The organism is Phytohabitans aurantiacus, assembly GCF_027923225.1.
Classification (GTDB): Bacteria; Actinomycetota; Actinomycetes; order Mycobacteriales; family Micromonosporaceae; genus Phytohabitans; species Phytohabitans aurantiacus.
The window spans coordinates 398,158-628,843 of the sequence record NZ_BSDI01000007.1; the positions used below are offsets into that span (position 1 = coordinate 398,158).

A 230,686-nucleotide genomic window follows, 5' to 3' on the forward strand; every position below is an offset into this window, starting at 1 on the left:
CCCCGACCGAGCAGGTCGACCGCCTGCTCGCCCTCGCCCGGCTCGAACGCGGCCAGCATCGCCTCCGCCAGCGCCACCTCCTGCGGCGAGCCGCGAAAGCCGATCTCGTTGTGGCCCAGCACGTGGTGGCCGATCTCGTGCAGCACGACGAACCCGAGGGTGAGCTGCGCGAGGTACGCGGGTTCGATCGGTGACTGGCCGTCGGGCTGCTCGTCCGGCAGGTCGACGGCGCCCGGTACGCCCTCGCGTGCCCGCCGGACAGCGCGCATGACCAGCTGCATCAGGCAGTACGACAGCCGGTGCCGGGCCAGCCCCGCGTTCGATACCGGTGCGACGCCGGCCGTGGCGCCGCACAGCCGCTCGCGCAGCTCCGGGCCCGCCGGCGCCTCGGCCAGCAGGTCCCGCACGCGCAGCCCCACCCACTGGTCGCCGCCGACGGTCAGCCAGGCCAGCGGCACCGCGGCGGGCGGGTCGGGCTCCAGCTCGCGCAGCGCCGGCAGGGCCAGCTCGTTGAGCCGCGCGCACCTGCTCACCGTGCGCGCGAACAGCTCGATCACATCGAGGGTGCCCGCGCTGACGTAGACGACCGGCTGGTCGTCGACCGAGTCTGCGCGGGCGTCGGGCACCGCCGTCCTCGGGAAGATCACCGGGATCCCGGCGACCGCGCCGGCCAGCGGGCTCCCCTCGACCAGGCCGGGCAGGAACCGGCGGAAGGCCGATACGAGCTCCCGGTCGTCTTCGGCGGGCGCCGCGTCCGGCGGCTCCAGCCCGCGCGCGCGGTACAGCCGCAGCGCGTGCGTGCGGTACCGCGCCAGCGCGCGGGCGGCGAGCTCCGCGTCGCGCGGCGGCGGCTCCGCACCGTCACGGGCGGCGACGAACCGGGCGTACACCGGGGTGTGCGCGTTGAGCGGGTTGTGAACGTACACGGGCGCGACGCCGGTCCGGGTTCAGACGCCGTCGGCGTCGGCCGGCCGGACCTCTTGGCCGTCGACGCTGGCCGCGACGCCACGCCGGCCACGGATCTTGTCGGTCAGCCAGGCCGCCAGCACCGCGCTGCTCACGCTGGTCGCGACGCTCACCAGGGCCTCCAGGACATATTGGGTACCCTCGAACCCGCTGGACCGGGTCAGCCGCAGGCCACTGAGCGTGACGCCGTCCGCGACCGGCACCTCGCCTCCGGCAGGCAGGTCGCCGCGGACACCCAGCAGCTCCTTGATCTCATCCGGCGAGGCGGCGACGATCTGCACCTCGTGCGTGCGGGGCTCGGTCATAGGGGAATTCAAGACCCCCCACCACTCTGCGTCAACGCCGAGGCGGCTGCCCTGGCGTCGCGGCGATTGGCCAGCGTGCTGGTCGTGACGACGGTGGCGAGGGTGGCGATGATGACGCCGAGGGAGAGCAGGGTCGGCACCTCCGGCACCCAGGTCCAGACGCCGTGCGCCCAGTGCAGGATCAGTTTGACGCCGATGAACGCCAGGATGATCCCGAGGCCGTGGTTGAGGTGCCGCAGGGCGGCCAGCGCGTTGCGCAGCACGAAGTACAGCGCCCGCAGCCCCAGCAGCGCGAACGCGTTCGTGGCGAACACCAGGTAGGGGTCGTCGGTCACCCCGTACACCGCGGGCACCGAGTCCACGGCGAAGACCACGTCGGTCATGAAGACCGCGACCACGACCAGGGCCATCGGGGTCAGCGCCCGCCGGCCGTCGATCCGGGTGACCAGCTTGGCGCCGTGGTACTCCCGGGTGACCGGCATCAACCGCCGCAGAAGGCGGACCGACCGCATGCCGTCGATGTCCGTCTGATGCTCGGTGCCGCGGGCGGCGTCTCGGATCACCTTGAACGCGGTGGCCAGCAGCACGGCACCGAAGAGCAGGAACGCCCACGTTCCCGTGCTGATCACGGCGGCTCCGGCGGCGATGAAGATCGCCCGCAACACCAGCGCGCCGACGATGCCGTACAGCAGCACCCGCTGCGCCAGCGCCGACGGCACCGCGAACGCGGTCAGCAACAGCATGAACACGAACAGGTTGTCCACCGACAGCGACTTCTCCACCACGTACCCGGTGAAGAACTCCACCGACGCCGTCCCGCCGTACGAGGCCCAGACGAACAGGCCGAACGCCGCCGGTAGGGCCAGGTAGAACACCGTCCAGCCGACCGCTTCCCGCATCGGCACGTCGTGCGGGCGCCGCGTGATCGCGAAATCGATCGCCAGCAGGACGAGCAACACGACGACGGTGACCGCCCACAGCAGCGGCGAACCGATCGACTCCAGCATTGGGGCCTCCTCGAACGCGTCAAACCGTTCGAGGTCTCCCTCACCCGCCGGCGGGCGACCGCCCGGGGGCCCGTGGCAAGCCCGTACTGACCGGAGCGGTCCTTCGTGAGGTACTCCCCTCGCGGCCGATCATATGAGCCCCGCCTGAACGTTTCCTGGGAGGCGAAGGGCCTACCGGTTGTGGTGGTCAAGCACCTTGGACAGCAGCTCAGTCAGCAGGTGACGCTCCTCGGGTGACAGCGGAGCCAGCAGCGCCTCCTGCGTATCGGCCAGCTGCTTCTCCAGCCGCCGCAGCTGCCGCTTGCCCGCGGCGGTCAGCGAGATGATGTTGCGCCGCCGGTCGGAGGGGTCCGGCACGCGCTCGACCAGTTTGCGGTCGGTGAGCTCGTTGACCGTGGCGACCATGTCGCTGAGGTGGATGCCGCTGCGACGGCCCAGCGCCGCCTGGCTGGCCGGCCCGAGATGCTCCAGCGTCGCCAGCAGGCGGTAGTGGTATCCGCGGGCGCCAACGGACGAGAACCCGTCTGCCACCAGGCGGTGCGCGTGGATCGCGGTCTGGGTGAGCAGCCAGCTGGGCAGGCTCTCCCACCCCCCGGCGGGTGCCTCTTCGGACGGGCTCTGCATGTGACGAGTCTAACGAATCGTTAGGGGCACCAACGATTCTGTTATCGTTAGTCGCACAAACGTTTATGTGACGAACGATTCTCCGGAGGCAAGGCGATGATCAAGCCGTTCCGCATCGACATCCCCCAGGCCGACCTCGACGACCTGACCGACCGGCTCTCCCGCACCCGCTGGCCCAACGAGCTCGACGGCGCCGGGCACGACTACGGCTTTCCGCTGGCACGGCTCAAGGAATTGGCCGAGTACTGGCGCACCGGTTACGACTGGCGCGAGCACGAGGCCAAGCTCAACGAGCTTCCGCACTTCACCACCGAGATCGACGGCCAGCACATCCACTTCGTCCACGTCCGGTCCCCGAAACCGGCCGCGCTCGCGCTGATCCTCACCCACGGCTGGCCCGGATCGTTCCTGGAGTTCCTCGACGTGATCGAGCCGCTCTCGCGCGACTTCCACCTGGTGATCCCCTCGATCCCCGGTTACGGCTTCTCCGGACCGACCCACGAACGCGGCTGGGACGTCGGCCGGGTCGCGCGGGCCTGGGCCGAGCTGATGCGGCGCCTCGGATACGAACGTTACGGCGCGCAGGGCGGCGACTTCGGCTCGGGCATCTCGACCGCGCTCGGCGCGGTGGCGCCCGAACAGGTCGTCGGGGTACACGTCAACTACCTGCCGACCCGGCCGGCCCCGGACGCCGGCATCGAACTGTCCGAAAGGGACGATGCCCGGCTGGACAAGGTCCGGCACCTGATGGCGAACCGCCCGCCGTACCAGGCTCTGCAGGCCACCACCCCGCAGACCATCGGGTACGCGCTGACCGACTCGCCCGTGGGCCAGCTCGCCTGGATCGCCGAGCGCTTCGCACAGTGGACAGACCCGCGCACGCCGGTCAGCGACGAGCGGATGCTCACCAACATCTCGCTGTACTGGCTCACCGCCACCGCGGCCTCCTCCGCCCGGCTGCACCGCGAGACCCCTCGGGGCGGCGTCGCGCCGTGCCGGGTCCCGCTCGGCGTGGCGGTGTTCGCACACGACATCACTCAGTCGGTGCGCCCCCTGGCCGAGCGGCTGTTCGACATCAGGCACTGGTCGGAGTTCGAGCGCGGCGGCCACTTCGCCGCGATGGAGGTGCCGGACCTGCTCGCCCAGGACATCCGGGACTTCTTCCTCACCCACGTCGGGTGACAGGGTGGTGGGATTTGAGCTACCGCGACGTCCGCCGGGCGCAAGACCGCTGCTCCCGCGGCCTCACCCTCCGCACCCAGTCACGCTCACCCCGTTGACCGCGCGCCGCGTCGCGGTAGCTCAGATGGTGTCGACCCTGGGCACGACTCGTTCGGCGAGTTGCTGCGCGAACTCGACCGGGTGCCGGTCGGGCATCGTCTGCACCTCGGTCACGCCGAGCCTGGCGTACTCGGCCACCTCGGCGACGAAAGCGTCCACATCGGGCAGTGGCGGGCGCGTGACGAGCACCGTCTTCTCGATGGCGTCGTAGTCGCGCCCTTCCGCCTCGCAGTGTCCACGCAGGACGTTCAGCTTGTGCGCCACGTCGGCGGGGGCGGTGCCGAACACGTTGCACGCGTCGGCGTACCGGGCCGCGAGCAGGAGGGTCTTCCGCTCACCGCCGCCACCGATCATGATCGGCGGGTGCGGCCGGCTCAGCGGCGCGGGCACGCACAGCGTCTCGGCCAGCTGGTAGTGCTTGCCCTCGAACGGGCCGTTGTCGTCGCTCCACATCTGCCGGCAGATGCGCAGCGTCTCCTCCAGCCGCTCGAACCGCTCCCCCACGGGCACGACCGGCACGCCCAGGCCGCGCTGCTCGCGCTCGTACCAGGACGCCCCGATGCCCAGCCGGGCCCGGCCGCCGGACAGCACGTCCAGCGTCGTCACGATCTTGGCCAGAAGCCCCGGGTACCGATACATCACGCCGGTGACCAGCAGCCCGAGCGTCATCCGCTCGGTCCGGCCCGCCAGATAGCCCAGGGTCGTGTAACCCTCGAGCATCGGCTCGTCGGCCGACGCCATGCCTTCCATCTGGAAGTAGTGGTCCATGACGGTGAACGACGAGACGCCCGCCTGCTCCGCGATCCGCGCGGTCTCGGCCAGAGCCGGCGCGATCTGCGTCGCGTCGGCCGGAGTGGTGTAGTTCCAGTAGTGCAGTCCGAGTTTCATCGTTTCGGACGCTACAACTTCGAGCGCACTCGAACGCAAGCCTTCATGCACACCAGGGCCATCGAACGGCTGGACGTGGCCATCGATACGGACGTGTCGAAGCCGTGCTCGGTGAGGAACGGCGCGATCCGGTCGGCGATCGCGGCGGCGCGCGAGGCGTCGGGCGGCTCGTAGAACAGGTACATGGCGCCGCCGGGCTTCAGCAGCCGCCTGACGATGTCGAGCTCACGCGCCGAGGAGCGGACCCAGAAGAGGTTCACGTTGACCGCGAACACCTTGTCGAACCGCTCGCCTTCGAGGTTCGCCGTGTCCAGCGGGGCGGCTTGGAAGACCACCTTGCCGGCGGTGACGTTGGCCTCGTTGCGCTGCTCGGCCTGCTTGACCGCTGTGATGGACCGGTCGATGGCGGTGACGCGACCACCGTCCAGCCGCTCGCAGATCAGCGACACGGCGCTGCCGCGGCCACAGCCAATCTCCAGAATCCGGTCAGTGGGACGGATCCCCAACGTCTCGACGGCCCACCTGATGCGCTCTGGAATGGATTTGACCCGCACGGATCGAATCTACCGACCTCCGCGCCGCTCGTCGTTCGGGATCCCGCGATGCGACGGCCGCGCTCACCACCGGCGGGCGACACTATGACCATGTCAGCGGACATGGTCATCAACGTCCTCGAACTGATCGGCCTGTACGTGTTCGCCACGTCCGGCGCCCTGATGGCCATCCACAAGGACTTCGACGTCGTCGGGATCGTGGTACTGGCCATGCTGACCGCGCTCGGTGGCGGCATCCTGCGCGACCTGATCATCGGAGACATACCGCCGGCCGCGTTCACGAACGCCAACTACCTGATCATCCCGCTGATCGCCGCGGTGGTGACGTTCTTCGTCCACCCCGTCATGCGGCGGCTGGCCTTCACGGTGCTCGTCTTCGACGCCGCCGGGCTCGGGCTGTTCTGCGTCACCGGCACCCTCAAGGCGCTGGATTTCGGTCTCGGTTCGCTGCAGGCGGTGCTGCTGGGCATCACCACCGCCGTCGGGGGCGGGGTCCTGCGGGACATCACCGCCCGTGAGACGCCCGCGCTGGTACAGGTCGACACCGACCTGTACTCGATACCCGCAGCGGCCGGCGCGACCCTCGTGGCGGGCGCCCACCACACCGACCTGCCGATGCCTGTCGTGGCCACCTGCGCGGCGGTGATGGTGTTCCTGTTCCGCATCGTCGCCATGCTCCGCCACTGGACCGCGCCACGCGCCTGGACCCGCAACGGCGGTTAATCTTCAAGCGGGAACCGCACTCCGGTGAGCTGCTCAGACACGGCCCACAGGCGGCGCTGGACGGCCTCGTCGTGGGACTGCTTGCTGGAGGCGACCACGCGGGGGTGTCCCCGGTTTTCGCGCCAGCCGTCGGGCCCGTAGTACTGGCCGCCGAGCACCGCCGGGTCGGTGGCGGCCCGCAGCGTGGGCAGTGCGCCCATGGCCGGCCCCTGGGTGAACAGCGGCATGACCGCGGGCAGGACCAGGCGTACCGGACCCGGCAGGTTGCGGACGAGCTCGGTGGCGGCCACGCCCGGGTGAGCGGCGACCGCGATGGTGCCGCCCAGCGGGGCGACGCGCCGCTGGAGCTCGTACGTGAACAGCAGGTTGGCCAGTTTGGACTGCCCGTAGGCCGCGACCCGGTCGTAGGACCGCTCGGACTGCAGGTCGTCGAAGCGGATGCCGGCCCGCACGCGGTGCGCCATGCTGCTGACCGTGACCACCCGCGAGCCGGGCACGGGCAGCATCAGGTCGAGCAGCAGCCCGGCGAGGGCGAAGTGGCCGAGGTGGTTGACGCCGAACTGAAGCTCGAACCCGTCACGGGTGGTCCGCTTCGGCGGGGTCATGATGCCCGCGTTGTTGATCAGCAGGTCGATCTTCGGGTAGCTGGAGCGCAGCTCGGCGGCCGCCGCCCGGACGGAGTCCAGCGAGGTCAGGTCGAGCCGCTGGATCGCCAGGTCGGCACCGGGCGCCTGGGCGACGATGCGGTCGGCGGCCTGCTTGCCCTTCTCGACGTCACGCACCGCGAGCACCACGCTCGCCCCGTGCTCGGCGAGGACCCGTGCGGTCTCGAAGCCGAGGCCGGTGTTGGCGCCGGTGACGACCGCCACGCGGCCGCGCTGCTGGGGGACATCTAGCTCGGTCCATTTATCGCTCATGGGTGCCACCATACGCCCGAAGTGCCACCGAGTGCCAAGTGTGCCTACGAGTGGTATGGTCGACATCATGGTGCACGGCAACCCGATACCCGTCCGCGAACGGACCAGGCGCGCGATGCGCGCCGAGCTGACACTGCTCGCGCAGGACCTGTTCGCGGCGAAGGGATACGACCAGACCACGATCGAAGACCTGGTGGCGGCCGCGGGGATGTCGAAGCGGACGTTCTTCCGCTACTTCACCTCGAAAGAGGATCTTGTACTGGGCAAGTACGAGCTGCTCGCCGACCGGCTCACCGAGGCGATCACCGCCCGTCCCCGCGAGGAGCCGGTGTGGGAGTCGCTCCGGCGCGCGTTCGACGTCATCGTCGAGTTCTTCGACGACGAGCGGCAGCTGGCCCGCACGCTCGCGATGGAGAAGGTCATCTGCGCCAACCCGGCGCTGAGCGCGGGCGAGCTGGAGCGGATGGCGCGGGCACAGGAGCAGCTCGCCGACCTGCTCCGCGACCGGATGGGGCGCCCATCCCCCGCCGACCCCACCCCGGCCGCCATCGCCGGCGCGGCCCTCTCCTGCCTCATCGCCGCCAAGAAAACCTGGATCGCCACGAGCCAGAGCCGCCCGTTCGGCGAGCTGCTCGACGAAGCCATGGCCGCCCTCAGACCCGCTTAGGAGTCCCATGAACGTCCTCGATCGTCTCGCCGAAGAGAAGTACGTCCTGCTGACCACGTTCCGCAAAGACGGCCGCGCGGTGGCCACCCCCGTCTGGTTCGCCCGCGACGGCGACGCTCTCGCCGTGTGGACGGTCGCCGACTCCGGCAAGGTCAAGCGGATCCGCCGCAGTGGCAGCGTCACCGTCGCTCCGTGCGACTTCCGCGGCAACCCGCACGGAGAAGCCGTCGCGGCACGAGCCACCCTGACCGGTTCGGTCGCCGCCGACGATCACATCCGCCGGGCGATCGCGCGCAAGTACGGCCTCATCGGCCGCATCAGCATGCTCGGCAGCCGCATCCGCCGCGGCCGCAACGGCACAGTCGGCATCCGCATCGCCTTCGCCGACTAGAGATCGCCCGCGCACCCCGTGATCAGGGCTAGGGGGTGCGCTGGGCGAAGAGCCAGTCGAGGATGGCGTCGTTCGGGTACGTGGGAATCCAGGAGCCGTGGCTGAACAGCGGCGTCGTACCGGCCGGAAACGTCGTGAAGATGTGCTTGCTCCCCGACTTGGCCGCCCGCCTGCACGCGTCGACGGCGTACGCCTCCTGGGCGCGCTCCGGTGCCGTGCCCGCCCACTCGCTCCAGGTGACCGGGTGGCCGGCCGCTTCGAGGGCCTTGAAGATGCGGTAGTCCGAACCCGGTGCGTCGTACGCCACGACGGCGTCATCGGCGGAGTGCACGGCCCAGATCGGGAAGTCGCCGAGGGTATCGACCGCCGCCGTCTCGCTGCCCGCGCCACAGACGAGAAGGGCGCCCGCGAACAGGGCTTTGTGCTCGGGCAGCAGGGCCCACGAACCGTACGATCCCATGGACAGCCCGGTCAGGTAGACCCGGTGCGGGTCGATGGCGCGGTTCTTCGCGAGCGTCGTCCGCACCAACTCCAGCACGGCCGCCCGCACGTCGGAGCGCCACCACCCGCCGATTCCCGGGATGCCTTGGGGCGCCTGGGGTGAGAGTACGAAGGCCGGGTGCCGCTCCTGCCGCGCCGGATCCGCGAACGCGACGGAGATCTGGTTGCCGGCGATCTGGGCGAAGTTGTCGGTGCCGCTCTCCCCGAACCCGTGCAGCGTGACCACGAGCGGATACCTGCGACCACGGCGCACCTCGGGCGTGAAGAGGCGGTACGGCAGCGTCTCACCGAAGGTCGCGGCCGCGTAGTCGTCCACAATGGCGTTCCGCACCCCGGCGTTGGTGACGGTGTCGTTGCCCTGCCGCACCTGGTAGGCGCCGGCGAGATCGTAGAAGCGGGTGAACGTCTGGTTGTAGGCGCCGGCCGCGAGCGCGTCGTCTTCGTCCAGTTCCAGGATGACGTACCTGCCGGGCCGTCCACGCTTCGCGAACTCCGGAGCGTCGTTCGGGTACGCGTCGACGATCGTGCGGCCGCCCGTCTGCGGGGCGGCGTCCGGCCGCGTGAGCGTCACCGTGACCTCGAACTCGCTCGCGTCGATCCCGCCCCGGACGACGCCGTCGTACTTCACGGCGAGACCGGTGACCTTGTATCCCACCGGCGTCACCCGCGTGAGCACCGTGGCACCGATCGCACGGGGCTCACGCCCGTGCGCCGCCGCATCTCCCGGGTCCACGACGATCCCCGCCACCACCGTTCCGAGTCCGACACCAAGCATGGTTCGTCTCTCCATGGCTCGGCACGTTACTCCGGCTCGCACATCATTTCACTAGTGAATATCTATGCGACCGACACACCGTACAGGTCGGCGTACCGGCCACCGGCGGCCAGCAGTTCGTCGTGGGTACCCTGCTCGACGAGCCGTCCCTTGTGGAGCACGAGAATGTGGTCGGCGCCGGTGACGGTGGAGAAACGGTGCGAGACGATGACGGTGACCGCACCGGTGCGGGCGGCCAGCTTCCTGGCGCGCACCAGGTAACGCTGGAAGATGTGGTGCTCACTCGGGGCGTCCAGCGACGCGGTGGGCTCGTCGAGCACGAACAGCAGCGGGTCGGCGCGCATCGACGCGCGGGCGAGCGCCGTGCGCTGCCACTGGCCCTCCGACAGTTCCACCCCGTCGAACGGGCGCCCGAGTTGGGTGTCCAGCCCTTCGGGCAGCCGGTCGACGATGGTTCGCGCGTCGGCGGCTTGTACGGCGTCGGCGATCCGGTCGGGGTCGTCCACATGCGACAGGTCTCCGATGCCCACGGTCTCCCCGAACCGGATGTGGAAACGGCCGAAGTCCTGGAAGGCGGCGCTGGTGCGGGCCCGCCACTCCACTGTGGCCAGGTCGTCGAGGTCCACGCCGTCGACCTCGATCCTGCCCCGGTCGGGCCGGTACAGCTTGGTCAGCAGTTTGACCAGCGTGGTCTTGCCCGAGCCGTACTCGCCGACCACGGCGACGACCGTGCCGGCCGCCAGGTGGCAGCTGACCTCGTCGAGCGCGGGCCGGCCGGTACCGGGATACGTGTAACCGACACCGTCGAGGGTGATGCCGGCGCGCAGGCTGTCCGGCGGCGTACGGCCTCCGGTGGTGTTGGCGGCCGCCGCGTAACCGCGCAGCCACAGCAGCGGCTCGACCAGCGTGCGTCCGCTCATCGCGTGCCCGACCGCGAAAAGCGTGTCCTGGATGGCGTTTCGCAGCGTCATGGCGACGGTCACCGCGAGCACGAGGTCACCGGCGCTCGCCTCGCCGCGCGCGGTGCGGTCGATCAGCAGGAGCAGCCCAGCGGTGAAGCCGCCGGTGAACAGCGTCCAGCCCGCCAGTGTCCACAGAGCGGACCGTATCCGGGCACGGAACCGGCCGCTGACCGCCGCGTCCCACGCCTGCCGCTGGCGCCGGGCGATCTCCGGCCCGGCCCCGCTGACCCGCAACTCCTTGCCGCCGGCCGCCGTTGTGGCGAGGTTGAACAGGTGGCGCTGCAACCGGAACGCCTCGGCCGTATCGATTTCGGCGTCCACGATGGACCGCCGGCCGCGCTGGTCGAACCACAGTGGAGCGGCGGCGAAGCCGAGCAGGAGCAGCAACCATGGGGTGACCGCCGCCAGCAGGGCCAGCAGCAGGCCCAGTCGCAGCGCGTCGCAGACGGCGACGACCGCCTGCCAAGGGGCGTGGTTGAGCCGCCAGGCGGTGCCGCGCAGCACGGTGACCCGATCCAGCAGGTCGGTGCGTTCGAGGTGGTCCAGGCCGTCGAGCCGCGCGAGCTGCTCCTCGATGTGGCGGCGGATGTGTAGCGTACCGATCCGGTCGCCCAGCATGGTCTCCAGCGTGTACGCGAGGCTTCGCAGGTACAGGCCGACGGCGTACGCGATCGCCGCGACCGCCGCGCTGGCGGCAGCGGCCCGCGGATCGCGCCGCACGATCCCGTCGACCGCTTCGCGCAACGCGAGCGCCAGCGCCGGCGTGGTGGGCACGGCCGCCAGGCACAGCGCCACCAGCCCGGCGGTCGCCAGCGGTCGCAGCCGCCAGTTCAGGGCCAGCAGCTCGGCCAGCAGCCTCAGGTACCGGATCACGTCAGCTCACCCTCTTCGAGCCGGTCGTCGAAGCCCCGCTGGAACCGTCGCGCCTGGATGGCGAACATGGTGGCGTAGGTGCCACCGGCGGCGATGAGCTCCTCGTGCGTGCCGTCCTCCGTGACCCGGCCGCCGCTGAGCAGCACGATGCGATCGGCTCTGCGCACTGTGGACAGCCGGTGCGAGATCAGGATCACCGAGGCGCTGCCGCGGTGTGCGGCGAGCCTGGTGAACACGTCGAGTTCGGTGCGCACGTCCAGGTGCGCGGTCGGTTCGTCCAGTACCAGGACCTGGGCGCCGGTGCGCATCGCGTACAGCGCGCGGGCCAGGACCACCTGCTGCCACTGGCCCCCGGACAGGTCGACGCCGCCGTCGCGGGTACGCGCGAGCGGTGTGTCCCAGCCGGCCGGCAGCCGCGACACCACCTCGTCGAAGCCGGCGTCGCGGGCCGCCCCGACGACCGCCGCCATGTCGGGTGCGGTGAGGGCGTTGCCGAGCGTCACATTGTCGGCCGCGGAAAGGTGGTAGCGCACGAAGTCCTGGAACACCACCGACAGGCGTGCCCGCCAGGCCGCCGTGCCCAGGTCCGCGATGTCGACGCCGTCGGCGGTGACGCGCCCGGCGGTCGGTTCGTACAACCCCGCGAGAAGCTTGATGAGCGTGGACTTGCCGGCGCCGTTGACACCGACGATCGCGAGCAACTCGCCCGGCCGCACCTCCAGATCCAGGCCATCGAGTACCGGTGACGCGCTGCCCGGGTACCCGAAACTCACGCCCTCGAAGCGGACCGTGGGCGGCCCGCCAGCCGGTGTGGACTTTTCCCGCTGGACGGCTTTGCCGTCCGCCAGCTCCATGCGCAGGCGGGTGAACGCCTGGACGCAGGTCGTCGCGTTGATGGTGGCCTGCGGGGCGCCGTCGAACGCCTCGAAGACGCCCGTGCCGGCGACCAGCGCCGCCGCGGCCACCGCGATCGACGCGCCGCCGCTGGCCGCGTCGAGGGCCACGACGACATACACGATCCCCAGTGGAACGAGCACCGCCACCAGCTGGCGCCAGGTCGCACCGAGGATCCGCCGATCCACCGGCCACAGTGGATCATAGGCGGTCCGCAGGTGCCCGTCGATGCGGTCGATGGCCCAGCCGCCCAGCCCGAAGACCCGGATCTCCTTGCCCTCGGCCGGCGACACCAGGGCGTCGGACCACATGTCCGCGCGCATGCTCGGACCGAGCACGTGCCGCCACACCCGCCGTCGCTGAACGCCCTCGTGCCAGCGCAGTTGATGCAGGACCAGCGCCGCCGCGATGAGCAGCGGCACGGGCCACCACGCGTACGCGGCCAGCACCAGCGAGGCACCGACCAGCGCCAGCGACCGGCCGATCAGGTCGAGTTGGGCGAGCACACCGGCGCCGGGCGTACCGTCCATGAAGCTCTCCGGGTCGGCGCGGGCGGTACGGATCAGCGCCTGGATCTCGGGACGCTCCAGCGCGTCGATCGTCGGGCTGCTCGCGGCGAGCCGGGACAGCTCGGCCCGATGCCGCCCGTCGATGCGCGCCTCGGCCAGATAGGACAGTGGCTCACGCACCGCGATCAGGACGTGCCCGGCGAGCAGCAGCAGCGCGTACGCCGACAGCGGAGCCACGGCGTCACTGGCGTCACCGCCGGTGAGCCGGTCGATGAGCCAGCCGACCGCCGCCGCGGTCGCGGCCGGCAGCGCGCTCAACAGCAGTGTCAGGACGATGAGCGCGGTCAGCGGTGCCGGACCGGCCCACGGAAGTCGGGCGAGCAGCTCGATGCGCTCACGAAGGCGTGACAAGAGAACTCCCTGGACAAACGGGCGAGCCGCGGCGCGCTTCGGCACCGCGGTCGTCGATGGCGTTGGCCAGGGGTCAGTTCATGGGTCGCAGCGTCTCGGATCCGCACGCGGCCCGCAAGTGAATTTGCCGGGCGGGCTATCGGGCGGGTGGAGCCGTGCTCTGCCGGATGGTGAGCGTGGTCGCCAGCTCGATTCCGGTCTGTGGGTTCTCCCCGCGCCCGAGCGCGAGCGCCATCTCGGTGGCGGCGGAGGCCATCTCGAACAGTGGCTGGTGGACAGTCGTGAGTGGAGGGTCGAGCAAAGGAGTGATCGGCAGGTCGTCGAAGCCCACCACGCTCAGGTCGTCGGGGATGCGCAGCCCGAGCGAGCGGGCGGCCTGGTAGACACCGAGCGCCTGCAGGTCGTTGGCGGTGAAGATGGCGGTGGGCGGCTGGGGCCGGTTCAGCAGGTCGAGCGCGGCGACCTGCCCGTCCTGCTGGGTGAGGTCGGTGCGCGTGATGAGGCCCGCGTCGACCGGCAGGCCGGCGGACTCCAGAGCGGCCCGGTAGCCGTCGAGCCGGGCCCGGCAACACAGCGCGTCGTCCGGGCCGCTGATCATCGCGATGCGGCGGTGCCCGAGCCCGATCAGGTGGCGGGTGGCCGACCGGCCGCCGGACCAGTTCGTCGCGCCGACGAACGGCACGTCGTCGGGCAGCTCCATGGTGGGATCGAAGACCACACAGGGGATGCCACGGGCGCGCAGCCGGTTACGCTGATCCTCCGACAGGTGTGCGACGGTCACCACGCAGGCCGGGCGGCGGGCGAGGGTATCGTCGATCCAGTACCGGATCGTGCTGCGCTCCGGGCCGAACTCGGTGAGCACGACACCGAGGCGGTGCTCGCGGGCCACCCGCTCGACGCCGCGGATGATCTCGACTCCCCACATATGCTCGAGCTGGTCGAAGACGAGCTCCATCGTGGTACTGCGTTGCACGGCGCTCGACTTGCGATACCCGTACTGGCTGATCAGCGCCTCGACGCGAGCGCGCGTATCGGCCGCCACGCCGGAGCGGCCGTTGATGACCTTGGACACCGTCGGGACCGACACGCCCGCGCTCTCCGCGATGTAGGAGATGGTGACCGGCCCGGCCGCGTGCTCATGCGGATGCTCAGACACGCCGCTCCCTCCCCGGATTCGTCCCCCAGACGTTACCGCTGCCCCCCTCCCCCCGTCGATCAATGGCGATGGCGCACGCGGCGCGGGCCCGCGAAGGCGAGCCCGCGACCAAAGCCGCCAAACTCGGAACAAAGTGGATGAAAGTCGGTTAGCTTCCTGCTGGGGATTCCCCTCAGAGAGGACCGGGGGTCAATGGGCAGCTTCAGCAGGCGAGGAGTGCTCGGCGCGGGCGCACTTCTGGGCGCGAACGTGCTCGGCATGTCGATCGGATCGGACGCGCAAGCCGCGCCGGCCGAAGGCGCGCCGGCCGAAGGCGGCGGGCAGGAGGAGAAGAAGTCGCTCGACGAGCTGTACGCCGACGCGCTGAAAGAAGGCGGCCAGCTCATCGTCTACGCCGGCGGCGACACGCCAACCCAGCAGGACGGCACCAAGGCCGCGTTCCTGTCGCGCTTTCCCGACATGAAGCTGACCATCGTGGTCGACTACAGCAAGTACCACGATGCTCGCATCGACAATCAGCTCGCGACCGGCACGCTCGTGCCCGACGTGGTCCAGCTCCAGACGCTTCAGGATTTCACCCGCTGGAAGAAGGCGGGTGTGCTGCGGCCATACAAACCGGCCGGCTTCTCGGCGGTACACAAAGGACTGAAGGACCACGACGGCGCCTGGGTGGCGATCGCGGTCATCGCTTTCAGCTATGTCTACAACGTCGCCGCCGTGGGCGGCGCGCCACCGGCGTCGCCGCTGGATCTGGTCGCCCCGCGCTGGAAGGGCGCCATCGCCTCGTCGTATCCGCACGACGACGACGCGGTCCTGTACCTCTACAAGCTCTACACGGAGGCGTACGGCTGGGACTGGGTGGCGAAGCTAGCCGCGCAGAACGTCCAGTTCGCTCGCGGCAGCAACAGCCCCGCCGTCGCGGTCACCGCCGGCCAGAAGGCGGTCGGTGTCGGCACCTCCGGCACGCCGATCACGTCGCCGACCGCCACCACGCGGTGGGTCGTCCCGCCCGGCGACCACCCGTTCATGTCCTGGGGTCAGCGCGCGGCGATTCTGGCCGGCGCCAAGCACAAGGCCGCCGCCAAGCTCTACATGAACTGGGCGATCTCCAAGCCCGTGCAGCAGAACTCCTTCAATGGCTGGTCGGTGCGCACCGACGTTACGCCGCCGAGCGGGCTCAAGCCGATCTGGAAGTACCGGAACGGGCACTTGGACGGGTTTCCGCGCTTCATGGCCGACCGTGCCGACGTCGAGCGCTGGAAGCAGACCTTCGCGCTGTACTTCGGCGAGGTTCAGGGCGCGCCCACGCCGGGCTCGCTCGGCCTACACCCCGGCGCCGCCGCATGATCAGGGCGTCCCTCAAGTAGTCCTAGCTACTTGAGGGACGCCCTGATCACGGGTGGCGGTAGGTGACGCGGCGGACGAGCCGTTCGAACGGGCCGCGGTTGCCGGCGCGGCGCATCCGGTCGGCGAGCACGACCGTCGCGATCCAGGTCGCGGTCGCGAGCAGCGCCGTCGTGGCGACCGTCAGCGTGCCGGACAGGTCGAGCAGGAACGGTGTGAACGCCAGCGCCCACACGATCGACTGGGCCAGGTAGCAGGTCATCGACCGCTGGCCGGTGGCGGCGACCGCGGTGACGATCGGGCCGCGCCGCTGGCTCAGCCGGTCGGCCACCAGCGTGATGAGGGCGGCGTAGCCGAAACCACCCAGTACGCCGGTCGCGTCGTGCAGCGGGCCGATCAGCTCCAATGTGGACGCGTCCGGCACGCCTGTCACGCCGGCGAGCATCAGGGACACCGGCTGCGCGCCCAGCACGGCGGCGCCGATCCCGGCGATCGCCGTCGCGGTCAGCAGCTTCCGGTACCGTTCCGGCCGCTCCAGTATCCGCAGCCGCCCGGCGACCAGTCCAATGAGGAACGGGCACGCGAACCCGATCGGGCCCAGCAGCATGATGAACGGCTGCACCCCGATCCGCGACGAGAACATGGCCGACAGGTCCGGCGGGAGCGCCGAGGCGTCCGGAGCCGCGCTCGATGTGGACAGTGACGCGCCGGAGGGCAACGCCGTCAGCAGGAAGAAGAGGGCCGCCAGGATCACCAGCCAGCGGCCGCGCCACCGCACCGCGAAGGCGCCGAAGAACAGCAGGACGCCGTACGCCGCCAGGATGTCACCGACGTACAGGAGCATGGCGTGGGCGAACCCGACCACCACCAATACCAGGCTGCGCCGCCACAGCAGCCGGCGCACCGGCCACTTCCCGAGCGCGTCGTGGCGGCGCACGATCTGGGCGACGCCGTACCCGAACAGCAGGCCGAACATCGGAAAGGCTCGCCCGTCGACGAACGTGGCGATCGTCCACGTGACCGCCGAGTCCACAGTCGAGCCGTCCCGCGGGTACCCGCCCAACACGGAGCCTCCGGTCAGGAAGTAGTGCGAGTTGGCCAGCGCGATGAACAGCAGCATGAACCCGCGCGCGAGGTCGGGCCCCAGCGCTCGTTCCGTTACGGCGGTCGGTCCGGGTATCCGCACCTGCGAACTGGTCGTCATGCCAGGCAGTCTGCTGAACCGACCACCGCCAGCACGTCGGCACAAGGTCGACGGCAATACGACCATCGGCTATGAATCGCGCGAAACGATCTCGGCCCGGTAGATCTCGCTCATGCGGTCGTAGTGCCGGGCGAGCAGGCGCAGCTCCGCGGTGCTGTACTCGTCGACGAGCCGCCCCACCCGCTGGCCGAACGACGCGAACAGCGCACGGCCGTCGTCGAGGCGTTCCGGCACGGGGGTGACGACGACGCGCCGCCGGTCGGCGGGGTCGCGACCGGAGGTGACGTAGCCGGCCTGTTCGAGGCGCCGGATCATGCTGGTGATCGCCCCGGTGGTGAGGTTCGTCTGCTCAGCGAGTTGGCCGGCGGTGGCCGAGCCGGTGTCCATGAGGAAGTCCAGGCACTCCATGTCGGTGACGGTGAGGCCGAGCTTGGCCGCCAGCGCGTGCCGGAACAGCACCGACAGGCGGGACGACTCCCGCCCGGCGCGCATGAACTCGGCGAGCGCCTCTTCGCGGTCGGTCATGCTGTCTCGCTCACTGTGTCTGCGACGGTGACCCGGTGCAGCCTAGGCAGCACGCGGGTCATCAGCCACTTCTGGAATCCGCCGGTGGCGGTGATCCGGCGCATCATGCGCGCCGAACGGTCGACGGCGTCGAAGGCGTACCGTGCCATCTCGTCCTGGTAGGCGGCGATGGCACCGGCTACCGGGCCGCCGCTGGCGTGGGCGGCGGCCAGCTTCGCGCCCAGCAGCGCGGCGTCGCGCAGCGCGGTGTTGCCGCCGTGCGCCCCGAACGGTGGCATGGCGTGCACCGCGTCGCCGATCAGAGTCGCCCCCGCGAGCGGCCACCGTGCGGGGCGGCTGCCGACGGCGAAGCTCGTCAGGATGGTGGCATCGTCGTCGGCGCCCTCGACAAGGCGGCCGACCAGCGGGTGGAACCCGGTCGCCAGCCGCGCGGCGGCCGCCCGCGGGTCTCCGGTCGGGGCTTCGCCGCGGCGCAACACCAGGCCCCACATCACGTAGTCGTCGCCGGCGGGCACGAACCGGCCGGGCGCGGCGCTGGCGAACGCCGCCACGGGCGGCTGCCCGAACCGCATCGTGGTGAGGAAGAACGCCCGGCCGGGCTCGTCTCCGATCGCCAGTACCCCGCTCTTGCGCAGCGCGTCGGGGATCACGTCGCGTCCGCCGCGCACCAGTGGGGTGCGCCCGTAGATGCCCGATACGCCGCTGTCGGCCGGGTCCGCGCCGGGCGCGATCCGGGACCGCAGCGCCGACCCGATACCGTCCGCTCCGACCACCACTGTGGACCGTGCCGAGCCGCCGTCGGCGAACCGCAGCACCAGCTCCGCACCGTCGGGCTCCACGGCGACGGCGCGCTTGCCGTACTGGACCCGCTCGTCCAGCCCGATCAGCAGGATCGACCGCAGCAGCTGCCGGTCCATCTGGCGACCGCCGTCCGGGGTGGCCGGGAAGGTCAGCTTGATCGCGTCGCGCAGCCGCGCGTCGGTGATCCGGAAGTATCCGCCGGGCTCACCGCCCGTAGCCAAGGCCAGCCGGTACAGCTCGGCCGGCAGGCTGTCGCGCAGCGCGGCCAAGCCGTCCGCGTCGACCGTGATCCGGTATCCCTGGCGCCGCGCGAACGGCTCCGGATCGGCCTCGTACACCCGCACGTCGATGCCGGCACGCAGCAACCGCTGTGCCAGGCACAGCCCGCCCAGCCCCGCTCCCGCGATGGTGACAGTCAGCTCCATGCGGATTATCTTAATCGCTAAGATAACTCTCCGCAACGGGTCTCGTGGTGCGCAGGATCACCAGGGCGACCACCTGCGTGACCGCGACCACGACCAGGAGGGCGGTGCGGGACTGCTCGTACAGGGCGCCGACGGCGACGCCGCCGGCCAGCGCGCCACCGCCCTGTACGGCGGCGAAGATCCCGTAGGCCGTCGCCCGGCGCGGCCGCGGGACGAGGTCGGCCACGAACGCCTTGACGGTGGAGTCCTGTACGCCCACGGCGGCGCCCCAGAGCAGTACGCCGGCCGCGGCGAGACCCAGGCCGGTGCTGAACGCGAGCGCGGGGACGACCGCCACCATCACCGGCAGGACCACCAGGATCCGTGGCCCGAGTCGGTCGTACGCCGCTCCGGTGGCCAGTGCCGCCAGGGCGCCTGCGGCCATGGCGGCGGCGTACAGCAGCGGCACCCCGGCCGCCCCGACGACATCGGCCTCGACGAGGTGGTAACCAATCATGCCGAAGGTCACCAGTCCGGCAGTACACAATGCGGATGCCACCGCGAAGCGCGTGAACGCGGCGGGCAGCGGCGCCGCGACCTCCTGGCCGTCGCTTGTGGACCGCCGTGCGGGCGCCGCGACGGTGCGGCGCGCGCGGCTCCTGAGGATGGCGAGGAGGAGCACGGCCACCGCGCCGGGCACGGCCAGCACGGCGAGGCCCGGCCACAGCCGCCCGGCGGCAGCGGCGACGACCGCGGCCACCAGCAGCGGGCCGGCGAACGCGCCGATCTGGTCCAGCGCCTTGTGTACGCCCATCCCGCGCCCCATGCCCACCTGGCTGGCGGCGTCGGCCAGCAGCGCCGACTTCGCCGGACTGCGCACCGCCTTGCCCAGCCGCTCCGCCAGGATCAGCACCGCGGCGACGGCCAGCCCGGCCCCGCCCAGCGCCGGCGTGACCGCGAGCAGCGGCACGCAGACCGCGGTGAGCGCGTACCCCAGGATCGTCAGCGTCCAGTACCGGCGGGTGCGGTCCGCGAGGGGCCCGGACACCAGGCGCAGCAACAGCGCGGCGGCCTCTCCGGCACCGGTGACCAGGCCAACGACCAGCGCGGACGCGCCCAGCGCCCCCAGCAGCGGCCCGTACACCGAACGGGCCCCCTCGTACGCCATGTCTGCCGCTAGGCTGACGACGCCGAACCCGACCACAAGCCGCCACGGCGACGCCAACCTGCTCCGCACCACACCAGCCGACACGACGGATGATCACGAAGTCAAGCCGCGAGTGACGGACAGCAGCCGCGGGAGGCCACCGTTACAGTGATGCGTATCGTTGAGTTCCGCATCCTGGGTCCATTGCAAGTGATCACCGAAGCGGGTCCGATGGCGTTGGGCGGGCGCCGGCCGCGCACGCTGCTCGCGATGCTGCTGGTCCATCCTGGCCAGGTGGTCCCGCTGGACCACCTGATCGACGTGATCTGGGACGGCGATCCGCCGGTGACCGCCAAGCGCCAGGTGCAGAACGACATCTCGACTCTCCGCCGGCGCCTGGACGAGAGCGGCACGGGCCGCGCCACGATCGTCGCCGACGGCCGCGGGTACCGGATCACGCCCCAGCCCGGCGAGCTGGACGCCCAGGTCTTCGCCGGCGATGTCGCGAAGGCCGCCAAGCTGGCCGCCGGCGGCCAGCTGACCGAGGCGGTCGCCGCGCTGCGGTCGGCGCTGCGGCTGTGGCGCGGCCCGGCGCTGCTGGGCATCGCCGGTCAGGCCGTCGAAGCGGCGGCGGCGCGCCTCGACGAGCAGCGGCTCACCGCCATCGAGCAGCGCTTCGAGCTGGAGCTGCGGCTCGGCCACCACGACGAGGTGATCGCCGACCTCACCGAGCTGGTGACCGCGAACCCGTTGCGGGAGCGCCTGGTCGGGCAGCTGATGCTCGCCCTGCACCGCGGTGGCCGGCAGGCCGACGCCGTCCAGGCGTACCACGACCTGCGCCGGCGCCTCGCCGACGAGCTCGGCCTCGACCCGGCCCCGGCGCTGCGGCAGCAGTTCACCGCGATCCTCAACAACGACCCCGGTCTGGCACCGTCCACAGAGGTGGCACCCGCCACGCCGATACCCCGGCAGCTCCCCGCCGACGTGGCGGGCTTCACCGGCCGCCGCGAGCACCTCAAGCAACTCGACGAGCTGCTGCCGGTGCCGGACCAGCGCGACACCGCGATGGTGATCTCGACGATCACCGGCTCGGCCGGCATCGGCAAGACCGCGCTGGCGGTGCGCTGGGGCCACCAGGTCGCCGACCGCTTCCCGGACGGGCAGCTCTACGTCGACCTGCGCGGCCACGCCCCGGGCGAGCCGGTGCGGCCGATCGACGCGCTGGCACAGTTCCTGCGCGGCCTGGGCGTACCGGCCGCCGAGATCCCCGCCGAGGAGAGTGCCGCCGCGGCCCGGTACCGGTCGCTGCTGGCCGACCGCCGGGTACTGGTACTGCTCGACAACGCGGCCGGAGCGGCCCAGGTCCGGCCGATGCTGCCGGCCAGCGCCGGATGCCTGACCCTGGTCACCAGCCGGCACCAGCTCGCCGGCCTGGCAGCCCGCGACGGCGCGCGCCGGATGACCCTGGACGTCCTGGGCGCCGCCGAGGCCCAACTGCTGCTGGAGCGCGTCCTGGGCCGCGACCGGGTGGCCGCCGAACCCGAGGCCGCCACCGAGCTGGCGCGGATCTGTTCCTACCTGCCGCTCGCCCTGCGCATCGCCGCGGCCAGCCTGCTCGGGCGCCCGCGGCGGCGCATCGGGGATCTGGTCGCCGAGCTGCGCCGCGACGCGCTGTCCACACTGGAGATCGATGACGAGGAACCCGGCGTACGGGCCGCCTTCGAGCTGTCGTACCGGGCGCTGCCCTCGGACGCGCGCCAGCTGTTCCGGCTCGCCGGTCACGCGCCCGTGCTTGACCTGACCCCGGACGCCGCCGCCGCGCTCGTCGATACGACGGTGCCAGCGGCCGGCCGCCTCCTGAGCCGGCTCGCCGGCGCCCATCTGTCCACTGAGCACAGTGATGGCCGGTACACCAGTCACGACCTGCTGCGGCAGTACGCGGCCGAGCGGGCTGGCGCGGAAGACACCGCCGAGGAGCGCCGGGAGGCGGTACGCCGGCTGACCGACTGGTACCTGAGCGGTGCCGACGCGGCGGCCACACTCGTCTATCCGGACCGGATGCGGCTGCCCGTGCCACCCGCCACGATCGCCGGGCCGGCCTTCGGCTCAGACGCTGACGCGCTCTCCTGGCTCGACGCCGAGCGCGCCAATCTGGTCGCCACCATCGCGTACACGGCGGAGCATGGCCCCCGGCCGGCGGCGTGGTTGCTGGCCGACACCCTGCGCAGCTACTTCCTGCTGCGCGAGCGGACGGTCGACCTGGCCCGGTCGGCCCGCTCGGCGCTGCGCGCGGCCGAGGCCGAGGACCACCCGCGCGCGCAGGCCATCACGCTGCTGAGCCTCAGCAACCTCGACCACCGCCAGCTGCGGTACCCGGAGGCCATCGCGCACTGCACGCGGGCGCTCGCCCTGGCCGAACGCGACGGCTGGGCGCAGGGGCAGGCCACCGCGCTGGGCATCCTGGCCACCGTGTACCGCGACGCCGGCCAGATCGAACAGGCCGCCGAGGTGTACGGCCGGGCGCTGGCCCTCTATCGCCGGGAGGGTTCGGGCAACGGCGAGGCGCTCACCCTCAACCACCTCGCCCGCACCTACTGGTACCTGGGCCGGTTCGACGAGGCCCTCGACGCGGCCGCCCGGGCGGTGACCCTGCGCCAGCGGGCCGGATCGCGCGAGGGCGAGGCGGCCGCGCTGGACACCCTCGGCGAGATCTGCCACGCGGCCGGCCGGCTCGACGAGGCGCTCGACCACTTCAGCAAGGCACTCACCGTCGCGCGGCAGGTCGGTGACCACGGTGTGGAGGCGTACACGCTGCGCGACCTGGCCGAGGTGCACCGCGATCGCGGCGAACCCCGGCAGGCGCTGGATCTGGCCCGCGCCGCCGTGGCCCAGGCCCGCCGGCTCGGCGCCATCCGGATCGAGCTGGACGCGTTGAACACCCTCGGCTCCGTCCACCACAGCCTCGGCCAGGACCGGGAGGCGATCGCGCTGCACCAGCAGGTACTCGACCTGGCCGGCGAGGGCGGCGACCGGTACCCGCAGATCGAGGCGTTCCTCGGGCTCGCCACCGCGCACCACGGCACCGGCGGCGCGGACCGGGCCGCCGAGTACGGCGAACGCGCGCTCACCGCGGCGGGCCGCACCGGCTTCCGGATCCTCGAAGACCGCGCGCGAGCCATCCTCGAGCACGTCGCGAGCGGCAAGGGCTGACGCCGCAACGCATCGATGGGACCCTGTGTCCATGTCTCTGCCCCGCCGCTGGTGGTCACCGGCGATCGCGCTGGCCGCTTTGGTTGGTTCCCTTGCCGGGCCCGGCACCGCGGCCGCCGCACCCGATCCGGCGCCCCTGCTGGCTGCCACCGGCCGCGTGGTGCCCGGCAGCTACGTCGTCGTCCTCAATGGAGCGCCCGGCACCGCGGCCGCCACGAAGGCCCGCGCCACCGCCGCCCGCGCCGCGAACCTCGGCGCGACGGTCGAGCACCGGTACGGCGCCGCGCTGAACGGCTTCTCCGCCCGGCTCACGAGCGCCCAGCTCGACGCGCTGCGCGCCGACCCGGCGGTGGCATACGTGATGCCCAACCAGCTGGCCGCGTTCCACACGGTGCAGAACCCGCCGAGCTGGGGGCTGGACCGGGTCGACCAGCGCCTGCGGCCGCTGGACAACATCTACGACTACAACCGGACGGGCGCGGGCGTCACCGCGTACATCATCGACACCGGGATCCGGATCGACCACGTGGAGTTCGGCGGCCGCGCCCTCGGCGGCTTCAGCTCCATCAACGACGGCTACGGCGCCACCGACTGCTACGGGCACGGCACGCACGTGGCCGGCACGGTCGGCTCCGGCGCGTACGGCGTCGCCAAGGGTGTCCAACTGCTGGCCGTACGGGTAGGCGACTGCTACGCGTCCACCGACGCGGCCAAGGTCATCGCTGGCGTCGACTGGGTCACCGGCCACCACACCGGCCCGTCCGGCGGCGGCCCGGCGGTGGCCAACATGAGCCTCGGCTTCCCGACGTACGCGCCGCTGGACACCGCCGTCGCCAACTCGATCGCCTCGGGCGTCACCTACGTCGCGTCGGCCGGCAACAGCAACTCCGACGCGTGCTTCGTGTCGCCGGCGCGCCTGCCGCAGGTCATCACCGTGGGCTCCAGCGACGTCACCGACGACCGCTCGATCTGGTCGAGCTGGGGCGGCTGCGTCGACCTGTTCGCGCCCGGCAGCAACATCACCTCCACCGGTATCGCGTCCACCACCGCGTCGCTGCCCGCCTCCGGCACCAGCATGGCCAGCCCGCATGTGGCCGGCGCGGCGGCCCTGTTCCTGGAGCGCAACCCGGCCGCCACACCCGCCGAGGTGGCCGCCTGGGTGACCGACAACGCCACCACGGGCATACTGACCAACCCCGGCCCCGGCTCGCCGAACCGCCTGCTCTACGCCAACGGCCCGGGCACGCACGCCGCGATGACATGGCGAGTCAAGGAGCAGCGCCCCGACGGAATCGTCCTGGCCGGCTCCGACGACCTGACCAACGCGTACCACGGCGACACCCCGGCGACCGCCTCGCTGCCGATACTGTGCCTGCAGGTCACCGAAGCCGGCGTGCCGGCCGGCATCACGCCCGACCAGTACGCGGGCTGGTCCCGCGGCAACCTGGCCCTGACACCGCCGGTGCCCGGCACCCAGCTGAGCAGCCTCACCGAAGCCAACCGGGTCTGCGCGACCGCGCTGGGCGGCGGATGGCGGATGGCCGAGTTCCACGACGGCTGGTACACGCGGGCGTGGCCCTTCCCCCGCCCGGTGCCCCCGATAACCCAACGCAGCGGCTGGAACCTCTGGGGCTACGGCACCCTCCCGTCGACCACCCGCTTCTGGGCCCACATCAACGACCAGCCCGCAAACCCCTGGTCCTAACACCCCCGTCCCCCACCCGCTCCCCGCGCGCTCCGCTCCCCCGCGCGCTCCCCGCTCCCTCTCCGCGCGCCTCCGCTCTCCGCGCGCCTCCGCTCCCCGCGCGCCTCCGCTCTCTCCGCCCGCCCGCTCTCCCCGCGCCTCCGCTCCCCCGCGCGCTCCGCGCGCCGCCCACTCTCCGCGCCGCGCCGGGCGTGGCGACACGCCGTGCCGGGCGCGCGGCGGCGTCGGGGAAGGGGACGGGCGCGGCAGGGGTGGCGGGCGACGGCGCGGGGACAGGTCGTGGGCCGCGTGGTGGATGGGTTTGGAGGGTTTCTACAAGTTTTGTTGTCTCGTGGTGGCGGTGTCGATAATTTCCTCACCGTACGGTGGCGACAAGGGTTATTGATCAGGACCCCGCCGCGTCACATCCGAGTACAACCTTGGAGGCCTGCTCCGTGTTCAGCCGCATCGCCATCGTCAACCGGGGTGAGGCCGCGATGCGGCTCATCCATGCCGTCCGCGAGCTGAACGCCGAGACCGGTGGCGCGCCCATCGAGACTATCGCGCTGTACACCGACGGCGAGCGCGCCGCCACCTTCGTCCGCGAGGCCGACGACAGCTACTGCCTCGGCCCCGCCTCCGCCCGCCCGTACCTTGACCACGCGGTCCTGGCCCGGGCGCTGGCCGAGACGCGCGCGGACGCCGCGTGGGTGGGTTGGGGGTTCGTCGCCGAAGACCCGGCCTTCGCCGAGCTGTGCGAGAAGAACGGTGTGACCTTCATCGGTCCCAGCGCCGACGCGATGCGCAAGCTCGGCGACAAGATCGGCGCGAAGCTGATCGCCGAGGAGGTCGGCGTGCCGGTCGCGCCGTGGAGCCGCGGCGCCGTCGACGACCTCGACGCGGCTCAGCGCGCCGCGGACGAGATCGGCTACCCGCTGATGCTCAAGGCGACCGCGGGCGGCGGCGGGCGGGGCATCCGGGTCGTGCGGAGCGCGGCGGAGCTCGCCGACGCGTACGAGCGCACCAGCCTGGAGGCGCAGCGCGCGTTCGGCAGCGGCGTCGTGTTCCTGGAGCGCCTGGTCACGGGCGCCAGGCACGTCGAGGTCCAGGTGATCGCGGACGGTCAGGGCACGGCGTGGGCTCTGGGGGTACGCGACTGCTCGATCCAGCGTCGCAACCAGAAGGTCATCGAGGAGTCCGCCTCACCGGTACTCGCACCGGAGCAGGTCCAGGAGCTGAAGGCGGCCGCCGAACGGCTGGCCCTGGCCGTCGACTACAAGGGCGCCGGCACGGTCGAGTTCCTGTACCACCCGGGCGAGCGCCTGTTCGCCTTCCTGGAGGTCAACACGCGCCTGCAGGTCGAGCACCCGATCACCGAGATCACCACCGACGTCGACCTGGTCAAGGCGCAGTTGCACGTGGCGTCGGGCGGGCGGCTCGGTGACGGTACGCCGGCCGAGGTCGGGCACGCCGTCGAGGCGCGGCTCAACGCCGAAGACCCCGACCGCGACTTCGCACCCGCACCCGGCAAGATCGTGCGCCTGGTACTGCCCAGCGGCCCCGGCATCCGGGTCGACACCGGCGTCGGCCAGGGCGACGTGATCCCGGCCGACTTCGACTCGATGATCGCCAAGATCATCGCGTACGGCCGCACCCGCGACGAGGCACTCGGCCGCCTGCGCCGCGCCGTCGCCGAGACCACCGTCATCATCGAGGGCGGCGCGACGAACAAGAGCTTCCTGCTCGACCTGCTGAGCGAACCCGCGGTGATCGACGCGACCGCCGACACCGGGTGGATCGACCGGATCCGCGAGCAGGGCGGCCTGGTCGCCACCAAGCACTCCGGCGTCGCGCTCGCCGCCGCCGCGATCGAGGCGTACGAGGACGAGGCGTTCGTCGAGCGCCAACGGCTGCTGTCGACCGCGCACGGCGGACGCCCGCAGGTGCAGCACGAGAGCGGCCGCCCGATCGACCTCAAGCTGCGCGGCGGGACCTATCAGGTACGCGTCGCCCAGGTCGGGCCGCACCGGTTCCGCATCGGGATCGGGCAGTCCTCCACTGTGGACGCCGAGCTCGACAGGTTCGACGAGCACACCGGCCAGCTGCTGATGCACGGCCAGCGGTTCCGGCTGGTCACCGACACGCACGGGCCGATCCACCTCGTCGAGGTCGACGGCATCACGCACCGCGTCGGGCGCGACGAGGGCGGCGTGGTCCGCTCCCCCGCGCCGGCCCTGGTCGTCGCGACCCCGATCCAGGTGGGCGACCAGGTCGAGGCCGGCGCGCCCGTGCTCGTACTGGAGAGCATGAAGATGGAGACCGTGCTGCGCGCACCGGTCAAGGCGCTGGTGCGCGAGTGCCTGGTCTCCGTCGGCAGCCAGGTGGCCACCGGCGCGCCGCTGCTGCGCCTGGAGCCGATCGGTGACGCGAGCGAGGTCGAGGCCGCCCAGACGCAGACCGTCGACCTGAGCCTGCCACCCGCGCCGGCCGACCAGTCCGCCGAGCAGCGGGTGGCGCGCGGCATCGCCGACCTGCGCAGCCTGCTGCTGGGGTACGACGTCGACCCGGCCGACGACGGCCGGGTGCTCGCGGACTACCTGGCCGCGCGCGCCGAGCTGGGCCGGCGCCCGCTCGACGAGGAGGTCGGGCTGCTGCAGGTGTTCGCCGATCTGGCCGAGCTGACCCGCAACCGTCCCGCCGGCGCGGAGACCAAGGCCGACAACCGGGTGCACAGCCCTCGCGAGTACCTCCACGCGTACCTGCAGAGCCTCGACGTCGACCGGGCCGCGCTGCCCGACACCTTCCGCACGCGGCTCGCCCGCGCCCTCGCCCACTACGGCGTCGACGACTTCGAGCGCACGCCCGCCCTCGAAGAGGCCGTCTTCCGCATCTACCTCGCGCAGCAGCGCGCCGCCTCGGACGCGTCGATCATCGTCACGCTGCTGCGGGAGTGGCTCGCCGAACCGCCACCGGCCACCAGCCTGCGCGAGACGGTCGGGCAGGCGCTGGAGCACCTCGTCTTCGCCACCCAGCTGCGGTACCCGGCCGTCGGCGACCTGGCCCGCAGCGTGGTCTTCCGCTGGGCCGCCCAGCCGTTGCTGCGCCGCAAGCGCGCCGAGGTGTACTCGAACGTGCGCGGCCACCTGCGCCACCTCGACGAAAACCCCACCGCGGCCGACCGTGCCGAACGGATCGCGACCATGGTCGCCTCGCCGGAGCCGCTGGTCCGCCTGATCGGCCAGCGCATCGGCCGGCCCGGCGTCGACCACGGACCGATGCTGGAGGTGCTCAGCCGCCGCTACTACGGCTACCGGGGCACCACCAACGCCCGCTGCGTCGAGGTCGACGGGCACTCGCTGTTCACCGCGGAGTACAACCGCGATGGCGAAAGGTTCCGGCTCATCGCGGCGGCCGCGCACATCAACGAGCTGCCGGCCGCACTGGCACAGGTCGCCGGTCTGTCCACTGCGGACGGTGTCGCTGACCTGTATCTGACGTGGCCGCACCAGCCCGACCCCGACACGATGGCCGCGACCCTGCACGAGAACCTCGACCAGGCCGGGCTCCTGACGGTACTGGCGCGGGTCACGATCTCGGTCGCCGGGCCCACCGGCACCGCGATACACCATCACTTCACGTTCCGCGCGGGCGTCGGCGAGGACCGGCTCATCCGCGGGCTGCACCCGCTCATCGCCCAGCGTCTACAGTTGCCGCGCCTGCGCGACTTCACCCTGACCCGCGTGCCGTCGGCCGACGAAGAGGTGTACGTCTTCAACTGCGTCGCACCGGACAACCCGGCCGACGAGCGGCTCGCCGCGATGGCCCAGGTACGCGACCTGACGCCGCTGCGCGACAGCGAAGGGCGCATCCTCGCGCTGCCCGCCATCGAGGGCGCCCTGGCCGCCTGCCTCGACGCGATCCGCGCCGCGCGGGCGCGACGCCCCAGCGAAAAGCGGTTCGACACCAACCGGATCACCATCTACGTCTGGCCGCTGAACGAGCTCAGCATCGAAGACCTGAACTCCGTCCTGCAACGACTGTTGCCGATGACCGCGGGCGCCGGCCTGGAAGAGGTACTGTTCCTCGGCCGGCAGCGCGACCGGGCCACCGGCAAACTCGTCGACATCGCGGTGCGGATCTCCTACGACGCCGGCGTGCGCGTGTCGATCACCGAACCGACCGACGAGGCGATCCAGCCGCTCGACGACTACCGCCAGAAGGTACTTGTCGCGCGCCGCCGCGGCGCCACCTACCCGTACGAGCTGACCGGGATGCTCGCCGGCTCGGGCGGCAGCTTCGTCGAACACGACCTGGCCGACGACGGCACGCTCGTGCCGGTACAGCGGCCCAAGGGCCAGAACCGGGCCGGCATCGTCGTGGGCGTGGTGAGCACCCCGACCGAACGCCACCCCGAGGGTGTCACCCGAGTGGTACTGCTCGGCGACCCCACCAAGTCGCTGGGCGCGCTCGCCGAGCCGGAGTGCGCGCGCGTGATCGCCGCACTCGACCTGGCCGAGAAGATGGGCGTACCGGTCGACTGGTTCGCCCTGTCGTCCGGCGCCCGCATCTCCATGACCTCCGGCACCGAGAACATGGACTGGGTCGCCGCCGCGCTCAAGCGGATCGTCGAGTTCACACAGGACGGCGGCGAAATCAACATCGTGGTCGCGGGAATCACCGTCGGCGCCCAGCCGTACTGGAACGCCGAAGCCACCATGCTCATGCATACCAAGGGCATCCTCGTGATGACACCGGACTCGGCGATGGTGCTCACCGGCAAGCAGTCGCTGGACTTCTCCGGTGGTGTGTCCGCTGAGGACAACTACGGGATCGGCGGCTACGACCGGGTGATGGGCCCCAACGGCCAGGCCCAGTACTGGGCACCGGACCTGCGCGCCGCCTGCGACCTGTTGCTGGCACACTACAACCACACGTACATCGCCCGCGGCGAGAGCCAACCACGCCGAGCGGCCACCACCGACCCGATCGACCGCGACGTACGCGACTTCCCGCACGCGGCACCCGATAGCGACTTCACGACCGTCGGCGAGATCTTCTCCAAGGAGCGCAACCCCGACCGCAAGAAGCCATTCGACATCCGGGCCGTGATGCGCGCCGTTGCCGACCAGGACCACCCGATCCTGGAACGCTGGGCCGGCATGGCCGACGCCGACACCGCGGTCGTGCAAGACGTCCACCTCGGCGGCTTCCCCGTGTGCCTGGTCGGCGTCGAGTCCCGATCGGTGCCCCGGCGCGGCTTCCCGCCCACCGACGGCCCCGACACGTACACCGCGGGCACCCTGTTCCCGCGCTCGTCGGCGAAGGTCGCCCGCGCCATCAACGCCGCCAGCGGCAACCGCCCCCTGGTCGTACTGGCCAACCTCTCCGGATTCGACGGCTCGCCCGAGTCGATGCGCCTGCTACAACTGGAGTACGGCGCCGAGATCGGCCGGGCGATCGTCAACTTCCGCGGCCCGATCGTGTTCTGCGTCATCTCGCGCTATCACGGCGGCGCCTTCGTGGTCTTCTCCAAGGCGCTCAACAAGTCCATGACCGTCCTCGCGGTGGAGGGCTCGTTCGCCTCCGTCATCGGCGGGGCGCCCGCCGCCGCGGTAGTGTTCGCCGGCGAGGTCAAGACCCGCACGGCAAAGGACCCGCGCGTAGCCGACCTGGAGACCCGCGCCGGCGCGGCCACCGGCGGCGAACGCGCCGCCCTCGTCCAGCGCCTCCAAGAGGTACGCGCCAGCGTGCGGGCCGAGAAACTCGGCGAGGTGGCCGCCGAATTCGACTCCGTACACAGCATCCAGCGCGCGGTCGAGGTCGGCTCCGTCGACGCCATCATCCGCTCCGAGCAACTCCGCCCGGAGATCATCGCCGCGATCGAGCGCGGCCTGGCCGCCTCACCTCGGGAGCACGGGCTTGGGTGAAACGCCCGGCGGCAGGGACGAGATCTCGTACCAGGCGTCCGTGAGGATGGCACCGCCCGCGCACTCATGCGTGGACCTCGCTCCGACGAGGACCCACGGACCCTTGCGCGGATTGCTGACCGGGTCCCTGCCGGGCGGGAAGATCGTGCACTCGACCACCACCCGCACCGACCCTTTGCCGGACGTGCACCATGCCTCCGCCTTGTCCCCGGGCAGTTCGGTATTCACATGGCAACCGGTGGGCGCGGCGCGTGCGGCGATGACATGGCCCAGGACGCCGGTCGCGACGATGGAGGCGCCCACCAGCAGCCTCGAAACGCTCTTTCTCATCGGCCCTCCACGCGGCTGGCGACCGGGAGCCTCCCGGCCCGTGCGTGTCGCGGCAAGTCTCGGTGCCGCTGTTCATCGAAACCGCACAGATCCGTCCCCGCGCCGCGATCCTGCTGTGTGGGCGGGGCGGCGCCCGCGTGCGTCGAGCACTAACCTGACTTGATGATCTACGCTGGCCTACCCACGATCGAGTCCGCTCACCCCTGGACCGGCGACGAGCCGCTCCGCCGCACGGGTGACCGGGGCGTGCTCGTCGACTCCGCCGGTGAGCCGCTCGCCATCGTCGAGGTCACCGACGAGACCGGCACCGCGGCCGACCGGCTCCGGACAGTGTCGCTCATTCCGGGCGCGACCGAGGTCGCCACGGCGTTCCGCGCCGAAGCCGCCGCGCTCAGCAAGGCACTGCGCGCGATACCGGACGAAGGCTGGGAAGCGCCGACATGCTGTCCACCATGGACTGTCAGGGACGAGTTCGCGCACACGGCCGTGGCGGTGTCCCGGACACTGGAAATGCTCGCCGAGCCCGCACCACCCGGTCCACCCGTCACCACCGCCGAATACTTCGTCGCGGACCAGCGCTTCGATAAGGCGGTTAACGCCGCACGGGTGGACAGCGCCCAGGAGTTCGCCGCCAGCCAGTCGACCGGCGCGCTGCTCGACTGGTACGACCAGCAATGGCAGGCCATCTCCACCGCCGTCGACGACATACCCGGCGACCGCCTGGTCATCACCCGCCACGGCGACCCGATGCGGCTCACCGACTTCCAAGTCACCCGCGTCTTCGAACTCGCCGTCCACGGCATCGACCTCGCCGACGCCCTCGGCACGCACCCGTGGCTGACCCCCGAAGCAGCCTCCATCGTGGACGGATTCCTGCTCGGCACGCGCGCACCGCAGGCCCGCGAAACACTCGACACCGACAACGCCGGCCTGATCCGCCACGCCACCGGCCGCACCCCGCTGACCGCCACCGACCGCGCCAACCTCGACCGACTCGGCCTCACCTGGCTGACACTGTCACCGTAAAGCTTCCAGTTCAGGATAAGAGCGAATTCCCGGGCTCCCGCGACGTCCGCCGCGGTCCAGGCCCGCTGCTCCCGCGGCCTCACCCCGCGCGACACACAACCAACCAACCCGCGACGTCCGCCCCCGCACCGCGCGAACCCCGCACCGCGCACGCCCCGCACCGCGCGGACCCCGGCACCGCGCGCACCGCGCGGACCCCATCACCGCGCGCACCGCGCGGACCCCGTCACCGCGCGCACCGCGCGGCGCGCCCCCCGCGCCGTCGATCAAGGGCGAATGCACGTGGTTGGATCTCTTTTCCGCGTGCATTTGCCCTCGATCGATGCGGATCTCCTTGATCGACGGCCGGGGCACATCGCCGCGGAAACAGCCCCCAGCCCAACCAAGCAGGCCAACTTTTTCGTCGACCGGCGTGTCGGCCGGCGTGTCGCCTGGCGGGGCAACGATCACCGCACAAACGTACGAGAATCAATGCGTGCGGGAAATGTTGGAGCAGCTCAGGGAGATCGCCGGCCACTGCGCCGGCACCCCGGTCTGGTCGCTGTCCAACCCCGACCTCGTCGACGCCCTCCACACCGCCCACGACGCGCAGCAGATGCTCGCCGCCGTCAAACTCCACCTCATCCGCGAAATCCAAGGCCGCAACCTGCCCATCGCCCAAGAGGCCGCCAACACCGCCGCCTGGCTCCGCGAACGCCTCCACATCAGCATCCACACCGCCCGACGCACCGTCGACCTGGCCCAGGCGTTGGATAGGCGGCCGGTGCTGGACACGGCACTATCGAGCGGCACTATCAACATGGAACAGGCCCACATCGTCGCCAAGACCGTCCACGATCTCGCCGACGAAGCGGCGGCGGATATGGTGGACTTGGCCGAGAAAGCCCTAATCGCAGAGTTCGCCGACTGGGAACCAGCCATCCTCCGCAAAGCCGCACAACGGATCCTCGCGCACGTGGCACCAGAAGTGGCCGACGAAGCCGACCGACGCGCCGCCGAACGAGACGAGAAACGCGCCCAACGGACACGGGCGTTCACGCTGACCAACAACGGCGACGGCCGCTTCCGGGTCACCGGCTGGCTCGACGCCGAGGCCGCCGCGATCGTCAACGCCGCCCTCGACCCGCTGTGCAAGCCCGACCTGGAACGCACACCCGCCCAACGCCGCGCCGACGCACTCGTCGAGGTATGCCGGCTGGCCCTACGCACCGAGCAGCTACCGGACAACGGCGGAGACCGGCCACAAGTTGCCGTCACCGTGCCGTACGACGTCGCGCGTAAAGAACTGGGCGTCGGGCAGCTCGACACCGGCGAACGACTCACCGCCGAGCAGGTGCGACGACTCGCCTGCGACGCCCACATCCTGCCCATCGTCCTCGGTGGGCAGGGACAGATCCTCGACGTCGGACAGCAACGACGCCTGTTCACCGGACCACTACGACGGGCGCTGGTCGTACGGGATGGTGGATGTGCCTTCCCCGGATGCGACCGACCACCGCAGTGGTGCGACGGCCACCACATTCGACACTGGACAGACGGCGGTGACACCGCCCTGCACAACGGCGTCCTGTTGTGCGGATACCATCACCGGCTCATCCACCGCGGAGAGTGGGAGGTGCGGATGGCCGACGACGGCCGGCCAGAGTTCATTCCACCACCCTATGTGGACAGCGAGCGGCGACCCCGGCGCAACATCTACCACAGGCGGACATAGTCCCGTCCCCCTCTGCAAATCACCGCGCGCGACCGGCCGCCGCACCAATCTGGCTGCCCGTGCGATGGTGCGCTGCCCCACGCAGGAGGACCGCCCGAGTGCGACTACCGTCCCAACGCGAGCACCGTCGGGCTGTGACCATCGCACGTACGACTGCGCTGGTTGACAGGCGCGGTGAAACGCGATCGCTGCCCCGACCCAGATCGGCTGGACGCCCGCCCGGCAGCGGCCCAGGTACTTCACCAGGGTCGCCGCCCGGAGCCCGAAAGCCGCCGCGTCGCCGGCCTCGTCCTCACGTACGCCCGGCGGCGTAGCGTCGACGAGGCAGTCGCTCCACGACGCCCTCGACGTCGTCGAAACCACCCACAGCAGCGGCGCCACGTAGGAGGACCGTGACCACCGCCGACGACCCGAAACAGCAGGTCCGCGAACGGATCTGGGCCGTGGTGGAACGCCACCAGCAGACCAGATCGCCTCTCACCAAGCCTTCGCCGCCTTCGCCGCCTTCGCCCCAACCGTCGCGATCGACGACATGCCGGCCATCGACCTCGTGATCTGCGGCAGCGTCGCGGTCAACGCCCAGATAGCCCGCATGGGTAAAGGCGCCGGCTACTCCGATATCGAACTCGAAGCCGGACTCAGCACCGCCGAGACCACCATCGTGCACGAGCTACAAGTCATCGTCGGACCGCGGCCCGAAACCGAGCACGACTTCCGCGTGACGCGATCGTCACAGCCGCGCGAATCATCCCATGCGCTGAGGCGAGACGGCCCGCAGGCGTGCTCTGGAATCAGCTCGACGAGAAGAAGATCGCCGCCAATCCAGAAGGGGGTCACGCACGGAGTCTCATCGGCGAAGCGGGTTTCACATCATGCCGGCGCCACCACGGCGTACGGCCCCAGGGCTTGACGACCGACAGGATGGTCGCGGCCCACAGTGCGGCGGTGAAGGCACCCAGGCAGGCGACCAGCGCGACACCCGTGGCACCGGGCTGGCCGGCCGGGTCGGCGGTGCGCAGGGCCAGTTCGTCGGCGAGCGCGCTTTCGACGGTGCCGGCGACGAGTGGGATGCTCACGGAGATGGCAAACTTTGCCAGTACCCACCAGTGTTTGACCAGACCCCACTTGGTTCTCAACGATATGACGAGTCCGGTGGTGATAGACAGTGCCATCGACGGGATCGCCACGGCCAGGTCGATGACGTGTAGCAGTTCGTAGGCGCCGTGCCGCATCGCGTGGGAGTCCGCGGTCCAGCCGATGATGGCGAGCACGGTCATTGTCAGGGCGACGCCGAGCCAGCCTACGCTGAACCCGACGTGTGCGGTCAGCCAGATCCGGCGTGCCCGCTGTGACAGGTGCGGGAATCGCGGCCGGCACTGGGCGAGAATCACCAGCGAGGCGATGATTCCCAGCAGCGCGACCGGTTCGGCGATGCCGAACAGGAACTGCGCCGGTGCCATGACCAGATGCAGCCGTATCGCCAGCCGGCGGCCGCCCTCATCCCAGCGCACGGCGGCGAGCACCGACATGACCGTCGCGAGGCTGTAGCCGACAACGCCCATGTCGCGGAAGACCGTGGATCCGGTGCCGGTCAGGAAGAGCCCGGCGTTCAGGGTCGCGAAGGCGGCGAAGGCCCACTGGAGCGGGCGAGCGAGGCTGCGGGGTCCGGGATCCATGCCCCGACGCTAGGTTCGACAGTACCGGCGAAGCATCCAGCGATGTGCTTTCAGCAGCACGACCAACGTCGACCGGCGCGGGCGCGGGGTGCGCCTTTCGATTGCATCCTTCGACGGGCGCGCCAGCGTCCGGAGCACGCCTACACTCGCGGGCATGGTGCGCTCGATCCGCGCCCTCGACGTGGTGCTGGCGGCTGTCTGTGTCGCCGCGGGCGTGTGGCGAGACCTGCAGTCGGGGCTGTTCGACGGCTCCCCCGTCGCCGGCCAGCGGGCGCCGCTGGTGGTCACCGCGGCGCTCGGCGTCGCGACCGGGCTGGCGGTGTTTGTGCGCCGTAGGCAACCCCTGCCGTTGTACGCCGGCGCGATGCTGTGCTGGCTCGTCGCGGGCGCGTGGCCGGCGCTGCCGATCGCGCAGTACGCGGTCGGCGCGCACGTCCGCTCGGCTCGGCGGCGGTTGCTGCTTGTGGTCGGGATGCTGGCCGCCGTGGGTGGGCCGTTGTGGCTCGCGTACGGCGCCGACGCCAGCCTGCCGATCAGCCTCGCGGTGTGCATCCTGCCGCCGTTCGCCGGCATGTACCTGACCTCGCGGCGCGAGCTCGAGGCTAGCCTGCGCGAACGGGCCGAGCACAACGAACGCGAGCAGCGGCTGCGCATCGACCAGGCACGTGCCCAGGAACGGGCGCAGATCGCCCGCGACATGCACGACGTCGTCACGCACCGGGTATCGCTCATGGTGTTGCACGCCACCGCGCTGGAGTCGTCGAAAGGACGAGACGCGGAGCAGATCGCCGGGCAGATCCAGATCATCGGCAGGACCGCGCTGGAGGAGCTGCGCACGCTCGTGGGGGTCCTGCGTGACGGTGCCGCGGCGCCGCTGCGGCCACAGCCGGGAATCGCCGACCTGGCCGAGCTCGTGGCCGATTCTCGCACTCTCGGGATGTCGGTCGAGTTGACGGTCGATCCCGGCGTGCGGGCGCCGTCCCTTGTGGAGCACGCGGTGTACCGGGTCGTCCAAGAAGCACTGACCAATGTGCACAGACACGCGCGGGACGCGCGGACGGCCGTCGTGGTGGCCTCCGGCAGCGACGGCATCCGCCTGGTCGTCCGCAACAGCGCCGGCGCCGCGACCGTCCCGGCCTCCGCCGGCGGGCACGGTCTCATGGGGATCGGTGAGCGGGTACGCCTCGTCGGCGGCACCCTGACCACGCGCCGGCTGCCGGACGGCGGTTTCGAGGTGGCCGCCCGCATTCCGGTGGCGGCAACGGCTCGGGAGGAGTTCGAGTGATCCGGTTGCTGGTCGTCGACGACGAGTGGATGGTCCGGGCGATGCTGCGAACCATCATGTCGGCGTACGAGGACATCGAGGTCGTCGGCGAGGCCGAAGACGGCGACCAGGCGCTGCGGGAGGTGCGAGCCCACCGTCCGGACGTGGTGCTGATGGACATCCGGATGCCGCGCGCCGACGGCCTCGGCGCCGTCGCCGCGCTCGCCCGCTTCCCGGACCCGCCGAAGGTGGTTGTCCTGACCACGTTCGACCTGGACGAGTACGTCGAGCGGGCGCTGCGGCACGGCGCGGTCGGGTTCCTGCTCAAGGACGCCACCGCGGAACAGATGGCCGCCGCGGTGCGCAGCGCCGCCGCCGGCGACGCGATGCTGTCGCCGCGGGTCACCCGCCGGCTGCTGCACCGGTTCGCGGAGCCGAGCAGCCCGAGGCGCCACGACGCGCTGCGTCGTATCGAGATCCTTACCGACAAGGAACGGGAGGTGCTCGCCGCGGTGGGCGAGGGCCTACCCAACGGTGACATCGGCAAGAGGCTGCACCTCAGCGAGGCCACCGTGAAAAGCCATGTGAGCCGGGTACTGGCCAAACTGCAACTGACGAACCGCGTGCAGGCGGCGATCCTGGCCCACCACGCCGGCCTCGTTTCCTGACCGTCCCTTTAGAACGGTGTGACGCCGAAGCGAACCGCCCGGGCGGAGACCGGCCCGCGCCCGGTCTCGTTTCCGTCGATGTCGAGCCCTCGCCACGTACCGGCACTGGTCAACGTGTCACCATCCACTGTGGCCTCGTGCTTCGCCTGGACCTCCCCGTTGTACCGGTGCGGAAGGCCCTTGAGGTCGTCCGGGAGCACCTGCCACAGCGCGAACCGCACGCGGTGCCGCCCGAGCGCCTCCCACCGGCCGGTCGCGATGTGGATGCCCTCGGCGAACGACAGGAAGAACCCGCTCGGCAGGAACGTGAACAGCGCGACCTCGTCCTCGTGCGGCAGCGTCACCACGCCCCGCCAGGTGCCCACCACCGGATGGTGAGCGCCCGAGGCGAGCGCCGGATCCGCGGTGCCCAACACCGCTCCAAAAGCCAATGCGCCGGCGGCGTTTCGCAGGACGCGCCTGCGGTCGACATCGTCATCGGTCATGACAGCGACGCTATGAGTCCGTGGCGCTCGACACATCGCGCGGAAGGCGCCAGCGGTAACAACCAACGTCGCTCCGTACGGCACCCGCATCCCCCATCCGGATGCGACACCCGTCTCGCCTTTACGGGGCGGTGGCGGTGTGGCGCAGCGCGGCGACGGTGGCCAGCGACAGGGCGGCCGTGCCGGCGATGACGGCGGCCATCGGCAGGGCGCTGCTGGTGCCGGCAAGGCCCACGAGCGGCGCGGCGACGGCGCCCACAGTGGACTGTACGGCGCCCATCGCCGCCGCGGCCGTGCCAGCGTGGCGGCCGTGACCGTCGAGGGCGAGCGCGACGCCGTTGGGCAGTACCATGCCGACGCTGGCGACGAAGACGAACAGCGCCAGCACGATCAGGGCGAGGCTGCCCAGGGCCGCCCCAACGAGCAGCACCACCGCGGCGCCCAGCCCGACCGCGAGGGCGATCCACAGCAGCCGCCGCGGCGGGTACCGGTCGACGAGGCGCGCGTTGAGCTGGCCGGCCGCCACGAGCCCGACCGCGTTGAGGCCGAACAGCAGGCTGAACACGCCGCCAGGCAGGCCGAAGACGTCCTGGAACACGAACGACGAGCCGGAGATGTACGCGAACAGGCCAGCGAACGCGAGCGACTGCGCCAGGGCGTACACGATGAAGGAGCGGTCGGAGGCCAGCAGCCGCACGGTGCTCAGCGTGGTCGTGAGCCCGCCCGCACTGCGCCGCTGAGCGGGCAGTGTCTCCGGGAGACGCCACGCCACGGCGGCGGCGAGCAGTGCGCCGATCAGGGCGAGCGCGACGAACACGCCTCGCCACGACGTGAACCGCAGCACCACGCTTCCCAACGCGGGCGCGGCGATCGGCGCCAGCCCGAAGACAAGGGTCAGCCGGGAGAAGTAGCGTGCGGCGGCGGCGCCGGAGTACATGTCGCGCACGACGGCCCGGGCGACGACCACGCCCACGCCACCGGCCAGGCCCTGCGCGAATCGCAGCGCGACGAGCGCGCCAGCCGACGGGGCGAAGGCGCACAGCAAAGACGCGACCGCGTACGCGGCCACACCCGCCACGACGGGCCGGCGCCGGCCCCAGCGGTCGCTGAGCGGGCCGGTCAGCAGCTGGCCGAGCGCCAATCCGAGCAGGCACGCGGTCAACGACAGCTGCACCCCCGCGTCGGACACCGCGAACCCGTCGGCGATCTGGGGCAACGCCGGCAGGTACATGTCGAGCGAAAGGGGGCCGATCGCGGTGAGCGCGCCGAGGAGGGCGAGCAGCACGGCGCCGTCGCGGCGCCGGGCTGGTGCCGGCGCGGTAACTTCCATCGGGAGTACGGCCACGCGGACGACAATAGCTCTGCAGTCAGAGATATTGCGATGTGAACCAGGTTACGGGGACGCATGCGAGACGACGAGATGCTGGCGCAGGAGCTGAGCTCGGCGCTGGGCCGGTTTCACCAGGTGCTGCGGCGCGCCGCCGTGCACCGCGCCGGCCGCGAGATGCTGCCGGGCGCCCAGATCGAGCTGCTGCGCCTGGTCGAGGAACGGCCCGGCGCCAACGTGAAGGAGGCCGCCGAGGCGCTGCGGATGGCCGCCAACACGGTGAGCACCCTGGTTGGCGAGTTGGTCGACGCCGGCCTGCTGGCGCGTACCCGAGCCCCCGAAGACCGGCGGACCGTCCGCCTCGACCTCACCCCGGCCGCCCGCGAACGCCTGGCCGAGTACGCCGCCAGCCGGCGCGCCCTCGTCGCCGACGCCCTCGCCACGCTCGACCCGGAGGCTCGCCGTGACCTGTCCCGTGCCGCTCCCCACCTACGCCACCTCGCTGCGCTGATCGCCGACGCAGGAATCGAGCGGTGATACGTTGGGCTTTTGGTGTTGTTGGCGTTTCTTGTTGGTGAGGTGGTTGTGGTGAGTGTCGGCAGGATTCTGCGGTTCGATGAGGTTCGCGGCTACGGTTTCATCGCCCCGTCCAACGGCGGCGAAGATGTGTTCTTCCACGCGAACGACTTCGGTGATCAGCGGCACCTCGTGCGTGCCGAGGCGCGCGTCGAATACGAGGCCGAAGAAGGCGAGCGCGGGCTGAAGGTGGTGAGTGTCCGCGTCATCGGCAGCCCAGCGCAGGCCGGCGGCGACGAAGTCGTCAAGCCGGCGTCCCGCGACGACGACGGCATGTGCGATGTGCTCGCACCTCGCCAGTTCGTCGCCGAAGTCACCGAATTGCTCGTCAATCACGTGCCGTCGCTGACGGGCGCGCAGATCACCCAGATCCGCCAGCACATGGCGGATCACGCGCGATCGCACGGCTGGATCGACGGCTGAACGCCGTTACCAGCCGAGCGTTCGGAATCTTCGAGCTACCGCGACGCCCGTCGTGGCTCAGACCGTCGCTCCCGCGGCCTCACCCTCCGCGTTTCCACGCCCCACCAAGCCCTCGCCGCTGACCACGGGCACGACGGCGAAGGCCAGCACCGCGGTGGCCAGAACGGCGGCGCTGAACGCGTTGAGAGCCGCGCCGAGACCGATGAGCGCCACGACCGCCGGACCGGCCACGGCGCCGGTGACCGCGGCGACCGAGTCACTCGTGTAGAAGGCCGCGGAGACCCGACCGAGCACCGCGTCCGGTGTGGACACCTGCAGCCGGTACCCGATGACGACCTGCGCCACGGCGCCGGGCACACCGCTGGCGGTGACCGCGACGAGCGCGATCGGGAGCGCGGTCGCGGTGAACATCACGAGGAAGCAGACCCCCACCGACGCGTACGCCGCCGTGAGAATGGCGCGTGTCGGGTACCGCGCGATGAGGGCTTTGCTGATCGCGGACCCGCACAGGTATCCGGCGCCGAGCCCCGCGACGAGATAACCCAACGCTCGGCCGGAGCTGTGCAACCGGGTGGCGACGAACGGGATCAGCAGAGCGGTGAGCGCGGCATTCGCGGTCCAATAGAGACAGTTGGTCGCCAGAAGCCCGCGCAGCAGCGGCGTACGCCCGATGTAGCGCAACCCGCGCGTGGCGGCGCCTGCGGTGGCGGTGCGGATCGGCGGGCGGGCGCGGTCGACGGCGACGCGCGTGATGAGCGCGGCGGCGACCAGATAACTGGTGACGTCCATCACGACGACGACCTCGAACCAGCCGCCCGCGACCAGAAACGTGCCCACGAGCGGACCGAGCATCCGGAAAGCACTACCGGTAAACGCGGACAGCGCGTTCGCGGCGGCGAGGTCGGTCCCGCGACCGACGACCGCCGGCGTCGCCGCCGCGACCGCGGGCCGCAGGAAGCAGATCGCGACATTCTCCACGACCAGCCCCACATAAATCACGGCGGCACGATCGGACGTGGTGGCCAGCAACATGAGCGCCACCGCGCACGCGGCCACGACGTTGGCCACCACGAGGACGTTCTTGCGTCGCCAGCGGTCAACCACCACGCCCGCCCACGGCCCGATCACCACGGTCGGCAGAGCCTGAACCGCGAGGGCGAGCCCGGTCGACATCGCCGACCCGGTCAGCGCGAAGACGTGCAGCGGCACCGCCATGACCAGCAGCCACGACCCGAACGAGTCGATCGTCGCGGCGACCCAGAGGCGGCGGAACTCCCGATTGCGCAGCACGCCGAGGCACATGATCCCGGACTGTATTCCCCCAGAAGAACCTATGGCAAGATATGTTCTGTGGAGATGGCGGAGCTCGGTGCCCGGCTACGAAACCGCCGCACGGCGGCTGGACGCACGATCGCTTCGGTCGCGGCCGGCGCCGGGCTGTCCGTGCCCTACATCGCCAACCTGGAGAACGGACGCGGCAACCCCACACTGTCCGCCGTAAGCAGCCTCGCCGCCGCGCTGGGCGCCCGCCTCGTCGTGGAACTGGCCGAGGAGGACGCGCCAGCCCGCGAAGCGCCGGCCGCGCTGCCCGACTCGCTGGTGCAGTTCTCCCGGTCGACGCGCTTCTCCACCGAGGCCGCGAGACTGGCCACGGCGACGAAGCTGACCGAGACCGTGACCCGCGAACGCCTGCTGCAAGCCATGGCCGGCCTGGGCGCCGTCGCGACGACCCGACCACTGTCAGAGCTGGACTGGCACCGCATCCTCGACACCATCGTCTTGACCGCGCGCGATTAGTCGGAGAGCAGGTCGGCGATCGCCAGCATCGTGCGCCAGTTTCGGGCCGTGCCACCAACCCCGAGGCGTTTGAGCAGCGCGGCGTGCTGCAACCGGCTGGCGTGCATGGTCGCCGAGTACAGGATGCACGCCTCCCACGCGCGGACCTCGAGCCGGTCCGGGCTCCAGTCTTCCGCGAGCGTCGCCGCGACCCGCGCCGCCGCCGGCTTGGTGTCGAAGTGCACCACCTGTACGGCGGTGGGGCGCGCGGCCGCTTCCTCGGGAAACGGACACCAGGCGACAATCTCGCGGATATCCCTCGGGGTACGCACCAGGACCGGCGTGTCCAGACCGAACTCCTCCTTGACCACCGACCGCACCGCTGCGGCGACCTTCCCCGCGGCGCGGTGCTCCGATTCGAGGACGACGTTGCCGCTCTGGACGTACGTGCGGACGTTTTCGAATCCCGCCGCGTCAAGTGCCTTGCGCAGCTGCGGCATTCCGACCTTGTTGCGGGCACCAAGATTGATCGCCCGCAAGAGACAAACCCACTCCCGCATACCACATGCTAAGACGAGGGAAGCCGCGTCGCGACGGCACGGCTGCGGCGCCGGTACTCGCTGGGCGTCAGCCCGACCAGCGCGCGAAAGCGGCGGGCAAAGTATGTCGGGTCGTCCCAGCCGACGGCGGCGCCCACCTGCGCGGCCGACATGGTGGATCGCGCCAGCAGCGAGGCGGCTCGCTCGGCCCGCACGCGCGCCAAAAAGTTCATCGGTGTCGACCCGATGTGCTGTCCGAACAGGCGACCGAGGTAGGCGGGATCCAAATTGACCGCCCGGGCGAGATCGTCGAGCCGCCACTGCCTCGCCGGATCAGCCTCGATCCGGGCGACGGTCGCCGCGACGGCGGGATGGATCGCGGAGTCGACGGTCGCGGGCGCGGGGTCACGGCCGTCGGCGAGGATGCCCAGCACGGCGACCAGCCGGCCCAGTACCCGGCCTGGACGCGCGCGAGTGGCCGCCAGATCCCGTTCGAGCTCGCCGATCTCCGCGATGGCCTCCTCGGCGGCGGACTCGTCGACGGCCGCCAGCGCGACCCCGTGCGTGCCGGGCGCTGTCGGATCGATCCACAGCAGCCGGCGCAGCATCGCGATGTCATGCAGCGCGGCCAACTCGGCCCGCAACGCCTGAGCCGATAGGCAGCAGTTGGCGACGGTAAGCTCGACGCAGTCCCGAAACCCGTGCCAGGCGCCGGGACGCAGGATGAAAACCTCACCGGGCCGCACCTCGCGCTCGCCGCGGCTGGTCACGTGCCGGCCACGACCGGTCCCGATCACCGCGATCTCGAGGAAGTCGTGCGCGTGCGACTCCACGTCGGCGCTCAGGCGGTGGACACCGCCCCAGATCGGTCCCCTGGCGAACAGCGCATGCTCGTGCAACGTCGAGAGCATGTCGGGATCGTACGACTACTGGCAGGGATCGGCCTAGCCCCGGGTCTCCCACCGCCACAACACTGTGAAAATGCAGAACAGTGATATCGATACCGCCGGCCGTGTGCCGGAAGACCTCGTCACCGCGTACCGTGAGAACGGTTTCGTCCGAGTGCGTGGCGTGCTGGAGCCAGACCAGGTCGAGCGCTTCCGGGCCAGCGCCGAGGCGTTCCTGGCGGCCCACCGCGCGGAGAGCCTGGAGAAGCAGGGGACATTCAGCCAACTCGTCAACGTCTGGCAGCGCGACGACGACCTCCGCGAGCTCACGCTCGGCACCCGCCTGGGCCGGATCGCCGAGCAGCTCGCCGGGTTCCCGCTCCGGCTCTGGCACGATCAGATGCTGGTCAAAGAGCCGCACAACAACATGGCCACCGAGTTTCACCAGGACCGTCCATACTGGCCACACGCCGGCGACCGGCTGCCGCTGTCGGCGTGGATAGCGCTGGTCGACGTTCCGCCCGAGCGCGGCTGCATGACGTTCCTGCCCGGCACCCAGCATCACACCGGCCTGCGCCCGCAGGATTTGCACCACGAGGAAGACCTCTTCGCGTTGGAGCCGTCGCTACGCTGGATCCCGCGCGTCACCGTGCCGCTACGGGCCGGCGACTGTACATTCCACAGTGGATACACCGGCCACATGGCCCTGCCCAACCGCACCGATCTGGCCCGGCTCGCGCACGTCGTCATCTACATGGACGAGGCGACAATCTACAACGGCGCCGAGCACGTCATCACCGACCCACTCGGGCTCGTCACCGGCGACCGGCTGGACGGCGCCACCTTCCCCCGCCCCTGGGCCTGACCAGTCCCGCCGCGGCGCCTGGCCGCCGCCGTCCCGCGGTGACCGACGCCGATCAGGGACGCGACGCCGTTGAGTTGAGCGCGTGGGTCCGATGGCAAGATCGCCGTGACATCGCCCGCGCGCCCACTCACCGCTGGGTGCCCACGTCGGACGGCCGTCAAGATCGAAGGATGCCGCAAGAACAGGGAAAACGCGGCCTCAACCTCGCCCTGACAGCGCGAAAACCCGGAAGATGCGGTATCCACGTGCCGAAAGGCGATGGGCCCCAGCGCGCCGTGCGAGCGGGGGCTGGGTGGGGTCGGTGCGGGCGCCGCAAGGGGCGCGGCCGGCGGAGGGGGCAGGAGGCTGGTTGAGGGGTCAATGATCTGCCGGTGCCGCGCATCCGTATACAAAAGTGCTGCTTAAGGAGGTGCCGGCGTGGAAACAGTCGAACATGACCAGGTGTGTCTGGTTTCGGCCGCCGAGGAGACGGTGGCCGCGCCGTCGCTGTCGATCGCGCTGGTCAGCCACGATGGCGCGCAACCGCCCAGCCTGACGCCGTTGCGTCCGCGCGTGACCGGCAACCTGTCCGCCGTGCGCGCCACCGATGACGTGGTCGTCTGCTACAGCGAGCATGGCGCCGACGACGTCAAGAGGCTGTACGGGCTGCTCGGGCGGGACATGCCCGCGGTGCTCGTGGCGGCGCGCGGCTTCGACGAGCGCGACGTCATCTCCGCCTTCGACCACGGGGCGACCAGCTATCTCGTACTCAGCCAGACGCCCGAAGTGTGCCTTCTCGGTGCGGCGATCACCACCGCCCGCGGCGAGAGCTGCCTGAGCCCGATCGCCGCGACCACCCTGCTCCGGCACGTGGCCCGGTCGCCCCTCACCACGCCGCCCGACCCGCTCCCCCACCACAATCTCACTCCGCGTGAGCGGCAGATCATGGAACTGCTGGTCACCGGCCACACCATCATGGAGATCGCCGAGCACCTGACGCTGACCGGCAAGACCGTGCGCAACAATCTCAGCACCATCTACGCCAAGCTCCAGGTACGCCGCCAGTCCGAGGCCATCCTGCTGTGGCTCGGCCGCCAACCCCAACCCACGACGTAGGGCCGCCCGCGACGGCGGACGGCCCTGATCGCCGGCTCAGCTGGTGACGCGGTACGTGGCGTCGCCGCGCGCTTGTGCGGTCGTGACGGGTTCGAGTTTGAGCAGGTAGTTGTAGTGCCGGATGTAGCGGTCCGGGTAGTTGTACGACTGGAACGACGACCACGCACCGTCGGCCAGCCCGGCCACCTGCCGGAACGTGGCGTCGGCGGCGAACGTCGTGGTGCCGTCGTTCGGTGCCAGTACGAAGTCGAAACCGTAGTGGCGCAGGTAGTAGCCCGGGTAGTTGACCGACTGGAACGACACGTAGCCGGAGCTGTTCGCGAGACCCGGTACCAAGCGGAACTGGGCGTCCGCCGCGGGGCTGACGTTCGGGTCGATGCGCACGTCGAGGTTGGCGTGGCGCACGTACCGGTCCTGGAAGTTGTACGACTGGAGGCGGTTGACGGGCGCGTTGAGGTTCCACTTGGCCAGTACGCGGCTCTGCTCGGCGGCCGTGATGTTCAGGATCGAGCCGTGCCGCTTGCGGTTGGTGCCCATGCTGTAGTCGGAGCGGGTGCGGAAGTTCTGGGTACTGCCCAGATTCGTCGACGAGATGGGCATGTACCCGCGCCCGGTGGCGAACTGGTCGAGCCACAGGTTCCACTCGTTGCGCCCGTTGAACTGTGCCCACATCGGACCCTCGACCACGTTGCCGCCGCCGGTGCCGTTGGAGATGCCCATGTGCGACAGGTTTCCGAGAGTCGTCCAGGAGCCGAGGATCGAGTTGCTGGCCTCGATCGTGATGTGACCGTCGGCCGAGGCGCGGTAGTAGCGGTACCCGCCGACGCTGTTGGGCACGTCGATGATCTGGGTGTCGATGAGACCCTGCGTGCCGGGGCGCTCGATGTAGAGCTGCGGCGCGGTGAACGTGCGGAAGTTGCTCGTACGCACGTACCAGATGCGGTGCTTGGTGACCCCGTTGCGGGCCGAGTTCGTCGCCCAGTACACGACGTAGTCACCGGTCGCCGGGTTGTAGATCGCCTCGGGCGCCCAGGCGTTGCCGGCGCCGGAGATGCCGCCCGCGACGTTGATGAGCCACGGAGCGGACCAGTTCACCAGGTCGGTCGACTCCCACACCACCAGCGACGTGCTGCCCCGGTTCGCCGCGTCGCTCCACGAGGTGCCGCTGGCGATGCGCAGGTCGGTGGCGATGATCCAGTACCGGTCGCCGGCCGGGGACCGGACGAGTGCCGGGTCGCGGACGCCGCGCGTGCCGATCGTGGAGTACAGGACCGGGCCGCCGTAGTTCAGGTCGGTCCAGTTGAGACCGTTGGTGCTGTGGGCGAGGTAGATCTGCTCACCGGCGGCGGTTTCCCCGGTGAAGTGTGCCATCAGGTATCCGGTGAACGGGTCGAGCGCGGCCGCCTCGCGCCGCGTCGTCACCGCCCACGACGCGAGTATCAGAACGACAGCGGTGAGCATCGCACCCATCCGCGTAGCGACTCTCGACATGCGACTCTCCTATGAGGACGGTTAGAGCGTGGGCACGATCGGCTGGATGGTGCCGTCGGCGTTGAACTGCATCCGGTCGATGGCGGTCTCCCGGTTGGTGCCGTTGCCGGCCGGCACGGCGAACCGGTGGTACGCCACATACCAGGTGTCGACTCCAGTCGCGCGGACGACGGAGTGGTGGCCCGGCCCGCGGATGCCCGCGTCCAGGCGCTTCTGGAGCACGATGCCGCGCTTGGTCCACGGCCCGAGCGGCGAGGTCCCGGTGGCGTACGCGACCCGGTAGTCCTCGCTGCGGGTGTCGTTCTCCGACCACATGAAGTAGTAGGTGCCGTTGCGTTTGAAGACGAACGACGCCTCGTTGTAGCCGGACGGCGTGATGGTGCGCACCTGGGCCGGGTCGAACGAGACCATGTCGGCGTTCAGCGGCACCACGCGCGCGACACCCTGCCCCCAGTACAGATAGGACTGTCCGTTGTCGTCGGTGAACACCATCGGGTCGATGGCCTGGCCGCCGGAGAACTGTCCACTTGTCACCAGCGGGCGGCCGAGCGCGTCGCGGAACGGCCCGGTCGGTGAGCTCGACACCGCGACACCCAGTTGCTTGGCCGTATTGCCGCTCGCGAGGCCACCGCTGAAGTACAGGTAGTACTGGCCGTTCTTCGCGGCGACGGCCGGCGCCCACGCGGAGTTGTCCGCCCAGGACACGTCGGGCCCGTGGTCGAGAATGACACCGTGGTCGGTCCAGTTGACGAGGTCGGTGGAGGAGAACGCCTTGTAGTACGTCCCGCTCCAGCTCGCGTACCCGTCGGTCGTCGGATACAGGTAGTAGCGCCCGCCGAAGTTCGCGATGTGCGGGTCGGCGAACAGGCCCGGGATCACCGGGTTCGCGGCGGTCTTGGGCGCCCACGGGGCGGTGAGCCGGAACGAGCTGTCCGCGCGGAAGGTGGCGGTGTCCTGGTACGCGTCCAGCCACAGCGCGAAGTCGCGGTGCCGGATCCGGCGGGCCGGGTAGTTGTGCGACACCAGCGAGACCGATCCGGCGACCGAGCCATCCACCGCGCAGAACGTGGCGTCGCCGCGGAACGTCGCGTCACCGGTGTTGGCGTCGACCCGCAGGCGGTAGTCGCGGTGCCGCAGGAACAGCCCGCCCTTGGTCTGGAACGAGTAGCAGGACGGCGACGCCAGCCCGTTCACGACGGTGAAGGTCGCATCCAGCTTGACCTGTGCGGCGCTGGCGGCGGCGACCGCCTCCAGCTGGCCGAGCGAATTGAGATGCCGCGCGTACCGGCCCGGATAGTTCACCGACTCCAGCGACGCCGCGCCGGCCGGCAGCGTCGCCGCGTGCGCCGGCGCACCTGTCACGATCACCACGAAGCCGGCCGCCAACGCGGACAGCACCAATCCCGCCCGGAAACGCATCGCAACCCTCCGATGTTAGCGTTCACAAGACCGCTATTACGTCCCCGTAGTGGCGTTTGGAGATTGTCGAAGTGTCGACGTTCATCGTTCGCTTGTCAAGGTCCTAGTACCGTCGTGGGGTGCGACTACAGCAGCTCACCGCCGAGCACCGGGACGCGATCCTGGCGTTCGAGACGCTCAACCGCGACTACTTCGCGGCCTCCGTGCCCGACCGCGGCGACGACTTCTTCGCCGACTACCCCGCGCGCCATGCCGCCCTGCTGGCGATGCAGGCCGCCGGCACCGACCACTTCCACGTTCTCGTCACCGAGGACGGCACGATCGCCGGCCGGGTCAACCTGGTCTGCGTCGAAGGCGGCGAGGCCGAACTCGGGTACCGCATCGGCCGCGACTTCGCGGGCCGTGGCCTCGCGACGGACGCCGTGCGCCAGGTCTGTGAACTGGCCTTCGCCGAGTATGGCCTGAAGCGGCTCCGCGCGGCTACCACAGTGGACAACCACGGCTCGCGTGCCGTCCTGCTGCGCAACGGCTTCACCGTCGTGGGAGAGACCACTTTGGACGGCCAACCCGCGCTCCTGTTCACGCGCGCCTAAGAACCAGGGTCGTCGTAGCCTTCGTCGGCGCGTTCGCTTCGCAGGTGCTCCTCGGCGCGCCGGGCGAGCGTGCCGTCCTCGGCCGCCAGGCCCGCGTACATGGGCTTGATCTTCTCGTACTCCTGCAGCGGCGGCAGCAACGGTACGGCCGGATCGACGACCGCGTCGATCAGTACCGGGCGGTCGGCGGCCAGCGCGGTGTCCCACGCCCGCTCCACCTCGTCGGGCGAGGTGACCCGGATGCCGCGCAGGCCAAGCGATTCAGCCCAGTCCACGTACGGCACCCGCGGCAGCCGCTGCGACGTGTCGAAGCGCGGCTCGCCCTCGGTCTCGCGCTGCTCCCAGCTCACCTCGGCCAGGTCGCCGTTGTCGAGCACGCACACCACGAACCGCGGGTCGGCCCAGTCCCGCCACCGCGCCGCCACGGTGATCAGCTCGGCGAGGCCGCTCATCTGCATGGCACCGTCGCCCGCGAGCGCGATCAGCGGCCGGTCCGGTGCGGCCAGCTTGGCGGCCAGCCCGTACGGCAGCGCCGATCCCATCGAGGCGAGCGTGCTGGACAGGTGGGCGGGCACCCCGCGCGGCAGCCGCAGATGCCGGGCGTACCAGTACGTGACCGAACCGACGTCGACGGACACCTGCGCGTCGGCCGGCATGCGCTCCGACAGGGACCGGATCATCCACTGTGGATTGACCGGGTCGGCCGGGCGGGCGGCGCGCTCCTCGGCGATCTCGTGCCATCGGCGTACCCAGGACTCCACCCGCTCCCGCCAGGCGTGGTTGTCGCGGTGCTTGACCACGGCGAGCAGCGCCCGCAGCGTCTCGCGGGCGTCGCCGAGCAGCATCGCCTCGACGGGATACCGCGCGCCGAGCCGCCGCCCGTCGATGTCGATCTGCACCGCCCGCGCCTGCCCCGGCGCCGGGTAGAACTCCGTCCACGGGTCGTTGCTGCCGACGATGAGCAGCGTGTCGCAGCCGCGCATCAGCTCCGCGCTCGCCGTCGTGCCCAGGTGCCCCATGACCCCCGTGTGGAACGGCAGGCGCTCGTGCAGCACCGGCTTGCCCAGCAGTGAGGCCGCCACACCGGCCCCGAGCCGGCCGGCGAGCTCGACGATCTCCTCGGCGGCGCCGTACGCTCCCTGCCCGACCAGGATCGCGACCCGCTCCCCAGTGGTCAGCACCTCGGCGGCCGTGAGAATGTCCTCCTCGTAGGGCACCAGCCGCGCCGGTCGCAGGCCGGGACTGGTCACCATCACCCCGTGGCCGTGGGCCCGCGGGTCGGGCGCCGGCGCCGTCTGCACGTCGTGCGGCAGCACCACGCACGTCGGGCTCCGCGTCGCGAGCGCGACGCGGAACGCCTTGTCCAGCAGCATCGGCACCTGCTCCGCCGTGTACGCGGTCTGCGTGAACTGCGCGCACACGTCGCCGAACAGCCGCACCAGGTCGATCTCCTGCTGGTACGCGCTACCGAGCACTGTGGACACCTGCTGCCCCACGATGGCCACCACCGGCTTGCTGTCGAGCTTCGCGTCGTACAACCCGGTGAGCAGGTGGGTCGCGCCCGGCCCCTGTGTCGACAGGCACACACCGACACCACCGGTGTACTTGGCATGCCCGACCGCCATGAACGCGGCCATCTCCTCGTGCCGCGCCTGCACGAACCGCGGCTCACCGGCCCGCCGCAGCGCGCCCATCACGCCGTCGATGCCGTCGCCGGAGTACCCGAACACCCGCTCGACACCCCATGCCGCCAGCCGCTCGACCACCAGGTCCGAGACCGTCCTCGTCACCGCGCGTCTCCTCCCGTGAGGCTGCCCAATCCCGGGGTACCCAGACGTGTTCCCTCAAACCCCCGCGCCGGTCGCGTTTCGACGGTCGCCGGGTCGGGCATTTCGGTCCTGGCGATGGAGGTGGCCGATGTCATGAGCTGGCCGATGTCATGAGCTGGGACGTGGAAGCCGGCGCCACCTGGCACGCGGTGATCGTGGACCTGCTGGCCCGCGTGAACTTCGCGCTCGGCGACGAACTCCCCGACGAGATCAACAAGGCCACCGCGCCGATCGGCCTCGATGTCACGATCTACCTGGTCGACCACGAACAGCAGCGGTTGTGGCCGCTACCCCGTCAGGGCAAGCCGCCCCCGCCACCGATGTCCGTCGACGGCTCGCTGGCCGGTCGGGCGTTCACCTCGGTGCGCACCCAGGTGCCAGACCCGGACACCGCCCCGTACCGGATGTGGGTGCCCCTGATCGACGGCGCCGAACGGCTCGGCGTGGCCGAGGTGCTCGTCGATCCGCCGCCGGCGGATCGCACCCGGTTCCAGCGGTGGTGCGAGTCGCTGGTGGGGCTGCTGGGGCACCTGGTGGCGGTGAAGATGCCGTACGGCGACAGCCTGCACCGGGCCCGGCGCACCCGCGCGATGTCGGCCGCCGGCGAGCTGCTCACGCAACTGCTGCCGCCGCTGACGTTCAGCGCGCACCGGCTGTCAATCAGCGCGGTGCTCGAACCCTGCTACGACGTCGGCGGCGACGCGTTCGACTACGCCGTCGACGGCCCGATCGCCCGGACGATGGTGCTCGACGCGATGGGGCGCGGCCTGCGGGCCGGCCTCACCGGTGCGACGGCGCTGGGCGCGCTGCGCGCCGCGCGGCGTGACGACCACGGCCTGTACGCCATGGCACGCGCCGCGGACGCCGCCCTGACCGAGCAGTTTCCCGACCTGCGGTTCGTCACCGGCGTACTGACCGAGCTCAACATGGACAGCGGGCTGCTGCGGTACATCAACGCCGGGCACCCGCCGCCGCTGCTGATGCGGGGCGCGAAAGCGGTCCGCGAACTGCCCGGTGGGCGCCGGCTGCCCCTGGGCATCGAGGACAGCAGGATCGTGGTAGGCGAGGAGATCCTCGAACCCGGTGACCGCCTGCTGCTCTACACCGACGGCGTCGTCGAGGCGTACGACCAGGGCGGTGACCGGTTCGGCGTGGAGCGCCTCGTCGACCTGGCCGAGCGGTGCGCCGCCGCCGGGATGCCCGGCCCCGAGACGCTGCGCCGGCTGGCACACTCCGTGCTGGCCCACCAGGACGGCCCGCCGACCGACGACGCGACGCTGCTGCTCCTGGAATGGTCACCGCAAGCCGCTGAACGGACGCAGTTATGAACGAGTACATACCGGTCCCCGGCCGGCGTCGCGAACCCGCCGCCGGCCCGCACGGCGAGCTGGGTCTCGCCGTCGACATCGACGAGCGCGAAGGCCACGTGCTGGTCAAGGTCCGCGGCGTCATCGACTTCTGGAGCGCCGGCCCGCTCCAGGAGCAGGTCAACTGGGCGCTACAGGATCGCCGGCCGCACCTGGTCTTCGACCTGCAGGAGGTCACGTTCGTCGACTCGACCGGCTTGGGCCTGCTGGTATCGGTGCACCGGCGGGCCGAGGCCGGCGGCGGTTGGCTGCACATCGCCCGTCCCGACCCGCTGGTGCGCCGCGTACTGGAGGCCACCAACCTGGACCGGCTCTTCCACCTGTATCCGGACGTGCCGGCCGCCGAGGCGGACGCCTGAGGTAAACCTTGGTACATGGAGTTCGGAGTCGGTTACTTCCCCACCTATGACGGCATGCGACCCGGCGAGGTCGCCAAGCTGGCCGAGGAGCGCGGCCACAGCGCCATCTACTTCGCCGAGCACACCCACATCCCGGCCACGGAGACGGACCGGGCCCCCGGCAAGCCGCTGCCGGCCAAGTACTGGCGCACCTACGACCTCTTCGTCGCCCTCACCGCGGCCGCCGCCGCGACCAACCACCTGCGCGTGGCCAGCGGCATCTGCCTCGTCATCGAGCGTGATCCCATCATCACCGCGAAGGAGGTCGCCAGCGTCGACCACCTGTCCGGCGGGCGGCTGGAGTTCGGCGTGGGCGCCGGCTGGAACCGCACCGAGATGCGCAACCACGGCACCGACCCTCGGGTGCGCATGGCCGTGCTGCGCGAGCGGGTCGAGGCGATGAAGGAGATCTGGACCCACGACGAGGCCAGCTACTCGGGAAAGTACGTCTCCTTCGAGCGGATCTGGTCGTGGCCCAAGCCCGCGCAGCGCCCGCACCCGCCGGTGCTCGTCGGCGGCGCCGGGCCCACGGTGCTCGACCGCGTGCTCGCCTTCGGCGACGCGTGGTTCCCCAACTACCACCCCGAGATCTACGACCGCGTCGCGGAGCTGCGGGCCCGCGCGGATCGGCACATCGAGGTACAGGTGATGAGCGTGCCCGCGGACCCGAAGGTGTTCGAACGCCTGCGTGCGGCGGGCGTCAGGCGGGTCTCGCAGTGGCTGCCGTCAGGGCCGCGCTGGCGCGTGGAGCGCGCGATGGACACCTGGGAGGCCGCGATCGCCGACTACAACCCGGAATGACGCGACTGCGCAGCGCTTTCCCTTGCCGCGCACGGCATCCGGGCGGGTCACCCACCACGGATCAACATCGCTAAACTCCCCCGAATGTCGTCAGGCTTCGAGCTCGCGGTGGACTTCGGCACGTCGAACACGGCCGCGGTCCTGCGGGGCCCGGACGGCCGCATCAGGTCCGTGCTGCACGACGGGTCACCGGTACTGCCGTCCGCGGTCTGCCTCGAGCCGTCGGGCCGGCTGCTGGTGGGCAAGGACGCGCTCGCCGCCGCCCGGATGTACCCGGGTGCGGCCGAACCACACCCCAAGCGCTGCGTCGACGACGGCGTGATCCTGCTCGGCGGCCACAGCGTGCCCGTCGACGCCGCCATCGCGGCGGTCCTGAGTCACGTCGTCGAAGAGGCTCGGCGCACCGGCGAACCGTCGCGCGCGGTGCTGACGTACCCGGCCGCGTGGGGCCCGCGCCGCAAGGCGGTACTGGCCGCCGCCGCGGCCCGAGCCGGCCTGCCCGCCCCCGTTCTCGTACCGGAACCGCTCGCCGCCGCCGCGCGCTTCGTCCACTCCTCGGTCCACTCTGGATCGGGCCATTTGCCGGTCGGCGCCTGCCTTCTGGTGTACGACTTCGGCGCCGGAACGTTCGACGTGTCCGTGGTACGCCGTACGGCCAACGGGTTCGACGTGCTCGGCTCGGCGGGCCTGCCAGACGCGGGCGGGCTCGACGTCGACGCGGCGGTCGTCGCCAACCTCGGCGCCACCTACGCCAATCGCGACCCGGGGCTGTGGCAGCGCCTCGCGGCACCCAGCGACGCCGCCGACCAGCGCGCCCGGCGCCAGCTGTGGGACGACGTACGCCTCGCGAAGGAGACGCTGTCGCGCGCCAGCTCGGCGGTCGTGCACGTACCGGGCATCGAGGTCGACGCGCCGATCGGGCGCGAGCAACTGGACCGCCTCGCGATGCCGGTACTCGAACGCACGATAACGTCGGCGCGCGCCACCATGCTCGACGCCGGCCTGACAGCGGGGCAGCTCGGCGGCGTGCTCCTGGTCGGCGGATCGAGCCGGATACCGCTGGTGGCGACGCTGCTGCACCGGACGTTCGGCGTCCCGCCAACGGTGTTCGAGCAGCCCGAACTCGTGGTGGCCGAAGGCGCCCTGGCCGCCGCCGACGCGGTACTCGCCGCGCCGCCCCCGGGGCCGCAGCCACAACCGAACCTCCACGCTGGGCCGGCGGCGCCGCGCGCCGCCACTGTCGCGCCGCCGAATTCACGCCCGACCGGACCGCTGGCGGCCGCACCGCCGCCAGACGCCGGCTGGGGGCCGGCCGCCGCTACGCCTGCCGGTGCGACGCCGCCAGATCCGCAGGCTGTACAGGGCGCGGCCGCCGCGTACACGACCGCGCCCCCGAACGGGAGCGCCGGCTCTGAGACGGCGTCCGCGGGTGCCCGTCGACGCCTGGTGACCAGCGCGCCGATCCTGATCGCGGCGGCCGTCGTGCTGGTACTCGCACTCGGCGCCGTAGCCGCCAAGGTCATCGGCATCGGCGACGGCGAGGACGGCAAGGGCTCCCGCATCGGAAGCGGACCGGGCGGCGGCGAGTGGGCCGGTGTCGGCGACGTGGTGTCCGGCTCGCCGGTACCGGGCACGAGCGGCACCGCCACCCCGTCGACCGCGGCGAGCGGCACCCCGAAGCCCAGCACCACCGTCACCGCGCCCTCCTCCGGAGGCGGCTCCACCGGCGGCGGTTCAACGGGCGGCGGCTCCACCGGCGGCGGCTCGACGACAGAGACCTCCGCACCGCCCAGCGGAGACGACACCAAGGAGTCGACCATCAAGTGCACGTCGTACCAGAAAATCACCCTCACCCGGGTCGAGGGATCGGGCACCAGGACACCGACGTTCGAGATCCGCGGATGCATCTGGAAGAACAACTCGCAGGTATCCTTCGCCCACGACTACCGCATGGACACGGCCCGGAAGACGGCATACACGTTCTACCCCGTGGGCATGTACAAGTGTGACGCCGAACTTCTCGAGAACCTCGGCCACCGCTCCGGGAGCGGCACCGTGGCGTACGACGACGGCGACATCACCGGCGGCGGCATCAAGCGCGGCCAGGCGGCCAGCTACCACGCCCAAGGCGAGTTCAGTGTGACGGTCACCGACGGCGACGGCACCAAATGGTCCACCAACGGCAAAACCGTAACCCTCCGCACCCTCTGCCTATCCGACTAACCCCCGCCTCCCCCGCACCCGCGCCGCCTTCCCACGCCGCTCGCGAGGCCTTCCCGCGCCGCTCGCGAGGCCTTCCCGCGCCGCTCGCGGGGCCTTCCGCGCCGCTCGCGGGGCCTTCCCACGCCGCTCGCGAGGCCTTCCCACGCCGCTCGCGAGGCCTTCCCACGCCGCTCGCGGGGCCTTGCCCCGCCGATCAAGGGCAAAAGCACGCGGTTCGATCTCAATTCCGCGTGTATTCGCCCTTGATCGATGCAAACCACCTTGATCGGCGAACCCGCGCCGATCAACAACCCAGCGCTCACCGGCGCGCCGCCATCGTCGGCGGGCTCGGCGCTCGTCGGCGGTCCAGCATCAGTCGACGGCCCGCCGTCCGCCGACGGCGTGGCGCTCCCCCGACTCGGCGCTACCCCGGCGGCCCCGCGCTCCCCCGGCCCGGCGCTCCCCGCGGCCTGGCGTCCGCCGGCGGCGCCGGGCTCGTGGCTGGCGGCGGGCTGTGCGCCGGCGGTCAGCTGGGCAGCGTGGAATGTGGTCCCCACCGAGCTCCGCGACCGGGTCGAGGTGTCGATCACACCGATACCCAAGGGCTGGGGCCACCGGCTAGCGTCGGGGACGTGACAGCGCCCGAGATCACCATCGCTACCGTCGCGCACCGTGACAGCGTCGTCGACTCCCTGGTCGCCGCGTTCGTCAAGGACCCGGTCCTGCGGTACCTCTTCCCGGACGCGGACACCTACCCGCGATACGCGGCGGCGTTCTTCGGGGGCCTTTTCGACAAGCGGGTGCACAAGCAGAGCATCTGGACGATCGCGGGCGGCGCTTCGGTGGCGATCTGGGAGCCGCCCGGCGCATCGGGGGGCGAGAGTCCGCGATTCCCCGAGGGCGAGCAGGCGCGCATCGACGCTTACAACGACGCTCTGCACAGCGCGCTGCCCACCACCCCATTCTGGTACCTCGGTGTGCTCGGGACACACCCTGACCACGCCGGCCAGGGCTGGGGCCGCTTGGTCATGGCGGAGGGTCTGCGCCGCGCCGCCGCCGACGGCCTGCCCGCGATCCTGGAGACCAGCAATCCGGGCAACGTCGAACTGTACCGGCGCGCCGGCTGGCAGGTCATCGGCACCGCCGAGTCCCCTCTCCCGATCTGGATCATGCAGCAGTAGGACTCTGGCGCGCCGGACGCTGTAGCCACGCGATCGCCCGCGACTGCCGGCGACATCCGCTGGTGGCGAGCGCGCCGTCGCGGCCAGGGCCGGCCGCCGGGTTTGAGGGGTTGGCGGCGGCCTGTCGCCGCGCCCCTGCGCGGTCCGCGCCGCGCCCTGCGCGTCGATCAAGGCCATTCGCATCGACCAAGGGCGAATACACGCGGAAAAAGATCCAACCACGTGCATACGCCCTTGATCGGCGGGCAGGGCGTGGCGACACGCCGTGCCGGGCCGACCTGGAGGCGGACGCACGCGGAAAAGAGATCCAACCACGTGCATACGCCCTTGATCGGCGGGACGATCGCGTGGACCGCGGCAGGACGACCGCGCGGGGCGTGGCGGGAGGACCGGGCGGACCGCGGCGGGACGACCGGGCGTGGGCTGCGCCGGGCGTGGGAGCCGGACGCTGACCGCGGGATGCGGATTTGTCAGAGCGGGGCGGCAACCCGGCGGTGGGGGCGTGGTGTTTAGGAGGCGTGGAGGATTTCCGCGCGTATGTGGCCAGCCGGCTCGACGGCCTGCGCCGCACGGCGTACCTGCTGTGTGGTGACTGGCATCGGGCCGACGACCTCGTCTCGACCGCACTCATGAAGATGTACCGCCACTGGCGTCGCGTGTCCATGATGGACAATATTGACGCGTACGCCCGGCGGACGTTGCTGCGCACGTGGCTGAATGAGCGGCGTCGTGGCTGGCGGCGGGAGGTGCCGGCCGGTGCGGAGCTGCCTGACGCGGCGCATGGCGGCCACGAGCGTGGTGTCACCGACCGCCTGACGGTGGTCGCGGCGCTCGCGGAGCTGTCGCCGAAGCGCCGGGCGGTGATCGTTCTCCGTTACTTCTCCGACCTGTCCGTGGAGCAGACCGCCGAGATCTTGGGCTGCAGCACGGGCACGGTCAAGAGCCAGACGGCCCGCGCGTTGGAGGCGTTGCGGGTGCGCCTGGCACAGGATGTGAGCGTGGGAGGGCAGGACAGATGAACCTCATCGACGAATTGCGTGCGGCCAGCGCCGACCCACCGCCGACCCGCATCGATCTCGACGGACTGATGTCGGCCGAGCGGCGCAACATGGCACGCCGCCGCTGGGTGGTCGCGTGCGCGGCCGTGTTCACGGTCGCCGCCAGTGTGGGCGTGGTGCGGCTGGCCTCGCCGCCCGACCTCGGCAACGCCCCGGTGACGACCCAGGTCCCGGACTTCGCCCACCTCAATCCGCCGGAGCGGGTGTGGCCAAACGCGATCCGTAGCCTTCCCGGCACGCTGCCCGACGGCCGCGCCTACCAGGTCGCCGCCGCCCTGGACGACGGCACGTACCTCGTACGCGCGGAGCCGGACCCTGCGAAGGAGACCACGGACTTCGAGGGACCGATGGTGTACGACCCGGTCCGCGCCACGACCCGGCATCTGTTCGACCCGGCGCTGCTCAACGGCATGACCGCGGGGATCTCGACGGGATTGCCCGTCAAGAGGGTGGGCGGCGAGGCTGTGTGGCTGCTCAGCGGGGTACGTGCCGGCAAGCCGGTGTGGGAGCTCTGGGCCGCGCCGCTCGACGGGGGCGCACCGGCCCGGCGCCTGGCCAGCCTGACCGAGGAGACCGGCGGTGGGATGGTGATGACGGCGTTCGACACGACCGGCGACGCCGTGTACTGGAGCATTCCGAGCGCTGACGGGAAGCCCGCGGGCATCCGTATCCAGCCGCTGTCAGGTGGCGCCCCCCGGTACGTTCCCGGGTACGACCTGACCGGGATCGACGGGTGGGTGAGCACCGCGCATACGGAAGCTCAGCACGAACAGCCGATCGCCGGCGAGTTGTGGAACATGGTGACCGACAAGCGCGTGAGCTGGCGGGTGAGCGGGGCGTCGGAGTCCCACATCTGCGACCCGACCGCCTGCTACGGCCCCGCGAAGGGCGGGTGGGTGACCCACGGGCTCGACGGGAGCGGCGTGACGCGCTTGGGCGCGACGTTCCGGACGCTGAGTGGCGCGGCGTTCGACGGCAGGTTCGCCATCGGCATAATCTCACCCGAGCTCCGCGACGGGGCCAGACGTGACACGACGATCACGCAGGTGCTCTGGGACCGGTCCACCGACAAGGCCGCGTCGCGCCCCATCGGCTTCGACGGGTCCGCGGTGGTCGGCACCGCGGAACGGCCGCTCTACACCTGGCGGGACGGCGACGTGTACAACGTGCTCGACCTCTCCGCGATTGGTTAGCAAGCCGCCAGGGCGGTGAGGTGGTGGGTGACCGGGCCGAGGGTGAGCATGCCACTGCCCGCACCCGCCAGCTCGCCCTCGGCGGGTGCCAGTGCGGCCCGGGCACGGGCCGCCAGCGGGCGGTCGCCGAGCGCGATGGCGGCCCGCCCAGTCAGGCACCACAGGGCCTCGAAGAGCAGGTCGTGCGGCGGTTCGGGGACGCGGCGCAGGGCGGCGGCGGCCTCCGCCGGGCGGTCGCGCGCCAGCAGTACCCAGGGAAGAGCCCACGGCGCGTAAGGGCCCCACTCGGCGTCCGGATCGGCGGCGGCCGGCTCTTCCCGCCCCACGCGCAGGCACAGCAGCGCGAGCGGCAGCAGTCCACGTTCGACACCCGGCATGCCGGCGCCGTCCAGTGTGGACGCCGCGTCGCGGTAGGCCGCCTCGGCGGCCAACAGCGGTGCGCCGGTCGCGGCAAGCCGCAGCGCCCGGTACCAGGTGGTGAACACGACGGCCAGCGGTCGTTCGTGGCGCGCGGCGAGCCGGTCGACGGCGGCCGCGTGCGTGTCGGCGCCGGCGAAGTCGCCGAGCGCGCTACGCGCCTGGAGGCGCACCAGATGGCCGAGGATCTTGTACGCGTGCAGTCCGTGCGAAGTGGACAGTCCGATGAGTTCGGTGCCGATGGAGTCGCGTGTGGACGCCAGGCCGGCCCGGTGGCATGACTGCATGAAGACCCCGTTGAGCGCGAACGCGAGCAGTGCCGGGTCGCCGAGCCGGCGGGCGATCCGTTCGGCTTCGCGGGCGGCCTCGGGACCGCGCGGCGCACGGGTGCCCCGCGACTCCAGCGCGATCGTGGCGAGCAACCGGGCGCGGGCCGCGTCGTGGACGCCCGCGGCCAGGGCCCGTTCGGCGGCGGCCACGACCCGCGCCGCCTGCTCGGGGTCGTCGGCGCGCGTCCAGATCGCCGGCACGTCGTACCCGCCGATGACCCGCGCGGTCAGCTCCGGGTCGCCCGCGCGCTCGGCCGCCGCGATGGCCGCGTAACGCTGCTCGCGCGCCGCCGCCAGCCCTCCCCCACCGGTCAGCGCGAGGCCGCGCAGCAGGTCGACGCTCGTCTCCAGCCGGGCGGCGGGCGCCACCGCCCGCTCGTACGCCGCCGCGGCCTCCACCCACACCCGGTCGGCGGCGCCGGCGTCGGCCTGGCGCAGGATGTCGGTCTCCAGCCGCCGCAGCCCCGGGCCCGGATCGACGCCCAGGTGGTCGCGGAGCAGCCCGCGCGCGCGGCGCAGGACCGCCAGGGCGTCGCCCTGGCGGTCGGTCAGGTACAGGGCCAGGGCCAGCAGCCGCCAGGCCTCCTCGCGCCACGGATGCTCGGTCGCGTGCGCATCCAGATCGGGTACCGCGTCCGCCGCGCGCCCGAGCGACAGCAGCACATCGGCGCGCCGCTCGACCGCGCCCAGCCGCAACTCTTCGAGGCGGGCCCGTTCCGCCTGTGCCCAGGGCTCCTCGGCGACGTCGGCGTACGCAGGCCCGCGCCACCAGCTCAACGCCTCGTCGAGCCGGTCCAGGTCGCCGGTAGCGATCGCCTGTTCGAACCGGTCCGCGTCGGTGGGCGCCCTGACCGCGTACCCGGGTCCCTCGGTCACCAGCACCGTGGCGGGCGTCCGGGGCGGCCGGTTGGGCTCCAGCGCCCGCCGCAGTGCCGCCACGAACGTGCGCAGCGCGCTCACGGCGCCCGGCGGCGGCTCGTCCCACAGGTCGTCGACGAGGCGGCCGACCGGCACGACCCGGCCGCGCGCGACGAGCAGCCGCGCCAGCACGGCCCGGTGCCGCGGCCCCTTGAGATCGACCGCCGCCCCGCTCCCGTCCCAGGCCACCACCGGTCCCAACACCCCGAACACCGCTCCAACCTAACGTGATCAGGGCGTCCCTCAAGTACCCCTAACGACTTGAGGGACGCCCTGATCACGGGACGGCGCTCATTGGTTGCTCATTCGCCGGCGGCAGGCTTCTTCGCGTGAAGATTTCTGGATTCGAGTACAAGCGCGTGACCGTCGACACGGGCATGACGCTGAATGTCGCGGTCGGCGGCACGGGCCGCCCGGTCGTGCTGCTGCACGGCTTCCCGCAGACGCACCTCATGTGGCGGCACGTCGCCGCCGACCTCGCCGCCGATCACACCGTCATCTGCCCCGACCTGCGCGGCTACGGCGCCAGCGACAAGCCGGCCGATGGCCCGTACGACAAGCGGACGATGGCCGCCGACATCGTCGGCCTGGCCCGGGCGCTCGGCCACGAGCGGTTCGCCCTCGCGGGCCACGACCGGGGCGCGCTGGTCGCGATCCGGGCCGGCCTCGACCATCCGGACGCCATCACGCACCTGGCCGCGCTGGACGTGCTGCCGACCCTGGACATGTGGGGCGTGCTGCGGGGCGCGAGCGCGGCGGTGGCCTTCCACCTGTACCTGATGGCCCAGCCGCCCGGCCTGCCCGAGCGGATGATCGCCGCGAGCGCGGACGACTTCTTCGGGTACTTCCTGGACGCCTGGACCCGCGACCCCGCCGCGATCCCCGCGGACGTACGGGCCGAATACCTGCGGGCGTCCCGCGAAGCGGTACCGTCCATTGTGGCCGATTACCGCGCGTCGGCCGGCATCGACGCCGAGCACGACCGCGCGGACCGCGAGGCTGGCCGCACGCTGGCGATGCCGGTGACCGTGATGCAGCAGGACTGGGGTGCGGCGCTCGGATACGACGCGGCCGCCGTGTGGCGGGCCTGGGCACCCGACCTCGACCACATCATCACGTCGGCCGGGCACTTCATGGCCGAGGAGGCACCCGGCGAGGTGGTGAAGGCCCTGCGTGCGCTACTCGGGCGGTAGCGCCGCGTCGACGGCGTCGGCGCCGGGCACCGGATACACGGCGACCACGGCGTCGCGCGGGAGCGTGCCGTAGATGTGCGGGTAGAGCCCGCCGTCCGACGCCTCCTCCCAGCGAACCGTGTCGCCGAGCGCGCCGGCGTCGGCGGCCGCCACGACGAGCGCCGGCTCGCCGGCGAACACCCGCTTGGCGACGCCCGCCACCTGGGCGCGGGACGAGCAGTGGATGAAGCCGCTCTCCTTGTCGAACGGGGTGCCGTCGAACCGGCCCGTGGAGTCGAGCACCGCCCACTCGGGCGGCAGCAGAATCTTGTAAATCAGCACCCGCCCACTGTGCCATAACAGCCAGGCACATGCGGCCCGGCAGTCCCAGAAAGCTGGCAACTGCGAGTCGGATACCCGAGTTCACATCGCGGATGCGAGACGCTACCCTCGGAGCTGTGACGCTGTTTCGGATCGGGGAGGCCGCCGAGCTGCTCGGGGTCAGCGCCGACACCGTGCGCCGCTGGGTCGACGCCGGCCGGCTCACCGCGGGGCGCGACGAGCACGGTCACCGGGTGATCGACGGTGTCGACCTGGCCGCGTTCGTCCGGTCGCAGGCCGCCGAGCCGGAAGACCGGTCAGACGCGTCGTCGGCCCGTAACCGGCTGCGGGGCATCGTCACCGCGGTCGTGAAGGACACGGTGATGGCGCAGGTCGACATCCAGGCCGGCCCGTTCCGGCTGGTGTCGCTCATGAGCCGCGAGGCGGTCGACGAGCTCGACCTCCAGGTCGGGTCGGTGGCCGTAGCGGTGATCAAGTCGACGACGGTGGTGGTGGAGCGGTCGACGGCCGCCCACCGAGGGAGGGGCGCTTCGTGAAGGCGAGAGCGATCGCGGCACTGTTCGCGGTGGCGGCGCTGGGGCTGTCCGGCTGCGGCGGCGACGACGCGGGCGCCACCGGCAGGGGCACGGTGACGGTGTTCGCGGCCGCGTCGCTGACCGAGTCGTTCACCACGATCGGCAAGGACTTCGAGGCGGCCAACCCGGGCGTGAAGGTGACGCTCAACTTCGCCGGCAGTTCCGCTCTCGCCACGCAGATCAGCCAGGGCGCCCCGGCAGACGTGTTCGCTTCGGCCTCCCCGGCCAACATGAAGTCGGTCGGCACCGACGGCACCCCCGCGACCTTCGTGAAAAACCAGCTCGTCATCGCCGTGCCCAAGGGAAACCCCAAGGGCGTGACCGGCCTCGCCGACCTCACCAAGCCGGGTGTCAAGGTGGCGCTGTGCGCGGAGCAGGTGCCGTGCGGCGCCGCCGCCAAGAAGGCGCTCGACGCCGCCGGTGTCAAGGTGACCCCGGTGACCCTGGAGCAGGACGTGAAGCAGGCACTGTCCAAAGTGAAGCTCGGCGAGGTCGACGCCGCGCTCGTGTACCGCACCGACGCCAAGGCCGCCGCGTCCGATGTGGACGGCGTCGAGTTCCCCGAGTCCGCCGGCGCCATCAACGACTATCCGATCGCGGTGTTGAAGGACGCTCCCAACAAGACCACCGCGCGGGCCTTCGTCGCGTACGTCCAGTCGGACAAGGGCATGGCGGTGCTCACAGCGGCCGGGTTCCAGGAGCCGTAGTGGCGGCCCGTGCCGGGCGCCGCGTGCCGGCAGCGCTGCTCATCCCCGCCGGCCTGGGGCTGCTGTTCCTCGTACTGCCCCTGGCCGGGCTGCTGATCCGGGCGCCGTGGACCACGCTGCCGCAGCGGCTGGCCGAGCCGGGTGTGCTCACCGCGTTGCGGCTGTCGCTGGTGACCGCCACGCTCGCCACCGCACTGTGCCTGGTGCTCGGCGTACCCCTGGCATGGCTGCTGGCCCGCGTGGAGTTCCGCGGCCGGCGGCTGGTCCGCGCCCTCGTCACCGTGCCGCTCGTGCTGCCACCTGTCGTCGGCGGCGTGGCCCTGCTGCTGGTCTTCGGGCGCCGCGGCCTGGTCGGTGAGTGGCTCGACTCGGCCTTCGGCGTCACGCTGCCGTTCACGACCGCCGGCGTGGTGCTCGCCGAGGCGTTCGTGGCCATGCCGTTCCTGGTCATCGCGGTCGAGGGCGCGCTGCGCGGTGCCGACACCCGCTACGAGGAGGCCGCCGCCACCCTGGGCGCCGGCCGCTGGACGACGTTCACCCACGTCACGCTGCCCCTCGTCGCGCCCGGCGTCGCCGCCGGCGCGGTGCTGTGCTGGGCGCGGGCGCTCGGCGAGTTCGGCGCCACCATCACCTTCGCCGGCAACTTCCCCGGCCGCACTCAGACCATGCCCCTGGCCGTTTACCTGGCCCTCGAAACCGACCTGCAGGCCGCCATCGTGCTCAGCCTCATCCTGCTCGCGGTCTCCGTCACCATCCTGGCCGCCCTGCGCGACAAATGGATCACCAGCCCATGAGCCTCGACGCCCACCTCGTCGTCGACCGTGGCGGGTTCCGCCTCGACGTGCGCCTGGCCATCGACAATGGCGAGGTCGTCGCGCTGCTCGGGCCCAACGGCGCCGGCAAGACCACCGCGCTGCGCGCCCTCGCCGGCCTGCAGGAGCTCTCCGCGGGCCACATCACCCTCGGTGGTGAGGCCCTGCATCAGACGCCACCCGAGCGGCGCCCGATCGGCGTCGTCTTCCAGGACTACCTGCTGTTCCCGCACCTGTCCGCATTGGACAACGTCGCGTTCGGGCCCCGGCGCCACGGCGTCGGCCGCCATGCCGCCCGCGAGCGGGCCGCCGGGTGGCTCGACCGGGTCGGGCTCTCCGGGTACACGAATCGCAAGCCACGGCAGCTGTCCGGCGGCCAGGCCCAGCGCGTCGCGCTGGCCCGCGCCCTCGCCGTCGAGCCCGCCCTGCTGCTGCTCGACGAGCCCCTCGCCGCCCTCGACGCCCGCACCCGCCTCGACACCCGCACCGAGCTGCACCGCCACCTCGCCGAGCACCCCGGCGCCACCCTGCTGGTCACCCACGACCCGCTCGACGCGCTCGTGCTCGCCGACCGCCTGGTCATCGTCGAAGACGGCCGCGTGGTCCAGGAAGGCGACGCGGCCACCATCACCGCCCAGCCCCGCACCGACTACGTCGCCCGCCTCGTCGGCCTCAACCTCTACCGCGGCCACGCCACCGGCCACACCGTCACGCTCCGCGACGGGTTCACCCTCACGGCCACCGACCGCCTCGACGGCGACGCGTTCGTCGCGTTTCCGCCCTCGGCCGTCGCGCTGCACCCCCACCAACCCGACGGCAGCCCCCGCAACACCTGGCCCGCCACCATCGCCGGCATCCAGCGCCACGGCGACAACCTGCGTGTGCAGCTCGACGGCCCGATCGTCGTCGCGGCCGACATCACCCCGGCCGCCGCCGCCCACCTGCACCTCGCCCCAGGCCAGACGGTGTGGGCGGCCGTCAAGGCGACCGAGACCCGCGCCTACCCCGCCGGGTGAACGAGCCCTGATCACCACGGGCGGCGATGTGTCACGATCGTGCCATGGTGGAGCTGTCGGTACGCCCGATGACGCAGGCCGAGTACGACGAGTGGATCGAGGGGCTCGCACGGTCGTTCGCGCGGTCGCAGGTCGCCGCCGGCAACTGGGCCGCGGATGACGCGATCACGCTGGCCCGGCAGGGCAACGCCGCACTGCTGCCCGACGGCCCGGCCACCGAGGGCATGCTGCTGCTCAAAGGGGTGCTGCCGGACGGCACCGCGGTCGGCGTCGCCTGGATCGGCCTCACCCATCCGCGCGGCAATCCCGGCTGCGCCTTCCTGTACGACATCGAGGTCGACGAGGCGCACCGCGGCTCCGGGTACGGGCGGGCGCTGCTCGCGGCGGCCGAGGAAGCGGCACGCGCGCACGGCAGCAAGGCCCTGGAACTGAACGTGTTCGGCGGCAACGCGCCCGCGATCCGGCTGTACGAGACCGCCGGCTACGACCTGGTGACCCAGCAGATGCGCAAGAATTTGACCAACACTTAGGCTTCCGCACCCTCGCGCCGGCCCGCCCACCTGTACGACGATGGCGAGCATGCGGGTGCTGCTCGTCGAAGACGACGCCCGGTTCGCGCGTGCGCTGACGGCCGCGCTGCGCCGCAGCGGGTACGAGGTCGACCATGCCCCCACCGCGGCCGCCGCGCTCGCGGCGCCGCCGGGCGACCTCGTGCTGCTCGACGTCGGCCTGCCCGACGGCGACGGTATGGACGTGTGCCGGCGGCTGCGCGCTCAGGGCGAGGTGGCGATCATCATGCTGACCGCGCGCGGCGAGGAGCGCGACCGGGTGGCCGGGCTGCGCGGCGGCGCCGACGACTACGTGGTCAAGCCGTTCGGATTCGCCGAGTTGCAGGCGCGCATCGAGGCCGTGCTGCGCCGTGCCCGCCCGCGCCCGGCCGGCCTCCGCGAGGTCGGCGACCTGAGCGTCGACCTCGACCGGCACGAGGCACGCGTGGGCGGCGCGCCGCTGACGCTGACCCGCAAGGAGTTCCACGTGCTGACGCTGCTGGTGACCGAGCCCGGCGCGGCGGTGCGCCGCGAGCGCCTGCTCACCGAGGTGTGGCACACCTCGTGGCGCGGCACGTCGCGCACATTGGACGTGCACATGGCGACGCTGCGCGGAAAGATCGGTGAGAGCGCGCAGATCGAGACGATCCGCGGTGTCGGCTACCGGATCGTGCCCGGCCCGACCCGCCCGTAGCAGCCGGGAGAACCGCCGTGCAGCGCCGACTCCTCATCACGTACCTGACCCTGCTCGCGGCGGTGCTCGCCGGCCTCAGCGTGCCGCTCGGTGTCGCGGTCGGGTCCCGCAACGCGCAGGAGATGTTCATCGACCGGCTCAACGACACCGCGCGGTTCGCCTCCCTCGCCGAACCCGCCCTGCGCACCGGCTACATCCAGACCCTCGAGGCCGAACTGCGCCAATACGACGAGATGTTCGGCATCGCCGCGGCCGTCACCGGGCGCGACGGCCGGCTCGTCCTCACCTCGCGCGACGACCTCGACCTGGCCGCCGAGCCGGTGCGGGCTCGCGTCGAGGCCGCGCTGTCGGGCGAGCGCGCGGGTTTCGGCGGCGGGCTGTGGCCGTGGCACGACGAACCGCTCGTCGTCGCCGAGCCGGTCGGCCGCGGCGGGGACGTCATCGGCGTCGCGGTCACACTGTCCCCTTCGGACACCCTGCACTCCCTCACCCTGCGCAACTGGGCACTGCTGCTCGGCCTCAGCCTGCTCGTGCTGCTGGTCGGCGCGGTCGCGGCCGTGCCGCTGACCCGGTGGATGCTGCGGCCCGTGCGCGACCTCGACGACGCCGCCCTCGCCTGGACCGAGGGCCGCTTCGGCGACCGCGTGCCCGCCGGCTCCGGACCGCCCGAACTGCGCCAGCTCACCGCCTCCTTCAACACCATGGCCGAGCGCATCGCCACGCTCGTCGAGCGCCAGCGCAGCTTCGTCTCGTACGCCAGCCACCAGCTGCGCACCCCGCTGGCCACCATGCGGCTGTCACTGGACAACCTTGGCCCTTCGGTGCGCGGCGAGGGCGCCGACGACTACCGGATGGTCGCCGAGGAGGTCGTCCACATGGGACGGATGTGCGACGCGCTGCTCACCTACGCCCGGGCCGAGGCCACCGCCGACGAGGTGGTCGAGGTCGACGCCGCCGCGGTCGCCGACGAACGGGTCGCGGTCTGGCGGCAGGCCGCCGGCCTGGCCGGCGTCGCGCTGTCGCGCGCCGGCGCCCACCGGGCACCCGCCCGCGCCGCGCCGGAAGCCCTCGACCAGGCGCTCGACGCGCTGCTCAGCAATGCCGTCAAGTTCGCCGGCCACGGCGCCACGGTCACCGTAACCGTCGAACCATCAGGGTCCGATGTAGACATCCACGTCGTCGACTCCGGGCCCGGCATGCCCGCCGACGACCTCGCCAAGGCCGCGCAACCGTTCTGGCGCCGCTCCACACACCAGAACATCGAAGGCTCCGGCCTGGGAGTCACCGTCGCCGACGCGCTCATCGCCGCCTCCGGCGGCAGGCTCGACCTCCTGCCAGCCGAACCACACGGCCTACACGCCCGCGTCCGCCTGAAGGCGGCCTCATGAGAGCGGCCCGGGCCGCCGTCGCGGTCCTGCTATTCCTTGGTACGCCCAGCGCCTGTGACGCGGCACCGGACGCCGCTCTGGATGGGCTGAAAATCGCGGCCGGCAGCCCGGGCGACGTCTACCACGCGCTCGGGCAAGCACTCGCGGGTGCCGCCCCCGGCGTGCAGGTACTGGAAAGCGGCGGCTCGCTCGACAACCTGCGCCTGGTAGCCGAGGGCGGCGCCGACGCCGGCTTCGCCACAGTGGACACCGTCACGATGGCCACCCACGGCGACCAGCCATTCCGCGCCGCCCGCCCCCTGGTGGCACTGGCCCGCCTCTACGACGACTACCTTCAGGTCGTCGTACCCGCCGGCAGCGACATCGACCGGGTCACCGACCTGGCTGGGCGTACGGTGTCGACCGGCCCGGCCGGCTCCGGCAACGCGGTCGTCGCGGCCCGCGTGCTGGGAACCGAGATGACGACCGTCCACCTCTCCCCCGCCGACTCCGCCGAAGCCCTGCACGCCGGCCGGATCGACGCGTTCGTGGTGACCGGCGGGCTGCCCGTGCCAGCGGTCCAGCGACTCTCGGAGCGGCGCCCGATCCGCCTGCTCAGCCTGCGCGCCGAGATCGCCGACATCCAGTCCCAGTACGGCGAGCAGTACCAGGCCCGCACGATCCCCGCCCGCACGTACGGCGTGCGGACGGAGGTGGAGACCCTGGGCGTGGCCAACGTGCTCGTCGTGCGCCCCGACCTACCCGACGACAAGGCGTACCAGCTCACCAAGCTCCTGTTCGACGCGAAGCCCGATCTCGTGCGTGCCCACGCCGAGGCCCGCCGCCTCGACCCCCGCCAAGCCCTCGCGACCTTCCCCGTCCCGTTGCACCCGGCCGCCTCGCGCTACTACCGCACCCACAAGACCTTCGCCTGACCCACGGTCAGATGCGTTGGAAGGTGAGCCAGTTCAGGTACCAGCCACCGCCGCCCTCCGGTACGGACAGGCGGATGGTCTGGCGGCCGGCCGGGAGGGTCACCGGATCGGCTGTGCGGACAGTACGCCACGTGCCGCCGGTGCTCACCGGGTCGACGTAACGGCTGCCGCCGGCCGTGAGCTCGATGCGCGCGCCCTTCGTGACCGCGAACGTCGCGACCCGGTAGCTGACCTGGTACTGGCCGGCCACCGGCACGTCGACCGTGTACTCGACCGAGCCGCCGAGCACGCCGAACCCCGAGTCGTCGCCGAGCACGAAGCCGTTGCCGGCCACCCCGTCGTATCCGCAGGTCGTGGCGCTGGGCCAGTCGAGGCAGGTGTGCACGTACGCCTGCGCGTCGACCTCCTGCGCGGCCCATCGGCCGGGCCGGATGCGGGTGCCCGCGGTGCGGGTGCGTTCGGCCTGGACGGTGACCGATCGGCCGGGCGTGTCGGGCAGGCGTACGGGCGCCGGTGCGAGCAGGTCGGCGACGTCGACCGAGTACAGCCACTGGTCGAGGAGCACGCCGGGCTGGCCGGGGCGGGCGTGCATGGCGGCCATCCACATCCGGCCCTCGGCGTCGACCGGCCCGAGGCGGTGGTCGTCGACGTTGCCCACGACCGTGGGCAGCAGCTTGCGGCCGAGGTCGACCGCGGTGCCTGTGCGGAAGACCAGATCAGCGCCGGCCCGATCAGCGCCAACTCGGTCGACGCGGATGGGCAGCACGGTGCCGCCGAACGACAGCGCGAGCACGGCCTTGGTACGCGGGTCCTGAGCCAGGTCTTCGATCGTGAGCACGTCGTCGGCCTGCACGATGTCGTAGTCGGGCCGGCAGGTCAGGCCCCACACGCTCTTGCCGTTGGCGGAGGTGCGGTACCGGTCCGGCGCCCACCCGGGCCGGTGCCGGCACTCCCCGCGCTCCAGCCGGCCGCGACCGCCGCGGGCGGAGTACACGGCGAGGCTCCCGCCCTGGAAGCCGTCCATCCTGGAGGCCCACAGGTTGCCGAGGTGGTCGTAGAGGAAGGGCCCGTACGCGTAGAAGGCGTCGTCTTCGGGGTTGCGGTCACCGGGCACGATCGGCGCCGAGATCGGGCGGATCGCGCCACTGCCGGCCTCGTACCTGAACTCCTGCACGACCATGTGCGGAAACTGGCCCTGTCCACGATAGACATCGAGGCCCACAGCGAACCGCCCGTCGCGGCTGGTCGGGTCGCCCTCGATGTCGCGCACCGAGACCCGCTCGCCGTCGAGCGCCGGGTACGGGTACTCCCCCGTCACCGCGACCGTGAAGCGGCCCTGCCGGTCTGGCCCGGTCAGTGCCAGCGCGAGGATGCTGCCGTTCGAGCCGTCGCGGCCGTAGCGGGCCACCAGGATGTCGCCCGAGTCCGGCAGGCGCGCCAGGTCGTACAGGTCTCCATGGTCGACGGTGCCGGCCGTGGGCGCGACCCGCCACCGGCCGGCTACTTTGGACAGTACGCCGAATCCCGGCCACGCACCGGGCGTGGCACTGTCCGCGCTCCGGGTGGTGAACGCGACGCCGCCTTCGACCGGCAGCAGCCCGGTCACCGACGGCGCGCCCGGCCCGACCGGGCCGATGCCGATCGTGCGGAACACGCCGGTCGCCGGCTGGTAGGCGCCCACCACCGTGCGATCGGCCGTGGGCGTGCTGAGGTCGGCGGTGTGGCTGAACCCGGCGATCAGCAGCGTGCCGTCGGCGGCGAGGGCGGTGCGATACGCCTGCACGCCGGGCGGGAACCGCCAGCCGGGCACCTCGACGCGCGCCACGTCCTGGCCGGACGGGGTGACCGTCTCGCCGGCCATCGCGCCGAACGAGCCGGCCCGGCCGTGCACCGTGACGGTGGCGTACTCCGGCGCCCACGGCGCACGTGGCGGCCGCTTGACGCTGTCGGGCGCGACGGTCAGCCCGACGGCTACCACCAGTCCGCACGCCGTGACTACCCGTCTGCCTCCCACGCAGGCACGGTACCGGCTCCCGAGGCGCCGGCACCGCCCCCGCCCGCGTCACCTTCTTGTCAGAGTCATCCAGTTCAGCTGCCAACCGCTGCCCACCAGCCGCAGCGTGTTGACGCCGGCCGCGAGCCGCACGGTCGGACCCGCGACAAGCCGCCACACCCCGCCGGTGTCCAGCGAGGTCGACCCGGTGGCGCCGCCCGTCGTGAGCTGGACGCCCGCTCCCGCACCCCCGCTGGCCCGGTACGCGATCTCGTAGTCGCCCGCTACGGGCGCGTAGACGGTGTATTCGGCTGAGCCACCGCGCAGCGCGAACCCGTCGCCCGGTACACCGTCGTCAGCGCACGCGCCGCGGCACAGCACCATGTGCGCGTCGCTTTCCACGGGAATGACCCCGCCGGGGCCCGGCGCCGCGCGCCAAGTGCTCGTCGTGCGGGTCCCCTCGGCCTGTACCCGGGCCTGCTGCCCGGCGGCCACCGGCAGCGCGACCGGTGCGGGTGCGAAGAGGCTCGCCAGGTCGACGGACGCGACCCAGTGGTCGATCCGCTGGGTGTGGCCCTCGCCCGGCGGCCAGATGTGGACGGTGAACCACGCCCTGCCGGTCTTGTCGAAGACCGGCGGCCGCTGCTCCGGCGGGCCCTGCCGGGGCAGCAGGTTCCGTCCAGTGTCGACAAGGGTGCCGACCGTGAACGTCTTGTCCCGCCCCGATCCGGAGTGCCGCACGGCGAGCACGTTGCCGGTGTCCCAGGTGTCGACGCCCACGATCGTGCCGGTGGCCGGGTCCTCGGCGAGTTGGAGGAACCCGCCGAACAGGCCGCCACCGGCCGCGTCGGCGCCCTGCCGGAGCGCGTAGTCGGGTGCGCAGGTCTGCCCCCAGACCGTGCGGCCGCCCGCCGTGGTGGTGTAGCTCTCCGGCTGGCTCTCCCAGCGCACCGGGTCGAACGGGCACGCCGGCCCGCCCGCCCACACCTGTACGCCGTTGGACGCCGACCACAGGTTGCCCTGCCGGTCGTAGATTCCACCGTGGACGCCCAGGAACCGTGTCCCGTCGGTGCCCGCGATGAACGGCGCGGACACCGGGCGGATCGCGCCGGTCCGGGCGTCGTAGCTGAACTCCTGGGTGATGCTCGGGTCGAGCCCTGGCGGGACGGTGTCGGGGTTTGCGTCCGTGTCGGCGTGCCAGATGTCGGCCACCACGTTGAACCGCTCGTCTCCCAGCGGACTGGTCGGGTCGGTCTCCACCGTCTTGAGGGCGATGCCGAGGTTGCCGGGGCGCTGCGGGTTGGGCGGGTCGATGTCCGGCACCTCGGGGTACGCGTAGTAGCCGACGATCCGCGCCTGGAACAGCCCACCCGCGTCCGGGCCGGTGACACGCAACGCCATCAGCCCGCCGCTGGTGCGCCTTCCGTCGCCCGCGTACAGGGCGACGATCAGGTCGCGGGACTTCGGCGCGACGGCCATCTCGTTCGGCCCGCCGCACAGGCTCGTCGCGTCCGGCAGCCGGTCGTACGGCGCGCACGCCCGCTCGTCCACATCGGAGTCCGGATTGGAGCGTGCCAGCTCGGCCGCCGTCCACTGGTTGACGATCTGCCAGCGGCCACCCTGCTTGGCCATGACGCCGAAGCTCGGCCACACGCCCTCCGGCGGGATCCTGCGCCGGTTCAGGTACGGCGGCCACGGCACCCCGAACAGGTTGGTGAACGCGACCGCGTTGCCGTCACCGATCGGCAGCACGTCCCACGACGACGCGCCACCGTGAAGCGTCTTGCCGCCTTCCACGAATGGCGAGACCGTGCTGGTGCCGCTCGACGTGGTCGCGTTCAGCGTGCTCCACGCACTGGCCTTCGGGTCGTACACCCCGGCGGCGACGTAGTCGTCGGCGACGTCGGTGTTGCCGCCCTGAATCACGAGGGTGCCGTCAGCGGTCATCGCGTTGAAGATGCCGTTGTGGCCCGCCGGCCAGCCCCAGCCCGGTACCGCGCGGGTGGCCAGGGCATGGCCGGACGGGGTGGCCGGGCCGAGCAGATCGGTGCCGAAGCTGCCCTCCCGGCCGTGGATCGCCACCGTGCCCGGCTCGTACAGCGCCGGCGTCACACCGGTCGTGTCGAGCCGGAACACCATCTGGGTGCGCAGGTTGGAGGCGCCGCCCCAGTAGATGTGCGCGGTGGCGTACACCGGCTGCGGTGCGGGACCGGTCGGGTCCGGCACCGCCACCGACAGCCCGCCGAACCCGGGCAGGTCCGGGAAGGCGGTCAGCGGTGTGGCGTCCACATTGGGCACCGGCGCGGTGCGGGCCGACGACCCCCACCACGGCCGGTACCGGCTCGCCGGGTCAAACGAGTTGACCAGGCCGCACGCGCCGCCACTCGTGGGTGCCGACCGGCCGCACAGCGCCCAGCCGGTCGCGTAGTTGTTCGAGGCCCACGCGTTGGCGGCGAAGAACAGCCACAGCTCGCCGGAGTCGGCGCGTACCATCGTCGGGTTCTCGATCACCTGCTCGCGCTGCCCGCTCGCGTTGGTGAACTCGTCGAACCCGAGGTCCGGATGCGACTCCTGCAGCAGCGCCCGCACCGGACCGACCAGCGAGGCGGTCGCCGGGTCGAACCGCTGCACGTTGAGCGGTCCCGAGTCCCAGAGCAGGTACCAGGCGGACGTCTGCCGGTCGTAGAAGAGCTCCGGGTCGATCGCCCACCAGCCGTTCGACGGGCAGATCAGCGGCTGCGCGGGATGCAGCCAGTTCGGCCCGGTGGAGCGGTCACCGGCGGCGACGCCGATGCACTGCTGGCCGGTGCCCGCCTTGCGGGCCACGTAGAACAGCCACCACGCGTTGCCGATGCGCGCCATCGTCGGCGCCCACAGCCACATCCCCACGTTCGGCGGGCGGTCCGCCCACGGCCCGGGGCCGCCGGGCAGGGCGTCGCCCATCCAGCAGTCGCCGAGCTGGTCCGGCGCCGGGCCGGTCCGGTACGGGACGTAGGCGAAGCCCTTGCCCCACACCGGATCGGCCGGATCGCACGCCTTGGCGAACGGCGCTGACAGCGACTCGTTCGTGGACAGTGACACCCAGGTGTTTCCGTCCCGCACCAGGGTGGGATCGGCCGCCCGCAGGCTCCCCTGCGCCCGCGCCCGCGCCACCTCCGGCACCAGCAGCGCCACGGCCGCCAGCATGATGGTCACCGCTATCCAGGTCGTCCGCCTCATCGCTACCTCACCTCATCGTGCACGCGATGCCGCCGGCGGCACTGGCGGCCGCGACCCAGGGATTCGCCTTGGTCCACGCCAGAATGGTGTATGTGCCGCCGCCGACGCTGTTCATGTCGCAGACGAACGTCACGGGGTCGTAGATCTCGGCCAGCTCGGCGTAGTGGTCCGACAGGATGTCGAACACCATGCGCTGGCCCTCCATCCGCGCGGTCTCACCGGCCGTGGTCACCCGCATCATCGAGATGAGGTCGATGGTCTGGTCGACCTCGTCGCGGCTGTACCCGTCGGCGAGGTTGCTGTAGATGAGGTTGTACATCTCGTGTGGACGGATGCCCATGGCGTCGGAGACCCGGAGCCACTGGATCGCCCAGCCGGCCGTCTCCAGCTCACCGAGCAGATAGCCGATCGCGTCGCGCTGCAGGTTGATGACGCCGGCCTGGTAGCGGATGATCTGCTGCTGCCGCGCGACGACCCGGCGCAGTCGGCTGATCTCGCGCTGCTGGGCGACGACGACGCGTTCGAGGTACGCCACGCGCGCCTGGAGCTGGCGGATGATGCTCGCCTGCCGGGAGATCTCCGCTTCGAGAGCCTCCACATAGGTCACCAGCTTGTTGATCTGCTTCTGCTGCTTGCGGATGATGTCCTGCAGGTCCTCGATGTAGTTGCCCAGCTTCCTGATGTGCGCCAGCAGCTCCTTGTTCTGCGCCTTGAGCTGCGCGTTCTCCACCTCGATACCCCACGTGTACTGGGAGTACAGGCCGGTCGGGTCGGTGAACGTCGTCGGGTTGTTGGCGGCGTAGCCGTACGGGTTGAGCGACTTCACCTTCGACGTGTCGTAGACCGGGTCGGTGGAGGCGAACACTCCCGTGCTGGGGTCGTAGTAGCGGGCGTTCAGATAGGACAGTCCGGTTGACGAGTCCTCGACCTGGCCGATGAAGCCGCGGTCGGTGTCCTTGTCTCCCGAGCGCTCCCGCACCCGCCCGTACGGGGTGTAGAGCCGGGACGCGTCGGGCGTGCCGCCGGCGGGCACCGACTGCTCGACGGAGCCGGCCGGGTCGGAGACCAGGTAGTCGACGCCGGCCGGTGTCCGCGTCGCGATGAGCTGGCCGTCGAACTGGTACGCGCGCACCGCCGTCACCGACGTACCGTCCGCGTTCGCGGTCACCTCGTGGCCGGCCGCGTACAGCGTGACCCGCCCGTCGGGCGCGCGGCGCATCAGCCGCTGCCCGTTCGCGTCGTAGACGAACCCGGTCGTACCGGCCGGACCGGTCACCGAAGCCAGCGACCCGGCCACGTCCCACACGTACGTCTCGGTGCCGCCGCCGGCGCTGCGGGTGGCGAGGTTGCCGTTGGCGTCCCAGGTGTACGTGCCGGCGCCGATGGTGGTCGGCGCGTGCGGGCGGGCACCCGAGGACGGGTACTGGTAGCCGGTGCTCACGCCGTTCTCGACGCGCTCCAGCAGCCGCCCGTCCGGGCTGTACCGGTAGGTGTGTGCGTACGGCTTGTCGCCCGTGCCGGGCTGACCGTCCGCACAGGACGTCGACGACGGCACCGTGTGCGCCGACGTGAGCCGGCTGCGCGCGTCGTACCCGAAGCACTCCCGCCATGACTGCCCGTTGTGCCTGGTGACCTTCTCCTTGAGGTTGCCGGCCGGGTCGTACGCCAGGTCGTGCTGCGAGACGACGTTGCTCGCGCCCAGGTACGTCTGCCAGCCGCTGGGCCGCTGGTCGGCGTTGAACGTCCAGTTCCGCGCCATCCAGGTGCCGCCGCCAGGGCGCGGGCCGAGCCCCGCCGAGGTGCGGCGGCCGCGGTCGTCGTAGCCGGCGCCCCACACGTACTCGTTGAGCCCCGCCATCCGGGTCGGCAGCCCCATCGCGTTGTACTCGGTGACGACCTCCTCGCGCGGCAGGCCGCCGATCGCCGGGTACGTGGCGCTGGTGACGTGGCCCGACCGGTCGTACGTGAAGGACGCCTCGTACTGCCCGGACAGCCCCGGGATGCCGGCGGGCGCGGTGAGCCGGCTGCCGCTCGGGCGGCCCCGGTTGTCGTAGCCCGGCACCTCGGAGACCCAGTCGCCACTGGCCGTGTGCGTGATCTCGCGGTGCGCCCTGCCCTTGCCGCCGGGCGCGGTGTCGTACACCCACTCGGCCAGCAGCGGACCGGTCGACGATCCTGATCGGCGGGTCAGCTTGCGACCGGCCGCGTCGTAGCTGGTGTGGATCTGGTTGCCGGCCGCGTCGGTGGCGCTGGTCTGGTTGCCGGCACCGTCGTAGGTGAAGGTGGCGTTGCCGCGATCCGGATCGCGCTGGCTGACCCGCCAGCCAGCCTGGTTGACGGTGTAGTCGACGCGGTTGCCGCCCGGGTCGGTGACCGACAGCAGCCGGTCCGCCAGGTCGTACCGGTAGGCGCTGGAAGCCCAGCCCTGCCCGTCGTGCTCCTCGACGGCGACCGTGCGGCCGAGCCCGTCGACCCGCTCACGCACCTTGTGGCCGTCCGGACCGGTCACCGTGACGGTGTCCACTGTGTACGCCGTGGTGGTGGCGTGCGCGATGTCGTTGCCGTGGAACCACTCGCTGCGCACGTCGCGCCCCAGCTCGTCGTACTGGTGCCGGGTCCGGTTCTGCCAGATGGTGCCGCTGGGCAGCGTCAGGTACTTGCCAGGGGTGCCGGCGACCGCCTGCTCCACGGTCTGGTCGCGCAGCTGCCCGCGACCGTCGTACGTGGTCTCGGCCAGCAGCACCCGGCCGGACACCGGCGAGCGCCCCTGCACCTGCCGCTCCCGCCAGAACCCGTCGTACACCACCCAGGTGTCGTCGAACGTGGCACCCTCGCAGCAGCGCACCTGCGAGGTGAGCTGCCGGGAGCGGACGGTGCGGTTGGGGATGTCGTACGAGAACCGCAGCGACGGCTCGGCGAAGTCCACCGGCGCGTCCGGGAGCCACACGGTCTCCAGCCGCCCGAACTCGTCGTACCCGTACTCGGTCACGTTGCCGTTCGCGTCCTGCTCCCGGGACGGCACGCCGAACTCGGGGTGGAAGCTCGTAACGGTCTGGTGCCCGACCGGGTTGGTGACCGTGGTGCGGATCGGTATCTGCGTGGCCGGTGCCCCGGCGGTCACCCCGTACGACGTGGACGTGACGCCGCCGGTTGGCCCGGTCACCTTCACCGGCCGCCCGAGCGCGTCGTACTCGCTCGTCGTCTCGCTCCAGCGGCCGTTCTCCACCAGGGTCCGCTGGCGGATCGGGTTGCCGTTGTCGTTGTAGTACGTCTCGCTCCTGGTCAACACCTGAGTGCTGGCACAGTCGCCGGCGACCTTCGTGTTGCTGGCCGGATAGACGTACATGCCGCGGCTCGGGTCGTCGGCGTACGTGGTGATCGAGCAGCGCTCGTCACCGGTCTGGTCAAGCCAACCCTCTTCGAGTGTGGTGGTCGGCTGGAAGTGCGCGTTGTGCGTGGTCTGGCTGCGCCGCTGGCGGAAGACGCCCGGTGCCGTGGCCACACTCTCGGTGGTGCTGCGCGGCCCGACCCACTCGGCGTCGAAGAGGTAGTCGTCGCCGGGATCGTGGGTGATCCGCCGCTCGTACTCGTACCGCCGCGACTCCAGCACGCTGTCCGGCACGGCGTCGAGCGTGCCGAGCTGCCGCTCCTCCAGCGTGCGGCCGCCCAGCGACCGGTGGTCCACATAGGTCGCCGTACCGTCGAACGTCCTGACCGACTCGGCGCGCTTGCCCAGCGGCACCCAGTCTCCGCTGCCGTCCTGCACCAGCATCGGGTCCTGGTCGAGGCCGCGGAAGAGGCGCAGCTGCGTACGGCTGGTGCCCTTGGTGATCGTCACGGTGCCGTACCCGCGCCACACCGCCCAGCCCGTCTCGTCCTCGTCGCGGGCGAACGCGCCGGTGTCGAACGCCCACACCGGCTCCTCCTGGTACGCGTAACCGGTGGTCATGTCCGGTGAGCCGCCGCCCGGTGACTCGACGACCCTCTGCACCAGCCACTTGTTGAACACGCCGGTGCGCAGGTGCGCGCCGTCCTTGACGGACTGCGGGAAGCAGTCCTGCTCGTTGGTGTCCCAGCGGGGCCACGGGTTGTAGTCGTCGGCGCAGGCCCGGTTGCGGAAGTAGGTGACGGAGGTGGTGCCGCCGAACGGGTTCGTCACCCGGATGATCCGGTCGTGCTTCATCATCCTGGCGGTCGCTCCACCGTGGTCGACGCGGTTGTGCAGCACGCCGTAGGTGAAGCTGGTGTGCGGGTACGCGTTGAGCTTGCCGAACGCGATGGCGGCGTGCTGGATGGAGTCCAGCCGCAGCTTGTACGCCGTGCCCCTGCTCGTGTCGCCGAAGGAGTGGTACAGGTTGTGCTGCGCCACCGGCTTCCACACGGTGCCCACCTTCACGTCGGTGCGCACCGACGCGTACCGGCGGCCGGTGAAGAACGACGGCGCGTGCACGCTGCAGGCGGAGGTCGCCGTGCAGATCAGGTCGACCGGTACGTCCGGGAATCCGGTCGAGTCCGCTGTCGGCGCCGGGCACGCCTCGACGAGGAAGCCGCACCGCCACTGGAGGCCGAACGTCACGCGCGCCGAGTAGCTGTCGGCGTCCCAGCCGCGCCCGCCGTAGATGATCTCCTTGAGCAGGGCACCCCGATGGTACCCGTCGTTGCCGGCCAGGCCGCCGACCGCCGAGTAGTAGTTCGCCTCGCGCTCGTACAGCAACGACCGCACGTTGCCGTCCGGATCGGTCACGCGGTCCAGGTACCAGCGCCAGCCCTGGTCACAGCCGCCGACCGTGTCGTTCGCGCCCCGGCAGGGCTCGCCGGTGTTGTCCGCGATCACCGGCACGGCGAGAACCGAGTTGGTCTGCCGGCCGGGCATGTGCCCGAGCCCGAAGTCGTACGCCGTGCCGTCCGGACCGGTCACGCGCCAGCGCTGCTTCTGGTAGATGTTGGCGTACTGGGCGTCGTTCAGGCGTTCGGCCTTCCACCCTGGATCCGACTGCACCCGCCACTGCGTGCGTGCCGCGTCGACGGGGATCAGGGGTCCACTCAGGCCGTTGAGCGAGATCGTGGCGTTGTCGGACTTCCAGCACAGATCCGCCGTGCCGATGTTGCGGAAGCACGGCTCGTACCGCCGCTCGATGTACGCGTTCGCGAAGTCGCTCCAGCCGAGGCCGGCCGGAGACGCCTGCGTGTTGGTGGCAAGCGTCAGCCCGTCGACCGCTCCGGAGGAGTAGCCGAGACCGACGGAGGGCGCGCTGCCGCCACCCGGCGCCGGTACGTCCACGGGATACGAGTAGCTGAACTCGCCCGACCCCGGCGCCACCTGCCAGCTTCCCGACACCGACAGGGACGAGGCCGCGAACGTGCCCTCGTCGCCGCCCACGTCCGCGGTGACCGCGTACACGGCGGCGTCCGCACCGTCCACATTGATGTCGGCGGCCAGCTTGTTCGCCGTCCGGTCGTTGCGCGCCGCCAGCGGTACACCCGCGATGTCGCAGCCCGCCGGCACCGGATTCGCGATGGCGCAGTCGCGCAGCGCGACCACCCGCAGCCGGTCGGCGTAGCCCGCGCCGTAAGCGTTCGCGAACGCTCCATAGTCGACGGTCACACCGGCGGGAGACCGCCCGCCGCCCTGGCCCGTCACCGTGAACACGAACCCGGAGGCGCCGACACGCTTGGCGGCCGCCCGGTCCAGCACCTGGACCCGCGGTGCCGCCTTGCCACCGCGCGGCTTCACCGCCACGGTACCGTCGCCCGCTCCCGCCTTCGGGAAGGCGAACGCCGGCGGCGCCGTGGGCCTGCTACGGCCCAGCGGCGCCGACGACGAGCCCCGCCACGGCACGGGCTCCCCCGCCTTGGCACCCTTACCGCTCTCCAGATCCGTTACCCAGCCGGGCTTGCCGGGTTCGGCCGCCCGCACGGGCCCGGTCGCCGCCGCGACGGACCCGGTCCCTCCGATCACCAACGCCAGTAACGCGACCAAAGTCCGTCGCAGCCGCTCCCGTGCCATCATCAGCCCCCTGCCCGACTCATCAACTGGGATGCATGGATGTGCCAAGCGCCGAGATTAGGGGCCGGCGTCGCCGCCGGGCTACGCGTCTTTACGTTCTCTGAACGTCGGAGATTTCAGGCCCGTGCGGCAGGATGTGGCGATGGTGAACGCCCGGTACGACGGTCACGCGGACTGGTACGACTCGACCTTCCGCTCGTACGGCGACGGCGACGGCGGCGGCTCGGCGGGCCTGCTCGCCCGGCTCCTCGGCCCGGCCGATCCCGGCGATCCACTGTGCCTCGACGTCGGCTGCGGCACCGGCCTGCACTTCGGCGCGGTGGCCGCCGAGGGATACACAGTGGTCGGGGTGGACCTGTCCGCCGACCAGCTGCGCATCGCACGGTCCCGCAATCCCCGCGTGGCGCGGGCCGACGCCGGCCGGCTGCCGCTGCGTGACCGCTCGGTACCGGTGGTCGTGATGACGTTCACGCACACCGACGTCGACGACTTCGGCGCGGTCATCGCCGAGGCGGCCCGCGTGCTGCGCCCGGGCGGCCGCCTGGTGTACCTGGGCCTGCACCCCGCCTTCGTCGGCGCCTTCCTCGACCGCACCGGCGAGGTGGCCAGCGGCGAGGTGCGCGTCGCTTCCGGGTACGGCGACGAGCGGCTGCGGCGCGACGAGGCGGGACCGGTCCGCAGCCGGGTGGGATCGCGCAACCTGACGCTGAGCACGTTCCTCGCCGCGTTCCTGTCGCAGCCCTCGCTGCGCCTGGTATCGGTCGACGAGTTCGACACCCGAATGGCGCCGTGGCACCCGGCCCCCACCGACGGCCGCCTCCTCCCGTGGAACCTGGCGGTCACCGCCCACGCCGCCGCATGACCTACGGTTGGGCACCATGGACGCCGACCGCGCACGCGAGTTCATCAGCCGTAACCACCGGGCCGTACTGACGACGTATCACGCCGACGGGCGGGCCCAGGTCTCACCCGTGACCGTCGGCGTCGACGAGGCGGGGCACGTGGTGATCAGTACCCGCGAGACCGCCGCCAAGTTCCGCAACCTGGCCCGCGACCCCCGCGCGGTGATCTGCGTCCTCAACGACGGCTTCTTCGGCGAGTGGCTCTACGTCGAGGGCGAGACCGAGATCGTCCACCTGCCCGAGGCGATGGAGCCCCTGGTCGACTACTACCGCCGGATCTCCGGCGAGCACCCGGACTGGGACGACTACCGCGCCGCGATGGTCCGCGACCGCCGGGTGCTGCTGCGCGTCACCATCACCCGGGCAGGCCCGGACAGTCACGGCTGAGTATGCTGGCGCAGAAGTTACTTGCCAGTAGCCCACCCGGGAGGCGCCGTGCCGACGCTTGACCGCCACGATGACGTCTTCGTCCTCGACCTCGGCGACTCCGAAAACCGCTTCCACCCGGACTGGCTCGCCTCGGTCGGCGCCGCCCTCGACGAGGTCGAGAAGGCAGGCGGGCCCCGCGCGCTGGTGACCGCCGCGACCGGCAAGTTCTGGTCCAACGGGCTCGATCTGGACTGGCTGTCCGCCAACGGCGACCAGTTCGAGCGGTACGCGGCGGGCGTCCACGGCCTCTTCGCCCGGATGCTCACCCTGCCCGTCATCACGGTCGCCGCGCTGCAGGGGCACACGTTCGCCGCCGGCGCGATGCTCTCCCTGGCGCACGACGTCCGCGTGATGCGCGCCGACCGCGGCTTCTGGTGCCTGCCCGAGGTCGACATCAGCATCCCGTTCACCCCGGGCATGTCCGCGCTGATCCAGTCGCGGCTGACCCCCCGGACCGCGCACGAGGCCATGACCACCGGTCGCCGCTACGGCGGCGCCGACGCCCTCGCCGCCGGCATCGTCGACCACGCGGTGGCCGAGGAGGCGGTGCGCACGACCGCGATCGAGCTGGCCGGCTCGCTCGCCGGCAAGGCGGGCGACACCCTCGCCACCATCAAGACCCGCATGTACACGCCCGTCCTGGAAGCCCTTACGTAGGTGGGGGGAGGCAGTGGTCGTCGGGGTCAATGGCCGTGACGATGCGGTGGCCGATCTCGGCCAGCTGCTCGGCCTGCTCCGGCGTCAGGGCGTCGTAGACGTACTTGCGAACCGCGGCCACGTGCCCCGGCGCCGCGGCGACCACCTTGTCCCACCCCGAGTCGGTGAGCACCGCGAGGGTGAAGCGCCCATCCTCCGGGTCGGGAGTGCGATGGACCCAACCGCGCTTCTCCAGCCGGTTTACCACGTGCGAGAGCCGCGACAGCGACCCGTTGGCGAACCCGGCCAGGTGGCTCATGCGCAACGAGCGGCCCGGCCGCTCCGACAGCACGGCCATCACCTGGTACTCGAAGTGGCTGAGCCCCGCGTCCCGCTGAAGCTGGGCGTCGAGCGCGAACGGCAGCTTGATGATTACAGCGGTCAGGGCCAGCCAGCTGCGCCGTTCGTCGCTGGCCAGCCAGCGCGGCTCGGCCGGGGCGTCCATCACTCAAGGATAACGACAGTTGACGCTTCAAGTCCTCCGGTCTACGGTGCACTTGAACATTCAAGTGACTAGGACGGATACTCGATGAACGTCGTTTTGTGGATCATCGCCAGCCTGCTCGCCGCCGCGTTCCTCGCGGCCGGTCTGATGAAGTCGACCCAGCCCAAGGAGCAGCTCGCCGCGCGCGGCATGGGCTGGACGGAGGACTTCTCCCCGGGAGCGGTCAAGACCATCGGCGTACTGGAGGTACTCGCCGCCATCGGCCTGGTCCTGCCGGCCGTGCTCGACATCGCCCCGGTCTTCGTGCCGCTCGCCGCGCTCGGCCTCGTGCTGACCATGATCGGCGCCGCCGTGGTGCACGCCCGTCGCAAGGAGTACCAGGGCATCGTCGTCAACGCCGTCATCCTGATCCTCGCCGCGCTCGTCGTCTGGGGCCGCTTCGGCCCGTACTCGTTCACGTCCTGACCCCTCCAAACTGACCCCTCCAAACAGGGCACCGCGCGCGTGTACGTAATGTGCCACCCATACCTGCGGCTCCCGACTCGTTCCGCGACTACGTGCACGCACGCGGTGCGGCGCTCTCCCGCACCGCGCTGCTGCTGACGAGCGACCCGCACCTGGCCGAAGACCTGGTGCAGCAGACGCTCATCGCGGTCGCCTCCCGCTGGGAGCGGGTGATGGCGGGCGGCGACCCCGACGCGTACGTGCGGCGAGCGCTCTACCACCAGCACATCTCCTGGTGGCGGCGGTGGCGGCGGGAGCCGGTACCGGTCGAGCGGCTGCCCGAGCCGGCCGGGTTCGAGCCGCACGGTGGGCTCGACACGGCGATCGCGGTCCGCCAGGCACTGCGGCGGCTCACCCCGAAACAGCGGGCCGTGCTGGTGCTGCGCTACTTCGACGATCTCACCGAGGCGCAGACCGCGGCGGTGCTCGGCGTCGGCGTCGGCACGGTCAAGAGCCAGGTCCGCGACGCGCTCGCCCGCCTGCGGACCGTCGCCCCCGATCTCGTCGACCTGCAGGAGGTACCCCGATGAGCGGCCGGCTGGCGCAGGTACTCGCCGAAACAGCGGAACAGGCTCCACCGGTACCGTCGCCGGACGATCTGTGGCGGCGCGGGCGGCACAGGCGGCGACGGCGCCAGACCGCCGCGGCCCTTGCCTGCCTGTTGCTTGTCGCCGCGCTGGCCTGGTCGCCGGTACGGTCGCGGACCGCCCTCGAGTTCGCCGGGCCGGGCGCCGATGTGCTGCCTTCCGAGGTGCTGCCTTCCGAGGTGGCCGAACCGCACCTGTGGCAGCGCACGTTCCACGGTGACCCGAACGGGCCGGTCAAGCTGACCTTCACCACCGGCCACAGCCTGAACCTGGAGACCGCGCTGGTCCTGATCGGCGACGACGGCAGCTATCGGCTCGACTACCTGTCGCCCGGCGAGGAACCCGGTGTCCTCTCCCCCAACGGGCGGTGGCTGCTCGGGCAGAACATGACCGACCTCACCACCGGCGACACCCGCAAGCTCGACCGTGCGCTGAGCGGCATCACGCCCGCCGTGTGGGCGCCCGACAGCCGCACCGCGGTCGGCGTGATCGGCGATGACACCGGCACGTCCTACGGCCCCGACGGCCAGGAGATCGACGGGCCGGCCCCGGAGATCGTCCTCGTCGACGTGGCCAGCGGCTTCACCCGCACCATCCTCCGGTCTCCCGACACGTCCCGGTGGCGGGCGGCCTTCTCACCCGACGGCGGCAGGCTCGCCGTCTTCAGCGCCGCCCCCGGCCACGCCCCACGGGTGCTCATCATCGATACGCACGGCGGGGAGCAGCCGCGCGAGATCACCCTCACCGACCGGCAGCAGCTCGCCGGGCCGGCCGCGTGGACGCCCGACGGTTCGCGGATCCTGCTGACCGCGGGTGACACCTGCGCCTGGGCGGACCTTTGCCAGGAACAGACCTGGCACCCGCAGCGCCTCGACGCCGCCACCGGCACGATCGCCGATGACACCGCGCGGGGGCTGCGCGGGTACCCCACCGTCGTCGCGTGGCGCGACGGCGAGCCGATCGCGCAGCAGACGCGCGACGGTCACGACGGATGTGAGACCGTCACGGTGACGGCGACCGGCGCGCGGACGCTGCCGCTCGCGGTCGCGGGCGGCGGATGCGCCGACTACGCACGCGACCTGCTGGAGACGGGCGCGCTGGGCGGGCCCGGCATCGGGCCGTCGCCCTGGCAGGCCCAATGGTGGGCGTACCTGCCAGCCGCCGTCCTGCTTCTCGTGCTCGTCCAGGTCGTACGCGTGATCGTGCGCCGCCGTACGCAGGTGGGCGTACCCGGGATGCCGCCCGCGAACGGACGGCCGGAGCCCGCGGGGTCGCCAGAATCAGAGGCATGAGCATCCTGAAGAACCAGGTGGCGCTGGTCACCGGCAGTTCGCGCGGCATCGGCGCGGCCATCGCGGCGGCGTTCGCCCAGGCCGGCGCCCGGGTCGTGCTGCACGGCCGCGACGAGGCGGCGCTGGCCGCGGTACGGACCCGCATCGGCGGTGACATCCTCATCGTCACCGGAGATGTCACCGCCAGCGCCGACCTCGCCCGCGTGCGCGAGCGGATCCTGGACGCGTACGGCCAGGTCGACGTGCTCGTCACCAGCGCCGGCAGCACCACGAGCCGACCCGCGCCCATCGAGGACATCACCGAGGAGAGCTGGCGCGCCGACATCGAGCGCAACCTCACCAGTACGTTCCTGACCGTGAAGACGTTCCTGCCCGACATGAAGCGGCGGCGGGGCGGCAACATCATCACGCTGTCGTCGGCGGCCGGGCGCAAGCCGAGCGACCGCACGATCGTCGCGTACGCCGCCGCGAAGGCGGGCGTGCAGCTGTTCACGCAGGACCTGGCGGCGCAGGTCGGCCCGTACGGCATCCGCGCGAACTGCCTCGCCCCGGAGACCATCCTCACCGAGACGAACCAGGCGTGGATTCCCGAGGACGTCCAGCGGTCGCTCGCCGAGGCGCATCCGTTGCGCCGCCTGGGTACGCCGGAAGACGTGGCGCGGGCCGCGCTGTTCCTCGCTTCGGAGGAGTCGAGCTGGATCACCGGGGTCGTCGTCGACGTGGCCGGCGGCGCGGTCCTGACCTGAGTCAGTGCCTCGCGCGGGTGCGTAGCTGGTCGAGCGCGACGGCGAGGATCAGTACCACGCCCAGCACGGCCATCTGCCAGAACGACGAGATGTCCATGAGGACGAGGCCGTTGGTGAGCGTACCCATGATGAGGGCGCCGACGAGCGTCATCCACACTCGACCCTGGCCGCCGCTGAGGCTGGCGCCGCCGAGCACCGCCGCCGTGACCGCGCTCAACTCCAGGCCCTGGGCGGCCTGTGGTGAGCCGGCGATCAGCTGGCTGGCGATGACGAGCCCGGCCAGCCCGGCGGCGAGACCCGACGCGACGTACACGATGGAGCGCACCCGGTCGACCCGCACTCCGGCCAGGAAGGCCGCCTTCGGGTTGCCGCCGACCGCGAAGACGAACCGCCCGAACACCGTGTACCGCAGCACCGCCCACACCGCGACGAACGCCAGCAGCATGAACACAATGGACACCTGTACGCCGCCGATCCGCGCGCGGCCCAGATACGCGAGCTGGTCGGCCGGGTACACGACGGTGAGCGCGTCCGTCCACACCAGACCGGCACCGCGCACGATCGACATCATGCCGAGCGTGGCGATCAGTGGGTTGACGTTCAGCTTGGTGATGACGAGGGCGTTGCCGAGCCCGACGACCGCGCCCACCACGAGCGCGCCCGCGATGGCGAGGGGTGCGCCCGCGCCCGCCGAGAGCAACTCGGCCACCACCACGCTGGTGAACGCGGCGGTCGAGCCGACCGACAGGTCGAACCCGCCGCTGATGATGACCGCCGTCTGCACCGCGGCGACGATGCCGAGCGTCGCCACCGAAGCGGTGATGTTGAGCAGGTTGTCGCCGGTCAGGAACACCGGTGAGGCGATCGTGAAGGCGACCAGCAGGCCGGCGTAGATGACGACCAGCGCGGCGCCGGACCTCAGCGCACCCTCCAGGCTCAGGGCCGGACGGAGGCGAGCCGTCAGCGTCTGGGTCATGAGTGTCCTCCGATCGCGGCGTCGACGAGCTGCTGTTCGTCGACGGAAGCGGTGGAGTACATGCCGGCGAGCGCGCCGCGCGTGACCACACCGATCCGGTTGCACAGGCTCATCAGCTCGGGCAGCTCCGAGCTGACGACGAGAACCCCGGCGCCCTCTGCGGCGACGGTCGCGATCAGCTCGTACATCTGCGACTTCGCGCCGACGTCGACGCCCTTCGTGGGCTCGTCGAGCAGGAACACCTTGGGCCGGATGGCCAGCCAGCGCGCGAAGATGGACTTCTGCTGGTTGCCGCCGGACAGCGCGCTGACCGGGAGGTCAGGGTCGCGTGGGCGGATGTCGAGGCGCTCGGCCCAGTGGCGGCCCGCTTCCCGGTCCGACGCCCGCGTCACGAGGGCCGCGCCGCCGCGGTCCGCCATCGCGGACATGGCAATGTTCGTCCCGACGGACAGCAGCGGGAAGATGCCCTCCTCGCGGCGGTCGGACGGCACATGCGCCAGGCCCGCCCGGCGGCAGGCGGCCGGGGTACGCCGTTTCAGCCGCCGACCGTCCACAGTGACCTCACCGGTGGCGCGGACCGCACCGACCACCGCCTTGGCGACCAGCTCGACACCGGACCCGGCCAGCCCGTACAGGCCGACGATCTCGCCGGGCCGCACCCGCAGGTCAAGTGCGCGCAGGCGGCCCGGCACGGTCAGCCCGGTGACCTCCAGGCTGGCGCCCGCCTCCGTGACCTGCTCGGCGTGGTGCTCCCGCGTGAACGCGCCGAGCTGCCGGCCCACGATCTCGGCGACCAGGTCTTCGCGGGTCACCTCGCCGATCCGGTGGGTGCCCGCCACCGCACCGTCGCGCAGCACGACCGCCCGGTCGGCGACGCGCTGGATCTCGTCGAGGCGGTGCGAGATGTACAGGATGCCGACGCCCTGCCGGCGCAGCGCCTCGACGGCCGCGAACAGCTTGGCCACCTCGGCCGCCGTCAGCGCCGCCGTCGGCTCGTCCATGAGTACCGCCGCCGCCCCCGCGCCCACCGCGCGGGCGATCTCCACCAGTTGCCGGTCACCGACCCGCAGGTCCGACATGCGCGCCCGCACGTCGATGTCGGGCGCGATGGGCGCGAGCATCTCCCTGGCCCGCTCGACGAGCCGGCGCCGGTCGAGCAGGAACGGGAAGCGCCGGTGCCGGGGCAGCTGGGCCAGCAGCAGGTTCTCCGCCACCGAGGTCGGACCGACGTAGCTCAGCTCCTGGTGCACGACGGCGACGCCCCGATCGGCGAGCCAGACGTGACCGGCTTCCGGCGTGACCTCGCCGGCCACGCACCGGACCAGAGTGGACTTGCCGGCGCCGTTCTCGCCCAGCAGGGCCACGACCTCACCCGCGTCGACGTGCAGGCTCACGCCGCGTAGGGCCCGCGTCGCCCCGAAACTCTTGTGTACCCCGTCGCAGCGCAGCACCGCGGCGGCTTCAGCAGGTGGGGTAGTACTCTCGGATGTTGGCACTGCTCACCCACTGGTGTTCGATGTAGACGCTGTCGTCCGTGGACTCTCCGGTGTGGAGCTTGCGGGCGAGGTCCACGAGCGCCTGCCCGTACTTCTCCGGAAAGTAGCCGACGGTGCCGATGAACGTCTTCGAGTTGTTGCAGATCTCCTGCCGCGCCTCGATGGTGGCGTTCTGCCCGCCGATGAGAAACGCGTCCTGCCTTCCCGCGCTCTGGATGGCCCGGAACGCACCGACCGCGCTCGGGTCGTTGACGGCGCCCAGTAACAGGTGCTGGTCGCCGGCGAGCGTGGGCAACAGGTTCCGCATCGCGGTCAGCGACGGCTCCAGCGCGCCCTTGCCGTCGACCTTGACCACCTTGCTGTCCGGGAAGTCGGGGAACACCTTCCGGACACCGTCCACATAGCCGTCGGTGCGCGAGCGCACCAGCTCGCCGGACTGCGGCAGCTCCAGCAGCACCAGCTTGTCGACGCTTCCCCACTTCGCCTTCGCCGCCTTGGCCAGCTCCTCGCCGGCGATCTCACCGGCACGCCTGTTGTTGGCGCCGAAGAACACCGCGCACGGCTCGTGCGGAATGTCGATCGCGATGACCTTCTCGCCGAGGCCGGCGGCCTTGAACTTCTCGCACAGGGCCGGCGCGATCTGGGCGTCGGTCTGGAACTCGATGACGACGTCGGCCTTGCGCAGTACCAGGGTGTCCGCATTGGACAGCGCGGCCTGCGGGTCGTACTTGTTGTCCAAGACGATGAGCTCCAGGCCGGCCTGCTTGGCGGCGGACTCCAGGCCGCGGTTGACGTCGGCGACGAACGGGAACTCGCTGGAGAGGCCGGCGTACCCGATGGTGAACGAGTCGCTCTCGCTCGCGCTGCCCCGGTTGCAGGCGACGGCCAGCAGGGACAGCGCGGCCAGTACCGCCAGGGGCTTGTGCCGTCTCATGCGATCACCCCGTCCGGGTAGCGGTCGAAGACCTTCGGGTCGTACAGCGGCACGATGTGATCGGCGACCCGCCGGGTGCGCTCGTAGCAGGCCAGGCCCTCGTACATGTTCTCGTTGATGCCGAGCATCCGGCCGTCTTCGACGTTCTCGTAGTAGAAGAACGCGTCCGAGGCGACGACGGTGCCGGCGGTCGAGTCGGCCTCGACGGCGATGGAGGCCCGATGGTGGGTGCCGGCCCACCAGGTGCGCAGGCCGGGCACGATCTCGTCCTCGTCGTCGAGCAGCCGCACCCGGTCCCAGGCGTCGGTGACCAGGTGCACGAGCACATCACGGGACAGGGAGGTCCAGCGGTTGTCGTGCGGGTGCTGGTGCGTGGTGTGGAAGTGCACCCAGCCCTTCTTCGACAGGCAGATTAGCGCGTTGGTGAACAGCGGGATGCCGGCGGTGGTGTAGAGCTGGAACGGCGTCGCGATGACGTGCGTGACGTCCGCGGGGCGTACCCCGACGCGGTCCAGTTGCGCCTCGATGGTCTCGGTGGCGTCGCGCTCGTAGCGGGAGCGCTCGCCCAGGATCGAGGTCCAGATCTCGTTGAGCGGCGCGAGGTCTGCCGGTGCCCCCGTGTTGACCAGTGCGGTGACGCCGTCGCGCTGGAGCAGCAGGACGTGGAACGACAGCGGGAACCAGCGGTCCCACTCCCCCATCCAGAACAGCTCCGGCCCCGGAATCTCCGTACGGCCGACCGGTAGCGCCCGAACTGTGAAGCTCATGCCGACTCCGTTCGCATACCGAAACCTGGTTTCACGTCGGTGAACAGCACTTTATCGACCACGAGGGCCTTGTCAAGGCGACGAACCTCTGTTCACATATACGAATTACAAGCGACCTCGGGGGTGGAGCCTTGGCACGCGGCGAGTCGGAGGCCGTCAAGTCGGCGCTGCGTGGGCTGGAGATCCTCGACCTGCTGACGCGGCGCGAGACCCCGATGACCTTCACCGAGATCGCCGACGCGCTGGGCTATCCCCGCTCCAGCCTGCACAGCCTGCTGCGCACCCTGGTCCAGTCGGGCTGGGCCGAGCTCGACACCGATACCCGCCGCTACACCCTGGGTATCCGCGCCTGGGAGGCCGGCAACGCGTACCTGCGCGCGGTCGACCTGGCCGACCGCGCCCGCCCGTACATGCGGCGGGTCCGGGACGCGCTCGACGAGACCGTCCAGCTCGCCGTCCGGGACGGCCGGTACAACGTGTACGTGTCCAAGGTGGATGGCAGCCAGATGCTGGTGCTCGCGTCCGCGATCGGCCGGCGCCTGGAGGCACACGCCACGGGCGTTGGCAAGGTGCTGCTCGCCGACCTGCCCGAGGCCGAACGGCGGTCGCTGCTGGGCGGCCAGCCCCTCGAAAGGTTCACCGAAAGCACCATCACCGACCTCGACGCCCTCGAAGCCGAGCTTGCCCTCATCGACGAGCGCGGGCACAGCGTCGACAACGAGGAGTACACCCGGGGCGTGCGGTGCGTCGCGGTGCCGGTGCGCGACCACACCGGACGGGTCGTCGCCGGGATGAGCGTATCGGTGCCGACGATCCGCTTCGACGCCGAGCGCGCCGAGCAGGCCCGCGCTCTGCTGGTGGCCGCCGCGGCCGAGCTGTCCACCGCGCTGGGCTGGCGACCCTACTGACCGGCGCGCGCCATGATGCGGCCGATGTTGCCGGGACTCAGGTACTCCCCGATCGGCGTGCTGCCCTGCAACGCCCCGATGTACCGGGTGGACTCCGCCGGGTCGGCGGCGATCGCGGCGAGCAGCGCCACCTGCTCCGGCCGGGGCGGCTCCATCGCGGCCAGCCGGGTGGTCAGGTCGAGGTACGGCGTGAACCACGCGTCCCGGTGCGCCACGTATCCCGCCAGGGACTCGTCCATGTCACGCTCGCCCGAAAGTCCACTGTGGATCGCCACCGCGAGCGTCTCCGCGCACATGAACGCGTCCATGATGCCCGCCGCCAGGCACGGATCCTTGTGATAGCCCGCGTCGCCGACGAGCGCCCACCCCGGCCCGTGTGACGTGCGGAAGAAGTTGGGCAGGTCGGCGGTGGCCCGCATCCGCTCGACCCGCTCGCCGGCACGTACCCGCGCGGCCAGCTCGGGGACGCGGTCGATCGCCGCCGCGTACTGGCCTTCGACGTCGGTGCGGAACTCCGCGAAGTCTTTCGTCGGGCAGGAGACGAACACGCACGCCAATTCGTCGTTCGTCGGAAACACCACGACGGCGCGGTCGCCGCGGCTGTAGATCTCGCCACCGCCGGCGGCCACGCCCCGGTAGTACGCGTAGTAGGTCGCCGTCAGCGACGGTGTGGCACCGTAAGGCTCCGCGCCGACCTCGCGCGCGACCGTCGACCGCAACCCGTCGGCACCCACCACGATCCGTGCCCGCTCGACGACCTGAGCGCCCGTCCGGTCCCGACCGTGTATCCCGACCACCGCGCCGTCCTCGACGACCAGGCCGTCCACAGTGAACCCTTCACGCACCTCCGCGCTCGCCTCGGCGGCCGCGTCGACGAGAATCTTGTCCAGCACTGTGCGGCGCACGCAGCGCGGGTGCTGGACGCCGTCGACGGCCGGCGCCGGCGCGTGGATGGCGAATTCACCGAAGTCCATCCGGAAGTACTCGTACGGCGGCGTGCCGGACGCCAGCACCCGCTCCAGCAGGCCCCACCGGCGCAGAATCGCCACCGCCGGCACGTGCAGGAGATGCGTGGAAATCACGTCGCTCGGAAACCGCGCCCTGTCGACGACAAGCACCCGATGCCCCTGCCGCGCCAGCAGCATCGCGGTAGGCGAACCAGCGACCCGCGCTCCCACAACGATCACGTCAAACACCGATCCAGCTTGCTGCCCAACCAAGCCCCCGTCAAACCGCCCGCAGCGCCGGGTCAGCGGACGCCATAGGCGCGGATGATCTCCTGGTCGATGCGCCAGCCGGTCTTCGTGGCGGCGCTGGCGCGTACCGAGACGAAGCCCGCCTTCTTCGACGGCTTGAACGTGCCCGACCAGTGTCCGTCGCTGTCCTTGCGGAGGCTGACGGGCAGCCAGGTGGCGCCGTCGTCGTACGAGACGTCGAGCGTCACCGTGGTGACCCGGCCGGTGCCCGTGCCGCCCGGCTGCGGACCGGCGGTGAGCCCGATCCGCTGGGTGGCGCCGGCCCGTACGTCGCCGTGCAGGTCGGTCGGCACGTCGTAGTCGAGCTGGAGCAGCGCGAGCGGTACGAAGTCGTCGGCCTCGTTGGAGCCGGACACGAAGCGCCACTCGGTGTGGGTGCGGGTCGACAGCCGCCACTGCTCGGCCGGGCGGGACGCGTCGAGCACGAGCCGGTACGGCAGGGTGCCGGAGGGTACCTCGGTCCACTGTAGATCGGAGTAGTTCGGGTTCTCGTCGATCAGCTTGTCACCCTGGTACAGCTTGAGGTTGGTCGGTACCTCGCCCCAGTCGATGTCGCCGCCGTGCTCCAGCGGGACGCCGGACGGGCTCCACGTCTTGACGTTGATGGTGAGATAGTCCCGGTACCGTCCATTCTGGACCGCGAACGCGCGGCTGAACGCCGGCCGGGTGGCGGGTGCGAACCAGTTCAGCCGTGTCGTGGTGCCCGCCCGGTAGGTGTTGCGGTACGAGGAGTCGCTCCAGCTGCCCTGCTGGTGGGTCTCGAACCACTCCTGCCCCGGCGTGACCCACTCGGTGCGCGTGCCCGGGTGCCATTCGCGCTCGCGGAAGCCCACCGACGGCGTGAACGTCATGTCGTACCGGAACCCGGCACCCTCGGCGGGCCGCACGGCGTAGTAGTGGGCGTCGATCCGGGCGAGGTTGTCGTGGCTGGGCCGGTACGTGAGCGGGCGGTCCGGCACCTGCCCGGCGTAGTTGCGGGCCAGGTCGTAGACGTACCCGGCGCACGGGGTGCGGGTGAGGCCGAGTTGGGCACCGGAGCGTGCCAGCGAGACCAGGCGCGCGCCCTGATCCCGGTGCACGGTCGCGACCGGGATGGGTGCCTCGCCGACCCACTCGTTGAGCACGCCGATGCCGTCGTTGACGACGATCAGGGCCTTGGCGCCGGCGGCCACCGCGGCGGCGGCGCGCTCTTCGGCCGATACCGCGTCGCTGCGGGTCACGACCGCGATCCGCCCGGCGGCGGGCCGGCCGGCGTACTCGCTCGCGGCGCCGGTGCCCGCGTACACGCTCCGCAGCGTCGCCGAGCCGGCCGTGAACGTGCTGCCCGGCTGGACGACGGCGTCGAACGCCCGGCCGCCCCCGTTGAGGCTGAGTGCCGGCTCACCCTTGCGCCAGCGGGTCACGAGGTCGTAGGAGCCCGGCGACACGTAGAGGTCGTCGTACTTGACGGGAACCTGGTAGCCGCTGCGGTACCCGCCGGCGTTGAAGTCGATTTTGCGTTGGCGGTCCTCGGTGCGGCGCGGTGCCGTGGTCTGGAGCAGGCGCGCCCGGCGGGCGTCGAGCGTGATCGTCCTCGACCGGTCGAGCTTCACGCCGCTGGCGACGAGTACGGCGAGACCGAGCGCGTCCGGCCTCTCACCCGGAACGTCCAGATAGGACGACGCCGCGTAGGTGCCGGGCCGCAGTCGCAGCGTCGTCTCGCCCTCGACGCGGTACGCCGCCGGCTCGCCGGCTTCGCTCAGCACCACCCAGACGTTCGCCGGCTTGCCGGCGCGGTCCCGCACCCGGATGGTGAGGTCGTACCGCTCGTCCTCCTTGAGCAGGCCGAGGGTGGTGCGGGTGAGCGGGGTTCCGGTCGCGGCGTCGGTGCCGGTGAGCCAGCCGGTGAAGCGACCGACACCGTCCACTGTGGGGTCGCCGGTGACCTGGACGTCGGCGCTGCCGCCGGCCGGTACGGTGACCGACGGGCTGCCCACGGTGAACGGGCCACCCGTGACAGCCAGGTTCAGCGTCACCGGGGTCTTGCCGGAGTTGGTGAACGTGACCGGCTTCGTGACCGGGGCGTCTCCCGGCTCGTGCGGAAAGTCGTAGTTGCCGAAGAACGCGGATCCGGTGGCCTGCACGGTGTTCGAGACGGCGGCGGCCACGTCGAGGCGGCCGGTGCCCACCTCGTACCCGCTGTAGTGCCCGGCGAGCCCCTTGGCGCTGCTCATCAGGGCGGCCTTCAACCGTTCGCCGGTCCAGTCCGGGTGCCGCTGCGCGAGGATCGCGGCCGCGCCGGACACGTGCGGGGTGGCCATCGAGGTGCCGGAGAGGGTGGTGTATCCGCCCTCCTGGGCGCGCGCGGCGGTGATGTCGACACCGGGGGCGGTGAGGTCCGGCTTGAGGCCGCCGGTGCCGATGAGCGGGCCGGTGCTGGAGAAGTCGGCGAGCGCGTCGGACTTGTCGACCGCGCCAACGGTCAGCGCGGACGCGGCCGAGCCGGGCGCGCCGATCGTCTCCGGTCCCGCGTTGCCGGCGGCGATGACGAACAGCGTGCCGTACTGTGCCGACAGCGCGTCGACCGCCGCGGACAGCGGGTCGGTGCCGTCGGACGGCGTGTCGTCGCCGAGGCTCATGCTCACCACGTCGGCACCGGTACCGGCGGCCCACTCCATGCCGGCCAGTACCCACGAGTCGTTGCCGAAGCCGCTGTCGTCCAGTACTTTGCCGACGACGAGGTCAGCGCCGGGCGCTACTCCTTTGTAGACACCGCCGGACGCGGCGCCGGTGCCGGCGACCGTGGAGGCGACGTGGGTGCCGTGGCCGTTCGCGTCGCCCGCGTCGTCACCCGGTACGAAGCTCACCGCCTCGTCCACCTTGCCGGCCAGGTCGGGGTGGCCCGCGTCGACACCGGTGTCCAGTACCGCGACCGTGACGCCCGTGCCGTCGTATCCGGCGGCCCACGCCTGCGGGGCGCCCACCTGGGGCACGCTCTCCTTCAGGTTCGCCCGGACGCGGCCGTCGAGCCAGAGCTTGCCGGCAGCGCGTGCGACCGACGCACTCCAGAAGGTGCGAGCCTGCTTCTTGTCCACCCGCACCGCGCTCGCGCCGATGCTCGGCAGCCGCCGCACCACGGTCGCGCTCGGTAGCGTACCCGTCGCGATCAGCGGTATCCCGCCGGCTTTCGCGTCGTCGTAGCCCATCTCCACCAGGTCGGTGACGTTGAACAGCCGCCGATCGAGCCGGTCGGCGTTCACCAGCGGGACCGCCTCGTCCGGCAGCACGTACAGGTCACCGCCGCCGCTCTCGACGCGTACCCCACCGGTGGCGTTGTCGGGACGCTTGACGTCCGCGATCTGCTGGCCCCCGGCGAGCGTCTGGATGGTGACGACGTCACCGGTGATGAGCGTGACCGTGTGTGTCGCTGGCGTCGCGGTCGGCGCGGGCGTCCGCGCCGCGGACGCCGCCGCCGGAAGCACCGCGAGGCCGGCGGCGATCAGCGGCAGGGTCACCGCCGCGGCGACCAGTCGCCGTGTGGGGAAAGACATGATCAGGGTGTATCGCGGCCGCGCTGCCAGGGGAATGTCCGCGCTGTGGCGAGGTTGCGCCATGGCGCAAGCTCGCCAGACGCCGGTGCGGTGGCACGGGCGCGCGCGTACTTGATCGTGGACAGTAGACTCCCCGCCCGTGGCATGGTTGCGTGGTAAGGCACAGGACTCGGCCGGTCCTCGGGTGCTTCAGGTGGATGGCCGGCGGTACTCGACGGTCGAGGCGGCGCTACGCGCCGCCAGGGACGGCGACGTCATCGAGATCGCCGGTGGCACCTACATCGAAGAGCTGGTCGTCGACAAGGCCGTCGAGTTGCGCCCGATCGAGGGCACCGGCACGGTCGGGCTGGCGCACAACGACGGCCCGCTGACCCTGCGCGCCAACGCCACCGTGCGCAGCATCATGATCGCGGTCGGCGACGACGGCTGGGGCAGCGCGCTGGTCATCGACGGCGCGGCCCCGTTCCTCGAGGACTGCCTGATCGGCGCGGGCAGCGCGCCGGCCATCAAGGTCACCGGCGGTGCGGTCCCCACGCTTCGGGAATGCCGCGTCGAGGGCTCCCGGAACGCGCTGGCGGTCGAGGGCGCCGCGGGGCTGTTCGAGCGGTGCGAGTTCGTCGAGTCGAGGTTCACCACGATCGAGGTCTCCGCGGGCGCCACGCCGGAGCTGGTCGGGTGCACGGTGGCCAAGTCCCAGTTCGCCGGGGTGGCGGTGTCCGGCGCCAACTCCGTGGTGACCCTGCGCGACTGCCTGATCGACGAGACGGAGTTCTACGCCGTACAGGTCGAGGAAGGCGGCCGCGCCGTCGTGACGGGCACGACGATGCGGAACAACGAGAACGGCGGCCTGCAGGTGAGTGGCCGCGGCGCGAGCGCCGAGCTGGTGAACTGCACCGTCAGCGGCACGGACGGCACCGGCGTCGACGTCAACGCCCGCGCGACCGCGACGGTGACCGACTGCGTCATCACCGGTGTGGACTCCGGCGTCTCGGTGACCGGCAAGGAAGCGACGGCGACCGTCACCCGGCTGCGCGTGGAAGACGTCCGGTACGACGCGGTGAGGTCCTCGGACCGGGCACGGGTAACCGTCAGTGGCGCCACGATACTGCGTGGCGGAGGCCAACTCTCGGTCTCCGATCGCGCTTTCCTCACCGCCGAGGATGTCACGGTCGAAAGCCCGGAGAGTTCGGGGCTCTACGTCAGCGGTGGCGAGGGCCGGTTCACCCGGTGCCGCGTCACCGGTTCCGGTTCCGGACCGGCCGGGGTCTGGATCGAGGGGGGCCACTCCTTCATCGACCAGTGCGAGGTCAGCGGCAGCCACGGTGCCGGCTTCTACATCGACGACACGCCAAGCGAGACGGCGCTGACCGCCTGCGTGGCCCACCACAACGGCGCAGCCGGCTTCGAGCTGTACGGCGACGCCACACTGACCGCCTGCGCCTCCTACGCGAACGGCGAGCCCGACGACGTCGGTATCCAGGAGGGCGCACCGGTTTCGAGCGATGTCGCGGCCACCGCGGCGGCCGAAGCGGCGGCCGCGGACAGCCCGCCGTTCGATGCCATGGTCGACAACCTCGAAGACAGCCTGTGGACCGTGCGCGGCATCGTCGACGCCAAGCGCGATGACGAACTGTCCGATCCGGACGCCCAGGCCACCGCTGACCGGCTACTCAGCGAGCTGGACGACCGCATCACCGTCCTGCGCGAACTCGCGGACACCGTGCCCGGTAAGCCCCTGACCGACCCCGCCGACAAGGAGAAGGCGCTGGCGGTCGTGGCTGAGCTGAGGGTACGCCAGGAGGCGCTCGACGACCTGCTGGCCGGGCGCCCGATCGCGGCACCGCCGGACGCGGCCGAACCGGCCACAGTGGACGAGCTGCTCGGCGAACTGGAGCGGCTGATCGGCCTGGCCGCGGTCAAGGCCGAGGTGCGCACGCTCATCGACATCATCGTCGTCGGCCAGCGGCGCACGGCGGCCGGGCTCAAGACGCCGCCGCTGAGCCGTCACCTCGTCTTCACCGGCAACCCCGGCACCGGCAAGACCACCGTGGCCCGGCTGTACGGGCGGATCCTGACCGCGCTGGGCCTGCTCGCCAAGGGACACCTGGTCGAGGTGGCCCGCGTCGACCTGGTCGCCGAGCACGTCGGCGGCACCGCCGTGAAGACGAAGGCGGCGTTCGACAAGGCCCGCGGCGGCGTGCTGTTCATCGACGAGGCGTACGCACTGTCGCCTGAGGACAGTGGCCGCGACTTCGGGCGCGAGGCGATCGACACCCTGGTGAAGCTGATGGAGGACCACCGCGACGAGGTGGTCGTCATCGCCGCTGGTTACACCGGCGAGATGGCGCGGTTCACGGCGGTGAACCCGGGCCTGCGGTCACGGTTCGGCCAGGTCATCGAGTTTCCCGACTACAGCCCGCAGGAGCTGGTGCGGATCACCGAGGCGCAGGCGGCCGCGCACGACTACACGCTGCCAGACGATACCCTCGCCGAACTGCTGGACTACTACTCGGCCATGAGCCGGGGCCCCGGCTTCGGCAACGGCCGGATGGCGCGCCGCACCTTCGAGATCATGGTGGCGGAGCACGCGAACCGGCTGGCCCGCGAGGCCGCGCCGACCGCCGAGGATCTGACGACGCTGCGGCCCGAGGACCTGCCGGACGAGTGGACCGACCGCTAGCCGGCCGCGCGCTCGCAGGTGCCGGCCGGCGCCTCGGGCTGGCCCAGGTCGGCGAGGGCGATGTTCTTGTCGGTGAGGCGGGCGAGCTCCACGAAGTTCTTGCCCACGATCAGGTCGACCGCGGCGCCCTTCTTGTTCGGGTCGTACTCGCGGGTCGCCTCGCCGAACAGGTACGCCCGGACGACCTGGGCCGATCCCACGCCCTCGGGCCCGTAGCGCACCATCCCGACGCCGTCCACGTCGGCCTGGTTCGGGTCGTTCTTCTCGGCCTTGGCCTTGAAACCGCGGTCGCTCAGGTCGGCCGCCACGGCGGCCGCCACGCCAGCCCGGCCGGTTCCGTTGTACACGGAGACGGTGATCTTGTCTTCCTGCCGGATCTCGGTGTCGGCGTACGGCTGGCCCGCCTTGCACCCGGCCGACGCGCCGCCGCTGGCTTGATCGTCGGAGAAGACCGTCACCAGCGCGACGATCAAACCGACAACGGTCAGGGCACCGATGAGCACCATCGCACGGACGCGGGCGAAGGTCATACCCGCAGGACGCTCTCGTGGCCACATTGGTTGCACCGTCCCATCCTGCCACGCGGTCCACATCGGGCCTCGCGCGGTTCACTGGCTCCGACGGAGCACGCGACCGTCCGCGAGCGTCACGACCGCGTCGCAGTACGTGGCCACGAGGTCATGGTCGTGGCTGACGACGAGAAGGCTGAGGCCCTGATCCGCGCGGAGTTTGGCGAGCAGCCGCATGATCGATTCGGTGGTGCGGGCGTCGAGTGCGGAGGTCACCTCGTCGCAGACCAGCACGTCCGGCTCCGCCGCGAGCGCCCGCGCGATCGAGACGCGCTGCCGCTGCCCACCCGAGAGCTCGTGCGGGTACCGCTCGGCGAGGTCGGCGGCCAGGTTCACCATGTCCAGCAGCTCGTGGACCCGTCCGGAGACCTGGTCGCGGGTGCGGCGGCGGTGCAGGCGCAACGGTCGCGTGAGCGTGTCGCCGACCGTGCGGGCCGGGTTGAGCGCGCCGAGCGGGTCCTGCGGCACGAGCTGGACGCGGCGGCACTGCTCGCGACCGCGGCGTGCGGCGCTGAGCGGCAGGCGCTGGCCGTCCAGCGTGAGGGTGCCGCGCGTGGCCGGGTGCAGGCCCGTGACGACCCGGGCGAGGGTGGTCTTCCCGGCCGCCGACGGCCCGACGATCGCGATGGCCGCCCCGCGCGGCAGGTCGAGGCTCACGTCGCGCAGGATCGGGTGGCCGTGGCGCCCGGCGAACGCGGACACATCCCGCGCCGACAGCACCGATGAGGCGGCGGGAGCCGGCGCGGTGCCGGCGGGCCGGGGCGTCGCCGGCCGCGTGGGCTCGGACGTCGCGAGGGACGGCAGCTCGACCACGGTGTCGGCGATCTGGTCGACCAGCTCCAGGTCGTGGCAGGCGAAGACCACCGCCAGGCCGCGCTCGGTCGCCAGTTCGCGCAGCAGGGCGCCGATCTCGCGGCGCAGCTCCGGATCGAGCCCGGCCGTGGGCTCGTCGAGCAGCAGCAGGTCCGGGCGGCGGGCGAGGGCGCGGGCGAGGGCCACCCGCCGGGCCTGGCCGCCGGACAGCTCGCCGGGCCGCCGCCGCGCGAACTCCCTCGTCGCGGGCAGGCGGACCGAGGCGAGCACGCCGCCGACCTGTTCGCCGGGCGCGGCGACCTCGCCCACCAGGCGGTGCACCCGCATCCGCGGGTTGAGGCGGCTGGCCGGGTCCTGGCCGACCAGGCTGATCCGGGTACGCCGCAGCACGCGAAGGTCGCGGCTCGACAGCACGAACGGGTCCTGGTCGAGCACGCGCACGGTACCGCCGCGATGGGTGAACCCGGCCGGCAGCGCCCCGACGAGCGCGTGCAGCAGGGTCGTCTTGCCCGCGCCGGACGCCCCGACCAGCGCGGTCACCCCGCCCGCCGCGGCGGTCAGCGTGGCGCCGTCGAGCACGAGGCGACCGGCGGGAGCGGCGACGCCCAGCCCTCGAACGTCCACAATCGGCCCCGGACCGTCCACAATGGTCACCGTGGCACCACCGCCTGGCGGCGCGTGGCCACGGCCAGCGCGTCGGTGGCGAGGCTCACGGTGATGGCGAGCGCCGCGATGGCGAGGCTCGGCGCGATGACCGCCCAGGGGTTGAGCAGGATGCCGGGGCCGTTCTCGCGAACCATCAGCGCCCAGTTGGCCGCCGGGGGCTGCGGTCCGATCTGGAGGAACGCGGCGACGCTGACGACGTACACGGCCTCGATAAAGCGTAGGCCGAACACGGCGAGCATGGTGGCGCGCAGGTTCGGCAGGACCTCGCGGCAGGCCAGCCACCACAACCGTTCGCCGCCCGCGGCGGCCGCCTCGACGAACCCGGAAGCGGCCACCGGAGCCGCCGCCGCGGCCACCACGCGTACCGCGTACGGCAGGCCCACCACCACTGCCGCGACGATCAGGGCGCCGCGGCTGTCGCCCCGGTAGGCGAGCACCACCAGCAGCAGCGCCAGCACGGTCGGCAGCATCATGACGGTGTCGGCGACGCGTTCGATGATCCGGCCGAGCGCGGGCCGCAGCGCGGCCACCGTGCCGATCAGGGCGGCCAGCCCGGTCACGACGACCGCGATGACGAGCGCGGTGAGCAGCAGTTCCCGGCCACCGGCGAGCAGCCGGCTGGTCACGTCGAAGCCGAGCACGTCGCCGCCGAGCAGCGCGCCCCCGCCCGGCTCGGCGTACGGGGCGGTCACCGGCTCGTCGATGGGGTGCGGCGCGAGCCACGGTCCGAGCAGCGCGAGCGTGGCCACGAGCACGGCCGGGGCGAAGCGCAGTAGCCGTCTCATGCCCGCCGCCCCGTCGCCCAGGCGCGCACCAGGTCCGCCGACAGTAGTACCGCGCAGATGGCGGCGCCGGTCACCGCCGTGGTGCCGGCGACCACGGCGGTGTCGCGGTCGAGGACGGCACCGGCGAGTACCGTGCCCACGCCCGGGTAGTTGAAGATGGTCTCGACGACGACGGTGCCGCCGAGGAGCATGCCGACCGACGTGGCGGCGCCGGCCGCGATGGTCGGCAGCGCGCCCGGCAGGACGTGCCGCGTCAGCACCCGCCACGGAGACAGTCCATCGAGGACGGCGGCCTCGACGTGCGGGGCGCGTAGCTCGTCGGTCAGCGCGGCCCGGACGATGCGCGTGTTCCAGCCGATCTGCGGCAGCGCGAGGGCGAGCACGGGCAGCACGAGCATGCTCGCCGACGCCGGCCGGCCGCTGGTCGATGTGACGGTGACGGCGGGCAGCAGCCCCGTCCACAGCGCGAACACGAGCACCAGCAGGCTCGCCACCACGAACTCGGGGATCGCCACGACCACTGTGGACGCGCTCGACACGGCGCGGTCGAGCGGCCGCCCGGGGTGGAGTGCGGACAGGCCGCCCAGTGCCAGCGCCCCGAGCATCGTCACCAGGAACGCCAGTCCCGCCAGCAGCACCGTGTTGGGCAGGTGGCCGCCGAGGATCGCGGAGACCGGCTCACCACGCGCCGACACACCGAAGTCGCCGGTCGCCAGCCCGCCGATCCAGCGCGCGAACCGTACCGGCAAGGGGTCGTCGAGGCCGAGTTGCGCGCGGCGGGCGGCGAGCGCGTCCGCGGTCGCACCACGGTCCAAGGTGGAGCGGGCGGCGTCGCCGGGCAACAGGTCGACCGCCGCGAACACCAGCGTGAGGAGCACGACCAGCAGGGCCGCCCGCCGTGCGAGCAGCCCTGCCAGGTACGCCGATCGGCGCCGCGTCAGGCCGACAGCCATGTCCGCTCGAGCTGGACCCGGCCGTAGCCGCCGAGCTTCGGCAGGTCGCGGACCTTCGCGGCCGCCAGGTCGACACCGTCGGCCATGCCCCACAGCAGGTACCCGGACCGCTCGTACTCGATCTTCTGAAGCTCCTTGAGCCTGCCCGTGCGGACAGTCTGGTCGGCGGTGGCGACGGCGGACTGGTACGCGGCGTCGAAGGCCGGATCCTTCCAGGCGGCCTCGTTCTGCGCGGCGTCGGAGGCCATTGTCTTGCTGGCGAAGAAGACCAGCGAGTCGTTGGTGCCCCAGTACGTGGTGTAGAGGGGCGACTTGAGCCAGGTGCCGTCCCAGAACGCGCTCGACTCCTGCTTGACGACCTCGATTTTGACGTCGACGTCGCGCATCTGGGTGGCGAAGAGCGTCGCCGACTCGGCCAGCCCCGGGATGTCCTCGGTGGTGTAGAGCTGGTACGTCTTCGCGCGGTCGAAGCCGGCCTCGGTGAGCAGCCGCTTGGCCCGCTCCAGGTCGCGGGTGCGCTGCGGCAGCGCCTTGTCGTACGCCGGGTCGGCGGTGCCCAGCACGTCGTTGGCCACCGTGCCGTACCCGGACAGCACCTGCTTGACCATCGCCTCCCGGTCGACGGCCAGGCGCAGCGCCTCCCGCACCCGTACGTCGGCGAACGGCCCGTCCGCAACCCGCATCACGATGGGCATCGCCATGTCGTTGGGGCGCTTGACGATCTGCACGTCGCTCCGGCTCTCGGCGACCCGTGCGGCCACCGCGCCGACGTTCGAGGCGAGGTCGATCTGGCCGGCGAGCAACGCGTTCGCCATCGCCTGCGGGCTCTCGAACATCCGCACCTCGACCGCGTCGAGCAGCACGTCGCCGCCGTACCAGGCGTCGTTGCGCACGAGCCGCGCGTTACCGTCCTGAAAGGACTCCAGCTTGAACGGCCCGGTCCCCGGCGAGCCGGCGACGTCGGCGGTGTCCTTCTTGAGCGTGAACGTGGTCAGTCGCGCCAGCAGCGGCAGCTCGCTGTTGGCGTACGTGGAGGTGAGCGTGACCGCGTTGGTGCCGTCGGCCTGGATCGCGTCCGCCTCCACGCCGGGCAGGCGGGTCTTGCCGGCCGGGGTGTTGCGAAGCCGCTGCAGCGACCACACCACGTCGTCGGCGGTCACCGGGGTGCCGTCGTGGAAGGTGGCGCCCTCGGCGATGGTGAACCGCCACCGCTTCACATCGGCGCTCGGCTCCCAGGTCGCGGCCAGCCGGGGCGCGACGTTGCTGGTCACGCCGGGCACCGTCAGCGCGTCGTAGACCAGGCTGAGGATCAGGAAGTCGCTCTCGTTGTTCTGTACACCGTGCGGGTCCCGGGTGATGGCCGACGCCTTGCCGAGCGCGCCGACCCGCAGCACGCCACCCTTGCGCGGGGCGCCGGACGACGCCTGGCCGGCGGTACCCTGGGCGTCATCGCCACAAGCGGTGAGCAGCACGCCACCAGCGGTGGCCACCCCCACGCCGGCGCCGATACGAAGCAGCTGGCGCCTGGTCAGGTTCACGTTGTTTCCACCCCTCCACGTCATGATCCGTGCAGAGGATTGCCTAACCTAAGGGCCCTGTCAACGGGACGGGGCGGTAGCCACTGCCTGCGGTGATGAAGGAAACAGGTAAGGTCTCGAACCCGAGATGACGATTACCACCCCGACGTTCACCCGCGATAGCCGCCAACTGGCCGCCCTCGCGGTGCCGATCGCCGCCACCCAGCTCGCCCAGGCCGCGGTGACCACCACCGACACGGTGATGATGGGTGCGCTCGGTGCACAGGCACTCGCCGCGGGCGGCTTGGGGCTCGTGCTGTTCTCCCAGGTCCGCACCGTGGGCGTCGGCCTGGTCACCGCCGTGGGCAACCAGGTCGCCGCCGCGCACGCCCGCGAGCAGACCGACGAGCTGCGCGACCTGCTCCGCGCCGGCCTGCTGCTGGCCACTGTGGCCGGTGTCGCCGGCACCGCCGCCCTGGTGGCGATCGGCGCGGTGCTCGGCTGGCTCGGGCAGGACCCGGACGTGGCCGCGTCGACGCGGACCATGCTGGTGGCGCTCGCCCCGGGCCTGCTGCCGTGCCTGTGGTTCCAGGTGATCCGGCAGTACACCGTCGGGATGGCCCGCCCGAAGGCGCTGGTCTGGATCACGGTGGCGTCGGTCGGCGCGAACGTCCTGCTCAACTGGCTCCTCGGCTTCGGCGCTGGACCGCTCCCCCGGCTCGGGCTGGTCGGCATCGGCCTGTCCACCAGTACCGTGTTCCTGCTGACCTTCGTCGCCCTGTACGCGATGACCCGCCGCGACCCGGTGCTCGCGCCGATGCTCGCCCTGGACGCCTGGCGGGCCCGGCGCGCCACGGTCCGCCGGCTGCTCGTCCTCGGCCTGCCGTTGGCCGGGACGTACGGTTCCGAGGCCGGCTTCTTCTCCGTCGTGGCCCTGCTGATCGGCTCCTTCGGCGCCGCCGCCCTCGCCGCGCACGCCGCCGTCAACCAGCTCGTCTACATCGTGTTCCAGGTCAGCATCGGGCTCTCGCACGCCGCGTCCATCATCGTCAGCCGCGAGATGGCCCTCGGTCGCGCCGCCGGCGCGCTGCGCGTCGCGCGGACCGCGCTCGTCCACAGTGTCCTCGCGATGTCGGCGGTGGGTGTCGCGTACATCGCGGCACCAGACCTGGTGCTGCGCCCGTTCCTCGACCCCGGCGACCACGAGGCGTACGCCATCGCGGGCTCGCTGCTCGTCGTGGCGGCGATCCTGCAGTACGTGGACAGCGCGCAGAACCTCGGCGTGGGGCTGCTGCGGGGCCTCGACGACACCGGATCCGGGTTCCGGATGACGCTGATCGGGTACTGGCTCGTGGGTTTGCCCGCGGCCGCGCTGTTCGGCCCGGTACTGGACGGCGGCGCGCGCGGCGTGTGGTGGGGCCTGTTCGTGGGCCTGGCCGTGACGGCCGGGTTGCTACTGCGCCGCTTCCGGGTGAGCGTGCGGGCCCGGTAGCTCGCCGGAGCCGCGCGCGATCAGGCGCGTGGGGACGTGGTGGGTGGTGGGCGGCCACGTCTCGCCGTCCAGGCGCCGGAAGATGAGCGACGCCGCGAGCCGGCCCATCTCCGACGGGTCCTGCGCCACCACCGTCACCGGTGGCTGGAGCAGGTCGGCCAGCGGGAAGTCGTCGAACCCGACCAGCGCCACCCGCTCGTGCAGGCCCAGCGAGCGCAGGGCCCGCAGCGTGCCGATGGTCACCAGGTTCTGCGCGGTGAACAGCGCGGTCGGCGGCGCCTCGGCGGTCAGCATGCGGCGGGCGGCGGCCTCGGCGTCCACCTCGGCGTGCAGGTCGTGCACGATGTGCTCGGCCAAGGGCCGGATGCCGTGGTCACTGAGGGCCTCCTTGTAGCCCTGGAACCGCTGCCGCGCGGTCGCGATCGCGAGCAGGTCGCCCAGGTACGCGATGTCGCGGTGACCGTGGGTGACCAGGTGGTGGACGGCCTGGGCCGCGCCGGCGTGGTTGTCGACCAGTACGGCGTCGACGTCGATGCCGACCGGGGGCCGGTCGACGAAGACCACCGGGGTGCCCGCGTTGACCTCGCCCGCGAGATACCGCTGGTTGTCGCTGGCGGGCACGACCACGAGGGCGTCCGCCTGGCGGGTGGTGAACGCGTGTATGAGCGCCCGCTCGCGCGCCGGGTCTTCGTCGACGCTGCCCGCGAAGATCATGACGTCGCGGTCGCGGGCGACGTCTTCGAGCGCCCGGTGCAGGGCGGACGAGAACGGGTTGGAGACGTCTTCCAGTACCGCCGCTATCGCCGCCGTGCGGCCGTTGGCCCGGCGCAGGCTGCTCGCGGTGAAGTTCGGCCGGTAGCCGAGCTTGGCGACCGCGTCCTGGACGGCCGTGACCTTCGCGGCGGTGACGCCGCCCTCGCCGGTGACCACCCGCGAGGCGGTCTTCGTGCTGACCCCGGCGAGCAGCGCCACGTCACGCAACGTGGGGCGGCCCCTAGGCGCCACCGGCTCTTCGCTCATCTCATCCCTCCGCGGGCAGTCTGCGTCCGCCAGGTAACGATGTCAACCTACTCGACAACGTTGTCAGATTGCTATTGACACACGGCACGTAACAAGAGTTAACCTCCTCGACAACGTTGTCGAGATAGATACCCCCTGAAAGAAGGAGCGAACATGAGAGAGCGCACCCGCCGGGCCGCGCGCCTGTTCGCCGCCGCAGCGGCCCTCAGCCTCTTCGCCGCCGCGTGTGGCAGCGGCGACGACGCGGGCGGCGACAGCGTGGCGGTCTCACTGATCACCAAGAACTCGACGAACCCGTTCTTCGTCACCATGCAGGAGGGCGCCAAGAAGGCCGCGCAGGCCGACGGTGTCAAGCTCACCATCGCGGCCGGCAAGGAAGACGGTGACGAGGCGGGCCAGGTGCAGGCGATCGAAGACGCGATCGCCCGCGGCGACGACGGCATCCTCATCACCCCGAACGGGCCGGGCGTCAACCCGGCCATCAAGAAGGCACGCGAGGCCGGGCTGTACGTCATCGCGCTGGACACCCCGCCGGACCCGGCCGACACCGTCGACATCACGTTCGCGACCGACAACTTCAAGGCCGGTGAGCTGATCGGCAAGTGGACGGCCGGGCAGCTGGCCGGAAAGCCGGCGACGATCGCGCTGCTCGACCTGTTCAACGACAAGATCGTGTCGGTGGACTACAACCGCGACCAGGGATTCCTGACCGGCATGGGCATCAACACCGGCGACAGCAAGAAGAACGGCGACGAGGCGCCCACCGGCAACTACTCCGGCGGAACGTACACGATCGTGTGCAACGAGCCGACCAACGGCGCCGAAGACGGTGGGCGCACCGCCATGGAGCGCTGCCTGGCCAAGAACCCCAACGTCAACGTCGTCTACACCATCAACGAGCCCGCCGCGGTCGGCGCGCAGAAGGCGATGCAGGCCGCGGGCACGAAGGACGTGCTCGTCGTATCGGTCGACGGTGGCTGCAACGGCGTACAGCAGGTGAAGAACGGCGTCATCAACGCGACCTCGCAGCAGTACCCGATCAAGATGGCCGAGCTCGGCGTCAAGGCCATCAAGCAGATCGCCACCGGGGGCGCGAAGCCGGCCGTGACGAGCGGCCTGGACTTCTACGACACCGGCGTCGCGCTGGTCACCGACAAGGCGACCACCGGCGTCGACAGCATCGACAGCACCAAGGGCGCGACGCTCTGCTGGGGCACCGCCTGACTTTCCTCACCCGGCCGCGGCGCGCACCGGCGCCGCGGCCGGCCGTCCCGAAGGAGCGGCGTGTCCACCACACTCCAACCAGCCAGTACCGCCACCGAGCAGTTCGCGCTGCGCCAGCGCTCGCCCGTGCAGCGGGTGCAGCACCTGCTCCACTCCTACCCCGCGATCAGCCCGTTCCTGGTACTTGTCATCTCGTTCATCGTCTTTTCCACCATCAACCCGCGGTTCGCCTCGGCGAACTCGCTGTCGCTGGTGGTGCAACAGGTGGCGGTGATCGGCGCGCTGGCCGTCGGCCAGACGCTCATCATCCTCACCGCGGGCATCGACCTGTCGGTCGGCGCGATCACGATCCTGTCCATGATGGTCGCCGCGAAGCTCGCGGAGGGCGCGGGCCTGCCGGGCGTGCTCGCGGTCGCGGTCGGCATTATTCTTGGTATCGGGGCCGGCCTCTTCAATGGAGCGTTGGTGACCCGGATCAAGTTGCCACCGTTCATCGTCACCCTCGGCACGCTGAGCGTGTTCACCGCGATCGGCCTGCTGTACTCGCGCGGCCAGAGCGTCCAGTCCTCTGACCTGCCGTCGCTGCTGAACTGGACGGGTGAGTCGTTCCGCATCGGACAGTTCCGCATCACCACCGGTGTCGTACTGGTGGCCGCCCTCTACGTGGTGGTCGGGTTCGCGCTCGCCAACACCGCGTGGGGCCGGCACGTGTACGCGGTCGGCGACGACAAGGAAGCGGCGCGGCTGGCCGGCATCCGGGTCGACCGGGTGCTGCTCAGCGTGTACACAGTGGCCGGTGCCATCTACGGCCTCACCGCGTGGATCCTCATTGGACGCGCGGGCGCCGCCAGTCCCAACGCCATCACCGACGCCAACCTGGAGAGCATCACGGCTGTCGTCATCGGCGGCACGAGCCTGTTCGGCGGCCGCGGCGCGCTGCTCGGCACCCTGCTGGGCGCGCTCATCGTCGGGTTCTTCCGCAGTGGACTGTCGCTGGCCGGGGTGGACGACCAGTACCGCGTGCTCGCCGTCGGCCTGCTGGTGATCCTCGCCGTCGCCGTCGACCAGTGGATCAGGAAGGTCAAGGCATGACTACTCCCGTCCTTTCGGCTCGTGGCATGGTAAAAACCTTCGGGCGCGTGGTCGGGCTCGACGGCGTCGACCTCGACCTGTACCCGGGCGAGGTGCTGGCCATCATCGGCGACAACGGCGCCGGCAAGTCCACGCTCATCAAGTGCCTGACCGGTGCGCTCGTGCCCGACACCGGCCAGATGTTCATCGACGGGCAGCCGGTGCACTTCAAGCGCCCGCAGGACGCCCTCGACGCCGGCATCGAGACCGTGTACCAGACGCTCGCGGTCGCGCCCGCGCTCGACATCGCCAGCAACCTGTACCTGGGCCGGGAGCGGCGGCGCCCCGGCTTCCTCGGCAGCGCGCTCCGGATGATCGACAAGAAGGGCATGCGCCGCGACGCCGGCAAGGCCCTCGCCGACCTGGGCATCGGCACCCTGCAGAACATGGCCCAGCCGGTCGAGACGCTCTCCGGCGGCCAGCGCCAGGCGATCTCGGTGGCCCGCGCGGCGACGTTCGGCAGCAAAATCATCGTGCTGGACGAGCCCACGGCGGCGCTCGGCGTCAAGGAGTCGAACCAGGTGCTCAAGATGATCCGGGAGGTCCGCTCGCGCGGGCTGCCGGTCATCCTGATCAGCCACAACATGCCGCACGTGTTCGAGGTGGCCGACCGCATCCACATCCAGCGCCTGGGCCGCTGCGCCGGCGTGGTAACCCCGCAGACCCACACCATGTCGGAAGCGGTAGCCATAATGACCGGCGCCACCACCCTGGCCGACACCCCAGGCCACTAACCCACTCCCCCCTTTCGCGCGATCAAGGGCAAACGCACGTGCTTCGATCTCCGATCCGCGTGCATTCGCCCTTGATCCATGCGCTTTCCCTTGATCGGCGCTTCGCGTGGACGTGCCGCGAACCGCTGCCCGGCCACACTTTCGGGTGGACCGCCCGCGCGTGGTCTCTGGGAGACTGTCCGCCATGAATCGGCGCCATGTCTGGGCACTGGGCGGCACCGCCGTCGTCCTCGTCACCGCGATCATCGCGGCCACCAACCTGCGCGAGATCTACCTGTCGCAGAAGGACTTCGTGATCGGCTCGCTGCTGTCGCTGGCGGGTTTCTGCTTCGGCAAGGCCGTCAACCGGACCGCCGAGGAGCGCGCCCAGTGGCTTCAGGAGAGCGGCGCCTCCGACGACCTGTCCAAGCTGGAGAGCAACATCCACTCCACCGCCGAGCGGCTGTCGGAGTTCTACTGGCGCCTGGACGACCGGCCGGACCTGCTGCGGGTCGCGGTCGACGACCTCAACAAGGCCACCGCGTACCTGTCCAGCCTGCGCCACGAGCTGGGCGCCACCGTCAACCGACAGGAGTGGCAGATCCCCGCGACCGCCCAGGTCTCGCTCGACCGCATCCGCCGCGACCTGCACGAGGCGATCAACCGGCTGAACAGAACCCGGGAACGCCTCGGACCGGATCTCGCCGCCCCCGAGCATCAGACGGTCTGGGACGTGTTCGACGTCCTGGCGACCGACCTGCTCAAGGCGAACCGCAACCTCGACGCCACGCGCGGCGCCCACCTGCCCTTCCCGCCGAACATTCAGGTCGAGAACGCCGCCAACTACCTGAACGCCGCGTCGGAGCGCGCGGACGAACTCAGCGCGCTGCTGTCCGCGCGCGGCCTGGAGCCGCCTGAGACGTTCCGCATCATGTGCCGCGACCTCCGAGGCGCGATCGACGGCCTACGCACCGTCGACCTGGCCGCCGCGACCCGCTGACAGCGGTGAGGTCGGCGACTGTCAGCGCATGGGCTGCACGCGGGCGATGCGGATGGACGTGTTGGTGCTGCCGGCGGCCGGGTACGCGACGCTGCCGTCCGGGTACGCCTTGAACGCCTGGTAGTTGTGGTCCTTGACGTTGATGGTGAGCTTGCCGCCCACGGTCTTTCCGCTGCCCGCGTCGTACACCTGCGCGGCGATCGAGGAGCCCGACTGCCAGGCCAGCAGCATCCGGCCGGTGCCGTAGCTGACCAGGTGTGGATGGCTGGTACTGGCGCCGGTGCTGACGGTCTTGTCGGAGGCGCCGGTGGTGAAGTGTTCGAGGCGAGCCTTGCCGCCCTGGCTCCACGCGGTCCAGTATCCCTTGCCCTTGGCCAGCACGAGGTCGCCGCCGAACAGGGTGCCGTCGCACGTGCCGGCCGCCACGCTGCGGTACGGGTCGGGCTGCGCGATGCGGCAGTTGTTGTCGGTGGCGCAGACCATCGCGTAGTGCTTCGTGCGCGGGTCCCAGACGATGCGCGACGTCCAACTGTGGCTACAGCCCACTTCGAAGCTGTCGCGGTGGCCGGAAGCCAGTGATCCGTTGGCGTTGACGACCTGCATCCGGTCGCCCTCGTGGATGTCGACGCAGTTGCCGTTCTTGACGGTGATGGCGACACCGAAGTACGCCGCGTAGGTCTTGCCGTCGCTCGCGAGCCGCCCGTGGTGCTGGTACCACCAGACGAACCGGGCGCCGTCGTCGTATCCCTGTCGGCTGCCGCTCAGGTTGGTGACCTGGCGCTCCCAGACCTGCTTCCCCGAGTTGTCGAAGCGAATCATGTGCATGGTGTTGCACGGGCTGGAGGAGCCGCCGCACAACGGTCCGTCGCCGCAGTTGCCTCGCCGGGTCAGCAAAACCACGCCACCGTTGGCGTCGGCCTGCACGTCCTGGAGGTTGATTCCGGTGAAGCTGGTGGGGGTGCCGACGAGCTTGTCGTCGCAGCCGAGCTTGCCCAGATACACCTTGCCGTTGGTGCCGAGCCACGCCAGCCAGGAGCCACCATCGGGCCGGGCCGCGATCGCCATCGGCAGCGGGTCGGTGTCGCCCTCCTGCCCGTAGCCGGTCACGCGCACGCCGAGCTTCACCTCGGTGACCTTCGCGACCGGTGCCGCTCCCGCGGGGCGGCCGCATTTACCCACCGCCACGGCGGCTGTCGAGGTTGGACTCGGTGTCGCGCTCGCCGGCGCCCCTGGCGTACCCGTCGGGGTCGCTCCCGGAATCGGCGCGCCGCTGCCGTCGGTGCCGGACGTCGCGCTGATGCCGACCTGCCCCTCGGTGTCGCTTTTCGGCGCGGCCGCCGAGAGCGCGGCGGCGGTGCCGAGCGCCGTGGTGGCCGCGAGGCCGATGGCGACCCCGATGACGACGCGCCGCTTCACCGGTGTGCGGCCCGCGCCCTGCCCTGGCGCGGAATCCGGCGTTTCGCTCATGCCTTTTGCCTCTTTATTAATTCCACATTATGGAAAGCTTAAATTCATAGTTGTGAATGCAAGCGCATTCCCGCCCGAGGACTTTACAGCCTTCGCGTCCCTGGTCAAGGCCGGCATCCGCACGCCCCAACCTCAAGATGCGCTCAAGAGGCCGACGACCTCCACCGGATCCTATGTGGATGATCGCTAAGGTGGGCGCACCGATCATCGGACGACTACCGCAAGGGAGACCCAGTGCTGCGTATCCCCCGTCGAGGCAAGCTCGTGTTGGCCGCCGCGACCGGCATGATGGCCGTCATGCTGGCGCCCACCGCCGCCTCCGCCGCCTACTACGGCGCGGAAACGGACTACTCCTCCGAGTGGGCCCCCGGCTACCCCGACTACGACTCGTACGGCGTGTGCCGGTACGGGACCGGCGTCAACGCCTGTTTCCAGTCCAATGGCGACATCTTCTGGGTACGGGACACGCTGGTCAACGACAAGCCGGACGGATACTCGGCCGCGATCGAGTGGCGGGACGTGGACGGCACGAGGTCGGGTACCTGCGTCAACAACCACGGCTCAGGTGTGATGGGTGACTGCAACAAGAACTTCGTCGAAGGTCACCGCATCTTCTGGCGGTATGCGCGTTACAACTCCGGCGTCCAGGTCAACGCCGGTGCGTGGGTAGAGACCAAGGCCTAGCTTCTCCTGTTCAGGGCGTCCTTCAAGTGGCTCCAGCCGCTTGAAGGACGCCCTGAGCGTGAGAACTCCGTTGCGTGCGCGGATCCGCCCCTGTCTACTGTGAGCACGCTCGGGACGGGCGGCTTTTTCTTTGCACCACACCACTTTCTACAGTGGATTCGTGCTGCGCACGGGAGGCACATCATGGGATTCGAACTGCTCGCGGGCACCAAGGCACCGGTGCGGGTCTGGACCGACCCGTACGGCATCGAGCCGCAGGCGGCGCAGCAGCTGCGTAACATCGGCCAGCTGCCGTGGGTCGAGGGCGTAGCGGTCATGCCGGACGTCCACTTCGGAAAGGGCGCGACCGTCGGTTCAGTCATCGCCATGCGCCAGGCCGTTTCGCCGGCGGCTGTCGGAGTCGACATCGGCTGTGGCATGTCCGCGGTCCGCACCTCGTTGACCGCCGCGAGCCTGCCCGACGACCTCGGCACGCTGCGTACCGCGATCGAAGCCACCATCCCGGTCGGGTTCGCGCAGCGCGGCCGCGAGGTCGACACGCGCCGGGTGCGAGACCTGGACCAGAAGGGCTGGGACTGGTTCTGGAGCCGGTTCGCCACGCTGCACGACGGCGTGAGCGGCCTGGAGAGCCGGGCCCACCACCAGATGGGCACGCTCGGCGGCGGCAACCACTTCATCGAGGTGTGCGTCGAGCAGGGCGGCCCGGACGACGGGCAGGTGTGGTTGATGCTGCACTCAGGCTCGCGGAACATCGGCAAGGAACTCGCCGAGCGGCACATGGCTGTCGCCCGCAAGCTGCCGCACAACACCCACCTGCCCGACCGTGACCTGGCGGTGTTCCTGGCCGGTACGCCGGAGATGGAGGCGTACCGCCGGGACCTGTGGTGGGCGCAGGAGTACGCGCGTCGCAACCGCGAGGTCATGATGGCGCTGCTGTGCGACGTCGTGCGGCAGCACCTGCCTCAGGTCACGTACGGCCAGCCGATCAGCTGCCACCACAACTACGTCGCGGAGGAGACGTACGGCGGCGTGGAGGTGCTGGTGACCCGCAAGGGCGCGATCCGGGCCGGCGAGGGCGACCTCGGCATCATCCCGGGCTCGATGGGCACCGGCTCGTACATCGTGCGCGGCCGGGGCAACACCGAGGCGTACTGCTCGGCGTCGCACGGCGCGGGGCGGCGCATGTCACGGGCCAAGGCGAAGAAGACGTTCACGACCGAGGACCTGGTGGCGCAGACCGCCGGCGTCGAGTGCCGCAAGGACACCGGCGTGGTCGACGAGATCCCCGCCGCCTACAAGGACATCGACGAGGTCATGAAGCAGCAGGAAGACCTGGTCGAGGTCGTCGCGCACCTCAAGCAGGTCGTCTGCGTCAAGGGGTGACTCCTCCCCCTCGGGAGGGAGCCGGGCCGCTCCCCTGGGGGAGGACCGCCGCCGGGCGGTTTCCCTAGCGTCGAGGCATGGCTTACGGGCATCTGGTACACCCGGCGCGACCACGGGGCGCGTCGGGCTTCAGCGGTACCGCGGTCGCGGTGATCCAGGTCACCCGGCCGTGGTTCTGGCCACTGGGCTGGGCCGGCGCGTACCTCGGCGCGGTCCTGGCGACCCGCTCGTGGCTGCCGCCCCTGCACGCGGTTCCCGAGTCGCTGGCGGCGGCGTTCGTGCTCGGCCCGCTGGTGTGGGGTGCGGTGCTCACTCTCAACGACCGGTACGACCTGCCCAGTGACCGGCGCAACCCGCGCAAGGCGAACGCGCCGCTGGTCACCGGCGCGCTGTCCGAAAAGGACCTGGTGCACTGGTGCGGGCTGTTCTCGTTCACCGCGCTCGCCGTGGCCGCGGCGGCGGGAGCCGCGTTCACCGCGGGCACCGCGCTGGTACTGCTGCTCGGCTGGCTCTACAGCGTGCCGCCGATCCGGCTCAAGGCCCGTCCGGGCGCCGACGTGGTCGTCAACGCGGTCGCGGTGGGGGTACTGGGACCGCTGGCGGGCTGGTCGCTGCACCGCCCGATCGGCGACTACCCGCCCGTCATGGTGGTGCTCGGCCTGCTGCTGGCGGCCGCACTGTACCTGCCGACCACCGTCATGGACATGGACGCCGACAGCTACGCCGGCGACACCACGTCGGCGGTGCGCTGGAACCCGTCGCTGTGCTACGGGCTCGGCGTGACACTGTGGACGGCCGCGATCGCGCTGTGGCTGGCCTGCTGCCACCTCGGCGTGCTGGTCAGCCGCGACTCCTGGACGCTGCAGGATCTCATGGCACCGGTGCTGCTCGCGGTGTACGCGGTGATGGCCCACCGCCCTTCGATCCCGCGCATGGCGGTGGTGTCCCTGGTGTTCGCGATACCGGCGACGGACTTCCTCCCGGCCCTCACCTAACGATGTGATCAGGGCGTCCCTCAAGTCGCCCTAACGACTTGAGGGACGCCCTGATCACGGAGGACGGTTAGAGGTCGCGCACCCGGACGTCGCGGAACTCGACCAGGTCGTTGGTGCCGTGGTTCTGCAATCCGACGAATCCGCTCAGGAACTGGCGCATGTCGGTCGGCGGGTCACCCGCGCGGGAGGACTGCTTGCCGGGGGTGTTGTCGAACTCGGCCAGCGTCACACCGTTGCGGATGATCGTGTAGTGCTGCCCGACGACTCGAACCTCGTAGTCGCTCCACTGCTCCTTCGGCGTCGCACCGGCCTTGTCGAGCGTCAGCGGCGCGAAGTTGTATATCGAGCCGGTCTTCTGCGTCTCGCCGGTCTCGCCGTCGTAGATCTGGATCTCGTGTCCACAGTAGATCGCGACCCAGGCGGCCGAGGTGCGGGCCGAGCCGACCGTGCCGCAGCTGCCCGGCGGCCGCTGATCCAGCGGGACGCGCGGGTCGGGGAAGCGCGCGAACACCCCGCTGTTGCCGCGGGTGGTGCCCGCCGACACGTCCCGGAACCGCATCCGCAGCGAGAAGTCGCCCAGTTCCTTGCCGGCGTACCAGAGCATCCCCAGGCCGCCGGTGCTGCGGATGGAGCCGTCCCGCCGCAGCGAGAAGGACCCTCCGGGCGCCTGCCGCCAGTCCGCCAGCGAGGCCGCCGTACCGTCGAAGATGGGCACGTACCCCGGCACCTTCCCGACGTCGGAGGTGGCACCGGCCCGGCGAAGCGCGATCGCCTCCCGGTTGTCGATGACGTGCGCCGCGGTGAGCTCGGTGAGCACGTCTTCGAGGTGGCTGACGAAGGCGCCATGGTTCGGCCAGGCGGCCTCGTCGTCGATGAGGTCGTTGATGGTGCAGCCGCCGCCGGCGGTGCGGTTCGCCACACCGGTGTCGGTGTCGAGCAGCCACACCGACGAGCGAGCGTCGGCCACGGCACAGCCGGCGTTCACGGTGACCGTGCCGGTGACGACCTCGCCGTCGGCGTACGTCACCTTCAGCTTCGCCTGGAAGGTGCCGTAGCGCTTGTAGGTGTGCGTCGGGTTGGCCTGAGTGGACACCTTGCTGCCGTCGCCGAAGTCCCACTCCCAGGCCACGCCGCCGGCGGCGACGCCGGAGAACGCGACGGTGCGCGGCTGGCTCGCCGACACCGATCGGGCGGTGGCCAGGTTGGGGTTCGGGGTGGCCGGCCCGCCCTGGTACGCGATCCGGATCAGTTTCTGGTTGGCGTGCAGGCTGAAGAAGCCGCCTCCGTAGTCCAGCATGTACAGCGCGCCGTCCCGCCCGAACTTGGCGTCCATCCAGAACTGGAGCTGGGTGGCCCCACTGCCACCCTGGATGATCGGGCGCAGGTCTTCGGCGAAGGCGGGCGCGCCCTGGCTGGGCACGTTGGCCGGGTCGACGGTCACCGCGATCCGGTTGTTGGCGTTCGACTCGTCACCGATGAACCACTTGTCGTTCCAGTACTCCGGCCACGCCACGCCGCTACCAGTGTCCACGGTGGACCGCTGGTAGGTGGGACCGTCCATGATGGCCTGGCCGCCGCCACGCAGGTACGGCCGGGTGAACTTCTCCTGCCCGAGCACGTACGTGGGCAGCCCGCTGCCGTCGGCGCGCTCGGGATAGACCGGGCCGCCGCCCTGCGGGGAGTACCAGATCATGTTGTCGCGGGCCGGTGGGATGTCGACGAGGCCGGTGTTGCGCGGCGACTCGTTCTTGAGGTTGTCGCAGTCGTACCACCCGGTGAGCACGGTGGCGTCCGTGCTGCTGCGGTCCCGGTACGGCTGGCGGTTACCCATGCAGTACGGCCAGCCCTGGTTGCCCGCCGAGGTGATGATGGTGGCCGTCTCGTACTTGGCCGGCCCCAGCTCGGGATCGGGCGCACCGGCGTCGGGGCCCACCCACGCGGCCGTCAGCCAGTCGTTGACCGGATCCCAGGCGATCCGGGCGATGTTGCGCACGCCCATCACGTAGATCTCGGGCCGCGTCTTACCGCCGCCCTCCTCCTGGCCGGTGAACAGGTTCCCTTGTGGAATCGTGTACGTGCCGTCCGCCTCCGGGTGGATGCGCAGGATCTTGCCGTTGAGGTCGTTGGTGTTGCCGGAGGTGCGGCGAGCGTCCTGGAAGGACACGCCCGCGAACTCCTGCGTCCAGTTGTTGCCGGAGTAGCCGCTGGAGCCGCCGGAGGAGTTGCTGTCGCCGGTGCCGATGTAGAGGTTGCCGCCCTCATCGAACGTCATGCCACCGCCGGCGTGGCAGCAGCTGTGGATCTGGGTGTCCCAGTGCAGCAGGTCCTTGCGGGTGCCCTGGTCGATGGTCGCGGCGGCACGGTCGTACGTGAACCTGGATACGGTACGCTGCCCGATCCGCTTCTCGCGGTCGATCGACGCGTGCGGCATCCAGTACACGTAGACCCAGCCGTTCTGCGCGAACGCCGGGTCGAGCGTGATGCCGACCAGGCCCTCCTCGTTCTTGACCAGCTCGGTGCCGCTGCCCCGGTTACCCATCACCGCGAGCGTCGTGAGCAGCTTGACCTGCTTGGTGCGCGGATCCCACTGGTGGATGGTGCCGCAGCCGAGGCCGACGTTGGGGTTGGCCCAGTCGACGACGGGACCGGACGGGCAGGACGCCTTGCCGATGTAGAAGACGGTGCCGTCCGGTGCGACGGTCAGCCCATGCGGCTCGCCGATCTGGTCGAGCTGCCCGGTCTGGTTGGTGGTGGTGAGCCGCTCGGTGCGGTAGTTGGCCGCGATGGTGGCCTGGCAGTCGCCGCGCACCATGCCGGTCGTCCACTGGATCGCGCCGAGCAGATGCCCGTGGAACTGGGTGTCCTTGTTCCAGCTGGCCGGCGTGCGGCCCATGCCGGTGTAGAACGAACGGCCGCCGTCGTAGTCGCGGCACCAGGAGATCGGGTGGAACGGGCCGTTGCCGCTGAAGCCGGACGTGTACGTGCTCTCGTCCACCTGCGCGATCGTGTGGACGCGGCCGACCGGGTTCGGGTCCCAGTTCATCCACTGGTCGGCGCGGCTCACGGTGAGCGGCAGCCCTTTGTTGGCCGGGTGTTGGCGGTCGGTGAGCGCCACGGTGGCCTGCTGCACGGTGCTCTCCGGTGCCGGACCGGCGTTCGAGCCGACCAGCCACAGCTCGGCGAGCTGGGTCAGCGGTTCGCCGTTGTTGGCGGTGATGTTCAGCCGGTAGTACTGGTACGCCTGGCTGTTCTCGAACGTGTACTGCTTGGTCAGGAACCGCTGCGGGAAGGTCTCGCCCGTGCGGGTGTCCAATGTGGTCCACTCCAGGCCGTCTGCGGAGCCTTGCAGCGCCCAGTCTTTCGGGTCGCGGCCGGCCGAGTCGTTGGCCGAGGTCAGCGCGTACCGCCCGATCACCGTCGGTGCGGCGAGCTTGGCGACGATCCAGCCGGTGGGTTCGCGGGTCAGCCACTTCGTGCCGGTCGACCCGTCGACCACCTGCTGCACGGTCTCGTTGGGCGGGTTGTTGCCGCTGGCGGTCGCCTCGACGACCTTCTCCGCCGGCGGCAGGCTGGCCGCTGGGCGGGTGCCGATGAGGCCGGTGAACCATTCGGAGCCGCCCTGGGCGTACGCGGCGTCGTGCACGCCGACGAAGCCGCCGCCGCCCTTGACGTACGCCTGGAACGCGGCCTCCTGCGCGTCGTCGAGCGTGACGCCCCTGGCGGACAGGAACACCACGCCCCGGTACCGGTCGAGGTTCTCCGCTGTGAAGACGGCCGGATCCTCGGCCTCGTGAACGAAGAAGCCGTGCTGCTTGCCCAGGTTCTTGATGACGGCGGTGGCGCGGCCGACCGGGTCGTCCTGCTGGTCCTCCGGTCCGTGGAAGACCAGCACGTTGACCACCTTGCCGCCGGCGGCGCTGGCGGGCTTCTCAAAAGCCGGCACGGTCAGCGTGCCGAGGACGAGTACGGCGCAGGCCAGTGCGCGCGCGAGTCTGGTTGCCATGCCTACCCCTCGATGACGTGGAGCGTGGTGTACATGCCGGCGTCGGAGTGGAACTGCATGTGGCAGTGCAGCATCCAGTGACCCGGTCCCACCGAGTCGCCGGCGATGATCTGTACGCCGAACGAGTCGCCGGGCCCAAGGCTCTTGTTGTCGATGACGGGAATTGAGTCGACCAGCGGTTTGCTGTTGCCCTCGACCATGCCGGTGCGGGTGTCCGCCCATGAGTGCCCGTGGATGTGGAACGTGTGCAGCTCGTTGCCGAGCCCGATGACGATGAACTCGATCCGCTCACCCACCTTGGCCATCAGGCACGTAGGGCCGGGCTGCGGGTTCATGTGGTCGCACGTGTCGGCTTCGGGGCTGCGGCGCAGGTTGATGGTCTGGCGGTCGCCGAACGCGGTCACGTAGGTGCGGTCGGGGCGGGTGTCGCCCTGCCGCCGCACCACGAGCCCACCGAACAGGCCAGCACCCAGGCCCTGCGTGCCGTGCGGTCCGCCCACCACGTGGTCGTGGTACCACCAGTAGCCGGCCGTGCCCTGGGAGCCGGTGGCGGCGCTGCGCGGCTTGGCGTACCAGGTGTAGGTGCGGGACTGCCCGGGCGGCACGTACGAACCACTGTGGACCGTGCCGTCGGACAGCTGGGTGTACTTGACCCCGTGCACGTGCAGCGACACCCCGAGCGGGTGTTCGGGCGCGACCCGCAACTGCGCCAGGGTCGCCTCGGGCACCTGGTTGTGCAGGGTGATGGCGAGGCACTCGCCTTCGATCATCTCCATGGTCGGGCCGGGGTACGAGGCGGTGTCGGGTGTACTGCCGTAGCCGAGCCGGATCTGCCCGGTCACCGGGTCGCGGGGCAGCTCGACGGCGTACAGCTGGATGCGCCGGTCCGGCTGGGCGCAGCCGTCGGGTTTCTCGGCCGAGCGTTCACCGGCCTTGCCGGCGAGGGCCAGCCCTCCCGCGCCGACCGTTGTCACCACCAGGACGGCCGCGACCAGCAGCAGCCGACCGGCACTGGATTTTCTGTCCATTGCGGACTCCCTCCCCAGGGGTCAGAGCGTGAGCGGGGCGATGCGAATCGTGCGGAAGCTGCCGCCGGTCTCCTGGATCCCGATGTATCCGGCGGCGTGCTGCCCACCATGGTGCTCACCGACGAGCACGCCGCCGCGGAACACCGAGTAGTGCTGGCCGGTGGCCCGGATCTCGTAGTCGGTCCAGACGTCCTGCGAGCCGGCCAGGTCGACCCGGTGGCCGAACCGGACGGGAACCCATTCCGGGCGGGACTCGTCCGGATGGCTGTGCACGTCAGGGAAGCGCGTGAAGACACCACCGGCGTCACCGCGCCACTGGAGCTTGAGCGAGAAGTCGCCGTACTGCCGCACCGGAAACCACAGCACTCCCAGCCCGTCGAGGGGGCGGCCGGTGATGGACCCGTCGGCGTTGCGCGTGAATCCGCCGGCGCCGACCTGCTCCCACAGCGCGAACGAGGCACCTGAGCGGTCGAGCAGCGCCTGGTACCCGTTGCGCCCGTCCGGCTTGCCGACGCCGGACCGGCCGGCCGCGTCGACCAGCACCCCGTGCTCGGCGTGGCTGATCACGCCGAGGTGGTGCAGGTGCTCGGCGAGGTCGGTCAGGTGCCGGAGGAACTGGCCGTGATTGGCCCAGGCGCGGGCGTCGCCGGTGAGGTTGTTGATGGTGCATCCGGCGCGGACGACCCGGTTTGGTACGCCGGAGTCGACCGTGCCCAGCCATACCGTCGCGCGGGTGTCGGTGACCGGGCACTCCGGGTCGGGCCCGCCGGCCACGACGGTGAATGGCAGCGACTGCGGCGTCGAGGTGTTGCCGGCCCGGTCGGTCGCCCGGTACGCCACCGCGTGCTCGCCCGGATCGGTCACGGTCAGCGGGCCGGTGTAGGTGAGGTACGCGCCCCCGTCGAACGAATACTCCACCCGGTCCACACCGGACTCGGCGTCGGTGGCCGCCAGCGTCACCGTCGCGGCACCGACGTAGGCGCCGTTTTCATCGCGTGCCCCCGACACCGACCCCGTCACGGTGGGCGGTGTGGTGTCCGGCTCGGTGTCGTCGACGACGGTGAACGACACCGACCGCGGCACCGACGTGTTGCCCGCGTTGTCCGTCGCCCGGTACGAAACCGTGTGCGCGCCCGACTGGTTGACCGTCACCGGTGTCGCGTAGGTGGCGTACGGCTGCCCGTCGAGCGAATACTCCACCATGTCGACACCGGACTCGGTGTCGGTGGCGGACAGGGTAACGGTCGCGGCCCCGATGTAGGCACCGGTCTCGTCCCGGTCTCCGGAAACCGACGCCGTCACCGCGGGCGGGGTGGTGTCCGGGTCCGGCGGTTCGACGACGGTGAACGCCGCCGATTGCGGCGTCGAGGTGTTGCCCGCGTTGTCCGTCGCCCGGTACGAAACCGTGTGCTGGCCCAGCACGGTGACGGTCACCGGCCCGCCATAGGCGGTGTACGCGCCCCCATCGAGCGCGTACTCGACACTGTCCACACCAGACTGTGCATCGGTGGCCGACAGCGTAACGGTCGCGGCACCGATGTACGCGCCGGTCTCGTCGCGCTCCCCCGACACCGAGGCGGTCACGGCCGGCGGCGTCGTATCCGGGCCGCTCCCGGTGACAGTGAGCAGGCCGGTCATCTGGCCGTGCCCGGGGATGGCACAGAAGTACCGGTAGGTGCCTGGCGTCAGCACCACGTCGACCGTCCACCTGCCACGGTTGGCGTCGAACGGATCGGCCAGGATGTTGACGTCGACATCCCGGTTGTAGCGCGGATCCCCGGTGTCGAACGTCAGCGTGTGCTGCATCCCGGTGGTGTTGCCGGTGGCGGCACTGTTCTCGAACACCAGCGTCGCCGCACCGGCCACCGCCGTGGCCGGTGCGGACACGTACGAGGTGAAGCTGTCACCGGCCGTCCACGTCAGGATCTGGGCCGCCTGTGCCCGCGCCTGCCGCGGCACGACCGCGCCCGCGGGCACGGCGGCGGTCAACACCAGGAGAACAATAGTAAGGAAGGTTGGCAGTCTGAATGCATACGGGTGCGCGCGTTCGGAAGGGGGCATGTCCGGCGTACCTTTCGCGAGTGCACTGGCCGAGGGTGTCGGCTCGCGCGAGGGCACGCACGCTCTCGGTCAGAGCGGGGCGTGCCGGGCGAGGAAAGACGGATAGCGGTTACGGCGCGCACCATCGCGCCAGGATCGGGTGCTGCCGTGCAGGGCCGATCGGGAAGGTGCCAAATCCCCAGGTCAACGGTGTCGAGGTAACCGCGCCGCCGGTTACCTCGCCGAAACACTAGCGGAGTTCACATCGAAATGTCTACACCTTTTGTTGCCATGGCGTGGACTTTTATCGATACAGGCGAAAGTGCTGTCAGGCCGCGACGGTGACCGGGCAGGCAAGGCCGAGCGCCCACCGCATCCGGGCGGCGGAGGCCTCCGGCCGCTCGCCGAACTCGGTGGCCATGACGGCCGCGCAGCCGGGCACGCCGCCGCGGCGCAGCAGTGCCGCGCGGATCGCGAGCGCCACCTGGGCCGGCGTCGGCTCGTCGGAAGGCTGTAGGTCACTGACGAAGAGGGCCTCTGCCCTCGCGATCTCGGTCACCGTACTCACCCCGCCTGAAGACCGTTTCCCGGTATGACATAGAGAGTCCTCGTCACCCGGCGGCGATACATCCGGGGCTTCCCCAGACGGAACCCTGACATCCCCCCGACCACCCGTTCCAACGAGCCGCGCCAGGGCGCCGCACCAGCACACGCAAGGCCGCGGGCCGCGCGCGGGGCCGAAGGCCGCGCGCGCTGGCGCCAGCGGACGCCGATCAAGGGCGAGTGCACGTGGTTGGATCTCTTTTCCGCGTGCGTTCGCCCTTGATCGATGCGAATGCCCTTGATCGCGGCCGCTGGCCGCGCCCTTCGCGGCGCCCGCACCGCGCCCACCCCGCCCCTCGCTCGCACGGCACGCTAGGGCGCATCGCCTCCGGCGATGTGGATACAGCATCTTCCGGGTTTTCGTGCTGTCCGGAGGAGGGTGAGGCCGCTTTTTCCCTGTTTTCGCTGCATCCCTCGATCTTGACGGCCGTCCGACCCGGGCTGCGGGCGCTGGGTGCCCGCAGCCGGCCGTCGTCGCCGATCAACAGGACCACGTCGTTGGGTGGCCGCGGGCATGTCAAGGTCGTCGTCGGCGGGATCGCGTGCCACGGGTCGAACCGCCGTAAGGGTCCTCAGGGTCAGGTGGGCGGGATGTTTGGTTGAGGCGGAAGAGGTTGCTGGGGTCGTAGCGGCGCTTGACCGCCACCAGCCGCTCCCACGTCGCCCCCGGATAGGCCGCGCGGACGCCCGCCAGGTCCAGGACGATGCCGTCGTCGCACTCGCTGTGGTTGCCGTGGCCGCCGCTTCGGACGGCGAGCGGCAGACCGGTGTCGCGGGCGACCAGCACGACACGCGAGACCTCGGCCGCGTCGAGCGGCCGGGCGATGACCGCCGGGCGGCGGTCGATGGCGCCGGAGAAGACGGTGCGGGCCCGGTCGTATCCCTCGTCGCCGGGCGTGATGACCACACCTTTCAGCTCGGCACGCAGCCGATCGACGGCCAAAGAGGTGGGTGGCATGACAAAAACTCCCCGTGTACTCGATTGACCGCCCGACCGTAGCCCCCACCCCTGACATACCGTGTACTCGTGATCAGGCGGCACGACGAGCACCGTGACCGGCCGCTGCGCGCGTTTCGGGAGTGGCTGCGGGCCGGCCGCCCACCTCAGGCGCTCGCCGGCTGTCCGCATCTGCGGGCGGCACCCGCACGCGACGTCGGTGAGCCGGCCACCTGCGACGACCACCAGCCGGACGACGGCCCCATCGTGCACCTGCGTACGTGCCTGACCTGCGGACATGTCGGCTGCTGCGACTCGTCGGCGCCCCAGCACGCGACCGCGCACGCCACCAGCACCGGGCACCCGGTCATCCAGTCCGCCCAGCCGGGCGAGACCTGGCGCTGGTGCTACCCCGACCAGTTGCTCGGTTGAACGTCACATAGGCGTTTAGCCAGCGCCTCCGGTGGTAAATGACATGCCGACCGGAGGTGATCATGGAGTACCTGACGATCGACGAGATCGCCAAGCACTACTGGGTCAGGCGCGGATTCGCGCCCGAGCTGGCCGCTGCCGGCCATTGGCGGCAGCGGTACGACGCGGACGGCACCGTGCGGTACCGCCGCGACGATGTCGAAGCCGTGCTCGGGCGCCAGTTCCACGCGGCGGTCAGCGCGACCGCCGGCTGATCCACGGGGGCGGCCGCCGCGAGAGGACAAGCGCCGCCGCGACCGCGAGGTACGGCAGCGCGAACGCCGCGAAGGCCCACTCGTGACCGGTCGCCCCCGCCATCACCCCGTAACCGGCGAACACGGCGATCGTCGTGGAGTCGCTCAGGACACCCGCGAACGACGTCACCGTCGCCCGGGACGAGCCCGTGATCCGATGCTGGAGCCGCGCGTCCGCGGTCACCGACGCGAGCTGGAAGCCGCAGAACGCGATCGCGAGCAACACGAAGCCCGCCGGGCGCCCGCTGGCCGCGCCGGCGGCGAGCAGCCCGGCGGCGGCCACGAGCAGGACCGCGAGGCCCGTCGAGGACAGCCGCTCCCCCACGCCGCCGAGCAGGCCACCAGCGGTGGCACCAACCCAGATCAACAGCATGAACAGCGGCACGGTCGCGTCCGGCACTCCCGCATCGCGGGCCAGCAGCGGCGTGTACTCCTCCAGCGCGCCCCATACGACGGTGACCGCCGGCACGAGCAGGACGGCACCGCGTACCGCACGACTGTGTCGCGCCTCAGCGAAACCGGCGAGGAGCACGTCGAGGTATCCGGTGTCGGGTGCGGCTGTGGCCAGTACCGGCGTCTCCGGCGATGGCGGATGGGTGACCGCCACCGCGGCCTCGCCCACGGCGGCGGTCATCGAATGGCCGCGCGCGCTCGACGCGTGCGCCACCGACCTGGCGCGGTGCTCGGGAAGCTGGGCCGCGATGGCGGCGGCGACCAGGCACGCGACCACGCTCGCCGCGCCCACCGCGTGGTATCCGCCCGCGTCGAGCACCGGCGAAGCCAGCGCCATCGACAGCACGGCCGAGATCAGCCCGGCGGCCTGCGCGCGCCCGATCGTCCTGGCGTACCGGTCAGCGGCGCCCAAGCGGTCGAGTTCCTCGTAGACGAGCGCCTCGAACGCGCCGGATGCCAGCGCCTCCTTCGCGCCCCAGAGCACGAAACCGAGCGCGAACACCCAGTACGAGGGTGCGGCGACCCAGAGGCCGAACCCGACTGCGGACGAAAGTGGACCGGCCACGAGCAGGGCTCGCCGCGAAAACCTGTCGGCCCAAACGCCGGACGGGATCTCCAGCGCGATCGAACTGGCCGACCAGATGACGAACAGCGACGAGATCTGCCAGACGGACAGGCCGGTGTCACTGAACAGCAGCGTGTAGACCGGGTACAGCAGGACCAGGTTGTCGAAGAGGCAGTACAGGTAAAGGGTGGCATTGAGCCGCGAGGCAGTGGCGTTGAGCCGTGAGGTAGTCAGCATGGGCCTTCCTGAGGGGACGAATCGGACGCTGGGCGCACGACTCCCTCAGGAGGACCTCGGGTGCTAGTTGAGCATCAACATCGCCACGTCATACCCGCCATCCTACGGCGCGGGTCAGCCGGCGGCGGTGAAGGCGGCGCGGATGCCGTCGCGGTCGGTGCCGGCGGCCAGTAGGACACGCAACAGCACGCGCGCCTTGAAGGGGTCGAGGAATCCGGCCGGGATCAGGCCGCGGGCCACCAGGTCGCGCTCGGAGCCCGGAAACCCGTACGTGCCGGTCAGCACCGGGCCCGCGCCCGTCCGGGACGCGAGCACCACCGGCACCGCCTCGACGAGGTATTGCAGCGCGGGCACCATCGCCTGCGGCACGTGACCGGCGCCGAACGCCGCGAGAATCACACCGTCCACACGGGACCCGAGCCCATCCAGCACGGCGCCGTCGTCGTCGAGAGTCACCGTGACGACCGCGACCGTGGGCCGGGATCCGCCCGGCCGGAACGCTGGTGTGCGGCTCAGTCGCTCGATGAGCATTCGCGGCTGTCCCTCGACGACGTATCCCAGCGGGCCTCCGTTGGGGGACCTGAAGGTGGATCCGGCGGTCGAGTGTGTCTTGCGGACCCGGCGGGCGGCGTGGATCTCGTCTGCGAAAACCACCACACAACCCAGGTCGCGCGCGGCTGGACTGGCCGCCACCTGTACCGCGCCGAGCAGGTTGGCCGGGCCGTCCGCACCCGCCATAGCGGCATTGCGCATCGCGCCGGTGACCACGATGGGCTCGGGGCCGGAATGGTACAGATCAAGCAGGTAAGAGGTCTCCTCGATGGTGTCGGTGCCCTGAATGACCACGACACCGTCGACACCCGCCGCCAGGTTCCGCCGCACCAGATCTGCCAGACCCGCCACGTCGTCAAAACTGACGCTCGCACCGGGCAGTTGCCGGAAGTCCACCGCCTCCAGGTCGGCGTCGAGCTCGGCCAGCCCGGGCACGCCCGCGATGAGCTGGTCCACGGACAAGGCGGGCGCGACGCCACCGGTGGCGATCGGCGTCATCGTGATCGTGCCGCCCAGACTCACCACGAGCACTCTGGGTCGAAGCTTTCCCATCGGCGCAGACTATCCGCGCCTACGCTGACCCGCGGGACAGTTGCTCCCGCACCGCGTTGAGGGCCTGTTCCGGCGACGCGCCGAGACGCCAGATAGCCGCGGCATAGCGCCTGGCCTCCTCCCGGAGGCGCTCCTGAAGAGCGGGTTCGGCCGCAGCAGGCGCCAGCGCTGCGACCGTGGTGCCGTGCCGCACCCGACTGACGACGATGCCGTCGGCTTCGAGCTCCCGGTATGCCCTCGCCACGGTGCCGGGCGCGAGTCCCAGATCGTTGGCGAGCTGACGGATGCTGGGCAGCCGGTGGCCGACCGGTGCTGAGCATGGGCGATACTCGCTCCTCCAGCAGAGCGTTCGACCACACCGTGCGGTAGGACGTCCGCCAGCCGTACGGGTGGAAGAAAGCGGCACGGGGTGGGGCGGTGTCCGGAGTGTGACACCGGTAGCGTGGGGCGGCGTGCCGGCGGCACCCCCTTTCCCGCCGGCAAGGCGCTCGGCGACGTATGGAGGATGGCGCATGTCCCAGGGCGGGGAGCTGTACGCGGTGCGCGAGAGCATGAGTGCGCAGCCGGGCTTCGAGATCAAGCTGCGCGGCTACGACCAGCGGCAGGTCGACCGGTACCTCGCGCAGAGGGACAACGAGGTCGCCACGCTGCTGACCGAGCGCGACCACGCGTTGGGGCAGGTGCACGACCTGGCCGCCCAGCTCCAGCACACGCACACCGAGCTGACCGAGCTGCGGCAGCGGCCGGCGCAGGTCGACCGGGCGTCGTTCCGGCACCTGGGCCCGATGGTCGACCAGATCCTCGCCCTGTCCGAAAACCAGGCCGAGGCGATCACCAACAAGGCCGCCCAGCAGGCCAACGAGGTGCGCGCCGAGGCCGACAAGGTGCTGGCCGACGCTCGCGAGTACGCCGCGCAGACCCGCCACGACCTGGAGTCGGAGATCGCCGCCAGGCGCGCCGAGGAAGAGAAGATCACCGAGGAGCGGCGGGCGGCGATGCAGGCCGAGCTGGCCGAGGTCCGCGACCTGGCCGAGCGGCTGCGTGCCGAGGCGCAGCAGGAGATCGAGGCGGCCCGCGCGCAGACCGAGCAGGAGCTGGCGCAGTGGCGGTCCGAAGTGGAGCAGGAGATCGGCGAACAACGGGCCGCCGTCGAGGCCGAGCTGGCCGAGAAGCGCCGGCACGCCGATGAGCAGAGTGCGGTACACCAGCAGCAGCTCGGACTGGTACAGCAGGAGATCCGGGCGCGGCGGCAGGCGTTGACGCACCTTCAGGCCGAGATGGACAGTGCGCAGCAGCGGCTCACCCAGTGGCGCCAGGAGGGTGCCGCGGCCGAGCGCGAGGTCGCCCAGCTCCAGCAGCACATGGAAGAGATGCGCCACGACCTGGCCACCGAGACTGACCGCCTCGACGAGGTGCGCCGGTCGGCGGAGTCGGCGGAGCGGCACGCCAAGGAGGTCCGCGCCCGGGTCCAGCGGGAAGCCAAGCGGGTCGCCGACCTGGCCGCCGCCGCGGTGATGGCAGCGGCGGCGGGTGGCGTGCAGACCGGCGAGTACCCGATGGTGACGCACGCCCGGCCCGCCGCACCGCAGCCCGCGGAGCCGGCTGTGGAGCCGGCCGCCGAGCCGACCGTCGAGGCGGCACCGCGGGCCGAGGCGCCCGCGGAGGTGGCGCCGGAGGTGACCGAGGCGATGCCGCTGCCCGCCGCGCCGGCGCCCGCGGAGCACGAGGTGACGCACGTCTTCGAGGCCGCGCCCGCGCCGGTGCGCGGGATGTTCGAGCCGGCGCAGGTCCCGTTCAACGCGGCACCGACGTTCGAGGCGCCCACCGTGGTGCCGGCGCCGGTGGACCCCGCGCCGGTCACGGAGGCGCTGACCGTGCCGGTCGCCGACCTGGCCGAGCCACTCACCGAGCCGGCCGGCTGGGCGCCGGTCGTGGTGCACGGCGACAGCCCGCTCCAGCACGACACCGAGCTCACGCTCCCCGTCCAGCGCGCCCCGGAGGGCCACCCGATCCCCGCCGACACCGACCCGCGCTAGCGCTAGCGCTCACATGGTGATGGCCACCTTGGCGCGGGCGTGCTCCACCTGGAGGTAGCGCACCGCCGCCGGGGCCTCGGCCAGCTTGTACGTGCGGTCGATCACCGGTGTGACCTGGCCGGATTCGATCAGCTCGCGCAGGGCCTGCAACGTCTCGGCGCGCGGCGGCACGTTGTTGAGCAGGACCAACCGGTGCCGGACGAACCGCGCCGCCAGCTGGCCGGCGATCGTCAGGGTCATCGGCCCGAAGAGCTGCGGCCGCCGGCCGGACACGCCGCCGCCGGAGAAGATCAGGGTACCGGCGGGCGTGAGCACCCGGCGCAGGTCGGCCAGCGCCCGGTTGGCGACCAGGTCGAAAACGACGTCGTACCGCTCCGGCGCGCGGGCGAAGTCGTCACGCGTGTAGTCGACGACGTGGTCGGCGCCGAGCGACCGCACGAGGTCGGCGTTCCGGGTACTGCACACACCGGTGACCTCCGCGCCGAGCGCCTTGCCGATCTGCACCGCGAACGTGCCCACTCCCCCGGACGCGCCGTTGACGAGTACCCGCTGGCCGGGCTGGACGCGGGCCGCCTCGCGGAGCCCGACGAGCGCGGTGGCGCCCGCGAGCGGCACGGTGGCCGCCTGCTCGAACGTCAGGTTGGCCGGTTTGAACGCGAGCTGCCCCTCGGGCACGCACACGTACTCGGCGAAAGCACCGTCCAGTTCGCGCGCGTCGCCGTACACCTCGTCGCCGGGCTGGAACCTGGTCACCGACGGGCCGACCGCCTCGACCCGGCCCGCCAGGTCGCTGCCCCGAATCGTCCTCTTCGGACCGCGAGCCCCGAAGACCTCGCGGAACGCCAGCCGCGCCAGGTACGGGTCGCCGCGCATGACGTGCCATTCGCGGGCGTTGACGGACGACGCGTGTACCCGCACCAGCACCTCGCCTTCGGCGGGGACCGGCGTCTCGACCTCCCGCACCGACAGGGATTCAGCGGACCCGTACCGGTACTGGACGACAGCCTTCATCGAAATCTCCTTCTGATCAGCCACTCGACGAACGCGAGGTTGACGACCCAGGCGAGCGCGCTCAGCAGTGCCCGGGCAACGCCCACCGGCTGCTGTCCAAACGCGACGGCCCAGCCCCCGAGGGTGAGCACCTGCGTGCCGGCGCCCAGGCCGATGGCGTACCCGCGCAGCATCCACGCGCGGTGCCGGCGGATGTCCCGCCGCCGTACCGCCAACACTGCGGCCACTATGGACAGTGCCATCGCGGAGCCGAACACCAGCCGGAAGGCGGTCATCAGCACCCCATCCATAGACGGGTGCGGGTAGAACACGGTCATCCACAGACCGGACAGCGCGGCGGTGAGTCCACAGAGGACCAGTACCCGGCCGGCGGCGCGATGCCAGCCGAGCGAGCGCCGGCGCAGTCCGGTGGGGAACTGGAAGGCGCCCACCACGCAGAACAGGGTGGCTCCGACGATGTGCAGCACGATCGGCACCGGCGACTCGACGAACCGGGCGTTCTCCGGGGTGACCTCGGCACCGACCGACAACTCGGTCACGCGGACGGCACCGGCGATCACCGGCACCAGGCTGAGCGCGATCAGCGCGGTGGGTACCGGCCAGACCCGGCTGGCGCGGACAGCGGTGACACTCATGTATCGATCGTCGCGGCGGCGGCGTGCCGTTTCATCGGAACTTGAGCCGCTCGCGCACCGGTCTTTGGTGCGGCGAGGAAACCGTACTTTAGGCCGAGGGACGCACGCGGTCCGTCTCGTACGCCCACATGGCGATCTCGACGCGGTTGCGGGCGCCGAGCTTGGCCATCAGGCTCGCGATGTGCGTCTTTACGGTGCTCAGCGTGATGAACAGCTCGCTGGCGATCTCGCTGTTGGTGCGGCCGCGCGCGACAGCCGCCAGCACCTGTTCTTCGCGGTCGGTCAGGGCGTCGATCGGCTGTTTGGTGGGCGCGGCCGGTCCGGAGTCGGCGAACGCCTTGAGCAGCCGGGTGGTGACGCTCGGAGCGATCAGCGCCTCGCCGCTGGCCGCCGCGTGCACGGCCTGGGCGAGCAACGCGGGGCCGGCGTCCTTGAGCAGGAAGCCTTTCGCACCGGCCCGCAGCGCGGCGTACACGTACTCGTCGAGGTCGAAGGTGGTGATGACGACGACCGCGAGGGGGTCGGCGACGGCCGGGCCGGCGAGCGCGCGGGTGGCCTCGATGCCGTCGAGGCCCGGCATCCGGATGTCGAACAGGCACACGTCGGGGCGCAGCCGGCGAGCCACCTCGACCGCCCGCCACCCATCGGCGGCCTCACCGACCACCTCGATGCCGGGCTGCGCGTTGAGGATCATCGTGAGCCCGGTGCGCACGATCTCCTGGTCATCCGCGACCACGACGCTGACCATTATGAGGCGGCCCGGGGGAGGACGGCGGTCACAGTCCAGCCGCGGCCGGGCGCGGGGCCGGCCTCGCAGGTGCCGCCGAGGAGCCCGGCGCGCTCCATCATGCCGACCAGGCCGTATCCGCGCGAGCCGGCCGTGCGTGCGGCGGTCGCCTCACCGTCGTCGCTGACCCGCAGGCGCACCGCCGTGTCGTCGACATCGACCCGTACCTGGATGCGGGTGGCGTGCCGGGCGTGCCGGCGGGCGTTGGTGACCGACTCCTGAGCGAGCCGGAAGATCGCGGTGCCGACCGGCGGCGGCAGGGCGTCGACGTCGCCGACAAGCTCCACCTCGACGGCCGGGCCGGTGCGGGAAGAGCCGGCGAGCCGGTCGAGGTCGGACACCAGCGGGGCGGGCGCCCGCTCGGCGGGCTCGCCTCTGCGCAGTACCCGGACCATCGCCCGCATTTCGGCGAGCGCCTTGGTGGCCTCGGCCTCGATGAGCCGCAGCGCGTCGGTGGCGGCGGCCGGGTCGGACGCCGCGGTCGCGAGGCCGGCCTGTGCGCGGATGGCCATCGCCGACACGTGGTGGGCGACGGTGTCGTGCAGGTCGCGGGCCAGGCGCTCGCGTTCGAGGAGCTTGACCTGGTCGAGCTCGCGCTGCCGCGAGCCGACCCGGTAGCGCACGGCGGCGCCGAGGGTCATCGCGGCGAAAAGCACGACGAACCCGGCGCCGGCCTCGCCGAGGCTGATGTCGCCGAGCGCCGCGCTGAGGCCCACCTTGGCGAACATGATGCCGAGGCCGAGCACGGCCTCCCGCGCCGAACCCCAGCGGAAGAGCGCGTACGGCAGCAGCGTCACGTAGACCAGCGTGTTGAGCTCCGGCTCAGCACCGGTGACCAGCGGCGTCACGGCACAGGTGCCGAACACGATCGCGACCATCAGCAGCGGCCGGGTGCGCCGCCACAGCAGGGCCGGCACCAGCCCCGCGGTCACCACCAGCGAGACGGCCGGCGCGTGCAGGCCGGACCAGCGCACCGCCACTTCGAGCACGACGAGCGGTATGAGCACCGCGACGAGCGCCCAGTCGCGCCAGACCCGGGCGGGCGCGCCCGGGGGACGCGGCTCGTCCCATACGGAGCGCAACAGACCCTGCACAGCGCCAGGGTACTAGTCTCCCAGTCGCTCGCGCAGCCACCGGAGTTGGCGGCGTACGTGCACGGCCTCGCCGCCCTCGTGGTGGTTGAAGGGATACACGTGGATCGTGCGGTCGGTGCCCGCGTACCGGTTGAAGGCGGCGTAGACGGTGCTCGGCGGGCACACCGTGTCGCGCAGTCCCACCGCGAAGTGCGCGGGCGCCGTGGCGCGCCGGGCGAAGTTCGCACCGTCGATATAGGACAGTGTGTTTCGGGCGGCCGCCTCGGCCTCGCGGTGTATCGCCAGAAACGTCACGATCTCGCTGTACGGCGCCGCGTCGGTGATTTCGATGGCGCGCTGGATGTGGCACAGGAACGGCACGGTGGTCAGCACCGCCGCCAGGTCCGGCAGGAGTCCCGCGGCGGCGATCGCGAGCCCGCCACCCTGGCTGTTGCCGGCGGCCACCACCCGCGCCGGATCCACGCCGGGCAGTTCCCGCACCGCCTCGACGGCGCGCACCGCGTCGGTGATCAGGCGCCGGTAGTAGTAGTCGGGCGGCGACAGGATGCCACGGGTCATCGGTCCGGGGCCGCCGAGCGCGTTGCCGTGCGGGTCGGGGGTGTCGCCGCCGGTGCCGAACTGCCCACCCTGGCCGCGGCTGTCCATGAGCAGGTGCGCGTATCCGGCCGCGGCGAACGTGAGCCGCTCGTGCGGCAGGCCCCGCCCCCGCCCGTACCCGAGATACTCCACGACGGCGGGCAGCGGCTCGTCGACGCCGGCGGGCCGGGTGTACCAGGCGCGGACCGGGTCGCCGCCGAACCCGGCGAACGTGACGTCGTACGACTCGACCAGGCGCAGGTCGGTCGGTTCCGGCTGTACGTCGATCAGTACCTTGCCGGCGCGCGCCTCGTCCAGTGTGGACCGCCAGAACTCGTCGAAGTCGTCGGGCTCGGCGATGGTGGGTTCGTACTGCTCCAGCTGAGCGAGCGGCAGGTCGAAAAGCGCCATCAGTGTGCCTCCGCGGGGGGTGCGGTCGTTTCGCGAACGACGAGTTCGGTCACCAGGTCGATGCGGCTGGTGGACAGCTCGACGCCGCGCGCGATGTCGAGCAGCATCCGGGTGGCGGTGCCGGCCATGTCGCGCAGCGGCTGGTTGACGGTGGTGAGCGCGGGACCGATCCACGCGGCGACCGGCAGGTTGTCGTACCCGATGACCGAAAGGTCCCGCGGCACGTCGAGGCCGAGCTTGCGCGCGGCGCGCAGCACCCCCATCGCCTGCATGTCCGACCCGGCGAAGATGGCGGTGGGGCGGTCGGTGCGGCCGAGCAGTTCCAGCCCGTACTCGTAGCCGGCGTTGACATAGAAGTTGCCGTACCGCACGAGCTCGGGGTCGACCGGTACGCCCGCCTCGTCGTGTGCGGACCGGAAGCCGGCGACGCGGGCCCGGCTGCACAGCACGTCTTCCGGTCCCGAGATGATCGCGATCCGGCGGTGGCCGAGGTCGAGCAGGTGTCGGGCGGCGAGCAGGCCGCCGTTCCAGTTGTTGGAGCCGACGGTGGGCACCGAGGCGGTGGTCGCGCTGTCGGTGTCGACCACGACGAACGGGATCCGCTGGCGCTCCAGCTGCTGGCAGTGCGACTGCGACGGGTGGCAGAGCACGAAGACCGCGCCCAGCGGGCGGCGGCCGAGCACCCCGTCGAGCCACTGCTGCGGCGGCTCGTGCGCGCCGCCGAGCTGGGACAGCACGAGGTCGACCTTGGCGGCCGCCGTGACCGACTCGACCCCCCGGATGATCTCCATGGCCCACGCCGCGGCGAGCTCGTGGAAGACCAGGTCGACCTGCTCGCGGCCGGTCGAGCGCCGCTTGACGCGGCGCTGGTACCGGTGCCGCTCCAGGCTGGCCTCGACCCTTGCCCTGGTCGAGGCGGCAACGTCGGAGTGCCCGTTGAGGACCTTGGACACGGTCGTCACGGACACGCCGACCTCGTCGGCGATCGTCGCTATCGTTGCGGAACTCGTCATCGAAATCTCACCCAGCATCGCCGGAAGTTTCGGCGGTCACTGTAACACTGGATCAAGCACAAACCGATCAACGTCTCTGACTAACCCTTGACACACCTCTGACAAGGCGCCTAACTTGCCGTCAGATGTGACCGGCATGTTGCGGAAACTTTCGGCAAAGCCGGGTAAGGGGAGGCATGGGTAGCCAGGTGAACGACGACGCGCGTTGGCGCGACCAGGAGCGGTCCACGGCGGAGCGGGTCGAGGCGTTGATCCCGCTCATGACGCTGGAGGAGAAGGTCGCGCAGCTGGTCGGCGTGTGGGTCGGCGCGGACGCGTCCGGTGGCGGCGTCGCGCCCTACCAGTCCGACATGGTCGGCGGTGCCTCCTGGAGCACGCTGATCAGCCAGGGGCTCGGCCAGCTGACCCGGCCGTTCGGCACCGCGCCGGTCGATCCGGTGCGCGGCGCGCGGTCGCTCGCGGCCGCGCAGGACGAGATCGTCGCGGCCAGCCGGTTCGGGATACCCGCGCAGGTGCACGAGGAGTGCCTGACCGGGTTCGCGACCTGGCGGGCCACCGCGTTCCCCGCGCCGCTGTGCTGGGGCGCCGCCTTCGACCCGGACCTGGTCGGGCGGATGGCCGGGCACATCGGCCGCACGATGCGGGCGGCGGGCGTGCACCAGGGCCTGTCGCCGGTGCTCGACGTGACCCGCGACTACCGGTGGGGCCGCACGGAAGAGACGATCGGCGAGGACCCATACCTGGTCGGGACGGTGGGCGCCGCGTACGTGCGCGGGTTGGAAGACGCCGGCGTGGTCGCGACCCTCAAGCACTTCGCCGGGTACTCGGCCTCGCGCGGTGGCCGGAACCTGGCGCCCGTGCCGATGGGCCCGCGCGAACTGGCCGACGTGATCCTGCCGCCGTTCGAGATGGCGCTGCGCCTCGGCGGGGCGCGCTCGGTGATGAACTCCTACGCCGAGATCGACGGCGTCCCCGTCGCCGGCGACCCGGAGCTGCTGACCGCGCTGCTGCGCGACGAGTGGGGCTTCACCGGCACGGTGGTGTCCGACTACTTCGCGATCCGGTTCCTGCAAAGCCTGCACGGCGTCGCCGCCGACGGCGCGGAGGCCGCGGCGCTCGCGTTGCGCGCCGGCATCGACGTCGAACTGCCCAATGTGGATGCCTTCGGCACCCCACTGATCGAAGCCGTCAAGTCCGGCGCCGTCGATGAGTCGCTCATCGACCGGGCCCTTTCCCGGGTACTGGCGCAGAAGGTCGAACTCGGCCTGCTGGACGACGGCTGGCGGGCCCTACCCGACGGCGTCGACGACCTCGACCTCGACAGCCCCGGCAGCCAGGACGTGGCGCTGCGCCTGGCGCGACAGTCCATTGTGCTGCTTCGCAACACCGGCGGTGTCCTGCCGCTCGCGGCCGAGACGCGGGTCGCACTGGTGGGTCCGGTCGCCGACGACCCGATCGCGATGCTCGGCTGCTACTCGTTCCCCGCGCACGTGGGCGTGCGCCACCCCGAACACGGGCTCGGTCTCGACATCCCGTCGCTGCGCGAGGCGCTCGGGCGGGCGTACCCCGATCTGGCGTACGCGCCCGGCTGCGACATCACCGGCGACGACACGTCCGGCATCGCCGAGGCCGCCGCGCTGGCCGCCGGCAGTGACGTGTGCGTGCTGGTGGTCGGCGACCGTGCCGGGCTCTTCGGGCGCGGCACCTCCGGCGAGGGGTGCGACGCCACCGACCTGCACCTGCCGGGCGTGCAGCGCGACCTGGTGCGGGCGGTGCTCGCCACCGGTACCCCGGTCGTGCTGGTGCTTCTTGCCGGCCGCCCGTACGCGCTCGGTGACGCCTTCGACGGCGCGGCCGCGATCGTGCAGGCGTTCTTCCCAGGGCAGTCCGGCGGTCAGGCCCTCACCGAGGTGTTGACCGGCGCGGTGAACCCGTCGGGGCGGCTGCCGGTGAGCGTGCCGCGCGACGCCGGCGGTGTACCGGCCACCTACCTGGCGCCGCCGCTCGGCCGCCGCACCGAGGTGTCCTCTGTGGACCCGACACCGGCGTTCCCGTTCGGCCACGGCCTGAGCTACACGACGTTCGAGTACCGGGACGCCGGCGGGCCCACGGAGTGGCCGGTCGATGGTGACGTTCACGTGAACGTGACGGTCGCCAACACCGGGTCGCGGGCCGGCGCCGAGGTGGTGCAGCTCTACCTGCACGACCCGGTCGCCCAGGTCACCCGCCCCGTCGTGCGGCTCATCGGATACGCCCGGGTCCCGCTGGAAGCCGGCCAGAGCGCCCGGGTCACGTTCGCGGTACCGGCCGACGCGGCGTCGTTCACCGGTGTCGGCGGGCGCCGGATCGTCGAGCCCGGCGCCGTCGAGCTGCGCTTCGGCCGCTCGTTCTCGGACATCGAGGGCGTGGTGCCGCTGACCCTGGTCGGGGCGGAACGCGAGGTCGGCCACGGCCGGCAGCTGCTCACCTATTCCACAGTGGAGACGCTATGAGCACACCCACGGTGAACGCGCCACCACCCGGCGCGGTACGCCCCGAGCCAGAGGTCAGAGCGGCCACCCGCCGCGTCAAGCCACCCAAGCTCACCTGGCGGCGGGCGCTTCGGCGGGACTGGCAGCTGTACTCGCTGGCGATCCTGCCGCTGGTGTTCTTCCTCATCTTCCGGTACCTGCCGATGCTCGGAAACATCATCGCGTTCCGCCGGTTCCAGCCCGGCGGCAGCGTCTTCGGCGAGTACTGGGTCGGCCTGCGGTACGTGAAGATGTTCCTGAACGACCCGACGTTCTGGGAGGTCTTCACCAATACGCTGATCCTCGGTGGCCTCACGCTGATGATCTGCTTCCCGCTGCCGATCGTCCTGGCGCTGCTGCTCAACGAGGTGCGCACGCGCTACCTGAAGCGGTTCGTACAGTCGGTGTCGTACCTGCCGCACTTCCTGTCCATCGTGATCGTGGCCGGCATGGTCATGCAGATCCTGTCGGTCGACGGCATCGCCAACCAGGCTGTCAGGGCGTTCGGGGGTGATCCGGTCTCGTTCCTTCAGGAGGCCGGCTGGTTCCGCACCATCTACGTGTCCTCCGAGGCGTGGCAGACCGTCGGCTGGGGCACGATCCTCTACCTGGCGGCGCTCACCACCATCGACGAGGACCTGTACGAGGCGGCCCGGATCGACGGCGCCAGCCGCTGGCGCCAGACCTGGCACGTGACCCTTCCCGGCATCCGGCCGACCATGGTGACGCTGCTGATCCTCAACATCGGCACGTTCATGGCGGTCGGTTTCGAGAAGGTCCTGCTGCTGTACAACCCGCTGACCTATCCGACCGCTGACGTGATCTCCACGTACCTGTACCGGGTCGGCATCGTGTCCGGCAACTTCAGCTACGCCGCGGCGATCGGCCTCTTCGAGGCGCTGATCGGGCTGACGCTCGTGCTGTCGGCGAACTTCATCTCCAAGCGCACGGTGGGGGCGAGCCTGTGGTGAAGCGCCAGAAGGTCACGCGTGGCTACCGGATCTTCCAGGTGGTCAACGCCGTCGTGCTGACCGGTGTCGTCGTGGTCACGCTGTACCCCTTCCTCAACATCGTGGCCCGCTCGTTCAGCGACCAGGCCAACGTCGTCGCCGGAAAGGTGAACCTGCTCCCCAAGGGGTTCAACCTCAACGCGTACGAGGAGGTGCTGAGCGACTCGCTGTTCTGGACCAACTACCGCAACACCCTCTTCTACACCTTCACCGCCACGGTCATCGCGATCGTGCTCACCACCTGCTACGCGTACGTGCTCTCCAAGCCCCAACTCAAAGGCCGCGGCATCCTCGTCGGCGTCGCGGTGTTCACCATGTTCTTCAGCGGCGGCCTGATCCCCAACTACATCCTCGTCACCAGCCTCGGTTTGAAGAACAGCGTCTGGGCCATCGCACTGCCCAACGCGATCAGCGTCTTCAACCTGCTGGTGATGAAGGCCTTCTTCGAAAGCCTCCCCAGCGAGTTGGAGGAGGCCGCTTCCGTCGACGGCCTGTCCACGTACGGGATCCTGTGGCGGATCGTGCTGCCGCTGTCGAAGGCGATCGTCGCCACGATGGTGCTTTTCTACGCGGTGTCTTTCTGGAACTCCTGGTTCTCCGCTTTCCTCTACATGGACAAGCAGGAGTTGTGGCCGGTCACCGTCTACTTGCGCAACCTGATCGCGGGAGCCACCTCGACCGCGTTCGGCGGCAACGCCGTGACCGAGGGTGCGGAGGCGTTGCAGGTCGGCGCCACCGTCAAGGCGGTAGCGATCGTGCTCACCACCCTGCCCATCCTCCTGGTCTACCCGTTCATCCAGCGCTACTTCGTCTCCGGCGTCATGCTCGGCGCCGTCAAGGGATGACCCACCCACCCCGGAAAGGACCTCCCCCATGGCCTACCAACCGTCCCGGCGCCAGGTTCTCGCCGCCGCCGCGGGCCTCGTCGCACTCGGCCTCGCCGGCTGCGGCGGTGACGACTCCAACGAAACCAGCGACCTTGAGGGCAAGAAGGTCGGCGCGATGGAGAAGTACGGCGTCGGCGACCAGTTCAAGGCGACCGAGGCGCTCACCTTCTCCGTCCTGTACAACAACCACCCCAACTATCCACTGAAGACGGACTGGCTGTTCTGGTCGGAGCTGACCAAGCGCACGAACATCAAGCTGGACCCGGTCGCCGTGCCGCTGAGCGACTACGCGCAGAAGCGCAGTGTCCTCATCGGAGCCGGCGACGCCCCGCTGCTCATCCCGAAGACCTACCGCCCCGACGAGAACTCGTACGTCTCCTCCGGCGCCATCCTGCCGGTCAGCGACTACCTCGACCTGATGCCCAACTTCAAGGACAAGATCGAGAAGTGGAAGCTCCAGCCGGAGATCGACACGATGCGGCAGGCCGACGGCAAGTTCTACCTGCTGCCCGGCGTGCACGAGAAGCCGTGGGCCGACTACTCGCTGGCCGTGCGCACCGACATCCTCCAGCAGCTCAACCTTCAGATCCCGAAGACCTGGGACGAGGTCTACACGATGCTGAAGGCGATGAAGCAGGCGTACCCGGCCCTCTACCCGTTCTCCGACCGGTGGGGCAAGCCCACACCCGGCGGCGCGTTCTTCTCGAACCTCGGCGCGGCCTACGGCGCGCCCGGCGGCTGGACGTACCAGCACGCCACCTGGGACGCCAGCACGAAGAAGTACTTCTACACCGGTGCGAGCGACAAGTACAAGGGCTGGGTCGAGTTCGTCTCCAAGCTGGTCGCCGAGAAGCTGATGGACCCGGAGAGCTTCACGCAGGACGACGACATCGCGCGCCAGAAGCTGGCCAACAGCAAGTCGTTCGTCATCATGTGCAACGCGCAGACCCTCGTCAACGACCACCGCAAGGACCTCGCCGCCACGAACCCGAAGGCGACGATCGTCAAGATTCCGCTGCCGATCGGCCCGGAGGGTGAGATCAACCCGGCCAGCCGCCTGGAGAACGGCATGATGATCTCCACGAAGGCCAAAGACAGCAAGAACTTCGTGGCCATGATGCAGTTCGTCGACTGGCTCTGGTACTCCGACGAGGGCCAGGTGTTCGCCCGGCTCGGTGTGGAAGGGACCACCTGGGTCAAGGGCGCTTCGGGCCAGCCGGAGCTGTCGCCCAATGTGGACATGGTCGGCCTGCACCCCCAGGCGCCCAAGCACCTGCAGAAGGACTTCGGCTTCGGCAACGGCGTGTTCGCCTACGGCGGCAAGCCCGAACTCGTCCAGGCGTTCTTCTCCACCGAGGAGAAGGAGTTCCAGGCCGTGATGAACGCGCGCAAGCAGGGCCCGTGGGTCACGCCGCCGCCGGCTCCGTTCACCGACGAGGAGCGCGAGCAGGCCACGCTCTGGGAGTCGGGCCTCAAGGACTTCGTCTTCCAGCAGACCCTGAAGTTCATCCTCGGCCAGCGCCCGATCGCCGAATGGGACGCGTACAAGACCGAGCTGAAGAGCAAGAACATGGACGCCTACATGGAGCTGGTCCAGAAGGCGTACGACCGCTACCAGAAGGAGCACGGCTGACCGTGCGCGTCATCGTTCCGGAACACTCGACTGGCCGGTTGCCCGACGCCTGGCGCGCCTGCGTCGGCACCGGCCGGTTCGAACTCGGGCTGCGCAAGGACTACCAGGACTCCCTGGCGCTGATCCAGCGCGAGATCGGGTTCCGGCACATCCGGGGCCACGGGCTGCTCAGCGACGGCGTCGGCGTCCACCGGCCGTACGAGTACGGCGGGTCCCGCCATGTGCGGCACGCCTTCACGTACGTCGACCAGGTCGTCGACGCCTACCTGGAGCTGGGCATAGCGCCGTTCCTGGAGCTGGGCTTCATGCCCGAAGACCTGGCCTCCGGCGACCAGACCATCTTCTGGTGGCGGGGCAACGTCACGCCGCCGCGGTCGTGGACCGAGTGGGCAACGCTGGTGCGGTCGACGGTGGCGCACCTGGTCGACCGGTACGGGTTGGACCAGGTGCGCCAGTGGCCGATCGAGGTGTGGAACGAGCCGAACCTCAAGGACTTCTGGCAGGGCGCCGACGAAGACGCCTACCACCGCCTGTACGAGGTGACCGCCCATGCCGTCAAGGAGGTCGACGCGTCCCTCCACGTTGGAGGGCCGGCCATCTCACCCGGCGCCGACGAGTGGATGGACCGGTTCATCGAGTTCGTCACCGCCCGCTCGGTACCGGTCGACTTCGTCAGCCGGCACGCCTACACGTCCGGACCTTCGCAACACGTGCCGTTCGGCGTGTACCAGACTCTCGCGCCCGCCTCCGAACTGCTCGCTCAGTTCGCCCGGCCCCGCGAACAGCTGCGCGGCACGCCGCTCGCCGACCTGCCGGTGCACATCACCGAGTTCAACTCCTCCTACCGGCCCGACAACCCGGTGCACGACACGGCCTTCCACGCCGCGTACCTGGCGCCCGTGGTGGCGGCCGGCGGCGATTTCGTGGACTCGTTCTCGTACTGGACATTCAGCGACATGTTCGAAGAGGTGGGCGTCCCGACCACGCTGTTCCACGGCGGGTTCGGCCTGCTGACCCACCGCCAGATCAAGAAGCCCACCTTCCACCTGTACTCCTTCATGGCCCGCATGGGTGACCAGGTCCTGACGCGCGGCGACGACCACCTCGTCACCCGCGACCCCGCCGGCCGCGTCACCGTGCTCGCGTGGGCGCCCGTCCGCGAAGACGGGCAGACCCTCAAGCTGTCGCTGCCGATGCCCGGCGCGGTCTCCGCGTTCGCGCTGCGCTCATCGGTCAGCGAGGAGGCCGGCAACCCGTGGCGGGCCTGGTGCGAGATGGGCCGGCCGCCCTCGCCGCGCGAGCACCAGCTCGACGCGCTGCGCGCCGCCGCTGAGCCGGCGGTCAGCCACCACGCGCTGCCGGTCACGGCCGGCCGGGCCGACCTCGACCTCACCCTCGACCGCCATGAGGTCACACTGGTGGAGGTCACCCCGGTGGTCACCGACGAGACGCCGCCATGGTGGGACGAGTCGCGCCTCTTCCAGGAGCATTCATGAGCGCAGTCGCCGCGCGGCGTCACTTCGGTGATGGGCCGCTGTCCCGGATCGCCGCCTTCGTGTACACGGTGCTGGTGGTCGAGGTGATGCTGGTGGCCGCCTCGCTGCCCGGCCTCGTGCCCCTGCTGCTGCTCGACCGCCACCCCTCCAACGTGCCGCTCGCCGCGCTGTGCGCGCTGCCCCTCGCGCCCGCCGTCTCCGCCGCCGTCTACGCGATCCACCACCGCAGCGGCGACCTGACCGATCTGCACCCGGGTGCGCGGTTCTGGCGCGGGTACCGGCTCAACCTGGGCGCGGTGCTGAAGCTCTGGGTGCCGTGGCTGGCCTGGGTGGCGATCGTCGGCGTCAACCTCGCGTACTTCGGCTCGGCCGGCGTGCCCGGCTGGTGGGCGGCGCTGCTCGTCGTCATCGCGGTGGCGGCGACGCTCTGGCTCGCCAACGTGCTCGTCATCGCCTCCCTGTTCAGCTTCCGCACGGTCGACGCCGCGCGACTCGCCGCGTACTTCCTCGTCCGCACGCCAGGTGTCACTCTCGCCAACGCCTGCCTACTGTTGGTGGCGGCCGGCGTCACGGTCCTCGCGTCCGAAGCGGTGCTCGCACTGCTCGGTGCGGTGTTCGTGATGGCGTTCGTGCGCAACAGCCGGCCGATGATCACGCACGTCCAGGAGGAGTTCGCCGCATGAAGGTGCGCTTTGGGGGCGACTACAACCCCGAGCAGTGGCCCGAAGAGGTGTGGACCGACGACTACCGGCTCTTCGACACCGCCCGCATCGACACCGTCACTGTCGGCGTCTTTGACTGGGCGCTCACTCAGCCCAGTGAAGACGTGTACGACTTCTCGACGCTGGACCGGATCGTCGAGCGCGCCGCCGCCGAAGGCCGGCAGGTCTGCCTCGCCACCGGCACCGCCGCACACCCGGCGTGGCTCGCGCGGGCGCACCCGGAAATCACCCGCGTCGACTTCGAGGGCCGCAAGCACCGCTTCGGCGGGCGGCACAACTCCTGCCCCAGTTCCCCGGTGTTCCGCCGCCTCTCCGCCGAGATGGCGCGCCGCCGGGCCGCCCGGTACGCCGGCAACCCGGCCGTCGTCGCCTGGCACGTCGGAAACGAATACAGCGGCGCCTGCTACTGCGACCTGTGCGCGGCCGGATTCCGCGACTGGCTGCGCAAGAAGTACGAGGGCCTCGACGGGCTCAACGCGGCCTGGAACACCAGGTTCTGGTCGCACACGTTCTACGACTGGGACGAGATCGAGCCCCCCTCCGCGCTGACCGAGCACTGGCGCGGCCCCGACCACACCGCCTTCCAGGGCATCACGCTCGACTACACGCGCTACATGTCCGATGCCATGCTCACCAACTACCTGGACGAGAAGAACGCGATCCGCGAGTCCAGTGTGGACGTGCCGGTCACCACGAACTTCATGGGCATGTTCCGCGGGCTGGACTACCACAAGTGGGCGCCGCACCTCGACTTCGCGTCGTGGGACAACTACCCGCCCGACGACACCTCCCAGGCGCGCATGGCGTTCACCCACGACCTGATGCGCGGTCTCAAAGACGGCCAGCCGTTCTGGCTCATGGAGCAGACGCCGAGCTTCACCGCCTGCCGCGACGTCAACCCCCTCAAGCGCCCCGGCGTCATGCGACTGTGGAGCTGGCAGGCGGTCGCGCACGGCGCCGACGCGGTCCTGTTCTTCCAGATGCGTGCCTCCCGCGGTGCCAGCGAGAAGTACCACGGCGCTGTCATCGGCCACAGTGGACGCGACGACACCCGCGTCTTCCGTGAGGTCGCCGAGCTCGGCGCCGAGCTCGACACGCTCGGCGACGCGGTCCTAGGCGCCCGCACGCCGGCCCGGGTGGCGATCCTGTTCGACTGGGACAGCTGGTGGGCGCTGGAAATCTCCGACGGCCCGTCCCGGCACGTGAAGTACCAGTCGGTCGTGCTCGCGTACCACCAGGCACTGTGGGACGCCGGCGTCGACGTCGACGCTGTCTCCGTGACCGCCGACCTGTCCCGGTACGACGTTGTCGTCGCACCCGCACTGCACATGCTCAAGGGTGACATCGCGCAGCGGCTCGAAGCCGTGGCCGCGCGCGGCGGCACCGTCGTGACAACATTCCTCAGTGGACGCGTCGACGAGCACGACAACGCCTTCCTCATGGACGTGCCGGGCCCGCTCGGCACGCTGATGGGCGTACGCGTCGACGAGTGGGACGCTCGGGCCCCAGAGGTCATCAACCCGGTACGCCTCGGCGAACTGGTCGTCGAGTCACGACTGCTGTTCGAGCTCGTGATCCCGCAGGGCGCCGAGGTGGTCGGCGAGTACCAGTCCGACTTCTACGCCGGCACGCCCGCCGTGACCCGCAACGCGTACGGCGACGGCGAGGGCTGGTACGTCGCCGCCGGCCTCGACCAGGCGGGCGTATCCTGGGTGATGCGCCAGGTCCTCGACCGCCACGGCCTGTCCGGCCCGTACCCGGACGTGCCCGACCTGGAGACCGCCACCCGCGTCGCTCCCGACGGCACGCGCCTGCTGTTCCTGCTCAACCACAACGCGGTACCGGTCGAGGTGCCCGCCCGAGTGGGCGGCGTCGACCTGCTGACCGGCACCCGCGTCGAAGTCGGCCAGCCCCTGAGCCTGGCAGCCCGCAGCGTAATGATCCTCCGCCAGTAGCGCGCCGGCGAGCGCTGCGTCATCGGCTCAGGTTCAGGATCGGACTTTGAGCTACCGCGATGCCCGTCGCGGTCGATGCCCGTTGCTCCCGCGGCCTCACCCTCCGCGGCCACACAACCAGTTCGCCGGCCCAGCTTCGCCGCCGCCTGGTCAGCACCACCGCGCATCCGTCGTCGATATGGTCGCTCACCCTTGTGGGGCAACGGATGTCGGTGGGTTTCGATAGAATCGAATGTGTGATCGAGAGGCTGGTCATCCCTGAAGATCTGGCGGATATGCCGCCCGGTCCAGGGCTGTCAGCCATCCTCGCGGGCATCGACCGCTCCCGCGTCAACGGCCACGACATGGTCACCGTCATGCAAGCCCGCGCCCGTCAGGTCGCCCACGATCAGGCCGAGCTGTTGGCCGACATTGTGGAGGTGGCGCACTGCCCGCCCGGTGTTTTCAACAGCCCGGTCGAGCGGTTGAAGGGGTTGAGCCGGTATCCGGATGATGAGGTGCGGGTCGCGTTGTGCTGGACCCGCCGCGCCGCTGGCGAGCAACTTACCCTCGCTGTGGATGTGGTCGAACGGCTCCCCGACGTCTATGCCGCTTTGCGGGCTGGGCATATCGACATCCCTCGGGCTCGGGTGTTCTGCGACGTGCTTTCGGTGTTGCCGGAAGACACCGCACGCGAGGCGGCGGCGCGGCTGCTGCCGGTCGCTGATGGTCTGACGACGGGGCAGTTGCGGGTGCGGTTGCAGCGCCTGGTCATCACCATCGACCCCGACGCCGCCCGCAAACGCCGCGACAAGAGCGTCGTGGACCGGCGCCTGGACCATGGGCTGCTGCCGGAGGGCACCGCGTTCCTGGGCGGCACCAACCTGCCCACCGAACGCGCCGCGGCAGCCTCCGCGCGGATCGACGCGATCGCCCGCGCCGCCCGCCGCGGCGGCGACGAACGCACCCTGGACCAACTACGCGCCGACACCTTCCTGGACCTACTCCAAGGCCTCAACACCGCCACCGCGTCTTCCAACGCGGCGAATACTCCGACGATGGCCGCGCCCTTCGACCCCGGCCAAGCGAGCGGCATAGCGATGGCATCCGGCACCGGCCAGACGCGCGGCCTCACCGACCAGCCCAACACCGGCCAGGCACCCGGCACCGCCGACCCGCTCAGCCCCGGCCAGGCACCCGGCGTCACCGAACGGTCCGGCACAGCCAAGGCCGCCCACACGTCCGGCACAGCCACCGCCGCCCGCACTCCCGGCACGGCCGAAGCTGCCCACGCGCCTGGCGCGGCAGAGGCCGCCAGCCAGCCCGAGCCGGACGCAACAGCCTGCCGGGACACCGCGCCTGGCACCGCCGGCCCAGCCAGCACCACGACCGGCCCGGTGCGCGGCGGCGTCGAACTCACCGTGCCGCTGTCCATGCTCATGGGGCTCACCGAGCTACCCGGCGAGTTGGCCGGGTGGGGGCCGGTCATCGCCGACATCGCACGCCAAGTCGCCGAGCAGCAACGACGCGGACGATGGCGATTCACCGTCCACGACGGCAACACCCTCTACACCGGCGTCACCCGCCGCAGACCCACCACCGACCTAGCCGACCACATCACCGCCCGCGACCGCACATGCCGAGCACCCGGCTGCCGCGTACCCGCCCACCGCGCCGACATCGACCACATCAAAGACTGGGCACACGGCGGACCCACCATCGAAGAAAACCTCGGCACCCTCTGCCGCCACGACCACGGACTCAAACACCACGGCCACTGGGAATACCACCAAATCACACCCGGCCTCTTCCAATGGCACACCGCCCTCGGCCACACCTACCTCGTCCCACCCGAACCACGACCAGAAGACGTGTAGGTAAGCGGAAGCACCTGTCGTGCGAGAGCACCTTATGATTGCGACATCTACGGGTTCCTCTTCGAGAGGGGCACCTTCGGTGCGGTGCTACTGCGGGCGTTGGCCAATCGGGCAACCTGATCCGAGGCGGTCTCGGATGCGTTGCCCGACGTGGCTTCGGATCGGTGCATAGCTTGAGCACAGCGACCGATGCGAGAGTGGATACGCGGCCACGGTGCGGGGGCCGCAAGATCCGCATACTCGTCGCGGTTGCCACGGCCGGTGTGATCGCGGTGACCGCGATAGTCGTGTCGATCTACTACGCCGTGGGCGTAAGGCCGCCGGGCGACGAGCTCAAGACGGACCAAGCAGCGTACGGCTGGTACACCTCCAAAGACGTAGGCGTGACATTCACGGACGGGCTGAATCTGATCAGGGTCACGCCAGCGGCGCGCGGGCCGCTGCGTCTGATCTCGGCGAAGCCGCTCATGGACGATGGTGGAAGTGTGCGTGTCGTCGGCATCCTGGCGCGGGTCAACCCGGGCATGTTGCCGCCGGATTTCAAGGTCGGATCGTTTCAGCAGGCACCGGGATTTCCGCCTGACGCGCCCCACGCCGCGGGCGGTATGCCCGTCGAGGGCCTCATCGTCCAGCCTCCGATGCGGGGCGAGGACCGCTGGATCGAGCTTCAGATCGGGTACGAGGTCATCGCACCGGGGCGCTCCGCTCGCCGGGGCGTTGAGCTGGTTTACGAATATGAAGGTGGCCGGCACAAGGTCTTTATCCCGAGTTACGTGGCAGTTTGCGCTCCTTCCACCGCCATTTGCCCACCCGAGTACGACAAGTGACGGACACTGGCAGCAGTCTCCGAACGGAAGCTGTGACCGAGTTCGGCGCCCAGCCCGAAGTAGTGCCGGAAGCTGCAGATCAGCGGGTGCCACGCGGACGGATCGATGTGGTCGGTCCCCGGAATCACGATGCGGGCGTCGGCATGTACCGCCAGAACCGCTGCTTCGACGATGATGAACCCGCCGGTGGCATCGGGGGCGACGCGCGTCGCGCGGGCCTCGATCTGGAGCGGGCAGTCAGCGACGCGCGGCGGCCGGACGCGTTGGGACACCTGGGTTTGAAGGCCGGCGGCCGCGAACTTCGCCGGCTCGTGGCGGAAACGGTCGCGTTTGTGCGCGGGCACGGGATGGCGTCCGGTCAGCGGTGCGAGGCGTTCGACCGCCTCCCACTGGTGTGCGGCCGGTAGGTTGATTACCAGGTCGGGGCGGGATGCGAGGTTCTGAGCGGTCTGCCCCTCTGGGCCGAGCCCGAGGACGACGATCTGGCCGAGCGCCCAGGCCGACGACATCGGTGCGAGGTTGGCGCTTCCGTCATCACGCCCCGACCGTACGACGCGGACGTTTCGACGCTGACCGAAACACCGAAGCCAAGCTGCACCGATGCCCGCAACGCGCGGTCTCGCGCGGTGACGGCACGCCTTTCGTGTCAGTAGATGCGGCGGCCTTTGGCGTCGGGGACGCCGGACTTGCGATAGAAGTACGTGTTGATCTGGTCGCGCCACTCCGCGGCCGATCGCACCTGCTCGTCCAGGCGTTCCCGCATCCGGTCGTCCACATCGGACCCGACGAGGTGGCCGACGGCGGACCACGCGTCCCGGATCTGTGCCGCCTCGTCGGCTCCGGCGAAGTGCGTGTCGTAGATATGTTGGATGACGGTCGAGCCGCTGCGCAGCACATGCCCGTACGGGACGTGGTGGAAGAAGAGCAGCAGCTCGTCCGGGCACGTGTCGACCGACTCGTAGGTATCGGCCCACGGCTGCGGGTACTGGCCGGTGTAGCCGGTGCCGGTGGCGCGGGTGCGGTCGACGCCGACGCCGTCGCGGTCGGCGAAGTGGTATGTGCCCCAGGGCGAGTACTCGTAGCCGTCGACGTCGGGACCGTAGTGGCGGCCAGGGCGCACCATGAAGCCCACACCCAACGGCGCCGTGTATCGCTCGTAGGTGCGCCACGAGTCGTCCATCATGGCGTGCAGTGCCTGCCGCAGCTGCGGCGTGGCATCGGGAAACGTGAGACCGATCCACTCGTCGAGGATCGTGAGCGGGTCGGCGTCGGGCGCCCAGGCGAGACGCCCGAAGGCATACAGGTTGGCCTGAGCGAGCGGATGTCCTGTCCAGAATGGATCGTCACCCGCGTTGGAGACGGCCACCAGCCCGCCGCTCCCGGCGAGAGTGGCCACCGCGGGGCCACCGTCGCCGTGAGGCTGGAAGCGCAGCACCTCGCTCCACATCGGAGCGAGGTAGCAGACGTGCCGCTGCTGCCCGGTGTACTCCTGGGTGGCCTGCAGCTCCACCGCCAGGCGGGTGCCGGGCATGGCGGCGATGACGGGCGAGACGGGCTCACGGGTCTGGAAGTCCATCGGGCCGTGCTTGACCTGGAGGATCGCGTTGTCGCGGAACTGGCCGTCGAGCGGCGCGAAGTGGTCGTACGCGGCACGGGCGCGGTCGGTGGAGCGGTCACGCCAGTCCTGGCGGTGGTTGTAGACGAACGCCCGCCAGTGCACCACTCCCCCATGCGGCGCGAGCGCGTCGGCGAGCATGTTGGCGCCCTCGGCGTGGCTGCGCCCGTACGCGAACGGGCCGGACTGCCCCTCGGAGTCCGCCTTGACGACGTAGCCGCCGAAGTCGGGGATCGTCTCGTAGACACGGCGCGTGGTCACCTCCCACCACTGGCGGGCGGCGGGGTCGCGCGGGTCGGCGGTGGCCAGACCACCGAGCACGATGGGCGAGGCGAAGTTGACGGACAGGTGCGTGCGGATGCCGTACGGGCGCAGGTGGGCGGCGATCGCGGCGACCTCGCCGAGGCGGTCGGTGAGCAGGTGCGCCTCGGTGCGGTGCACGTTGACGTTGTTGATAGCCACGGCATTGATGCCGCAGGAGGCCAGCAGCCGCGCGTAATCGCGTACCCGACTCAGATCGGCGCGCAGAGCGCCGCGCTCCCAGAACAGTGACCCACCCGCGTAGCCGCGCTCGACCTGGCCCATGATCGGGTGGATGTCGACGTTGTCCCAGTGGTCGACCATGCGCCGCCGCAGCGCGGGCCGGTGCACCTCGACCGGGCGGTCGGCACCGAAGGCCGCTTCGCCGAGCCGCACCACGTGGAAGAAACCGTAGAGGAGGCCGGCGGGCGCTTCGGCCACTATCCTCGTGACGCCGTCAGCACGTTCGAGCGTGAACCCGTCGTCACCGAGGACGCCGCGCGAGCCCGGCGACGCCGCTAGGGAAAGCACCAACTCAGGAGATGACGACTCCGCCGCCGCGACCTCGGCCCGCACCGTGTCGACGAGGAGCCCTTCGCCGTGCACCGCGACGCGTCGCGAGTTGACCGCCCGGAATGCCTCCGCCGGCAGCCACGCCGGATGTACGCCAGTCACCTGATCAATCTACCGGAGCGTGCGACCACCCGCCCACGCTTGAGGACCAGCTCACGCGGCGGCCGGGTGACGACCGCCTCGGCGGGTGTGCGCGCGTCGACGACGACCAGGTCGGCCGGTGCGCCGGGCCGCAGCCCGTACTCCCCCAGCCCCAGCAGCGCCGCGCCGCCGTACGTGGCGGCCTCCAGCGCCAGCTCGATGTCTTCGTCGCGCCGGAACGTGTTGCGGTAGGCCAGATGCATGGCTCGTTCGAGCATGTCGCCGCTGCCGTACGGGCCCCACAGGTCGCGGATGCCATCGTGTCCACACGCGACGGTGACGCCGGCCGCGCGGAGCGTCTTCACCGGGGCGACCGGGAAGTCGTACACGGCGGCCGTCACGACGGCGACCCCGGCGGCGGCCAGCAGGTCCGCGACGCGCTGCTGGGTGGCGCTGTCGGCCCGGCCGAGCCCGTAGGCGTGGCTGACCGCGACCCGGCCACCCAGTGCGGTGGCGACCGTGCGCTCGGCGATGAGTTCGAGCTGCCACACGCCAAGGGTGCCACCGTCGTGCAGGTGGATGTCGATGGCGACGCCGTGCTCCTCAGCGAGGCCGAACACCACGTCGAGGTGGCGCACGGGGTCGCGGTCGAAACCGGCCGGATCGAGGCCACCGACGGCGGCCACACCGGCTTTGAGGGCCCGGTCGAGCAGGTCGGCGGTGCCGGGATTGACGAGGATCCCGTACTGCGGAAAGGCGACCTGCTCGACGGTGATGGCGCCGCCGAGACGCTCGACGGCGGCGTTGACCGCGTCTACACCGGACAGTCCGAGCGCCGGGTCGATGTCGGTGTGGCTGCGCACGTGCGTGGTGCCGGACACCACCATCCGCTCCAGCAGGGCCGCGATCCGGTCGACGTCGGGCACGCCGACCTCGCCACGGCGGCGGCGCTCGGTGGCGATCCGGTCGCTCAGCGCGTCGCCGGCCGTGTGCGGCACCCACGGACCGCCGTAGAGCGTCTTGTCGAGGTGGCAGTGCGACTCGACGAGCCCGGGCAGCACCAGCCGCCCGGACACGTCGAGCACGGCGGCGTCCGGCACGTCGACCCGTCGTTCGATCCGCTCGATGACTCCCGCTCGGATCAGTACGTCCATCGGGCCGTCGCTGCCCCAAGGCCGGCCGCCGCGCAGCACCACCTCATCCATGCCCTGCCCCTCCCCCGGTCGGTGCGTCGCCGGGGCCGGACGGGGTCAGGTGGTGCTGCCGGTCACGTTGCTGCCGGACTTGGTGACGTAGTAGGTGAGGGTCGTGCCGCTCCAGAAGTGGAACGTCAGCGCGACCCGCGCCCCGTCGTTGACCTCAGCGAAGAAAGCGGATGTCAGTGTAATCGTGTTGGCCGTGTAGTTGGGCGCGAAAGCGACGTCGAACTCCTTGAACGAGGTCCAGTTGTGCGGGCCGGCGTTGGTGCCGTCGGCGTACTTGGCTTCCATCGTGGCGAGCTGGTCGCCGCGGAACTGCGCCGGCAGCGCGAAAGCGCTCGTCGTACCGGTGGCGCCCGCGAGCACCGGTGGGTCGTACGTGATGACGCTGATCCGCCACGGCACGCCCGTCGAGAAGTGGGCCTGAATGTTCGCGTTGACGCCGTAGGCGCGGTTGCCGACGAGCCGGGTGACCGCCGAGGCGGTCAGCGTGAGCGTGCTGCCGGACACCGTGTAGTCGGTGCCGTTGGCGAGATTGGTGGTGCCCTGGCTCAGCCGCTGGAAGCTCGTGCCGTTCAGGTTGAGCGTCAGCGACTTGCTGGTGATGGAGCCGGTACGCGGCACGTACACCTGGTCGCTGGACGCGGTGCCGGAGCGGGTGGTCCAGCTCGACTTCATCTGCGCGGTCAGCTCGGGGTCGCTCCACTGGAACGAGGTGCGCCCGAAGTGCTGCCCGTTGTCCCACAGCATCGTGGTGAGCTGCCGGCTGCGCGCGTAGTAGCCGAAGAACTCGAAGAACTTGAGCTTCTCGCCCTGCTCGATGGTGCCGGTGTGGCGGTCGAAGCCGAGCAGGCCGTACTCGCCCACGATGACCGGGATGTTGCGCGAGACGAACGCGTTGTAGACCCGGTCGAAGGCGCCGGTCAGGTCACTTTGGACGGTGGCGTCGAAGCGGGTGCCGCCGGCCACGTTGACGCTGAAGGGCCAGTACCCGTAGTAATGCACCGTCGCGATGAGGTTCGCGTCGTTGGTCGAGGTGAACCACGACAGGGCCGGGTCGACCCGCGCCGCGTCGGCGGAGGTGTGCAGGGTCGGGATCACCAGCAGCCGCGAGGCGTTGCCGCCGCCGGACTGGCGCACGATATTCCGGAACGACGTGTTGAGCTCGTTCAGCAGACCGATGCTCTGCGCCTCGTCGGACGCGCCGGTGAACTGCGGCTCGTTGACGCTTTCGAGCACCAGCTTCGACGGCGAGTCACGGAAGGCGGCGGCGAGCTGGGTCCACAGCGCGTTGTACCGGTTGAGCACGTTGGCACGGTCGGTGGGCATCGTGTTGATCCACTGCCACGAGTCGTGGTGAATGTTGATCATCACGTAGAACCCGTCGGCGAGCGCCCAGTTGACCACCTCCTTGACCCGGGCCAGCCAGGCGGCGTCGATGGTGTAACTCGGCGCGGCGCCGTGGTGGTTGCTCCAGGTGACCGGGATCCGGATGCTGTTGAAGCCCTGCGCGCGGATGTTGTCCAGCAACGCTTCGGTGACGCGCGGGTTGCCCCACGCCGTCTCGTCGGCGCCCACCGCGTCGAACGAGTTGCCCAGGTTCCAGCCGGGCTGCATGGCGGCGACGGCGGCCATCGCGTTGCCCGCCGGCGGCGGCGTGGTGGGTGGGGCGCTAGTGGGCGGGACGCTGGTCGGTGGAGCGGACGTCGGCGTGCCGCCGACGTTACCCGTACACGCCACGCCGTTGAGCGTGAACGAGGTCGGCGCCGTGTTGCTTCCGGTCCATGACCCGTTGAAGCCGAACGAGACCGTCGCGTTGGTGGCGATCGCGGCGTTGTAACCGGCGTTGACCGCGGTGGCCTGGCTGCCCGACATGGTCACGGTGGCGTTCCACGCCTGCGTGACGCGCTGCCCATTGGAGAATGTCCACACCAGACTCCAGCCGCTGATCGGGTCGCCGAGGTTGGTGACGGCCACGTTTCCGGTGAAGCCGCCCGGCCACTGGCTGGCGGTCGAATACGCCACCCGGCAGCCGGCGGCCGCCTGGGCGTTCACCGCGACCGTGATGCCGAGGCCGACCAGCAGCGCCGTGACCGCGCCGGTGATCACCCCCACGCGGCGTAGTCGACCGATTCGCGAGCCAGCCATGACGCTCCCTCCAACCGCATGCCACCGGGCACGCAGAGTAAGTCGGGACGTCAAACTTTGTCAATCGACGGATGCCTCTTCCAGCGTGCGCAACAGATCGGTGACGCGGCGCAACGCGGTGCGCACCCGCGCGGCCCACTCGTCGTCACCGAGCAGGATCACCGCCTCGCCGCCGAGGAACGCCAGGCCGACAAGAGACGCCAGGTCCGCCGGGGAGAAGGGACCGAGGGACCCGAAGCGGGCCTCCGCCTCCCGGACCACCTCTTCCAGTACCACGAACCAGCCCCGCAGCATCGACAGCACCTGCTGCCCCACCTCGATGTCCGACCAGCCCGCCGCGATCATCTCCTGGAGCACGCGCACGTACCCGGAAGCGAGGTCGTCCTCCAGGAAATCACACGCCTGTTCGTACCGCTTCCACAGCGGCTCCGACGCGGCGTACATCTGCCGCTGCCGCCCGACGAGCAGCTGGTTCTCGTGGTCGAGCAGCGCGAGCACCAGGCCGCGCTTGCCCCCGAAGTGGTAGTGGATCTGGCTGAGCGGCATCCCGGCCTTGTCGGCGACCTTGCGGGTGGACAGGCTGGCATACCCGTCGGCGAGCAGGCACGCCCGCGCGGCCTCCATGATCCGTACCGCTGTCGTCATCCCGTCTCCCTCTTGTTCGGTCGGTCGACCGAATGATAGCGTGCAGAGGATTCGGTCGGTCGACCGAACGATCATGTCAAGGGGGATCGTCATGGCAAGGCGAATCCTGGTCCTGGGGTACGGAACACTCGCTTATCTGCTGTTTCTTCTCGTGTTCGCATACACGATCGGTTTCCTCGCCGGGGTCGGCGTCCCGAAAGACGTCGACGACGGCGCCAGCGGCCCGGCCTGGGTCGCGGTCCTGGTCGACGCGGCGCTGCTCACGCTCTTCGCGGTGCAGCACAGCGTGATGGCGCGGCCGTGGTTCAAGCGGCGCTGGACCCGGATTGTGCCGCCCGCGGCCGAGCGCAGCACGTATGTGCTGGCCGCGAGCCTCGTGGTGGCGCTGCTGCTGTGGCAGTGGCGGCCGCTGCCGGAGGAGATCTGGTCCGTGCAGGCCGGTTGGGCACGCGCCACGCTGTGGGTCCTGTATGCCGCCGGATGGGCGATTCTGGTGAGCAGCACGTTCCAGATCGGCCACTTTGACCTGTTCGGGCTGCGCCAGGCGATCGCCCGCGCCCGCCACCGCGCGTATGCGGAGCCCGGATTCCGGCAGCCGCTGTTCTACCGGCTGGTGCGGCACCCGATCATGGTCGGCTTCCTGATCGCGTTCTGGGCGGCACCCGACATGAGCGTGGGCCGGCTGCTGTTCGCCGCCACGGCCAGCGCCTACATCCTGGTCGCGGTCCGGTTCGAGGAGCACGACCTGCGGCGCGAGCTCGGCGAGCGGTACGAGCGATACGCCGACGAGGTGCCGCGGTTCGTGCCACGCGTGCCCACCGCCGCGGTCGAGCGCGCACACTGAGGATTCGGAGGCGCATCATGCGGGCACGGCTGCCGGACAGCGAAGGCTTCGTCGAGCACGGCGGAGTGAAAATCCACTATGAGGTACACGGCAGCGGCGGGCCGACGATCCTCCTGATGCCGACGTGGACGATCATCCACAAGCGATTCTGGAAGGGCCAGGTGCCATACCTGGCACGGCATTTCAGGGTGGTCACCTACGACGGCCCGGGCAACGGACGCTCGGATCGCCCGCTCGACCCGGCGGCCTACGCGCAGGAGTCGCAGGTGGCGTACGCGTTGGCGGTGCTCGACGCCACGCGGACCGATCGGGCGGTGCTCGTGGGGCTTTCGATGGCGGCGAACTGGGCGCTCGACATCGCCGCCAACCAACCGTCCAGAGTGCACGGCACCGTCCTCATCGGACCCACCGTGGCGCTGACACCACCTTCGCAGGAGCGGGACGCACGCATCTCCCTCGCCGGCCCGGCGCCCGACGTCGAGCCGTCGCGCGTGCCACGCGTCCAGCCGGACCCGGCGGAGCACTGGGCCAAGTACAACCGGGAGTACTGGGAGAAGGAGCACGAGGACTTCCTCTGGTTCTTTCTCGGCCAGTGCTTCCCCGAGCCGCACTCCACCAAGCAGATCGAAGACGGCGTCGGTTGGGGCCGCGACACGAGCGGTCAGGTGCTCGTGGCGAAGAGCAAGGCCCGCACGCCAGACGCGGACACCCTGGCCGCCTGGTGCCGGCGGCTGGCCTGTCCGGTACTGCTCATCCACGGCGACGACGACCGGATCAGCCCGGTGCGGCGCAGCGAGATCCTGCGCGAGCTGACCGGCGGCGAACTCGTCATTCTCGCCGGCGCCGGGCACGTGCCGCTCGCCCGCGACCCGGTACGCGTCAACATGCTGATCGGCGACTTCGCGGCGCGGTTCCGGACAGCCGCTCCCCCGCCACGCACCTGGACCCGCGGGCGGCACCGGCCCAAGCGGGTGCTCTATCTCAGCTCACCCATCGGGCTCGGTCACGCCCGGCGCGACGTCGCCATCGCGGCCGCCCTGCGCGAACGCCACCCCGACGTCCAGATCGACTGGCTGGCGCAGCACCCCGTCACCCGCGTGCTGGAAGCGGCCGGCGAACGCGTCCACCCCGCCAGCGCCTGGCTCGCCAACGAGTCGGCGCACATCGAAGACGAGGCCGGCGAGCACGACCTGCACTGCTTCGAGGCGCTGCGGCGCATGGACGAGGTACTGCTGTCGAACTTCATGGTGTTTCACGACGCCGTGCGGGCCGCTCCGTACGACCTGGTGGTCGGCGACGAGGCGTGGGAGGTCGACTACTTCCTGCACGAGAACCCGGAGCTGAAGCGCTTCGCGTACGCGTGGTTCACCGACTTCGTGGGGTACCTGCCGATGCCCGACGGTGGCGAGCGGGAAAGCCTCGTCACCGCCGACTACAACGCCGAGATGATCGAGCACATCGCCCGGTACCCCCGGATGCGCGACCGGGCCATCTTCGTCGGCGACCCTGACGACGTGGTCGATGACGCCTTCGGACCGGGCTTGCCACGCATCCGCGACTGGACCGAGAAGCACTACGACTTCGCCGGCTACGTGACGGGTTTCGACCCGGCCGGTGTGGCCGACCGCGCGGCACTGCGCGCCGAGTTGGGGTACGCCCCCGACGAGCGCGTCTGCGTCGTGACGGTCGGCGGCTCCGGTGTCGGCGAGCACCTGCTGCGCCGAGTGGTGGGTTCGTTCGACGCGGCCGCCGCACGGGTGCCCGGGCTACGCATGGTCGTCGTCACCGGCCCGCGCATCGACCCGTCGTCCTTCCGTCCAGCCGAACGCCTGGAGATCCGGCCTTTCGTGCCTGATCTGCACCGCCACCTCGCCGCCAGCGACCTCGCAATCGTCCAAGGTGGACTCACCACCTGCATGGAGCTGACCGCCGCCGGCCGGCCGTTCATCTACGTGCCGCTGCGGCACCACTTCGAGCAGCAGATCCACGTCGCGCACCGGCTCCGCCGGCACCGTGCCGGCCGCCGCCTCGACTATGACGACATCGACCCCGATACGCTCGCGGACGCCATCGCTTCCGAGATCGGCCGGGAGGTGCGGTACCGGCCCGTCGACGGCGACGGCGCGGCGCGCGCCGCGACCCTGCTGGCCGACCTGCTCTGATGATTAGCCGCGGAGCCGGTCGGGTACCGGGGCCACATGGATGATCGAACACAGCGGCGCGCCGACCACCTGCTCCCCGAGGAGCGGGCGGCCGGAAGCGACGACGCCGAAGCGCAGGCCGAGGCGATCCTCGACGACTCGGATGCCCGGGAGGCGTACGCCGAGCCCGCACCCGACCTGCGCATCGATCACAGAAGGTCCGCTGTGGACCCGATACCTGAATAGCCGGTCAGCCGACCAGGCGTGAGCGCAGAAGCTCCTTGCCCTTCTCGGCACCCTTCCGGCTCTCCTCCTGTGCCCGGCGGAAGAACTCGGCCAACTCGCGGTCACCATCGCGCTCGGCGTCCTGGATGTACGTCTCCAGGCGCAGCGTGTTGTCCAGGCATGCCTCGGTGAACCAGATGATGTTGTAGTCCTTGTCTTTGGTGCCGGTGACGTGACCGGTTTCCTGGGTACCCGTCATCGTTCCCTCCTTGATAGGTCCGATGCTGAAACCACTACCCAGGACTGCGTCAATTAGTCGCGCTGGTGCCTTCGGTCAGCCGCGGGAACGCTCGAAGGTGAGATCGTAGTCCTTCCGCCACGTCTTGCCCTGATCCTCGGACGCCTCCCAGCGCCCGAGGATCCGGTCCTTCTCGACGTCGGCGATGAACCGCTGGTACATGTCCGGGTCCTCGCGGTTCAGGATCCAGCGCGCGCCGTCGAAAGTCATCGCGTACTGCCGGCACACGCCGCGCTCATCCTCGTAGAGCGCGACGTAGATGTCGTTCGCATCGCTGCGTCCGATGACAAGATTCATCCCGGAATTGTGCGCACCGCCACCGAATTCGATCCGCACGACCAGAAACGACTCCCCGAGCCGCTCGATGGTGGTCGCGGCCGGCACCTCGGTGCCCGGCGGCTCGAGGAACCAGGCGTCTGACAGGGTCGTTTTCCACTCGCCAATGAGCCCGTCGAGCTTCGCGAGTTCGGCGTTTCGCATCGATTCCTCCGAATGGCCGGCCGGATTGGTCACACCCAGTCAACCAGGGACCTGTTTCACCCTGCACAAAAGGGCGATGAGTTTCCGGGGTTCCGGCAGTCTGACCGGTGACAGCCATGAAAGGGGCAGCACATGATCGAGCCGAAGACCCACACCCTGGACGTGCCGGGCGCCGTCCTGCGCTACGACCTACGCGAAGCCGGAGGCGGCGACGCTCCCACTCTGCTGATGATCGGCTCACCGATGGACGCCAGCGGCTTCACCAGCCTGGCCGGCCACTTCGCCGACCGCACCGTCGTCACCTACGACCCGCGCGGCATCAGCCGCAGCGAGCGCACCGACGGCGCCGCCGAATCCACTCCCGAGCAGCACGCCGACGACCTGCACCGCCTGATCGCCGCGCTGGGCGCCGGACCGGTGGATATCTTCGCCAGCAGTGGCGGCGCCGTCAACGGTTTGGCGCTCGTCGCGCGCCACCCCGACCAGGTGCGGACGCTCGTCGCGCACGAGCCGCCGGCCGCCGCCGTGCTCCCGGACCGCGAGCAGGCCAGCGCCGCCATCATGGACATCCACGGTACTTATCAACGCGGCGGCTTCGGCGCGGCGATGGCGAAGTTCATCGCGGTGAGTGGCCATCGTGGACCGGTACCGGCCGACCTTGGCGAGCTGCCCGCGCTGAACCCGGCCGACATGGGGATGCCGGCCGACGACGGTTCCCGTGACGATGTGCTGTTCGCGCAGAACCTCGTCAGTTGTACCCACCACGAGCACGACTTCGACGCCTTGCGCGCCGCCTCGACGCGGATCGTCGTCGGCGTGGGCGCCGAGTCGGAGGGCGAGATGGCACACCGGGCCGGCGAGGCGGTCGCGCGGCGGCTGGGCACGGAGCCGGTCACGTTCCCCAGCCACCATGGTGGCTTTCTCGGCGGCGAGTTCGGCATGAAGGGCGACCCCGACGCGTTCGCGGTCACCCTCCGCGAGGTGCTTGACGAAAAATCGTGAGGCGCTGGATGACAAAATGTGAGGCGTGAATCAACGAGAAATGGTCAAGCTGAGCAAACGGATGTCGCTGGCCCTGCGCCACGCGCCTGAGCGGTTCGGCCTGGCCTTGGACGAGGGCGGCTGGGTCCGGGTCGACGACCTCCTGGCCGCCCTCGACGGCGCGTGAGCGCATTTTTCTCGTCGTAGCCTTCAACCTTTTGGCACCCCGTCGCGCTCGTGATGGTTAGACGACCAGAGCGGGGACACAGTGGCATCCGACGACGACAGCTTCCGCGAGTTCGTGAACACGCGGTACACCGATCTGTTGCGCGTGGCCTACCACCTCACCGGCTCCGCCCACGAGGCGGAAGACCTGGTGCAGTCGGCGCTGGTCAAGGCGATGGGCCGGTGGCGTCGGATCGACGACCCGCTGGCCTACCTTCGCCGCATAATGATCAATCACCACACCAGCCTGTGGCACAGGTACCGGGCGCGCGAGGTCGTCACCGCCTTCTTCCCCGAGCGCCCGGCCCGCGACACGACCACCGCGGTCGACGAGCGGCAGACCGTGTACCGGGCGATGCGCGCCCTGCCGGCCCGCACCCGGGCGGTCATCGTGCTGCGATACCTGGCCGATCTGCCGGAAGCCGAGGTGGCGGCCGCGCTGGGTTGCTCGGTCGGAACGGTCAAGAGTCGCGCCTCGCGAGGGCTCGCGCGACTGCGTGACGCGCTGGCACCGCTGGCGACGGAGAGGAGCGTCCAATGACGCTGGACGAGCGGGTCATCAAGGTCCTCGGCGACATGGCCGACGACCTCACCCCCGAACCCGACCCCTACGACCGGGTGCGCGCACGCTGGCGCCGGCGCCGCCGGCAGCGCACGGCGGCCGCGTCGGTCGGCCTGGTCGCGCTGGTCGCCGCCGGTGCCATGACAGCCGTTCGGGTACAGGGAGACAATGCGCCGAATCTGGCGGACGAGTCCGACTCCAACTGGACCCACGTCCAAGCCTGGAGCGAGCGCCTCTACGAGTCACCGCCGCGCGGCGGGTTGGCGGGCGACAAGATGTACCTCCAAGCGCTCGCCTCCGCGGTGGCGCAGCAGCAGCCCGCAGGCAAGTACCGCGAGGTCAGGGTGCTGTTCCTCGACGACATCGGACCGTACCGGATCGCCCTTGTCGCGCTGGCCCGCACCGCTCCGACGCCGAACTTCTGGACCCACGCCTCGCGCTGGCTGGTCGCCGACCGTGGCGCCACAGTGGACAAGCTGGCCGCCGACGCGACCCGGGTCGGCGACGCGCTGGAGCCCTATGTGGAGATGGAACTGAGCAAGGGCGACGCCGGTGCCCCGGTCGTGCAGATCGCGCTCGCCGCCGGCGACTGCGACTTCGAGTCCGCGCCGTGGCCGGCGGTCAAGGACTGGCAGCCCGAAGCCACCGGCTCGTACCTGGCGCGCGCGCCGCAGGACGCCAAGCCGGAGTGGTGGCGGGTCACCTGCGACGGGGTGATGCGCGAAGAGGGGCCTGCCCCCGGGTGGCTCGCGCCGGAGGGCATCACGGAGGCCGAGTACGCCACGGCTCTGTCGGGGATACGCGGTGTACGCGACCCCGTTTCAGCCCGGGACGAGGTGATGAGCGCCAACGGCCATTGGGGCTACGAGGTGACCGGCCTGCCGAAGGTCATCTGGCAGGGCCGCATCAGCGGTGCCGGCGAGGACGCCAACGGGCAAATGTACGACGGGACGGGCACGATGGCGGCGGCGCCCGCGGTGGGCGGCGGCTGGCGGGGCGAGCTGTCCATCCGGTACGACGCGATCGATCCCGTGAGCAACGGCGTGGGCTCCAGCGTGTCCTTCGGCACCCGCACCGACCCCGGCGACCCGTCCTCGGTCGTGGTAGTGCGACTGCACGACACGGCCACGCTCGTGGTGACTCCGGCTAACGCCAACGGTGTCGAGGTCGTCCGGGGCGACACCGTGGTGGCGCAGGTGCCGGCCAAGGACGCCGCCGCGTTGCTCAGCATCGGCGTCAAGCCCGGCGACGTGGTGCGGGCCAGGGACGCCGCCGGCGCGGTGGTCGGCACGGTCACCGTCGACGACGACCCGCTGCCGGGCGTGTCCGCGTCCCGCTGGCACCTGGAGTAGACCCTCACAGCAGCACCAGGCTGAGGCCGACCAGGACGTCGAGGACCCCGCACCATTCGGCGTACGAGCGTGCGACCGTCTTGTCCCTCCGCAGGTGGACGAAGTCCCAGCCACCGTGCAGGAGCCAGCCGGCGCCGACGATGTACCGCCCGAGGTCGGGGTCCACGGCGAGCCCGACGAGCGCGAGCGCGCCGAACCCAAGCATGCCGAGCGACTGGATGCGAAACTCGCGAGACCCGCGCAGGTCGCCGCCGACCGCGCCCCACAGGAACACAAGCAGGGCCACAAGGACGAAGAACACGGCTGGCGACACCGCGTCGATCAGTTTGAGCCCAAACAGGACGACTGAGCCGCCGATCAGGATGGGCCAGGACGCGGCGCGTCGGCGGAGCTTGGTCGCGACGAGATACACCAGCGGCAGGAACGGCAGGACCTCGCCCATCGCCGTCACGGTACTGGCCGTCACGCTGCCACCGACGGTGAGCACAGCCAGCACGACGGCGACCAGGACCGGCCAGCGCCGCGGAATCCACCGGGTCATGTCACTCCTCCAATACCAGGTAGGGGTATCCAGACTCGCGGACCCGATGTGCGGCCGGTAGTGACGGATCCACACCTGGTCTTCTGACATTTGTCACGCGCGGACCGGGTCCCTGAGCTGCCAGAATGGCTGGATGCGGGTGCTGCGCTGGTACACCTGGTCGGCGGTGGCCGGCATGACGGTGGTCGTGCTCGTCCTCGTCACCGGCGGCTGGCTGCTCGACTCTGGGACGCCCGGGTGGGCGCGGGTGGCCGGCACCGCCGCGCTTGTGATGACGGTCGGCGCGACCGTGGTGCTCCTGAGCCGTCGCATAGCGGGCGCCGAGCCGGGCGCCGCGTGGCTCGGGACGGCGGGTGTCGGGGCCGCTGTGCTGGGTGCGGCCATGCTCGCCGACCGGAACGAGTTGTGGGCGGTCGCACCGTCCATCGTGGTATCGGTGGCGGCCACGTTTCTGCCGCCGCGACGCCAATGGGTCGCCATCGCCGTGGCGGCCGCCGCGCTGACGGTACCAGGGACGCTCGCCAGCCTGGCCACCGATGACGGTGAGTTGCCTTATGCGGCCGCGTTTCCCGCCGGTCTGCTGGTCTTCACGGCGTGGGTGACCCTCGGTCCACTGTGGGTGTGGGACGTCGCTGAGCGCCTGCACCGCGCGCGCCGCCTCGCGGCGGAGCTCGCGGTGGCTGACGAGCGGCTGCGGTTCGCCGCCGACCTGCACGACATCCAGGGGCACCACCTGCAGGTCATCGCGCTCAAGAGTGAGCTGGCGCAACGGCTGGTGGCGGCTGATCCGGCGCGGGCGGCCGCCGAGATGGCCGAGGTGCGGCGGCTCGCGGCCGACGCGCTGCGCGACACCCGCGCGCTGGTACAGGGGTACCGGCGCACGACGCTCGAAGACGAGATAGCCAACGCGACGCGCGTGCTCGCGGCGGCCGACATCGACGCCCGGATGGACGTGGCACCGGCCCAGGACCGGCTCTCCGACTCCGGGCGGCACCTGTTGGGACTGGTGATGCGCGAAGCGACCACGAACGTGCTGCGCCACAGCCGCGCGGCACACGCCACTGTGGAGTACCGGATCGAGGCCGACCGGGCGCGCCTGCGCGTGAGCAACGACGGCGCCGGACCACCCGGCACGCCCAGTGGTCTGGAAACCCTGGCGGCGCGGCTGGCGACCGCCGGCGGCGAACTGACCTGGAGCCACGACGGCGGCCGGTTCGTCGTCGCGGCGGCCCTCCCGGTGGGTGCGGCATGATCCGCCTGCTGCTCGCCGACGACGAAGACCTGATCCGGGGCGCGCTGGCGGCGTTGCTGGCACTGGAAGACGACGTCACCGTCGTGGCCGAGGCGTCGACGTCGACGGACGCCGTGCGGCTCGCCCTCGAGCACCGGCCCGACATCGCGGTGCTCGACCTGGAGATGCCACCGACCGACGGGCTGAGTGCCGCGACAGAAATCCGTGCCGCGCTCCCCACCCGGATCGTGCTGGTGACGCGGCACGCCCGTCCCGCGGTGCTGCGGCGCGCGCTGGCGGCAGGCGTCACCGGGTTCGTGCCGAAGACGACGCCCGCGAGCCGGCTCGCGGAGATCCTGCGGGATGTGGCCGCCGGAAACCGTTACGTGGACCCGGAAATCGCCGCGTCGGCGCTGACCGAGGGCGCCTGCCCGCTGACCGACCGGGAATTGGAGGTGCTGCGCGCCTCGCGAACTGGCGACTCGGTCAACGAGATAGCCGCGCGGGTTCACCTGGCTCCCGGCACGGTTCGCAACTACCTGTCCGCGGCGATGGGCAAGCTCGGCGTCAGCTCGCGGCACGCCGCCGCCCACCGCGCCTGGGAGGAAGGCTGGATCTGAGGGTGGCCGCTTTACAATAGTGTGCGCCACACAGTATCGTGTGATGCATGCCCGAAGATGAGCTGCTCGCCACGCACCTCCAGGAGCTGCGCCGGGGCACAGTCGTGCTCGCCTGCCTCCTCATCCTCCAGCAGCCGAATTACGGGTATGCCCTGCTCGACCTGCTCGAGAAGTACGGCTTCACTGTCGACGCCAACACCCTCTACCCGTTGCTGCGCCGCCTGGAGAAGCAGGGGCTGCTGACCAGCGACTGGAATACCGACGAGTCCCGCCCGCGCAAGTTCTACCGCACCAGCGCCGACGGCACGGCACTCGCACAGACCCTCAGCCACGACTGGGACGAGCTCGACGCCGCGTTCCGCAGCCTGAAAGGCGAGTCATGACCCTCACCGACCGGTACGTCGACGCGACCCTGCGCCGCCTGCCCGCCCGCCAGCGCCCCGACATCGAGCGTGAGCTGCGCGCCTCCATCGCCGACGCCGTCGACGACCGCGTGGACGGCGGCACCGACCCGAGCGCGGCCGAGCTGGCCGTGCTCACCGAGCTCGGCGACCCGCAGCGGCTCGCCGCCGGATACGCCGACCGGCCACTGCACCTCATCGGGCCGGCCCTGTTCCTCGACTACACGCGACTGCTCGCCACGCTTCTCGCGACGGTGCTTCCGGCGGTCGCGGCCATCGTCGCGCTGGTGCGCGCCATGGACGACGCGGACGCCGGCACGGTGGTGGCCGACGCGTTCGGCGCGACGTTCACCGCGGCCATCCACATCGGATTCTGGACCACACTGCTCTTCGCGTTCATCGAGCGCTTTCCGGGCCAGCACTGGGTGATCAACACTTGGACGCCCGACGCGCTCCCCGAGCCGCCGAGCCGCCGCCTCAGGTACACCGAACTGGTCCTCGAAACCGCCGCGACCGCGCTCTTCAGCGCGTTCATCCTCCTGACACCCGTGGTGAGCACGGAAAAGGACGCCGACGGCGACCCGATCGGCCTGCTGTCACCGTGGTTGTGGGACACCGGTGTCGTCTACGGCTTGATCGCGCTCGTCGTCGTGGCGCTCGGCTTCTCGTTCGCCCGGTACTACGGCCGTTGGAACGTGCCGATCGCCATCGGTGGGGCGCTCGCGACGATCGCGTGCTCGATCCTGCTGATCGCGCTCGGCGCCAACGACCGGATCCTGAACCCCGAGTTCATCGCCGCGGCCGGCTGGTCCGACGACGCGAACCGCTGGGTCTACATCGGAGTCATCGTCGCCGCTGTCAGCACGCTGGCGCACTCGGTCACCGAGGCCGTCAAGCAGGTCCGGAAGGGGTGACGGAGATGAAGGCGATCGTCTACAACGAGTACGGGTGCTCCGACGTGCTGCGGTACGCCGATGTGGACACCCCTTCGATCGGACCCGACGGCGTGCTCGTCCGGGTACGCGCCTCGTCCATCAACTTCGCCGACCACATCGTGATGCTGCACGGCTTCCCGAAGGTCGCCCGCCTCGCCACCGGCATCCGGCGCCCCCGGGTCAACATCCTCGGGCGTGACATCGCCGGCACCGTGGCCGCTGTCGGCGCCCGAGTCACCGGCCTGGCGGTGGGCGACCGGGTGCTCGGCGAGGTCAACCAGCGCGGTTTCGCCGAGTACGCCGCGACGCGGGCCACGCACCTGGGCCGGATACCCGACGGGACAACGTTCGAGCAGGCGGCCACGCTGCCGATCGCGGGCACCACGGCCCTCCAGGCGCTCCGCCTCGGCGGCACCGGCCCCGACAGCACCGTACTCGTCAACGGGGCGTCGGGCGGCGTCGGCACGTTCACGGTGCAGCTCGCCAAGGCACTCGGCGCCCACGTCACCGGCGTGTGCAGCACCCGCAACGCCGACCTGATCCGTTCCATCGGCGCCGACGAGGTCGTCGACTACACCCGCGACGACGTCACCAAACGCGCGGCCCGCTTCGACGTCATCGTCGACCTGGCCGGCGGATACCCGGTGGGAGCGCTGCGCCGGCTGCTCACCCCCGATGGCGTATTCGTGGCGTCCAGCGGCACGGGCGGCCGCGTGCTCGGCTCGCTGCCCAGGCTGGCCGCCATCGCCGCCACCGCACCGTTTTACCGGCGCCGCAAGGTGCGGGTCGCGGTCACCAAACGCAGCGTCGCCGACCTGGAGCGGCTGGCGGGAATGGTCGCGGACGGCACCCTGACGCCCGTCATCGAACGCACCTACCCCCTGAGCGAAACCGCCGACGCCATCCGCCACCTGGAAGCCAACCACGCCCAGGGCAAGATAGTCCTAATGATCTAACCCCACCCCGCGGGCGCCGCCCGCGCCGCTGGCGCCCGGGCCGCTGGCGCCCGCCTCGCCCGCCGATCAAGGGCAAATGCACGTAGTTGGATCTCATTTCCGCGTGCATACGCCCTTGATCCATGCGATTGCCCTTGATCGACGCGCGGCGTCCCTCCGGGCCGCACTCGCGACCGGCGTGTCCAAGGTGGAGTTGCGGACGTTCGCCGAGTTGTGCCGGCGGCGCGGTGGAACGCAGCACGGCGAACTCGTCCGGCGGGCGGGATCGGACCGATCGATCCGATATCGCAACACGCTCACTGGTACGCCGCCCACTCGCGCCAGACCACATAGGACCGAGTATCGTTGGCGTCCTGCGTCGTGAAATGTGCGGTGGTGACACACCTCACGCGCCGCCGGGAGTGCCGGATTAGACCCACATTTTGGCAGGCTTGCGGGCATGAGGATTCCATACATCGGTTCCGGGCCCTACTGCTACGCCAACTCCCTCGCGATGGTGATGGGCTCCCACGCGCCCGAGCCCTCGGCGATCGAGGTGCTCACCGGCTCTCCGTTCGGTGCCACATTCATCGCCGGCCTGCCGTACTTCAGCCCGGCCGGCTGGGATCCCGACATCGGGCTCACGCCCGCGATCACGGCGCTGGGCTGGACGTGCGATCGCACCGCCGGCGGGACCGCCACCGAGGCGATCGGCCGGCTACGCGAGGCGTGCGAGGCCGGCCCCGTGCTGGTCGGGCCGGTGGAATTCGGGCTGCTGCGCTACGTGCCGGGCATGGACGGGCCCATCGGTTCGGACCACTTCGTCGTGGTGCTCACTGTGGACGATGCGACGGTGACGCTTCACGACCCGCACGGCCATCCGTACGTGACGCTGCCACTGGAGGCGTTCGTGGCCGCGTGGCGGGCCGAGACCGTTCCCTATCCCTCGACGCCGTTCACCATGCGGGCCGGCTTCCGGCGGGTCGACGATGTCAACGCGGAAACGGCGCTGCGCGGCTCGCTGCCCGGCGCCGCGCGATGGCTGGACGCGTCTCCCGACGCGGGTGGCACGGTGGAGCGGATCGCGGATCTGGTCGCCGCCGGGCCCGATGCCCAGACGCACGGCCACCTCGTGCATTTCGCGGTGCGGGTGGGTGCCCGCCGGCTCGCCGACGCATCGGCCTGGTTGGGCCGGATCGGATACGACACCGCCGCCGAGATCACCGACGCGCAGGCGCGGCTGCTCGGCGGCGTCCAGTACGACCTGGTGGCGGGAGACCACCTCACCGCGGCCGCCGCGCTGCGCAAACTGGCGTCCACCTACGCCCAACTGAGAGCGGCGTTGGCACGTTAGAGAGGTCCAGGATGGAGGCGGCGTCGAGCAGCGGAACGAGTCGCCAGACAACTGCGTGACCGCTACGGCGTACACGTCGAAATGCTGGCGGCGGACCTGAGGGAACCGGCGGGCCGTGCCGTGGTCGCGGCGCGGTTGTCCGATTCTGATCCTGCTTTGGCCGTGCTGGGTCGACGGTCCGGCGCGCCGCTGGGGCGTAGGCTGACTCGCGTGGATCAAGAAGATCGCATCGCCCTGTTCCTGGACTACGAGAATCTCGCGCTCGGGGCGCGCGATCGGGGCGGCATGACGTTCGACTTCCGGCCGATCGCCGACGCGCTCGCCGAGCGGGGGCGGGTCGTGGTGCGCCGCGCCTACGCCGACTGGTCATTCTTCGACGAGGATCGCCGGATGCTGACCCGGTCGCACGTCGAGCTGATCGAGATGCCTCAACGGATGGGTGCTTCGCGCAAGAACGCCGCGGACATCAAGATGGCGGTCGACGCGGTGGAGTTGGCGTTCGAACGCGGCTACATCTCGACGTTCGTCATCTGCACGGGTGACAGTGACTTCACCCCGTTGGTCCACAAGCTACGCGAGCTCAACAAGCGCGTCATCGGCGTCGGTGTCGAGAAGTCCACATCGGCCTTGCTGCCGCCCGCGTGCGACGAGTTCCTTTACTACGACCGGTTGGAGGGCGTCGACCTCCCGGCCGCGCGCGTCCGGCGTGCCCGGCCGGCACGTCCGCCGGAGCCGGATCCGCGGCAGGTGGAAGAGCCCTCGGCTGAGGAGCCGGCTCGCGACGTCGACACGCTGTCCGTCCTGGTTGCCCAGACGGTGGCCGGCCTGCAGGGTAGTTCCGGCGGTGCGGTGACCGCTTCGACGCTCAAGCGCACACTGCTGCGCAAGGACCCGACGTTCAGCGAGTCCGACTACGGGTTCCGCACGTTCGGCGAGTTGCTCCGGCACCTTGCCGAGCACAATGTGATCGATCTTGGCGAGGGACCCGCCAAGGGCGACCCCGAGGTGTCACTGCCCGAACACGGCGATCGGGAGGTGGCGTTCGCGCTGTTACGCTCCGTGGTGGCCGACCTGACCAGCGGCAAGAGCGCGGTGGCGCTGTCGGGCCTCAAGAACCAGGTGCGCAGGGCGCGGCCGGACTTCAGCGAGAAGAAACTCGGCTACCGCAGCTTCCTTCAGTTCTGCAAGGCGGCCGCCACGAACGGGTCGGTGCGCCTGGAGTGGAGCCCCGAGGCCGACGACTATCTGGTCACGGCATAAGCTGGCCGCTGACCTGAGGAGTTCCGATGCCGCTTACTCCGGCCGATGTGCACAACGTCGCCTTCAAGAAGCCCCCGATCGGCAAGCGGGGGTTTGACGAGGAAGAGGTCGACGCCTTCCTCGACGAGGTCGAGCGCGAGCTCGCCCGCCTGATCGAGGAGAACAACCAGCTGCGCGCGCAGGTAGAGCGCGGCGGCTCATACGGTGGCCTGCCGGGCGGCTCGGACGACGAGCCGCGGATGGTCGCGGAGTTGAGCCGGATGAAGTCGCAGCTCGACCGCGCCCAGCGCGACGCGGCGGCCGCCGACCAGGCGGCGCGGGCCATGCAGTCCGAGCTCGACCAGGTGCGCGGCATGGGCGGTCCCGCCGGTGGCGGCGCCGACAGTGACCAGGCCGTGCGGGTGCTGATGATGGCGCAGCGCACCGCCGACGACCACGTCGTCGACGCCCGGCGCGAGGCCGAGGGTGTGCTGTCCGAGGCGCGGGCCCGGGCCGCCGAGGTCACCGGCGACGCGCGCGCCAAGGCCGACGCGCTGGAGCGCGACGCGCGCCAGCGGCACCAGGAGGCGATGGGCGGCCTCGACGCGAAGCGCAGCGCGACGCTCAAGCACATCGAGGAGCTCGAAAACTTCGAGCGCGAGTACCGCACGCGCCTGATGGCGTATCTGGAGAGCCAGCTGCGCGACCACGGCGCCCCGGGGCAGGCCCAGGAGCAGATCGGCTCCTGATCCCCCGGGTGTGCGGTGCGCGCCTTTCATCGACCTTTCAACGGATCGATACCTGGAACTCGTGGACCCACTTGCTGGGGTCGTCAGGGTCGAATTCCAGGCACACCTCGCGCGCGTAACCCTCCATCTTGTAACCGTTGTCGTCGATCCACTGGGCCAGAGTGTGCATGCTGCGGTCGGCCTCGTCCATCGCACCGTGATGCACGATCGTCGCCGCGTTGGGCAGCTCCGGCAGGTCGAGCACGGCGAAGTCGTAGCCCGGATCGGGCTCGACCGCCACCGCTACCGCCGCGTGCACGGTCACCGCCTCCGGCGACTCGGCGGGCGCCGCGGCGTAGTACGCGATGGGTGGTCCGGAGATCTTCACACCCGCCATCCCGAGGCGCCGGAAAAGCTCGTCGTACAGCGGCTGGATGACCGGCCCGATGTCGCTTCCCTCGTAGCTCGCCGCGACCGCCGCCAGCTCGGCAACCCGTGTCCGCGGCACCTGCTTGACCACCACGTCGTCCGTACTCATGCGTCCCTCCCTCTCGATGGTCCGGAGCCTCGCCTCGACGCTTGCCAACCGGGCCGCGTCGGCCGCCATCTGCTCCTGGAGCTGAGCCCGGCGCATCCGCAGCATGCCGCGCAACTCGTCGGCGCCGAGCTTCTCGTCGAGAATCGACTGAACCCGCTGGAGCGTGAACCCGAGATCCTTCAGCGCCAGGATGCGGTTGAGCCGGCGCAGCTGCTCGGCCCGGTAGGACCGGTATCCGCTGCCGGCGTCGACCTGCGCGGGGACGAGCAGCCCGATCGCGTCGTAGTGACGCAGCATCCGGACGGACACCCGGCCCAGCTTGGCGAAGTCTCCGATACTGAACACGCTCTACACGCTCCCCCCTGACACGGTGTCAGAGTCAAGCCGGGTGGCGGGCGGCGTTGACGAGGGCCCGGGTCGCGGGGGCTACCTCGGCGGCGTAGCGCTCTATGGTCGCGGTGTCGTCGGTGGCCAGGATGAAGGCGGATACGCCGTGTTCGAGGGTCAGCTCGGCCAACTCCTCGGCCCATTGGTCGGGCGGGCCGTCGAGCGGGCCGCGGCTGGTCGGGGCGAAGCGGCCGCCGATGTTCAGCAGCCGGCGTACCGCTGACGGGTCGCGGCCGGCGCTGGCCGCGGCGTCGTCGATGCGGGCGTTCAGGTCGCGCAGATCGTCGGGGCCGCCCTTCAGGTACCCCAATGACGGGAGCCAGCCATCGGCGACGCGCCCCGTCAGGGCGAGCATCTTCGGCTTGTACGCGCCGACCCACACGCCGATGTCGTGCGCCGGGGCGGGACCGCGCTTGGCGCCCTTCACCGTGTAGTACTCGCCGTCGACGCGTACGCCGCCGGGCTTGCCGGCCGCCCAGATCTCCCGGATGACCGCGATGGCCTCCTCCAGCGCGCCGACCGACTGGCCAGGAGTGAGGCGCCGCCCGCCCATCGACTCGATCGCGTCCCAGAAGCCGCCCGCGCCGATGCCCAGTTCGAAGCGTCCACCGGAGAGCAGGTCGAGGCTCGCCGCCGCGCGCGCCAGTACGGCCGGCTGCCGCAGCGGCAGGTTGAGCACGTTGCCGCTGACCCGTACCCGCTCGGTGCGAGAGGCCACATAGGACAGTAGCGTCCAGGTGTCGTGGAACCGGGGCTGATACGGGTGATCCTGGAACGTGACCAGGTCGATGCCGGCCCGATCGGCCACCACCGCCAGGTCGACGGCGTGCGTGACGGGTTGGACGGACGGCGTGACGAACGTGCCGAACAGCAGATCGTGCCCGTAGTCGGTCATTGTTTCCCCACCGGAATGTTGAAGTTGTCGCGGAAGACGTTGTCGGGGTCGTAGCGGGCCTTGAACTCGCGCAGCCGGGCCAGCGTCCGCGGCGGGAAGGCGTCCGCGATCCGCTCGGGCCGCTGGTCGGTTTCGAAGCTCAGGTACAGGCCATCGAAGTGCCCGCGTATCGAGTCCCACAGAACGTCAAGGCGCCGCCTGTCGGTGCCCATCGCGGTGACCTGGAAACCGGCGTCGCGGTGGGCGTACGCGGTGGCGTCGGGCTCGATGTCGGCGATCGCTCCGCCGACGGTGCGCAGCTGGTACCAGTACACGTCGCCACCCCGCAGCAGGTCGGCGGAGACGGCGGCGAACTCGGGTGTGATCTCGCGGATGAACGCCGACCGTGAGATCGGCTCGCCCCGCCCCTGGTGATCGCTGTCGGGCGCCATGCCCATCACGGCGGCGTAGGGCGCGATCACCACCTCCTGCTGGTACATGGGCGCGAGCTCCGCGAACGGCTGCAGCTGGGCGATCACCGTGTCCGGGTCGGCGGAGTCGACCATCCCGTACAGTTGCGCGACCGCCGGCTGACCGCGCCGGGGCGGGCTGACGAGCAGGAACGGCGTGGTGTCGCGGGGCGTGGCCGCGACGGTCTCGCCGAAGCGGCGCAGGAACCCGGCCACGTCGGCGACGGCGAACCCCAGTTGCGCCCAGCCGACCTCGCGCACCTCGTCCGCCTCGAACTCGAACGAGGTGACGATGCCGAAGTTGGCGCCCGCGCCGCGCAGCGCCCAGAACAGGTCTGGATGCTCGCTGGCGCTGGCCCGCACGGCGGTGCCGCCGGCGAGCACCACCTCGGCGGCGCGCAGGTGGTCGATGGTCAGCCCGTACTTGCGGCCGAGGAACCCGATGCCGCCCGCGGTGGCGAGCCCACCGACGCCCACGCCGCCGTAGTCGCCCGAGCTGATCGCCCAGCCGTACGGGTCGAGAGCCGCCGCGACCTGCTTCCACCGCGCGCCCGGCTCGACCCGGACCCGCCGCGTCGACTCGTCGAGCACCTCGACGCGGTCCAGTGTGGACAGGTCGATGACGATGCCACCGTCGTTGGTGGACCGTCCACTCATACCGTGGCCACCGCTGCGGATCCCCATCGGCAGCGCGGGATGCCGCCGGGCGAAGGAGAGCGCCTCGACCACCTGTGCGGTGTCACGCGGCCGCAGTACCAGGCCGGGCGTCCCGCCACGCATATAGGTGGAGCGCACGCGCGAGTACCCGATGTCACCCGGCTCGACGGCCGTGAGCGACGGTGGCACGCCGTCGTAGTCGATGCCCTGGCGCCGCTTGGCGCGGACGCGCGCGCTCCGCCCGCTGGCCGTGGTGCCGGGGGTTGCCGCGCGCAGCGCGGGCGCGACCTCGGAGGCGAACCGTTCGAGGGTGCCGGCGTCATCCGTCATGAGGATGAACGTGCCGACACTGTCCTCAGTGGCCAGTGGGAGCAGGTCTTCGACCCACTGCTCGGGCGGGCCGTCGAGGAAGCCGCCGCGACGGTCGGCGAAGCGCCCGGAGATGTTGACCAGCCGGCGGATCTCGGCCGGGTCGCGGCCCGCCTCGACCGCCGCCTCGTCGATTATCTTGTTGCCGGCACGCAGCTCGCCCGGGTCGAGGTAGCCGAGGGTGACAAGCCAGCCGTCCGCCTTCTGGCCGATCAGCCGGAGCATCCGGCGGCGGCGCGCGCCGAGCCAGATCGGGATGTCGTGCGCCGGTGGCGTGCCGTCCTCGAAGACGCCCCGGATGACGTCGATCGCCTCGCTGAGCGCGTCGACCGCCTGCCCTGGCGCGAGCCGCCGGCCACCCATCGCCTCGATCGCGTCCCAGAACGCGCCGGCGCCCAGGGCCAGCTCCAGCCGCCCGCCGGAGAGCAGGTCGAGGCTGGTGGCGGCGCGGGCGAGCACGGCGGGGTTGCGCAGCGGGACGTTGAGGACGTTGCCGGCGAGGCGGACCCGCTCGGTCTGGCCGGCGACCCAGGACATCAGCGTCCAGGTGTCGAGGAAGGCCGGCTGGTACGGGTGGTCCTGGAAGGTGACGAGGTCGAGGCCGAGCTCGTCGGCGCGGCGCGCGAGCGCCACGGGCACCTGCGGCGCCGCGTTCGTGGGAGTGATGAACGCCCCGAACTCGACCATCGAACACCTCCGAAAATGTGTTGTCAAACAGACCATATGTCAGATAGACGATCGGAACGATATGACGTGTGTCATGGAACGTGTGTCATGGAACAGGACCGGAAAATCGCTTGCTGGCGGGCGCGGCCGCTCGTAACGTCGCCGTCTTGGACCTGCCACGAATCTTCACGATCCGGGAGAGCACTCACCGGGTACTCAACCCGTTCACGCCGGAGAAGCTGGCCACCCTGGGTGCCGCGATCGGGCTGCGGCCCGGCGCCGCGCTGCTCGATCTCGCCTGCGGCAAGGGCGAGCTGCTGTGCACCTGGGCCCGCGACCACGGCACCACCGGCACGGGCGTCGACATCAGCACGGTGTTCCTGGCCGCGGCCCGCGACCGCGCGGCTGAGCTCGGCGTCGCCGACCGGGTCACCTTCGTCCACGGCGACGCCGGCTCGTACGTGTCCGAGCAACCGGTCGACGTCGCCGCCTGCATCGGGGCGACCTGGATCGGCGGCGGCGTCGCCGGCACGGTGGCGCTGCTCGAACGCAGCGTGCGCCCGGGCGGCACGATCCTCATCGGCGAGCCCTACTGGCGGGCCGAACCGCCCAGCCAGGAGGCCGTCGAGGCGTGCCACGCCACCTCGCGGGACGACTTCTCGTCGCTGGCCGGCCTCGTCGAGCAGGTGCACGGGATGGGGTACCACCTGGTCGAGATGGTGCTCGCCGACGAAGACAGCTGGGACCGGTACGCCGCCGCGCAGTGGTTCAACATGCGCACCTGGCTGGACGCGAACCCCGACGACGAGCTGGCCGGCGAGGTACGCGCCGAGCTGGTCGCCGATCCGCTGCGCCACGTCCGGTACCGGCGGTCGCTGCTCGGCTGGGGAGTCTTCGCGCTACGAAAGCGATAGCCGCTCGGCGAACTCGGACAGGTCGTCGGTCGAGCCGGCGTTCACCACTATCCGGGTGACGCCCTGGGCGGCGTACGCCTCGACGCGGTCCTTCGTCATCTCCGCCGACCCGAATCGCGTGTGCTCCAACGCGTCCGGGTCACGACCGGCCTCGGCGGCGGTCGTGCGGGCCAGGTCGCGCTGGATCGCGTACTCGTGCGGGGGCATCCCACCGGGGAAGTACCCGTCACCGCGGCGCCCGGCCCGGCGCGCCGCCGCCCGGCTCGATCCTCCAATGTGGATCGGCAGGGTGCTGGCCTGGTACGGCTTGGGGAAGCTGACCAGCCGCTCGAAGTCGAAGAACTCGCCGTGGAAGCTGACGCCTTCCTCGTCGCCGGCCCAGATCAGGCGCAACACGTCGATCGCCTCGTCAGTGCGGCGGCCGCGGGTGGTGAAGTCGACCCCGGCGGCCCGCGCCTCGCCGGGCAGCGCGCCGACCCCGACGGTGAGCAGCCGCATCCGGCCCTTGGACAGTACGTCGATGGTGGCGAGGCGCTTGGCGAGGATCACCGGGTGGTGGTACGGCAGCAGGAGCACGCCGGTGCCGAGCAGGATGCGGTTGGTGGCGGCCGCCACGAAGGCGAGGCAGTCGAGCGGGTCGCCGTACGGCAGCGTCGGCGGCATCTCCCAACCGCCGATGGTCGCGCCCGGGTACAGCGCGATGTGCTCGGGCATGTACAGCGCTTCGAAGCCGCATTCCTCCGCGTGCCGGGCGAACTCGACCATGCGGTCGGGGTCGACTCCGTGGAGGGGCGTGCTGTAGCTGACGGCGAACCTCATGGAGATCAACACTAGCGGTGGACACCGGTGCCTAGACTCGGCGCGTGTCCGAATTGCCGCAACCGCCGCCATCCCCGCAGCAGCCGCCGCCCTCGGCCAACAGTCGCAACCTCCTGATCGTGCTCGGCGCGTTGGGCGCGGCCGTCCTGGTCACGGTGGTGACGTGCGGCATCGTGGGGTTCGTGTTCCGCGACCGGATCTTCGACCTGGGTGATCCGGGTAACACCACGCTCACCGTCGAGGCGGTGACCGCCGGAGGCGGCGCACCCGACCGGGACGCGCTCGAGCGCACCCGCGACGTGCTGGCCGACCGGATCGAGGCGGCCGAGTTCGACCGGCGGTCGGTGGAGATCGACGGCGACCGCCGGCTGGTGCTCACGGTCGACGGCACGGGCAAGGAAGATGTGCTGCGGTCCCTGGCCGGCACCGGTGACCTGCGCGTGCGCCGGGTGCTCGGCACGGTGCCCGACCAGTCGACGGGCGGCGCGCCGGCGGTGCGGCCGGACACCGGCCCGGTGCCCAGTCGCGAGGAGGTTGCCGCGCGACTCGGCAGCGCGTACCAGATCGCCCAAGGGATCGCGGCGCCCGGCACGCTCGATCCGGCGACCACGGCGGCGCTCGCGCCCTTCGCCAGCCTGACGCCGGCGCAGGTGGCGGCCCTCCCGCCGGCCATGCAGTACGCGGTGCCGACCGTCACCTGTCCCCAGCTGGCCGCCCGGCCGGCCGGCTCGACCGCCGCCACCGACCAGCTCGTCGCGTGCGCCCTCGCCGAGCAGCCGACGAAGCACCTGCTGGACGTCGCCAAGGTCAGCGCCGAAGACATCGACGGCGCCGAGGCGACCCTCGACAAGTCCACCGGCGAGTGGATCATTATGATCAACTTCACCGGACCCGGCCAGCAGCGGTGGACCGACCTGACCAGGGAGGCGTTCACCGCCGGCCAGGGCAACAACCAGATCGCGATCGTGCTCGACGATGCCGTGATCTCCGCACCCGAAGTGCTCGACGTGCTCACCGGCAGCACCCAGATCAGCGGCTCGTTCACCCGTGACAGCGCGATGGCGCTGGCCGCCCAGCTCGACTCCGAACCCCTGCCGCTGGTTTTGCGTCCCGTCGACTGACGGCGTGCAACAGTTCGCCGCACCGGCGCGTCCAGTGTTCGTGGAGGTGGCCATGAACGGGGCGGACGGGCGCTTTGAGGACTTCGTCCGGGCGCGTTGGGCGGCGCTGGTGCGGTACGGATACGTGCTGAGCGGCAACCCGCACGACGCGGCCGATCTCGCGCAGGAGGCGCTGGCCCGGCTGGGCTCGGCGTGGACGCGCGTGCAACGGCGGGACGATCCGGAGCGGTACGTCCGCACGACCATGGCCCGGCTGCACATCAGCTGGTGGCGGCGACGACGCCGGGAACGGTTGGTCGGTGAGGTGCCGGAGTTCGGGTACGCCGACGGCGCGTTCACGGCGGTCGAGGGCGACACCGGGCTGTGGCGAGCGCTGGCCACGCTGCCGAGACGGCAGCGGGCGGTGCTGGTGCTGCGGTACTACGAGAACCGCACCGACGACGAGATCGCCACCCTGCTGGGCATCTCGCGCGGCACGGTGCGCAGCCAAGCCTCCCGTGGACTGGACAAACTGCGTGCGAGCTGGTCAGGCCGCACGGAGCACGCGATCGGGAGGCAATCATGAGTACGCATCTGGAGGACCGGCTGGCCAGTGTCCTCACCGACGCTGCCGAGGCGGCACCGGTGCCCGGGTACGACCCGGTGGAGGCGGTGCGCGGCCGGCAGCGGCGCCGCCGGAACAGGCACGCGGTCGTGGCGGCGGCCTGTGCGGTGGCGGTCGCCGCGGCTGGGTCGGTGGCAACCGTACGGCTGGCCGTGCCCACTGTGGACCATCGGGTCGGCTCGGTGGCGTCGCCGGACCGGATCCCGGACTTCGCCAACCTGGCCAGCCCGGAAAAGGTGTGGCCGCGCGCCGTGCACCGGCTGCCGGCGACGCTGCCGGACGGCTCCGCGTACACCGTCGCGCAGGTGCTCGGCGACGGCAGGTACCTGGTGCTGACGGGGGAGGACACGGTGGCGCCGTCGGTGTATGACCAGCGGGCCGGCACCGTGACCGCACTGGCCACCGCCGCGCCGTTCGACGGGCTCGCCAGGCCCGGAACGCGTATGGCCCGGGCGATCGGCGACCGTGCCGTGTGGTTCGTCAGCGGCTTCCGGAACAACAAGGGGGTGAGCGAGGCGTGGACGGCGCCGCTGCGAGGCGGCACGCCGGTCCGGCTGGTGTCCATGGCCGAGGGCGTGGGACCCCGTTTCATGGTCGCGGGCAACGGCATCGCCTGGGAGAAGCAGCTCTCCGACCCGAGCGCGCCCGGCGGCATCTCCAGCGTGATCCGAACGGTATCGCTGGATGGCGGCGGGGTGCGCGACGTCCCCGGCACCAAGGGCTTCACGCTGGCGCAGGTCGAGCCCTGGGTCACCTCGCAGCGGATCGCCACCGGGCTCTACCCGAAGACCAGCGGTGAAATGCTCAACGTGGTCACGGGCGAGCGACGGCGGTGGTCCGCGAACGACAAGGTCCAGTTCCTGCGGTGCGGGCCAACGTGGTGCTCCGGCGACGGGTCCGGCGGGGTCGTGCTCCAGAACCTCGACGGCACCGGGTACACCGAGCTGGGATACGGCGGCAGCCTGGAGCAACGGATGGGTGGCCGGCTGGCGGTCGGCACACTCGGCCTGCCGGACTGGCGTGGGGGGATGATCTGGGACCGGACGACCGGACGCGCCGCGCGGTACACGACGCCCAAGCCCGCGGGCCGGATAACTGTCGTGAACGCAGTGATCAACTCGGACTCCGAGCCGCCGGTGCAGATCTGGCTGCCGGATGACAAGACGATGATGGTGCTGGACCTGACCGCGATCCGCTAGGAGTGGGTGGGTGGGCCGCCGGTCAGGCGGCCCACCGCCACGCCCAGCTGGAACCGGTTGCCCACACCCAACCGGTCCATCAGGACCCGCAACATCGACGAGACGGTGCGCGGGCTCACGCCGAGCCCGCGCGCCGCGCCGGCGTCGGAGTGCCCGGCCGTCAGGAACGAGATCAGGGCCCGCTCCCGCGGCGTGAACCTCGGCGCCCCGGCGCCCGGCGGTGCCGGGCGCCGGGCGGGGTGCTGCCCCTCGCGGTCATTCAGCAGGGCAAGCAGCCTGTCCGGCGGCTCAGCCCGCCAGCCGGGCTGGCCGGCGTCCGGCGGCGCGACCGCCCCCCGGTAGGCCAGCTCCGCCAGCGCCTCGCCGACCTGCGCGACCGGCATGCCCAGGTCAGCCGCGACCGCCGCGACGCGCCCCCGTCCGCGCCGCAACAGACCGCGGTACACCCGGTCCGCCTCGACCGAAAACCCGTACCTGACCAGCGAGACAGCCGCCGGAGCCCGCATCATGACCGCCACTGCACCCCCAAGCGCCGAAGCTGACCCGAGGATCGCAGAGACCGCTTACAGATTCCTTTCACGGACCTCTCATCGCCCTCACAGGCGGGTGCGGACGTACCCCTGAAGCCCCTCGTTGCGGATCCCCTCGCCCTCGCAGTCGTTCATCACCGACGGGAAGTGCTCGCCTGAGCTGAGGATCAGGCAGCGGTAGATCGCCCGCGACGGCACGCCCGCCGGCGGCTGCGTCCAGATCCAGCCGAGCGGCCGGAGCACCTTCTGGCCCTCGCAGTTCGGGTCGAGCGACAGGAACTCGTCCCAGTTCAGCTGGCAGCTCATGAGGATGCGCGTGTTCGGCTCGTTGGTGAACGACAGGTATCCGAACACGCCCTCCATCCGGTAACCGGACGGCAACGCTCCGCTGCTGCCGCGGTGGTCCATGCCGCGAATGGTGCGGGCCAGCGGGGCACGGGACAGCAGATATCCGACCGGACCGCCGTCGATAGCTTCCTGTCCGTCGCAGTGGTGACCTGTGTACCGGTCACCACTGGAGGTGTACCGGCACCGGTAGACGGCCACCGTGACGAGGCCCTCGGGTTGGGCCTGCCAGATCCACCCGAGCCGGGCCACCCGCTGCTTGCCTTCGCAGGCGGCGTCCAGCGAGTTGAACTCGTCGGTGCCGTCGAGGCAGGAGTACAGGGGCACGGTGCCGGGCTGCTCGACGAGCGACACCTGACCGAGCGGCCACTGTGGACGGTACTCGGACGGCGGCGACAGCGTCGTGGTCCAGCTCTCCCAGTTCCCGTAAGCCTTCTGGTACCAGGTCAGGCCGGCGTACGGCTGCACGTGGCCGAGCAGCAGTTCCACCGTCTTGCCCTCGCAGGCCGCGTCGAGGGAGTCGAAGCGCTCGCCGGACGCCTCCTCGCACCGGTACAGCGGAGCGGTCACCTGCCCGGCCGGTGGTTCCTTGTAGATCCAGCCGAGCGTGGTCATCTTCGTCTTGCCCTCGCAGTCGGCCGCCGTCGAGCTGAACACGTCGGAGCCGTCGATGCACTGGTACAGCGCCGTCGTCCCCGTCTCGAAGGCCATCGGAAGGTGCCCGAGCGGCTGCTGCGGCCGGTACCCGGACCACACCGTCCCGTTGGTGGTGAGGTGCTCGCCGGCACCGTTGACGAACCGGGTCAGCTGCCCGTACGCCGGCCCTCGGTTGCTGACCGGGGTGGCCAGCGGCTCCACCGACGCCTGGTGCACGTCGATCGCCCGGTCGCACCCATCGGTGCCGGGGCACTGGCCGCGGTGGTCGATCTGCCCGTCCACCACCTCGTACAGGGTCTCGTTGGCGTACTCGCGGGCCCTGAGCAGCGTGCCGTGACGCGGCGCCTTCGGCGCGGCGTCGACAGAGGACTGGTACGTGGCGGTGGGCGCGCCGCACAGTCCCAGCGAGCACGGGCCGAGCGGCAGCGGGGCGCCACCGGCCATCTTGTACACGACCCGGCTGTCGGTGGCCCACACGGTGGCGCCGTCGGCGAGCGTGGTCAGGTCGGTGACGCGTACCGATCCGGCGCCCGCCTCGACGAACGTGGTGCCGACCGACTGGTGCACGCGCATCTGAGCGCCCGCGTCCGGCGCGTCGTAGAAGTGGTACACGTCGGCGCGACCGTCCAGGTTGGTGTCCGCCCCGAACAGTCGCATCCGTCCGAGGTCGGCCCAGCCACCCGCCTTGTACCACCACATCTGCGGCCCGCCGAACGACGGGCCGGTCGACGGGAACACCCACAGCCGGTACTCGCCACCGGCGTACATGTGCAGGTTGGCCACGTCGTCCTTGCCGTCACCGGTGAAGTCGCCGCTGACGAAGTCTCCGGCGTGCGAGCACCAGTTCCACTTGCCGCTGTCGAAGCGCTCCGCGAAGTCGCCGATGCGGCTGCCGTCCGACATGGCGACCCACATCCGGGTCTGGCAGTCGCCGTAGTCGTAGAAGTGGGCGACGTCGTCCTTGTTGTCGCCGTTGAAGTCACCCATCACCATCTTGATCTTGTTGGCGTCCGCCCAGCCCGCCGGGTGGTCGTGGGTGAGCTGGGCGCCGGCCATGGTGATTTTGCCGGGGTCGGAGACCGTCGTGCCGTTGCGGGTCACCGCCTGGCAGTGCGGCGCGGGAATGCCCGTGCCGGCGCCGGTCGTGTTCGAGAACCACGTGAAGATGTTGTACTTCGCGCCGCCGTAGTCGTAGATGGCGGTCAGGTCGTCTTTGCCGTCGCCGTTGACGTCGGCGCCGTGCAGGCTCAGGCTCCGTGCCACGTCCCAGTTCCACTCGCCGCTGTCCCAGCGCGGGGTGTTGATGGTGCAGTACCCGGTGCCGTAGGACGGGAATATCCACAGTGTCCCCCGCGCGTTCCCTTCGTTGCGCAGCACCGCGATGTCGTCGAGCCCGTCGCCGTTGAAGTCGCCGCGGGCGGATCGGATCTTGTTGACGGCCCAGGCGCTGTTCTGCCCGGTGCGGTGGGTCAGCGACGAACGGTAGAACACACCGTTGGCTCGCGCCTGGCTGATGGAGAAGCCGGTCTCGCCGTACCCGAGATCCTCCACGCTGACCGCGTCGGCGCGCCCGTCGCCGTCGACGTCGCCGCGCACCTTCTTGGGCGTGACGGTGGAGCGGCTGGTGCCGAAGGAACGCGACGTGGGCGTGCCCGGGTACCGGTTGCCGGCCCGGTCGACGCTACGCACGAAGAGGCGGTTGCTCTCGGCGGGCCCGTCCTGCCACACGGTGATGGGCACGGTCGCCTTGCCGGCCGCGTCGGCCTTCACGTAGTTGGTGGTGTTGGCGTCCCAGCCCCAGTAGTACCCGGCGACACCGGGCTCACCGTTGGGTTCGAACGTCACGTCCACCTTGGTGCCCACCGGCACGCAGCAGTCCGCCTCGCCGGGCAGGCCCGCGCCGGTGATCACCGGTGCGATCGCCGGTGGCACGGTGTCCACTTCGAACTCGCAGTACTCGCTCCACGGCCCGGTGTTCGTGCCGTCGTCGGCGAGTACCCGCCACTTGTACCCGCCGTCCGCCTTGATGTCCCAGGTCTTCACCGACGCCTGCGTACCGTTCGGGCCCCAGCCGGTCTGGTGGTGGATGATCGGGCCGGCGCCGTTCTGCGCCCACCACTCGAAGCGGCCGAACACGTTGGTGCCGTCCGGGTCCGACAGGTTGGCGCGCAGCGTGGGCGTGCGGGTGTTGATGACGGGCCGGCCGGCGCCGCGCACGCACGGCATGTTCGGCTCGGTCGCCAGGTTGTAGGCCGGGTTCGGGTAGCTGTTGTACTCGGTGATGAGCACCGGGTTGGGGTCGAACCGCTTCCACGAGTAGGTGGTGTCGCCCTCGTTTCCAGCCTTGATGCCGAAGTGGGTGTTGGGCCAGCCGCCGGCCGCGGCCGACTGCGCGGCGGAGAGCGCGTTGAACTCGATGGCGCCGGCCGGGCAGTTGGAGTTGTAGCCCTTGGCCCAGTTGCGCCGGTCGGTGTAGCCGCCGTCGAACCAGGTGTGCGAGTTGCTCCACGTGGTGCCGGCGTCGAAGGGCGGGATCACGCGCAGCTCGACGGCGCCGCGGTCGCCACTGGTGTCACAGGAGGAGGCCCGGGTCTCCCAGATCTGGAAGGTCGCCTTGGTGACGTTCTTGCCGTACAGCGCGTGCGTGTCGACGCGGAACATGGCCCGGTACTTGACGTACTTGCCGAGGTACGAGTCGTAGACGTGGCCGGACTTGGCACCCTCGTCGCGCCCGTACGCCCAGTAGGACTGGCCGGGCCAGTGGTTGCCCTCGATCATCGTCCAGGCGAGGTTGCCGCCGGTCCACGGTGGATCGATGTAGACCGGGTACCGGGTGTCCTTCGCGGCGAGCAGCCCGCGGTCCGGCTTGAGTGTCAGCTTTTCCTTGGCGATGGTCATCGGCACCGCGACGCGCTTACGCCCCGGTCCGCCCTCCGGGTGAGAGTCCCACATGTAGGGGGAGCCGCCGGTGAACAGCACCTTGCCGCTCGCGTCGGTGGCGCGGGTGACGCCGCCCTTGTCGGTGGCGAACGTGACCCCGGTGCCGGTCAGTCCAAAGGAGACGGTGTGCAGTGCCGGGTTGGCGCCGGCCTCCCGGTTCTTCACGACCAGCGCGTGGTACACGCTGTCGGCTTCCGCCTTGACCTGGAGGTCGACGCCGGGCAGCACGTCGGGGTACGTGGCCGTGTGGCCGTCGAGCACCGGCTCGGGCAGCCGGCCGGGCCAGGTCAGCGCCAGCGAGGCACCGCCCTGTCGCAGGGTGAGCAGCGGCGTGCCCTCTCCCCCGGCGGAGAACGTGACCGCCAGCGGCGACGCGATAGGCGCCACCGTGCCGTTCGGGGCGCGGCGCAGCGTGGTGTCGACCGGCACCCACCCGCCGCCACGTCGGATCCGCACCGGCACGGCGTGCTGCTCCATCGTGAAGGTGCCGTTGGGGTTCGCGCGCACCTGGCGGGTCTCGGTGGTCAATGTGGACACCTCGACGGCACGCCGCTCGGCGCGGGCCTTGGCGGCCGCGGCGGGCTCGTCGAGGAGGGCAGCCGGCTCTTTCTTCAAGTCCGGCTGGCTTTTCGTGTCTGGCCCGCCGAGACCGGCCACGACGAGCGCGATGGCCAACGCCGCGCGTAGCTTCATCGGGTACCCCCAAGGTGCGCGCCGCCGGAGTGCACACCGCATCCAGCCAGCGCGCGGACGCTATGAGCAGGCGATCCGGCGGGGCAACCGGCACTCGGGCCCTTTGCCGTTCCTGTCCCCATTTTCTGCGTGTTACCGCAGCGTGAATACGCAATCACGGCTCGGATAGGCAGCGGCCGTGTCTACCGTACCGACGCCCGCGCCAGCGGGCTCGAGGGTTGCTAGGGGGACGCGGTGAGCGGCAGACGTCTTGGCATACAGCTTCTCTGCGCGGTGATGGCGGCGGGACTCCTCAACGCGGGACCGGCATCGGCCGAACCCGCGGACCGGGCATACCGGCCGGACGGTGTCAGGGCGGAGAAGCCCGTCGCGGTGAAGGCGCACACCGGCAGCAGCCGGCCGGCCGACACCACCGAGGTCATCACCGGCACGCCCGCGGTCACCTGGCCGGCACCGGCCACTGTGGAGGTCGCGCCCGGAGCCGCCGCCACCAAGGCCGTGCGGCTCGCCACAGCCCGCGCGGCACGCTCCACGCCCGGCAGGGTGCGCGTGCAGGTGTACGACCGCGCCACCGCCGTCAAGGCCAAGGTGGACGGTACGCTGATGCGCCTCGCCCGCGCCGACGGCGGCATGGCCGGTGGGAAGGTGGCCGTCGACCTGGACTACGCGGGCTTCCGGCACGCGTACGGCGGTGACTGGGCCTCCCGGCTGCACCTGGCGGTACTCCCGGAGTGCGCGCTGACGACGCCGCAGGCCCCCGCGTGCGCGCCAAAGCCGTTGAAGACCCGCAACGACGCGCGTACCGGCCGGCTGAGCGCGGAGGTCGACCTGCCCGGCGCCCCCAAGGGCGCTCTCGCCCGCAGCGCCGCCAGCGGCAGCACGCTCGTCGCGGCACTCGCCAGCCCCTCGGGCCCGAACGGAAGCTTCGCCGCCACCACGCTCTCGCCATCGGCGACGTGGAGCGCCGGCGGCTCGTCCGGCGACTTCTCCTGGTCGTATCCGCTGCGCCTGCCGCCGGCGGTGGGCGGCACCACGCCATCGCTCGGGCTCGGCTACTCCTCCGGCGGCGTCGACGGGCGCACCGCCTCGACGAACAACCAGCCGTCCTGGGTCGGCGAGGGCTTCGACCTGGCCTCCGGATACATCGAACGCCGTTACAAGTCCTGCGTGGACGACGTGCCGGGCGCGAACAACCCGAAGACCGGCGACCAGTGCTGGGGCACCGAGAACGCCACCATGTCGCTGTTCGGCTCCGGCAGCGAGCTCATCAAGGACGACGCCACCGGCGTGTGGCGGCCGAAGAACGACGACGGCTCGCGGATCGAGCTGCTGCCGGGTGCGCCCAACGGCGACGACAACGGCGAGCACTGGAAGGTGACGACCACCAACGGCGCCCAGTTCTTCTTCGGGCTGAACCAGTTGCCGGGCTGGGTTTCGGGCCAGCCGGAGACGAAGTCGACGTGGACGGTGCCGGTGTACGGCAACCACGCGGGCGAGCCGTGCCACAAGGCCACGTTCGCGGCGTCGTGGTGCCAGCAGGCGTACCGCTGGAACCTGGACTACGCCGTCGACCCGTCCGGCAACGTGGTGACGTACTACTACGACACCCAGCAGAACCACTACGGGCGCAACCTCAACGAGGCGGCCACCCCATACGTGCGCGCCGGTCACCTGATCCGCGTCGAGTACGGCCTGCGCGCGGGCGCCGCCTACGCGCCGGCACCGGCTCGGGTGCTGTTCACGCTCGCCGACCGGTGCATACCCGGCACCGTGTGCGACCCGGCCGTGCCGGCACGCTGGCCGGACGTGCCGTGGGACAAGCGCTGCGACGGCACCACCTGCCCCGACCGCACCTCCCCGACGTTCTGGACCATCAAGCGTCTGGCCCGCATCGCCACACAGACCTGGAACGGCAGCGCCCACACCGACCTGGACTCGTGGACGCTCAACCACACGTTCCCCGACCCGGGTGACAGCTCGTCGGCCGCGCTGTGGCTGGAGTCCATCGTGCACACCGGTCACGCGGGCGGCACGCTCAGCATGCCGGAGATCAACTTCGACCCGATCGGCCTGTCGAACCGCGTGGACGGCATCGAGGGCCTGGATCCCCTGTACCGGCAACGGATCGCGGCCATCCACAACGAGACCGGCGCCGGGATCGCGGTCACCTACTCGGCACGCGACTGCGAGCGCGACGGGCCGATGCCGGCGTCACCGGACACCAACACCCGGCGCTGCCAGCCGGTGCGGTGGGCGTCCGAGGGCGTGCCGGAGATGCTCGACTGGTTCCACAAGTACGTCGTCACCCAGGTGACCCAGCGCGACTACGTGACCGGCGCGCCCGACGCGGTCACCTCGTACGAGTACGTGGGCGATCCCGCGTGGCACTACGACGACGAGGACGGGCTCGTCAACGCCGAGCAGAAGTCCTGGGGCCAGTGGCGCGGGTACTCGCGGGTGCGCACCCGGGCCGGTTGGGCACCGGACAACCGGGTCCTCAGCGAGGCCCTGTACTTCCGCGGCATGGACGACGACAAGCTCGCGAACGGCACCCGCCGGGACGTCTGGGTCACCGACTCGCAGGGCGGCCGGGTCGAGGACCACGACCGGCTCGCCGGCGTCGTGCGGGAGAGCATCGGGTACGCCAGCGACGGCGGCGCGGCGCTGTCCCGCACCATCAACGACCCTTGGATGAGCGCGCCCACCGCGACCCGGGTGCGGCCGTGGGGCACCCACCACGCCACCATGCTCGACACCGGTGCCGTCAACACCTACGCCCAGGTGTCGGGCGGCTGGCGGCGGCAGCGGGTCGAGAAGTCGTTCGACGGCCACGGCATCGTCACCAGCGTCAACGACCTCGGCGACATGTCCACAGCGGACGACGACCAGTGCTCGACGTTCCAGTACGCCCGGGACACGGGACGCTGGCTGCTCAACCTTGCCAGCGAGGTGAAGACCGTCACCAAGGCGTGCGGTCAGCCCGTGTCGCTCCCCGACGACCTGCTCTCCCAGGCCCGCACGTACTACGACGGCAGCAGCACGCTCGGGGCCGTGCCCGGCGCTGGCAACCCGACGAAGGTCGAGGAGCTGGCCGAGCAGACCGCCACCGGCACCCGGTACGCCACCGTGAACCGCGTCGTACACGACGAGTACGGCCGAGCCACCGAGACGTACGACGCCGACGGCAACAAGACGACCATCGAGTTCACGCCGCGCACCGGCGGCCCGCTGACCAAGGTGGCCACCACCAACCCGCTCGGCCACGTCAGCATCGTCGAGGTCAACCCGAGCGGCCTGCCCACCCGCACCATCGACTCCAACAGCCAGGTGGCGACGTTCGAGTACGACCCGCTCGGGCGGCAGCGCAAGGTGTGGCACCCGGGACGGGCCACGTCCCTGACACCGACCGCCGAATACTCGTACCTGGTGCGCAACAACGCCCCGACGGTGGTCACCACGAAGGCGATCAACGCCAAGGGCCTCTACACCACCAGCCACTCCATCTACGACGGCTCCCTGCGGCTGCGCCAGACACAGGTGCCCTCGCCCGGCGGCGGTCGCATCCTCGCGGACGTCTTCTACAACACCCGCGGCGAGCCGTGGAAGCGCAACGGCGCCTACTACAACCAGTTCCCGCCGGACACCACGCTCGTCGCGCCGACCAACGACGCGGACGTCCCCGGACAGACGCGGTCCTATTTCGACGGTGCTGGACGCCTGACCGCCGAGGTGCTCTACACGTTCGGCGCGGAGCGCAGGCGCACCACCACCTCCTACGAGGGCGACCGGGTGCACGTCACTCCCCCGGCCGGCGGTGTGGCCACCACCACCATCTCCGACGCCAAGAGCCGCACCGTCGAACTGCGCGAGTACGCCAGCGGCAAGCCGACCGGCGCGTACGACGCCACCCGCTACACCTACGACAAGCGCGGTGCGCTGGCCGCCGTCACCGACCCCGCCGGCAACACCTGGCGGTACGAGCACGACCTGCGCGGGCGGGCGGTGCGGGTCGAGGACCCCGATCGGGGGCCCAGCACAGCGGCGTACGACGACGCCGGCCAGCTGAAGTCCACAACGGACTCGCGCGGTGCCACGCTCGCGTACGCGTACGACGCGCTCGGGCGCACCACCGCCGTGCACGAGGGCTCGCTCACCGGCCGCAAGCGCGTCGAGTACAAGTACGACACCGTGGCCAAGGGCGAGCTGAGCTGGGCCGCCCGGTGGGAGGGTGACAACGCCTACACGACCGAGGTCACCGGGTACACATCGGACTACCAGCCGACGGCCAGCAAGGTGACGATCCCGGCCAGCGAAGGGGCGCTCGGCAAGACGTACCTGTTCTCCTACACCTACAACCCCGACGGCTCGCCGGCCACGGTGACGATGCCGGCCGCCGGCGGGCTCGCCGAGGAGACCATCACCTACGGTTACAACGACCTCGGCATGCCCACGACGCTGACCGGGCTCACCGGGTACGTCGAGTCCACCGTCTACACGAAGTTCTCCGAGGTCGAGCAGCTCGCCCTGTCGACCGGTGGCCCTCGCCTCTGGCAGACCTACCGGTACGAGGACGGCACTCGGCGCCTCACCGAGTCGATCACGCAGCGGGAGGCTTCCGGGCAGACGCAGGCGCGCGTGAAGTACGGGTACGACGCGGCCGGCAACATCACGCGGATCGCCGACGTGCCCGAGCACGCCACCGCCGACGTGCAGTGCTTCGCGTACGACCACCTGCGCCGGCTCAAGGACGCCTGGACCACGACGTCCACAGCGGACACCAGCTGCGCCGCCGGGCCCTCGTCCACCACCGTGGGCGGCACCCAGGCGTACTGGCACACCTACGCCTACGACAAGGCCGGCAACCGCACCAGCGAGGTCCGGCACGCCACCACCGCCGGCGGCACCGACACCACCAGCCAGTACACGACACCCGGCGCCGGCGACGCCCGGCCGCACACGCTCAGCTCCATGACGCGCAGCGGCGGATCCGGTGCCAGGCTCGACGAGTACCGGTACGACGCGGCGGGCAACACCGTCACCCGGAAGATCGGTGGCACCAGCCAGACGCTCGCGTGGGACCCGGAGGGGCGCCTCTCCTCGGTGACCGCCGAGGGTGCGGGCACCACGTCGTTCCTGTACGACGCCGACGGCAACCGGATGATCCGGCGCGAGCCGGCGTCCACCACCCTGTACCTGGGCCCGATGGAGCTGACCCTCAAGTCAGGTTCGGTGCAGGCCACCCGGTACTACGGGTTCGCCGGCCAGACCATCGCGGTCCGCGCCGGTGGCACGCTGCGCTGGCTCACCGGCGACCACAACGGCACCGCGCAACTCTCGGTCGACCCGAACAGTCTCGCGGTCACCCGCCGGCGGTTCCTGCCCTTCGGTGAGGAGCGCTCCACCGTCCCGTGGGTCGGTGACAAGGGTTTCGTCGGCGGCACCAAGGACCCGACCACCGGGCTCACGCACCTCGGCGCCCGCGAGTACGACCCGGTCACCGGCCGCTTCCTGTCCCTCGACCCGTTGATGGACAAGGCAACCCCGCAACAGATGCACGGGTACGCCTACGCCAGCAACAATCCGGTCACCTTCAGCGACCCTACCGGCCTGTGCAACTCGGACCTGTCCTGCGCGTACGAGATGTACCGCCAGAATCCGGCGGCGTGGGACTGCTCGCTGGACCCCCGGCCCTGCCCGAAGCAGTCGCCCGGCGCGCCGCCGCCACCGAAGAAGCCGACCGGACCCGACACCCGAGACGTCGAGGACGCCAAGAAGACCCAGAAGAAGTCGAAGGCCCAGGTGTTCTTCGAGGCCGCCGGCGACATCGTCAAGGAGCTCATCGGCTACGACGACATCCGCGACTGCATCGGCAACCTGAGCCTCGGCTCATGCTTCTCGGTACTGGTCAACATCGTCCCCTGGGGAAAGATATTCAAGCTCAAGAAGATCTGGAACGCGGTCGAACGCGGCATCAACGCGATCCAGGAGTTCGGCAAGAAGCTGGACTGGGCCAAGGGTGTCCTCAAGCGAGCCGACGAGTTCGCCGACGCGATGCGCAAGTACGAGGACGACTTCGCCGACTGGACCGAACGCATGAAGCGGTTCGAGGAGAACGTCGCGAAGGTCGACAACGCGCTGGAGAAGGCCGACGCCGCGGCCACCACGGCGGCCGCCGTCACGAGCTGCCTGGGTAACAGTTTCACCGCGGACACCCGCGTGGTACTCGCCGACGGGTCCACCAAACCCATCGGGGAGGTGAGACTCGGCGACGTCGTACTGGCGACCAACCCGAAGACCGGCCGCACCGCCGCGCGGAAGGTGACCCGCCTGATCGTCGGCGAGGGTTACAAGGACCTCGTGGACGTCACGCTGGACGCCGGCGACGGGCGGGTGTCCACTGTGACCGCCACCGACGGGCACCCGTTCTGGGCCGCGGACCTCGCGCAGTGGGTCGACGCGGGCGACCTGGCGGTCGGCGCGATGCTGCGCACGTCCGCCGGCACGCATGTCCAGGTCTCCTCCGTCCACGCGTACAGCAAGCCGCAGCGCGTGCACAACCTCACCGTCGAGGGCCTGCACACGTACTACGTGGTGGCCGGAAACACGCCCGTACTCGTCCACAACAGCTCGTCGTGCCCGATCCACGGTCCCGGCGGCAATCCCGGCGGCGATCCGGACCGGTGCACCTGCCCGAAGGGCGGGCCCAAACCGCCGAAGCGCGGCGGCCGCAGCGCCGAGGACACTCATGCGACCAACAACAACATCGAGTTCAAGACGATGGAGGGTTACCGGGTCGAGCGGGAAAAGCTCACCTCCAGTGCCACCCAGAACGTCACCAACTTCATGAAGGGCACCTCGAAGCCGGGGCAGGACGCCACCGACATCTTCAGCGGCACGCTGATCCTCGCCGGCGTGGCCTGGGCGGGTGCCCGCAACTGGTGGAAGCGGCGCAAGGGCAAGGGCTGACGCCTCCGCCGGCGCGGCCGTGAAATGCGGTTGCCTCCCAGGCTGGAACCGGCCTACGGTCGGCCCGGTCTGGGAGGTATCGCATGTCCGATCCGAGCGGCACCATCGACCGGCTCTACGCGTCGCTCGAATCGCGGCTGCGCCCCGAAGACGTGGTCGCGCTCATCCTCGCCAGCGGCCAGGACTTCACCCCGGCCGAAGAGTCCGCGCTACGGCGGGCCGCGCGGCGCGGCAACCCGTCCGCTGTGGACGATCCACCAACGGCGGTGTCGCTCGCCGCACTGCGACGCCGCGACCCCGCCGAGCTCTCCGAAGCCATCACCGACCCTGACGCGCTACGGCTCATCGGGTACGGCGTAGGCGAAACCATCTTCTGGACGGCGACCGGCAACGCGGACGGCCGTCTCGGGCGCCTCGACCGCGAAGCGCGCGGCATCAAGCTTTCCCGCCGCCAGTACAATCGCGGCTGGCGAGTACTGACCAAAGTGGACGCCCGGATCGACCGCATAGAGACGGAACTACGCTCGCGCGGCCTGCCGCTCGCCGGACGGGCCGGGCTGGCGGCCGACATCACCGCCGACCGATTCCGCCAAGACCCGGCCGCCGGCTCCCTCGCCGCCTATCTCGCCGCGCGGCGCCGCCGCCGGTTCGGCGCGAACAGCCCGGTCGACGCGATCGCCCGGCTATTGTCGGAACGGCTCCACGACGCCTCGGACTGGTGGCTGGTGGCCCGGGTGCACTGCACCCCCGAGATCGCCGACCACCTCACGCCAGCCGACCGTGCCGAGCTGCTGATCCGCTGGTCAGACCTGACGACCGCGACGGCGGCGATACTGCGGCGAGTATGGGACCCGGCGGTCGACCGGGCAACCATGCACGTCCTACCCGGCGCCGCCTCATCCACCTGGAACATCGTCGCCCAGGCCTACAACGCCGCCAGATCCGGTTGGATGGCAGCTGTGGCGGCGCTGGGCGGCACAGAGCCGGTCGCATACCCGGGCAAGGCAACCCTGATGACCGCCAAAGCCCCCACGCCCGAAACAGCCGCCCCTCCCACCCCTCCGGCCCCTCCCACCCCTCCCGCCGCTTCCGCCGCTTCCGCCGCTTCCGCCGATCAAGGGCAAATGCACGTGATTTGATCGCATTTCCGCGTGCATTTGGCCTTGATCCACGCAAAGGCCCTTGATCGGCGGCCTCCGCCGGGCGTCGGACGTCCCTACGGCTGCGTCCTCTCCGCACCCGGCACCGCACCCCGGTTCGGGTCGACCCCCGGCGCTCGAACCTTCAACCCGACGGCCAGCCTCCCCCATCTGAGCCCTACACCCGCGTCTTCGAACTCGCCGTCCACGGCATCGACCTCGCCCACGCGCTCGGCACGCACCCGTGGCTGATCCCCGAAGCAACCACCATCATGGACGGATTCCTGTTCGGCACGCGCACCACAGGCGCGCGAAACACCCGACGCCGACAACGCCGGCCGCGCCAACCTCGACCGACTCGGCCACACCTGGCTGACACTGTCACCGTAAGGCTTCCGGTTCAGGATCAGAACCAATCCTCGGGCTCCCGCGACGTCCGCCGCGGTCCACGCCCGCTGCTCCCGCGGCCTCACCCCGCGCGATACACAACCAACCAGGCCGCAACGGCTTGGCCCTCGACGGCCCCCGCAGCCATATCCGGCCGATCAATTTCTGCGGTATCGGCGTGTCGGCCGGCGTGTCGGCTGGCGGGGCAACGATCACTGCACACACGTACGAGAATCAATGTGTGCGGGAAATGTTGGAGCAGCTCAGGGAGATCGCCGGCCACTGCGCCGGCACCCCGGTCTGGTCGCTGCCCGACACCGACCTCATCGACGCGATCCACACAGTGCACGACGCCGAACAGATGCTCACCGCCGTCAAACTCCACCTGATCCGCGAGATAGACGGCCGCAACCTGCCCATCACGCAGGAGGCCGCCAGCACCGCCGTCTGGCTCCGCGAACAGCTACATGTCAGCATCAATGCCGCCCGCCGCACGGTCGACCTGGCCAAGACACTGGACCAACGGCCGACGCTGGATGCAGCGCTATCCACGGCGGCGGTCACCGTCGAGCAGGCCCACATCGTCGCCAAGACCGTTCACGATCTGGCCGACGAGAACTCGGCGGATGTGGTGGACCTGGCCGAGAAAACATTGATCGCGGACTTCACCGACTGGGAGCCAGCCACCTTCCGCAAAGCCGCGGAACGGATCCTGGCACATGTGGCACCAGAAGTGGCCGACGAAGCCGACCGGCGCGCCGCCGAACGCGACGAGAAACGCGCCCAACGGACACGGGCGTTCACGCTGACCAACAACGGCGACGGCCGCTACCGGGTCACCGGCTGGCTCGACGCTGAGGCCGCAGCGATCGTCAACGCCGCCCTCGACCCGCTGTGCAAACCCGACCTCGAACGCACACCCGCCCAACGCCGCGCCGACGCACTCGTCGAGGTATGCCGGCTAGCGCTACACACCGAACAGCTGCCGGACAACGGCGGAGACCGGCCACAGGTCGCGGTCACCGTGCCATACGACGTCGTGCGTAAAGAACTGGGCGTCGGGCAGCTCGACAGCGGGGAACGGTTGACCGCCGAGCAGGTGCGACGGCTGGCCTGCGACGCCCACATCCTGCCAATCGTGCTCGGTGGGCAGGGGCAGATCCTCGACGTCGGACAGCAACGACGGCTGTTCACCGGACCACTACGACGAGCACTCGTCGCACGGGACGGCGGATGTGCCTTCCCCGGATGTGATCGACCCCCACAATGGTGCGACGGCCACCACATTCGACACTGGACAGACGGCGGCGATACCGCGCTGCACAACGGCGTCCTGTTGTGTGGATATCACCATCGGCTCATCCACCGCGGAGAGTGGGAAGTGCGGATGGCCGACGACGGCCGGCCAGAGTTCATCCCACCGCCCTATGTGGATAGTGAGCGCAAACCTCGCCGCAACATCTACCACCGGCGAACGTAAACAGGCTGTTCGACCGTGCCGCCGACCACTACGACGAAGTGGCGCCCTTCTTCCCGGAGTATGGGGCGGTCATCGTGGCTGCCTTGGATCCGCCCCCAGGCTGTCGCTTTCTCGACCTGGGCGCCGGAGGCGGTGCGCTGACCGGCCCGCCTCTTGAGCGCGGGTGCGTCGTGACAGCGCCACGCGACGGTGAAAATGGCTCGCTGCGGACTACCCAGTGCGACAGCTGACGTTCCGGTCCGGGAGCTTCGACCTGGTCGCGGCGTCGTTCGTCATCCACATCCTCGACGAGCCCGCAGCCGGCGTCGCCGAGGCGTACCGGGTGTTGGCGCGGATGGGCGGTTCGCGCTTACGGGTGGCAGTGCTCGCAGCAGCAGCCTTCCTGCCCGGCCGACCACGCTCTGCTGCCGGCTCGACGCGTTGTTCGGGGAGTTCACCGCGTACCTGTCGTCGGATGGCGGTATGGGCAAGCCAATCGACTGCGCCGACCTGTTGGAGGCGGTGGGGTTCGTGGAACTCCAGGAGGATCTCGCCGAGGTCGCCATCCCGTTCGCGGACCAGGCGATGCTGTGGCGTTGGGCGATGACGCACGGATACCGGGCGTTCATCGAAGACCCGCCCGTTACGAGTTTCACCAGCGGACGCCGAACCTCCGGACGACGACCTGGTTCTGCGACGGGTCTCGGGCGTCTGGTTGGGCCGCAAGCCCGATCAGCCACGCCGATCAAGGGTGTTCGCATCGATCAAGGCCGAATACACGCGGTTTTGAGATCGAACCACGTGCGTTTGCCCTTGATCGGCGGAAGGGGGCGAGCGGCGCGGTCGCACGGCGCGAGGGAAGGCGGCGGAGCGCGCAGAGAGCGGGCAGCGCGCAGAGCCGGGAGCGGGCGGAGCGGACGGCGGACGGAGCGGAGCGGGCGGGGAGTGGCCAGTGCACACGCAGCGCGGACGACGTGCGGCGCGTCGGCGCGGCGGGTATGGGGCGCGGATGTGTGGTTATGTCGCTAGGCAGAGGCAGAACGGGTGGCCGGCGGGGTCGGCGAAGACGCGGAAGACTTCGGCGCCGCCTGGCAGGCGGCGTGCGCCGAGGGCCAGGACCGCACTCTCGGCCTCATCGAGGTTGGGGACCATCAGGTCGAAGTGCATCTGCTGCTGGACCTCGGGTGCCGGCCAGGTGGGTGGCGTGAAGTCGGCGGCGCGTGCGAAGGCTAGGCCGGGCTGGTCGGCGGAGATTCCGATGACGACCCAGTCGCCTTCGTCCTGGACGCGGACCATGCCGAGCAGCCTCTCGTAAAACGAAGCTAGCGCCGACGGGTCTGGGCAGTCGATCACGATGCCGTGCAGTCGTCCGATCATAGGAGCATCGTGCCCCGCGGCACCCGGTCCCGCCGCTGGGCAGTCGGCGGGACCGGGTGGGCATGGGGCGGAATCGATCCGCTGAAACATTGCGTAGTATCCATGGAAACAGATCCGTAGACAAGCGTCGCGGTACACGGTGGACCGGACCGGCCGGCTAAAGTTCCGGCATGCGTGCGGTTGGGGTCTTGTGTGCCTGGGGTGGGGCGCTTTTGTGGGCGATCGGGCTGGCGGTGCTGCAGCCGCGCTACGAGTCGCACGGCGAGCTCGTTGGCAACAACGCCTACTGGATGCGAGACGTTCGCTGGATGGCCGTCGTTGCGGCGGTCGCGGCGGTGATCTTGGTGTTTCGCGGCGAGCGGCTGCGCACCCGGCTGGCCCTGCTCGGCAGCGGTGCGTGGCTGGCCGCTGACGTCTGGCTGGATCGCCTCGGCGTCTCCGGTTGGGCGGCCGCCGCCGCGCTCGCCGTGGTCACGGGCGGGCTGCTGTCGGCCGCGATGTACACGGGCACGCGCGCCCCGATCAAGGCTGGCCGGCACGCGCTTCTGGTGGCAGCCTCGGTCGCCGCCGCGACGGCCGCGCTCGCCGGTGCGCTGGAGTCACCGACCGACACCGAGCCTAGCCTCACCCCGTCCGCGCTGGTGGCGGGTGTGTTGCTCGCGATGGTCGCCGCCGCCTGCGCGCTGGCCGCCGCGCCAGCGGTCGGCGCGATCCGGTTCCGGGTCGCCCTCGCCACCGCCGCGGTCGGTGTCGCCGGCGTGGTCGTGCTGCGCGCGATGCCGCCGCAGTCGGACCGCCTGCTGGTGGCTGTCCTGGTCAGCGCCGCGCTGCTCAGCGGCGTAGCGGTGACGGCGTGGCCGAGACCCGCGGGGCGCGGCCTGCTGGCGTACGCCGTGCTGGCGGCCGGGACGCTGCTGGGATACCCGCTGCTGCTCATGTCCACGGTGCTCGTTACCGGCTTCGTGGTGCCGGTAGCGGCGGCTCTCACCGCGCTCGCCGGGAGCCCGGCGATCAACAGCGCGGACACCGATCTGCTCTTCACCCTTCTGGGTGTGCTGCCCGGCCTCGTCTTCGGCGCGGTCTTCACGATGCGTGCCGCCCCGGCACCGGCACCGGCACCGGCCCTGCCGGTCCCCGCGCCATGACGGACATGTGGGACGAGGGCGCCGCCGGGGTGCTGCGGCTGCCATCCGGGCGGCTGGTACGCGGGCGCGGCCTGCGCTATCCGCTGCCGTCCGGCCAGACGCCCACCTTCGGCGTGTACCTGCTCGGCAAGCCACCGCCCACAGTGGACTGGGAGAGTCGCTGGCTGCGCTGGCCCGACTTCTGGTTGCCCAGCGATCGCGGTGACGCGCGCGGCGTACTCGATGAAGCGTGGCAGCGGACCGCGACCGAACGTGTGGAGCTTGCCTGCGGCGGCGGCCGTGGCCGCACCGGCACCGCCCTGGCGTGCCTCGCGATCCTCGACGGCGTCCCGCCCGCGGAGGCCGTCGCTTACGTCCGCCGCCACTACCACCACGGCGCCGTCGAGACCCCATGGCAGCGCCGCTATGTGGCGCGCTTCAAAGCCAGCCTCGACTAAGGCCTGTTCATAAGGGCGTGGCCGGCCTGCGGCGGACCCAGACGACGACCGGCGGCGCCGGCCGACCCTTATGAAACAGGCCTTGACGCACCGCCTCGTCCGATCACCGCCAGAACATGTCGGTCGGGCGCCGCATGATGTGCGGGTGTTCGACTTCGAGACGGCTTACCTCGCGATGGCGAGCCGCGACGCCCGCTTCGACGGCCGGTTCGTCGTCGCGGTGACCAGCACGCGGGTGTACTGCCGTCCCAGCTGTCCCTCGCGCACCCCCAAGCCCGAAAACACGCGGTTCTTCGGGCTTCCGGCGGCCGCGGAGTCTGCCGGGTTCCGGGCATGCCGGCGCTGCCGGCCCGACGCGGCCCCGGCGTCCCCGGAGTGGAATGTGCGTGGTGATCTTGCCGCGCGGGCGCTGCGGCTGATCGCCGGTGGTGCGGTCGACGACGAGGGCGTCGCCGGGTTGGCGCGCCGGCTGGCGGTCAGCGAGCGCCACCTGCACCGGCAGTTGGTCGCCGAGGTGGGCGCCGGCCCGCAGGCGCTAGCCATCCACCGCCGCGCCCGCACCGCGCGGCTGCTGATCGAGTCGAGCGGCCTGCCGCTGGCCGACGTGGCGTTCGCCGCCGGATACGCCAGCGTGCGGCAGTTCAACGAGGGCGTGCGCGCGGCCTTCGGCTGCCCGCCGGGCGACCTGCGGCGTGGCCGCACGGCGGCCGTGCTGGACGCGGGCGGGGTGCTCGAGCTCCGCCTGCCCTACCGCGCGCCGCTGGCGGCGGGAGCGATGCTTGACCTGCTGGCGGCCGACGCGCTGCCGGGCGTCGAGGAGGTCACCGGCCGGACCTACCGGCGAGCGCTCGGCGCGGGCGAGGTTGTGGTCGCGTTCCCCGACCCGCCGGACTCGCCCGCGGCCACGCTCCGGCTGTCGCTCGACGACCTTCGAGACGTGACCGCCGCGGTCCAGCGTTGCCGGGAGCTGTTCGACCTGGACGCCGATCCCGAAACCATCGACGCCGCGCTCGGGCCGCTGGCGCGCGCCCGGCCCGGGCTGCGGGTGCCCGGCTGCGCTGACGGATTCGAGATGGCGGTGCGGGCGATCCTGGGCCGCGAGCGGTCCGCGGAGCTCGCCGCCCGCGAGGGCGGCATCCCCGGCGCGGCAGCGCTTCGCACTCACAGCGACGCGACCGTCCGAGCGCTCGCGCGCGCCGTCAACGACGGCTCGCTGCCGCTCGACCGCGGCGCCGACCGCGAGGCCACCATCGCCGCCCTCCGCGCGCTGCCCGGCATCACACCCTGGTCGGTATCCATTATCGCCATGCGCGTGCTGGGCGACCCCGACGCCTTCCCGGGCGACGACCCCCGGTTGCTGCGGGCCGCGCGCCGGCTCGGCATCGCCGGAGACAAGAAGGCCCTGCTCGGGTACGCCGAGCGATGGCGACCCTGGCGTTCCTACGCCACCATGCACCTGTGGGCGGAGAGCGAATAGATGCGGCAGTACCTTCGCGTCCTCGGCCACGGCGACTTCCGTCGACTGTGGACCGGTTCCATCGTGTCCACATTGGGCGACGGCATGACGTTCGTGGCGCTGTCGTGGTTGGTCCTCTCGGCTCCGGACGGCGCCGCCCGGCTCGGCCTGCTCGGCGTCTGCTACACCGCGCCCGTGCTGCTGGGCGGGGTCGCCGTCGGGCCGCTGCTGGACCGGTTCGACAAGCGCGCGATGCTGGCCACCGACAGCCTGCTGCGCGCCGCAGCGGTCGCCTCGATCCCACTCACCGCCGCGCTCGGCACCACGCCCGGGTGGCTGCCGTTCCTCGTGGCGGCCGCCTACGGCCTGCTCAAGATGGTGCCCCTGGCCGGCTTCCCCGCCGCGATCCCCCAGCTCGTCGACGAGTCCGAATTGGACACCGCCAACGCGCTGGAGTCGCTGAGCTTCAGCGTCGCCGGTGTCGTCGGGCCGGCCGCCGCCGGGCTGCTCGTTGGCTGGGTCGGCGCGGCCAACGTGCTTCTCGTCGACTGCGCGTCGTTTCTGGTTTTCGCGGTCGCGGCGGCTCGCGTGCGCCGGCCGCTGCGCCCACCGGCGACCCACGGCGGCACCCGCACCGGCGCCCCAAGCGGCACGAGCGCGCTCCGGGCGGTCCTGCGGGACCCGGTGATCGTCGCCACCACGCTCGCGTTCATGGCGTTCAACGTCGCCGAGGGCATGCTCATGGTGACCGCGCCCTGGCTGGCCCGAAACCACCTGTCCGGCGGCGCCACGGCGCTCGGCGTGCTGCTGTCGGCGCTGGCCGCCGGCGAGATCGTCGGCGCGACCTTCGCGGGGCAGCGGCAGCCGCGCGGGTCCCGGGTCGTCGCCATCGGCCTGATGCAGGCGGCCGCTGCGGCGGCGTTCCTCTCGCTGCTGGCCGCGCCGCACCAGCTGCCGGTGATCGCGGGGTTCTTCGCGGTCGGCGCGCTGAGCGCGCCGATGACGGTGTGGGCACAGTCGCTGCGGATGCGCCGCATCCCGCCCGAGCTGCACGGCCGCGGGTTCGCCGCGCTGCGCACGCTGATGCAGGCGACGCCGCCGGTCGGCTCGGCGCTCGTGACGCCGCTGCTGGTCGGCGGGCACCTCGCGGCCGCCGCGATCACGATGACGGCGATCGCCGGCCTCCCCGCGCTGTACCTGGTCATGGGCGTGCCCGATGGGGATCCGGTGACCGGGGCGCGGGGGTAGGGTGCGTCCATGGCGACGCTCGACGACGTGGCGCGGATGGCGGCGGACCTTCCCGAGGTCGCCGAGGTCGACCGGCGCGGCCAGCGCGCCTGGTCGGTCGGCGGCAAGGTGTTCGCGTGGGAGCGGACGTTCAGCAAGGCCGACATCAAGCGGTATGGCGACGAGGAGCCGCCCGGCGGGCCGATCCTCGCGACGCGGGTGGCCGACCTCGGTGAGAAGGAGGCGGTGCTCGCCGAGGGCCGGGCCGGCTTCTTCACGATCCCGCATTTCGACGGGTACGCGGCGGTATTGATCCAGCTGAGTGCCGCCGAGGGTGAGAAGCTCCGCGAGGCGGTCGTCGACGGTTGGCTGGCCCTGGCTTCTCCGGCGCTGACCCGGCAGTACCTTGAAACGCTCGACGGCACGTAAACTGCGCGCGTGACGGCGAACGGCGCGGATGCGGCACGACGGGGTCGGCGCCGGGGCGAGCTGACGGTCGCCGCGATCGCCCGGCTCGCGGGTGTCTCGGCGCCCACCGTCTCGCGGGTGCTCAACGGCCGGTCCGGCGTGGCGATGGAGACCCGCCGGCAGGTCGAGGCGCTGCTGCGCGAGCATGGATACCGCCGGCCGGACTCCATCGCACCATCCGCCGCCATCGAGGTGGTCTTCTACGGCCTCGAGGGTCACCTGGCCATCGCGATCATGCGCGGTGTGGAGCAGGTCGTTCGGGAGCACGAGCTCGCGGTCGGGTTCACCGACGTGGTCGGCCGGGCGGCGGCCGGGCGCTCGTGGGCCGAGCAGCTGCTGGCGCGCCGTCCCGTCGGGGTGATCGCCGTGCACTCGGCCTTCACGATGGAGCAGCACGCGCTGCTCGCGGCGAGCCGGATCCCGCTGGTGGCGCTCGATCCGACCGGGGAGCCGCAGCACACCACCCCGTCGGTCGGCGCGGCAAACTGGAACGGTGGCGTCGCTGCCACCCGCCACCTCTTGGACCTGGGTCATCGGCGCATCGCGGTGATCAGCGGCCCGGCCCGGTACCTGTGCGCCCGCGCTCGCCTGGAAGCGGCCCGCGCGGTCATGGACACCACTGGCGTGCCGCTCGACGAGCGCCTCGTGCGCACCGGGCGGTTCTTCTTCGAAGACGGCCTCGAGCTGGGCCGCGAGCTGCTCAGCCTGCCCGACCGCCCGACCGCGATCCTGTGCGGCGACGACCTGCAGGCGCTCGGCGTGTACGAGGCGGCCCGCCAGCTCGGGCTCACGATCCCCGACGACCTGAGCGTGATCGGCTTCGACGACATGGAGTGCACCCGCTGGTGCGGGCCGCCGATGACCACGGTGCGGCAGCCGTTCGACGAGATGGGCGCGGCGGCGGCCCGGCTGGTGCTGTCGCTCGCGGCGGGCGACGCGCACGAGCAGGCCCGGATCGAGCTGGCGACCACGCTGGTCGTACGCGGGAGCACGGCACCGCCGCGCAAAAACTGACTCCGAAACGTTTCATTGGCATTTCCGCAGGTAGAGCCGCACCCTACCGGCACCATGTAGCTAAATGTTTCGACGATTGCTTGCCATCGTTCCGGTCCTTTGAGATCCTGTGCGATACCGATGGACATCCGTCGATACGGTCGGGCGACGGGCCGCCGCGATCACACTTCCGTCCACGTGTCACGTTTCGGAGGACCCACCCCTCATGAGAACGAAGTTGAAACTGCTGTGTGCCGCTTTCGCGGCCGCGGCGATCGCCGTCCTCGCGGCGGTGACGTTCGCGCCACCGGCGTCGGCGGCGTCGCTGGTCGAGGTGACCGGCTTCGGCACGAACCCCACCAACCTGCGCATGCACCTGTACGTGCCGGACCGGGTACAGGCCCGCCCGCCGATCCTGCTGGCCATCCACTACTGCTCGGGCTCGGGACCGGCGTTCTACTCCGGTACGCAGTACGCGCAGCAGGCCGACCGGTACGGCTTCATCGTGATCTACCCGTCGGTGACCCGCAGCAGCCTGTGCTGGGACGTCTCGTCGGCATCGGCACTGCGCCGCGGTGGCGGCAGCGACCCGGTCGGTCTCATGTCGATGGTCACGTACGTGCAGCAGCGCTACAACGCCGACCCCGCCCGCATCTACGCCACCGGCACCTCGTCCGGGGCGATGATGACCAACGTCATGCTCGGCGTGTACCCGGACGTGTTCAAGGCGGGCGCCTCCTTCGCGGGCGTACCGTTCGCGTGCTTCGCCACCACCAACGGCTCGGAGTGGAACAGCGAGTGCGCCAACGGGACCATCATCCGCACCCCGCAGGCATGGGGTGACCTGGTTCGCAACGCGTACCCCGGCTACACGGGCGCGCGGCCGCGGATGCAGATCTGGCACGGCACCAACGACGAGATCCTGCGGTACCCGAACTTCGGCGAGCAGGTCAAGCAGTGGACGAACGTGCACGGGCTCAGCCAGACCCCGTCGTTCACGGACACCCCGCAGTCCGGCTACACCCGCACCCGTTACGGCGGCACGGGCGGCCAGGCACCGGTCGAGGCGATCAGCATGCAGGGCGTCTCGCACAACCTGCCGGTCGACGCGGCCCAGGTGATCCGCTTCTTCGGCCTCGACGGCACCGTGACACCGGGACCGACCACGCCGGGCCCCACGACACCCGGCCCCACGACACCCGGCCCCACGACACCCGGCCCCACGACACCCGGACCGACCACGCCCGGACCCACGACACCGCCGCCCACGGGCGCGTGCCGGGTCGGCTACACCGTCAACGCGTGGAACACCGGCCTGACGGCCAGCGTCACCATCGCGAACACCAGCACCACGGCGGTCAACGGCTGGACGCTCGGGTTCACGCTCCCCAGTGGACAGACAATCACCAACGGCTGGAACGCCACCTACTCCCCGAACAGCGGAGCGGTGACGGCGCGCAACGTGTCCTACAACGGTTCCATCGCGCCGAACGCCTCGGTGAGCATCGGCTTCCAAGCCACGCACAGCGGTAACACCGCCAAACCGACCTCGTTCACCCTCAACGGGACCGCCTGCACGGTCGCCTGAGCACCTCCGGTAGGGGCGCCGCTCGCGGTGCCCCTACCTCCCACTTCGATACACAGAACCTAAGACCGAGATCTGGGCTACCGCGACGCCCGCCGCGCGCAAGACCGCCGCTCCCGCGGCCTCGCCCTCCGCGGCCACAAGACCCGCAGCTCAGGCCCCCGCGCCACGGCCGGTGCCGGTATGGTCGGCCTGTGCACGATGTGTGGGCGGTTGGTGACGCATACGAGATCTACGTCGGGCGGTGGAGCCGTCTCGTCGCGAGCGACTTCGTGCGGTGGCTGGGCGTGCCGGCGGGCCGCCGGTGGCTCGACGTCGGCTGCGGCACCGGAGCGCTGACCGAGTCGATCCTCGCCGGGGCCGATCCGGCCCGCGTGACCGGCGTGGATCCATCCGACGGGTTCCTGGCAGAGGCGCGCAAGCGCGTCGGCGACCCGCGGGTCGAGTTGCGGGCGGGCGACGCCCAGCGGCTGCCGGTGCCCGACGGCTCCCAAGACGCCGTGGTCAGTGGTCTGGCCATCAACTTCGTGCCGGACCCGGGCGCCGCGCTCGCGGAGTTCGTCCGCTCGGCCGCCCCCGGCGGCGTGGTCGCCGGATACGTGTGGGACTACGGCGGCGGCATGGCGATGATCCGCCAGTTCTGGGACGCGGCCAAGCTGCTCAACCCGGCGGCCGCCGAACTCGACGAGGCACGGCGCTTCCCGCTGTGCCGCCCCGAGCCGCTGCGCGCCCTGTGGACCGCGGCCGGCCTGGACGACGTGGCGGTCGAGCCGATCGACGTGCCGAGCCGGTTCGGCAGCTTCGACGACTACTGGACGCCGTTCCTGGGCGGCCAGGGGCCGGCGCCGACGTACGTGGCGTCGCTGACCGATCGCCAGCGCCGCTCGCTGCGCGAGCTGCTGGCCACCCGGCTGGCCGAGGAGCCGGACGGCAGCATCGCGCTGACCGCCCGGGCCTGGGCGGTACGCGGAACCGTCAGCCCTTGATCGCGCCCTGCGTGATGCCGCTGACGAAGTTCCGCTGGAAGATCAGGTAGAGCACGACGATCGGCCCGATGACGATGAGGCTGGCCGCCGACAGCAGCGGGATGTTCGTCGAGTACTGGCCGACGAAGAAGCCCAGGCCGCTGGGCGCCGTGCGCATGTCAGGATCCTGCATGAGCACGATGACCAGCAGGAACTGGTTCCACGACCACATGAAGTAGAGCAGCCCCAGCGTGGTGACCGCGGGCCAGGAGATCGGCATGAGCACCCGGGCCAGGATCGTGAAGCTGCGCGCCCCGTCGACCCGCGCCGCCTCCAGCAGCTCGCCGGGGATCGACGCGAAGTGGGTCTGCATCCAGTACACGCCGAACGGCATGAACAGGGCCGTCTCGGCGAGGATCACGCCCAGGTACGAGTTGGTGAGCCCGAGTTGCCGCAGGTCGAAGTAGAGCGGGATGACGACCAGCTCGATCGGGAGCGTCAGCCCCAGCACGAAGCCGATCGAGATCGCGCGGCCGCCGAGCGGGTTGAGCGTGGCCAGCGAGTACGCCGCGAGGGTGGCCAGTACGAGCGCCAGCGGCACCACACCGGCGGCGATGATCAGGCTCGACATGACGAGGTTGCTGAAGTTGGCGGCGCGCCACGCGTCGGCGAAGTTCGACCACGTCCAGGACTCCGGAAGGCTGAGCCCGGAGATCTGCGAGCCGGACGGGTGCAAGGCGGCCAGCACGATGCTGACGAACGGCAGCAGTACGGCGACCGCCATGCCCGTGAGGACGAGGTAGCGCGCGGTGGCCGCCGTGCGGGTGGTGTTCACGGCTTCTCCCGGGTCAGCCGGCGGATGGCGGTGACGAACACGATGACGACCAGGGTCAGCACCACCGCGAGGGCGGCGGCACCGCCGATGTTGCTTTCGTTGAAGGCCAGCCGGTACACGAGCAGACCCGGCACCGTGGTCTGGTTGGCCGGACCGCCGTTGGTGGTGACGAAGACAAGGTCGAAGCTGGCGAGCGCGGCGATCGTGGTGATGACGCTCGCGATGGCGATTTCGCCGCGCAGTGCCGGCAGCGTGACCACGAAGAACCGGCGCACCGGCCCGCCGCCGTCGATCGCCACCGCCTCGTACAGCGAGGTGTCGATCTTCTGGGCACCGGCCAGGAAAAGCACCATGCACAGGCCGCTCATCGCCCAGGTGCCGATGAACCCGAGGGCGATCAGCGCGAGGTTGTAGTCGCCGAGCCACGCCCGCGTGACGCCGCCCAGCCCGACCGCGCGCAGCCCCTGGTTGACGAGGCCCTCGTCGTTGTACAGCCAGCGCCAGGTGATCCCGACCGCGACCAGCGGGAGCACCTGGGGCAGGAAGAAGATGACCCGGAACGTGGTCATGCCGCGTGTCGTGCCCTGCAGCAGGGCGGTCATGAACAGGCCGAGCGCGCACGGTATGACCGCGAAGAACAGGATCAGGACGATCGCGTGCCACAACGAGGGCCCGAGCATCGAGTCGGTGAAGATGGCCCGGTAGTTGTCGAGGCCCGCCCAGGTCGCCGGGAGGATGCCGTCCCAGTCCAAAAAGGACAGGTACACGGTGTGTATCGCCGGCCAGATCGCGAATCCGATGTAGACGAGCGCGGCGGGCGCGATGTAGGCGAGGGCGATCAGCCGGCGCCGGTCAGCCATGGTACTGGGTCCACGACTCCTGAAGTGAGGTGAGGAACGCGTCGGGCGTGCTCTGCTTGCTCAGGAGGCCCTGCGTGCCGGAGGTCAACCGGTCGATCATGTTGGGCGAGGCGAAGTCGGGGAACGGCACGATGCCGTTGTCACCGACCACCTTCTTGAACTCGCCCGCGATGTCGCCGCGCAGGCCGCTCGCCTGGATCGGCGCCTCGTTGTTGACCGGCATGAACCCGGTGTCGAACTGGATGGTCGCCGCCTTGGCCGAGCGCATGAAGTCCAGGAACGCGGCCGCCTCGTTCGGGTGCTTGGTCTTCGACGAGATGGAGAACGCGACGCTCGCACCGGAGGCCACTGTGGACTCGCCGGCCTTGGCCTGCGGCAGCAGGAAGAAGCCGACGTTGGCGCCCATCCCCTTCTCGATGACCGAGGCCGCCCAGTTGCCGGTGATGAGATACGCGCTCTTGCCATTGACGAAGTTGGCCTGCGCGTCGGCATCGGCCGTGGCGTTGGCGGACGCCGGAATGTAGCCCGCACCGACCCAGTCGACGACGGTCTGGGCGGCCTGCTTCGCGGCGTCGGTCTGGATCGTCGAGCCCGGCTTGCCGTACACCCAGTCACGGTACTGCTGCTCGTCGCCGAGCGAGTTGGTGAGCGCGTTCCAGAGCTGGAATCCACCCACCTCCAGGCCGCCGAGGCTGAACGGCGTGGTGCCCTTGCCCTTGACCGCCGCCAGGTTGGCCTTGAACTCGTCCAGCGTGGACGGTGGCTTGGTGACGCCGGCCGCCTGCACCAGCTGCTTGTTGTAGAACACGCCCAGCACCGACAGCGCGCCCGGCACCGCGTACAGGCCACCGGTGCCGTACTCCTTGGCCTCCTTGTTGGAGCGCAGCACCTCCAGGCTCGCCGCCGGGAAGCCGTCGTTCCAGCCGTACAGCTTCTCGTAGGCCGTCAGGTCGTAGATGAGCCCGGCGGGCACCAGCGACCGCATCGCGCCCGGGTTGTACTCGGCGATGTCCGGCGGGGTGTCGGCGGCCATGGAGAGCTTGATGGACTTGACGTAGTCCGAGAACGGCGTCTGCTGGGCGTCGATCTTGATGTTCGGGTGCTCGGCCTCGAACGCGGAGATGAGCGCCTTGCTGGGCGGGTCGTCGGTGTACGCCAGCTTCAGCGTGATGTTCTCCTTGGTCAGCTCCTTGGAGACGTCGCTGGGCGCGGCGGACTCGCCACCGCCGCTCTCCGCACACGCGGTTAGCGCCAACGCGAGCGCGAGAACGGCTGCCAATGGCCTGGTTCGCATGTATGTCTCCTTGCTTTTGTCGGGGGGAAGGCAAATGTCGGGGAGGAGGGCCGGCGGGTCAGACCCGGCGGATGGCGGAAACGTCGAACCGTTCGCGTTCGACCCAGGACAGCGAATGGCGTATGGCGCCATGGATGATCGCGTCGGCGCCGAGGGCGGAAATCTCCAGCCGGGGCTGGGCGAGCTGCTCCGCACGCAGCGCGTCCGTTACCGCGTCAAGCAAACCGGTGCCGAGCTGCGTGATGTCTCCCCCGATGACGATGACGTCGGGGTCGAGCAGGGCCCGGATGGCGGCCACGCCCTTGGCGAAGCGCGCGCCGACGGTACCGATGGCGGAAACCGCCCAGTCTTCGCCGCGGCCGGCGGCGGCGGCCAGCTCGGGCAGCGTGACCGCCCGGCCCGTGAGGCGCAGCAGCTCACGCGTGCCCACCCAGCGCTCGAACGGCCCTAAATCCTCGTCCCCTTCGGACGCCGGCGGTGCGCAGAGGTCGAGGTAGCCGATGTCGCCGGCGTCGTTGGAGGCGCCCCGGAAAAGCTGGCCGTGCAGCACGATTCCGGCGCCGATGCGCTCGCCCCAGTCGATGAAGACCAGCGCGTCCTCGGCGTGCGGGGTGCCGCGCCAGCGCTCCCCCGTGGTGGCGAGCTTGACGTCGTTGTCCACATAGACCGGTGCTTCGACGGCGGCCCGCAGCCCCGCGAGGATGGTGTCACCGACCACCTCGGGCATGCTGACGCTGAGCGTGAAGTGGCCGGTTGCCGGGTCGACGATGCCGGGAGCGGCGGCCGAGACGTGCCAGATGTCGCCCGGTCGCAGGCCGGCCTCATCCAGTACGCGCCCGACAGCCGCGGTGAGTGCGCGGCTCAATCCCTTGCGTGGCAACGATACCGTGGCCTCGGAGGTGATGTCGCCGGCCAGGTCGGCGACCACGATCCGGGCGTGGCCGGGCTGCATGTCGACGCCGAGCACGTGGCCGGCTTCGGCGCGGAAGCGCACCATCTGCGGCGGCCGGCCGGTCGGCGTGGCGGCGCGGTCGGGCGCGGAGATTTCGACCAGGCCCATCGATTCGAGCACGGCCAGCGACCGTGAGACCGCCTGCCGGGAGAGCCCGGCCTGCTTGGCGAGCGCAGAGACGCTGGCGCGGCCGGCGGAGCGCAGGTGGGTAAGGATCGCGGAGGCGTTCACCTCCAGCATGAACTTCGTGCCGACCGCGACGGTGCGTTCCATGATCGGGACGCTAACATACTTACGGACCGTACGGAAGTAATAGGATGGCCGCCATGACACCTCCCTGGGCACCGGCCGTGAACGGCCTCTGGAGCAGGGTGACCGGCGGCTCGGAGCCGCTGCGGCTGGCCGCGCTGGCCGAGCCCCGGACGTTCGAGGTGCGCGCGCGGGGCGGTGGGCTGGAGGTCGCCGCGGGCGACGCGCTGTCCGCGTGCGTCGGCATCCACCGGTACCTGCGGGAGGCGTGCGGCGTGCGGGTCACGTGGGACACCCAGTTGCCGCTGGCCCTTGGACATCTTCCTGACGCCTCGTTCACCGGACGGGCGCGGGTGCGCGAGTTCTACTACCTCAACTTCTGCACGTTCAGCTATTCGACCGCGTACTGGGGCTGGGACGAGTGGCAGCGCGAAATCGACTGGATGGCGCTGCACGGCGTGACGATGCCGCTCAACCTCGTCGGGCACGAGGCCGCGCTGGCGCTCGCGTACGGGCGGCTCGGCATGACGGACGAGCGGATCAGGGGGTTCCTGGGCGGGCCGGGCTACCTGCCGTTCCTCTACCTGGGCTGCCTCGACTCGTTCGCCGGGCCGCTGCCGGACCACTGGATACCCCAGCGTCTCGCCCTGGCCCGGCGGATCCTGGCGCGGCAGCGGTCCTTCGGCATGAGGCCGGTGCTGCCGGCGTTCACCGGGCACGTGCCGGCCTCCTTCGGCGGCCGGACGCGGTACTGGCAGGGCATGCCGACCACCGTCGTCGACCCCGGCGATCCGCTCTTCGGCCGCTTCTCCACGGGCATCGCGCGGGCCCAGGCGGAACTGTTCGGCACCGACCACCTGTACGCGGCCGACCCGTTCATCGAGATGCCACCGGACGAAGTGGACGGTGACACGGGATACCCGACCGCCGTCGCCAGCGCCATCATCGACGGGCTGCGCGCCGCCGATCCGGACGCCACCTGGGTACTGCAGTCGTGGCCGTTCTCGTACCAGTCCGGGTACTGGACCAGGGAGCGGGTCTCCGCCTTCCTCGACGGCATCCCCGCCGACCGCCTGCTGATCCTCGACCTCTGGGGCGAGGCCGATCCACAATGGCCTCGGTTTGACGGCTTCGGCGGGCGGCCGTGGGTGTGGAACGGCCTGCTCAACTTCGGTGGCCGCGCCGAACCGGTCGCCGACCTCCGCTCCGCCGACCGCAACATCGAGGCCGCGCTCGGATCCGACCGGCCACCGGTGGGACTCGGCCTGACGATGGAGGCCATTCACACCACACCGGCGTTCTACGAGCTGATCGCCGACCGCGCGTGGTCCGCCGAGCCGCCGCTGGAAGACTGGGTACGCGAGTTCGGGCGCCAGCGGTACGGCTCGACAGCACCCGCCGTCGACGAGGCGTGGCAAGCGCTGCGGGTGTCCGTTCTGGACGGTGACGCGAAAGCCATCTTCCCGGAGCGGTTCATCTCGCTCGCCGTCACCCGGCCGCACTACGGCCTGCTGGACTCTTCGGTCGGCGACGACGTGCGACAGGCGCTGTTCTACCGGCCGATCGACCTCCTCACCGCGTGCCGCGCACTCCTCGCGGCTCCACCGTCCCCAGCCGCCGGCGACGACCTCGCGCTGGCGTGCGCCGCCCTGCTCCTGCGCGTCATCGACCACCGGTTCGGCCGGTGGGACGCCTTCCTGGCGCCGTTCGACGATCTGGACGACCTCGTCGGGACGCGGCCCACGCTGCGCCTGTCCACATGGGTCGACGCCGCGCGCCGGTGGGCCGGGGACGAGGAAGGCGAATGGGTACTGGAAGACAACTCCCGCCGCATGCTGACCGTCTGGAACACCGCTGAGAACGAACGGCTCCACGACTACTCGGCGCGGCTGTGGAGCGGGCTCGTGCGCGGGTACTACAAGCGGCGCTGGGAGCTGTTCGTCCGGCACCTGCCGCAGGCGCTCGAACCGGGCGGGCGCGAGGCCGCACAGTCCACACTCGACGCCTCTCTTCACGAGCTGGCGGCCGACTTCATCGCACACGGACCCGCCGCGGACGCTCACGATGGCGACGTCCGCACCGTCGCCGCCCGCGTGCTCGACCGTTACGGCGACGAGTTTTCCGCCCTCTAACTCGAAGCCCTCAAACTCGAAGCCCTCTGACCCGACCGGAAGGACACCCCGCGTGCCGCCCCTCACCCGCTCGACCGAACAGCGCAACCCGCGCACCGTCGACATCGACCTGTGGCCGAGTACCGAGGTCGTGGCGGCGCTGCTCGCCGAGGACGCGTCGGCGATCCAGGCGGCGCGTGGCGCGGCACCGAGGCTCGCCGAGGCGGTCGACCGGGCGCTTGACCGCCTCGCCAAGGGTGGGCGCGTCCACTACTTCGGCGCGGGCGCGTCGGGCCGGCTCGCCGTGCTCGACGCAACCGAGGTGACGCCCACCTTCGGGGCGGCGCCCGGCCTGTTCACCGCGCACTTCCCCGGCGGCGCGGAGGCACTCGTCGACCCGTCGATCGACCATGAGGACGCCTACGGTCTGGCGTACGACGACGCGAGCGTGCTGACCGCAGACGACGTGGCGGTCGGTGTCACCGCCTCGGGCACGACCCAGTACGTCGCCGGGGCGCTCGACCGGGCGCGCTCGGCCGGCGCGCTGAGCGTGCTGCTCACCTGCGAGGGCGGTTCACCGCTCGCCGCCGACGTCACCGTCGTGGCGGCCACCGGCCCGGAGGCGGTCACCGGCTCCACCCGTCTCAAGGCGGGCACGGCGACCAAGGTACTGCTCAACGCGTTCTCCACGGCGCTGATGGTGCGCTCCGGACGGACGTACTCGAACCTGATGGTCAACGTCGTCACCACCAACGAGAAGCTGAACGCACGGGCGGTGACCATCGTCGCGATGGCCACCGGGCTCGACGACGCCGGAGCGGCGGCCGCGCTGTCGGAGGCGAGTGGCGAGGTGCCGGTCGCGGTGCTGCGCGCGCTGTCCGCCCGGCCCGCACGAGAATGCCGCGAGGCGCTGCGCGACGGTGGCAGCGTGCGGGCCGCCCTCGCGACCCTGGGTACCGCCGATGCTCGCTGACACGCACATCGGCGTCGACGTGGGCGGCACGGGCATCCGGGTACGGGCCGTGCTGGCCGGGGCGCCGGCGGCGACCCGTGACCGTGGCCCGGTCCCGCGCACCGCTGGCAAGATCGACGCGGCCACGCTGGCCGCGCGCATCGCCGGTCTGGTGTCCACACTGGACCCGGCCGTGCGGGCGTCGCGGGTGGCCGTCGGCCTGACCGGCATGCCAGGGTTGCTGGAGAGCCCCGCCGAGCTGGCCGGCCACCTGCACCGGCATGTCAGCACCGGCACCGTCATCGTGGCCAGCGACGCGCTGACCACCCATCTCGGTGCTCTGGAGGGCCGGGCCGGCTGCGTGGTGGCCGCCGGCACCGGCGTCATCGTCCTCGGCACCGACCACAAGGGAACGTGGCACCGCGCCGACGGTTGGGGTCACCTGCTCGGCGACGACGGCAGCGGCGCGTGGATCGGTGCCGAGGGCCTGCGGGCGGCACTGCGCCACCACGACGGGCGCGACTCCGGCTCCGCCGCGCTGTACGCCAGGCTGGCGGAGCGCTTCGGCGACATCGAGGCCGCCCTGCGGGCCGTCTACGGCTCGGCGTCGCCCGCGCACGAGTTGGGCGCGTTCGCTCCCGAGGTGGCCGCCGCGGCACACGAGGGTGACGCGGTCGCACGCGACATCTGGCGGCGTGCGGGTGCGCACCTGGCGGAGGCGGCCCACGCCGCCGGACGTGACATGTCACCGGAGTTCTCCTGGGGCGGCCGCCTCTTCGACGCCGGCCCGCTCCTCCTGGACCCGTTCCGCGCCGAGCTCACGCGCCGAGTACCCGAGGCGCGCCTCACCGCCCCCCAAGGCCAAGCGGCCGACGGTGCGCTACTGCTCGCCCAGCGTGGCCTCCCGGAGGCCCCACCCGCCTACGCCTCCGAATTCCCACCCCCGCCCTCCTCCCCGTGATCAGGGCGTCCCTGAAGTCGTTAGAGCGACTTGAGGGACGCCCTGATCACGGAGCGGCGGGGGTGGTCGTCAGGGCGCGGTCGAGTATCTCCAGCGCTAGGTCGATCTCGTCTTCCGTGACGGTCAACGGCGGGGCGATGCGCAGGACGCTGCCGAAACCGGGGAACTTCACGATGTTGACGTTCAGGCCCAGGCTCAGGCAGCGCTCGGTCACGGCGGTCGAGTACTCCGGCGCGGGCTCACGGGTCTCCCGGTCCGCAACGAGGTCCACGCCCAGCAGCAGGCCCTGACCGCGCACGTCTCCCACCGCCTCGTGACGGCGCTGCAGCTCGACGAGCCCGTCACGCAGCCGCTGCCCCAGCACCGCCGCCCGCGCGGGCAGGTCGTCGCCGAGCACGGTCTGGAGCACCGCCCGGCCGACCGCCGCTGGCAACGGGTCGGACACGTGCGACGTGAAGTGCAGGAAGCCCTTGGCGACCGCGTCCTCCTCGATCGCCGCGCTGGTGACGGTCGCCGACAGCGGCAGCCCGCCGCCGAGGGTCTTCGACAGCGTCAGGATGTCGGGGACGACGTCGTGCTGCGCGAACGCGTACATCGCGCCAACCCGGCCCAGCGCGGTCTGCGCCTCGTCGACGATCAGCAGCATGCCGCGGGCCTCGCACGCCGCCTTGAGGCGTGCCAGGTAGCCGGGCGGCAGCGGCACGATGCCGCCGGAGCTGAGGATCGGCTCAGCGATGACCGCGGCGGGCGCCCCGACGGACTGCACGTCGGCCAGGGACATGCCCACGTCGAGGCAGGTGAAATCGCAGCGGTCACGGCAGTGGCGGATCGGGCAGCGGTACGCGTTGGGCGTCGGCAGCACCATCGCGCCCGGCATCCCGGGGCCGTATCCGCGCCGCCCCGCGCTGTAGGTGCTCGACGAGGCGCCCGCTGTCATGCCGTGCCACGAGCCCGCGAACGCCAGCACCTCGTGCCCGCCGGTGTGCAGTTTGGCCAGGCGCAGCGCCGCCTCGTTGGCCTCTCCCCCGGTCGACAGGAACATCGCGCGTGCGAGGGGCGGCGGGAGCGTCGCCATCAGTTCGCGGGCGAGCTCGGTGACGTCGCGGGAGAGGAAGCCGCTGAACAGGTGCACGACTCGCCCGCTGGCCTCGGTGAGCGCCTTGATGATCGCCGGGTGGCCGTGGCCGAGGGTGGCGCACATCTGCCCGGACGTGAAGTCGAGGATGCGCCGGCCGCCTTCGGTGGTCAGCCAGGCACCCTCGGCGCGCGCGATCAGCTCCGCGGAGAACTCCCCGCCGTACCGGATGAGGTGTTCCATGCTGACATGTCAGCACCGCTGCCTTGACCTGTCAATAGACTGGGCTCGTGAGCACCCCGACCGCGACCACCGCGGCCACCGAGCGGCTGCGCCGCGCGATCATCCGCGCGGAACTGCCGCCGTCGGCCGCGATGTCCGAACAGCAGCTCACCGACCGCTTCGGGCTCAGCAAGGCGGCGGTACGCGCGGCGCTGGCCCGCCTGCGCGGTGAGGGGCTCGTGCACGCGGAACCCCGGCGCGGCCACGTCGTCGCGCCGCTCACGCTTCGTGACGTGCGTGAGGTGTACGACCTGCGCCTGCTCGTGGAGCCCGGTGGCGCGGCGGCGGCCACCGGTCACGTCGACACCGCCGCACTGGAGCGCCTGGTCGACACGATCGCCGCACCGGTCGACGTCGACGATCCGGACGCGGTCGACCGGTTCCTGGCCGCCAACCGCCAGGTACACGTGACGATCGCGGAGGCGGCCGGCAACCGGCGGCTGGCGTCCCTTGTGGAGCGACTGCTCGACGAGAGCGAACGCGCCCTCGTGGTGGGCCTGCACACCGGCATCGCGGCGGGCGGCCTGCGGGTACACCACGAGCACCTCACGATCGTCGGCGCGCTGCGCCTGGGTGACCCCGCCGGGGCGGCACGGGCGATGGAGAACGCGATCCGTCGCTTCCGGGCCGACCTGCTCGACAAGCTGGCCGCCACACCCGCGATCCTCGACGCCACCTTGACGACGGGGCCACGATGAATCAGTCGGGATGGTTTCTGCTGGGTGCGCCGTGGGACTGCTCCGGCACCGGCCGGGGCGAGCAGGCGGCACCGGCGGCGCTACGTCGCGCTGGACTGTCCACCCTGGTCGCCCACGACCTCGGCGACGCCGCCGCGGTCATCGACAGCCGGCGCCGCGACCCGGATACCGGGATTCTGGCGCTGCCGGAGACGGTACGGGCCGCCGAGGCGCTCGGCGAGGCTCTCGCTGCGGGGCTGCGCGACCACCCCGGGCGGCGACCACTGGTGGTGGGCGGTGACTGCAGCATCCTGCTCGGGATCGTGCCGGCGCTGCGTCACCGGTCGGATCGCGTTGGACTGTGGTTTGTGGACGGTCACCCAGACTACATCGACGCGCTGGCTTCCAGTACCGGCGAAACAGCCGACCTCGACCTGGCCGCGCTGACGGGCGACGGCCCCGCTCCGCTCGTCGCGTTGGCGGGCGCGGCGCCAGCGGTACCGGCGGAGCTGGCCGTCCTGATCGGACACCGCACCCGGGATCTCGACCCCGACTCGGCCGCGGAGCTGGCCCGTGTGCCCGCCGCCCTGAGATCGCTCGACGCGGACGCCGTGCGACGCGACCCGGCCGGCGCCGGCGAGCGCGCCGCGAAGTGGCTCGCGGCGCACCCGGCATGGCTTCACGTCGACCTGGATGTGCTCGACCCCAAGGCCCAGCCCGCGGTCACGTACCCGCAGCCCGGTGGCCCCGACTGGGACGACCTGACCGCGCTTCTCAGGCCGCTGGCGCGTTCCCCGCGCCTGCTCGGCGCCAGCGTCGCCGACTTCCGGCCCGACCTGGATCCCACCGGAGCGCTCGCCGCTCGCATCGTGGCCCTGCTCCGGGACGTACTGCCGTAGCCGCCCGTACGCTGCCGGGCGTACGCCGAGATGAGTGCCGTGACGGACGTCCGGCGGGCGGTCACGCCGAAGCATGGACGGCATGGCAATCCGGCTTGGCGGGCGCGCCCGCAAATGGTTTCTGCTGGGGCACATCGTCTCCGCGGCGCTGTGGTTCGGCGTCGACATCGCGCTCGGTGTACTCGTGCTGACCGCGATCCTCACCGACGACCCGCAGACCGCCGGCACGGCTCTGCAGGCGGTGCGGATGTTCGCGATCTGGCCGATGTTCGTCGCGAGCGTCGCCACCCTCGCGACCGGCGTCGTACTGGGAATCGGCAGCAAGTACGGCCTCGTGCGGTACTGGTGGGTCGCCGTCAAGCTGGCGGCCAACCTGCTGATGTCGTTCCTGATCGCGGCGTCGCTGCGGCCCGGCGTCGACGAGGCGGCACGGATCGGTCGCGACCTGGTGGCCGGCGGCGTGAGCGAGGTGCCCACCGACCTGCTGTACCCGGTGGTCGTCGCACCGACCCTCCTGGTGATCGCGTTCGTACTGTCAGTGTTCAAGCCCCGCACCCGCCTCGCGGCACGGCGGTCCTGAAGATCTACAGTCGGGTGGCGCCCCGCCCCTCGGGGCGCTGCCCAACGGGCATCGCCACCCGGAAAGAGTCACATGCGACGCACCCTCGTTCTCGCCGTTGTCACCCTGTTCTCGGTCAGCGCCTGCGGCGGGACGGACGACACGGCGGCGACACCGACGGCCTCCCCGAGCACGACCGCGACCGTCGCCCCCAGCGGCCCCGCCACGTACCCGGGCGGAGAGTTCGAGGGCGGCGAGAACCCCGAAGGCGGGTACACGGTCGCGCAGGCGTGCGAGATGACGGACCTCGGGTACCCGCTCGGCGAGAGCGCGCAGGCCGACGTGCGAGCCGGGTACGAGGCGGAGCGACGGGGTGACAAGGCCGGCGTCCGGAAGGCGCTCGACGCGCTCCAGCCGGTCTTCACCAGTACCGCCGCCACCTTCGCGGACACCGCGAGCAAGGTGGCCGACCCCGCGCTGAAGACCGCGCTGAACAGCCTTTCCGAGGCGGCCGCGAAGGCCACGACGTTCACGACGTTCGCCGAGTTCGACACTATGGAGCAGCTCACCGCGTCGGGTGAGGCCATCCTGAAGATCGAGTGCCCGAAGGCCGGGTACCAGCTGAAGAACATCAAGTAGGCGGCATGAGGATCTCGCGCGGCTGGGCCGCCTTCCTGGTCGGCGTCGGCGTGTGGACGTGGGTGATCTGGCCACGGTTCGCGCTCGCGATCTGGAAGGACGGCCGCTCGTGGTCCACCGGACGGGTGGCCGATGGCACGCCGACGAGCTTCCTGTGGGTACACGCGCTGCTCATCGCGGCGTCACTGGCCATCGGCACCACCGTCGGCGTACTCGGCGTCCGCGCCTGGCTGGCGGCCCGCCGGCTACGCGAGCGCCTCCCGGAACCAGGAGAGGAGTAGCTCCAGCGGCCGGCGCCGCCCGGCGAACATGGCGGCCGCCTCGCGGGCGTCGTAGCTCTGGCTGATCGGTGCCGGCCCTGCCGCGACCCGGTTCAGCATCATCGGCGCGAGCCAGAAATACTTGGCCGCGCCGGTGAGGCGGATCGCGCGGTGCACCGCCGCGTCGCCGCGTGCGTACGCGGACGTGACGACCTCGGCCACGTCGTCGAGCAACGCCACGTCGACCAGGCCGTCGAAGAACGTGTCGAGCACGAGGTTCGCCGCGTCCTCACCCATCGGGCCGGGGCCCACGAAGCTCCAGTCGAGCAGCACCGGCCCGCTGCCGTCGAAGACCAGGTTCATGGGCCACACGTCGTGGTGGCACAGGGTGTGGGGCAGCGCGTCGGTGGCGCGCAGCACCTCGTGCCGACGCGCCCACAGCTCCCGCAGGCCGGCCCGCAGGTCGTCGGGCCACGCGGCGACCGCGACGGGATGGTCCCACGGGATCGGCTCGCTGACCGGCCGGCTGGTGGTGTACGCCCGCAGCCAGTCCCGCGACAGCCACGGCTCCGATGTGGACCGTCCACGCCAGACGGCGTGCGCGGCACCGAGGCGCTCCGCGAAATCACCCAGCATCGCGGGCGTCGCGGCAGTGCCCGGCTGGCCGTCGACGTACTCCAGCCACAGCGCGACCGACCCGTCTCCGTGCTCCTCATAGTCCACAAGGGAGGGCGCTCGGATGCCGGCGTACACGCTTCCCGCGAGGCCGTCGCCGTACGCCAGCGCCTCGCGCCGCCAGTAGTTCCAGTGCGCCGGGTCGGTGCTGGTCTCCCAGTGCGCCGGCACACCGGGACGGCCGGGCGGCGTCGCGACCTTCAGGACCGCGGGCCGGCCGCCGCGCTCCACTCGCCAGATGCCGCCGGTCGCGCCCCATTGAGCGGATTGTGGGCCAACATCTCACCAAGATCCACCAAACCAACGTACGGCCCGCACCAGATCTATTCAAAGAGACATTGGGCTACCGCGACGCCCGCCGTGCTCCATACCGCTGCTCCCGCGGCCGCACCCTCCCCGTACCCAAAGCCCATCGTCCGCAGGATGCCGGACGCGGGCGGTCCCAGGCCGCGTCGATCAAGGTCATTCGCATGGATCAAGGACGAACGCACGCGGAAAAGAGATCCAACCACGTGCATTCGCCCTTGATCGGCGGGCCGGGTGGGGTTAGGAGCGGGTGGGGAGGATTAACGCTAGGAGGGTGGCTGCCGCGGTGAAGAGGATTGACCACCAGAACGCCACGTCGTACGCCGCCGCCAGGCCTGCCGTGCCGTGGCCCGCGTGCTCCACGATGGACCATTGCAGGATGACGGCCAGTACCGCCGTGCCGAACGAGCCGCCGATCTGCTGTGCCGTCCGGGTGATGATGCTGGCGTGCGGGATCGCCGACCGCTCCAGCCCCTCGTACGAGCTGGCCATCACCGGGATCGTCACCGCGCCGAGCCCGATCCCGCGCGCTACCAGGGCCGCGACCAGCCACTTCTCGTCCGTACCAGCCCCGGCCAGCGCGAACGGCACCGTCGTCAGCGCCACCACCACCAGACCGGTGAACGCGATCCACCGCGCGCCGAAGCGGTCGGTCAGCTTGCCGGCGATGCCGCGGCTGGCCAGTACACCGACACCCTGCGCGGCGATGAGCATGCCGGCCGTGAGCGGGCTCTGCCCGCGGACCTGCTGGAAATAGAGTGGCACGAGCAGCATGGCGCCGTAGAGGGCGAAGCCGGACAGGAAGAGCAGCCCGGTCGCGGCGCTGAACGAGGGCACCCGGAACAGGCGCACGTCCACGAGGGCGCGGTCGCCGGCGCGCCGGGCCCGGATCGTGAACGCGGCGATCAGCACCAGGCCGGCGGCCAGCGGCACGAGCACCGACGGGTGACCGAACCCGCCGTCCGTGTCGAGCCGGGCGAGCCCGTACACGACGGCGGCGATGCCGGGCGACAGGAGCGCGAGGCCGGCGGCGTCGAGACGCGCCTTGCCGGTTCCGGGGAACCGCGGCATCAGCCGCCACGCGAGGATCAACCCGGCGACGCAGAACGGCACGTTGACCCAGAAGATCCAGCGCCAGCTCAGGTGCTGCACGATCAGGCCGCCCAGGAACGGGCCGAAGATCGGCCCGAGCAGTACCGGAAAGGTGATCAGCGCCGTCACGCTGCCGAGCGAGCGCCCACCGGCGGCCTGCACGAGCAGGGTGGTCAGTACCGGCAGCATGAGCCCGCCGCCGATGCCCTGCAGCACCCGGCAGGCGATGAGGCTCGACGCGTCCCAGGCCAGGCTCGCCCCGATCGAGCCGGCGAGGAAGAGCCCGAGCGCGGACATCCACACGACCTTGCCGCCGTACCGGTCGACGAGCCAGCCGGTGACCGGTACGGCCATGCCGAGCGCGAGCAGGTAGGCGGTGGTGACCCACTGGATGGTGGTGACGCCGACGCGCAGGTCGCGGGCGAGGGTGTCGATGGCGACGTTGACGATGGTGGTGTCGAAGACGACGGCGAGTACGCCGGTCAGGAGCACCAGCGCGAGCCGGACGAACGCCGGGTCGAGCCGCTGGCTGGCCGGTGCTGGTGCCGCGGGCGTGGTCATGGCGGCCTCCTTGCGAGCAGTAAGATACACTCCTGCATCTAGCTCTACGCCTCACGGGTCGCGCCGTCAATAAGATACAGGAGTGCATCCTATGAGCCCCGACACACCGAGCCGCCGGCGCGGGCAGGAGCTGGAAGACGCCCTGCTCACCGCCGCGTGGAGCGAGCTCATGGAGGTCGGGTACGGGCGGTTCACCATCGACGCCGTGGCCACCCGGGCGGGCACCAGCCGGCCGGTGATCTACCGCCGCTGGCCCGACCGCGCCGAGCTGGCGATCGCGGCGGTGCGCCACCACGGCAGCCAGCTACCGGTCGTCACACCCGACACCGGCTCGGTACGGGAGGACCTGCTGGAGCTGCTGCACAGCGCCGCCACCAACCGCGCCGACGTGGGTGTGCTCTTCGGTGTCCAGATGGGGCAGTACTTCGCCGAGACCGGCCGCACGCCCGCCGACCTGCGCGCCGAGCTGCTGAGCGGACGGCAGCAGCCGTTCGGCATCGACGAGGTGCTGCGGCGCGGCGTCGACCGGGGCGAGATCGACCCCGCCCGCCTGACACCGCGCATCGCCAATCTGCCGATGGACCTGCTCCGCCACGACCTGCTCATGACGCTGCGACCGGTGCCCGACGAGACCATCGCGGAGATCGTCGACGACATTTTTCTGCCGTTGGTGCGGCCGGCACCGATGAGTTCGCCTCGGTAGCGTCGTCATACCCGCGTAACCCCAACGACGAGACGCGAGGAGCAACCACCATGAGCGCGACCGGCAACTACGCCCAGGTCAACGGCCTCAACATGTACTACGAGACGCACGGCGAGGGTCGGCCGCTGATCCTGATCCACGGCGGGCTGATGTCCGGCGAGGCGTTCGGCGCGACGATCACCGCGCTGGCCGAGAAGCGCCAGGTCATCCTCCCCGACCTGCAGGGCCACGGCCGCACCGGCGACATCGACCGGCCGATCGACCCCGACCTGATGTGCGACGACATCGCCGCGCTGATCGACCACCTGGGCCTGGACCGGCCCGACCTGATCGGCTACTCGCTCGGCGGCGCCGTGGCCCTGCGTACCGCGATCAAGTACCCGGAGAAGGTCGGCAAGCTCGTCTCCGCCTCGGCCAACATCCGGCGCGACGCGACCTACCCGGACATGCTCGTCCAGCAGAGCCAGGTCAACGCGGCGGCCGCCGAGTTCATGAAGGACACCCCGATGTACGAGCTGTACGCGCGGGTCGCGCCCCGTCCCGAGGACTTCCCGCAGTTGCTGCAGAAGCTCGGTGACCTGATGGCGAAGGACTTCGACCTGACCGAAGAGGTGCGTGGCCTCCAGGTGCCGACGCTGGTCATGGCCGCCGACGCCGACATGCAGCCGCCGAGCCACTACGTCGAGGTGTTCAAGCTGCTCGACGGCGGCCTGCGCGACGGTGGCTGGATGGGCGAGGGCCGGCCCAAGGGCGGTCACGCGCTGGCGATCGTGCCCGGTACGACGCACTACAACCTGGCCGACTCACCGCTGTTCACCATTATCTCGCTGGGGTTCCTCGACGAGCCGGCCGCCTGACAGGTGCAGCTGCCGCCCGGGCCAGCGGGCGCGCAACCAGCGGTCGTGGCTGGCCACCACGACCGCACCCGGCCCGGTGCCGAGAGCGTCTTCCAGTTCGTCGCACAGGCGCGGCGAGAGGTGGTTGGTGGGCTCGTCGAGCAGCAGCAGCTCCGGCGGGTCCGCCACCAGCATGGCCAGGGCCAGTCGCCGCCGCTGGCCCACCGACAGCTCGCCGACCGGCCGTCCCAGGTCACGCGGAGCGACGAGGCCGAGCGACGCCAGCGGTACCAGATCGGCACGCTCGACCCCGACGGCGCGTTCGTAGATCTGCCGGGCCGTGTGGTCCGGACGCTCGAAGGTCGTGTCCTGCGTCAGCAGGCCGACCTTCAACCCGCGCCGGCGGTTCACCCGACCGGCGGCGGCCAGCCGGCCGGCCAGCACCGCGAGCAGCGTCGACTTGCCGGACCCGTTGGGACCGGTCACGACCAGCCGGTCGGTGACGGGCACGTCGAGGTGGTCGAGGGCGAGCCGCCCGGGTACCCGGATCTCGCGCAACGACACCAGAAGCCCGTCGGCGGCGGCCGTGCTGGCGACGGCGCCGGCCTGGAAGCGCAGCGGCTCCGGCGGCTTGCGCACCTGGCTCTGCTCCAGCTCTTCCAGGCGCCGGGCCGCGTTGCGGACCCGCCGGGAGATCTGGCTCTGCACCCGGCCGCCCTTGTAGTCGTACCCCATCTTCTCGTTGTCGCGCCGCGGCCGGCCCGGCGCGACGCGGTGGGCGGTCACCGCCACCGCGCGGCGCAGCTCCGCGAGCTCGTCCTGCTCCTCCTCGTACCGTCGCTGCCAGCGCTCCCGTTCGGCGCGCTTCTGTTCCTGGTACGCGGTGTAGTTGCCGCCGTAGCGGGTGGGCCCGTCGACGGCCGGGTCGAGGTCGATGAGGTCGGTGCACACGGCGTCGAGAAACGCCCGGTCGTGGCTGGCGAGCACGACCACCCCGGGCAGCGCGCGCAGCTGCTCCTCCAGGAACGCGGCCGCGCCGTCGTCGAGGTGGTTGGTGGGCTCATCGAGCAGCAATGCGCTGGGGCGCCGGATCAGCAGCGCGGCGAGCGCGAGCCGGCCCCGCTGTCCACCTGAGAGCGTCCCCAGTGGACGATCCAGCGCGATCCCGGCGAGGTCAAGGCCGGCGAGGACGATCCCGGCGCGCCGGTCGGCGTCCCAGGCGTCCGTCTCTTGTGCACGGTCGAGCCGCTCGCCGTACTCGGCCAGCAGTTCATCCGTCGGGGTGACGGCGAGCGCGGCGGTGAGCCGGTCGAGCGCGGCAAGGTCGTCGCGCGCCTCGCGCAGCGCGTCATCGACCACATCGGACACCGTGGCGTCCGGCGAGAACGGCACCTCCTGGTGGAGGATGCCGATGTTGGCCGGGCGCACGACCGTGCCGGCGTCGGGCTCGTCGGCCCCGGCGAGCAGCCGGAGCAGCGTGGTCTTGCCGGTGCCGTTCTCGCCGATCAGGCCGATGCGATGGCCGGGCGCGGCGGTGAGGGAGACGCCGTCGAGCACCCGGCGGGTGCCGAGAGTGCGAACGAGGTCATGGGCGAGCAGAGCGGATGCGGGCATGCGACACCACCATCGGAGAAAGGAGTCTCCGCCCGCCGGGCAGTGCCTCGGGCGCGGGCGCGGATGGCGTCAACGAATCACATCCCCGCCACCGTAGCGCTGAACCGTTCGGGGGCGCCAACCGTTTTCTTGACAAAGGACGATCGAGAAGGAAGTCTGGGAGCGCTCCCATTTATAGATGTCGATTCAGGAGGGTTCATGAAACGCTCCGCCGCCGCCATCCTCGCGGCCGGCGCGGTGGCCATCGGTTCCGCGGCACTCGTCCTGCCGCAGGCGTTCGCCGCCGCCGAGGGATGCCGGGTCCAGTACACCGTCGCCAGCCAGTGGCAGGGCGGCTTCCAGGCCAACGTGCAGATCACCAACCTGGGCGACGCCATCAGCAACTGGTCGCTGGGCTTCGCGTTCCCGAACTCCGCGCAGCGGCTCACCCAGGGGTGGAACGCGACGTGGAGCCAGTCCGGCGCGAACGTGACCGCCACCAACGTGAACTGGAATGGCAACCTCGCGACCAACGCCTCGGCGAGCATCGGCTTCACGGGCTCGTGGAGCGGCAGCAACCCGTCACCGGCGTCGTTCACGCTCAACGGCGTGGCGTGTACGGGTGGCGTGACCAACCCGACCACCGGGCCGACCACCGGTGCGCCGCCGACCTCGCCCGCCGTGACCACGCCTCCCCCGCCCACCGGCACCACACCGGTCGCGATCAACGGCCAGCTGCGGGTGTGCGGCGTCAACCTGTGCAACCAGTACAACCGGCCGATCCAGCTGCGCGGCATGAGCACGCACGGCATCCAGTGGTTCGGCAGCTGCTACAACAACAACTCGCTCAACGCGCTGGCGGGCGACTGGAAGGCCGACCTGTTCCGCGTCTCGATGTACGTGCAGGAGCAGGGATACGAGACCAACCCGACCGCGTTCACCAACCAGGTCAACAACCTGGTCGACATGGCGACCGCGCGCGGCATGTACGTCCTGATCGACTTCCACATCCTGACCCCGGGTGACCCCAACTACAACCTGGATCGGGCCAAGACGTTCTTCGCCGCCGTGTCGTCCCGGCACGCCAACAAGAACAACGTGATCTACGAGATCGCCAACGAGCCCAACGGCGTGAGCTGGGGTTCCATCAAGAGCTACGCCGAGCAGGTCATCCCGGTGATCCGCGGCAACGACCCCGACGGCATCGTCATCGTCGGCACGCGCGGCTGGTCGTCGCTGGGCGTCTCCGAGGGCGGCAACGAGACCGAGGTCATCAACAACCCGGTCAACGCGCAGAACGTCATGTACGCGTTCCACTTCTACGCCGCGTCGCACCAGGGCAACTACCGGGACGCGGTCAGCCGGGCGGCGAGCCGCATCCCGCTGTTCGTCACCGAGTTCGGCACCGTCGACTACACCGGCAGCGGCCCGTTCGACCAGGCCAGCAGCACGACGTGGCTCAACCTGCTCGACTCACTGAAGATCAGTTACGCGAACTGGACGTTCTCCGACCACACGGAGAGCAGCGCCGCGCTGCTGCCCGGCACCTGCAACGGCAGCAACTACACCGGCACCGGCGTGCTCAAGGCGTCCGGCCAGTTCATCCGCAGCCGCATCATGACCCCCGACAACTTCCCGACCAGCTAGACCCGGCCCACCGCTGGCGGTGCTCACGTGCCTAGGTACGCGAGCACCGCCAGTACCCGTCTGTGGTCGTCGTCGGACGGCGGCAGGTCGAGCTTGGTCAGGATGTTGTTGATGTGCTTGCTGACCGCCTTCTCCGTGATGACGAGGCGGTCGGCGATCGCCGCGTTCGAACGCCCCTCGGCCATCACGGCCAGTACCTCCCGCTCGCGCGGGGTCAGCGTGGCGAGCTGTGAACGCCGCCGCCCGCCGCCGAGCAGCTGCGCCACCACGTCCGGGTCCATCACGGTGCCTCCCTCGGCCACCTGGCGTACCGCCTTGACGAAGTCACCCACCTCGCCGACCCGGTCCTTGAGCAGGTACCCCACCGCACCCGCGCCATCGGAGAGCAGCTCCTTGGCGTACACCGGCTCGACGTACTGGGAAAGGATCAGGACCGGCAGCGCGGGCACCGCGCGCCGGGCGGCGATCGCGGCCCGCAGCCCCTCGTCCGTGAAGGTCGGCGGCAACCGCACGTCGAGCACCGCGACGTCCGGGCGCAGCGCGGCCAGCGTCTCGGCGAGCCCATCGCCGCTCTCCACGGCCGCGATCACGTCAAACTGGTACGCGGACAGCATGCGCACCATCCCGTCGCGCAGCAGCACGAGGTCTTCGGCGATCACGACGCGCACGGCAACTCCATCTCGATCAGTGTGGGACCGCCGACCGGGCTGCTGACCCGCACCGTCCCGTCGAACGCGGCCAGCCGCCGCTCGATGCCGCGCAAACCGGTGCCGCGGCTGGGATCGGCGCCGCCCCGCCCATCGTCGCGCACCCGAAGCACCACAGTGGACCCACTGTCCGTTATGGACAGCGCGATCCGCTCGGCGCGGCTGTGCTTGATGGCGTTGGCCACCACCTCCGACAGCACGAAGTACGCCGCCGACTCGACCGGCGCGGGCAGCCGCCGCTCCAGCCGCACGTCCAGGTCGATCGGGATGGAGCTGGCCATCGCCAGGGCCTGCATCGCGCCCGGCAGCCCGCGGTCGGCGAGCATCGGCGGGTGGATGCCGCGTACCAGGTCGCGCAGCTCACCCATCGCCTCGCGCGCACCGGCACGGGCGTCGGCCAGCATGGCGCGCGCGGTGTCCGGGTCGGTCTCGAACAGGTCCTCGGCCATCCCCAGGTTCATGGTCAGGGCGACCAGCCGCGCCTGCGCGCCGTCGTGCAGGTCGCGCTCGATGCGGCGCAGTTCGGCGGCGGACGCGTCGACCACGGCGGCCCGCGTCTCGGCGAGCCGCTCGACGCGGGCGGCCAGCCGGGTGGCCGCGGTCGGCGCCAGCAGCCACCGGGCCAGCCACGCCTCACCGGCCAGGTACCAGCGGGGCACCCCGTACGCCGCCAGGCCGATGAGGATGCCGAGCGGGATCACCAGCCAGGCGGTGCGCTGGTCGTCGACCTGGATGCCCTGGTACGACAGGTCGTCGACGCTCGGCGGCAGCACCCACCGCACCAGCGGCATCAGTACGCCCTGCACCGCCGCCGGCCACAGCCCGAACACCATCATGCCGATCAGCGCCACCGGCAGCTGGACGACCAGCCAGGCCAGGTCACGCCAGGTCGCCGGCTCGGTCAGGATGGTGCGCACCTTGCGCAGCAGGCCGTCCGGCAGCGGCGCGTACGGCGCGGGGACCGCCGGGGTGGCGCGGCGGCGCTGCACACCGGCCAGCCGGCGGGTCAGGCCGACCACCTCGACGAACACGGGCAGCCCGATCCAGACCAGGCTGAACATGAGCGACGCGACGGTCGCGAAGAGCAGCAGGAAGCCGGCCAGCCCGATGCCCGCGCTGACCAGCACCTGCCGGAACTCGCGCCACGCCCGCTCCCTGATCCCCTTCACCACCGCTAATCCTCCCTGATCACGCGGAGGGGGTGGCGACCAGTTCGCGCTCCGGGGCGGGCTCGGGTGCCGGACGGACGCGCGCCGGCCAGAACGCGGCACGGCCGAGCAGCGCCGTCAGGGCTGGCACCAACAGCCAGGACAGGACGAACGTGGAGACCACAATGCCTACCGCGACCGCGAAGCCCACCTGGGCCAGCGCCGGCGACACCACCAGCGCCCCGAACGACGCCGCCAGGATCACACCGGCCGCGGCGACCGGCGGGCCCGCGTGGCGCAGGGCACGCGCCGCCGCCTCCCGGGCGTTGTATCCGGCCCGCATCTCCTCACGGATCCGCGCGATCATCAGGATGTTGTAGTCGGTGCCGATCGACGCCACGAACATGTACACGATCAGCGGGAGCGTGAACGCCAGGCCCGGTTCGCCCGCCAGCCCCTGGAAGATCACCACTGAGGCGCCCAGCGTGGCCAGGAACCCGCCCACCACAGCGGCCATCAGGTATGCCGGTGCGAAGACCCCGCGCAGCATCAGCAGCAGTACCACCCCGATCAGCGCTCCCGCCGCCGGGAAGATGACGCGCATGTCGGCGCTGACCACGTCACGCACGTCCGCGAACGTCGACGTCTCCCCGCCCACGTACGCGCTCACGCCCTCCGGAGCCGCCGCGTCGGCGGCCGGCCGCAGGTCGCGTACCACCTCGTCGAGCGCCTTCTCGCTCAGCGGGTCCGCCGACAGCAGCAGGTCGACGCGGGCCACGTCGCCGTTGACGGCCACGCCGCCGACTCCGCCGACGATCGGCACCTCCGTCAGCTTCCGCGCGTACGCCGCCACACCCTCCTCGGTCAGGCCCGGCCCGGTCAGGTACACCGAGGTCGGGCTCAGCGTGCCGGCCGGGAAGCCGGACTCGAGCCGCTCCAGCGCGCGAGCCGACTCGGTGCCGCCGGGCATCGAGCCCATGTCGTAACTGGCCTTGTAGTTCAGCGCGCCGAGGCTCAGCACCGCCAGGATGCCGGTCGCCACCAGCGCCACCAGCGCGGGGCGCCGGCTCACCAGCCGCCCGGTCCGCGCCGCGAGGCCCTCGCGCGGCTCCCGCCGCCACGCCTTCGACGGCCAGAATGCCCGGTGTCCGAGCAGCGCGAACACCGCCGGGATCAGGGTCAGACCCGCGAGAACCATCACGAGTACCGCTACCGCGAGCGCCGGACCCAGTACCTGGAACGAGCCGAACCCGGACAGCAGCAGCGCGCCGAACGACACCGCCACGGCCAGCGCGGACACCGCGATCGCCTCGCCGACCCGGCTCATCGCCGCCACCATCGCGACCTTGCGGTCCTCGCCCAGGCGGAGGCGTTCGCGGTACCGGAACAGTAGGAACACGACGTAGTCCGTGCCCACCCCGAACAGCACCACCGGTAGCAGGCCGGTCACCGACGAGTCGAGCTGCGTACCGGTCACCTTCGCACCGAGGGCCAGCAGCGCCACCACGCCCTGCCCGACCAGGGCGATGATGAAGATGTTGAGCAGGGCCACCCACGGGCTGCGGAAGATCACCACGAGTAGCACCACGATCATGACGAGCATCCCGGCGCTCACCAAGATGTCGAGAATCATGGTGTCCTTGGCGGCGGCCGCCTCACCGGTGTACCCGAACCGCAGCTCGCTGCCCAGTACCAGAGCCCTGGTCCTCTCGCGCAGCTCCCCGACGGCGCGCAAGGTATCCTCGTGGCTGGCACTTTCGGTAAACGCGACCTCCGCGAGCTGCACCTTGCCATTCGGCGACACCAGCTCCGGTGAGGTCGCGAGGCCCTCGACACCGGCGACGCGGGCGCCGTCGAGCGCGGCCACGACATTCCCCGCCTTCTCGCGGTCCGCGGCTCCGAGCGCCGCACCGTCCACTCTGGACAGCACGAGTACCGCGGTCGCGCCAACCTCATCCGGCTGCGGAAACGCCTTGTCGGCAAGCTTCTGCGCCTGCGCCGACTCGTAGCCGTCCGGCAGGAAATCGGCCTCGTCGCTGCCCTCCACGGCCGCCGGCCCGTCCGGCCCGAGCACGGCGAAGCTCAGCCCACCCAGGGCGATCACCGCCACGACCCACACCAGGATCACCCGCACCGGGTGCCGTACCACGGCTCCCCCGAGTCTTTCGAACACGTCCCGCTCCCTTCACATCGACAAGATCGACGCTATGGGTCGGGACGACCGCCATCGATGGTGCGCGAACGCCTCTTGATGGTGGTGCCAGCACCCCTGTTTTCTTGGAGGAACCCGTGTCACACAACCTGATCGTCATCGCCGGAGGTCCCGGCGCCGGCAAGACCACGCTGATCGAGGCGCTGCGCGCGGCCGGGTACGCCACCGCGCCCGAGGCTGGCCGCGCGATCATCCAGGACCAGGTCGCCATCGGTGGCCCCGCGCTGCCCTGGAAAGACCCGGCGCTGTTCGCCGAGCTGATGCTCTCCTGGGACCTGCGCTCGTACCGGTGGGCGGCGCGGCGGGACGAGCCGGTGTTCTTCGACCACGCGCTGGCGGGGCTGGCCGGGTACTACCGACTGATCGGGCGGGAGGTGCCGGAGCACGTGTACGCCGCGGTGGCGGCGTTCCGGTACAGCGGGCGGGTCTTCGTGGCACCGCCGTGGCCCGAGATCTACCGCACCGACGCGGAACGGCGGCAGAGCTGGGCGGAGGCGGTGCGGACGTACGAGGTGGTGACGGGCGCCTATGCCGAGGCCGGGTACGAATTGGTGGAACTGCCGCGCGTACCGGTTGGCCAGCGGCTGGAGTTCATACTCCGTGAGTCTTTCGATGTTGGTCAAAATCGGGCGCAGACAAGGCGGCTCGCGTAAGGCAGACTGTCGCGAGTGGAGGCTCAGCAACTGTTGAATGGCCGATACCGGTTGGAGGCTCGGATCGGCCAGGGTGGCATGTCGATCGTTTGGCGAGCCACTGACGAGGTGTTGCGCCGGCACGTAGCGGTAAAGGTGCTGGCAGGGGCGCTCTTGGCCGACCCCGCCGCCCGGTTGCGCATCCAGGCCGAGGCGCGTGCGGCCGCCCGCCTGGCACACCCGCACGTGGCGAGCGTCTACGACTACGGCGTCTCGGCCGGCGACGACGGCGAGCCCGAACCGTTCGTGGTGATGGAGCTGCTGCGCGGGCCCACGCTGGGCAAACGCCTCGCCGGCGGGCCGATCCCGGTGCCGGAGGCGCTGCGCATCTGTGCCGAGGTCGCCAGTGGCCTCGCCGCGGCGCACGAGGAAGGCCTGGTACACCGCGACATCAAGCCGTCCAACGTTGTACTAGCGCCTTCCGGCGCCAAGGTCGTCGACTTCGGCATCGCGGCCGCCGCCGGGCCCCTGGAAGACCTCGACGAGGGCAGCCGCATGGTCGGCACCCCGGCCTACCTGGCTCCCGAGCGCGTGGTCGGCGGCGACGTCATGCCCGCCTCCGACGTGTACGCCGTCGGCCTGCTCCTGCACGCGGTGCTCACCGGCCGGCTGCCGTGGCGCGTCGAGACCACGACCCAAATGCTCAAGGCGCACGTGTACGTCCAGCCGGAGCCTATGCAGCCCGTCCCCGGCGTGCCACGACACGTCATCGAACTGTGCGAGCAGTGCCTGGCCAAGGAGCCCGCCAGACGCCCATCGGCGGCCGAGGTCGCGGCGGTACTGGCCCAAGCGGCCGGAATCCCGCTGCCCGGTGCCGGCGTCGGCAGCGTTCCCCCGGCGCTCCCGCCTCTCCCGCCCAACGCGAGCCCCGACGAGCAGGAACGGCGCGGCGCCCACCGCCGCGACACCGGCAGCGGCCTCGGCCCAGACGCCAGCGGCAGCCCGCTCGGCGCGGGCGCCGCCCGCGCGGCCGGATCCGTCACGCCCGACGGCGCCAGCGGTGCCGCCTTTGGCACCGGCGCCTCGGCTAGCTCCGCCGCCCACGGCATGGGCGGCCCCGGCGCAGGCAGCGTGAGCGGGTCCGGCGCGGCCGGACCTGGCGCGGCCGGCGTCGGCGGGCCCAGCGCGGGCATGGGCGGCTCCGGCGCAGTTGGCGTGGGCGGACCCGGCGCGGCCGGCGCGGCCGGCGTGAGCGGCGTGAGCGGCGTGAGCGGCGTGAGCGGCGTGAGCGGCGTGAGCGGCGTGAGCGGCGTGAGCGGCGTGAGCGGCGTGAGCGGCGTGAGCGGCGTGAGCGGGTCCGGCGCGAGCGGCGTCGGCGGACCCGGCGTCGGCGGGCCTGGTGCTGGCGGCTTGGGCGGACCCGGCGTGGGCGGGCCCGGCGCGGCCGGGAACCAGCGGGGCGGGGCGCGGCGCGGCGGCAACCAGCGCTTCCCGGGCGGAGCCGGCGCGGCCGCCGCAGGCGCCGACGGACACGGCACGGGCGACCCCGGCGGCGCGGACGGCCATGGCGAAGCGGACGGACTCGGCGGCGCGGACGGATCCGGCCACGACAGCGGTGCGCGCCGGTCCACCGACGGCGGTTCGGGCGGCCGCGGCGGCGCGGGGTCCGCGAGCGGGGGCGGCTCGGGGCGGCGCGGCGACAGCTGGCCGGGCGCCGGTGGGGATGGGTCTGACCAGCGCGGCCGGCTGGCGTCGGGCGGTGTCGGGGATGGGCCGTCTGGTGACAGGGGCGGTTACGGCGCTGGCGACCGCGGCACGGGTGAGCGCGGTGCCGGGCTCACCACGGACGAGCGGGCGCTGAGGCGCGCTGCCGCGGCGGGTTCCGGCGGTGGGGACGGGCCCGAGGCGGCGCGCGGCGCGGCCAACGAGCGCGCCATTGGCGCGGTGAGCGGCGGCAACCAGCGTCAGCCCGGCGGTGCTGGGCGCGGCGGCAACCGTGGAAAGCGGTGGCGGCTCGGTGCCGTGGCCGGGGTCGTGGCTTTCCTGCTCATCACGGTGATCGCCGTCCTCACGTTCGCCGACCCGGCTGGCAATGGCCGCGGCGCGGAGGCGCAGACACAGATCTCGGCCACCGCACAGGGCGACGCCTCGCAGGATCCGGGCGATCCGGGCGGCTCACCGCCCAAGGCGCCGCGCCCCGGCACGTCACCGATCCCCGGCACGAATGGCGCCACTCGGCCGGGTTCGGGCGCGACCGCGGCCAGCCCGCCCCCTAACGGCGGCGGCGTCACGACCAAGCCGTCACCGGCCACCTCGGTCGAGGAGACGGCCCAGCCCACAGCGCAGCGGCGCACCATCACCTCCGAGGGCGGCAACGTCGTAGCCGAGTGCACCGGCACCATCGCGCGCATCGTCAGCACGGCCCCCGCCGACGGCTGGACGGTACGGAAGATCGACGCGGGCCCCGCGTCGAAGGTGCGGGTGTGGTTCAAGGCGAAGAACCAGGTGAAGGTCCAGATCGGCTGCGTCGGCGGCGTACCAACGCAGGAGTGAGAGACACCCGCGCCAGCCCGCCGCGACCGAGCATCGACCGTGCGGGCATCGTGCAGGGCGGGCTGCCGGCCGGGTGGCGGTCGTCCGGCGAGAGCACTCGGTCACGTACACGCCGCTGTGCGCCAGCCGCCACCGTCCGCTGGCCAGGCGATGCCGGATCGCCTTCTCGGACAGGAAGCGCAGTGCCAGCCGGCGGCTCACCATGCCATCCTTGGCGAAACAGGAGGAAGTCGAAGTCGCCCGCCATGTCGGGTCGAAAGCGGCGAATGTCGTCGATGCTCCGCAGCGCTGCCATGGCACGCAGTGTGGCGCCCAGGTACGACAGCGGGCAGCCAGTCGCCACGGACCGAATGGACATTGTCTCGCGTCGATGTGTCGGCCTATCGTGAGGCGCATGGGGCGTCGGATTCTCGCTGCGTTGATCGTCAGCTTCGTGCTCGTTGGAGGGCCGGCGGTGCCGGCTGCCGCGAGCGTCGTGTTCACCGAGGACTTCGAGAGTGGGAGCACCGCCGCGTGGCAGTTCGCGGGCGGGCGGTGGGGGCTGGCGAGCGACGGCTCGCGGGTGCTGCGCCAGACACTTCTCGGTATCGAGCACGCCCGCGCCACCGCCGGTGACGCCGCCTGGACCGGATACACCGTGGCGGCGCGGGTCAAGCCGACCTCGATCAGCTTCGGGCGCTCGGCCACGGGCATCGTGGCGCGCGCCGGCACCGGCGACCAGGGGTACCTGCTCGCGCTGCGCCCCGGCAACCGGGTCGAGCTGATCCGCAGCCGGGGCGGGCTGCGCACCGTGCTCGCCACCGCCGCCCTGACCGTGCGCGCGGGTACCTGGTACGGGTTGCGGCTGCGGGTGGACGGCGACCAGCTACAAGGGACGGTCAGCGGCGCCACCGGCACGGCGACCCTCACCGCGACCGACGCGGGACTGGCGGCTGGGCCGGTCGCGCTGTTCACCGACCGTGCCGCCGCGACGTTCGACGACGTCGTCGTCGACTCGATCCCGCCGCCGCGCGACACGCAGCCACCGTCGACTCCCGGTGTGCCGCGACTGCTGGAGGTGACGCCGACGACGGCGACCATCACCTGGCCCGCCTCGACCGACAACGTCGGCGTGACCGCGTACTGGGTCTACTTTGGAACGCAGTTCTACGAGGACTACCCGGTGCGGCAGGTGCCGAGCAACGCCCCGGTGACGCTGCCGATCGGCGGCACCACCGGGTACTCGCTGCACTTCTCGGTACGGGCGGTCGACGCGGCCGGCAACCAGTCGCCGCTGGGACAGCGGGTCACGTTCCCGCAGCCACCGACCGTCCCGCGCACGGGGCAGGACACCGTGCCGCCCACCGCACCCGGCACGCCCGTCGTCACCGGCATGGAAGGCGGCAGCGCGGTCATCACCTGGGCACCGGCCACCGACAACGAGGGCATCGTGGAGTACCACGTGGTGCACGCGTTCAACTTCGACGAGGTGCGCGTACGGGCCAAGGTGCCGGGCACGGTCACGTCGGCCGTGGTGACGCCGGCCTCGATACCCAATCAGGTCTGGGTCATCGCGTACGACGCCTCGTGGAACAGTTCACGGAGCGCGGCCATCACGCTGACGCCGACCACGACACCGCCCACGCCGTCACCCAATTGACCGCTAGTCTTTCGGACATGCGGGAACTCGTCGAGCGCAGTGTCGCTCGGGTACGCCGGGAGGAGTCGGACGCGGTCGCGATGTTCCTATGTGGAAGTCGCGTGCGCGGTGAGGCCGGCCTGTTCAGTGACTTCGACTT

194 protein-coding genes and 2 pseudogenes (2 of these 196 running past the window's edge) are annotated in these 230,686 nt (G+C 71.1%); 111 read left to right on the forward strand and 85 right to left on the reverse strand.

All coding sequences use genetic code 11. The annotated features are described in order from the left end of the window. From QMG73_RS09460 to QMG73_RS09475, 4 genes are all read right to left on the reverse strand, one after another. Positions 1-926: the 5' portion of a tetratricopeptide repeat protein gene (locus tag QMG73_RS09460; protein ID WP_281893825.1), read on the reverse strand. Its footprint begins 1,966 nt before the window's first position; only the first 926 of its 2,892 coding nucleotides appear in the window; its start codon is at positions 924-926; the stop codon falls past the left edge of the window. Between the two features lie 21 nt (positions 927-947). Then, entirely contained in the window at positions 948-1,271 is a 324-nt protein-coding gene (locus QMG73_RS09465) for a hypothetical protein (RefSeq protein ID WP_281893826.1), read from the reverse strand. Between the two features lie 8 nt (positions 1,272-1,279). Continuing rightward, positions 1,280-2,278 carry a TerC/Alx family metal homeostasis membrane protein gene (locus QMG73_RS09470; RefSeq protein ID WP_281893827.1) on the reverse strand — a complete coding sequence of 333 codons (999 nt, stop codon included), beginning with the start codon at positions 2,276-2,278 and terminating at the stop codon, positions 1,280-1,282. A gap of 171 nt (positions 2,279-2,449) precedes the next feature. Beyond that, positions 2,450-2,902: a MarR family winged helix-turn-helix transcriptional regulator gene (locus QMG73_RS09475; RefSeq protein ID WP_281893828.1), complete on the reverse strand. Its 453-nt coding sequence runs from the start codon at positions 2,900-2,902 to the stop codon at positions 2,450-2,452. Between the two features lie 96 nt (positions 2,903-2,998). Here QMG73_RS09475 and QMG73_RS09480 point away from each other — a divergent pair, with 96 nt between their 5' ends. Further along, positions 2,999-4,084 (forward strand): epoxide hydrolase family protein, encoded by a 1,086-nt coding sequence (locus QMG73_RS09480; protein ID WP_281893829.1) that lies wholly within the window; start codon positions 2,999-3,001, stop codon positions 4,082-4,084. Positions 4,085-4,204: 120 nt separating this feature from the next. Here the strand turns inward: QMG73_RS09480 and QMG73_RS09485 are convergent, their stop codons facing one another. Both QMG73_RS09485 and QMG73_RS09490 read right to left on the reverse strand, forming a co-directional pair. After that, positions 4,205-5,071 (reverse strand): LLM class F420-dependent oxidoreductase, encoded by an 867-nt coding sequence (locus QMG73_RS09485; protein ID WP_281893830.1) that lies wholly within the window; start codon positions 5,069-5,071, stop codon positions 4,205-4,207. Positions 5,072-5,082: 11 nt separating this feature from the next. Beyond that, the gene (locus QMG73_RS09490) at positions 5,083-5,625 is read right to left on the reverse strand and encodes an SAM-dependent methyltransferase (RefSeq protein ID WP_281893831.1); all 543 of its coding nucleotides are present in this window, start codon (positions 5,623-5,625) and stop codon (positions 5,083-5,085) included. A gap of 90 nt (positions 5,626-5,715) precedes the next feature. On the opposite strand from QMG73_RS09490, the gene QMG73_RS09495 reads away from it, so the two are divergent. Then, positions 5,716-6,348, forward strand: a complete 633-nt coding sequence (locus QMG73_RS09495) for a trimeric intracellular cation channel family protein (protein ID WP_281893832.1) — start codon at positions 5,716-5,718, stop codon at positions 6,346-6,348. On the opposite strand, the gene QMG73_RS09500 is transcribed toward QMG73_RS09495, so the two are convergent. Further along, complete coding sequence (locus QMG73_RS09500) at positions 6,345-7,265, reverse strand: SDR family NAD(P)-dependent oxidoreductase (RefSeq protein ID WP_281893833.1); 921 nt, start codon at positions 7,263-7,265, stop codon at positions 6,345-6,347. The two genes, QMG73_RS09495 and QMG73_RS09500, sit on opposite strands and share 4 nt — an antisense overlap. Before the next feature lie 55 nt (positions 7,266-7,320). On the opposite strand from QMG73_RS09500, the gene QMG73_RS09505 reads away from it, so the two are divergent. Both QMG73_RS09505 and QMG73_RS09510 read left to right on the forward strand, forming a co-directional pair. After that, positions 7,321-7,932 carry an acyl-CoA-like ligand-binding transcription factor gene (locus QMG73_RS09505; protein ID WP_281893834.1) on the forward strand — a complete coding sequence of 204 codons (612 nt, stop codon included), beginning with the start codon at positions 7,321-7,323 and terminating at the stop codon, positions 7,930-7,932. 7 nt (positions 7,933-7,939) lie between these two features. Continuing rightward, entirely contained in the window at positions 7,940-8,323 is a 384-nt protein-coding gene (locus QMG73_RS09510) for a PPOX class F420-dependent oxidoreductase (RefSeq protein ID WP_281893835.1), read from the forward strand. Between the two features lie 28 nt (positions 8,324-8,351). Here the strand turns inward: QMG73_RS09510 and QMG73_RS09515 are convergent, their stop codons facing one another. From QMG73_RS09515 to QMG73_RS09530, 4 genes are all read right to left on the reverse strand, one after another. Next, positions 8,352-9,614, reverse strand: coding sequence for a PHB depolymerase family esterase (locus QMG73_RS09515; protein WP_281893837.1), 1,263 nt, complete (start codon positions 9,612-9,614; stop codon positions 8,352-8,354). Positions 9,615-9,661: 47 nt separating this feature from the next. After that, the gene (locus QMG73_RS09520) at positions 9,662-11,434 is read right to left on the reverse strand and encodes an ABC transporter ATP-binding protein (RefSeq protein WP_281893838.1); all 1,773 of its coding nucleotides are present in this window, start codon (positions 11,432-11,434) and stop codon (positions 9,662-9,664) included. Then, complete coding sequence (locus QMG73_RS09525) at positions 11,431-13,248, reverse strand: ABC transporter ATP-binding protein (protein WP_281893839.1); 1,818 nt, start codon at positions 13,246-13,248, stop codon at positions 11,431-11,433. The genes QMG73_RS09520 and QMG73_RS09525 overlap by 4 nt, the downstream gene beginning before the upstream one ends. Before the next feature lie 136 nt (positions 13,249-13,384). Continuing rightward, positions 13,385-14,404 (reverse strand): LacI family DNA-binding transcriptional regulator, encoded by a 1,020-nt coding sequence (locus QMG73_RS09530; protein WP_281893840.1) that lies wholly within the window; start codon positions 14,402-14,404, stop codon positions 13,385-13,387. A 192-nt stretch (positions 14,405-14,596) separates the two neighbouring features. Between QMG73_RS09530 and QMG73_RS09535 the strand changes: the two genes are divergently transcribed. Next, on the forward strand, positions 14,597-15,751 hold the full coding sequence (locus tag QMG73_RS09535; protein ID WP_281893842.1) for an ABC transporter substrate-binding protein: 1,155 nt from the start codon (positions 14,597-14,599) through the stop codon (positions 15,749-15,751). A gap of 46 nt (positions 15,752-15,797) precedes the next feature. Here the strand turns inward: QMG73_RS09535 and QMG73_RS09540 are convergent, their stop codons facing one another. The 4 genes from QMG73_RS09540 to QMG73_RS09555 all read right to left on the reverse strand — a co-directional run bounded on the left by QMG73_RS09540 (position 15,798) and on the right by QMG73_RS09555 (position 19,850). Next, positions 15,798-16,952 (reverse strand): DUF418 domain-containing protein, encoded by a 1,155-nt coding sequence (locus tag QMG73_RS09540; protein WP_281893843.1) that lies wholly within the window; start codon positions 16,950-16,952, stop codon positions 15,798-15,800. 69 nt (positions 16,953-17,021) lie between these two features. Continuing rightward, on the reverse strand, positions 17,022-17,477 hold the full coding sequence (locus QMG73_RS09545) for a MarR family winged helix-turn-helix transcriptional regulator (protein WP_281893844.1): 456 nt from the start codon (positions 17,475-17,477) through the stop codon (positions 17,022-17,024). Continuing rightward, on the reverse strand, positions 17,474-18,703 hold the full coding sequence (locus QMG73_RS09550) for an FAD-dependent oxidoreductase (RefSeq protein ID WP_281893845.1): 1,230 nt from the start codon (positions 18,701-18,703) through the stop codon (positions 17,474-17,476). Before QMG73_RS09550 ends, QMG73_RS09545 begins: the two co-directional genes overlap by 4 nt. A 10-nt stretch (positions 18,704-18,713) precedes the next feature. Next, positions 18,714-19,850, reverse strand: coding sequence for an MFS transporter (locus tag QMG73_RS09555; protein ID WP_407676775.1), 1,137 nt, complete (start codon positions 19,848-19,850; stop codon positions 18,714-18,716). A 150-nt stretch (positions 19,851-20,000) separates the two neighbouring features. Here QMG73_RS09555 and QMG73_RS09560 point away from each other — a divergent pair, with 150 nt between their 5' ends. The 3 genes from QMG73_RS09560 to QMG73_RS09570 all read left to right on the forward strand — a co-directional run bounded on the left by QMG73_RS09560 (position 20,001) and on the right by QMG73_RS09570 (position 30,650). After that, positions 20,001-23,039, forward strand: a complete 3,039-nt coding sequence (locus QMG73_RS09560) for an AfsR/SARP family transcriptional regulator (protein ID WP_281893847.1) — start codon at positions 20,001-20,003, stop codon at positions 23,037-23,039. A 31-nt stretch (positions 23,040-23,070) separates the two neighbouring features. Then, complete coding sequence (locus QMG73_RS09565; RefSeq protein ID WP_281893848.1) at positions 23,071-24,744, forward strand: S8 family peptidase; 1,674 nt, start codon at positions 23,071-23,073, stop codon at positions 24,742-24,744. Positions 24,745-25,178: 434 nt separating this feature from the next. Next, positions 25,179-30,650 (forward strand): ATP-binding protein, encoded by a 5,472-nt coding sequence (locus tag QMG73_RS09570; protein WP_281893849.1) that lies wholly within the window; start codon positions 25,179-25,181, stop codon positions 30,648-30,650. Here QMG73_RS09570 and QMG73_RS09575 read toward each other — a convergent pair. Further along, positions 30,624-30,980 carry a hypothetical protein gene (locus tag QMG73_RS09575; protein WP_281893850.1) on the reverse strand — a complete coding sequence of 119 codons (357 nt, stop codon included), beginning with the start codon at positions 30,978-30,980 and terminating at the stop codon, positions 30,624-30,626. The genes QMG73_RS09570 and QMG73_RS09575 overlap by 27 nt on opposite strands. A 162-nt stretch (positions 30,981-31,142) precedes the next feature. Here QMG73_RS09575 and QMG73_RS09580 point away from each other — a divergent pair, with 162 nt between their 5' ends. Then, complete coding sequence (locus QMG73_RS09580; protein ID WP_281893851.1) at positions 31,143-32,006, forward strand: maleylpyruvate isomerase family mycothiol-dependent enzyme; 864 nt, start codon at positions 31,143-31,145, stop codon at positions 32,004-32,006. A 484-nt stretch (positions 32,007-32,490) separates the two neighbouring features. Continuing rightward, positions 32,491-33,720 (forward strand): HNH endonuclease signature motif containing protein, encoded by a 1,230-nt coding sequence (locus QMG73_RS09585; RefSeq protein ID WP_281894374.1) that lies wholly within the window; start codon positions 32,491-32,493, stop codon positions 33,718-33,720. A gap of 292 nt (positions 33,721-34,012) precedes the next feature. Here QMG73_RS09585 and QMG73_RS09590 read toward each other — a convergent pair whose 3' ends face one another. Further along, a complete protein-coding gene (locus QMG73_RS09590; protein WP_281893852.1) occupies positions 34,013-34,387 on the reverse strand; it encodes a hypothetical protein in 375 nt (124 codons plus the stop codon). On the opposite strand from QMG73_RS09590, the gene QMG73_RS46340 reads away from it, so the two are divergent. Further along, the gene (locus QMG73_RS46340; RefSeq protein ID WP_407676776.1) at positions 34,313-34,630 is read left to right on the forward strand and encodes a hypothetical protein; all 318 of its coding nucleotides are present in this window, start codon (positions 34,313-34,315) and stop codon (positions 34,628-34,630) included. The two genes, QMG73_RS09590 and QMG73_RS46340, sit on opposite strands and share 75 nt — an antisense overlap. Here QMG73_RS46340 and QMG73_RS09595 read toward each other — a convergent pair. After that, on the reverse strand, positions 34,554-35,396 hold the full coding sequence (locus tag QMG73_RS09595) for a hypothetical protein (protein ID WP_281893853.1): 843 nt from the start codon (positions 35,394-35,396) through the stop codon (positions 34,554-34,556). The genes QMG73_RS46340 and QMG73_RS09595 overlap by 77 nt on opposite strands. Positions 35,397-35,550: 154 nt before the next feature. On the opposite strand from QMG73_RS09595, the gene QMG73_RS09600 reads away from it, so the two are divergent. Then, a complete protein-coding gene (locus QMG73_RS09600; RefSeq protein ID WP_281893854.1) occupies positions 35,551-36,681 on the forward strand; it encodes a sensor histidine kinase in 1,131 nt (376 codons plus the stop codon). Next, positions 36,678-37,328, forward strand: coding sequence for a response regulator (locus QMG73_RS09605; protein ID WP_281893856.1), 651 nt, complete (start codon positions 36,678-36,680; stop codon positions 37,326-37,328). The genes QMG73_RS09600 and QMG73_RS09605 overlap by 4 nt, the downstream gene beginning before the upstream one ends. 8 nt (positions 37,329-37,336) lie before the next feature. On the opposite strand, the gene QMG73_RS09610 is transcribed toward QMG73_RS09605, so the two are convergent. Together QMG73_RS09610 and QMG73_RS09615 are read right to left on the reverse strand one after the other, a co-directional pair. Next, positions 37,337-37,813, reverse strand: coding sequence for a hypothetical protein (locus QMG73_RS09610; RefSeq protein WP_281893857.1), 477 nt, complete (start codon positions 37,811-37,813; stop codon positions 37,337-37,339). A gap of 121 nt (positions 37,814-37,934) precedes the next feature. Further along, entirely contained in the window at positions 37,935-39,143 is a 1,209-nt protein-coding gene (locus QMG73_RS09615) for a multidrug effflux MFS transporter (RefSeq protein ID WP_281894375.1), read from the reverse strand. Positions 39,144-39,218: 75 nt separating this feature from the next. On the opposite strand from QMG73_RS09615, the gene QMG73_RS09620 reads away from it, so the two are divergent. After that, positions 39,219-39,677 carry a MarR family winged helix-turn-helix transcriptional regulator gene (locus QMG73_RS09620; protein ID WP_281893858.1) on the forward strand — a complete coding sequence of 153 codons (459 nt, stop codon included), beginning with the start codon at positions 39,219-39,221 and terminating at the stop codon, positions 39,675-39,677. 48 nt (positions 39,678-39,725) lie between these two features. Further along, positions 39,726-40,139 carry a cold-shock protein gene (locus QMG73_RS09625; RefSeq protein WP_281894377.1) on the forward strand — a complete coding sequence of 138 codons (414 nt, stop codon included), beginning with the start codon at positions 39,726-39,728 and terminating at the stop codon, positions 40,137-40,139. Positions 40,140-40,196: 57 nt separating this feature from the next. On the opposite strand, the gene QMG73_RS09630 is transcribed toward QMG73_RS09625, so the two are convergent. Further along, positions 40,197-41,441 carry an MFS transporter gene (locus tag QMG73_RS09630; protein ID WP_281893860.1) on the reverse strand — a complete coding sequence of 415 codons (1,245 nt, stop codon included), beginning with the start codon at positions 41,439-41,441 and terminating at the stop codon, positions 40,197-40,199. Positions 41,442-41,495: 54 nt separating this feature from the next. On the opposite strand from QMG73_RS09630, the gene QMG73_RS09635 reads away from it, so the two are divergent. Continuing rightward, on the forward strand, positions 41,496-41,936 hold the full coding sequence (locus QMG73_RS09635; protein ID WP_281893861.1) for a helix-turn-helix domain-containing protein: 441 nt from the start codon (positions 41,496-41,498) through the stop codon (positions 41,934-41,936). Here QMG73_RS09635 and QMG73_RS09640 read toward each other — a convergent pair. Together QMG73_RS09640 and QMG73_RS09645 are read right to left on the reverse strand one after the other, a co-directional pair. Continuing rightward, on the reverse strand, positions 41,933-42,475 hold the full coding sequence (locus QMG73_RS09640) for a DUF1697 domain-containing protein (RefSeq protein WP_281893863.1): 543 nt from the start codon (positions 42,473-42,475) through the stop codon (positions 41,933-41,935). The genes QMG73_RS09635 and QMG73_RS09640 overlap by 4 nt on opposite strands. An 8-nt stretch (positions 42,476-42,483) precedes the next feature. After that, positions 42,484-43,365 (reverse strand): helix-turn-helix transcriptional regulator, encoded by an 882-nt coding sequence (locus tag QMG73_RS09645; RefSeq protein ID WP_281893864.1) that lies wholly within the window; start codon positions 43,363-43,365, stop codon positions 42,484-42,486. 70 nt (positions 43,366-43,435) lie between these two features. Between QMG73_RS09645 and QMG73_RS09650 the strand changes: the two genes are divergently transcribed. Continuing rightward, entirely contained in the window at positions 43,436-44,206 is a 771-nt protein-coding gene (locus QMG73_RS09650; RefSeq protein ID WP_281893865.1) for a phytanoyl-CoA dioxygenase family protein, read from the forward strand. 417 nt (positions 44,207-44,623) lie between these two features. Next, positions 44,624-45,301 (forward strand): helix-turn-helix transcriptional regulator, encoded by a 678-nt coding sequence (locus tag QMG73_RS09655; RefSeq protein ID WP_281893866.1) that lies wholly within the window; start codon positions 44,624-44,626, stop codon positions 45,299-45,301. A gap of 36 nt (positions 45,302-45,337) precedes the next feature. On the opposite strand, the gene QMG73_RS09660 is transcribed toward QMG73_RS09655, so the two are convergent. Beyond that, on the reverse strand, positions 45,338-46,792 hold the full coding sequence (locus tag QMG73_RS09660; protein WP_281893867.1) for a glycoside hydrolase family 43 protein: 1,455 nt from the start codon (positions 46,790-46,792) through the stop codon (positions 45,338-45,340). Positions 46,793-46,813: 21 nt separating this feature from the next. Beyond that, positions 46,814-48,211, reverse strand: a complete 1,398-nt coding sequence (locus tag QMG73_RS09665) for a family 43 glycosylhydrolase (protein ID WP_281893868.1) — start codon at positions 48,209-48,211, stop codon at positions 46,814-46,816. A 119-nt stretch (positions 48,212-48,330) separates the two neighbouring features. Here QMG73_RS09665 and QMG73_RS09670 point away from each other — a divergent pair, with 119 nt between their 5' ends. After that, the gene (locus QMG73_RS09670) at positions 48,331-48,804 is read left to right on the forward strand and encodes a GNAT family N-acetyltransferase (RefSeq protein ID WP_281893869.1); all 474 of its coding nucleotides are present in this window, start codon (positions 48,331-48,333) and stop codon (positions 48,802-48,804) included. Here the strand turns inward: QMG73_RS09670 and QMG73_RS09675 are convergent. Continuing rightward, positions 48,801-50,594 carry a thiamine pyrophosphate-requiring protein gene (locus tag QMG73_RS09675; protein ID WP_281893870.1) on the reverse strand — a complete coding sequence of 598 codons (1,794 nt, stop codon included), beginning with the start codon at positions 50,592-50,594 and terminating at the stop codon, positions 48,801-48,803. The two genes, QMG73_RS09670 and QMG73_RS09675, sit on opposite strands and share 4 nt — an antisense overlap. Positions 50,595-50,743: 149 nt before the next feature. Here QMG73_RS09675 and QMG73_RS09680 point away from each other — a divergent pair, with 149 nt between their 5' ends. The 8 genes from QMG73_RS09680 to QMG73_RS09715 all read left to right on the forward strand — a co-directional run bounded on the left by QMG73_RS09680 (position 50,744) and on the right by QMG73_RS09715 (position 58,833). Next, positions 50,744-51,961, forward strand: coding sequence for a PP2C family protein-serine/threonine phosphatase (locus QMG73_RS09680; RefSeq protein ID WP_281893872.1), 1,218 nt, complete (start codon positions 50,744-50,746; stop codon positions 51,959-51,961). Further along, positions 51,958-52,359 carry an STAS domain-containing protein gene (locus tag QMG73_RS09685; RefSeq protein WP_281893873.1) on the forward strand — a complete coding sequence of 134 codons (402 nt, stop codon included), beginning with the start codon at positions 51,958-51,960 and terminating at the stop codon, positions 52,357-52,359. Before QMG73_RS09680 ends, QMG73_RS09685 begins: the two co-directional genes overlap by 4 nt. Before the next feature lie 15 nt (positions 52,360-52,374). After that, positions 52,375-53,199, forward strand: a complete 825-nt coding sequence (locus QMG73_RS09690; RefSeq protein WP_281893875.1) for a TIGR03619 family F420-dependent LLM class oxidoreductase — start codon at positions 52,375-52,377, stop codon at positions 53,197-53,199. 84 nt (positions 53,200-53,283) lie between these two features. Further along, complete coding sequence (locus QMG73_RS09695; protein WP_281893876.1) at positions 53,284-55,422, forward strand: Hsp70 family protein; 2,139 nt, start codon at positions 53,284-53,286, stop codon at positions 55,420-55,422. Between the two features lie 249 nt (positions 55,423-55,671). After that, a complete protein-coding gene (locus QMG73_RS09700) occupies positions 55,672-56,037 on the forward strand; it encodes a hypothetical protein (RefSeq protein ID WP_281893877.1) in 366 nt (121 codons plus the stop codon). Continuing rightward, complete coding sequence (locus QMG73_RS09705; protein WP_281893878.1) at positions 56,034-56,582, forward strand: GNAT family N-acetyltransferase; 549 nt, start codon at positions 56,034-56,036, stop codon at positions 56,580-56,582. Before QMG73_RS09700 ends, QMG73_RS09705 begins: the two co-directional genes overlap by 4 nt. A gap of 518 nt (positions 56,583-57,100) precedes the next feature. After that, a complete protein-coding gene (locus QMG73_RS09710) occupies positions 57,101-57,601 on the forward strand; it encodes a SigE family RNA polymerase sigma factor (protein WP_281893879.1) in 501 nt (166 codons plus the stop codon). Next, on the forward strand, positions 57,598-58,833 hold the full coding sequence (locus tag QMG73_RS09715; protein ID WP_281893880.1) for a hypothetical protein: 1,236 nt from the start codon (positions 57,598-57,600) through the stop codon (positions 58,831-58,833). Before QMG73_RS09710 ends, QMG73_RS09715 begins: the two co-directional genes overlap by 4 nt. On the opposite strand, the gene QMG73_RS09720 is transcribed toward QMG73_RS09715, so the two are convergent. Continuing rightward, positions 58,830-60,710, reverse strand: coding sequence for a BTAD domain-containing putative transcriptional regulator (locus QMG73_RS09720; protein WP_281893881.1), 1,881 nt, complete (start codon positions 60,708-60,710; stop codon positions 58,830-58,832). The two genes, QMG73_RS09715 and QMG73_RS09720, sit on opposite strands and share 4 nt — an antisense overlap. 116 nt (positions 60,711-60,826) lie before the next feature. Between QMG73_RS09720 and QMG73_RS09725 the strand changes: the two genes are divergently transcribed. Beyond that, a complete protein-coding gene (locus QMG73_RS09725; RefSeq protein WP_281893882.1) occupies positions 60,827-61,690 on the forward strand; it encodes an alpha/beta fold hydrolase in 864 nt (287 codons plus the stop codon). On the opposite strand, the gene QMG73_RS09730 is transcribed toward QMG73_RS09725, so the two are convergent. Further along, positions 61,676-62,011: a DUF952 domain-containing protein gene (locus tag QMG73_RS09730; protein ID WP_281893883.1), complete on the reverse strand. Its 336-nt coding sequence runs from the start codon at positions 62,009-62,011 to the stop codon at positions 61,676-61,678. The genes QMG73_RS09725 and QMG73_RS09730 overlap by 15 nt on opposite strands. 116 nt (positions 62,012-62,127) lie before the next feature. Between QMG73_RS09730 and QMG73_RS09735 the strand changes: the two genes are divergently transcribed. From QMG73_RS09735 to QMG73_RS09770, 8 genes are read left to right on the forward strand one after another with little or no spacing between them, the layout of a single operon-like run. Further along, a complete protein-coding gene (locus QMG73_RS09735) occupies positions 62,128-62,547 on the forward strand; it encodes a TOBE domain-containing protein (RefSeq protein WP_265250247.1) in 420 nt (139 codons plus the stop codon). Further along, positions 62,544-63,293, forward strand: a complete 750-nt coding sequence (modA, locus tag QMG73_RS09740; RefSeq protein WP_281893885.1) for a molybdate ABC transporter substrate-binding protein — start codon at positions 62,544-62,546, stop codon at positions 63,291-63,293. The genes QMG73_RS09735 and modA overlap by 4 nt, the downstream gene beginning before the upstream one ends. After that, positions 63,293-64,087: an ABC transporter permease gene (locus tag QMG73_RS09745; RefSeq protein WP_281893886.1), complete on the forward strand. Its 795-nt coding sequence runs from the start codon at positions 63,293-63,295 to the stop codon at positions 64,085-64,087. The genes modA and QMG73_RS09745 overlap by 1 nt, the downstream gene beginning before the upstream one ends. Next, positions 64,084-65,121 carry an ABC transporter ATP-binding protein gene (locus QMG73_RS09750; protein WP_281893887.1) on the forward strand — a complete coding sequence of 346 codons (1,038 nt, stop codon included), beginning with the start codon at positions 64,084-64,086 and terminating at the stop codon, positions 65,119-65,121. Before QMG73_RS09745 ends, QMG73_RS09750 begins: the two co-directional genes overlap by 4 nt. A 44-nt stretch (positions 65,122-65,165) precedes the next feature. Beyond that, positions 65,166-65,651 carry a GNAT family N-acetyltransferase gene (locus QMG73_RS09755; RefSeq protein ID WP_281893888.1) on the forward strand — a complete coding sequence of 162 codons (486 nt, stop codon included), beginning with the start codon at positions 65,166-65,168 and terminating at the stop codon, positions 65,649-65,651. Between the two features lie 49 nt (positions 65,652-65,700). Beyond that, complete coding sequence (locus QMG73_RS09760) at positions 65,701-66,363, forward strand: response regulator transcription factor (RefSeq protein WP_281893889.1); 663 nt, start codon at positions 65,701-65,703, stop codon at positions 66,361-66,363. A gap of 17 nt (positions 66,364-66,380) precedes the next feature. After that, positions 66,381-67,751 carry a sensor histidine kinase gene (locus tag QMG73_RS09765; RefSeq protein ID WP_281893890.1) on the forward strand — a complete coding sequence of 457 codons (1,371 nt, stop codon included), beginning with the start codon at positions 66,381-66,383 and terminating at the stop codon, positions 67,749-67,751. Further along, positions 67,748-68,665, forward strand: a complete 918-nt coding sequence (locus QMG73_RS09770) for a TAXI family TRAP transporter solute-binding subunit (protein ID WP_281893891.1) — start codon at positions 67,748-67,750, stop codon at positions 68,663-68,665. The genes QMG73_RS09765 and QMG73_RS09770 overlap by 4 nt, the downstream gene beginning before the upstream one ends. 7 nt (positions 68,666-68,672) lie before the next feature. Here QMG73_RS09770 and QMG73_RS09775 read toward each other — a convergent pair whose 3' ends face one another. The 3 genes from QMG73_RS09775 to QMG73_RS09785 are packed head-to-tail and all read right to left on the reverse strand — an operon-like array spanning position 68,673 to position 79,887. Continuing rightward, a complete protein-coding gene (locus QMG73_RS09775) occupies positions 68,673-70,679 on the reverse strand; it encodes a carbohydrate-binding protein (protein ID WP_281893892.1) in 2,007 nt (668 codons plus the stop codon). Between the two features lie 48 nt (positions 70,680-70,727). Beyond that, the gene (locus QMG73_RS09780) at positions 70,728-73,877 is read right to left on the reverse strand and encodes a family 43 glycosylhydrolase (RefSeq protein WP_281893893.1); all 3,150 of its coding nucleotides are present in this window, start codon (positions 73,875-73,877) and stop codon (positions 70,728-70,730) included. Positions 73,878-73,884: 7 nt separating this feature from the next. Beyond that, positions 73,885-79,887 (reverse strand): RHS repeat-associated core domain-containing protein, encoded by a 6,003-nt coding sequence (locus QMG73_RS09785; protein ID WP_281893894.1) that lies wholly within the window; start codon positions 79,885-79,887, stop codon positions 73,885-73,887. A 139-nt stretch (positions 79,888-80,026) separates the two neighbouring features. On the opposite strand from QMG73_RS09785, the gene QMG73_RS09790 reads away from it, so the two are divergent. Genes QMG73_RS09790 through QMG73_RS09800 form a run of 3 tightly spaced genes read left to right on the forward strand, consistent with a single transcriptional unit; the run spans position 80,027 to position 81,872 of the window. Beyond that, positions 80,027-80,746: a class I SAM-dependent methyltransferase gene (locus QMG73_RS09790; RefSeq protein WP_281893896.1), complete on the forward strand. Its 720-nt coding sequence runs from the start codon at positions 80,027-80,029 to the stop codon at positions 80,744-80,746. A gap of 16 nt (positions 80,747-80,762) precedes the next feature. Further along, positions 80,763-81,173 (forward strand): PPOX class F420-dependent oxidoreductase, encoded by a 411-nt coding sequence (locus tag QMG73_RS09795; protein ID WP_281893897.1) that lies wholly within the window; start codon positions 80,763-80,765, stop codon positions 81,171-81,173. 48 nt (positions 81,174-81,221) lie between these two features. Continuing rightward, the gene (locus QMG73_RS09800; protein WP_281893898.1) at positions 81,222-81,872 is read left to right on the forward strand and encodes an enoyl-CoA hydratase-related protein; all 651 of its coding nucleotides are present in this window, start codon (positions 81,222-81,224) and stop codon (positions 81,870-81,872) included. On the opposite strand, the gene QMG73_RS09805 is transcribed toward QMG73_RS09800, so the two are convergent. Further along, a complete protein-coding gene (locus QMG73_RS09805) occupies positions 81,865-82,356 on the reverse strand; it encodes a MarR family winged helix-turn-helix transcriptional regulator (protein ID WP_281893899.1) in 492 nt (163 codons plus the stop codon). The genes QMG73_RS09800 and QMG73_RS09805 overlap by 8 nt on opposite strands. 84 nt (positions 82,357-82,440) lie before the next feature. On the opposite strand from QMG73_RS09805, the gene QMG73_RS09810 reads away from it, so the two are divergent. Genes QMG73_RS09810 through QMG73_RS09825 form a run of 4 tightly spaced genes read left to right on the forward strand, consistent with a single transcriptional unit; the run spans position 82,441 to position 85,485 of the window. Continuing rightward, positions 82,441-82,821: a DoxX family protein gene (locus QMG73_RS09810; RefSeq protein ID WP_281893900.1), complete on the forward strand. Its 381-nt coding sequence runs from the start codon at positions 82,441-82,443 to the stop codon at positions 82,819-82,821. A gap of 50 nt (positions 82,822-82,871) precedes the next feature. Continuing rightward, the gene (locus QMG73_RS09815; RefSeq protein WP_309299448.1) at positions 82,872-83,390 is read left to right on the forward strand and encodes a SigE family RNA polymerase sigma factor; all 519 of its coding nucleotides are present in this window, start codon (positions 82,872-82,874) and stop codon (positions 83,388-83,390) included. Continuing rightward, a complete protein-coding gene (locus tag QMG73_RS09820; RefSeq protein WP_281893902.1) occupies positions 83,387-84,739 on the forward strand; it encodes a TolB family protein in 1,353 nt (450 codons plus the stop codon). The genes QMG73_RS09815 and QMG73_RS09820 overlap by 4 nt, the downstream gene beginning before the upstream one ends. Further along, positions 84,736-85,485: an SDR family NAD(P)-dependent oxidoreductase gene (locus tag QMG73_RS09825; RefSeq protein ID WP_281893904.1), complete on the forward strand. Its 750-nt coding sequence runs from the start codon at positions 84,736-84,738 to the stop codon at positions 85,483-85,485. Before QMG73_RS09820 ends, QMG73_RS09825 begins: the two co-directional genes overlap by 4 nt. A gap of 1 nt (position 85,486) precedes the next feature. On the opposite strand, the gene QMG73_RS09830 is transcribed toward QMG73_RS09825, so the two are convergent. The 4 genes from QMG73_RS09830 to QMG73_RS09845 form a co-directional block, all read right to left on the reverse strand. After that, positions 85,487-86,461 carry an ABC transporter permease gene (locus tag QMG73_RS09830; protein WP_281893906.1) on the reverse strand — a complete coding sequence of 325 codons (975 nt, stop codon included), beginning with the start codon at positions 86,459-86,461 and terminating at the stop codon, positions 85,487-85,489. Next, a complete protein-coding gene (locus QMG73_RS09835) occupies positions 86,458-87,855 on the reverse strand; it encodes a sugar ABC transporter ATP-binding protein (protein ID WP_281893907.1) in 1,398 nt (465 codons plus the stop codon). The genes QMG73_RS09830 and QMG73_RS09835 overlap by 4 nt, the downstream gene beginning before the upstream one ends. 67 nt (positions 87,856-87,922) lie before the next feature. After that, complete coding sequence (locus QMG73_RS09840; RefSeq protein ID WP_281893909.1) at positions 87,923-88,891, reverse strand: sugar ABC transporter substrate-binding protein; 969 nt, start codon at positions 88,889-88,891, stop codon at positions 87,923-87,925. Continuing rightward, a complete protein-coding gene (locus QMG73_RS09845) occupies positions 88,888-89,658 on the reverse strand; it encodes an MBL fold metallo-hydrolase (protein WP_281893911.1) in 771 nt (256 codons plus the stop codon). The genes QMG73_RS09840 and QMG73_RS09845 overlap by 4 nt, the downstream gene beginning before the upstream one ends. 131 nt (positions 89,659-89,789) lie before the next feature. Here QMG73_RS09845 and QMG73_RS09850 point away from each other — a divergent pair, with 131 nt between their 5' ends. After that, the gene (locus QMG73_RS09850; protein ID WP_281893913.1) at positions 89,790-90,566 is read left to right on the forward strand and encodes an IclR family transcriptional regulator; all 777 of its coding nucleotides are present in this window, start codon (positions 89,790-89,792) and stop codon (positions 90,564-90,566) included. On the opposite strand, the gene QMG73_RS09855 is transcribed toward QMG73_RS09850, so the two are convergent. Next, positions 90,560-91,753 carry an NAD(P)/FAD-dependent oxidoreductase gene (locus QMG73_RS09855; protein ID WP_281893914.1) on the reverse strand — a complete coding sequence of 398 codons (1,194 nt, stop codon included), beginning with the start codon at positions 91,751-91,753 and terminating at the stop codon, positions 90,560-90,562. The genes QMG73_RS09850 and QMG73_RS09855 overlap by 7 nt on opposite strands. Positions 91,754-91,815: 62 nt before the next feature. Then, positions 91,816-95,352 (reverse strand): S8 family serine peptidase, encoded by a 3,537-nt coding sequence (locus QMG73_RS09860; RefSeq protein WP_281893915.1) that lies wholly within the window; start codon positions 95,350-95,352, stop codon positions 91,816-91,818. Between the two features lie 139 nt (positions 95,353-95,491). On the opposite strand from QMG73_RS09860, the gene QMG73_RS09865 reads away from it, so the two are divergent. Beyond that, complete coding sequence (locus QMG73_RS09865) at positions 95,492-98,032, forward strand: right-handed parallel beta-helix repeat-containing protein (protein WP_281893916.1); 2,541 nt, start codon at positions 95,492-95,494, stop codon at positions 98,030-98,032. On the opposite strand, the gene QMG73_RS09870 is transcribed toward QMG73_RS09865, so the two are convergent. The 5 genes from QMG73_RS09870 to QMG73_RS09890 all read right to left on the reverse strand — a co-directional run bounded on the left by QMG73_RS09870 (position 98,029) and on the right by QMG73_RS09890 (position 103,356). Continuing rightward, positions 98,029-98,562: a LytR C-terminal domain-containing protein gene (locus QMG73_RS09870; protein ID WP_281893918.1), complete on the reverse strand. Its 534-nt coding sequence runs from the start codon at positions 98,560-98,562 to the stop codon at positions 98,029-98,031. The genes QMG73_RS09865 and QMG73_RS09870 overlap by 4 nt on opposite strands. A 78-nt stretch (positions 98,563-98,640) precedes the next feature. Continuing rightward, the gene (locus QMG73_RS09875) at positions 98,641-100,068 is read right to left on the reverse strand and encodes an ABC transporter ATP-binding protein (RefSeq protein WP_281893919.1); all 1,428 of its coding nucleotides are present in this window, start codon (positions 100,066-100,068) and stop codon (positions 98,641-98,643) included. Further along, positions 100,065-100,865 (reverse strand): ABC transporter permease, encoded by an 801-nt coding sequence (locus tag QMG73_RS09880; protein WP_281893921.1) that lies wholly within the window; start codon positions 100,863-100,865, stop codon positions 100,065-100,067. Before QMG73_RS09880 ends, QMG73_RS09875 begins: the two co-directional genes overlap by 4 nt. Then, positions 100,862-101,818, reverse strand: a complete 957-nt coding sequence (locus QMG73_RS09885) for an ABC transporter permease (RefSeq protein WP_281893923.1) — start codon at positions 101,816-101,818, stop codon at positions 100,862-100,864. Before QMG73_RS09885 ends, QMG73_RS09880 begins: the two co-directional genes overlap by 4 nt. After that, a complete protein-coding gene (locus QMG73_RS09890; RefSeq protein ID WP_281893924.1) occupies positions 101,803-103,356 on the reverse strand; it encodes an ABC transporter substrate-binding protein in 1,554 nt (517 codons plus the stop codon). Before QMG73_RS09890 ends, QMG73_RS09885 begins: the two co-directional genes overlap by 16 nt. Positions 103,357-103,483: 127 nt before the next feature. Here QMG73_RS09890 and QMG73_RS09895 point away from each other — a divergent pair, with 127 nt between their 5' ends. Next, complete coding sequence (locus QMG73_RS09895; RefSeq protein WP_281893925.1) at positions 103,484-104,827, forward strand: MATE family efflux transporter; 1,344 nt, start codon at positions 103,484-103,486, stop codon at positions 104,825-104,827. Here the strand turns inward: QMG73_RS09895 and QMG73_RS09900 are convergent. After that, a complete protein-coding gene (locus QMG73_RS09900; protein ID WP_281893926.1) occupies positions 104,789-105,847 on the reverse strand; it encodes a LacI family DNA-binding transcriptional regulator in 1,059 nt (352 codons plus the stop codon). The two genes, QMG73_RS09895 and QMG73_RS09900, sit on opposite strands and share 39 nt — an antisense overlap. A 153-nt stretch (positions 105,848-106,000) precedes the next feature. On the opposite strand from QMG73_RS09900, the gene QMG73_RS09905 reads away from it, so the two are divergent. From QMG73_RS09905 to QMG73_RS09920, 4 genes are all read left to right on the forward strand, one after another. Then, positions 106,001-107,071 (forward strand): substrate-binding domain-containing protein, encoded by a 1,071-nt coding sequence (locus QMG73_RS09905; RefSeq protein WP_281893928.1) that lies wholly within the window; start codon positions 106,001-106,003, stop codon positions 107,069-107,071. A gap of 60 nt (positions 107,072-107,131) precedes the next feature. Continuing rightward, a complete protein-coding gene (locus QMG73_RS09910; protein ID WP_281893930.1) occupies positions 107,132-108,163 on the forward strand; it encodes an ABC transporter permease in 1,032 nt (343 codons plus the stop codon). Then, positions 108,160-108,936: an ATP-binding cassette domain-containing protein gene (locus QMG73_RS09915; RefSeq protein WP_281893931.1), complete on the forward strand. Its 777-nt coding sequence runs from the start codon at positions 108,160-108,162 to the stop codon at positions 108,934-108,936. The genes QMG73_RS09910 and QMG73_RS09915 overlap by 4 nt, the downstream gene beginning before the upstream one ends. Positions 108,937-109,120: 184 nt before the next feature. Then, positions 109,121-109,915: a hypothetical protein gene (locus QMG73_RS09920; RefSeq protein ID WP_281893932.1), complete on the forward strand. Its 795-nt coding sequence runs from the start codon at positions 109,121-109,123 to the stop codon at positions 109,913-109,915. Between the two features lie 21 nt (positions 109,916-109,936). On the opposite strand, the gene QMG73_RS09925 is transcribed toward QMG73_RS09920, so the two are convergent. Next, positions 109,937-111,382: a hypothetical protein gene (locus QMG73_RS09925; protein WP_281893934.1), complete on the reverse strand. Its 1,446-nt coding sequence runs from the start codon at positions 111,380-111,382 to the stop codon at positions 109,937-109,939. Between the two features lie 234 nt (positions 111,383-111,616). Between QMG73_RS09925 and QMG73_RS09930 the strand changes: the two genes are divergently transcribed. From QMG73_RS09930 to QMG73_RS09940, 3 genes are all read left to right on the forward strand, one after another. Then, positions 111,617-112,066 carry a hypothetical protein gene (locus QMG73_RS09930; protein WP_281893935.1) on the forward strand — a complete coding sequence of 150 codons (450 nt, stop codon included), beginning with the start codon at positions 111,617-111,619 and terminating at the stop codon, positions 112,064-112,066. Positions 112,067-112,249: 183 nt separating this feature from the next. Beyond that, positions 112,250-113,449 (forward strand): RtcB family protein, encoded by a 1,200-nt coding sequence (locus QMG73_RS09935; RefSeq protein ID WP_281893938.1) that lies wholly within the window; start codon positions 112,250-112,252, stop codon positions 113,447-113,449. Positions 113,450-113,526: 77 nt separating this feature from the next. Continuing rightward, on the forward strand, positions 113,527-114,444 hold the full coding sequence (locus QMG73_RS09940) for a UbiA family prenyltransferase (protein ID WP_281893939.1): 918 nt from the start codon (positions 113,527-113,529) through the stop codon (positions 114,442-114,444). 67 nt (positions 114,445-114,511) lie between these two features. On the opposite strand, the gene QMG73_RS09945 is transcribed toward QMG73_RS09940, so the two are convergent. From QMG73_RS09945 to QMG73_RS09965, 5 genes and pseudogenes are all read right to left on the reverse strand, one after another. Next, positions 114,512-118,447 (reverse strand): ThuA domain-containing protein, encoded by a 3,936-nt coding sequence (locus tag QMG73_RS09945; protein ID WP_281893940.1) that lies wholly within the window; start codon positions 118,445-118,447, stop codon positions 114,512-114,514. Positions 118,448-118,449: 2 nt separating this feature from the next. Further along, positions 118,450-119,475, reverse strand: a complete 1,026-nt coding sequence (locus tag QMG73_RS09950) for a multicopper oxidase domain-containing protein (protein WP_281893941.1) — start codon at positions 119,473-119,475, stop codon at positions 118,450-118,452. A gap of 51 nt (positions 119,476-119,526) precedes the next feature. Further along, a pseudogene (locus QMG73_RS09955) lies at positions 119,527-121,536 on the reverse strand (OmpL47-type beta-barrel domain-containing protein); the annotation flags it as partial. A 307-nt stretch (positions 121,537-121,843) separates the two neighbouring features. Next, entirely contained in the window at positions 121,844-122,074 is a 231-nt protein-coding gene (locus QMG73_RS09960; protein WP_281893943.1) for a hypothetical protein, read from the reverse strand. A gap of 561 nt (positions 122,075-122,635) precedes the next feature. Then, positions 122,636-123,076 carry an FAD-dependent oxidoreductase gene (locus QMG73_RS09965; RefSeq protein WP_281893945.1) on the reverse strand — a complete coding sequence of 147 codons (441 nt, stop codon included), beginning with the start codon at positions 123,074-123,076 and terminating at the stop codon, positions 122,636-122,638. A gap of 69 nt (positions 123,077-123,145) precedes the next feature. On the opposite strand from QMG73_RS09965, the gene QMG73_RS46345 reads away from it, so the two are divergent. Both QMG73_RS46345 and QMG73_RS09975 read left to right on the forward strand, forming a co-directional pair. Beyond that, a complete protein-coding gene (locus tag QMG73_RS46345; RefSeq protein WP_407676767.1) occupies positions 123,146-123,487 on the forward strand; it encodes a UBP-type zinc finger domain-containing protein in 342 nt (113 codons plus the stop codon). A gap of 62 nt (positions 123,488-123,549) precedes the next feature. Further along, positions 123,550-123,741, forward strand: coding sequence for a hypothetical protein (locus QMG73_RS09975; protein WP_281893946.1), 192 nt, complete (start codon positions 123,550-123,552; stop codon positions 123,739-123,741). Here the strand turns inward: QMG73_RS09975 and QMG73_RS09980 are convergent. From QMG73_RS09980 to QMG73_RS09990, 3 genes are all read right to left on the reverse strand, one after another. Further along, positions 123,722-125,035, reverse strand: coding sequence for an MFS transporter (locus tag QMG73_RS09980; RefSeq protein WP_281893947.1), 1,314 nt, complete (start codon positions 125,033-125,035; stop codon positions 123,722-123,724). The genes QMG73_RS09975 and QMG73_RS09980 overlap by 20 nt on opposite strands. Positions 125,036-125,149: 114 nt before the next feature. Next, on the reverse strand, positions 125,150-126,139 hold the full coding sequence (locus tag QMG73_RS09985) for an asparaginase (protein ID WP_281893948.1): 990 nt from the start codon (positions 126,137-126,139) through the stop codon (positions 125,150-125,152). Positions 126,140-126,158: 19 nt separating this feature from the next. After that, a complete protein-coding gene (locus QMG73_RS09990; protein ID WP_309299449.1) occupies positions 126,159-126,692 on the reverse strand; it encodes a GntR family transcriptional regulator in 534 nt (177 codons plus the stop codon). On the opposite strand from QMG73_RS09990, the gene QMG73_RS09995 reads away from it, so the two are divergent. Further along, positions 126,652-128,175, forward strand: coding sequence for a coiled-coil domain-containing protein (locus QMG73_RS09995; RefSeq protein WP_281893952.1), 1,524 nt, complete (start codon positions 126,652-126,654; stop codon positions 128,173-128,175). The two genes, QMG73_RS09990 and QMG73_RS09995, sit on opposite strands and share 41 nt — an antisense overlap. A gap of 9 nt (positions 128,176-128,184) precedes the next feature. Here the strand turns inward: QMG73_RS09995 and QMG73_RS10000 are convergent, their stop codons facing one another. The 6 genes from QMG73_RS10000 to QMG73_RS10025 form a co-directional block, all read right to left on the reverse strand. Beyond that, positions 128,185-129,186: an NAD(P)-dependent alcohol dehydrogenase gene (locus QMG73_RS10000; protein ID WP_281893954.1), complete on the reverse strand. Its 1,002-nt coding sequence runs from the start codon at positions 129,184-129,186 to the stop codon at positions 128,185-128,187. Then, the gene (locus QMG73_RS10005) at positions 129,183-129,821 is read right to left on the reverse strand and encodes a DUF2306 domain-containing protein (protein WP_281893955.1); all 639 of its coding nucleotides are present in this window, start codon (positions 129,819-129,821) and stop codon (positions 129,183-129,185) included. The genes QMG73_RS10000 and QMG73_RS10005 overlap by 4 nt, the downstream gene beginning before the upstream one ends. Before the next feature lie 88 nt (positions 129,822-129,909). Beyond that, positions 129,910-130,569 (reverse strand): response regulator, encoded by a 660-nt coding sequence (locus tag QMG73_RS10010; protein ID WP_407676768.1) that lies wholly within the window; start codon positions 130,567-130,569, stop codon positions 129,910-129,912. Further along, positions 130,569-131,702, reverse strand: a complete 1,134-nt coding sequence (locus QMG73_RS10015; protein WP_281893956.1) for a sensor histidine kinase — start codon at positions 131,700-131,702, stop codon at positions 130,569-130,571. The genes QMG73_RS10010 and QMG73_RS10015 overlap by 1 nt, the downstream gene beginning before the upstream one ends. A 12-nt stretch (positions 131,703-131,714) precedes the next feature. Next, a complete protein-coding gene (locus QMG73_RS10020; RefSeq protein WP_281893957.1) occupies positions 131,715-132,689 on the reverse strand; it encodes an acetylxylan esterase in 975 nt (324 codons plus the stop codon). Then, complete coding sequence (locus tag QMG73_RS10025; RefSeq protein WP_281893958.1) at positions 132,689-133,702, reverse strand: LacI family DNA-binding transcriptional regulator; 1,014 nt, start codon at positions 133,700-133,702, stop codon at positions 132,689-132,691. The genes QMG73_RS10020 and QMG73_RS10025 overlap by 1 nt, the downstream gene beginning before the upstream one ends. Positions 133,703-133,878: 176 nt before the next feature. On the opposite strand from QMG73_RS10025, the gene QMG73_RS10030 reads away from it, so the two are divergent. The 9 genes from QMG73_RS10030 to QMG73_RS10070 all read left to right on the forward strand — a co-directional run bounded on the left by QMG73_RS10030 (position 133,879) and on the right by QMG73_RS10070 (position 146,598). Next, entirely contained in the window at positions 133,879-136,194 is a 2,316-nt protein-coding gene (locus tag QMG73_RS10030) for a beta-xylosidase/alpha-l-arabinosidase (protein ID WP_281893959.1), read from the forward strand. Then, the gene (locus tag QMG73_RS10035; RefSeq protein WP_281893960.1) at positions 136,191-137,183 is read left to right on the forward strand and encodes an ABC transporter permease; all 993 of its coding nucleotides are present in this window, start codon (positions 136,191-136,193) and stop codon (positions 137,181-137,183) included. Before QMG73_RS10030 ends, QMG73_RS10035 begins: the two co-directional genes overlap by 4 nt. After that, positions 137,180-138,067 (forward strand): carbohydrate ABC transporter permease, encoded by an 888-nt coding sequence (locus tag QMG73_RS10040; RefSeq protein WP_281893961.1) that lies wholly within the window; start codon positions 137,180-137,182, stop codon positions 138,065-138,067. Before QMG73_RS10035 ends, QMG73_RS10040 begins: the two co-directional genes overlap by 4 nt. A gap of 28 nt (positions 138,068-138,095) precedes the next feature. Continuing rightward, complete coding sequence (locus tag QMG73_RS10045; protein ID WP_281893962.1) at positions 138,096-139,742, forward strand: ABC transporter substrate-binding protein; 1,647 nt, start codon at positions 138,096-138,098, stop codon at positions 139,740-139,742. Between the two features lie 2 nt (positions 139,743-139,744). Next, positions 139,745-141,238, forward strand: coding sequence for a GH39 family glycosyl hydrolase (locus QMG73_RS10050; protein ID WP_281893963.1), 1,494 nt, complete (start codon positions 139,745-139,747; stop codon positions 141,236-141,238). Next, the gene (locus QMG73_RS10055) at positions 141,235-141,921 is read left to right on the forward strand and encodes a hypothetical protein (RefSeq protein WP_281893964.1); all 687 of its coding nucleotides are present in this window, start codon (positions 141,235-141,237) and stop codon (positions 141,919-141,921) included. Before QMG73_RS10050 ends, QMG73_RS10055 begins: the two co-directional genes overlap by 4 nt. Next, positions 141,918-143,915 carry a beta-galactosidase gene (locus QMG73_RS10060; protein WP_281893966.1) on the forward strand — a complete coding sequence of 666 codons (1,998 nt, stop codon included), beginning with the start codon at positions 141,918-141,920 and terminating at the stop codon, positions 143,913-143,915. Before QMG73_RS10055 ends, QMG73_RS10060 begins: the two co-directional genes overlap by 4 nt. A gap of 236 nt (positions 143,916-144,151) precedes the next feature. Continuing rightward, the gene (locus QMG73_RS10065) at positions 144,152-145,771 is read left to right on the forward strand and encodes a DUF222 domain-containing protein (RefSeq protein ID WP_281893967.1); all 1,620 of its coding nucleotides are present in this window, start codon (positions 144,152-144,154) and stop codon (positions 145,769-145,771) included. A gap of 173 nt (positions 145,772-145,944) precedes the next feature. Next, entirely contained in the window at positions 145,945-146,598 is a 654-nt protein-coding gene (locus tag QMG73_RS10070) for a hypothetical protein (protein WP_281893968.1), read from the forward strand. Here QMG73_RS10070 and QMG73_RS10075 read toward each other — a convergent pair. From QMG73_RS10075 to QMG73_RS10095, 5 genes are read right to left on the reverse strand one after another with little or no spacing between them, the layout of a single operon-like run. Further along, on the reverse strand, positions 146,541-147,320 hold the full coding sequence (locus QMG73_RS10075; RefSeq protein WP_281893969.1) for a flavin reductase family protein: 780 nt from the start codon (positions 147,318-147,320) through the stop codon (positions 146,541-146,543). The two genes, QMG73_RS10070 and QMG73_RS10075, sit on opposite strands and share 58 nt — an antisense overlap. After that, complete coding sequence (locus tag QMG73_RS10080; RefSeq protein WP_281893970.1) at positions 147,245-149,188, reverse strand: alpha-glucuronidase; 1,944 nt, start codon at positions 149,186-149,188, stop codon at positions 147,245-147,247. The genes QMG73_RS10075 and QMG73_RS10080 overlap by 76 nt, the downstream gene beginning before the upstream one ends. Beyond that, entirely contained in the window at positions 149,185-150,372 is a 1,188-nt protein-coding gene (locus QMG73_RS10085) for an amidohydrolase (RefSeq protein WP_281893971.1), read from the reverse strand. Before QMG73_RS10085 ends, QMG73_RS10080 begins: the two co-directional genes overlap by 4 nt. 45 nt (positions 150,373-150,417) lie before the next feature. Beyond that, positions 150,418-152,514: a cellulase family glycosylhydrolase gene (locus QMG73_RS10090; protein ID WP_281893972.1), complete on the reverse strand. Its 2,097-nt coding sequence runs from the start codon at positions 152,512-152,514 to the stop codon at positions 150,418-150,420. Between the two features lie 60 nt (positions 152,515-152,574). Then, positions 152,575-153,159 carry a TetR/AcrR family transcriptional regulator gene (locus tag QMG73_RS10095; protein WP_281893973.1) on the reverse strand — a complete coding sequence of 195 codons (585 nt, stop codon included), beginning with the start codon at positions 153,157-153,159 and terminating at the stop codon, positions 152,575-152,577. A gap of 91 nt (positions 153,160-153,250) precedes the next feature. On the opposite strand from QMG73_RS10095, the gene mddA reads away from it, so the two are divergent. Genes mddA through QMG73_RS10110 form a run of 3 tightly spaced genes read left to right on the forward strand, consistent with a single transcriptional unit; the run spans position 153,251 to position 156,390 of the window. Continuing rightward, the gene (gene mddA / locus QMG73_RS10100; protein ID WP_281893975.1) at positions 153,251-154,003 is read left to right on the forward strand and encodes a methanethiol S-methyltransferase; all 753 of its coding nucleotides are present in this window, start codon (positions 153,251-153,253) and stop codon (positions 154,001-154,003) included. A gap of 17 nt (positions 154,004-154,020) precedes the next feature. After that, positions 154,021-156,165: an alpha/beta hydrolase gene (locus QMG73_RS10105; protein WP_281893977.1), complete on the forward strand. Its 2,145-nt coding sequence runs from the start codon at positions 154,021-154,023 to the stop codon at positions 156,163-156,165. Between the two features lie 36 nt (positions 156,166-156,201). Continuing rightward, entirely contained in the window at positions 156,202-156,390 is a 189-nt protein-coding gene (locus QMG73_RS10110) for a hypothetical protein (protein ID WP_281893979.1), read from the forward strand. Positions 156,391-156,394: 4 nt separating this feature from the next. Here QMG73_RS10110 and QMG73_RS10115 read toward each other — a convergent pair whose 3' ends face one another. Together QMG73_RS10115 and QMG73_RS10120 are read right to left on the reverse strand one after the other, a co-directional pair. Next, the gene (locus QMG73_RS10115; RefSeq protein ID WP_281893981.1) at positions 156,395-156,628 is read right to left on the reverse strand and encodes a hypothetical protein; all 234 of its coding nucleotides are present in this window, start codon (positions 156,626-156,628) and stop codon (positions 156,395-156,397) included. A gap of 75 nt (positions 156,629-156,703) precedes the next feature. Next, positions 156,704-157,180 (reverse strand): hypothetical protein, encoded by a 477-nt coding sequence (locus QMG73_RS10120; protein WP_281893983.1) that lies wholly within the window; start codon positions 157,178-157,180, stop codon positions 156,704-156,706. Positions 157,181-157,279: 99 nt separating this feature from the next. Between QMG73_RS10120 and QMG73_RS10125 the strand changes: the two genes are divergently transcribed. From QMG73_RS10125 to QMG73_RS10140, 4 genes are all read left to right on the forward strand, one after another. Then, the gene (locus QMG73_RS10125; protein ID WP_281893984.1) at positions 157,280-158,149 is read left to right on the forward strand and encodes an alpha/beta fold hydrolase; all 870 of its coding nucleotides are present in this window, start codon (positions 157,280-157,282) and stop codon (positions 158,147-158,149) included. A 25-nt stretch (positions 158,150-158,174) separates the two neighbouring features. Next, the gene (locus QMG73_RS10130) at positions 158,175-158,315 is read left to right on the forward strand and encodes an RNA 2'-phosphotransferase (RefSeq protein ID WP_281893985.1); all 141 of its coding nucleotides are present in this window, start codon (positions 158,175-158,177) and stop codon (positions 158,313-158,315) included. Between the two features lie 81 nt (positions 158,316-158,396). Further along, the gene (locus QMG73_RS10135) at positions 158,397-158,894 is read left to right on the forward strand and encodes a SigE family RNA polymerase sigma factor (RefSeq protein ID WP_281893986.1); all 498 of its coding nucleotides are present in this window, start codon (positions 158,397-158,399) and stop codon (positions 158,892-158,894) included. Next, positions 158,891-160,267, forward strand: a complete 1,377-nt coding sequence (locus tag QMG73_RS10140) for a hypothetical protein (RefSeq protein WP_281893987.1) — start codon at positions 158,891-158,893, stop codon at positions 160,265-160,267. Before QMG73_RS10135 ends, QMG73_RS10140 begins: the two co-directional genes overlap by 4 nt. Positions 160,268-160,271: 4 nt before the next feature. On the opposite strand, the gene QMG73_RS10145 is transcribed toward QMG73_RS10140, so the two are convergent. After that, positions 160,272-160,808, reverse strand: coding sequence for a hypothetical protein (locus QMG73_RS10145; protein ID WP_281893988.1), 537 nt, complete (start codon positions 160,806-160,808; stop codon positions 160,272-160,274). Positions 160,809-160,941: 133 nt separating this feature from the next. On the opposite strand from QMG73_RS10145, the gene QMG73_RS10150 reads away from it, so the two are divergent. The 8 genes and pseudogenes from QMG73_RS10150 to QMG73_RS10185 all read left to right on the forward strand — a co-directional run. Next, positions 160,942-162,060 (forward strand): sensor histidine kinase, encoded by a 1,119-nt coding sequence (locus tag QMG73_RS10150; RefSeq protein WP_281893989.1) that lies wholly within the window; start codon positions 160,942-160,944, stop codon positions 162,058-162,060. Further along, positions 162,057-162,659, forward strand: a complete 603-nt coding sequence (locus tag QMG73_RS10155; RefSeq protein ID WP_281893992.1) for a response regulator transcription factor — start codon at positions 162,057-162,059, stop codon at positions 162,657-162,659. The genes QMG73_RS10150 and QMG73_RS10155 overlap by 4 nt, the downstream gene beginning before the upstream one ends. Before the next feature lie 47 nt (positions 162,660-162,706). Further along, entirely contained in the window at positions 162,707-163,042 is a 336-nt protein-coding gene (locus QMG73_RS10160; protein ID WP_281893994.1) for a PadR family transcriptional regulator, read from the forward strand. Continuing rightward, positions 163,039-163,974: a permease prefix domain 1-containing protein gene (locus QMG73_RS10165; protein WP_281893996.1), complete on the forward strand. Its 936-nt coding sequence runs from the start codon at positions 163,039-163,041 to the stop codon at positions 163,972-163,974. The genes QMG73_RS10160 and QMG73_RS10165 overlap by 4 nt, the downstream gene beginning before the upstream one ends. Before the next feature lie 5 nt (positions 163,975-163,979). Further along, on the forward strand, positions 163,980-164,951 hold the full coding sequence (locus tag QMG73_RS10170) for an NAD(P)-dependent alcohol dehydrogenase (RefSeq protein WP_281894382.1): 972 nt from the start codon (positions 163,980-163,982) through the stop codon (positions 164,949-164,951). 439 nt (positions 164,952-165,390) lie between these two features. Continuing rightward, positions 165,391-166,284: a hypothetical protein gene (locus QMG73_RS10175; RefSeq protein WP_281893997.1), complete on the forward strand. Its 894-nt coding sequence runs from the start codon at positions 165,391-165,393 to the stop codon at positions 166,282-166,284. A gap of 210 nt (positions 166,285-166,494) precedes the next feature. After that, complete coding sequence (locus QMG73_RS10180) at positions 166,495-167,544, forward strand: PIN domain-containing protein (protein WP_281893999.1); 1,050 nt, start codon at positions 166,495-166,497, stop codon at positions 167,542-167,544. A gap of 26 nt (positions 167,545-167,570) precedes the next feature. Further along, positions 167,571-168,257, forward strand: a pseudogene (locus QMG73_RS10185) (DivIVA domain-containing protein); the annotation flags it as partial. A 52-nt stretch (positions 168,258-168,309) separates the two neighbouring features. Here QMG73_RS10185 and QMG73_RS10190 read toward each other — a convergent pair. From QMG73_RS10190 to QMG73_RS10200, 3 genes are read right to left on the reverse strand one after another with little or no spacing between them, the layout of a single operon-like run. Further along, positions 168,310-169,134, reverse strand: a complete 825-nt coding sequence (locus QMG73_RS10190) for a MerR family transcriptional regulator (protein ID WP_281894000.1) — start codon at positions 169,132-169,134, stop codon at positions 168,310-168,312. A 34-nt stretch (positions 169,135-169,168) separates the two neighbouring features. After that, positions 169,169-170,071 carry an LLM class flavin-dependent oxidoreductase gene (locus QMG73_RS10195; protein ID WP_281894002.1) on the reverse strand — a complete coding sequence of 301 codons (903 nt, stop codon included), beginning with the start codon at positions 170,069-170,071 and terminating at the stop codon, positions 169,169-169,171. After that, entirely contained in the window at positions 170,068-172,233 is a 2,166-nt protein-coding gene (locus QMG73_RS10200; RefSeq protein ID WP_281894003.1) for an LLM class flavin-dependent oxidoreductase, read from the reverse strand. Before QMG73_RS10200 ends, QMG73_RS10195 begins: the two co-directional genes overlap by 4 nt. A gap of 146 nt (positions 172,234-172,379) precedes the next feature. Here QMG73_RS10200 and QMG73_RS10205 point away from each other — a divergent pair, with 146 nt between their 5' ends. Then, a complete protein-coding gene (locus tag QMG73_RS10205) occupies positions 172,380-173,126 on the forward strand; it encodes an SAM-dependent methyltransferase (protein ID WP_281894004.1) in 747 nt (248 codons plus the stop codon). Here QMG73_RS10205 and QMG73_RS10210 read toward each other — a convergent pair. Then, the gene (locus QMG73_RS10210) at positions 173,112-173,945 is read right to left on the reverse strand and encodes an LLM class F420-dependent oxidoreductase (RefSeq protein ID WP_281894005.1); all 834 of its coding nucleotides are present in this window, start codon (positions 173,943-173,945) and stop codon (positions 173,112-173,114) included. The two genes, QMG73_RS10205 and QMG73_RS10210, sit on opposite strands and share 15 nt — an antisense overlap. Before the next feature lie 44 nt (positions 173,946-173,989). On the opposite strand from QMG73_RS10210, the gene QMG73_RS10215 reads away from it, so the two are divergent. Genes QMG73_RS10215 through QMG73_RS10225 form a run of 3 tightly spaced genes read left to right on the forward strand, consistent with a single transcriptional unit; the run spans position 173,990 to position 176,869 of the window. Then, positions 173,990-175,066: a SecDF P1 head subdomain-containing protein gene (locus tag QMG73_RS10215; RefSeq protein ID WP_281894006.1), complete on the forward strand. Its 1,077-nt coding sequence runs from the start codon at positions 173,990-173,992 to the stop codon at positions 175,064-175,066. A gap of 4 nt (positions 175,067-175,070) precedes the next feature. Continuing rightward, a complete protein-coding gene (locus tag QMG73_RS10220; protein ID WP_281894007.1) occupies positions 175,071-175,631 on the forward strand; it encodes a SigE family RNA polymerase sigma factor in 561 nt (186 codons plus the stop codon). Beyond that, positions 175,628-176,869, forward strand: coding sequence for a hypothetical protein (locus tag QMG73_RS10225; RefSeq protein WP_281894008.1), 1,242 nt, complete (start codon positions 175,628-175,630; stop codon positions 176,867-176,869). Before QMG73_RS10220 ends, QMG73_RS10225 begins: the two co-directional genes overlap by 4 nt. On the opposite strand, the gene QMG73_RS10230 is transcribed toward QMG73_RS10225, so the two are convergent. After that, positions 176,866-177,378: a helix-turn-helix transcriptional regulator gene (locus QMG73_RS10230; RefSeq protein ID WP_281894009.1), complete on the reverse strand. Its 513-nt coding sequence runs from the start codon at positions 177,376-177,378 to the stop codon at positions 176,866-176,868. The genes QMG73_RS10225 and QMG73_RS10230 overlap by 4 nt on opposite strands. An 87-nt stretch (positions 177,379-177,465) precedes the next feature. Continuing rightward, a complete protein-coding gene (locus tag QMG73_RS10235) occupies positions 177,466-182,034 on the reverse strand; it encodes a DNRLRE domain-containing protein (protein ID WP_281894010.1) in 4,569 nt (1,522 codons plus the stop codon). A gap of 234 nt (positions 182,035-182,268) precedes the next feature. Here QMG73_RS10235 and QMG73_RS10240 point away from each other — a divergent pair, with 234 nt between their 5' ends. The 4 genes from QMG73_RS10240 (at position 182,269) to QMG73_RS46350 (ending at position 192,592) form a co-directional block, all read left to right on the forward strand. After that, the gene (locus QMG73_RS10240; protein ID WP_281894011.1) at positions 182,269-189,000 is read left to right on the forward strand and encodes a polymorphic toxin-type HINT domain-containing protein; all 6,732 of its coding nucleotides are present in this window, start codon (positions 182,269-182,271) and stop codon (positions 188,998-189,000) included. An 83-nt stretch (positions 189,001-189,083) separates the two neighbouring features. Further along, complete coding sequence (locus QMG73_RS10245; RefSeq protein WP_281894012.1) at positions 189,084-190,139, forward strand: hypothetical protein; 1,056 nt, start codon at positions 189,084-189,086, stop codon at positions 190,137-190,139. Positions 190,140-190,776: 637 nt separating this feature from the next. Then, a complete protein-coding gene (locus QMG73_RS10250; RefSeq protein WP_281894385.1) occupies positions 190,777-192,006 on the forward strand; it encodes an HNH endonuclease signature motif containing protein in 1,230 nt (409 codons plus the stop codon). A 217-nt stretch (positions 192,007-192,223) separates the two neighbouring features. Beyond that, a complete protein-coding gene (locus tag QMG73_RS46350) occupies positions 192,224-192,592 on the forward strand; it encodes a methyltransferase domain-containing protein (RefSeq protein ID WP_407676769.1) in 369 nt (122 codons plus the stop codon). Between the two features lie 410 nt (positions 192,593-193,002). Here QMG73_RS46350 and QMG73_RS10255 read toward each other — a convergent pair whose 3' ends face one another. Further along, the gene (locus QMG73_RS10255; RefSeq protein WP_281894013.1) at positions 193,003-193,362 is read right to left on the reverse strand and encodes a VOC family protein; all 360 of its coding nucleotides are present in this window, start codon (positions 193,360-193,362) and stop codon (positions 193,003-193,005) included. Between the two features lie 170 nt (positions 193,363-193,532). On the opposite strand from QMG73_RS10255, the gene QMG73_RS10260 reads away from it, so the two are divergent. The 8 genes from QMG73_RS10260 (at position 193,533) to QMG73_RS10295 (ending at position 201,659) form a co-directional block, all read left to right on the forward strand. Then, positions 193,533-194,507, forward strand: a complete 975-nt coding sequence (locus tag QMG73_RS10260; RefSeq protein WP_281894014.1) for a hypothetical protein — start codon at positions 193,533-193,535, stop codon at positions 194,505-194,507. Beyond that, positions 194,504-194,944: a protein-tyrosine phosphatase family protein gene (locus QMG73_RS10265; protein ID WP_281894015.1), complete on the forward strand. Its 441-nt coding sequence runs from the start codon at positions 194,504-194,506 to the stop codon at positions 194,942-194,944. The genes QMG73_RS10260 and QMG73_RS10265 overlap by 4 nt, the downstream gene beginning before the upstream one ends. A gap of 175 nt (positions 194,945-195,119) precedes the next feature. Further along, positions 195,120-196,421 (forward strand): AlkA N-terminal domain-containing protein, encoded by a 1,302-nt coding sequence (locus tag QMG73_RS10270; RefSeq protein WP_281894387.1) that lies wholly within the window; start codon positions 195,120-195,122, stop codon positions 196,419-196,421. Then, a complete protein-coding gene (locus QMG73_RS10275; protein WP_281894016.1) occupies positions 196,422-197,648 on the forward strand; it encodes an MFS transporter in 1,227 nt (408 codons plus the stop codon). A gap of 9 nt (positions 197,649-197,657) precedes the next feature. Next, positions 197,658-198,056 carry an MmcQ/YjbR family DNA-binding protein gene (locus tag QMG73_RS10280; RefSeq protein WP_281894017.1) on the forward strand — a complete coding sequence of 133 codons (399 nt, stop codon included), beginning with the start codon at positions 197,658-197,660 and terminating at the stop codon, positions 198,054-198,056. Between the two features lie 9 nt (positions 198,057-198,065). Continuing rightward, complete coding sequence (locus QMG73_RS10285) at positions 198,066-199,109, forward strand: LacI family DNA-binding transcriptional regulator (protein ID WP_281894018.1); 1,044 nt, start codon at positions 198,066-198,068, stop codon at positions 199,107-199,109. Positions 199,110-199,314: 205 nt separating this feature from the next. After that, positions 199,315-200,676, forward strand: coding sequence for an extracellular catalytic domain type 1 short-chain-length polyhydroxyalkanoate depolymerase (locus QMG73_RS10290; RefSeq protein WP_281894020.1), 1,362 nt, complete (start codon positions 199,315-199,317; stop codon positions 200,674-200,676). 191 nt (positions 200,677-200,867) lie between these two features. Beyond that, positions 200,868-201,659: a class I SAM-dependent methyltransferase gene (locus QMG73_RS10295; RefSeq protein ID WP_281894021.1), complete on the forward strand. Its 792-nt coding sequence runs from the start codon at positions 200,868-200,870 to the stop codon at positions 201,657-201,659. On the opposite strand, the gene QMG73_RS10300 is transcribed toward QMG73_RS10295, so the two are convergent. Genes QMG73_RS10300 through QMG73_RS10315 form a run of 4 tightly spaced genes read right to left on the reverse strand, consistent with a single transcriptional unit; the run spans position 201,649 to position 205,852 of the window. Beyond that, positions 201,649-202,473: a carbohydrate ABC transporter permease gene (locus QMG73_RS10300; RefSeq protein ID WP_281894022.1), complete on the reverse strand. Its 825-nt coding sequence runs from the start codon at positions 202,471-202,473 to the stop codon at positions 201,649-201,651. The genes QMG73_RS10295 and QMG73_RS10300 overlap by 11 nt on opposite strands. After that, complete coding sequence (locus QMG73_RS10305; protein WP_281894024.1) at positions 202,470-203,333, reverse strand: carbohydrate ABC transporter permease; 864 nt, start codon at positions 203,331-203,333, stop codon at positions 202,470-202,472. Before QMG73_RS10305 ends, QMG73_RS10300 begins: the two co-directional genes overlap by 4 nt. Next, positions 203,326-204,627 carry an ABC transporter substrate-binding protein gene (locus QMG73_RS10310; protein ID WP_281894025.1) on the reverse strand — a complete coding sequence of 434 codons (1,302 nt, stop codon included), beginning with the start codon at positions 204,625-204,627 and terminating at the stop codon, positions 203,326-203,328. Before QMG73_RS10310 ends, QMG73_RS10305 begins: the two co-directional genes overlap by 8 nt. Before the next feature lie 58 nt (positions 204,628-204,685). Continuing rightward, a complete protein-coding gene (locus QMG73_RS10315) occupies positions 204,686-205,852 on the reverse strand; it encodes an ROK family transcriptional regulator (RefSeq protein WP_281894026.1) in 1,167 nt (388 codons plus the stop codon). Positions 205,853-205,905: 53 nt separating this feature from the next. Between QMG73_RS10315 and QMG73_RS10320 the strand changes: the two genes are divergently transcribed. The 3 genes from QMG73_RS10320 to QMG73_RS10330 are packed head-to-tail and all read left to right on the forward strand — an operon-like array spanning position 205,906 to position 209,852. Next, positions 205,906-207,960 (forward strand): alpha-N-acetylglucosaminidase, encoded by a 2,055-nt coding sequence (locus QMG73_RS10320; RefSeq protein ID WP_281894027.1) that lies wholly within the window; start codon positions 205,906-205,908, stop codon positions 207,958-207,960. A 52-nt stretch (positions 207,961-208,012) separates the two neighbouring features. Then, positions 208,013-208,912, forward strand: a complete 900-nt coding sequence (locus tag QMG73_RS10325; RefSeq protein WP_281894028.1) for an N-acetylmuramic acid 6-phosphate etherase — start codon at positions 208,013-208,015, stop codon at positions 208,910-208,912. Further along, positions 208,902-209,852: an N-acetylglucosamine kinase gene (locus tag QMG73_RS10330; protein ID WP_281894029.1), complete on the forward strand. Its 951-nt coding sequence runs from the start codon at positions 208,902-208,904 to the stop codon at positions 209,850-209,852. The genes QMG73_RS10325 and QMG73_RS10330 overlap by 11 nt, the downstream gene beginning before the upstream one ends. Positions 209,853-209,898: 46 nt before the next feature. On the opposite strand, the gene QMG73_RS10335 is transcribed toward QMG73_RS10330, so the two are convergent. Then, the gene (locus tag QMG73_RS10335) at positions 209,899-211,170 is read right to left on the reverse strand and encodes an aspartate aminotransferase family protein (protein WP_281894030.1); all 1,272 of its coding nucleotides are present in this window, start codon (positions 211,168-211,170) and stop codon (positions 209,899-209,901) included. 47 nt (positions 211,171-211,217) lie between these two features. Between QMG73_RS10335 and QMG73_RS10340 the strand changes: the two genes are divergently transcribed. The 5 genes from QMG73_RS10340 (at position 211,218) to QMG73_RS10360 (ending at position 214,264) form a co-directional block, all read left to right on the forward strand. After that, positions 211,218-211,907 carry a GntR family transcriptional regulator gene (locus QMG73_RS10340; RefSeq protein WP_281894031.1) on the forward strand — a complete coding sequence of 230 codons (690 nt, stop codon included), beginning with the start codon at positions 211,218-211,220 and terminating at the stop codon, positions 211,905-211,907. Then, positions 211,904-212,785 carry an arginase family protein gene (locus tag QMG73_RS10345; protein WP_281894032.1) on the forward strand — a complete coding sequence of 294 codons (882 nt, stop codon included), beginning with the start codon at positions 211,904-211,906 and terminating at the stop codon, positions 212,783-212,785. The genes QMG73_RS10340 and QMG73_RS10345 overlap by 4 nt, the downstream gene beginning before the upstream one ends. 82 nt (positions 212,786-212,867) lie before the next feature. Continuing rightward, entirely contained in the window at positions 212,868-213,365 is a 498-nt protein-coding gene (locus QMG73_RS10350; protein WP_281894033.1) for a hypothetical protein, read from the forward strand. 72 nt (positions 213,366-213,437) lie between these two features. After that, positions 213,438-213,983, forward strand: coding sequence for a hypothetical protein (locus QMG73_RS10355; RefSeq protein WP_281894034.1), 546 nt, complete (start codon positions 213,438-213,440; stop codon positions 213,981-213,983). 5 nt (positions 213,984-213,988) lie between these two features. Continuing rightward, positions 213,989-214,264 carry an SCO4848 family membrane protein gene (locus tag QMG73_RS10360; protein ID WP_281894036.1) on the forward strand — a complete coding sequence of 92 codons (276 nt, stop codon included), beginning with the start codon at positions 213,989-213,991 and terminating at the stop codon, positions 214,262-214,264. Here QMG73_RS10360 and QMG73_RS10365 read toward each other — a convergent pair. Continuing rightward, entirely contained in the window at positions 214,229-215,149 is a 921-nt protein-coding gene (locus QMG73_RS10365) for a phosphotransferase (RefSeq protein WP_281894037.1), read from the reverse strand. The two genes, QMG73_RS10360 and QMG73_RS10365, sit on opposite strands and share 36 nt — an antisense overlap. 315 nt (positions 215,150-215,464) lie before the next feature. Further along, positions 215,465-216,877 (reverse strand): MDR family MFS transporter, encoded by a 1,413-nt coding sequence (locus QMG73_RS10370; RefSeq protein ID WP_281894038.1) that lies wholly within the window; start codon positions 216,875-216,877, stop codon positions 215,465-215,467. A gap of 91 nt (positions 216,878-216,968) precedes the next feature. Here QMG73_RS10370 and QMG73_RS10375 point away from each other — a divergent pair, with 91 nt between their 5' ends. Together QMG73_RS10375 and QMG73_RS10380 are read left to right on the forward strand one after the other, a co-directional pair. Continuing rightward, positions 216,969-217,580 (forward strand): TetR/AcrR family transcriptional regulator, encoded by a 612-nt coding sequence (locus QMG73_RS10375; protein WP_281894039.1) that lies wholly within the window; start codon positions 216,969-216,971, stop codon positions 217,578-217,580. 50 nt (positions 217,581-217,630) lie between these two features. Further along, positions 217,631-218,437: an alpha/beta fold hydrolase gene (locus tag QMG73_RS10380; protein ID WP_281894040.1), complete on the forward strand. Its 807-nt coding sequence runs from the start codon at positions 217,631-217,633 to the stop codon at positions 218,435-218,437. Here QMG73_RS10380 and QMG73_RS10385 read toward each other — a convergent pair. Continuing rightward, the gene (locus tag QMG73_RS10385; protein WP_281894041.1) at positions 218,384-220,030 is read right to left on the reverse strand and encodes an ABC-F family ATP-binding cassette domain-containing protein; all 1,647 of its coding nucleotides are present in this window, start codon (positions 220,028-220,030) and stop codon (positions 218,384-218,386) included. The genes QMG73_RS10380 and QMG73_RS10385 overlap by 54 nt on opposite strands. Positions 220,031-220,228: 198 nt before the next feature. On the opposite strand from QMG73_RS10385, the gene QMG73_RS10390 reads away from it, so the two are divergent. Beyond that, positions 220,229-221,656, forward strand: coding sequence for a cellulase family glycosylhydrolase (locus QMG73_RS10390; RefSeq protein ID WP_281894042.1), 1,428 nt, complete (start codon positions 220,229-220,231; stop codon positions 221,654-221,656). Positions 221,657-221,679: 23 nt separating this feature from the next. Here the strand turns inward: QMG73_RS10390 and QMG73_RS10395 are convergent, their stop codons facing one another. From QMG73_RS10395 to QMG73_RS10405, 3 genes are read right to left on the reverse strand one after another with little or no spacing between them, the layout of a single operon-like run. After that, the gene (locus QMG73_RS10395) at positions 221,680-222,324 is read right to left on the reverse strand and encodes a LuxR C-terminal-related transcriptional regulator (protein ID WP_281894044.1); all 645 of its coding nucleotides are present in this window, start codon (positions 222,322-222,324) and stop codon (positions 221,680-221,682) included. Next, positions 222,312-223,532 carry a sensor histidine kinase gene (locus QMG73_RS10400; protein ID WP_281894045.1) on the reverse strand — a complete coding sequence of 407 codons (1,221 nt, stop codon included), beginning with the start codon at positions 223,530-223,532 and terminating at the stop codon, positions 222,312-222,314. Before QMG73_RS10400 ends, QMG73_RS10395 begins: the two co-directional genes overlap by 13 nt. A gap of 19 nt (positions 223,533-223,551) precedes the next feature. After that, positions 223,552-225,684, reverse strand: a complete 2,133-nt coding sequence (locus QMG73_RS10405) for an MMPL family transporter (RefSeq protein WP_281894046.1) — start codon at positions 225,682-225,684, stop codon at positions 223,552-223,554. A gap of 116 nt (positions 225,685-225,800) precedes the next feature. On the opposite strand from QMG73_RS10405, the gene QMG73_RS10410 reads away from it, so the two are divergent. The 4 genes from QMG73_RS10410 to QMG73_RS10425 form a co-directional block, all read left to right on the forward strand. Continuing rightward, entirely contained in the window at positions 225,801-226,376 is a 576-nt protein-coding gene (locus tag QMG73_RS10410) for an AAA family ATPase (RefSeq protein ID WP_281894047.1), read from the forward strand. A 15-nt stretch (positions 226,377-226,391) separates the two neighbouring features. Further along, a complete protein-coding gene (locus QMG73_RS10415) occupies positions 226,392-228,908 on the forward strand; it encodes a serine/threonine-protein kinase (RefSeq protein WP_281894048.1) in 2,517 nt (838 codons plus the stop codon). A gap of 394 nt (positions 228,909-229,302) precedes the next feature. Beyond that, positions 229,303-230,547, forward strand: coding sequence for a hypothetical protein (locus tag QMG73_RS10420; RefSeq protein ID WP_281894050.1), 1,245 nt, complete (start codon positions 229,303-229,305; stop codon positions 230,545-230,547). 17 nt (positions 230,548-230,564) lie between these two features. After that, on the forward strand, positions 230,565-230,686 hold the 5' end (the start) of the coding sequence (locus QMG73_RS10425; protein WP_281894051.1) for a nucleotidyltransferase domain-containing protein. It continues 646 nt past the right edge of the window; 122 of the gene's 768 nt are visible here — the first part of the coding sequence; the start codon lies at positions 230,565-230,567; the stop codon falls past the right edge of the window.

Excerpts from the sequence above, each read along its gene's own strand:
- QMG73_RS09610 (WP_281893857.1), bottom strand. The coding sequence starts at position 37,813 with ATGACCGATGACGATGTCGACCGCAGGCGCGTCCTGCGAAACGCCGCC.
- QMG73_RS09845 (WP_281893911.1), bottom strand. The coding sequence starts at position 89,658 with ATGAGCTTCACAGTTCGGGCGCTACCGGTCGGCCGTACGGAGATTCCG.
- QMG73_RS09825 (WP_281893904.1), top strand. The coding sequence starts at position 84,736 with ATGAGCATCCTGAAGAACCAGGTGGCGCTGGTCACCGGCAGTTCGCGC.
- QMG73_RS10315 (WP_281894026.1), bottom strand. The coding sequence starts at position 205,852 with ATGGAACGCACCGTCGCGGTCGGCACGAAGTTCATGCTGGAGGTGAAC.
- QMG73_RS10200 (WP_281894003.1), bottom strand. The coding sequence starts at position 172,233 with ATGGTCGAGTTCGGGGCGTTCATCACTCCCACGAACGCGGCGCCGCAG.
- QMG73_RS09940 (WP_281893939.1), top strand. The coding sequence starts at position 113,527 with ATGGCTTACGGGCATCTGGTACACCCGGCGCGACCACGGGGCGCGTCG.
- QMG73_RS09895 (WP_281893925.1), top strand. The coding sequence starts at position 103,484 with ATGACGATTACCACCCCGACGTTCACCCGCGATAGCCGCCAACTGGCC.
- QMG73_RS10170 (WP_281894382.1), top strand. The coding sequence starts at position 163,980 with ATGAAGGCGATCGTCTACAACGAGTACGGGTGCTCCGACGTGCTGCGG.
- QMG73_RS09470 (WP_281893827.1), bottom strand. The coding sequence starts at position 2,278 with ATGCTGGAGTCGATCGGTTCGCCGCTGCTGTGGGCGGTCACCGTCGTC.
- QMG73_RS46340 (WP_407676776.1), top strand. The coding sequence starts at position 34,313 with ATGGGTAAAGGCGCCGGCTACTCCGATATCGAACTCGAAGCCGGACTC.
- QMG73_RS09900 (WP_281893926.1), bottom strand. The coding sequence starts at position 105,847 with ATGAGCGAAGAGCCGGTGGCGCCTAGGGGCCGCCCCACGTTGCGTGAC.
- QMG73_RS09975 (WP_281893946.1), top strand. The coding sequence starts at position 123,550 with ATGGAGTACCTGACGATCGACGAGATCGCCAAGCACTACTGGGTCAGG.
- QMG73_RS10310 (WP_281894025.1), bottom strand. The coding sequence starts at position 204,627 with ATGCGAACCAGGCCATTGGCAGCCGTTCTCGCGCTCGCGTTGGCGCTA.
- QMG73_RS10105 (WP_281893977.1), top strand. The coding sequence starts at position 154,021 with ATGCGGGCACGGCTGCCGGACAGCGAAGGCTTCGTCGAGCACGGCGGA.
- QMG73_RS10275 (WP_281894016.1), top strand. The coding sequence starts at position 196,422 with ATGCGGCAGTACCTTCGCGTCCTCGGCCACGGCGACTTCCGTCGACTG.
- QMG73_RS10000 (WP_281893954.1), bottom strand. The coding sequence starts at position 129,186 with ATGAAGGCTGTCGTCCAGTACCGGTACGGGTCCGCTGAATCCCTGTCG.
- QMG73_RS09585 (WP_281894374.1), top strand. The coding sequence starts at position 32,491 with ATGTTGGAGCAGCTCAGGGAGATCGCCGGCCACTGCGCCGGCACCCCG.
- QMG73_RS10110 (WP_281893979.1), top strand. The coding sequence starts at position 156,202 with ATGGATGATCGAACACAGCGGCGCGCCGACCACCTGCTCCCCGAGGAG.
- QMG73_RS09665 (WP_281893868.1), bottom strand. The coding sequence starts at position 48,211 with ATGCGTTTCCGGGCGGGATTGGTGCTGTCCGCGTTGGCGGCCGGCTTC.
- QMG73_RS09945 (WP_281893940.1), bottom strand. The coding sequence starts at position 118,447 with ATGGCAACCAGACTCGCGCGCGCACTGGCCTGCGCCGTACTCGTCCTC.
- QMG73_RS09475 (WP_281893828.1), bottom strand. The coding sequence starts at position 2,902 with ATGCAGAGCCCGTCCGAAGAGGCACCCGCCGGGGGGTGGGAGAGCCTG.
- QMG73_RS10035 (WP_281893960.1), top strand. The coding sequence starts at position 136,191 with ATGAGCACACCCACGGTGAACGCGCCACCACCCGGCGCGGTACGCCCC.
- QMG73_RS10085 (WP_281893971.1), bottom strand. The coding sequence starts at position 150,372 with ATGGATGAGGTGGTGCTGCGCGGCGGCCGGCCTTGGGGCAGCGACGGC.
- QMG73_RS10005 (WP_281893955.1), bottom strand. The coding sequence starts at position 129,821 with ATGAGTGTCACCGCTGTCCGCGCCAGCCGGGTCTGGCCGGTACCCACC.
- QMG73_RS10125 (WP_281893984.1), top strand. The coding sequence starts at position 157,280 with ATGATCGAGCCGAAGACCCACACCCTGGACGTGCCGGGCGCCGTCCTG.
- QMG73_RS09715 (WP_281893880.1), top strand. The coding sequence starts at position 57,598 with ATGAACCTCATCGACGAATTGCGTGCGGCCAGCGCCGACCCACCGCCG.
- QMG73_RS09790 (WP_281893896.1), top strand. The coding sequence starts at position 80,027 with ATGGTGAACGCCCGGTACGACGGTCACGCGGACTGGTACGACTCGACC.
- QMG73_RS09505 (WP_281893834.1), top strand. The coding sequence starts at position 7,321 with ATGGTCGACATCATGGTGCACGGCAACCCGATACCCGTCCGCGAACGG.
- QMG73_RS10290 (WP_281894020.1), top strand. The coding sequence starts at position 199,315 with ATGAGAACGAAGTTGAAACTGCTGTGTGCCGCTTTCGCGGCCGCGGCG.
- QMG73_RS09560 (WP_281893847.1), top strand. The coding sequence starts at position 20,001 with ATGCGTATCGTTGAGTTCCGCATCCTGGGTCCATTGCAAGTGATCACC.
- QMG73_RS09695 (WP_281893876.1), top strand. The coding sequence starts at position 53,284 with ATGTCGTCAGGCTTCGAGCTCGCGGTGGACTTCGGCACGTCGAACACG.
- QMG73_RS10140 (WP_281893987.1), top strand. The coding sequence starts at position 158,891 with ATGACGCTGGACGAGCGGGTCATCAAGGTCCTCGGCGACATGGCCGAC.
- mddA (WP_281893975.1), top strand. The coding sequence starts at position 153,251 with ATGGCAAGGCGAATCCTGGTCCTGGGGTACGGAACACTCGCTTATCTG.
- QMG73_RS09935 (WP_281893938.1), top strand. The coding sequence starts at position 112,250 with ATGGGATTCGAACTGCTCGCGGGCACCAAGGCACCGGTGCGGGTCTGG.
- QMG73_RS09680 (WP_281893872.1), top strand. The coding sequence starts at position 50,744 with ATGAGCTGGGACGTGGAAGCCGGCGCCACCTGGCACGCGGTGATCGTG.
- QMG73_RS09645 (WP_281893864.1), bottom strand. The coding sequence starts at position 43,365 with ATGCTCTCGACGTTGCACGAGCATGCGCTGTTCGCCAGGGGACCGATC.
- QMG73_RS10115 (WP_281893981.1), bottom strand. The coding sequence starts at position 156,628 with ATGACGGGTACCCAGGAAACCGGTCACGTCACCGGCACCAAAGACAAG.
- QMG73_RS09535 (WP_281893842.1), top strand. The coding sequence starts at position 14,597 with ATGGGCAGCTTCAGCAGGCGAGGAGTGCTCGGCGCGGGCGCACTTCTG.
- QMG73_RS10335 (WP_281894030.1), bottom strand. The coding sequence starts at position 211,170 with ATGGAACACCTCATCCGGTACGGCGGGGAGTTCTCCGCGGAGCTGATC.
- QMG73_RS10175 (WP_281893997.1), top strand. The coding sequence starts at position 165,391 with ATGAGGATTCCATACATCGGTTCCGGGCCCTACTGCTACGCCAACTCC.
- QMG73_RS09660 (WP_281893867.1), bottom strand. The coding sequence starts at position 46,792 with ATGTCGAGAGTCGCTACGCGGATGGGTGCGATGCTCACCGCTGTCGTT.
- QMG73_RS10155 (WP_281893992.1), top strand. The coding sequence starts at position 162,057 with ATGATCCGCCTGCTGCTCGCCGACGACGAAGACCTGATCCGGGGCGCG.
- QMG73_RS10095 (WP_281893973.1), bottom strand. The coding sequence starts at position 153,159 with ATGACGACAGCGGTACGGATCATGGAGGCCGCGCGGGCGTGCCTGCTC.
- QMG73_RS09925 (WP_281893934.1), bottom strand. The coding sequence starts at position 111,382 with ATGAGCGAAACGCCGGATTCCGCGCCAGGGCAGGGCGCGGGCCGCACA.
- QMG73_RS09795 (WP_281893897.1), top strand. The coding sequence starts at position 80,763 with ATGGACGCCGACCGCGCACGCGAGTTCATCAGCCGTAACCACCGGGCC.
- QMG73_RS09600 (WP_281893854.1), top strand. The coding sequence starts at position 35,551 with ATGGTGCGCTCGATCCGCGCCCTCGACGTGGTGCTGGCGGCTGTCTGT.
- QMG73_RS09630 (WP_281893860.1), bottom strand. The coding sequence starts at position 41,441 with ATGTGCCTCGGCGTGCTGCGCAATCGGGAGTTCCGCCGCCTCTGGGTC.
- QMG73_RS10305 (WP_281894024.1), bottom strand. The coding sequence starts at position 203,333 with ATGGCTGACCGGCGCCGGCTGATCGCCCTCGCCTACATCGCGCCCGCC.
- QMG73_RS10260 (WP_281894014.1), top strand. The coding sequence starts at position 193,533 with ATGCGTGCGGTTGGGGTCTTGTGTGCCTGGGGTGGGGCGCTTTTGTGG.
- QMG73_RS09465 (WP_281893826.1), bottom strand. The coding sequence starts at position 1,271 with ATGACCGAGCCCCGCACGCACGAGGTGCAGATCGTCGCCGCCTCGCCG.
- QMG73_RS09615 (WP_281894375.1), bottom strand. The coding sequence starts at position 39,143 with ATGGAAGTTACCGCGCCGGCACCAGCCCGGCGCCGCGACGGCGCCGTG.
- QMG73_RS09905 (WP_281893928.1), top strand. The coding sequence starts at position 106,001 with ATGAGAGAGCGCACCCGCCGGGCCGCGCGCCTGTTCGCCGCCGCAGCG.
- QMG73_RS10150 (WP_281893989.1), top strand. The coding sequence starts at position 160,942 with ATGCGGGTGCTGCGCTGGTACACCTGGTCGGCGGTGGCCGGCATGACG.
- QMG73_RS09840 (WP_281893909.1), bottom strand. The coding sequence starts at position 88,891 with ATGAGACGGCACAAGCCCCTGGCGGTACTGGCCGCGCTGTCCCTGCTG.
- QMG73_RS10320 (WP_281894027.1), top strand. The coding sequence starts at position 205,906 with ATGACACCTCCCTGGGCACCGGCCGTGAACGGCCTCTGGAGCAGGGTG.
- QMG73_RS09820 (WP_281893902.1), top strand. The coding sequence starts at position 83,387 with ATGAGCGGCCGGCTGGCGCAGGTACTCGCCGAAACAGCGGAACAGGCT.
- QMG73_RS10160 (WP_281893994.1), top strand. The coding sequence starts at position 162,707 with ATGCCCGAAGATGAGCTGCTCGCCACGCACCTCCAGGAGCTGCGCCGG.
- QMG73_RS10265 (WP_281894015.1), top strand. The coding sequence starts at position 194,504 with ATGACGGACATGTGGGACGAGGGCGCCGCCGGGGTGCTGCGGCTGCCA.
- QMG73_RS10360 (WP_281894036.1), top strand. The coding sequence starts at position 213,989 with ATGAGGATCTCGCGCGGCTGGGCCGCCTTCCTGGTCGGCGTCGGCGTG.
- QMG73_RS09650 (WP_281893865.1), top strand. The coding sequence starts at position 43,436 with ATGCAGAACAGTGATATCGATACCGCCGGCCGTGTGCCGGAAGACCTC.
- QMG73_RS09915 (WP_281893931.1), top strand. The coding sequence starts at position 108,160 with ATGACTACTCCCGTCCTTTCGGCTCGTGGCATGGTAAAAACCTTCGGG.
- QMG73_RS09750 (WP_281893887.1), top strand. The coding sequence starts at position 64,084 with ATGAGCCTCGACGCCCACCTCGTCGTCGACCGTGGCGGGTTCCGCCTC.
- QMG73_RS09540 (WP_281893843.1), bottom strand. The coding sequence starts at position 16,952 with ATGACGACCAGTTCGCAGGTGCGGATACCCGGACCGACCGCCGTAACG.
- QMG73_RS09780 (WP_281893893.1), bottom strand. The coding sequence starts at position 73,877 with ATGAGGCGGACGACCTGGATAGCGGTGACCATCATGCTGGCGGCCGTG.
- QMG73_RS09980 (WP_281893947.1), bottom strand. The coding sequence starts at position 125,035 with ATGCTGACTACCTCACGGCTCAACGCCACTGCCTCGCGGCTCAATGCC.
- QMG73_RS10060 (WP_281893966.1), top strand. The coding sequence starts at position 141,918 with ATGAAGGTGCGCTTTGGGGGCGACTACAACCCCGAGCAGTGGCCCGAA.
- QMG73_RS10145 (WP_281893988.1), bottom strand. The coding sequence starts at position 160,808 with ATGACCCGGTGGATTCCGCGGCGCTGGCCGGTCCTGGTCGCCGTCGTG.
- QMG73_RS09495 (WP_281893832.1), top strand. The coding sequence starts at position 5,716 with ATGTCAGCGGACATGGTCATCAACGTCCTCGAACTGATCGGCCTGTAC.
- QMG73_RS09920 (WP_281893932.1), top strand. The coding sequence starts at position 109,121 with ATGAATCGGCGCCATGTCTGGGCACTGGGCGGCACCGCCGTCGTCCTC.
- QMG73_RS09755 (WP_281893888.1), top strand. The coding sequence starts at position 65,166 with ATGGTGGAGCTGTCGGTACGCCCGATGACGCAGGCCGAGTACGACGAG.
- QMG73_RS09985 (WP_281893948.1), bottom strand. The coding sequence starts at position 126,139 with ATGGGAAAGCTTCGACCCAGAGTGCTCGTGGTGAGTCTGGGCGGCACG.
- QMG73_RS09995 (WP_281893952.1), top strand. The coding sequence starts at position 126,652 with ATGTCCCAGGGCGGGGAGCTGTACGCGGTGCGCGAGAGCATGAGTGCG.
- QMG73_RS09885 (WP_281893923.1), bottom strand. The coding sequence starts at position 101,818 with ATGGCTGTCGGCCTGACGCGGCGCCGATCGGCGTACCTGGCAGGGCTG.
- QMG73_RS09565 (WP_281893848.1), top strand. The coding sequence starts at position 23,071 with ATGTCTCTGCCCCGCCGCTGGTGGTCACCGGCGATCGCGCTGGCCGCT.
- QMG73_RS09580 (WP_281893851.1), top strand. The coding sequence starts at position 31,143 with ATGATCTACGCTGGCCTACCCACGATCGAGTCCGCTCACCCCTGGACC.
- QMG73_RS09635 (WP_281893861.1), top strand. The coding sequence starts at position 41,496 with ATGGCGGAGCTCGGTGCCCGGCTACGAAACCGCCGCACGGCGGCTGGA.
- QMG73_RS09760 (WP_281893889.1), top strand. The coding sequence starts at position 65,701 with ATGCGGGTGCTGCTCGTCGAAGACGACGCCCGGTTCGCGCGTGCGCTG.
- QMG73_RS10250 (WP_281894385.1), top strand. The coding sequence starts at position 190,777 with ATGTTGGAGCAGCTCAGGGAGATCGCCGGCCACTGCGCCGGCACCCCG.
- QMG73_RS10270 (WP_281894387.1), top strand. The coding sequence starts at position 195,120 with ATGGCGAGCCGCGACGCCCGCTTCGACGGCCGGTTCGTCGTCGCGGTG.
- QMG73_RS09810 (WP_281893900.1), top strand. The coding sequence starts at position 82,441 with ATGAACGTCGTTTTGTGGATCATCGCCAGCCTGCTCGCCGCCGCGTTC.
- QMG73_RS10375 (WP_281894039.1), top strand. The coding sequence starts at position 216,969 with ATGAGCCCCGACACACCGAGCCGCCGGCGCGGGCAGGAGCTGGAAGAC.
- QMG73_RS10090 (WP_281893972.1), bottom strand. The coding sequence starts at position 152,514 with ATGGCTGGCTCGCGAATCGGTCGACTACGCCGCGTGGGGGTGATCACC.
- QMG73_RS09595 (WP_281893853.1), bottom strand. The coding sequence starts at position 35,396 with ATGGATCCCGGACCCCGCAGCCTCGCTCGCCCGCTCCAGTGGGCCTTC.
- QMG73_RS10255 (WP_281894013.1), bottom strand. The coding sequence starts at position 193,362 with ATGATCGGACGACTGCACGGCATCGTGATCGACTGCCCAGACCCGTCG.
- QMG73_RS09510 (WP_281893835.1), top strand. The coding sequence starts at position 7,940 with ATGAACGTCCTCGATCGTCTCGCCGAAGAGAAGTACGTCCTGCTGACC.
- QMG73_RS09785 (WP_281893894.1), bottom strand. The coding sequence starts at position 79,887 with ATGATGGCACGGGAGCGGCTGCGACGGACTTTGGTCGCGTTACTGGCG.
- QMG73_RS09485 (WP_281893830.1), bottom strand. The coding sequence starts at position 5,071 with ATGAAACTCGGACTGCACTACTGGAACTACACCACTCCGGCCGACGCG.
- QMG73_RS09950 (WP_281893941.1), bottom strand. The coding sequence starts at position 119,475 with ATGGACAGAAAATCCAGTGCCGGTCGGCTGCTGCTGGTCGCGGCCGTC.
- QMG73_RS10055 (WP_281893964.1), top strand. The coding sequence starts at position 141,235 with ATGAGCGCAGTCGCCGCGCGGCGTCACTTCGGTGATGGGCCGCTGTCC.
- QMG73_RS09770 (WP_281893891.1), top strand. The coding sequence starts at position 67,748 with ATGAGAGCGGCCCGGGCCGCCGTCGCGGTCCTGCTATTCCTTGGTACG.
- QMG73_RS09515 (WP_281893837.1), bottom strand. The coding sequence starts at position 9,614 with ATGGAGAGACGAACCATGCTTGGTGTCGGACTCGGAACGGTGGTGGCG.
- QMG73_RS09880 (WP_281893921.1), bottom strand. The coding sequence starts at position 100,865 with ATGAGACGGCTACTGCGCTTCGCCCCGGCCGTGCTCGTGGCCACGCTC.
- QMG73_RS09685 (WP_281893873.1), top strand. The coding sequence starts at position 51,958 with ATGAACGAGTACATACCGGTCCCCGGCCGGCGTCGCGAACCCGCCGCC.
- QMG73_RS09690 (WP_281893875.1), top strand. The coding sequence starts at position 52,375 with ATGGAGTTCGGAGTCGGTTACTTCCCCACCTATGACGGCATGCGACCC.
- QMG73_RS09640 (WP_281893863.1), bottom strand. The coding sequence starts at position 42,475 with ATGCGGGAGTGGGTTTGTCTCTTGCGGGCGATCAATCTTGGTGCCCGC.
- QMG73_RS10420 (WP_281894050.1), top strand. The coding sequence starts at position 229,303 with ATGGGGCGTCGGATTCTCGCTGCGTTGATCGTCAGCTTCGTGCTCGTT.
- QMG73_RS09830 (WP_281893906.1), bottom strand. The coding sequence starts at position 86,461 with ATGACCCAGACGCTGACGGCTCGCCTCCGTCCGGCCCTGAGCCTGGAG.
- QMG73_RS10370 (WP_281894038.1), bottom strand. The coding sequence starts at position 216,877 with ATGACCACGCCCGCGGCACCAGCACCGGCCAGCCAGCGGCTCGACCCG.
- QMG73_RS09500 (WP_281893833.1), bottom strand. The coding sequence starts at position 7,265 with ATGAGCGATAAATGGACCGAGCTAGATGTCCCCCAGCAGCGCGGCCGC.
- QMG73_RS10025 (WP_281893958.1), bottom strand. The coding sequence starts at position 133,702 with ATGACGAGTTCCGCAACGATAGCGACGATCGCCGACGAGGTCGGCGTG.
- QMG73_RS10230 (WP_281894009.1), bottom strand. The coding sequence starts at position 177,378 with ATGATGCGGGCTCCGGCGGCTGTCTCGCTGGTCAGGTACGGGTTTTCG.
- QMG73_RS10380 (WP_281894040.1), top strand. The coding sequence starts at position 217,631 with ATGAGCGCGACCGGCAACTACGCCCAGGTCAACGGCCTCAACATGTAC.
- QMG73_RS10225 (WP_281894008.1), top strand. The coding sequence starts at position 175,628 with ATGAGTACGCATCTGGAGGACCGGCTGGCCAGTGTCCTCACCGACGCT.
- QMG73_RS10195 (WP_281894002.1), bottom strand. The coding sequence starts at position 170,071 with ATGACCGACTACGGGCACGATCTGCTGTTCGGCACGTTCGTCACGCCG.
- QMG73_RS10385 (WP_281894041.1), bottom strand. The coding sequence starts at position 220,030 with ATGCCCGCATCCGCTCTGCTCGCCCATGACCTCGTTCGCACTCTCGGC.
- QMG73_RS10210 (WP_281894005.1), bottom strand. The coding sequence starts at position 173,945 with ATGAGGTTCGCCGTCAGCTACAGCACGCCCCTCCACGGAGTCGACCCC.
- QMG73_RS09805 (WP_281893899.1), bottom strand. The coding sequence starts at position 82,356 with ATGGACGCCCCGGCCGAGCCGCGCTGGCTGGCCAGCGACGAACGGCGC.
- QMG73_RS10245 (WP_281894012.1), top strand. The coding sequence starts at position 189,084 with ATGTCCGATCCGAGCGGCACCATCGACCGGCTCTACGCGTCGCTCGAA.
- QMG73_RS09555 (WP_407676775.1), bottom strand. The coding sequence starts at position 19,850 with ATGGCGTACGAGGGGGCCCGTTCGGTGTACGGGCCGCTGCTGGGGGCG.
- QMG73_RS10330 (WP_281894029.1), top strand. The coding sequence starts at position 208,902 with ATGCTCGCTGACACGCACATCGGCGTCGACGTGGGCGGCACGGGCATC.
- QMG73_RS09965 (WP_281893945.1), bottom strand. The coding sequence starts at position 123,076 with ATGCCACCCACCTCTTTGGCCGTCGATCGGCTGCGTGCCGAGCTGAAA.
- QMG73_RS09990 (WP_309299449.1), bottom strand. The coding sequence starts at position 126,692 with ATGCTCTCGCGCACCGCGTACAGCTCCCCGCCCTGGGACATGCGCCAT.
- QMG73_RS09620 (WP_281893858.1), top strand. The coding sequence starts at position 39,219 with ATGCGAGACGACGAGATGCTGGCGCAGGAGCTGAGCTCGGCGCTGGGC.
- QMG73_RS10165 (WP_281893996.1), top strand. The coding sequence starts at position 163,039 with ATGACCCTCACCGACCGGTACGTCGACGCGACCCTGCGCCGCCTGCCC.
- QMG73_RS10345 (WP_281894032.1), top strand. The coding sequence starts at position 211,904 with ATGAATCAGTCGGGATGGTTTCTGCTGGGTGCGCCGTGGGACTGCTCC.
- QMG73_RS10020 (WP_281893957.1), bottom strand. The coding sequence starts at position 132,689 with ATGGCGCTTTTCGACCTGCCGCTCGCTCAGCTGGAGCAGTACGAACCC.
- QMG73_RS10030 (WP_281893959.1), top strand. The coding sequence starts at position 133,879 with ATGGGTAGCCAGGTGAACGACGACGCGCGTTGGCGCGACCAGGAGCGG.
- QMG73_RS09575 (WP_281893850.1), bottom strand. The coding sequence starts at position 30,980 with ATGAGAAAGAGCGTTTCGAGGCTGCTGGTGGGCGCCTCCATCGTCGCG.
- QMG73_RS10010 (WP_407676768.1), bottom strand. The coding sequence starts at position 130,569 with ATGGTCAGCGTCGTGGTCGCGGATGACCAGGAGATCGTGCGCACCGGG.
- QMG73_RS10390 (WP_281894042.1), top strand. The coding sequence starts at position 220,229 with ATGAAACGCTCCGCCGCCGCCATCCTCGCGGCCGGCGCGGTGGCCATC.
- QMG73_RS09700 (WP_281893877.1), top strand. The coding sequence starts at position 55,672 with ATGCAAACCACCTTGATCGGCGAACCCGCGCCGATCAACAACCCAGCG.
- QMG73_RS10350 (WP_281894033.1), top strand. The coding sequence starts at position 212,868 with ATGGCAATCCGGCTTGGCGGGCGCGCCCGCAAATGGTTTCTGCTGGGG.
- QMG73_RS09870 (WP_281893918.1), bottom strand. The coding sequence starts at position 98,562 with ATGACCTTCGCCCGCGTCCGTGCGATGGTGCTCATCGGTGCCCTGACC.
- QMG73_RS09860 (WP_281893915.1), bottom strand. The coding sequence starts at position 95,352 with ATGTCTTTCCCCACACGGCGACTGGTCGCCGCGGCGGTGACCCTGCCG.
- QMG73_RS10045 (WP_281893962.1), top strand. The coding sequence starts at position 138,096 with ATGGCCTACCAACCGTCCCGGCGCCAGGTTCTCGCCGCCGCCGCGGGC.
- QMG73_RS09550 (WP_281893845.1), bottom strand. The coding sequence starts at position 18,703 with ATGGAGCTGACTGTCACCATCGCGGGAGCGGGGCTGGGCGGGCTGTGC.
- QMG73_RS10355 (WP_281894034.1), top strand. The coding sequence starts at position 213,438 with ATGCGACGCACCCTCGTTCTCGCCGTTGTCACCCTGTTCTCGGTCAGC.
- QMG73_RS10235 (WP_281894010.1), bottom strand. The coding sequence starts at position 182,034 with ATGAAGCTACGCGCGGCGTTGGCCATCGCGCTCGTCGTGGCCGGTCTC.
- QMG73_RS10280 (WP_281894017.1), top strand. The coding sequence starts at position 197,658 with ATGGCGACGCTCGACGACGTGGCGCGGATGGCGGCGGACCTTCCCGAG.
- QMG73_RS09545 (WP_281893844.1), bottom strand. The coding sequence starts at position 17,477 with ATGACCGACCGCGAAGAGGCGCTCGCCGAGTTCATGCGCGCCGGGCGG.
- QMG73_RS09480 (WP_281893829.1), top strand. The coding sequence starts at position 2,999 with ATGATCAAGCCGTTCCGCATCGACATCCCCCAGGCCGACCTCGACGAC.